The organism is Paenibacillus sp. SSG-1, assembly GCF_002224835.1.
Lineage (GTDB): Bacteria > Bacillota > Bacilli > Paenibacillales > Paenibacillaceae > Paenibacillus_AQ > Paenibacillus_AQ favisporus.
In genome coordinates this window covers 493319-724004 of the sequence record NZ_MBRK01000001.1, presented here as the reverse complement: position 1 = coordinate 724004, position 230686 = coordinate 493319, and the positions used below count along the sequence as shown (strand labels likewise).

Here is a 230686-nt window from a genome sequence, read left to right as displayed (position 1 = left end):
CAGGCCCGCATCCTCCTGATGCTCTGCTTGTCCTTCAGCAGCGACTTTGAAACGGTCAAGTCGTGGTTCACGACCTACGGGGTCACGGAAATCGACTAAGCTGTCATTCAGGAAATCATTGCACTCATCATCTTTATTTCATTCCAAAAAAAAGCCCGATCCTGGACTGCATCCGGATCGGGCTTTCGTTTGCTGTTTTACTTGACCATGGCCACCGCCAGCCCGTCATAAGCCGGGAGAATGGTTCCGATCAGCCGGTCGTCGGTTGCCATCGCTTCGTTGAAGCGGCGGATCGCCTGCACCGAAGGGCCGTTTTTGTCGGGGTTGAGGGTCCGCCCCCGCAGAAAGGTGTTGTCGCCCGCGATCAGCGCGCCCGGATTGGCCAGTTCGATCGCGTACTCCAGGTAATTCGGATAGTTCTCCTTATCCGCATCGATAAAAAAGAAGTCGAACCTCTGCCCCTCCGCCTTCAGCTGTGCCAGGCTGTCCAGCGCCGGTCCGACCCGGTATTCCACCTGGCCGCCGAACCCGGCTTCGGTCACATTGGCCCGCGCAACGTCCGCGAATTCCTGCTTCAGTTCGAGCGAGGTAAGCGTTCCTTCCGGTGCAAGCCCCCGGGCGAGACAAATGCCGCTGTATCCGCCCAGCGCCCCGATCTCCAGGACACGGGCCGCTCCCGTCGCCTTGACCAGCAGCGTCAGCAGCCGTCCGTAGCCCGGCGCGATGGCGATTTCGGGCATGCCTTTCTCGGCGGTCACCTGCTTGACCCGATTCAGGACCTCGTCATTTTCGATAAAATGGTCTGCATATTGTTCTGGATTCACTTTCCTACTTCCCCTTTTTCCTACCGGACCCGGCAATTTTTACGTAACGAACACAAATGTTTGTGATTGACTTTACATTATCCTATAATGTGAGGATGAACAAAGATCCGCACTCGAACACTGCTGCAGGATCTACCATCATTGTATGAATTTTTACGGTGATCTACAAGAATAATGGAGTTGAACACGCACCATGCCAGAGCTGCAGTTGATTGCAACCGCCCCGATGGGCCTTGAAGCCATCGTCGCGCGCGAGTTGAAGGAATTAGGTTATAACGACGTTCAAGTCGAGAACGGAAGGGTCAATTTTACCGGAGATTACAAAGATATTTGCCGCTGCAACCTGTGGCTCCGGACGTCCGACCGCATCCTCGTCAAAATGGGGGAATTCCCTGCCAAAACGTTTGACGAATTGTTTGAAGGAACCAAAGCGCTGCCCTGGCAGGACTGGATTCCGACGAACGGGGAGTTCCCCGTGGAAGGCCGCTCCCACCACTCCCAGCTCAGCAGCGTGCCCGCTTGTCAGGGCATCGTCAAGAAAGCGATCGTTGAAAAGCTGAAACAGAGCTATCATACCGAGTGGTTCCAGGAGAACGGTCCGCGTTATGTCATCGAAGTCAATCTGCTCAAGGACGTGGCGCTGCTGACGCTGGATACGACCGGGCCGGCCCTGCACAAGCGGGGATACCGCAAGCTGGTTACCGAAGCCCCGCTGAAGGAGACAATGGCCGCCGCGTTGCTGCAGATAAGCCGCTGGAATCCGTCGCGGCCGCTGTATGATCCATGCTGCGGCTCCGGCACGATCCTAATCGAAGCGGCCCTCCTCGGCTGGAACATTGCGCCGGGTCTGCGCCGGTCCTTCCCTTCGGAACACTGGCCGGCCATTCCTGAGGAGCTGTGGAGCGAGGCGCGCGAGGAAGCGTTCGATGCGGTGCAGGACGATCAGCCGCTCCAGCTGACCGGCAGCGACATCGATCCGAAGGCGATCGAAGTCGCCAAAGCAGCCGCCAAGAGCGCAGGCCTCGCTGGCGAGATCGATTTTCAGGTGCTCCCTGCCTCCAAAGCCCATCCGCAAGGGGAATATGGCTGCCTGATTACCAATCCGCCTTACGGGGAGCGGCTCAGCGAGAAGACCGAAGTCGAGAAGCTTGTCCGCACGCTGGGGCATACGGCCAATCAGCTGCCGACGTGGTCCTTCTTTGCCTTAAGCCCGACCAAACAGTTCGAGCATTACTTCGGCCGGAAGGCCGACAAGCGGCGGAAGCTGTTCAACGGCCGCATCGAATGCCAATATTATCAATTCCTGGGGCCTCTTCCGCCCCGCCGTTCGTAACAAACGCTGCCGCTTTGTCAGGAGCTGTCCACTTGGACAGCTCCTATATGGTTTTGGGGTATATCTTATCATGACCTATTTACAACGCTATAGCAGGAGGTTGTCCAATTTGAACTACTCATACAGCATGTCCAGTCACGCTTCAAATGGCGGCTTCGGGCGGTTCATCCGCTCCCGTTACTTCACATACAGCCTATTTTTGCTGTTCATGATATATAAGCTGCTTCTTTTCCATTTTAAACTTCATATCAGCAAAATCGATTTCAACCCGCTGGACTTTTTTATCGGCCTCGGATCCCTGATCCTCGTATCGTTCTGGACCTTATGGCTTCCCCGACGCGGGCAGCGGATCGCGCTTATCGTCGTTAACCTATTGCTTACGGCGCTGATGTACACGGACTTGGTGTACTACCGATATTTTCAGGATCTGGTCACCTTTACGGTGATGATGCAGGCAAGTCAGGTGGACTCCCTCGGGGACAGCATTATGACACTGCTTCATTGGAGCGATCTATGGTTTGCCGTGGATTGGCTGCTGCTGGCCGTCTTCGCGATATGGAAGCCGTCAGGATGGCGAAGTCCGGCACGGGGGGCACTGAATTTTACGGTCGGCAAATCACCATCCCGGAGGGCCGGATTCGCCCGCCGCTTCTCATCCGGGATCGCCGCCCTGGTGATCGGCTGTGTCGTAACGTTTGCGCCGCTCAAGTTCTACATCGATTATTACGCTGTTGGCCTCTTTACCGGAAATTGGTGGAACCTTTCGCTTTATAACGTAACCGGGCTGCTCGGTTTTCATGTATACGACGCATACCGCTTCGGTAAAGAGCATTTGGGTCCAAAGTCCATGCTCGCTTCAGGCGAAGTCGACCATGTGCAGGAATGGTTTGATCATAAAGATACAACGCGTTCGGAGAACGACGCCATGTTCGGCAGGTACAAGGGCAGCAACGTCATGGTCATCCAGACCGAGGCATTCATGAATTTCATGATCGGCAAGCAGATCGGCGGACAGGAAATCACGCCGAACTTCAACCGGCTCATGAAGGAAAGCATGTACTTCAGCCATTATTATCATCAAACCGGCCAGGGGAGAACCTCCGATGCGGATTTCTCGTCCCAGACTTCCCTGCATCCGGTTCCGTACGGTTCGGTATTCATCCGCTACGCTGACCATCAGTTCAACTCGCTTCCGGCGATCCTGAAGGAGCACGGCTACACGCCAAATGCGTTCCATGCTTATGACGGCAGCTTCTGGAACCGGAATGCGATGTACGAAACCTTGGGCTACGACCGGTTTTTCAGCAAAAAGGATTACGAAATCGATGAGCCTCTCGGCTGGTCGCTTGGGGACAAATCCTTTTTCAAACAGTCCATGGATCAAATTGAGCAGCTTCCGCAGCCGTTCTACTCATTTCTGATTACACTCTCCTCCCACCATCCGTTCTCGCTGCCGGACGACGTGCAGGAGCTGAATGTCGGCGAGTTCGACGGAACCGTCTTCGGAGATTACCTGCAGGCGATCCACTATGTGGACGCAGCGCTCGGTCAGTTGGTGGAACGGCTGAAGCAGGACGGCCTTTGGGATCATACCATCCTGTATATCTACGGGGATCATGACAATTCGGTGAAGGACAAAGCGGTCTATGAGAAGTTTCTGGGCAAAAGCCTGACCGATTTGGACATGGAGCAGATCATGAACGAGGTGCCGCTCCTCGTGCATCTGCCGGACGGGGAAGGCGCAGGGGTGTATGACCAACCCGCCGGACAGCTGGACATGGCGCCATCGCTCCTGCACCTGCTGGGCATTTCCGCCAAGTCCCAGTACATGATGGGAAATGATCTGTTTGACGGCCAAGACCGATTCGTGGTCCTGCGCAGCGGAGCTTATACAGACGGCAAACGGTTTTACATTCCCTCCCAAAGCGGCATGTTCGAGGATGGCAGCTGCTATAGTCTGAAGACCGGCAAAACAGTTGATGTCAGCACTTGCCGTGCCGGCTACGACCGGGCGAAAAAAGAGCTGTACACCTCCGATGAAACCTTGCAGTATGACCTGATCCCTGAGCTCAATTAAAAAGAAAAACCCGGAACTCCTTAAGGAGTCCGGGTTTTTGCTGCTTATATGGAAGAGAATGCTAGAACAGAAGCTTGTCCGGATCGCTGCCGACGCGACGGTTCTGATTAAGGCTGTCGATCTTCTTGATTTCGTCGGACGACAGCTCGAAATCAAAGATGTCCGCATTCTCGCGTATCCGGGAAGGAGTAACCGACTTCGGAATCGTGACGATCTTGTTCTGGAGGTTCCAGCGCAGGATAACCTGAGCCGGCGTTTTGCCGTATTTCTGGGCGATGCCCGCCAGCGTCGAATCATCGGTAAGCTTGCCCTGCATCAGCGGGCTCCACGCTTCGAGCTGGATTCCCTGTGCGCCGCAGAAATCCTGCAGCTCCTGCTGGATCAGCCGCGGGTGCAGCTCCACCTGGTTCACGGCAGGAACCGTCCTGCTGTCCTGCAGCAGGTCCTTTAGATGGTGAACGTGGAAGTTGCTGACGCCGATGGCGCGGATTTGTCCTTCCTCATACAGGCGCTCCATCGCTTTCCACGTATCTTTGAATTTGTCTTTGCCAGGCCAATGAATCAGGTACAAATCGATGACCTCGAGGCCAAGCCGCTTCTGGCTGCCTTCGAAGGCCCGGAGTGTGGAATCATAACCCTGGTCATCGTTCCACACTTTGGTCGTGACGAAAAGCTCGCCTCTCGGAATGCCGCTCTCGGCAATCGCGCGGCCCACTTCTTCCTCGTTGCCATAAACCTTTGCAGTGTCGATGCTTCGGTAGCCGATTTCCAGCGCCAGCTTTACCGCCTTATACACATCGTCCCCTTGGGCTTTGAAGGTGCCTAGCCCAAGCCATGGCATCGTAACTCCGTTATTCAGGATGGTGCAATCGGTAATGTGCTTCATACTCTCACAACCTTCCTTATGAAATAATGAGGAGACTAAAGAAGACAATCCTCATTATAGCATAATCAGGGACGGGCCCCAAAAAAGCCCTTTCAATATAGTCGTCACTCCGCTGTATGGATATGACCCGAATCCCGAAGGATGACATGCAAAAAACCCGCAAAGCACAGTGCGCTTCACGGGTTCAGACAGGAACCTACGAATTCGATTTCCCTTCCTCGGACGTCAGTGACGCCAAACGGCTCTTCTCCTCGGCCAACATTTCTTCTGCCAATTCGACGGCTTGACGGTTCTCCGCCAGGCCAGCTTGACGTACGGCTTGTTCCGTATGAGCCAGACGGTTGTGCGCCTGCTCGATCATTTGCCCGGTCGGATGGGACAGAGCCGAGGAAACCGCGTTGTGGAGCTTCTCCACCGCGTTTTGAGCCTGGGATACCGAATTTTGTGATTGCAGACTGGAATCGTAACGTGTTGTCATAAACAGTTGCTCTCCCTTCACTACAAAGTTCCTACCCGTCCTTAGAATGGTATGGAAGGAGCGGAACTATGCAGCAATCCGGGAATCCACCATTTTCCACCAGGTCCCTGCACTCAGGTTCGAAATAGAGCGCCTTAGTGATCGCCGTGGTTGCCTTGGGATGGATTGGTGATCACAAAGCCTTCCTGCGGAAAATACAAATAGTCGATTTTGACGCCGTCAAGAAGCGGCTCATTCTTGTCCAGAAGCACATCGATTTCCTTATCGGTGCTGACGATTTCATCCGAATCCTTGGGCTTGTCCATATCCAGGCCGTAGTGCGCATGGTCGCCATGGGCGTGGGTCACGAGCACGCGAAGCTTCAGATCGCGGTTTTCTTCCTTCTCGAGTTCCTTTTTAAGCACCTTGGCCGCATTGCGGGTAATTTTGCATTTCATCGGCTACATCTCCTATAGGTAAGGTCAGTTTTACATACGGTATAGATTGAACTCAAGTTTCGAATTGAACCCCTGTTGTAACAGCTTATCCAAGCTCTTCAACATAAATTTCTTGAGTTCATTCTATTTGTAACTATTGATTGTACAGTATCGGATATAGGATGGCAAGAAGCCTCAGCGCACCGGACCCTTAGGCGGATGAATCGTGCCGTTGTCCAGCAGGCCGGGGTATTTTTTATCCATCCGGGAGACAAACCATCCCGTCATCAGCATCGTGACTCCTATATCGTCAATCGGGATAAACGGCATAACGTCGGGCAGCACCCAATACAGCACCACCGGAACGAGAAACAGCAGCTTGTCCATGATGGCCACTTGAGGCGAAACCAGGTAGCGCCAAATCCGCGAGAACATGTGGGACCAGCGCCGCAGCGACAGCAGTCTTCTCCATTTCATGCCTTTCCCTCCTCTTCTTGTATACGTGGATTACGGATCCATCCGGACCCGGACGAGCTCTTACGCGAAAAAAAGGAAACGATCGCCGGTCTCTACTTAAACCTAACACAGCGTCCGCTCCCTTAATCATATCATACGTAATCTTGCAGAAAATGTTTCAATATTTTTTTCACAATGACATGAGTTCAGCCAGAATCAAACCGACGTCCAGGCTGATTTGATCGTAATCCTCAAGCGGAAGCGGGTTTTTGCCCAACCCGACCTCGACAGTAAAGCCGGGACGGCGGAAATGCTGGATAAACCAATCTTTATAGCCGGCGTCGCTGCCTTCCAGCTTTACGGGACGATAGCCGCTGACCTGGCCCAGGCGGCGGGACCATTCCCGGCTCTCCTTGGGCTCATAGTTGCGGTAATTCCAGTAAATCTCCTGCCCCTGGCTGTGCAGAGATACGGCCGCATCAGGCGACGTTTCCAGCGTAAAGGCCGCCAGCGCGGCCGCTTCCGGCTCCGTCAGCGGAGCGGTACCCGGGTAATCCCGGGGGGACGGAGACCGTTTGCCCCGCCTTTGCACCTCTTCCTCCCAATGGGCCGGGAACTGATCGCCCAGGTCCACGCCGTGAATATTGGCCTTCCAATGCCGGAAGTCGCGGCGGCAGCCGTTCCACTCCGTCAGCTGCCTGTAATACGGATGGCCGGGATGAATCCCTTCTTGAACCAGCTCCACGCCGTCCGGATTGACCATCGGGACGACCCAGAGCGTGCACTGCTGGTACCACTGCACGGGATCATAGCCGTTCCAGCGCTCCCCGCATTGCAGACTGCGGACGTATTCCTCGATGAAACGCATGACGGACGGCGTCGTTATCCATTCGTTTGCATGGATGGAAGCGTTCACATGTATATGTTTGCCGCCTTCCCCGATTTTTACATACGGAAGCGGTTTTCCGAGTACGCTCTCTCCAATCGATCCGGTTTCGATCTTAGGATAGAACGCCGCCAACTGCCGGATATCCTCCTTCATCTGACGGTAACCGTATTCTCCCAGAAGCTGGACAATACCCGCCCGTTCGGACGGAGGAAGCACCAGGACGCGCCCTTCGGGAAGAACATGCGGCGAAATGCCGGGATTCATCTCCATGATCGCCTCTTCCCGGGTTTGAAAGGCTGCAGCGATGCGGTCCAGCGTATCGCCCGCCTGAACCTCATACCTTCTGCGCGGAGAAGAGGGAAGGTACAGAATCTGCCCCGGAATTAAATAGGGCTGGTCGGAAGCCCATGGGTTGGCATTGATAATATGACTCGCCGATAACCCCTTGCTTGCGGCGATGCGTCTCAGGGTGTCGCCTTTCTTCACGGTATACTGCTGCATGGCATCGTTCCTTTCCGCGGGACTAGACCGCAGTCATCATCACCATTCGTAACATTGTATGCCCCAGTGAGCTTGGCCCATGCGGTAAAAACGATCTCTTATACCGTGCGTCCTTTACGAAACTATTAGTTAAAACATTGAAATCGATGATAAGGGTATGTACGTAAAATGTTCCTACGATCACTCTTGTTTTCGGAATTTTTGATTTTATTGAACCTACAATAAGGTAGAAATCCGAAAGCCAAAGCATATGCTTCCGATGTTAGCTTTCCTTTGGAAAGCTCTTACGACCGCTTCGCTTCTTCGGAATCATTTTACTCCCATGCTGGCATCGTATTCTTTAGTCCAACTAAAATAGCTATCAAACCTCAAAGAAGCCAGACTCCATTTAAACGGAGTTGTCACACAATAGGAATGCCGCGACTTCCTTTTCCTTATATCCAAAAAATCCGTAAGTCACCCTGAAGGCGCCTTACGGATTTGAGACCATCCAAAATCCTTATTCATCAAATTTGGAGACCTGCCATACGACCGGCGTCCGCCGGATTTGCTCCCCCAGCCACAGCTTTGCGATCCGTTTAAACATTTCGGGGTCGCCGCTGCAAAAAAACTGATGGACCGGGCTCTCCTCCCGGCTCGCGAGCTGCCCTTGATTATACAGAATAGTGCTGATTTCACGGGCCGTCTCGTTCGCCGAGCTGATCAGCTTGACGCTGCTGCCGATCACTTCCTGGATCGTATCCTTCAAAAAAGGATAATGCGTGCATCCCAAAATCAGACAATCGATGTCGGATTGGCGGATTCCCGCGAGCGACCTTTCCACGATCGCCGTCGTTTCTTCCGAGCGGAATAAGCCCTGCTCCACGAGCGGAACCAGATCCGGACAAGCCTGGCTGACCACCTTGACATAAGGCGACAGCTGCTGAAGCGCGGTGGTATAGGCCCCGCTGCGAATCGTACCGACGGTCCCGATGACGCCCACTTGACCCGTTTTGGTCGCGCTGATGGCGGCTCTGGCTCCGGGATGAATCACCCCGATGACCGGAATCGGCACTTTCCCGGAAATATAGTCCAGCGCCGCAGCTGTCGCCGTATTGCAGGCGATCACGATCGTCTTGGGACTGAATTGGATCAGAAAATCGACGATCTGCTCTGTAAATTTTCTCACTTCATCGGACGAACGGGGTCCGTAAGGGGTGCGGGCGGTGTCTCCAAAATAAATGATTTTTTCCCGTGGGAGCTGTCTCATGACCTCTTTGGCCACGGTGAGCCCGCCCACACCCGAGTCTAAAATTGCGATTGCCTGCTGCACGAACACACCGCTTCCTTCTCGTTTTCTTCTCTCTGTAGCTACCATATGAAAACCGTCAACAAAACGTACCTCATATCTTAACCCATTTCGTTTTTTCGGACAACCGCGGCACCGCACCCGAAAATATGGAAAAACAGGCCCTGCTCCCGGGTGACACCAGGAGTGGGCCTGCGTTTTACGATCCTGAATTCATGCCTGCTTCCAAATTAGTCCCGCTTCGCTTCGGCGTCGATCAAATCGAAATCTTCGAACTCATCGGGCTCGCCGGCGGCTTCTTCCGAGAAAGAGGAGATTTGGGCCAATTCGCCGGCTTCTTCCCCGTCAGCCTTGGACTTGCGCCAGGACTGGATATCGGCGATGACGTTGCCTGCGGTATCTTTCACCTTGCCGGCCCATTCCTGGGTTTTGCCGCCAACCGTGCGTGCGCCCTCCGCAATATCCTGACGCAGTTCTTTCCCGGATTTCGGCGCGAGCAGCAGCGCGGTTACCGACCCTACAATACTTCCGACCAATGCGCCCCACAGCAGGCTTTTATTCTTTTCCTTCATATCTCATCTCTCCTTTTCGCTTGATGGCACCGTTCCCGGCGGGTAAGCCTCCTGCTTCCAGGAGTGCCATACCGACAGCCCCACATCCAGCCACCGGAACGCTTCCGCGAGCCGAAGCTCATTGTCGCGGTGGGCTTTCTCCAGGCGCTCCATGGCGGAATCGGTGACGAGCTTCGAAATCGAATCTACCCGCTCCAGCGTGCCGGTTAAAGTTTCGCCAGCCAGCCGCAGCGATGAACTGAACGGTTCGATGTCTTCCACCCGCTCATGCAGAAGCGACAGTGTTGAAGATGCCTGAGTCAGCAGCTCCCTGGATTCTGCAGCCAGCTGTGTCATGTCGGCTCCCGCCTTCCCCAGAACGGATTCCGCCCGCAGCAGTACTCTCCTCAGCGTATGTAGAAGGATCATTGCCACAACAGCGAACATGATAAATCCGCAAGCGATGAGTATATAGCCCCATTCCGCCATGATGTTTCACTCCCTTCGCCCAGCCGGGCTAATGCCTAGTTGATGGTGTATTATAAGCAGGGCGGGGTTGTCTTGACACAAAATGGGCGCTATTTTTTAAAAAAATTTACAGAAGCACAAAAAGACCCGTCCATTCCCATGGACGGGCCAATAACAACCTATGCCGCTGCGGCGGAGAACCGGATTACGCACCCAGCTCCTGCTTCAAATAATCACGCACCTGTACGGAAAACTGTTCGAGAATGTCCGGCAAAACCGGGGTCAGCTTGTGCAGGCTTCTCCGGTCCCATGCGTAATATTCCTGCACCAACGGTTTGCGGAGACTGACGAGCTCCGCCAGCACGGCAAATACTTCATCGTCAAACACGCGCTCCTCATGCGTAATTTCTACGATATCCTCGTAGCTGCTTGCATCGCGCATAATAAATCCATCAATTAAATAGCTGCCGACATCGGTTACGACCTCGATGGCCAAATGCAGCGCCCGTTCCTGAACGAAACCGGACACAATCCCGCCATCCCAATTCCCGGCAACCTGCTTCAATGCTTCCACGATATCCGGAATCGCTTCCAGACGCCGCTGAATTTGTTCCTGGTTCACGTAATACACGGCCTTACCTCCATGATGTGGAAATTTATTTGTCCCGTTTTCCGCGGCGCTTCAGCCAGAATAACATGACAAACAAGGCCGCAATAAATACGATGAGCAGGAATAAGGTCTCCATTGGATATTCTAAATCGCTCATGTCCCATTCTTCCTATTCTTTAGAATTCGTAGTCCACACTCACGGATACGTCTTTCACTTCGTTGATGTGGCGGATCACGATCTGGTGCTCAGGATGAACCTGGTAAGCCTGCAGATCTTCCAGCGATGCAAGCTCTGTCACCAGCGCGATATCAAAAGAACGTTCCGAATGGATGACGTCGAGTCCAACCTCAATCGATACGAGCTGCGGGATCTTCCCTTCCATATTGCGGAGGACTGCGGCGGTGCGTTCAATACTTTCCGGTGATCTGTCCTTTAATTTAAAGAAGACGATATGCTTAATCATGGTATCATGCTCCTTGTCCCATTCGAAAAGTGTACTGAGAAAAATATACCATATCCTCCCCCTCAGGGAAAGGAAACATGAAGAACCGTCACAGATCGGGACCGTTACCTTTGTCTTTATTTCGCAAAACGGCGACGAGCTGGCGGATTTTATCCGGCAGGGGCAGGCCAAGCCGTCCGTAATTTTCGGTAATCGATATGAGTTCGTTGGACATATAAAAATAGATCGCCCCCGTCTTGATGACGTCGCTTCCGCTGCCGATCAGCACGTCCATCTGGTGCGCAAGGACGATGACGAGCAGCATCAGCGCTTTCCGGGTAAGACCCCAGAATCCGACCTGGCTGTCCAAGCCGGATCCTTCCTTGATGGAGGCCAGAACCCCTGTTGCATAGTCGATGAGTATGGTGATCAGAAACACCGTAAGCAGCTGATCCCACCCTCCCAATACAACGGTAAGAATTCCGCCAGCGGCCGCACTGATGCCGTTAACAACCAGATGATTCATCTCACAGCCCCTCCTTTCCTACCATCTCTTATATGAGTATGAAAGGAGAGAGGAATCTGCGCAGCCGGATATCTTCCATCACGGGCCTATTTCATAGATTTGCAGGGCGATGGGTCTTACCGTTTGTCGTTCCAGAAGTTGACCGGCGGCGTGCTGTTGGTCAGCGGCTTGAACGTGTAACCTTCGGCTTTCAGCGCTTTGATCAGCTTGTCCAGAATCGACGTGGTCGCCGTCTGGTCATGGAAGAGCACGATCGGGGTAACCCCTCTCTTCTTCATCGCCTTCACATCTCTCAGCACGTTGTTATAAATTGTCTGCGGATTGCTCTTGTAGCGCCAGTCGTCCGAATCAATGTTCCAATCCCACAGATGGTAGCCATACGAAGCCGTCAAATCCCGGTAGCTCTGAGTAAAATACGGCTTGCTTCCATAAGGCGGGCGGATCATTTTCGTATAAACGCCAGCAGCGGCGTGCAGCTTGTCGTTATCGGTGTTCATCTCACCCAGCGCAGACGAAGGTGATGCGTAGAACGTATTTTTCTTGTGGCTCATGCCGTGCAGGCCGGCCCCATGCCCTTCCTTCACGATCCTGCGGACAGCGGACGGATGCGAAGCGATGTTATTTCCCAGCATAAAGAAGGTCGCCTTCACCTGATTGCGGTCCAGCACGTCGAGCAGGCGGGTCGTACCTGCATTCGGACCGTCGTCGAACGTAATGTAGATCACTTTGCTGCCCTGCTGCGCCGTCGTGCCGTTCCCCGTGGAAGGCTTCTGGACAGCCGTCTTCTTATGTTCCTTAATATACGTGCTGTATTTCAGTGCCAGCTGATGGTCCGTCAAGGAGGCGGAGCTGTTCACCGCACGGTACAGCGACTGGGCGGCATTGTAGGAAATTTGGTAGCCGAACTTGTCGGTCAGCTTCCGCAGGGAGACGAGCGTTCTTCCGTTTTTCAGAATGGCGTCCTTCCCGGGAACCGTCAGGACAAGCGCCTGCTTTCCGCGCGAAATGGTCAGCTTGCCTGCGGCGTACTTCGCCGACGCATTCATCTGGGAAACCGTAGAGGCGACGGGTACAAACAATGTACCGTTATGTATAAGCGGCTGGGGCTGGTCGTAAGTGATCAGTTTGTCATTGACAGCGACAAAGACGGATGCCTTGACAGAGGACGCCGTGCTGCCCGCGGCTGTAGCCAGCCCTCCTTCTGCCGAAAGTACAGTGCTAAAAACAAGCAGGAATGATAAGAGCCATTTCGAGTAGTGCAACTTCTTTTTCAACATAATCTACCAACCTTTTTCTCTCGGATTTGGCTAAGATGTCGTAGATACGCGAATCTAGTAATCTAGCACCCTTGCATTGTACCCTTCCCGGCTGGCGAGTTCAATTTCAATTCGGTAACAGTTTGATGACTGAATTGGAAGCATTTTGGGGTTGAAGTGAAAAAATAGTTCCTATTATTCACTTGACAACGGGATACCGTAAATTCCCGGGTCATTCGGCTGAAAACCGGGACCTTGCAGAAACAGGCGATAGCACTATTGAAAACGTAGCCGAAACTATTGTAGAATTTTAAGAAAAATCATCGGAGGAAATATGCCTAAACAACAAGAACCGCATTCCATTCAGGCGTGGTCTCTGATCAATCGCAAATACTTAGGAAAAGGAATCCGCGTCAAACGCTTCCGCAAGCCATCCCGCTGCCAAATCCGCAACCGCGTGCTGCTGGCTGTCCTGATGGCCAACGACATCAAGCTGTCCCAGCTGGCTGAGGACATTTCGGTTTCTTCCCGGAGCGTGAGCGCCTGGGTATATGAAGGACGGATCCCGGGAAAAAAGAATTTGGACAAGGTATGCCAATACCTGGGCTATCCGCATCACATTCTGTTTAATCATACCGTCACATCGACAAGCCCGATCATCTGTCAGCCTTCCTCTTCGCGCTTCATGCGCCGGACGCTGACCCGGTCGCCTGTCAGCAACAAAATACTAACGGGGCTGTGCATGGTTCACGACCTGTCCGTCAGCGACGTCAGCGAATGGATGGACATCCATCCCGGAACGTTCCGGAAATGGCTGCACCAAGGGACGCTGCCGTCAGCCAGCTTTCAAGACCGGGCGGAACAATTTTTCCGCATCCCGAAATTCATTTTGTTTGCCGACTGCATATTGCAGGACGAGGAATCATGACACTTTTGGCTTATTCACCGCATTGATCATACAAGGTACGCCCTGCTGTTACGGAGACATTCCGTACGGCAGGGCTTTTTTCATGCTTCGGGAGGCCCGGGCTTCGGTTATATCGTAATAAAGTTCCGCTAAATGCGTCACACTCTTCGAATGTACATCGATAGACGTTTTTCTTTGCCTTCCAGCCTTTTTTCCGCCTCAAGCACGCCGAAAAGGCCGAACCGTTCTTTCTCTCAAACCTTTTTCTATATACTTACGAAAAATAACTGAAAACCTGTTGACATGTGTTCCAAGTGAGGTATAATAAGGTCAAAGAAAGTCAAAGTCAGAGCAAAAGATCAAACTTGTACTGCATGAACAACCTCTTTAGGAGTTTGACTTTCGGTGCAGCCGTCTTTGTCCTGACGGAAGTTCTGACTTTTATCCCTTTATTCCGGCGGCCCGCTCCCGTAAGGCCCGGGCAGCCGTTTTCCTGATTAGGGCATCCAGATGAAGTATTCAAAAATTGATTAATCCATTAACTAACGAAAGGGGCATGCCTTCATGCGCTGTCAACATTGTAATCATAACCAGGCAACCGTAGGTCTGAGCCTCACTGTCAACCATAAATCCGAGAAATTGTTTCTTTGCGAAGATTGCTATGCCAAAGTAAACGGCGGCGTGCCGTTTGCGGCCGGCTTTGGTCCTTCGGGCAGCTATTCTTCTCCGTTGGAAGATTTGTTCCGCGGCTTCATGCAATCCGGCCAGCCGGTATCCGGCGCGGCGCAGCAGCCTCCGAGAGCCGCCGCTCAAGAAGGCGGACGGCGCGGCGGCGGGCTGCTGGATCAGCTCGGACGCAATCTGAACGACGCGGCGCGCGGCGGCAAGATCGACAACGTCATCGGCCGCGATGAAGAGATCGACCGCGTCATTGAAATTTTGAACCGCCGGAACAAGAACAATCCGGTGCTGATCGGCGAACCGGGCGTCGGCAAGACGGCCATCGCCGAAGGGCTGGCGCTGCGCATTACGGAGGGCAGCGTACCAGCGAAGCTGCGGAGCAAGGAAGTCTATTCGCTCGACGTCGCCTCCCTCGTAGCCGGAACCGGCATTCGCGGGCAATTCGAAGAAAAGGTCAAGCAGCTAATCGCCGAGCTGGAGCAGCGTAAAAATGTTCTGCTGTTCATCGACGAGATCCATCTGCTGGTCGGCGCAGGCTCCGCGGAGGGCTCCATGGATGCCGGCAACATCCTGAAGCCGGTGCTGGCACGGGGCGAGCTGCAGGTCATCGGCGCCACAACGCTTAAGGAATACCGTCAGATCGAGAAAGACGCCGCGCTGGAGCGCCGCTTCCAGCCGGTAACCGTCGACGAGCCGACCGCCGAGGAAACGATCGAAATTTTGAAAGGGCTGCGTCCGAAATACGAGCAGTTCCACGGCGTACGCTACCCGGACGAAACGCTTGAAGCGTGCGTGCGTCTGTCCAGCCGCTATATCCAGGACCGATTCCTGCCCGATAAAGCGATCGACCTGCTCGACGAATCGGGCGCCAAGCTGAATCTGCGGGCTCCGGTCGGCAGTGCGGACGAGATCCGCGCCCGTCTGGAACAGATCACAATCGAGAAAGACGCGGCCGCCCGCGATGAAAACTACGAGCTCGCCGCCAAGCTGCGCGACGAGGAAGCCGACCTGCAGCAGCGTCTGAACGGGGATGCCGCTGCCGGAGAGGTCCTAGAAGTAACCGTCGAGGATATCCAGAACATCATCGAGCGAAAAACCGGCATCCCGGTCGGCAAGCTGCAGGCGGATGAGCGCGGCAAGATGAAAAATCTGGCCGCCCGCCTCGCAAGCCGCGTCATCGGCCAGGGCGAAGCCGTCGACAAGGTCGCCAAAGCCGTTCGCCGCGGACGCGCCGGACTGCGCAGCGACTCCAAGCCGATTGCGTCCTTCCTGTTCGTCGGTCCGACCGGTGTCGGCAAGACCGAACTGTCCAAGGCGCTGGCCGATGAACTGTTCGGCAGCACCGATTCGATGATTCGCCTCGACATGAGCGAATACATGGAGCGGCACTCCGTCTCCAAGCTGATCGGTTCGCCACCAGGATACGTCGGTCATGAAGAAGCCGGCCAGCTGACGGAACGCGTACGCCGCAACCCGTACAGCATTATCCTGCTCGACGAGATCGAAAAGGCGCATCCGGACGTGCAGCATATGTTCCTGCAAGTGCTGGACGACGGCCGTCTGACCGACAGCCAAGGGCGTACGGTAAGCTTCAAGGATACGGTGATCATTATGACTTCTAACGCCGGCACGGCCGCAGATAAGAAAGTCATGGTTGGTTTCACCGCCAAATCCGAGCAGACCCGCTCGATTCTTGATTCGCTCGGCAGCTATTTCCGGCCTGAATTCCTGAACCGCTTCGACGGCATCGTACCGTTTGCCTCGCTGAAGGAAGAAGACCTCGTAACGATCGTCGACAATATGCTCAGCGAAGTATCGGCTACCCTGTCAGAGCGCGGCATCTCCCTCGACGTGACCGGCGAAGCGAAACGCAAGCTGGCCGAACTGGGTTACGATCCGGCCTTTGGTGCCCGTCCGCTCCGCCGCGTTATTTCGCAGCATGTGGAAGACGGCATCACCGATTTGCTGCTGGACGACGAAGACGTCAAGGAGATTCGTGTCGAGCTGGAAGCAGACCAAGTTCGCGTCGTTCGCGCTTAACGTCCGCCGAATAGCCAACTTTTCAGCCTTAATTTAACAAGCTGTCCCTTAACCGCTGCGCGGTGGGGGCAGCTTTTTTATGTGTACAGACAATCAGGTCTCGCACAACACGGCCAGCTTTCCCTTCTCCCTTCGCTGAGATGCCAGCTATAAAGCCCCCGCCCTCTTCTCCCCCATCACCCCCTGAGCACTCCGCACTGCAATGCCTTTCGGACCGTGAAACATAGGGAAATGTTCAATGAAAAAGCCCTTCTCCCGATCACGGCCGGACTCCGCACATAAACGGAGAACACCGGGCATACTAAGCCGACAACCGTATTCCGCGATAAATAGGACGTAAGAAATATATTTTCCGTTTCATAAATTTAACGTTGACGTTAACGTTAGTCAGGATTACAATGGGTAATGTTACCCGGGAATCTTTGAGGGAGGAAGGAAATGGATGAATATAAAATCGACGATGTCGCCCGAGAGTGCGGCTTGACGAAGCGGACGATCCGCTATTACGAAGAGATCGGCGTTTTTCCGACCCCCGAACGGAGCGAAGGAGGCATCCGCCTCTATACCCGCGAAGACATCGAGTACTTGAAGAAGATCGTCAATGCCAAAGAAATTCTCGGTTTTAGCCTGCAGGAGCTGGTTTCGTACTTATCCGTATCGGACGCTTACAAGCTGCACCACCAAACTTACCACGACATGACCAGCCGGGCTCATCGGAGGCAGCAATTGACCCATATGAGCGAGATGCTGGAAGAACAGCTTCAAATGCTGCGCACCAAAGTGGAAAAAATGCGCCTTATGCAGCAGGAGCTGGAACAGACGCAGACGCGGCTGGATGATTTCATCCGCAAATTCGACGAGGAAACCGATTCCCAGGAAAGCTGAAGCCGCTGCACGCGTCTATGCAAGGGCGTCGACAGACGTTTTTTTGTTGTGGAGATTCATGAAAATTTGAAAATACATGATTCATCAAAATGGAGGTAATGTTACTTATGAAAACCAATGCTTCGCAGCCCCTTGAGCTGGAACAGCGCCAAGGCGGGCTGTTGTCCCAGCCGAAGGCGGTATGGGCGATCGCTTTTGCCTGTATCATTTCCTTTATGGGCCTCGGCCTGGTTGACCCGATTCTGCCGGCCATCGCCGAGCAGCTGCACGCATCCAAGAGCCAGGTTTCGCTCCTGTTTACGAGCTACAACCTGGTAACCGGCGTAGCGATGCTGATTACCGGCGTCATTTCCAGCCGGATCGGCATCAAGAAGACGCTGCTGACCGGGATGCTGCTCATCGTCATCTTCGCGGCGCTGGGCGGTCTGTCAAACTCCATCGGCGGCATCGTCGGTTTCCGCGGCGGCTGGGGACTCGGCAACGCCCTCTTCATCGCCACCGCACTGTCCGCGATCGTCGGGCTGTCCACGTCCGGCACGGCCAAAGCGATCATTTTGTATGAGGCCGCGCTCGGTCTCGGGATTTCTGTCGGACCGCTGCTGGGCGGCGAGCTGGGCTCCATCTCCTGGCGCGGACCGTTCTTTGGCGTGGCCGTTCTCATGGCCATCGGATTTATCTTCGTTACGTTTATGCTTCCGAACGTGCCCAAGCCGAAAAAAGCCAGCACGCTGGCCGACCCGTTCAAGGCGCTGTCTTATCCGGCGCTGCTGATCCTTGGAATTACAGCGTTCCTGTATAACTTCGGCTTCTTCACCCTGATGGCGTACTCGCCGTACGTCATGGACCTGGATGAGCACGGCCTGGGTTATGTCTTCTTCGGGTGGGGCATTCTGCTTGCCTTCACGTCGGTATTCGTCGCTCCGAAGCTGCAGAAGCGCTTCAGCGTCGTGTCGTCCATCGCAGCGGTGCTTACGCTGTTTACGATTGTGCTGCTCATTATGGGCATCGGCACGTATAATCACTCGCCACAAACCGTTATTGTCTGCGTCATCGTGGCCGGGATCTTCCTGGGCATCAACAACACGCTGATCACCACGGCCGTCATGCAGGCCGCTCCGGTGGAGCGCTCCGTCGCTTCCGCGGCATACAGCTTCGTCCGATTCCTCGGCGGTGCCGTCTCTCCATGGCTCGCCGGCAAGCTGTCCGAGTGGTACCATGCAGAGACACCGTTCTACTTCGGTGCCGTCATGGTCTTCCTTGGTGTTGTCGCCCTGCTCGTATCCCGCCGCAAGCTTGCCCATGTTGACCGGGCAGAAGGCCATTAAGGAGGTTCTTATATGTACTCACGTATTCTCGTACCCGTCGACGGATCCAAGCATGCCCGGCATGCGCTGGATTCCGCCGTATCGCTTGTGCAGAGCCTGAATACCGCTCCCGAGCTCGTGGTCCTGCACGTCAACCCGACCGTTTCTATCAATGAACCGCCGGTAGGCGTAGATCTGGAGGAGCACATCCGCCAGGAAGGCGAAAAAATCCTCGCCCCGGCCACCGAAGAAGCGAGCCGCTCGGGAATCGCCTTCCGCACGGTCAGCAAAACCGGCGATCCGGCCAAGGTCATCTGCCAGACGGCCAAGGAAGAGTCGGCCGACCTGATCGTGATGGGCAGCCGGGGCATGGGCCTTGTCTCGGAAATGCTGATCGGCAGCGTCAGCCACAGCGTCGTCCAGCATGCGCACTGCCCGGTGATGATCGTCCGCTAATCCTCCCCACAAAGTGGAGTTTTTGCTCGATGATAAGGGCAATTACGTAATAAGTTCCTACGATCGCTCTTGTTCTAACTTATATAATTAAATAAGCCGTCCCCCATTCTTGATGGGGAGACGGCTTTTTGCTGTGCGAACAAACGGCGGCTCATCCAAACCGTCCGGAGATATACTCCTGGGTCATGGCATTGGCCGGGTTGGTGAAAATAATTTCGGTATCGTTATGCTCCATCAGCGTGCCAAGGTAGAAATACGCCGTATAGTCGGAAATCCGTGCGGCCTGCTGCATGTTGTGCGTCACGATGACGATGCTCAGCTCTTTCTTGAGCTCGACGATCAGTTCCTCGACCTTCGAGGTCGAAACCGGATCGAGGGCCGACGCCGGCTCATCGAGGAGCAGAATCCCCGGGTTGACCGACAAGGCGCGCGCAATGCACAGGCGCTGCTGCTGGCCTCCGGAGAGCGACAAGGCGGACTGCTTCAGGCGGTCCTTCACTTCGTCCCACAGCGCTGCTTTGCGCAAGCTGGACTCGACGATCTGGTCGAGCTCTTTTTTATTTTTCACGCCATGGTACTTCGGTCCAAAAGCGATATTTTCATAAATGGATTTATAAAATGGATTCGGCTTCTGCCATACCATTCCGATTTTTTGCCGCAGCTGAATGACGTCGGTGGAAGGATCGTTGATGTCCTCCCCGCCGATCCAGATCTTCCCCTTGATCACGGCCTGGGAAATCTCGTCGTTCATTCGGTTGAGGGACCGCAGAAACGTCGATTTCCCGCAGCCCGACGGGCCGATGAGCGCGGTAACGCTCTTGTCCGGGAAGGTCAGGCTGATGTTCTTCACGGCTTCGTACGCCCCGTAAAACACGCTCAGGTTTTCAGTGCGGAATGTAGTCGATGATTGTTGCATGCTCATTTCTCCTATCCCATTCGTTTGGATGCCGTCATGATCTTGTAGAGCAGGTTGCCGAACCAGCGGGCAAACAGGTTGAAGACAAGCACGAGAATCACGAGCACCGCCGAAGCGCCGGCGGCAATTTCCGCGGCATCGGGCGCAATGCCCTCACTGTTGATTTTCCAGATATGCACGGCCAGCGTCTCCGCCGGACGGAACGGATTGATCGGCGACGTCGGGCTCAGCGGGTTCCAGTTGGTAAAATCAAGACGAGGCGTGGACATCCCTGCGGTAAACAGGAGCGCTGCCGCTTCCCCGAATACACGTCCTGCCGCCAGAACCGTACCGGTCACGATGCTCGGCAGGGCGACGGGAAACAGCACGGACGTGATGATTTTCCATTTCGATAATCCGAGCGCAAGTCCCGCTTCCTTCTGCTCCTTCGGTACGCTGCGGAACGCCTGCTCCGTGATGCGGACCATGAGCGGCAGATTAAAGATCGTCAGAACCAGCGCGCCGGAGAAGAGCGAAAAGCCAAAACCGAACGTGTTGACGATCAGGAGCAGGCCGAACAAGCCGACGACGATAGACGGAAACGAGGACAGCACCTCGACGACGAGGCGTATTGCTCCAGTGATCTTGCCTGGCTTCGCGTACTCGGCCATATAGATGCCAGCACCCAGGCCCAGTGGAATTGTAATAATAAGCGTCAGTACCAGCAGGAACAAGGAGTTAAACAGCTGCGGACCGATGCCGCCGCCCTCCCGGATCGTTTGGGGCACAGAAGTCAGGAAGTGCCAGCTGATGTGGCTGAGTCCCCGGTACAGAATAAATCCGAGCAGTCCGAGCAGAACCGCTACGATTAATAAGGAAAACACCACAATAATGGCTGTTGCAATTTTGTCAGCGGCTTTAGCTTTCAAATCCGATTTCTCCTTTCGAGCAGGCGAACGATAACGACGAAGATAAAGGTCATAAACATGAGTGCGAGCGCCATGCTCCACAGCGCGTTACTGTGCGCGGTGCCCATGACGGTGTTGCCCATATCCAGCGTAATGACGCTGGTCAGCGTCGAGGCGGATTCGAACAGCGACCGCGGAATATGCGGCGCATTCCCGATGACCATCTGTACCGCCAGCGCTTCCCCGAAGGCGCGGGCCATGCCCAGGACCACCCCGGTCAGAATAGAAGGAAGCACGGTTGGCAGAATAACTCTGTAGATGGTTTGCCAGCGCGTTGCGCCGAGTGCGTACGAGGACTCCTTGAGGCCCCGCGGCAGCGAGGACAGGGCGTCGGTACCGATACTCGTAATCGTCGGCAGAATCATGACCGACAGCACGATCGAGCCCGCGGCGATTCCGATCCCCTGACCGGGAAACATGTCGCGCAGGGCAGGAACGATGACCGTCAGGCCAACAAATCCGTATACGACGGACGGAATTCCGGCAAGCAGCTCAATGACCGGCTGCAGCAGCTTTTTGCCCCAGCCCGGTACGATTTCCGTCATGAACAGCGAGGCGCAGATGCTGAGCGGACTGGCGATGACCGCCGCCAGAATCGACGTCGCGAATGAGCCGAAAATAAACGGCATGACGCCGAACTGCGGCTCGCCATGGTTGCCGTCCGGATCCCATTTGGAACCGAACAGAAACTCGCTGAAGCTGACGCCGTCTCTAAAAAAGGTCGCCAGCCCCTTGGAAGCGACAAAATAAACGATGGACAAAATAATGACGATCAGCAGAATCGCACAAATCGTCGTATAGCTGCGTCCCGCGAAATCTTCCATATGATGTTTTTTAAACCGTCCGGGACGGGGGTTGTCAGCGATGCCTACAGGCCTTTCATCTATAGCTTTCATCGTTGTCCTTCTTTCTAAAGTGAAAATAGAGGCAGAAGTTGGTCTCTCCGCCTCTTGTCGTACATATTCAGTGTTTCATGAGAGCTCAAGGAACCTGATGTTATTTCGTGATGTTGCCGTCCTTGTCGCGTTTCACTTCCATTTTGGAAGCCGGAATGTATCCGAGCTCAACCACGTCGCCGTTTTGCACAGCATCCGAAGTCATGTAGTCCAGGAACGCCTTCACTTCCGGAGCAGGCTCACCTTTGGTGTACATGTGCTCGTAAGCCCATACTGGGTATTTACCGGAGGCTACGTTCTCTTCCGTTGCTTCCACACCGTCATATTTCAGAGTTTTCACTTTGTCGTCCAGGTAGGACAGAGCGAGGTATCCGATGGCACCTGGCGTTTCGGAAATGATCTTTTTCACCGTACCGGAAGAATCTTCTTGGATCGAACCTTGCAGGTCTTCGGTCTTCGTTCCGAGTGCATATTTTTCAAACGTTGCGCGGGTACCGGAGCTTGCAGGACGGTTGACGATAACGATCTTTTCATCCTTGCCGCCAACGTCTTTCCAGTTCGTCACTTTTCCTGTGAAAATATCAACCAGCTGCTGCTTCGTCAGGCTGTCTACGCCTGCGTCAGGATTCGTTACAGCCGCCATGGCTACAACGGCCACTTGATGGTCAACGAGTTCTTTGGCTTTGTCTGCATCCAGCTTTTCTTCAGCAAATACGTCGGAGTTGCCGATGTTGGCTTGGCCGCCGGAAACTTGAGTCAGGCCGGTGCCGCTGCCGCCGCCTTGCACCTGAACTTGGATTTTAGAGTATTGGGATTCACCCATGAACTTTTGTGCGACTTGCTCTACGAGCGGTTGGAGTGCTGTGGAGCCTACAGCCAGAACGGATCCGCTGAGCGTTTCCTCTGCAGCCGGTTTATCTTCAGTTGCGGTTCCCGAACCCGTAGTGCTGCCGCTATCCGAGGCGTTTTTGCTGCCGCAGGCAGCCAGCATAAGAACCAGGACCAACGTACAAAACATAAGTAACGGTTTTTTGAATTTCATAATCTAATGTTTCCCCCCATTTTGGTTTGCCGTGTAACTCTATGAAGTTTACCGACAAGTTCATTGTAGTTCTCTATCATTTTGTAAAATGATGCGTTTTGTAAAAAGAAAGATAAATATCAGAATATAATCTTTATGAGTCCATAGATTAATTCTATAATGAAGAGGAATCGGACGTGACCGAGGGGGAATCATCGTTGAATTTGTTAAAATTGCAAATCCTTGTTTATATTGAAAAATACAAGAAGGTAACCGACGTAGCCAAAGAGCTGGATATGAAACAGCCGACCGTCACCTTTCATATGAAAAGCTTAGAGGAAGAGCTGGGCATCGCCCTCTTCGAGTCCAGGCGGGGCCGCATCCTGCTGACCGACGCCGGCAAGGCGTTGTACCCTTACGCCGTCAAAATGACGGGGCTGGCCGCCGAGGCGCGGAAGGCCGTGCAGGACTACGCCGATTTGGGCAAGGGCATTCTTCATATCGGCGCCGACAGCCTGATGGGGACGATACATCTGCCCAAGCTCGTCAACCGGTTCTGCCGGCAGTATCCCGGCATCCAGATCGAGCTGACCGTTCAGCCCAGCCGGACCGTTCAGGAGCTGCACTACAACCATGAGGTGGACTTGGCCTTTTATTATTCGCAGGACGTTGCGGCTGCCGGCATTAAGGAAGACCTGCTGCTGGAAGATGAGCTTGTCGTCATTTTTGCGCCGGGACACCCTTTCTCCAGCCTGAAATCGCTGAGCGACCAGCTGGTCGCCCAACACTTTTTCATCCAGCATGCTGAAGGCTCTTTTATGCGGGACTTCACCCGGACCTACGCGATCGAGAGCGGAATCCATTTGTGGGAGCGCATGATCATCAATTCGCCGGAGGCGGTCAAGCACACGGTAGAGGACGGGGATTTCATCTCCTTCTTCCCCTTGTCCGGCATCGCAAGCGAGCTCGCCGCCGGAAGTCTCCAATACTTGCCCGCCCCCGGTCCGGCAGGCAAATCGGTCAAGGCCTATATGGCCTATCATGCCGATCAGCCCTATTCGCCGCTCAGGGAGCAGTTCAAGCAGTTCGTCAAACAGCAAATCACCGAGCAGAATATGAAGCCCTGATTCCACGGAATCGGGGCTTTTTTGGGCTCCGCCCCCTATGATCGCCCCGCATACTAACACTGTTTTGTCCTCGTCTTACCCTACGAAAAACGGACAACCCAGGTAAAAAAACACTTTACAATTCTCCCCATCTGTTTTAGCCTATACTCAATAAAGTTTCCTTAGGTAAAAACTTTTATATATGTGCATTAATTTGTCCCAAGGGAAACTTATGTCAAAGTTTTCATAATCCAAAGGAGGTTTATGCTATGCTCCCCCGTCACCGCGACCCTTCGGTGTCCGTCGACAGCCTATTCGTCTCCTATCACGGCAAGGATGCCCTTCGCGGCGTCAGTTTTACGCTGCTTCCCGGCAGTATGACCGGTATTATCGGACCCAACGGGGCCGGCAAATCCACGCTGATGAAGTCGCTCCTTGAGCTGATTCCGCGGGACCACGGCGAAGTTCGCATCCTCGGCGGCAGCGTCAAGGAAGCCCGGACCCGCATCGCCTATGTTCCGCAGCGCAGCGAAATCGACATGACGTTCCCGATTACAGTGATCGATACCGTCCTGCTTGGCACCTACCCGAAGCTCGGCCTGCTCAAGAGGCCGCGGCGGCAGCATAAAGAGCTGGCCTACCACTGCCTGGAGAAGGTCGGCATGGAGGATTTCGGCTCCCGGCAGATCGGTGAGCTGTCCGGCGGGCAGCAGCAGCGCGTATTTCTCGCCCGGGCACTCGCCCAGGAGGCGGAGCTGTTCTGCCTGGATGAGCCCTTCGTCGGCGTGGACGCCGCCAGCGAGGAGACGATCGTCGCCATTTTGAAAGAGCTCCGGGATCAGAACCGCACGGTGCTCGTGGTCCATCACGATTTGAGCAAGGCGGAAGCGTATTTCGACGGGCTTGTGCTGCTTAACGGCGAGCTGGTGAAGGCAGGTCCGGCCCGCGAAGTCTGCCGTCCGGACATTCTCAGCCAGGCTTATGCGGCGCAGCTGACCTTTCTCGAAAAGAACGGAGTGGGTGTGTAATGGAATTCTTAAGCGGAATCCTGGAATACGGCTTTTTGCAAAAAGCGCTGCTGACCTCGGTCATGGTCGGAATGATCTGCGGCATTATCGGCTGCTTTATCATTCTGCGCGGCATGGCGCTTATGGGCGATGCGATTTCCCATGCGGTCCTGCCCGGCGTCGCCCTGTCCTATATGCTGGGCATCAACTTCTTTTTCGGCGCCGTGGTGACGGGCGTGCTGACAGCGCTCGGCATCGGATACGTCAGCCAAAACAGCCGGATCAAAAACGACTCGGCGATCGGCATCGTGTTTACGTCCTTTTTTGCCGTCGGCATCATCCTGATTACCTTTGCGAAAAGCTCGACCGACCTGTATCACATCCTGTTCGGCAACGTGCTTGCGGTCCGCGCCTCCGATATGTGGATCACGCTGATCATCGGCATCGTGATCGCCGCGGTCGTCTACTTGTTCTACAAAGAGCTGCTGGTCAGCTCGTTCGATCCGGTTATGTCCGCGGCATACGGGCTGCCCGGGCGGCTTATCCATTACCTGCTGATGACCCTGCTCACCCTCGTGACCGTCGCCTCCCTGCAGACCGTCGGCATCATCCTCGTCGTCGCCATGCTGATCACCCCCGCCTCCACCGCTTATCTGCTGACCAACCGGCTGTGGGTGATGATTTATCTGGCCGCCGGCTTCGGCGCGTTATCAGCCGTGGTGGGACTGTATTTCAGCGTCAAATACAATCTGGCCTCCGGTGCAGCCATCGTGCTTGCGTCAGCTATTTGGTTCATGCTGGCATTGGCCTTTTCACCAAAACAGGGCGTCCTGTGGCGGCATTTCCGTTCCCGGCGCAAAAAGGCGGCGCTGAAAGGACTTTGACGCCGTCTGCCCGGAAGGCAGCAGGGTTCGCGCCGCAATGATTCTTTTTAAATAGGAGGGGATCTGTATGAAACATAAAAGGAAGGTTTGGCTCGGAGCCGTACTTATGCTGGTCCTGGCACTTGCCGCCGGCTGCTCCGGTCAAACCGGGAATAAAGCCGGCTCTTCCGGGGAGAAGCCGGTCGTGCTGACCACGTATTCGATCCTGTACGATATCGTGAAGCAGGTTGCTGGGGACCGCGTAGAGCTGTATTCGATCGTGCCGGTCGGCACGGACCCCCATGAATATGATCCGCTGCCTGCGGATCTCAAGCATGCCAGCGATGCCGATGTCATTTTCTATAACGGGCTTAATCTGGAGACGGGGAACGGCTGGTTCGCCAAACTGCTGGAGACGTCGGGAAAAGCCGGGGAAGACGCCCCTGTCTATGCACTGAGCGAAGGCGTGGAGCCGATGTACCTGACCTCCGCCGGCAAGGAATCCGAGCAGGATCCGCATGCCTGGCTGAGCATTGAGAACGGGATCCGCTATGCGGAGAACGCCCTTGCGGCGCTGACGAAAGCAGACCCGGCCAACCGTGAATATTATGAGAAGAATGCCGGGAACTATATCGAGGAATTGAAGAAGCTGCACGATGATGCCGTGACACGCTTTGCCGACATCCCGGAGGAACGCCGGATTCTCGTTACAAGTGAAGGGGCTTTTAAATATTTTTCCGCGGCTTACGGGCTGAAGGCCCAATACATTTGGGAGATCAATACGGAGAACCAAGGCACCCCTGAGCAGATGAAGCGGATTATCGATATCGTGAAGGCGGAGCAGGTGCCTGCGTTGTTTGTGGAGACCAGCGTGGATCCGCGCAGTATGGAGAGCGTCTCCAAGGAGACCGGGGTTCGGATATTCGGCAAGGTGTTCACCGATTCCACCGGCAAGCCCGGGGAAGAGGGAGACAGCTACCTCGCCATGATGAAATGGAACCTCGATACGATTCATGCCGGATTGACGAAGTAACGGGAACCGCCGCCTTTTTCCACACAGTCATCTCCCCTTCTCCCCGATGGAATGATCCTGTCTCTTCCTATATATAATAGAGTGATGACATCCTTCTTCATCAATCATCAGCCCGGTTCGGGAGGCTATGCCCAGCCGGGTCCACCCCCTCTTTCGCATCCCGGGCGAATCTTGCAATTCCCTGGGCCCTGTGCTTAAATTGCAATAGTGTAATAGTTACTATTAACTTCATTGTCCCGCGTATGGCCCGGCTTAGCACAGGTGTCCAAGCCTTGTGTTTGCTGTGGCCTGATGGCGTTTTTGATAAGGGGTAATCTATGATGCTGAAGAGGGAACGCGGGCGGCCCGCTGGCAGGACAGCCTGCGGATGACAGACCGTACGCTGCTGATTCCTATACGCCCTTGGATGGGCTTAGCGATCTGTGTGGAAATTACGAAAGGGGCGTCGATTGATTTTGCATAACCGTTTTTCATGGAGAGCGCTGATAGGTAAACCTTTTATCTTCTTCTCCATTGTCATGATTTTAAAAATGCTTTTGGTCTGGACGGTCGTGTTCAGGGAAAATGCCGGAGGCTTCGGCATGATGCTGCTGACGGGCATACCGCCCGTTTGGCTGCTCTTCTGCCTGATTGAAACGCTGGCCTACCGCAAGAAGCTGGTCACCTACCTGATTGTGGACCTGGTTCTGACCATTATTTATTTTGCCGTCATTATGTACTATAAGTATTTCGGAGTTATCGTTACTTATCATGAGCTGCGCCAAGTAAACCAGGTATCCGAGGTCAACAGCAGCGTCTTTTCGCTCATGGATCCGTATTACTTGTTCATTTTCACCGATATCGTCGTGCTGTTCATCCTTATCTGTTCCAGCCGGCCGTTCCGCGCCTTTGGCCGCAGGTTGTCCGTCCGAACGGGCCGCCCGTGGTTTGCGGGGGGAGCCGTCCTGGCACTGATCGCCTGTGCCGCGTGCATTTATCCGTTCCGGAGCGGGATGAACGAATTCCAGCAGGCCCGGGATATGGGGATTCTCAACTACGAAGCGTATGTCGGCTTTGCCCCTTCCAAGAACATCAAGGTCGACGCCAAGTCGGTCACGCCTGAGGCGGTTGCCCAGGTGAAAGGAACGACCGAGCCGGCGCAGCCGGCATACTGGGGTGCCGCCAAGGGCAAAAACGTCATCGTCATTCAGCTCGAAGCGTTCCAGAATTTCCTTGTCAACCTGAAGATCGACGGCAAGGAAATTACCCCGAACATGAACAAGCTGGTCAAAGATCATATGTATTTCCCGCATTTCTTCCAGCAGGTCGGTCAGGGAAACACGGCGGATGCCGAATTCGTCGTGAACACTTCCCTCTACGTTCCGTCCAACGGGGCTGCTTCCGAGGTGTATGCGGACAAGGCGCTGCCGAGCGCCCCCAAAGCGTTTGCCGCGAGCGGCTATCAGACGGCGACGTTCCATACGAACAGCGTCGTGTTCTGGAACCGGGATCAGCTGTATAAAGCGCTTGGATGGGAAAAATATTACGACGACAAGTTTTTCGGCAAAAATGACCTCGTTTCGTTCGGCTCATCGGACGAGCTGCTATATGCCAAGACGGCCGACGAGCTGGCACGGATGCAGGGAACCGGCAAGCCGTTCTACGTGCAGGTCATTTCCATGTCGGGCCATCACCCGTTCCGCATCCCGGAGCGCAAGTTCAAGATGGAGCTTCCCGACCGTTATAAGGGAACCCTTGTCGGGGATTATATCCAGTCCCAGAACTATGCCGACTACGCCCTCGGCCAGTTCGTGGACGAGCTGAAGAAAAACGGCGTCTGGGACAACAGCGTCATCGTCCTGTACGGTGATCATCAGGGACTTCCGATATATTCACTCAATAACAAAGAGAAAAAGCTGATGAAGGAAATTTACGGACGGGAGTACACCCTCCCCGATATGATGAACATCCCGCTCGTCCTCTCTGTGCCGAACCAAAAAGCCCAGACGCTGGAGCAGGTCGGCGGGCAGTCGGATATTTTCCCGACGCTGGCCAATCTGATCGGCGTCTCGCTGAAGAACCAGGTGCACTTCGGCCAGGATCTGCTCAACCAGAACAGCCCCGTGCTGTCGCAGCGGTATTATCTCCCGTCAGGCTCGTTTATTTCGGCTAAGGGAGCGTTTGTACCGGGCTCCGGTTACGCCGACGGGGTGACCTATCCGCTGAACGGAGGCAAGGTCACCAAGCCGCTGGATTCGAAGGAAACGTACGAGCGGGCGCACAAGCTGATCAGCATGTCGGATGCTTATGTGGCGGCGCTGCCGGAGTGGAAGGATCAGGAGAAGGAGCATGCGAACACGGATGCGAATACGGATTCGAATGCGGATGCTAACACGGAGGCGACTTCTCCTCCGGCCGGATCCGGAGCAGGAACTTCCCCGGCAGATGATCAAACGAGCGGCACGAAACCCGCTGATGCCAAGACAGATGGGACCAAACCGGCGGATGCCAAAGCTAGCAGCACTCCAACAGGTACCCAGGCTGGCAATACACCAGCGGGCAGCAAGCCAGGCAATACCACCCCTGCGAATGATTCGGCAAAGCCGTCCAAGCCGGCCGATGCTGCAGGCAAATAAAACTTACGCTTTAGAAACCAAACAAGACCGGAAGGAATCTTCGCGATTCCCCCGGTCTTTTCATTTGCTGGCAGCACAGGATCATTTTGCCCCATCGTTAAACGAATTGTGAATTTTTCTTTTACCCCCTTTACAAAATGTAAAATCGGAGTAAATTTTATAGTATAAGCTTTCTCTTAACGAGACGTGGCTCAGCTTGGTAGAGCGCTTGCTTCGGGAGCAAGAGGTCGCAGGTTCAAATCCTGTCGTCTCGATCCTTCATATAATCAATAGTTGCGGGGTTGTTGACCGCAGCTTTTTTGTGTTTAAGAACGACAGATGTCTACATATCTCAATCATAGCAGTAAAAGAGCATCGGCCTCATATTCGTGGTAAGCCTCTCTTCCCTTTTTTCCTTCGTAAAATGTAATCTCCTCAACGAACGGTAACCCTATGTTTTCTACTGTACTAAACTCTCCATATCGGGCTGCAATTTGTTCCGCAAAGCATACAGCATAATTGCCCCAACCAGGAACGCGACGGCATCCGCGATGACGAGCGACCAAACTACCCCGTGAAAGCCGTTCATTCGATTGGCGATATAGAGTACAGGAATCAGAGTAACGCCTTGAATAATTGACATAATAAACGCAGCGGTTCCTTGTGCGGTCGCTTGGAAGATCCCCGTAAACAACGTGGTCATGCCTGTAATGAACAAGGATAAGAACGTCACATGCAGGATATAGCTGCCCATTTCGATTAATTGCGGGTCATTCGTAAATAAACCAATCAAGTGGTCGGAAATCAAATAAACGATGATGCCGAACGCGACGGCTAACGCTACAATCGTTTTGATCGTAAATCCGATCGTTTGCTTCATACGCAATTTATTCGCTGTAAAAGAGAAGGCAATCAATGGCACGACTCCCTCACATAAACCCATCAGAATAAACTCGGGAAACTGCAATAAACGCGATGAAATTCCGTAAGCTGCAACGGCCGGATCTCCATATTCTACAAGAAAACGATTAAAGATGAGCGACATGGCCCCTAAAAAGATACTCATAATAAAGACGGGAACTCCAATTTTGATGACATTGCTCAAAATCTCTTTGGACGCCTTAAACCATTTAACGGAAATGGTTAAAAATGAGCTCTTATATCCCATATGGTAGGCGTAGAATACGCTGGCGACCAAGTTGGAAATGACCGTAGCAGACGCAACGCCGATCACGCCCCAATGAAAAGCGAAGATGACCAGTGCATCGAGAATAATATTCACGGCAACACTCAGAATCATACCCATCATCGACGTCATTGCCGCACCCTCCGAGCGTACGATATTTTCCAGTGTGAAAAATAAGATGACGAATGGTGAACCAATAAGCATCATCGTCACATAGTCCTTCGTAAAGCCGAAGGAGTCGGGCGTTGCCCCCAATCCATGGACAATGGGATCAATCAGCGGGATACCTACGGCCATCACGATAAGACCAATAACTAAACTGCTGTAAAAAGCGAATGAGGACACATGCTTGACATCATCCAATTTTTTCTCTCCCAGCAAACGGGAAATGAAGGTACCGCCCCCGATGCCAATCAAGTTGCCCAGTGCCATAATAATGGCGAACAACGGCAAGGTTAACGCGAGAGCGGTTAACATCGCCGTATTGTGGAGTGTGCCCAGGAAATAGGCATTCAATATGGAATAGATGACACTCATTGACGTGCCCAGCATCATCGGTACAGCGAAATGAGCTACGGCTTTGGCAACCGGTGCCTTTTCAAAGTAATAAAGATTTTCTGTATCCATGCGGGTCCCTGCTTTCTTTATTGTTTTAGGTCAACCGTCTAACAGTGCAGATGTCATCTTACAGTGTTAGTTTGAACCTTACAGTGTTAGATGATATCATGGTCTTATGAACATGTAAAGCATAAACTTACACTGTTAGGTAAAAGGATGGATTCCCGATGAAAAAACAGCAGCCTCAGATTTCGGAGGATCGGATTTTGGAAGCCTCGTGGGAGCTTCTTGGCGAGGAAGGTATCGAAAAGTTCAGCATGAGACGATTGGCCGACCGGCTGGGGATTCAGGCTCCCTCGATATACTGGTACTTCAAGAGCAAACAAAATCTCTACCAGCGTCTGGCCAACCAGGTATCGAAAATCATTCTGGAGGAGTATCATGCCGAGGGGGACTGGAAGGAGCAGCTGAAGGAGCTGGCGGTAACGGTGCGAAGCGTGCTCGGCCGGTATCCCTGCTCCACGCAGCTCATGATGTTGACGCTGCCCCACGAACCGGACATCATCCGGTTCACCAACCGGATGCTGCTCTGCGTGGAATCGACGCCGCTCGAGCAGGAGCAGAAAATGCAAGTGGTTCTTACGCTGATGAATTATATTTTCAACTTTGTTCTGGACGATTATGAGCACCAGCGCAACGTCTCCGCGATTGTTAAGGAGCACGGAGAAGGAGCGCTTCCAGGTGAGGAAATGATTCGCCTTCTGGACTCCATGAGCGAGACGGATGCCGGACTGTTCCGGAGGATGTTCAAGAACGGGCTGTTCGAGCTGATGGGGACAGACAAGGCGTTCGAGTTCGGACTGAAGCTGATTCTGCTCGGGATCGAGCAGGTGATCCAGGAGCAGGAGAAATAGAATGCCAAAAACCGCCCATCCGGTTATCGGATGGGCGGTTCACTAGGGTTACCTTTTACATGGCAGAGACGGCTTTCTCAGGAGGGGCTATCCTGAAGGGAGTTATCTCCTTTACTATGAATCACCCTGCCTCTGTACAGGGTAACGATGGCCGAAACAATAGCCAGGATAACAATCAGACCTCCGATCCAGGCATTGGCCGTTACCTCATAACGGCTGATCACCACGCCGCCGATGGCAGATCCCGCAGCTACGCCGAGATGCAGCGAGGAGGTATTTAGGGAGAGCTGGATGTCCGCCGACTTTGGTGCAAGCCGCACCAAATAGCTTTGAATAGCCGGACTTGGCGCCATGTTAAACGCACACCAGACGATGACGACGGGCAGCAAGCGCAGCATGGAGGCAGCTGCCCAGGGCAGAAGCAGGATCGCCACGGCGTGGAGCAGCAGCGTGACGAGCATTGTCCGGGCTGCCCCAAAGCGGTCGGCCGCCCACCCTCCAATCCACCCCCCTGCAATGCCGGCGAGCCCATAAACCAGCAAGACGAAGCTGATTTGACCGGGAGACAGGTTCAACATGGTCTGTAAAAACGGCGTGATATAGGCATAGATCGTAAACTGGCCCGTCATTTGCAGAATGGAGACGAGATGGGCGAACACAATTTTAGAATTTCCCAACGTACGCAGCTGTTCCCGCATCGGAAGCTTAGGCGGAGACGCCGCTTGGGGCAGAAATTTCATGATGCATATCGTCACAATGAACGAAAGTACGCCAATAAAAGCAAAGGTTGCCCGCCAGCCCCAAGCCTCGCCGATCAACGTCCCCAGCGGAACGCCGAGCACGAGGGAGCCGCTGATCCCCATAAAGATCATTCCAATCGCACGCCCTTTTGCTTCAGGTGTCACAATCCCCGAAGCCAGGGTGATCGACAGAACGACAACAATGGAGCAGCTTGCCGCCAGAATAACCCTGGACAGCAGCAGCATCGTAAAATTCGGACTTAACATAGACATGATATTTCCAGCCGTAAACACCAGCATGGCGATGACCAGCAGCCTTCGGCGCTCAACCTTCGTAGTTAAAGCGATCAAGACGGGGGATCCTAAGGCGAAAACCAGAGAATACACCGAAACCAGTTGGCCGGCCACACCGACGGAAACGCGCAGATCCCGGGCGATCATATCCAAAATCCCGGCAATGACCAGTTCAACGGAGCCTACTGTAAAGGCAGCCAGCGCCAGAATGAAAATGCGCTTATCCATTACTCTTCCTCTCCTTTCTTTCAACCTGATTATGAACCAGCCGAAAAAAGCAGAGGTAGTCTAAAAATCGCAAATGATTGCCTGATTCTCTCAAAACGATTCATCGCTGGGTCCAACAGGGCTTATAATGGGACATAGATAAGGAGGGGAAAACAATCCATGCGGGATTTATCCAACCACGCCAATTCCTTGGTTTCGTATCAGAAGGAATTGTCCCTATTGATGGAAAAACATACGGACGGAGACGGCATTCACGAGACGCTCATTCCTTCACTTTCTCTGATTCGCAGTTCGAAAACGACGTTCCCTTCGTTTTCGGTCCATGAACCGGAGTTGTGTATCGTCTCCCAAGGTTCGAAGGTGGTCATGCTCGCAGATGAGAGCTTTACGTATGGGCCGTCCAGCTATCTGGTCATCTCCCTGGATTTGCCCGTCTCCGCCCAGATTATTGAAGCAACGCCGGATATGCCTTATTTGTGCTTCAGGCTTAAACTTAACCTAAAAGATGCGTTGGACTTAGTAAACGAGGCGAATCCGGTATCCCGGAAGAAGCTCCGTTCGAAACGGGGGTTATTCGTGGAACAATCGACTGCTCCTCTGCTGGACGCGGCTGTCAGGCTTACACGCCTGCTCGATAACCCGGAGGATATACCGATACTGGCACCGCTCATCGTTCGTGAGATCTTATATCGGGTTTTGCAGGGAGAGCAAGGAAACGTATTAAGGCAAATGGCCTTGAGGGGAAGCAGCTCGAACCGGATTGCCGTAGTGGTAGAGCAGCTGAAGCGGGAGTACATGGAGCCGCTCCGAATCGATGAGCTGGCGGCCGCTGCCCATATGGCCCCCTCCTCCCTGCACCGTCACTTTAAGGAGGTCACGGCCATGAGCCCGCTGCAGTACCAAAAGCAGCTGCGGCTGCAGGAGGCCCGCCGTCTCTTGTTATCCGAATCTGCCGATGCAGCGGATGTTGCTTTTCGAGTCGGTTACGAAAGTCCGTCCCAATTCAGCCGCGAATACGCCCGGCTTTTCGGCCTTCCGCCGATCAGCGACATCACGCGGCTTCGGGAGCAGTTAGGCCGGGTGCCCTGATCCAAGAGCACCCGGCTCCAGTCTGTAATCACAAGCCTGAAGAGCATAAAAAAAACGCCTATCGGCGTAAATAAACATAAAAATAGGATCATGCATTGCCTTTCAGCAATCGCATGATCCTATCAACGATGCGGTCGAGAGGACTCGAACCTCCACGGGGGGTTAGCCCACACGGACCTGAACCGTGCGCGTCTGCCAATTCCGCCACGACCGCATATTCAGTTGGTCACGTTCGAAATGTTTTTTTCTTAGCGACAAGATAGATCTTACCATGGATCCATTATCATCGTCAAGCGTTTCGCCAAACTTTTTTTATAAAGTTGAAAAGCGGAGTTCCGGGACGAACCTGCCGGGTGATTCCCCAGTGTCTCTCGTTCTAAAACTCCGCCGTGTTTCGTTACCTTCTGACCGTCTTCCCTGCCTCAAGGGTCAGCTCTTCCCCCTTGTGGCGGATCTGCAGCGGATCACCCTCCAGAAGTCCGTATACCGTTCCCTTGGCGTCGACAAGCACCTCCAGGAGCCGGCCCCGGTTCATGACCCGGAAGCGGTAGCTGTCCCACTGCCCCGGCAGCGCCGGCGCAAATTCCAGCATGCCGTCTACCAAGCGCATGCCTGCAAACCCATATACGATGGACATCCAGGACCCGGCCATGGCCGCCGTATGCAGCCCGTCCTTGGCATTCCGGTTGATGTCGTCCAAATCCATGCGCACCGTCCGGTCGAAATAAGCATACGCTTCTTCGAGTTCACCGATCTCGGCCGAGACGATGCTGTGAATGCACGGCGACAGTGAGGAATCATGCGTCGTCAAAGGCTCATAGTAGCGGTAGTTCCGGATTTTCTCCTCCATCGTGAACCGTTCGCCGAGCAGGAACAGCGCCAGCACCAGATCGGCCTGCTTCAGCACCTGGTGGCGGTAGATGACGAGCGGATGAAAATGCAGAAGCAGCGGGTACTTGTCGGCCGGCGTGTTCTGAAAATCCCATTTGGCCTTCGTCAGGAACGTATCGTCCTGCGCATAGATGCCGAGCTCGGCATCATACGGCACGAACATGTTCTCCGCGGCCCTGCCCCAAAACGCGATTTCCTCGTCCGTCAGGCCGATCGCCGTCCGCAGACGCTGATCTTCCGCCGGATGTGATTCCGCCAGCCAGCCGGCCACCTGCACCGCGTAGCGCAGCTGATCCTGCACCATAAGGTTCGTATAGGCGTTATTGTTGACGATGGCCGTATACTCGTCAGGTCCGGTCACGCCGTCGATACAGAACTTTCCGTCGCGGGCCGGATTGAAATGCCCGAGGTCCACCCAGAACCTCGACGTCTCAAACAATATTTCGGCGCCCTCATTCAGCAGGAAATCGGAATCTCCGGTGGCGGACACATACTGCTTGATCCCGTAGGCAATGTCCGCGTTGATGTGGGCCTGGGCCGTCCCGGCGGGATAATAGGACGAGTTCTCTTCCCCGTCGATGGTCCGCCAAGGGAACAAAGCTCCCTTCTGCGACATGACCCGGGCCCGTTCGCGGGCTTTGTCCAGCGTGGCGTAGCGGAAATGCAGCAGCGCCCTGGCAATATCCGGCCGGGTATAGGTGAAGAACGGCAGCATGTACATTTCCGTATCCCAGAAGTAATGGCCCTCATATCCTTCACCTGTGAGACCCTTGGCGCCGATGTTGGTCACGCCGTCCCGGCCGACGGACTGCAGCAGCTGAAATGCATTGAAGCGGATGCCCTGCTGCAGTGCAGGGTCGCCGGCGATTTCCACATCGGCGGTTCTCCAGAACTGTTCGAGAAAAGACTGCTGTTCTTGGGCAAGCACCTCAAACCCCGACTGCCGGGCCATCCGCTGAACCTCTTCAGCACGGACAATCAGCTCCCCTTCGGCATAATCCTTGGACGTATGGTACGTGACGTATTTGGTGAGGGCTGCGCTCTCCCCCTGCCGGAGTGATACGGTAAATTCGGATGCCGCATACTCGTTCTCCGACCACGCCGAAGTCTGGGAGGGCTGATTCGTCTGCAGATCATGGCTCATGGCCGTCAGGAGCACGAATCCCGAATGCCGTGTACGCTGTCTCATCCAGGACAGTTCTTCGTCACGGCCCGTATCTTCGAGCAGCAAGCTGGGCTCAGCCTTGGCGGCGCCCAGACGTGGATCGCCGTTGTTGTTCTGCGATGCGATCTTACCGTCCAGCGCGGAGGTCAGGCTGATAGCCCCGCTGAAATTAAGGGCGGTGACTTCATAATGGATCGCCGCCAAATGCTTGTGCTGGAGGGCGGCGAACCGGCGGATGCGGATCCGGGCACGCTGGCCGCCGGGTGCTTCCCAGTCGATCTCGCGCGTCAGCATCCCCTTTTTCATGTCCAGCTCCCGCCGGTAGTCGTGGACGACGCCGCTGTTCAGGTGGAACAGCTGGCCCTCGATCCGCAGCTCCACCCGCTGCGCGTTGGTCACGTTCAGCATCGCGTGATTCCGCTCCGGATACCCGTACGCCCCTTCGGGATACACGATCGGCTCGGAGTCATAGAACCCGTTCAGATAGTTGCCGGTGACGGAGGTGCCCAACATGCCGTAAAAACCTTCCTCGAAATTGCCGCGCATGCCGATATATCCGTTGCCAATGGCAAACAGGCTTTCGCTGCGCTGGTTGTTTGCCTCGTCATACGTTTCCTCGGACAGACTCCATGCCTCGTAAGGGTACAGCGGCTGCGGCCTCACATACGTTTCCATCCTCATCTTCGACTTCAGCTCCTTACGCCGCAAGGGCTTCATTATATGTTCATGTTACCCGGAGGTACCGTTAACCTTTCACCGATCCGCCCATCAGTCCTCTGACGAAGTACTTCTGGAGCAGGAAGAAGATCGCAAGCGGCATCAGCATTGAGATGAAGGCGGCGGACGTCAGCAGGTGCCAGTCGTTCCCGCGGGAGCCGACCAGATCGGCGATTTTCATCGACATGACCTGCACTTCCGGCTGGTTGCCGATAAAGATCAGCGAGACGAGATAGTCGTTCCATACCCACAGAAACTGGAAGATGCCGATGGAAGCAAGCGCCGGGACCGACAAGGGCAGGATCAGCCGGCTAAAAATGGTGAAGTGGGTAGCCCCGTCCATAAAGGCCGATTCGAACAAGTCCTTTGGCAGCTGGCTGATGAAGTTGTACATAAAGTACGTAACCAGCGGCAAGCCGAACGCCGTATGCGCCAGCCAGATCCCGAGGTAGCTGCCGTTCAGGCCGAGCGAAGTATAATCCTTCAGCACGGGGATCAGCGCCACCTGAATCGGAATGACCAGCATCGCGATAATGACGACGAACAGCGTCTTGCGTCCCGGGAACCGCAGCCAGGCGAAGGCGTAGGCGGCGAAGGAAGCGATCAGGACCGGAATAACCGTCGCTGGTACCGCAATCGTCAGCGTATTCCAGAACGCCTGGGATAAGCCGGTTCCCTTCTCCTTCGACTCGCTGCCGTCGGCATTTTTGATCGTATATTCCTTGCCTGTGATCACGTTTTTATAGTTATCGAGCGTCAGTTTGGACGAGCCGACCCAGCCCTGATCCTGCACGCTGATTTCGCGTGCGCGGCGGTTTTCCCAGGTCAGCCGCTTCCCGTCCTGCATGACGCCGCTCTTGAGCTGGTCGTCCGTATACGTCTGGCCGTTCACTTCGATCGGCCCGCGCAGGTCGACATCCTTGGACAGCTGGATCGTGTCCTTCGTTTTCCATTCCTGGTGAGGGAACACCTTCCACCATCCGGTCTCCAAAATATCCGCAGCCGGACGGAAGGACGAAATCAGCAGCCCCAGCGTCGGCAGCAGCCATACGAAACAGATGATACCGAGCACGATGTTGACGATCCACTTTTTGCTTCTTCTTTTCTTTTTGCCTGCCATGTCAGAATCCCCCCTGCTTGCGGAACTGGCGCAAATTGATGATGATGACCGGCAGGACGGCGATCAGGAGCACGATGGCCAGCGTTGAGCCGTAGCCGAAGTTCCGGTACATGAAGAACTGCCGGTAGAACTGGGTCGCCACCACTTCCGTGCCGTACTGTCCGCCCGTCATGACCATGACCACATCGAAAATTTTCAGGGTGAACACGATGATCGTCGTCGTAACGGTCAGAATCGTCGTCGAGATAAACGGAATGATGATGCGGAAGAAAATGCGGATTTCGCCAGCACCGTCGACGCGGGAAGCTTCCAGAATATCGTCCGGCACGCCCTTGATGGCCGCCGAGAAGATGACCATGGCGAAGCCCGTCTGCATCCAGATCAGGATGATGATCAGGAAGAAATTGTTCCACGGCTGGAGCATGCTGACCCAAGCCTGGGGCTCACCGCCGAGCGCCATGACGATGGCGTTCAGGAGGCCGATCTGCTCGTCTCCCGGCTGGTAATAGTACACAAACTTCCAGATGACGCCGGCCGCCACGAAGGAAATGGCCATCGGCATGAAAATGATCGATTTTGCGATCCGCTCATAACTGCTCCGGTCTGCAAGAATGGCAATCAGCAGCCCAAAGGCGACACACGCCAGTGTTCCGACGAAAACCCACAGCAGGTTGTTGCGCAGCGCGGTTGCGAGCAGCCGGTCGCTGAAAATGGCGATATAGTTGCCCAGACCGACGAACTTATCAGAAGACGCATTGAAAAAGCTCAGGTACAGCGTACGCAGCGCCGGCAGCACGAGCAGCCAGCCCAGCACCAGAACCGCCGGTCCGATAAACACATACGGGAGCACTCTGCGGCTGATCCGGTCGGGAAACTTCTCCACCGCCCAGGTAAACGTATAGTAAATCAAGTAAACGCCCAGAACGCCCCATAGAACGGCCAGCACTGCGGTAAGCAGCGGGTTCAGGGACGAATCCCGGAAAAAGACGAAGATCACGCCGTTGACGGCGATATTGGCGATCAGGACGCCCATAAAGATGAGCAGTGCCTTGATGCTGAATCCCGGTTTCGTTTGCGTATTCATAGGTATCCTCCTAAACAGACGACTTCATGGGTTGATCAAACGCGGGGAGGAAAAAGAGAGGCCGACGGATCGCTAAACCCGATCAGCCTCTTTCGTTGCCCCATCCCTGCCTCACCGCTGCCAAAAAGCTAAGCGGCTGCGGTTAATTGTTCCAGCCGGCCTGAATTTGCTTCAGCGCCTCATCCAGCGTCGCGGTGCCGCTGACATAGTCGGTCATGCCCTTCCAGAATGTGCCGGCGCCCACTTTGCCCGGCATCAGGTCGGAACCGTCAAAGCGGAGGGTCGTCGCATCCTGGACCAGCTTCGCCATGCGGCGGTCGGACTCGGAGGTGTACCAGTCGAGCGAAGCGTCGTTCATCGGAGCGATCACGCCGCCGGACTGCACCCACGACTTGATCGATTCGCCGGTCGTGAAGAACTCCATCACCGCGCGGACTTCCGGACGGTCGTTGAACATGGCATAGATGTCTCCGGCCACAAGCACCGGTTTGCCGTATTTCGAATCGATCGGCGGCAGGTAGAACCAGTCGTAGTCCTGGTCGACCTTAGCCGTTTCAGGGAAGAAGCTGGTAATAAAGTTGCCTGTCAGGTTGAACCAGGCTTTCGGAGGATTCTCGAACATCGGTTTCGGCGCATCGCCGAAAGCGGTCGTCACGATCGATTTGGTGCCGCCATACACATAGTCCTTGTTCATCCAGATTTTGGACATGAGCTCAAACGCGTTTTTCACTTCAGGCGAGGTGAAAGGCAGCTCGCCTTTGACCCATTTGTCGTAGTTTTCAGGTGTTGTCGTACGCAGCATTATGTTTTCGATCCAGTCGGTACCCGGCCAGCCGGTAGCCGCGCCGCTCTCGATGCCGATCGTCCATGCCGGGTCTCCGTCCTTGGCGATCTGCTCGGTCAGAGCCATCATTTCGTCCCAAGTTTCCGGAACTTTGTAGCCGGCTTCCTCAAACTGCTTTTTCGGATACCAGACCAAGCTCTTCACGTTGCTGCGGTTCCAGATGCCGGCCATAATTTTGCCGTCCTTGCCGTCCATCGTCCCCATGTCGAGCCAGCTTTGATTGTAGTTTTTCTTCAGCTTCTCCTGGTCCAGAACTTTGGTCAGATCCACCACTTTGCCGGTCTTGGCGATCGAGGCCAGCAGGCCTGGCTGCGGGAAGTCGGCGATATCCGGCGCGTTGCCGCCGTCCACGCGGACGTTGATGGTCGCCTCGAACTCCTTGGAGCCTTCATATTGAATATCGATGCCCGTTTTATCCTCAAAGTCTTTGATGCTGGATTCGAATTTCTTCAGGTCCGCATCTACAAACGGCCCGAACATCGTCACTTTGGTGCCTTTATATTTGCCCTGAAGCGCCTCCTCCAGCGGCGAACCCGGTGTGGCCGCAGGCTCGGTTGCCGTCGTTGTCGAACTTCCGTTGTTAGACGCTGTACCAGCAGGTTCTGTCGAAGGACCTGCATCCTTGCTGCTTCCGCAGGCGCTCATCACCATGGTAAACGACAGTCCCAGCACCATCAGCAGCGATAGTTTGGGCTTTGATGTTTTTTTCATTTTGGAACATCCCCTTTTCTTCATTTAGAAAACGATTCATGATTCCTGATTCAGGTTACGGATGCCATCACGGGTTCCTAGCTTAGCGGCCGCTCACCCCCTTCACAGAATTGAATTCGGCGCCCTCCTGAAACATCCAGTTCATACACCAATGAACATATTGGTCAAATACAACGCTTACATGAATCCGGGAGGAAATCCCCCTCTGAAAAGCTTTTCAATATCGTGTAAAAAAAAGAGCTATCGACGTATCTTCACAGCAGACAGACCGCATTTAGCAGAAGTTTATCGCGAGATTTGGAAGCGGAATCTCCGAAGCTTTTACTTTCTGATCTCTAAAAAAAAAGATCTGCTTATCTCTGGCGGGATGACTCCCTTACGATCAGCTTATGCTTCATCATCTCCTTTGGGACCTTCACACTGCCTGTCGTAAGCAGTTCATGAAGCTTCTCCGCCGCGCGGTATCCGAGCTCGTAAATCGGCTGGGCCACCGTCGTCAGCTTCGGAATGAACATATTCGCCATCCGCAGATTGTCGAACCCGACGACCGACACCTGACCCGGCACGAGAATATTCCGGTCCTTCAGATACGAGATCGTCCCCATGGCGAATTCGTCCGCCACGCAGAAGACGGCCGTAATGTCCGGATGGGCGGAAAAAAGCTCGTGCGACGCATGATAAGCCTGCTCGAACCGGTGTTCCGCGTACGCCACCCTTTCGATGTTATGAGTGAGCCCGCCTTCCTTCATGGCCCGGACGAAGCCTTCGTAACGCGGCGGCCCCGATACCGAGTTCACATGATTGAAGCCGATCATACCGATCTCCCGGTGGCCCAGCTCAATGAGGAACTTCACGGCCTCATAGGCGGCCTCCTCGTCGTCGACCTCGACGCTCGGAACCTCGAATTCGTCCGAATGCGAGGACAGCAGCACGAACGGGATGCGGCATGCGGTGAGCTTCTCATAGTACTCCGGATACAGGATATCGCTGGCGAAGACGATGCCGTCCACCTGCTTCTCGCGGAAGGCGTCGATGTACGACAGCAGACGGTCCTTGTCGCGGTCGGTGTTGCAGATCATCAAGCTGTATCCGAGCTTGACGCAGGCGTCCTGCATCCCCCGGATGATCCCGGCAAAGTACATGTTCTCGATATCCGGGATAAGGAGCCCGAGGGTAAAGGACTTTCTGTAAATCAGTCCCCTGGCAAAGGCGTTCGGCTGATACTGGAGCTTCTCGATCGCTTCGAGTACGCGTGAGCGCTTGGCCTCCACCACCGATTCGGGCGAGTTCATGACCCGCGAGACCGTACTGATGGAGACACCGGCCATCTTGGCAACATCTCTGATTGTTGGTTTCATGTAGGCAACTTCCTTTTTAAGAAAACCTTTTCAAGGCGTATTATAGCAAGGGTATTTCGAGTTGGCAACAACTTTTTTAAGCGCTTACAATTACCTTTTTATGCCGAAACGTTTTTACTCATTTAAGGTGCCCATAGCTGCATAGGGAAAGGTTCTTCGTCCTCCAAGCAAAAAAAGCCCCATCAGGGCTTTTAGGTAATGCGCCAAACGTTCGCGGTTTCTTTCGGGAAGGTCACTGTACATTGGTCCCGGCTGGGCTCCGGTTCGGATTTATAAATTTGCTGCATGGACGGAACCACTAACTTCGCAGTCCCGGTTCAGGGCTTCGCCATCCCTGTGTAGACCAGAATTGCGTCCCGCAGAAACTCCGCCGCTCCCGGCTGCTTCGCATCATAGTAAGCCTTGAAGCGCTCGTCGTCCACATACATTTGGGCCAGCCCGGCATGCGCCTCTTTGCTGTAATCGCTCCAGTAGTACGTCAGCCACTGCTTGTGGAGGTCAGCCGTCTTCTGGGCGAGCTCACTGGCAGGATCCCCGGTTTGATAAGCCTGCCCAAGCGTGGACAGCACCTCATCGGCCAGGCGCGACACCTCTTCGTACTGCTCCTTGGTCATGTTTTTCACCTTGGCGTTGGAACGCTCGATGGCCGCATCCCCGTACTTCTCACGGATTTCCTTGCCGTACTTCTGTTCGTTATCGTCAATGAGTTGTTGTTTGAAGCCTTCAAATTTCTGCTGATCCGTCATGTTCGTTCTCCCTTCCTGATACTGGATCGTCCGTTCCACGTTGGCAATCAGCCGGTCCAGCTGCCTGCGTTTGTCAAGAAGCTTCTCACGATGTTCCTTCAGAGCTTCGCTGCTGTTAAAAGAAGGTGAGGACATCAGCTCCTTGATGCGGTCCAGGCTTACGTCCAGCTCTCTGAAAAATAAAATTTGCTGCAGCCTGTTCACCTCATCCTCCCCATAAATCCGGTACCCTGACGAATTGATCCTAGCCGGCTTAAGAAGACCGATTTCGTCATAGTACCTCAGGGTCCGGGTGCTGACGCCCGCGAGCCGTCCCAGCTTCTGCACGGTGTATTCCATGGGATCACCTCCTGACGGTTTCACTGTACACCTTTACGTAACGTCAATGTCAAACCTATTTTGCACTCAACAAAAAGGACTTACCAGGCCGACCTTCAGACGAAAGCCATGCCTTGCAGCCCTTGAAGTAACATTTGACCTATGGCTATGTTCCATTATTCAGCTGAAGCAGGGTTCCGCCCGCCCCATTTGTCCACCCATCGCTCCATTTCCTTTAAGGCGAGCTGGAAATCGGCGCCCTTCTCCGTCAGCGAATATTCGACGGTCACCGGGACCGTGGGGAACACCTCGCGGTTCACAAGTCCCATCCGTTCGAGATGCCGGAGCGTATCCGTCAGCGACTGGGTTTTGATCACGGACGCATTGCGCTGGAGCTGATTAAACCGCTGCGGGCCCTTCAGCAGTTCATCCAGAACGAGGAACGCCCATTTGGTCTTCAGGATTTGCAAAACCTCGCAAATTTTCGAGCCCGACTCTTCGGGATCATATTTCAAAGCATGATCTTCCAAAGTGCTTCACCTCCCTCGTGTTCGAGAAAAAAGTACCGACGTTATCCCGCCTGGCCAGCAGGATGCTGCCCTGAATATATAGCTTCAGAATGCCCGTGTCAATGAGCGGATGGTACGCTTGCCGGATTCCTACGGCCGAGCATAAAGCTCGCCCAATGCCGCAAACGAAGCCTTCGTGTCCCACGGCATCCCGGGATAGGCCGCCCCTGTCCGCCCGTCTTTGAACGTGCGCACGACACTGTAGCTCGCCGTATCCAAATTTAAGGCCGGCTCTTCGTCATACGGATAGCTTGGCATGGCAAAGGTAAACCAAAAGGCTCCATCCACCCCTTCTTCCTGAAAAATATCGAAAAGCTCCCTCATGTACCGGACCTGCACCTGTTCGTTCCTCACGATGCCCTCCCCCAGCCGCTTGGGCGAATGTCCATGATCTACGACGTTCCAGCCAAAACCTCCCCGGTCCTGCGCCCCTTCGTAGGTGCAGCATCCGAATTCCGTGATGACGACCGGTTTCCCCTGCTTGAAATAGGCGCGCAGCTGCTCTCGGTAGCGCTTATCGTTATACGCATCGCGGTAATGATCAACCGAAACGATGTCAAAGGGACCCCAATTCACATTTTCCCACGTACCGGAAGCATAGGTGACTTGCCCGTGGAAATGCTCCCGGATCACGTTTACGGCTCTGCTGAGAAAAGCGTTCAGACGCTTATGAAAAGATCCCTTCTGAATGGTGTATTTGAGCAGCCGCCAAGGGCTCATCAGCACCCCGATCCGGTCGAAGGACGTAGCTCCTTCCAACATCCCTTTCATGAACAGACTCAACTCGCAGCCGGCCACAAACACGACGTCCGCTCCTTTTCGCCGCAGCGTCTCCGCCGCGATTGCACATTCCCTGTAGTACTCGAGCATCGCTTGTTCTTCCTCATCGATCAGAGCCGGGGAGAACCACACCTCGAGCCCCTGATGGAGAGCGCATTCCGAAGCCGCCACCAGCCTGCCCACCTCCCTGCCCGAAATACGGATACTGGTGCAGTGCAGTTCTCTCTGGATGATCGCCATTTCCTTCCGGACGGTCTCCGGATCAAAAAGTTCTCTCGAGGAGGGCTGATCCGGTCCCCGGGTGTACGTTCCGACATCATAGTTGATTCCCCTCCGGCGGGGACCACCGCTCCTGCGATTTATTGGATCATTGGCCATGGTGCGGGTCATTAGGGTTCCTCCTCCGTCTCGTTTTTAATTAATATTTATTTACTATTGCTGTTGATATTTTGCGTTAATACGTGAATAATATAAATAAATATTTACTACCTGTCAAATGGACAGGGATGAAGGAGAACACGCCATGAATTCAGACAACTCCAAGCTTGCCGCAGCTTATATTCAGCTGATCCCGCTGCTTCACCGCGGCTTTGACATGCCTTCTGCGCGGCAAATGTTGCCTGAGCTGACGCATTTGCAGTACCACGTGCTCGAGGCTTTATATCATCAACCGGATAGTTATTCGATGAGCCTTCTGGCCAAACATCTGCATATATCAAAGCAGCAGCTTACGCCCCTGATCGCCAAGCTTGAAGAGAAGGAGTGCCTCACCAAGCAGCCGGACCCTCAGGATAAGCGTCAGATCGGATTGTCCTTGACCGAGAAAGGCCGGCGAATCGTAAGCAGCCGGTGGGAGTCCTTCCACCACGAGCTGAGCCGGCAGCTGGACCGTCTTAGCGAGGAGGACCGAAGCGATCTCGGCTTCTGCCTTGAGAAGATGACCCGAATCCTGCGCCGGTTGGATCCGGATACCTCAAAGGCGGATTAGCCCGGCCTGCCCGGCCGGGCTTGATCCGTTACTCGGGCCGGCTTGCGGGAGCGGATTCCCGCTGCCGGTACAGTGGGAGCACGGTCAGCAGGCCGATCAGCAGGCACAACCCTGCCAAGCTGTAGATGATTCCGAGCGGTAAGCGGCCGGCGAGCACGCCGGACAGGCTCATCATCAAGAGCATGGCTCCCGTCATAAGCGGCGTGCGGATTCCGCTCACCCGTCCGATGTATTCGGGCTCCGTATGCTGCATGACGAGCGTTTGGTTACCGATGAATATCGCCGGCTGCAGCAGGGCAATAACGAACTGGGCCAGCATCGTGAGCCACAGCATACCGGACCATCCGGTGACGGCAATCCCGGCTGCATTGACGATCAGGCCGAGCATCAGCAGCGTCTGGGGAGCCATGCGGCCGGCCAGCGCAAATGCGGCGATCCCGCCGGCAATCTCCCCGGCGCCATACGGGATGGACAGCCATTTCAGGTGATCGGCGGGAAGACCGAGCTTGTCGGTCACGATGAAGACGCTTAGCGGCGAAATGAGGCCGATCCCCAGACCGACAGCCGCAAAACAGAGACTGAGCCGACCCAGTAAGCGGTTCGAAGTGACATAACGGATGCCGTCCCTCATCTCCCGGAATACCGAGGTTCCTTTTCTTCGGCCGCCCCCTTCGGCCTTGGAATCGGCTGGAATCCATCCCAGCACGGCGGCGGACAGCAGAAAAACAGTCCCGGTCAAGCCCATGGAAACCCCGATGCCGAAGGTTTGGTACACCCATGTCCCCAGAACGGGGCCGAGCACCATAAACACGGCAAACATCGTCTGCAGCACGGACATCGCCGGCTGGATCAAGTCCGCCGCGGCCCGTTCTTGAAACAGCTTCATTCCTGACGGCTGCGACAATTGGGACAGCACGGCGGATATCAAGGTCGGGAAGAATACGGCTTCCCAGGCACCCGATTTCATGGCCGCGAGGACGATCCAGATGGAGACGGCGGCGAGCGCATCGCACCAGATCAGCGTTCTGCGCGGCGGCCACCGGTCGGCGAACACGCCTCCGATCAAGGCAAATACCAGCATCGGAGCGTACTCGGCAACCGAGATCATAGAGACGGCGAAGGCGTCGCCGCCAGTCTTGTTCACCACATAGAGCAGCACTGCGAAGTTCCGGACCCAAATGCCGGTTTGCGTCAGCAGATTGGAAATGAGGACGATGCGAATCCATGGATGATGTAACAGCTTTAACGAAGCGAACATATTCTTCGACTCCCTTCCTGGTTTGGATTTCATCATGTGCGTTTCGGATTTCATGATGCAGCCTCCTCCAAGGGGAGAGTCAATGAATCATTTTTTCGGGTTCCCCGCTTGACTCTGACCTTAGGGGAGGCTATACACTAACCGCGAAAGGAGGAAAGGACCAGGTGTACACCGTGAAAGAAGTATCGGAGCTGTCGAATGTCACCATCAAGACGCTCCATCACTACCACAAGATCGGCCTCCTGATGCCGAGGGAGATTACCGAGGCGGGATATCGGTTATACGGCATGGAAGAACTGGAGCGTCTGCAGCACATTTTGTTCTATAAGGAGCTCGATTTTCCGCTGGAGCAAATCAAGCAGCTGCTGGAGGATCAGCCGGGCAGAGCCGAGATTTTGTCCGGTCAAAGGGAACTTCTCCTAGGCCGGATGAGCCGGCTCGAGCGGCTTGTCCATACGCTGGATGAGTCCATTCAACATACACGGGAGGGAAAAGCGATGAATACGAAAGATATGTTCCAAGGATTTCAGAGCGAAGAGGAATGGAAGGAAGCGTTGGCGGAGCAAAGCCGCCATATCCAGGAGAATTACGGATACGACATGCTGGAAGAAAACCGGGTGGATCCGGCCGAGATGAACGAGCAGGCCGCGGAGGCGGTGCGCTTTATGAACGGAATGGCGCAGGCGCTGAAGGATGGCGTCAAATACGACGACGGTCAGATCCGGCAGCTGATCGCATCGCATCTGGAGGCTTTGAAGAAGCATGGACATGACACCGGACCGGACGCATTTGCTGCGCAGGCGCGTTTTTTCCTGCAGGACGACTTTCACCGGAACATGCTGGAGTCCCAGCAAACCGGCCTGTCCTACTATCTGTGCACCGCAGCCGAGGCGTTTGCGCATAACGCTTAACAGGCGTACCGGAAGCCATCAAGATCCAGGACCATCAGGATCGATGGACGCAAAAAGACGGATCAGCTGCAGCTGGTCCGTCTTTTTTCCTCTTTCCAGGGTTTATTCATGGGAGGGGGCGATTGGAGAATTCACGCTTCCCCCTTTGGTGCGGCTGACGCCGGCGAATTGCGTTTTCTTTAACGCTCCGAAACGGCCGAGCGCATCACCTGCACGTCTGCCATGACATGGCTGCCTTTATAAAAAGCATAAATCGTCGTGTTCCCTGCCCGCTTCCCAACCAGATTTCCTTCCGCATCGATATCCGCGATGTCAGGGTTCTCGCTGCGGAACTTCGCCTGCTTGGTTACGTCGGTTTCCTTGCCGGTCAAGTAATCCAGTACCGTCACACGGATATCGATCTGCGTGCCGGCAGCCAAAGAATACTCGTCCGAATCCAGTTGGAGCCGACCTTTGACCTTATCGAATTCGTCGCTGTCCTTAGGCAGCACCTGGACCTTGATCCTAGCGCTCAGCCCCTGGAATTCCGCAAGCAGATAGGTTTTCCCCCGCGAGACACCGATGACACGCCCGGAAGGGTCCGCCTCGGCAATGGACGCATCTTCGATGCTGTACACCGCCGCTGTGGACAGATCGCTGTGCGATCCATCCTCATATACCGCCTCAAGCACGGAAGGAACGGTTTCCCCTTCTTTCAGCTTCAGTTCCTTTCCGGAAAAAGCAATGCTTGTCGGCTTGCGGTCATCCGCTGGCCCCTGCTCCTGAAAAGGAGCAACCTTAATGAGCTGGAACTTTGTCGTTTCCTCGCGCAGTACCGTGCCGGGAACGATGACGCCTCCGTCCGGACCAGCGGCACCGATGCCGTAGCGGGATAAAGCAGCCTCCTTGAACAAATGGCGGTTCAGAAGGTTACCGTCCCTGTCCACAGTCAGCACATCGTACTGGATTTTCCGGTTCGAAGGGCTTCCCGAATAGTGGCCCCCCAGCAGGGCGTATCCGTCGCCCAACGGAATCAAATTGTTAAACACCTCATAGTCCGAGCCCTCCGTCTTGAACGTCTTCTCCCACTGCGGCTCCCCGTTCAGATCCGTCTTCGTCAGAATCGTAATGCGCTGCTGGTCTACCACCCGCTGGCTGCCGATCAAATAACCTTCGTCACCCGCGGGGATGACCGCAAAAGCGCCCCGGTCCGTGTGGGGATCGCTGATCTGCTTAGACCAGACCTCCTGCCCATCCGCATTCAATTTGACGATCAGCAGCGCGTCCGGATCCCCTGCCTCATATTCCGGAGTATTCACCGCGCCCACCGCGATCAGCCCGCCGTCGACTGCCGGAATCAAATCGTCAAAATACTGGCTCTCCGCATAACGGTATTTGTTATACCACAGCTCCTGTCCCTGCCCATCGACCTTAAGCGCGTAAGCGGTCTCGTATCCCATCTTGGAGATGCCCTTGCCGCCGATAACGAAGCTTCCATCCTCCAGCTCCACCGCTGCCTTCGGCGTGCTGTAAATATAAGGATCATCCTGGGTCCGGTCCCACTTCAGACCGCCATCGGCATCCAGTTTGGCCAGGTACATCTGGCTGTACGGCTCACCGGCCTGATTGGTGGATGTTCCGTACACGAGATACCCGCCGTCCCGGGTTTCAATCGCGGACAGCGCTTCATTGGTGCTCGAACCGCCGTAGGCCAACCTTTGCTCCCATTTCACCTCTCCCTCCGGGCTGAGCTTCATGATATACGCTTGTTGCTCATAGTCGTCCCACTCCCCGGCAGGCACAACTTCCGTATAACTGCCCAATGCCAGGTATCCGCCGTCCGAAGTGGGAAGAACGCCTTCACCGGCGGACCAGCTGCCGTATTCCCGGGACCATTCCATATGCGTCTGACTGTCGCTTTCCGCGCGAACTACCTCCGCCTTTGCCCCTGGCAATACAATCAAAAATACCAACATCATGCTTGTAAATCTCAGTAAAAACCTGGACATATGCGCACCCCTCACGTCTCGTCTGATTAAATTCCATAATATTTCAATCTGCTCTAATTATGGGTTCAAATCATCCAGGTGGGTATCCCCCTAATCTCTTAAATCCCTGTGTCGTATGAACGGTTTTCCGTTCACCGATCAAGGCTATCTGCAACCCTCTGGACCTAGTTCGATGGAATGAGCCTGCATATAGCGCCATTGCATTCGTCATGAAAGTGTGCTAATAATTGTATGAACTATTTTACACGATGTAAACGAAATTCACTGAAGCAGGATTCGTTTACACTTTATATTGGGGAGGCAATCTGGCATGAGATTACAAGGCAAAGTGGCGATCATCACCGGGGCAGCAAACGGAATGGGTGCGGCGGAAGCGAAATTGTTTGCCAAAGAAGGCGCAAAGGTCGTCGCAACCGACTTAAACGAGGCGAAGCTCAATGAAATCGTTGCCGAAATTACCGCAAACGGCGGCGAAGCCGTGGCGCTGAAGCAGAACGTCACCTCGGAAGAGGAATGGGAGACGATCGTTGCAAGAACGGTTGAGCTCTACGGCAAAGTGGATGTATTGGTGAATAATGCGGGCGTCGCAAGTCCCAAAACGATGGCCGATATGGAGATGGACGAGTGGAACAAGGTCATGGACATCAATCTGAACGGCTGCGTGCTTGGCATGAAATACTGCATCCCTGAAATGAAAAAGGCCGGCGGCGGATCGGTTATTAATATTTCATCCATCGGCGGCATTGTGGGCATGGCAGGCTCTAGCCCCTATACGGCTGCCAAAGGGGCGCTGCGCGCGTTGTCCAAATCCGCTGCCGTCGAGTACGGCAAGGATCGGATCCGCGTCAACTCCGTCCATCCCGGCATCATCGTCACGCCGATGACCGCTCCTTCGATGGCATCCGCCATGCCTTATTATGAGGCGCACACCCAGCTTCCTTACATGGGCGAGCCGGAAGACGTTGCTTATGGCGTCGTATTCCTGGCCAGTGACGAGTCCAGATTTATGACGGGTGCGGAACTCGTCATTGATGGCGGCTGGACGGCGCTGTAACGGGAGCATTTTTTTCTATCGCAAAAAAACAGGGGCTGCTTCTCAAATGGTTCGAACCTTTGAGGCAGTCCCTTTTTTTCCCGGCTATTCGGCATCCTTCTATCGCAAGATAGATCATCCGCAGATGACGTCTGGCTGCCTTGAATATACGTCGAATGACGTTTTTTATGCTAGTATAGAGTTACCAAAAGATAGGTGTGATGTGGGTGGAAAGAAAAGATCCAAGGCAAGTGCATTCGATGAAAAAAATACAACGGGCTTATTTGTCGCTGATGCTGAAGGAAAACGAAAAGAGCATCACCATTCAGCGCATCTGTCAGGAAGCTCATGTAACGCGGCCTACATTTTATAAATTGTATAAAGATATCCTGGAATTGCGCGTCGACCTGCATAATGCGATTTTAAACGATTTAAGGCAGTCCTTGACCATTACCCATCCCAAAAGGATTGACGAGCTGCGTTCCGAGGACCTTCCGGAAAACATGGTCGCCCTGTTTGAGCATATCATTCAGAATCAGCTTGCCTATGAAGTCATGCTCGTGTATAAACCGGACGACTTATTCATTCAGGAAGTCAAAAACATCATCAGGCATTACGTAGAAGACGGCATTCGCGTATCCCAAACGTCCGAAGAAGGGCTCCGCATGGAGATGTCCTTCGTCATTGCCTACACAACGGGCGCTTATTTGGAAAGCATCGTCTGGTGGGTTCGCAGCAACTATAAATATTCCGCCGTCACCATGGCGTCCAAGCTGCTCGAAATCTCCTTCCACGGGCCATACAAAAACCCGATTTTATGGAATAAGTAACACTTATTTCACGATGCCAATCATAAACCCGTCGTACCCCTTGCTCCCCACCGTCTGCAGCGCCGTGGCCGAAACATTCGGATGCCCGCTGAGCATATCGTAGAACGTTCGGACACCCTGCACCCGCGGGTCAGTGCTGTGCCGATCGGCAATTTCTCCGTTGCGGATAACGTTGTCCCCGACAATGACCGTTCCCGGCCGGGAAAAATGCAGCGCCCAGCGGAGATAGTTCGGATTGTTCGGCTTATCCGCATCGATAAAAATGAGGTCAAACGGCTCCACCCCCTCTTTCTCCATTTGGGCCAGCTGTTCAAGCGCGTCCCCGGTGCGTACTTCGATCGTCTGTTTCAGCCCCGCCCGCGCGATGTTCTTCTTGGCGACTTCGGCATGATGCGGACTCAGCTCCAGTGTAATGATCCGCCCGCCTTCACTTAAGCCTCTAGCCATCCATATCGTGCTGTAGGCCCCCAGCGTCCCGATTTCCAGGATCCGTTTCGCCCCTTTGATCTGAACGAGCAGCTGCAAAAACTTCCCCTGATTCGCCGTCACATCGATTTCCGGGAGGTCCGCCTTCCGGTTCGCCACGATCACTTCGTCCAACACCCGGTCATTCGGGCAAAGCCGGTCGACAATATACTCATCTACTTGTTCCCATACAGGATTCATTCCCCGTCACTCCTTATCATTTGGTTTCATCTTTAGGATAGAAGCGCTTCTGGTTCTATTGTAGATCGTCTATAATGATATGAATAATATATCTTTCGCCGATTTTCATACATTAAAGATATGAGTGGATGAGGAGTTGATACACCTTGAACCTGCACGCCCTGCGCTTATTTCATGTGATTGCTTCCACCGGAAGCGTGACCCGGGCATCTGAGCTGCTGAAGATCAGCCAGCCTGCGATTACCGCCCAGATCAAGAAATTCGAGAAGGAGCTGTCCCTGATCCTGCTCGAACCGCAAGGAAGGGGCATCCGGCTGACCGATGCGGGGGACAAAATAGCTGCGCTCGCCAAGAGGCTGTTCGCCGTCGAGCAGCAAATCGAGCAGCTGGCGCGGGATTACGGGCAGGGTACGGCCGGCCACATCCGCCTGGCGGCGACCTACCTGCCTGCGCACTTTCTCCTCCCGACCTGGCTGGCAAGGTTCAAGCAGCAGTATGAGCAGGTCGAGATGAGCATCACCACGACCAACTCCAGCGGGGCGCTCCGGCAGCTGCTGAGCGTCGAAGCCGACCTGGCCATCTATGGCGGGCTGCCGGAAGAATATCCGGACACGATTCAGACCGAGGAGCTGTTCCAGGACGAGCTGTGGTTCGTCGTCGCGCCGAATCATAAGTTTGCGAACCGCCACCTGTCGCTTACCGAAATGATGAGCGAGCCGTTTGTCATGCGTGAGGAAGGCAGTTCCACGCGGGAGCGGCTGTTCGCGCTATGCCGCACCTACAACGCCCCGGCCCCCAAAGTAGCGCTGCAATTTAACGGTCTGCACGAGGCGATCACCGCCGTCATTGCCGGATACGGCGCGAACTTTGTCTCCTCACTGGTCGTACGCGAATATGTAGCCCGGGGGGAGCTATGCCGGGTCTATGTAGACGACGTCAGTTTGACGAACGTCATCGCCATCTGTACCCGCAAGGATGAGCCTCTGTCTCCGGCGGCCGCAAACCTGGTCGAGCTGATCCGCAGCAGCCCGGTGTAATGCGGCAAGCACTGCCGGCACGCTGCATTCCGCTGCATCTTGCCTGAAATCCGTTTCAGCCGTGCGACCGCGCCGGATTAATCTTTTTGCAGCAAATAAATGGACGGATGCAGTCCCTTCAGCCGGAGGTCAGCTACCGTGGCCAAACGGAGATCGGCTTTCTCGGCAGCCGCCAGCAGAGGACCCTCCGCATCGGTTAAACAGACGATCTGGCCTCCCGATTTCAGCACCCGCTTCATTTCTCTAAGCACTCCTTCATACAACACGGGAATGCATGCTATCGACGAAATTTGCCTTCCAAAAGGAAGATTGGTCACCACTTTGCCGGCATATCCCGAATCCAGCGGCAGTCGCTGCGCATCCCATTCCTTAAGATGTACACCGGAAGTGTGTCCCACATTGGCACGGGCGGTTGTGACGGCTACCTCGGAGAGGTCTCCTCCGTAAATGCCGGCGTGAGGATACGCACAGCGCTCGGACAGCACAGTCCCTGATCCGCAGCAGGGGTCAACGAAGATGTCGTCCTTCTCCGGACGGGACACCCACACGAGCGCGTGCGCAACGGTCGGCCGCAGGGCGGCCGGCGTAAATTCCCGCGTCTTTCCCCTATACCTGAACGCCGCATCGGTTATCCTGATGGCAAAGACAGCCTCTTCCTGAACCAGATCGAGCCGAAACTCGAGCTGATGCCCGCCGCTGTGATCTTGTCTAAAATGCCGATAGCGCCGCATGATTCCCAATTCCGCAGCCTCTGCCGCATCAAACCTGCTGTAGGTATGGTTTCCCGCTCGGCTGGCATTGACCTTAAAGCTAATCTTTTCGGAAGAATCCGGGCCGATCATGGATAAATCCAAACGGGAGATTTCTTGTTCGATATGGTGTAAATGCAATTTATGAGGACCCACCGGGAACCGGTGGATGAAACGATACAGATTGTCGGCAGTCCGCAGCGTCAGAAAATACTCTACTGGCAAGTCAGAGTCAAAATAAACCTTTCCCCTGGCCTTGTCACCAATACGTACCCCGGAAATTTTTGCCTGCATTTCATCAGCGATAATTTCTTCCAGCCCAGGCAGTACAGTAAAAAAGTAGCGTGGCATACATCGATCACCTCGTCATTGATGGTAAGCATAGAATGAAGCCCGCAGAGCGCGGTTTTTGCCCCGGCGGCCGGTTAAATGTGTTTCAAACATTTGCCCCGGAAACAAAAAAACGCGAATGAACCAAAGTCCATTCGCGTCTTCTATGCAAAAAGGCACAGGCTGCCCCTAAGGCTGCCTGCATAAGAACGTGATTAAGGAATTCCGTTTCAAGACCATTCACTGCATCCCCGGAAGCTGCATGTCAAATATGCCCAGCCCCTGTTGGGCTTGGATACCTCATGCTTCCGGTATGCTATTCAGTTTAGTTCACTGAATGAATGGTCAAGAAAACGGTCATCATCATCATCGTTCCAGCCTCCATCAATTACGAAATTTTCCCCATTATATTACAGACTGCCGGCTGGGGCAAGAGATCTGCGCCCCAGCAAGCCTATCCGCCTTGCGGCCCTCATGAAATTCAGGCTGATGAATCAGCCTTTTGCGACCGGCAGGCTCCATACCTCTTCTTCCCCGTATACCGCCCCGGTTGGCGTAAAGCCTGCCGACTCGTAAAGACGCTTGGCGATTCTATTGTCCCCATGGACGGTCAGGCGGATTTCCCGGCAGCGGTCCCACCGGCTTACGATCCAACGGATCATCTCCGTCAAGGCGGCCCGGCCGTACCCTTGGCCCTGGTATCGCTCATCAATCAAAAAGCCGTTGATCCAGTACATATCCGCCGTGTTCTCTTCACATGCGTGCATTATAAAACCGACCATTCGCGGCCCATCGTATATGGCGAAAGGGATATAGTCGACATTGTCCCCATCGGGTTTAACGTAGACTTTAGCCAGCGATACAGCAACCGGCGGGGTGAAGCCGGCCTGTTCCTCCGCAACCCTGAGGGAAATGGCTTCCTCCCAATTTTCCCTTGTCACCTTCTGAAGCTGAATTTCCATACCGATGCCTCCTGCCAGGTGACGGGTTTTTATCGTGAACCCCACCTCTTTTAACCCCTATTATACCGAAACCTTATCACTTGCATAAAGGTCATATAATAAGGGGGTAAGCAAAGAAAGTCATCCCATTTTGAAAGGACGGCGGTAATGATGAAAATCAACCATTTGAATTTAACGGTGACCGATGTGGCGGCGTCACGGGCCTTTCTGGAAACTTATTTCGGACTGGAGTGCCGGGCGGCCCGAGGCGACAACTTCGCGGTGCTCTTCGATGATGACGGGTTTGTGCTGACGCTGATGAAGGGCCGTGAGGTGCAGTACCCCAAAACGTTCCACGTCGGCTTTCCCCAGCAGACCGAGGAGCAGGTCGACCGCATCAACCAAAAGCTGCTGGAGGACGGATACGACGTCAAGCCTCCGCAGCATGCGCACGGGTATACGTTCTACGTCGAGGCACCGGGCGGGTTTACGGTCGAGGTCCTCTGCTAAAGCCTGCCCCCGTCCCGATCTATACTGCCAGCCGGCAGGCTGATGCTCCGTCATCGACGGCCCTTTCCTTACTCTGCCAAGGGAAGGGCTGTTTCCTTTTCCTTCGCCCGCTGCTTGTTTAGCAACTTCGCCGCACCGGGCTTCGCAGCCAGCTGCTGAACCCCCGCCATGGCCAGCGTGACGGCCAGCAGCACCGGGATGAGCAGCGTATAGCTGCCGGCAGCGTCGTGGATCACGCCAAGCAGCATCGGTCCCATCGCGCCAATCACGTATCCCACCGATTGGGTCATGGCCGACCAGGCCGTCGCCTGCTGAGCATCGCTTACCGCTTCGATCGGCATCATCAGATTGACCGGGAACAGTACGCCGGGACCGATGCCGATCAGAATCGCCGCCAGCCACGGCGTCACAGACATCCAGAGCATCAGGAAGCCGGCGGCCATCGACAGTGCGCCCAGCGCCAGCCAGAAGCGTCGGGAAGGCAGACGCCGGAGCAAGTGCGGAAACAGGAGGCCGACGGGGATCTGTGTCAGGGAGAACAGGACAAGCATGTTCGCCGCATAGTCTTTGCCGTATCCCATATGTTCCACGACCGGCGGCAGCCAAGCCGTGACCGAAAAGAACAGAACAGCGAGCAGGCCAAAGGACAGCGTGAGAGCCCATGCTTTGGCGCTGTTCCAGGGAAGTCCGGCCGCCCTTGCCGAGCGCTCCGCACGGGCAGGCCGACGGGTATGACGGAGAACCGACCACCACCATACCGGCAGGGCGACGGCAGCGAGGATAGCCCAAACCGCCAGCGATTCCTGCCACGAATGGGCCCGGACCGATAAAGGCAGGGACAATCCCGATGCGAGCGCGGCTCCGACCGCCATGGATACGGTATAGAGCGAAATCATGACGGGCACCTTGGCGGGAAAATGCTGCTTAATGAACCCGGACAGCAGCGGACCTGCCGCAGCGATCCCGAGCCCGGACAGAACGGTGGTTAGCAGCAGGTATGCTGACGACCCGGTGAACCATCTCAGCACCGTACCGGCGCCGATGACCGCAATCGACCAGCCGATGACGCGCTCCAGCCCGGCACGCTGGCCCAGTTTGACCGCAAAGGCTGGAAATATCCCCATGCACAGCACCGGAATGGACGTAAGCAGACTTGCCGACAACGAGCTCATGCCCAAATCCCGCTGGATGGCTTGCAGCATGGGCGAGATGGAATTCATCGCGGGCCGCAAATTTAAAGAGGCCAAAATGAAGGCGACAGCCATCATGAACAGTGAAGGTTTTCTCATTATTTCTCTCTCCCTCAGATCGATTTGATCACATCTTAATGGGAGAGCAATCATTTATCAATTATATTGAAATTATAATAATAATTTGTTATACAAATGATAAAACCGTGTTTTCACACATTCTAGAATTTACTTCTACTTCGGTGTGCCGCGTTCTATTGTTCATGAACAGGAGGAATTAACATGGAACTGAGACAACTGGAGTATTTCGTGGCCGTTTGCGAGGAGCTGCATTTTACGAGGGCCGCAGATAAGCTCGGCATCTCCCAGCCGAATTTAAGCCTGCAGATTAAGGCATTGGAGGAGGAGGTCGGTATGCCTCTGTTTGACCGGATCGGCAAACGGATCGTGGTGACCGATGCGGGCTCGGTCCTGCTTAAGCAGGCAAGGGGAATTTTTCAAAATTTGCAAAACGCCAAGCTGGAGATCGGCGAGCTTCGCCATCACCAGGGCGGCACGCTCGGCGTCGGCGTGCTGCCTTCCGAGCTCGATTTCCGTCTGACCCCGATGTTCATCGATTTCCGCAACCGGTATCCGAACGTCCGGCTCAAGATCGTCTCGGCCGTCGATGTAGCGGACCTCGTCCTTAGTACGGAAATCGATATCGGCATCTCGCTCAAGCCGCTTTACGACAACCGGCTGGTGGTCCGGTCCCTGCCCCGGGAGGAGTACGGCGTGGTGGTATCTGCCGAACACGAGCTGGCCGGCAGGGAGTCGGTCTCCCTGACTGAACTGAACGGCCTGCCGATCATTATGTATCCCAAGGGGTTCTGGGGAAGGGAGCTCGTCGAGCAATACTGCCGGAAGCACGGGTTTAACCTGGACATCGTCGTGGAAACGACGTCCAACCCTTCGCTCTTCCGCTTTGTCAGGGAAAATATGGGGGTTACCGTTCAGACGCCTACGCTCGTCGAAGCCATCGGCGATCCGAAGCTGCGGTTCCTCCCCATCCATGATGATCCGCCTTACAGGGAAATGAGCATCATTTACCGGGCGGATAAATATTTGGGCCATGCTGCGCAGGCTTTTATTCATCTTGCCGAGGAGCGCCTCAAATCATAGTGCGAGCTGGAGGCCACGCAGCATGGCCGGCAATCGGCCCAATTTTGACCCTTGGGAAGTTATATGTATCTTTCCTGGATCACGTTATAATGATGGATTTCATGTCCGGTCAGAATATACGCCCAAGCGGCGGCGGTGGATTCATAGCCGTTTACAGTACCTCTCCGGGTCCAGGCCTCGTCCGGAATGCTCCGCAGCAGCGTCAGCGTGGAGCGGCGAACGGCGGCAAAATCCTCGAGAAGCTCAGCGATGGAGAAACGGTCGAAGGCTGCGCCTTCCATCAGCACTTCCTCGTCATAGCCGGTCAAAGGCGTGGCGTCCCCCCTGGCGATGCGGAGCAGTCTGTAGCACATGATGCGCTCATTATCCGTGATATGGCCGAGCACCTCTTTCAAGCTCCATTTGCCTGGCGCATAGCGGTAATTCGCCTTGTCTTCCGTCAGTGCAGAATAAAACGCGTTCGTCCGGTTCAGAGACCCGTTCAGAATCTCCTCGAGGTTCCCCTCAGGTACGAGAGAGACATACTTGGCGAAACCTTCGTTGTAGTCTTCCTTCGTTGGGCGCAGAATCATCGGTATCCATCCTTTCGTTTTGTTAAATGTTCAAGCAATGGGCGTGCCGTTACCGACAGGCACATCAGGGGCCAGCAGCACCACATCGCCCTCTTCCGGAACTCCGCCGAGAACGAGCACTTCCGATTCATATCCGGCAATCCGCCGCACGGGAAAATTAACGACGGCGGCCACCTGGCGGCCGATCAGCTGCTCCGGGGTATACCTTCTCGTAATCTGGGCCGAGGAACGCTTGACTCCAAGCTCCCCAAAATCAATGCTCAACTTGATCGCCGGCTTGCGCGCCTCCGGAAAAGGCTCCGCCTTGACCACCGTTCCGATGCGAATGTCCAGCTTCATCAAATCTTCGATGGTTGCCACAACTTTTCCTCCTTCTTATGCCATGATGATATCTCTCCATTATATCCCTGCCTGTCAATGGCACAAGCACTTTCACCAACCTAAAAAAGGCTGCACACCGCAGCCCAGATTCCCATAACGTATTTTATCGATATAGCCGCAAATAACAAATTAGCAATATGCCTAACTTTCAAGCTTGCCTTTTCATTTATTCCAAAAATCAATCGTTCATCCTCAAACTACGACAGTTAATGACGTATTACCATAGTATGATGAAATAAATAACTGCGAAGGAGTAGATGGACTTGAAGAGACTCGCTGGGAAAATCGCTCTTGTAACCGGAGGAAGCCGGGGAGCAGGACGTGGGATTGCCGTTGAGCTTGGGAAAGCCGGAGCAGTAGTTTATGTATCCGGAAGAAGTTTACGAGGGACGACTACACACGGTTTTCCAGGCAGTATCGATGAAACTGTGGAGGAGATTCGAAGTCATGGAGGAGAGGCGTACGCATGTCGTTGCGATCATACCCGTGATGAGGATACACAGGCTTTGATCGAGAGAATCCGACAGGAACAAGGACGGCTCCATATCCTAGTGAATAACGTCTGGGGACTGCATGACTTGGAAGTGAATTTACAATCCAAACCATTCTGGGAATATCCGCTGAACATGTGGGATGCTATGTTTCAGAATGGAGTACGCCCACAAATAGCGACAAACCATTATGCGATCCCGCTTATGCTGGAAGCTGATTCTGGATTGATCGTACATACCACATTTCAGGATCAGGATAAGTATTTAGGAACTTTCTATTACGACCTCGCCAAGAATACCATTAACCGCTCAGTGCTCGGATTAGCTCATGATCTCAAAAGCACTGAAATAACCGTGGTAGCGGTCTCCCCTGGCTGGATGAGAACAGAACTGGTATTAAGGAACTTCGGTACAGATGAAGCTCATTGGAAAGAGGTTGAGGCTCTGAAACACACGGAGTCGCCGTACTACGTAGGGCGAGCGGTGTCAGCCCTAGCTGGGGATGATGAGGTGAAACTGAAAAACGGACGGGTACTACAGGTTGGTGATCTTGCCCAGGAATACGGGTTCACCGATATTGATGGACGGTTCATCCCTCCCTTTTTAATATAATCAGTCTCATTGAAAAAACGAATACTCGCTAGAGCTCAGTTAACCGCCTTCTTATCGGGCGGTTAACTTATTAGCTAATATAGCGAGTAGATCGTTTGGTTAGGGCCAGTGCGATTCAAGATGCGATTTTCTTTCCAGGAGGCAAATCCCATGACCGCGGGCTACCCTCCATAGGCTTCCCGGGTCCGGTAAATATGCTGGTCCATCAAAAAGTTCAGCAGCATGCGGTTGAATGCATGCGGCTGGCATAAATGGGTCGGGTACATCGCATCCTCGATCGTCGCCAGCTGCACTTGCCGGAACAGGGTGGCCGCCCGCTGCATTTGCTTGACGAACCACTCGCTTTGGCTGCCTGCGACGCACAGTACAGGCATCGGCAGCCGTGCCAAATTGGCAGGCATCTCCATACGCAGCAGCTCCATACGCTGCTTGATCGACTCTGTCGGCCGCTTGTGGTACAGCTCCTTGCGCAGGATGCTGTAGACCGGCCTCCACCGGTTATACGTCACCCGCAGCGACCGGAGGAAAAACTCCGCAGGCAAATAATAAGACAGCCAGCTGCACGCCTCGCAAATATTCAGCAAATGGTTCTTTTTCCCGAAGCATCCCGCGAAGTAGCTGTCTACGAGCACCAGGGCGCTGACCCGGTCCGGGTGAAGGGCGGCAAACGTCTGGGCGAGCACGCTTCCGCTGGAACAGCCGACAAGCGTCGCCTGCGAAATATGCAGCTTATCCAGCAGCTCGCACAGATCGCTGCATTGGGTTTCCATAATGTGCCCGACCTCCACGTCAAGCTTCCCCGAATTGCCATAACCCCGGAGGTCCAGCACAATCACCTTCGCCCGCTTGCTGAAATATTCGACCTGGGGCTCAAACATATGATGGGACGACAAATGCCCGTGAATGAACACGATGGGCGTGCCGCTGCCGTGAATTTCATAATATAACGTGGTTCCGTTTACTTGTATCTGAGGCACTTCATGTTCTCCTCTCTCCCACATAACCTGTTTTCTCTGTTTGTGCAAAATCGCGGGCGCCGCCCGCTTGGGAATCGATGCTTCTCCTTGTTTAAACAACAAAAAAGAAGCACCGGAAAGAGGACACTCTTCCATGCTTCCAACTCCAAGGCCGAATAAGCCTTGCCATCTGCATGAATAACAGCTGCCTCTCTTAACACGCTTGCGTGGTTAGCTGACGGATTCGGGCCCAAGAGTAGCCCTACTCATCACTTTCGAGATTCACCCCATATGGCCGCAGCGGATGCTGCAGACACGACCGGTTCCCCCGCTTTCCGCCCTCCGGCGGAAATTCAGCGAATAGACATATTCCATGTACACGCTTCATCCTTCAAAATGAGCGCACAGAAAAACACAGAGCAGATACCCTGTGTTGATGCGTCAAATCACAGTTTCCTCCGCTCTCAACTACGCTTACGAGGTTAGCTGACGGATTCGGGCCGTGAGAGTAGCCCTACGGAAACAGGCATTGTCCTGCCTCCGATTCACCCCTGCAAGCCGCAAGCCCCAGCATAAAGATCCGTGGGACGAGGACTGCGATTGGTTCCCCCGCTTTTCATCGGAAAATTCAGCGTTCATCAAGTCGCAAATCTTACTCTATTGGATGATGAAATGAATATACGCCTGGGACGGCGAACTGTAAAGCAGGGAAACGATACGATTCCCTGCTTTATTTGGGGATCTGATGGGAAAACGGGTCCTAATCCGTAGGAATCATTGTTTTACGGCCTTTCCTACCGCTTTCCTTAGCTTTGCTGGATAACTGAAGGCGGGAAGCCATTCATATGGCTGAACCCGCCCATTGGATCGGAATATAATGCCGGTATAGGGCTGAAGCCGCTAGGCTGAAAAAAAGCGGCTTTTTGCCGCAATTTTGGACTTTACACTGGAAAGATGCTGGTTTTGATCCGAAAAATCCGCCTCGTCTTCTTGCCAAAGATATCCCTTGGACGTATGATGCGGATAGTTTACCAATCGGACACATGTATGGAACCCTACTGGCCGTGACGATCCGGAACAAGACGGCAGGGAGTATCCATGAAATCACGGTCAAGGAGGATGTCACGATGAACCGGGCTTTGATTCCCACCATCGAACTGTTTGAAATCGTTCTTCCAAGATACCAGCACCACAGCCTGGGCTGGCTGGAAAACTGCCGGATCGGCATTTTAAAGCTGCCTTACTCCGGCGAGGAAGGGCTTGCCGAGGGCCTGCTGTGCTCAGGCAAGCAAGCCTTCGATCTGGTACGGTGGGGCTGCCGCCTGCGCTATATTTGCGGCCTGACGCTGGAAGAGGCCATCACCGCGACGGCCATGAACATTCTGAAGCATCCGGACCACAATCAGTACCCGCTCGCGCTGATGGCGCTGCTTGATGTCAGGTCACGCCTGGAGCAGCATACCGCGCGCACAACAGCCGAACAGATGGGAAGATCCCTTGATGTCGGCCTTCTCAAGCTGAACCGTACGGCTTACGCCGAAGGAGCCGCAGCATCGCTGCGCATCGGGGGAGGAACGTCGCTTGCGATCTCCGGCCGGACGGCTGCCCTTGAAACGGAAATCCAGGCGAAAGCTCCCTACAACCGCCTCCCGCTGCTCGGCCGGGAATTCCCGACGGATACCCGCGCCTTGATCCGCCGCTCCTCGGCATATCTGTCCCTGTTCGGCGCCGGCACAAAGAACCGCCACCCCGGATAATCCCCGAGTGGCGGTTCTTTTGTGCTGCCTGCGCGGGCGGCTATAGCGCCTGCTCCTCGCTGCGAAGCTGCACCAGCGCTTTTCGCTGCCAGGCCTTGCTCCTCCAGCGGACCCAGAGCAGGATGCCCCGCAGCCATTCGTCGGCGATAAAAGCCGCCCAGATGCCGTACAGGCCGTATCCCCAATAAATGCCGAGCAGGTACGTCAGCGGCACACTGAAGAGCCAGGTCACCGTGATGGACACGATCATGGCGGACCGGGCGTCGCCGGCGGCCTGCAGCGACCGTTCCAGGATGACGTTGAAGTTGCGCCCCGGCTCCAGCAGAAAGCTCAGCAGCAGCAAGGCCGCTCCCATCGCGATAATGTCCGGGTCGGTCGTAAACAGCTTCATCAGCGGCTGCCGGAACAGCGTCAGCACGGCGACGGCCGCCAGCGTAATCAGCTCGCTGCGGATCAGATTCCGGATCACCTGCTTGTAGGCCTCTTCCCTCTGGCCCGCGCCGACCAGCTGCCCGACGATGATTTGCCCGCCCCGGCCCAGCGAGACGGCCAGAATCATGACGAAGAACATGATGTTCTGTGTGTAAATTTTCGTTGCCAGCACGCTGGCCCCAAGCGACGAAATAAAGGCCGTGGTCACAAACTGGTTGGCGGAGTACGACAAGGACACGGCCGAGGATGGCACCCCGACGCGAAGCACCTTCCCGATATGCTCACGGCTCCACACGAACAGGTCGTTCCAGCGGATGTAGACGCCCGCCGCCTTGCGGAGCAGCACCAGATTGACGGCCAGCCCGACGCACTGGGCAAAGGCGGTGGATATCGCCACCCCGACGACGCCCAGCTTCGGAAAGCCTCCGGGGCCGTAAATAAACAGGTAATTGCCGAAAATATTCAGCACGTTCATCCCGATCGTGACGACCATCGTCTGCCGGGTTAATCCGTGAGACTGGATCATGGCCGTGACGGCGGTCAGCAGCGCCTGAATGACCAGGGCGCCCCCGGCGATGAGCAAATACTTCTCCGCCTGCCCGAACAGGGAAGGATCGAGGTCGAAAATCCGCAGCAGCGGCCCGCTGAGCATCATGACGATGACGCTCACGACCAGGCCGAACAGGAAGTTCAGCGCCAGCGAGGACCCGGCAAGCCGGCCGATTTCATGCTGCCTGCGTGCACCCAAATACTGCGAGATGACCACCGCGGAGCCGAGCGCCACGAAATTGAACATCAGCACCGCAAACATGATGATCTGGTTCGCGACACCGACCGCCGCAACCGCGCCGTCGGACACCTTGCTCAGCATGAACGTGTCCGATGTCCTGAGAAACATTTGAAGGGCCGATTCCACAAAAATCGGCCACGTAATCGCAAGCAGCGACAGCTTGCTAACGGGGTTGTCTCCCGCGATGGATCTGGACATTACAGGCTGTAAGCCTCCCGGATCTTGGCGATGCCAAGCTTCGCGGTCTCCAGGGCGGTCAACCCGCCGTAGCTGTCCATAAACAGCTCCAGCGACAGGTAGCCCTCGTATCCCGCATCCGCCAGCGTTCTGGCGAGCGCTCCGGACGGAGCGATGCCGTCTCCCGGAAATACCCGGTGGGCGTCCTGGATCTCGGAGCGGGACGGCGCCGCCGGATAATCGTTCACATGGCCGATGCCGATCCGGTTCCCAGGCAAGCCTTCAAGGTCCCGAAGCTCGCTGCCGCCGGTATACATGTGGAACGGATCAATAAGAATTTTGGCGTCCGCCACCCCGCTGGCTTGAGCTACGTAAATCGCATCCTTCAAGCAGTTCAGCCGGGCCGCTTTTCCCCAGAATTCAAGATAGGGCTCTATGCCGATCCGGCGGGCCAACTCGGCCAGCTTGGCAAAGGAAGCGGCAAATTCGTCCAGCGTGACGTGGTCAACCTGTCCGAAGGGGGGCGCCGCCGCCGCGAGACAGCCCAGCTCCGCCAGCATCTCCATTTCCTTCTCCGCTTGATCGAAGCCGCGCTGTCTCGCTTCAGGATCACGGTCGGCCCAAGCCCAGAAGGCGATGGCGTTCGCCACCTTCAGTCCATGATCTTCGATATACCGTCTAAGCTCCTGCAGCTCGCCGCCCTCTGCAAGGTAAGCTTCAATGTCCCGTACCCACAGCTCGATGCCCTCATAGCCTGCTTCCGCCGCCACGCGGACCTGCTCTTTGACGCCGAGTCCGTAAGGCAGGAGTGTAGATGTATTCAATGACAATTTAAAAGGAAACAAGCTTGATCTCCTTCTTTCCGTAAGTAGTTAAGGGGTAAATGGCACCCTTCTCTGCTCAGCATGGCTCTGCATGCCCAGCTCGATGACACGGATCGCCATCCGGGCCTGCTCGGGCTTTACACTAAGCTCTGACACACCATGGATAGCCTCAGCCACGTTGCGGTAATAGGCGTCGTAACATCCCGGAATCGTCTTCAGACGCCCCGTAAACTGCAGGCCGTCCCGGCTGGCCACGAGGCTTCCCCACATCTCCTGCGGCTCTTCGCCCCATCCGGGCGATCCCGGCAGCCTGCCGGCCTTCAGCAGATTTTCCTGAGGATCTTCTCCATACTTGACAAACGAACCCTCCGTCCCGTACAACCGGTATCTCGGAGCCGGATCCCGGGCCAGCAGGGTCGATTTTACCGACACCTTCAGCCCATCCGGATACCCCAGCGATACGTCAAAATAGTCCGGGGCCAGCGTCCGCTCCCGCTGCGTCCGCACCTCTGCCTGCACGCTGTCCGGAAGCCCGAACAGCGTCAGCGCCTGGTCGATCAGGTGGACGCCCAGGTCATAGAACGTCCCGGACCCTTCGGCCCCCGCATCCCGCCAGCGGCTCGGATCGGCATTCGGGCTGAACCGGTCCCAGCGGAATTCCGCTTCGGTAATCCGGCCGACCAGACCGCGGCGGACAACCTCCTGCAGCGTCAGGTAATCGCCGTCCCACCGGCGGTTATGGAATACGCTGAGCACCAGCCCTTTACTTTGGGCCAGCGCGATCAGTTCGTCCGCTTCCTCCGTCGTCGCCGTGAACGGCTTTTCCACGACGACATGCTTGCCTGCGAGCAGGGCGTCCTTGACAAACGAGTAGTGCGCCGTGCTCGGCGTCGTAATGACGATCAAGTCGATGCCCGGATCCTCATAGGCTTCCCGGACGTCCTGTACAGCCCGGACGGACGGGTAAACCTGCAGGCACGAATGGCCGCTGCGCTGGACGATCATCGCCAGCTCCAGCTCCGGTACGGCCGTGATGACCGGGCAGTGAAACGTCCTGGCGGCGAATCCGTAACCGACCACCGCTGTCCTCACCTTCTCCTTCATTCGCATCACTCTCCTCTATAGCCAGGCGAATGTTTAACCTTCGCCGGCCCCGATGTTATACAGAATCCGGTTGACCGGATACAGCGATTCCGACTCCTTGACCGGAACCAAATCCCGGTACATCGGATTGTAATACTTTTTGCGGTACTGGCTGGCGGTGAGTCCCTTCACGGCTTTGAACACCCTGCTGAAGTAATTTTCATCCGAGAATCCGACCGCAAAGGCGACCTCCTTGATGCTGTGCTCCTCGTACAGCAGGAGCTGGCAGGCGCGCTCGATCCGCCGTTGAATAATCGCGTCGCGCGGCGTGCGGCCCATATACTGCACAAAAGACCTGGAGAAATGCTCATGCGACCAGCCGATCCGCCTCGCCAGCATTTCCACCGAAATGGCCTCCCCCAAATGCTTGTCGATATAATCGAGCGCCTTGACGATTTGGGGAGGAATCCGGTTGGCCGGCGTCGTCAGCGGCTCGTCGTAGAGGTGGCCGCTGATTTCCGTCAGCAGCGACCATAGAAGCGAGCTCCCGCGGCTCTGCATCCGGTCCGTGTGGGCATGGGCAATATGCATGATTTGCTTCATCATACCGACCGGAAGCTCCTCGTCCAGCGGAATACAGCTCGGCCCGCCGGGCGCAAGGAGCGGAAGAGCCGCCTCCGTCCCGCCATTTTCCGGAAATCCGAAATGAATGAACAGATGGCGCGCCGGCTGCTGCGGGTCGTATTCATAGGCGTGGTATTCGCCCGGCCTGGTCACGATAAAGCTCGGTTCCTGCAGGACGTATGCTTCTCCCTCCACCCTGTAGACGCTGCGCGTCCCATCCGGAAAATACAGCAGCTCGTAATCGTGAATCCGCCGCGGGCCGAGGGAGGTGCCGGGCTTCTTGACGATGTCCCCGACGATATGGATTCTCGGGAGGTGCACAAGATGCGAGGCCGCCCGGCTGGATTGGCTTTCCGTTGTATTCATGGCAGTTCCCTTCCTCATCCCCACGAAGTGGAGTCTTAGCTTCGGTTCCTTTTCAGGCCCATTCGATGTTCGTTCGTAAGAAAATAAATGATTAAATCAGTCCGAGCCCCTGCAAATTGCGGTAGCTGATCGCCAGGCTCTCCAGCGGATCTCGCCGGCTCTGATCCTGTTCGACGACGAGCCAGCCGGTTCCTACCTCCCGCGCCGTTTGAGCGATGGCCTTGAAATCGAGAATCCCCTCCCCGATTTCGGCGAAAAACTGCTCCTCGCCGGCTTCCACGTCTTTGATATGGAGCAGCGGGCACCGGTTCTGAAGCTTGGCGAGGTACGACACCGGATCTTCACCGCCCCGCTTGACCCAATACGTATCCAGCTCCATCTGAACCAAGGAAGGATCGGTTTCGCGGAGCAAAATATCGAGCGCGTATTCGCCGTCGAATTTGGCGAATTCCCAGTCGTGGTTATGGTACAGCAGCTGAACCCCGCGCCGGCGGAACTTCTCGCCCGCTTCGTTCAGCTTGGCGGCCTTGGCCAGCACCTCGTCCCGGGACGCAAAACGCAGCGACAGCGCCACGAATTTACCGCCGTCCACCTCCTCGAGATAATCCGCGATGTCGTCCGGGTTGAAATCAAACGTATCGAATCCGGCGTGGGTTCCGATGACCTTGAGGCCAATCCGGTCCAGCAGCGCCTTCTGCTCTGCCACAGTGATGCCTTCCGGCGGGCGTCCGAGCTCGATGCCCTGATAGCCGATGGCGGCGATTTTCTCCAGCGTGCCTATGTAATCCTTGCTTAATTGTTCGCGAACCGTATATGGCTGTACGGCGACGGGAAATTGGGTCATGATCTATGCATCCTCTCTTGGTTTGAAATGAGATAGATATTCCGTGAGGTGATCGTTACAGATCCAGCATGTTGTATTTCAGGCCGAGCGGCAGCGGAGCCGGACGTTCCACCGTGGATTCCAGGTGAATGTGGCGTTCCTGCTGAGACGCTTCGAAGATGCCGAGCGAGATGTCCAGCACATGGCGCGCCAGTTCGCCGCTTGCCCGGTTCGGACGTCCCGACTGGATCGCATAAGCCATGTCAGCGACGCCCATGCCGCGTCCTTCCTCGGCATACGGATGGGAATGCGGGATCTCTTTCGTCTGCCCGTTCGGGAACTGGATGGATACGGCGCCTCCAAAGAAGTTCGGATCCGGAACGTACAGGATGCCTTCCGTACCGTACACTTCCAGCCGCGGAGAATAGCCGAACGCCTCTTTGGCTGCCTGAAGGGTAGCCACCGCGCCGCTGTGGAAGTCCAGCACCGCCGATACGTTCGTCGGCGCTTCCACCGGCACCGTCTGGCCGAATGCCGGCGATTTCGGATTGGCCACCACGACCTCCTGCTGCAGCTGGCGGGCGGATCCCGTTACCCTCTGTACGGGTCCGAGCAGCGCGATCAGCGCCGTCAAATAGTAAGGCCCCATATCCATGATCGGATCGCCGCCCAGCTTCAGGAAGTTGCGGAAGTTCGGATGCATGCCGCCCGCGGCGTTCCCCATGATAATCGTAGCGCTTGCACCGTAAGGCGTGCCGATCCATCCGTCATTGATCAGCTTAACGCAGGTCTGGATGCCGGCGCCGAGGAAGGTGTCCGGCGCGCAGCCGACAAGCAGGTTTTTGGAATCGGCCAGAGCCAGAACCTCATCGGCATCCTCGCGGTTGAGGGCAAACGGCTTCTCCGTGTACACATGCTTACCGGCCTCAAGTGCCCGCAGGTTCAGCGGGGCATGCGCGGCGGGCGCCGTCAAATTGAGAACGATTTCAATTTCCGGATCGGCCAGCAGCTCCTCCACGGTGTACACGTTCGGAACGCCGAACTCGTCCGCTTTTTTCTGCGCGAGCTCCGGAACCATATCCGCTACGGCTTTGACCTCGACGATATGGTCGAGCATGCCGGTCAAATTTTTCAGATATACGGTGCTGATCATGCCGGTACCGATGACGCCAACCTTGACTTTACGCACGAATACATCAACCTCTCTTCGTTTGGTAGTGATCTTGTGCCCTCATTATCACGCATCGCCCGGTCGAACTCAATGGACTGCAGCGCAAATAAACTGGATTTATTTGATATTATCCATCCCTGTCCGCAGCCAGCCGGTTTGTGTTCAGGAGTAAAAAACCTCCCGGCACCCGGGACATACCCGAAGAGCAAAGAGGCATTCTAAAGCGGTTTTATGATCAATCCCTTAGGGCGTTACTCCACCCTCGGCTTTGCCGGGTCGCAATCAGGACGGGGCACCTCGCCGAATTGGGACAGCTTCTGCAAATAATAGCATTCTTCCCGGAACATATGGTCCGGCACCAGTCTGTTCAGCCTGCTCAGCAGCTCGGCGCTGATGTCCAGCTCCTCGATCTCCAGCAGAAAGTTCATAAACGCCGACATTTCCAGATCTACGTCGCTGTGGAACTTTTTCACCGCCGGATAGGTCGTCCGCAGCGTACGCAAGTATCCGACAAGCTCAAGCGCCTTCAAATAAAATTCGTTGAAATGCTGCTCAAATTCCTTGCTCCTCTGGATCAGCCTCCGCTCCACCCCGTCGAGATCCGAAGCGATTGATGCCGAGTGAAAAGCCGCGTCAGGCAGCCACAGCAGATCGTGATGCAGCGGGTGATAGCGGGGAACCGGGTTTCCCTTCAACAGCTCAGCGAGAATGCGCTCATATTCCTCCAGCTCGTTCACCATATGATTGATAAACGTTGGCGACAACCCGATGACCACTTTGCGCTGCAGCACCCGGTCGAGAAGATCCAGCTTAAACGCCCGCAGTTCATGTACCGCCTGATTCGCCTGTTCGTTCAGCTCCTTCAGCGGCTGTCCCTCAGGAAACGAGCGCGCCTGTCCCAGCAGCCGGTCGAACCATTGGACGAACGAAGCCGCCGTCTGTACGTCCTTGACTTCCTTCGAAGCCAGAGCATTGTAGATAAAACGGGCATGATCCCCCAAAATCTGCAGCCAAAACCTGTGCTCAAAGAGCGCCTCTTCATTCATTGCAGGCGTATCCCTCCCATCGATAACCATCCGTCACTGGACAATATATGAGATGGAGCACCCAACTTATGCGTTACAAAAAGCCACCCCCGCCGCATAAAGCGGCAAGCGTGGCTGCAAAAAAAATCATACCTTGGGACTGCGTCCAGGCACTTCATCCATATTTTCCAAATTACGGATCAATCGGAAATCGCCTGATGCAGCGCTTCGATATACTCCAGCGCCAGCTTGGACAGCGCCGCATTCTGATGGCAGATCCAGCCGACATTGATCGTCTCGTCGCAGTCGAGCGGCACAGGAATAATCTCGTTCCCGTTCAGGTCGGCGCTGAGAACACCGGTTGAGATTGTATAACCGTTCAGTCCGATCAGCAGGTTGAACAGCGTGGCACGGTCGTTGACCCGGATGCTTTTCGGATGCGTCAGTGTGCTCAGAATTTCCTCGGAGAAGTGAAAGGAGTTGTACTCCCCCTGCTCAAACGACAGGTAGGGATAATCCTGCAGCTGGTCGATCGTCACGATGGACTGCTTGGCGAGCGGGTTATGGATGCTGATAAAAATATGAGGCCGGGCCGTAAACAGGCTCGTGAATTTCAAATTGGCGTCTTTCAGCAGCCGGTTGATGACCTTGCTGTTGAATTCATTGAGGTACAGAATGCCGATTTCGCTCCGCTGGCTTTTGACATCCTGGATGATTTCATGGGTCTTCGTTTCCCTCAGCGCCAGTTCGTATTCGTCCTGCCCATACTCATTGACCAAATGCACGAACGCATTGACGGCAAACGCATAGTGCTGGGTCGATACGGAAAAATGCTGCGGCGACGGCTTGGCGTTCATATAGCGGCTCTCCAGCAGCTCCGCCTGCTCGGTCACCTGCCGGGCATAGCCGAGAAATTCGGCGCCTTCCTTGGACAGGGTAATCCCTTTGTTCGTCCGTTCAAAAATCGTAATGTTCAGCTCTTCCTCCAGATCCTTGATCGCATTCGACAGGCTTGGCTGCGAAATAAACAGCCGTTTGGCCGCTTCATTCATGGACCCGCGGTTGGCGACTTCGATGACGTATTTTAACTGTTGTAAGGTCAATGCTACAGCCCTCTCTTTGAAACAACGATATGATCTTCATTTATTTCAAAGTATACCCGGGCACCGGTCCCCTCCACAACTGTTCGGGCATAAATTCCCGATTACTGCCGCCGTGTGCTTCGCAGTGCGGTGTACAGCGACAGCAGGATAAGCACGAGGGCCATCACCGGATGCATGGCGCCCAGCGCAGGCACATGCGCCGTCATGTACTGCAAGTCGATCAGAACAAACATGGCCAAACTGAGCCACGCGCTGCCTTTAAAGCATTTTCCCGTAATGGCAAAAATGATCATCAGAAGCGGGGCAAACCCAAAGAAATGAACAAAGTTTTCGTGGAGCCGCCAGTTCACCGGATTCTGGAACACAGCCGACCCTGCGATGTACACCTGAACCGTGATGCAGGCGACCAATATACAGGACAGTCCGATAAAGATGCCTCGGGAAATCCGTCTGCCCCCTGAAATTTTATCTTTAGATGGATTAAGATCGATGCTTGTCATGTGGTTTTCCTCCCTTATAATCGGACGTCAACGCGGCGATCCCCGCAAACAACGCAGCCATGATCAGCGGAAGATAAGGTGTCCCGGCCGGCCGGTCATGGATCAGATAACCGAGAGCGGCAATAATGGTTGACAGAAAGATGCCGCAGGCAGCGCCGCCGACGGCAGCCAGCAGTACTTTGATCACATGGTGCTGCTTCAGCATCATCACCCCTCCCCCGTTGAACTGCATTCCATTGCATGGACCGCAATGAAGGCAATGGATTGCGATAGTTTGCGGCGCACCCCGTGTTTTGCCGCCTGGAGTTTATTGTAGCAGCGACTTGTTGTGAACCTGTGAAGTTCTCTTGCTGTTGCGATGAAAATGCATCCGATTTTTCGCGGCTTTTTCCCTGGTCCATGCGGGGTTGTCCGGGGTTTTCCTTCAGGAATGTTGCGAACTTGTTGCGGTTCCTTACGGCTTTGGTGAATTGTCCCCGCATCCGCGGGAACCGGTATATAATGAGGGGGATAAAAGCCGGAAAGGCTGCAACGGCCCGAGGCTCTCGAGAAAAAGGAGAATGAACACATGACGCATACTCTGCTGCTTGTCGATGATGAAAAGGAAGTGCTGGCCTTTATGGAGCCGTTTCTCCAGCAGGAGGGATACGAGACGATCACGGCTTTATCCGGGCGGGAAGCGCTCCGGATCGCCGGCGAACGGAAGCCGTCCCTGGTCGTCCTCGACTGGATGATGCCGGGAATGAGCGGCATTGACGTGTGCCGGGAGCTGCGGAAGCTGCCGAAGCTGGGAATCATCATGCTGACCGCCAGAGTGGAGGAAACGGATAAAATCATCGGGCTGGAGGTCGGCGCCGACGATTATTTGACGAAGCCCTTCTCCCTCCGGGAGCTGGTCGCGCGAATACGCTCGGTTCTCCGAAGAATCCATGGGGACGAGACTCCGGACGACCGGATCGTGCGGGGAGATTTAACGATATCCGAGGCGCAGTGCCGGGTGTGGAAACGCGGGGAGGAAGTTCTGCTGACACCGACCGAATTCAAAATGCTCGCCACCCTGGCTTCGCGGCCGGGCATTGTATACAGCCGCCTGCAGCTGCTGGCTGCGGTCGATGACGACCTGCTGAACGACGAGCGGACCGCGGACGCCCATATCAGCCGGATCCGCAAAAAGATCGAGGACGATCCGTCCAACCCGGTGTTTATTAACACCGTGTACGGATTCGGATACCGGTTCGGTGACCGCCGTGAACGTTAGCCGGAAACTGTTTTGGGCCATGGCCGCCTTTATCGTGGTCATGAGCCTGACGTTTATGCTGATCACAAATGCAGTCGTGCGCGGGCTGCTGGGCGAGCTGACACCGTCCTCCGACCAAGAGCAAATCAGTGCCCTGTCGCGTACGCTCACCGAATATTATGATCGGCACGGCGGTTCCTGGAACGGTGTTGAGAAGCTGGCTCCCGGCGACTTACTGGAAGAAGTTCAAGACAGCGGCCTGATCTTGTACGACGTCCACGACAGGAAGCTGGCCATCTTCGGCAGCGTGGCCGAGCCCATGATCAGGGGGCTCGGGGTAGAATACCGCATCGAGACGAATGGACGGGACGTCGGGTCTTTTCGATACTACGACCCGGAGATCAGCGTGATCTCCAAGGTGAAGCTTGGCATTTCACACGGCGTCGGCTTTCTGCTGATCGTCAGCGCCGTGGTGTTCATTGTTGATGCCCTGCTGGCTGCCTATTGGATCTCCCGCCGTCTTACTTCCCCGCTTCGCCGGCTGGTTTCTGCGATTGAGCAGATTAAGGAAGGCCGGCATGGGGTGCAGGTTCCGGTCACGACTAAAGATGAGTACGGCGAGGTCGCTTCCGCCTTCAACCGGATGTCCCTGCAGCTGGGCCGGGCCGAGGATGCGAGGCGCAATCTCGTGGCCGACGTCGCGCATGAGCTGCGAACTCCCCTCTCCATCATGAGGGGAAAGATGGATATGCTGCAGCAGCAAGGCGAAGCGATCGAACCCGAGCAGCTGCTTCCGCTGCAGGATGAACTGATCCGGCTCACCCGGCTCGTGGACGATCTGCATCAGCTCTCACTGGCCGAGGCAGGCAAGCTGTCGTTTGAGTTCAGCCGGACGGACGGACGTGCCCTGCTGGAGCAGACGCTCGAGCGGCTTCTGCCCCGCGCACAGGATGCCGGCATTGCCATGACGCTGGTGAGCCAAGCCGGCTCCACGATGATCCCGGTCGACTCCGGCCGGATAACCCAGGTCTTTCTCAACCTGCTGACCAATGCCGTTCGGCATACGCCGCATGGCGGTTCGATCCAAGTGATCCTGTCTGAGGTCCAGGATGCACAAGGACGGCCATGGCTGGAGATCGCGGTGAAGGACACCGGCACCGGCATCGCCCCCGAGCATCTCCCGAACCTCTTCGACCGCTTCTACCGGGCCGATGCTTCCCGCTCCCGGCACAGCGGCGGAATGGGGCTTGGGCTCGCCATCGCCAAGGAGTTCGTCGCGGCGCATCAAGGCACCATCAAAGCTGAGAGCTCACCAGGCGAGGGGACCACGTTCCGGGTCCGGCTGCCATACAGCCGGGAGGAGCAGGCCTGAACGCAGCTGACTGCTCTCTGTCTTGCATCAAATCGAAACACCCCCCGACATTGTCGGGGGGTGTTTGTGCTTACGGATAAAGGGCAGGCATCAGCTTGATCTGTCTCCAAACCCCCGCTCCGCTTTCCTATTCATACAGCCAGCTTAAATCTTTCGTGAACTGCTTCAGCCGTTCCGGCTGCAGCGAATAATAATGCCGTTTTCCCTCCCTGCATTCCTTGATATACCCCTCATCCTTAAGCTCCTTCAAATGGTAGGACAGCTTGGACGGCGATACGTCTCCCAGCTTAAGCTGCAGGTCCGCGGGGCATACGGCCGCAGGCTCAAAAGTACAGACAGGAGACTGGTAATCCAGCTGCCTGCCCATTTTAATCATCGTCAAAATTTTCATCCGGATCGGATCGCTGAGTGCTTTGGCCGCTTTGGCCATCTCGGTTTCGTAATGGGATCTCATAGATCATATTATACACCCTCTGTATTGACATTTCAATTTTTGTTGAAATATAATCATTTCAAAACATTTTGAAATGAGGTGCTTTTCGCGTGTCATCACGAGACCCGTTGTCAGCAAGTCCAAGGGGCGAGGTCATTACCGCTGCCCATTCTGCCGCCACACCGGCGATGTCAAAGAAAGCCTTGGGCTGGAGCCTGGCCATCCTCGCTTTCGCCCAGCTGATCTACTCCCTTGATATTAATATCGTGTTTGTTGCGCTCCCCGAAGTGGGCCGTGCACTGGGCTTTTCGGAACAATCCCTTCAGTGGGTCGTCAGCGCCTATACGATTTTCTGCGGCGGCTTCCTCCTTCTTGGCGGACGTGCCGCAGACCAGCTCGGGCAAAAGAGGATGTTCATCTCCGCGCTGCTCCTGTTCGCGCTGGCCTCCTTGCTTGGAGGGCTGGCATGGAGTCCGCTGGTCATCATCCTGGCCAGAGCGCTGCAAGGTATCGGAGCCGCTTTTCTTTTTCCGGCGACCCTATCCCTTATCAACCGGCTGTATGAAGAAGGACCTAAGCGCAACCGGGCCCTCGCAGTCTGGGGCGGAGCGGGAGCCAGCGGATTGACCTTGGGCTCTCTCCTCGGCGGCGTGCTGACGAACGCCATTGGATGGGAAGCCGTCTTCTTCGTCAACGTATTGTTTGCCGGCGGTGCAGCTCTGGCCGCACTCGCTGCCATTCCGCGGGACTCCGTCCAATCCGGAAGGAGCAGCTTTGATCTGCCTGGGGCACTAAGCTTTACTGGCGCTGCAACTTTACTCGTGTATTGCCTCGTTCAGGGGCCTGAGGCAGGATGGGGCTCCCCCGGTATTCTGATATGCGCCCTTCTGTCCCTGTTGTTATTTCTCACTTTTGCCTGGATCGAAAACCGCACCTCCAATCCGCTGATGCCGCCGCGTCTTCTCCGGAGACGGAGCCTGGTCACGGGCATGATCATAACCTTTCTTTACATGGGTACCTTTGGAGCCATCCCCTACTTTCTCACGGTACTGTTCCAGAACGTGCATCAATTCAATGCCCTGCAAACCGGCCTTGCCTTTATCGTGCCATCGCTTTCTATTGCCCTTGGAACCCAATGGGGCGAAAAGCTTGCCACTCGCTACGGCATGCGCAGCACGATTCTGACCGGCAGCATGATCGGCATCGTTGGCACCGCCCTCATCCCGCTGGGGGCGTATGCCGACTCCGGCTATCTGCTTATCGTGCCCGGATTGATCATTTCCGGCCTAGGCCAGGGCGTCGTATGGACCGGCATGTGGATCGCCGCTTCCGCGGGTGTGGCTCCATCGGAGCAGGGCGTGGCCTCGGGTATGGCCTCGACGACGCTGAATATCGGCAACGCCATCGGCATGGCCTTCCTGATCTTCATCGCCAATTCCGGTATCGCCGGTCAAAGCGGCGGCTCGCTTCTGGTCGCCCAGGCAGCAGGCGTCCGCACGGCCATGTATCTGGCTGCCGCCGGGATGATCATCGGGGGAGTCGCAGCCTTGTTCCTTCCACGAAAAAAATAAGGAAGTTTTTATCGATCCGCCGTGCTGCTTACACGAATAATGATCTTCCCCCTGGCTCGCCGGCTTTCGCTGAGCCCATGAGCCAGGGCGGTCTCTTTTAAAGGAAACATCCGGTCGATGACCGCTCGAAGCTGCCCTTCCTCCACTAAGCGGGATATCCGTTCCAAATCCGCTGTCGTGACCGGCAGCATCGCAACTTCGTGAACGTCAATCTGCCCGGCGGCCGCCTGATCGGTGTCATAATTCCCCCACGTGACCGGAACCAGCGATCCCCCAGGCGTAATCACCTCCAAAAGCCGGTTTCCTTCGGTCCCACCGACCGTATCGACCGCAAGCTGGACCGGATCAACAGCCTGCGTCCATGATCCGGAAGAATAATCGGCAAATTGATCAGCCCCAAGCTCACGCAAAAATGCTTCATTCCTGCCGGAGGCTACGCCGGTCACCTCGGCTCCCTTCCATTTGGCGAGCTGCACGGCGAAGTGGCCGACGCCGCCGGATGCACCGTTGATCAGCACCCTTTGGCCGGCCTTCAGGCCACCTTGAACAAACAGCGCGTTCCAGGCCGTACAGGCCGACTGCGGAAGGGCGGCCGCCGCTTCATGGCTGATGCTGCGGGGCTTTCGTGCAAGCTGCGCTGCAGGCAGAGCCGCATATTCCGCACACGCGCCGCTGTTCGCCGTCATGCCAAAAACCTCGTCACCGACCCGCAGAGACGTGACGCCCGCTCCGACCTCTTCGACGGTGCCGGAAATATCCCACCCGGGAATATACGGCAGCGGAAAACGGTCTCCCGCCATCCCCGAGCGGATCTGCCAATCTCCCGGATTGATCGATGCCGCATGCACGCGGACCAACACTTCGCGCTCGTTGACTAACGGAACCGGAACAACTTCATACTGCAGCACTTCCGGCCCTCCGTGCCGGTGATACCGGATCGCTTTCATGGTTTCTTTTCGCTGATAACCAGGCATGTTCACCTTACCTCCATGGATTGATTCTTTTCCTGCCACCCCCTACAATAGGGAAAACACGTGCCGGAGAAAATCGTCAATCGTCCGCGTTTGATCGTTATCCGACATCTGAGCCTCATTGTTGAATATTACATAGGTATAAAGGAGGCGGCACATGCATGGAAAACAGAGGCGTTCCGCAAGACCGGCGAAGCAGGCGCTCGGAGAATCTGCTGAAGCAGTCGTTCGCTGAGCTGATGAAAGAAAAGGGCTTTACCGCCATGACGGTTGGAAATATTGCCGAACGTGCGGATGTCAATAGGGGCACCTTTTATTCGCATTATCCGGACAAATACGCCCTGCTGGAACAATCGATCCGTGATAAGCTCCATACCCGCCTGCAGCAGCATCTGCCCCCGGATGCCGAATGGAACAGCGATCATCTTCAGATGCTGGCCGTGAACCTCCTTGAGCATTTCCGGTCCCTTCACGGTCGCTGCAGTCCGGTGGAAACGATCAATCCTGTCTTTGAACGAACGATGCAGCAGGAAATCAAATCACTGCTCACGGCCTGGCTGCAGCGGCTCAAACCGGAGGATTTCGGCTGGAACGTTCCATTGGATACCGTAGCCCTTGCGGCCAGTTGGACCCTTTACGGCGCCGCCCTCGAATGGAGCAGAGGAACAGCTGCGTGCCCAGCAGAAGAAACGGCCAGTTATATTGTCCAGTTGATCCTTCGAGGAACGGCTTAGCGGTTGCCCACATTAAAAATAAATAAATACAGCATCATTCCAAAAAATCACTGACCGAGACTGTCAGTGATTTTTGTGTATACTGCTAATAAACCGAACAAAACTTCAAAAAAATGGAGGAATGCATGATGTTTACAAGCATTAAAGATTTTGCAGCGGAATGGACCAACGAAGCGGAAATGACCCAGAAGATCATGAACGCATTGACCGATGAATCGCTCGGGCAGGCCATAACGGACAAGCACCGGACCCTGGGCGGGCTTGCATGGCATCTCGTGGAATCCGTTCATTATATGACATCGCTCGGGCTGGCGTTTGATGCACCCGATAACAGTGACGCAGTAAAAAAATCGGCCGCTGCGCTTGCCGGCCAGTACGAGCGGGTCAGCCGGGCCATTCTCCAAGCGGTCGAGACGCAGTGGACGGACGCCAAGCTTCTGGAGACGCAAACCATCGCCGGCCAGGAGTGGAACAACGGAGGTTCGCTGCGCTTTACCCTCATGCACCAAGCCCATCACCGCGGACAGATGACCGTCCTGATGCGGCAGGCCGGATTGAAACTGCCGGATTTGTACGGTCCGACTTACGATTCATGGGTGGAACAAGGAATGGAACCGCTCGCCTAGACGCGTTACAATGGAGCTGATACCCGGGATCGTATCCCGGGTAACTCTCTTTTACGAAAGGATTTCTCCGATGTCCAAAGCTGATAACATGCTCTCGATCCTCTGGATGCTCCGGTCCGGCAAAAAAATGACGGCACAGCAGCTTGCCGACGAGCTGGAGATCCATGTCCGCACCGTGTACCGGTGCATTGATTCGCTCTGCGCAAGCGGCGTCCCGATCATTGCTGATTCCGGCCCAAACGGCGGATTCCAAATCCTTGGGACCTTTGCCGACTCGCCGCTCATGTTCGATGCGGAGGAGCAGAAAGCCCTCGTCCATGCTTCGGTGTTTGCCCAGGAGGCTGGGTATCCTCACACCGATGCCCTGGGCAGGGCCGTGGACAAACTGAAACGGTATACAAACGAGAAGCAGCTCACGCAAATTGAACGCCACAGCAGCGGGCTGTCCGTCCTTCAACCGCCCATCGATTCGGAGCAAAAAGGGCGGCTGCAATGCCTTGAGGAAGCCACTGGACAAAGGCAGACCCTCCGGATGGTGTACGGCGGCTCCAATGGAGATTCCGGAACCGGGTCGGTACGGGAGTTCGATCCTTACAGCATCATCCATTGGAAAGGGCAATGGTACACCACCGGATACTGCCATCTCCGCAAGGATTTGCGCAACTTCCGCGTTGACCGGATTGTGAGCCTGGACGTGACGGATCGGCGTTTTGAGCGCCCCGAGAACTTTTCGGCCAAGGACGTTCTGCTGGAACAGCTGCTGCCTGACCCGGCTGGCGACCCTTCCCTGGTCACGGTCCGGATTCAGGCTCACGATCATGTCCTGAATGAACTGAAGCAGCACTGGCTGCTCGGACATGCACTGATTGAGCGAAGCCCAGGGGAGGCGGTATACCGGCTTGATTCCACCTCCCTGCATTCATACGTCCCCTACTTTCTTCTTCCCTACGGAAAAGCGCTGACCATCGCCGAGCCGGAATCCCTGGTGCTGCGCATGGCCGAAGTCAGCCGGGGAATCGCGGAACACTACGGATCGATGCTGTCAGGATTGCCTTCAGAGTAACCTCACCATCCTCCTGCATAATTTGATGCCGTAATTGGAATAATTAGGTTCATTCGAAGGCAAAAAGTGTCATGCAAAGGATGATCGACCCGTGGAACCCAGCAAAGGTGCAACGATGCTTCAGGCGCTCCAGCATACGTCCTCTGAATTTCTTCTTTCCCGGCTCCAGGAGGCTTTTCAGCATGCGGCCGACTTCCAGGCCGTCTGCATCGGTGAATCGGACGCCGGCAAGCTGTATTTGCTGTACCTGACGACGCTTGTCGGCTCCGATCATTTCATATTCAATATGAACCGGCAGCCGCAGGATGGTGTCCTGACCACACTGCACAGTTATTACGGCACCAGCTATTCGGCTGGTGATTTTTCCGCTTGCGAAAAAGCGGTATGCGCCGGCAAAACCGTGCTGTGCACTGCGGAGTCTGCCAACGGCCTGATTCTGGCAACGGAAAATCCGCAGCAGCGGGGACTGCAACAGCCGCAGACGGAGAACGTGATTCAGGGCCCGATGTACGGTTTTATCGAAAACTATTCAACCAATATCGCCCTCATACGCCAGCGGATGCAAACCTCCCGTTTGAAAATTTGGGAGGCCCGCGTCGGAGATCTGACCAATACGAAGGTGGGCGTGGTTTACCTGGAAGGGGTGACCGATCCAGGTCTCGTCCAATACACCTGCGGTCAAATCAGCGCCATCCAAGCGGACGGAATCCAAGATTCCGGCGAATTGCTGCGGTTCATGGACCCCGGATCTTCCCGCCTCTTCCCTGCCGCCGTCACGACGGAACGCCCGGACCGGGTAACGGCCTCCCTGTTAAACGGGAAGATTGTCGTCTTGATGGATGGAACGCCGTTTTCGATCATCGCCCCGGGGTCCTTCTTTGATTTCTGGGAATCCCCCGAAGATCAATACCTGACGCCGCTGATCGCATTATTTTTAAGGTGGCTGCGGTTCATCGCACTCATGATCAACCTGTTTCTGCCCGCCCTCTATGTGGCCATCACGTCGGTGAACATTGACCTCAACCGTCTGGAGATCAGTCTGGCCGCCGCCGGCAGCAGGGAAGGGGTCCCTTATCCCGTGTGGCTCGAGTCCCTCATCATGCTGTTTCTTCTGGACTGCATCGTTGAGGCCGGCATACGCCTGCCAAGGTCGATCAGCTCCACCGTTACGATGGTTGGCGGGGTGGTGCTGGGACAGGCGATCATTCAAGCGAATATTGTGAGCAATTTGCTGGTCATCATCGTCGCAACGACGGCGCTGACCAATTTTATCGTCGTGGATTATCAGATGGGCCTGGTTCAGCGGATTTTGAAATATTTCACGCTCGCCGGGGCCAGCGTCATCGGAATTCTCGGCATATTCATCTGCTTTGCCATTCTCGTCATCTGCCTCTCCCGCATCCAATCGTTCGGCGTTTCCTATTTGACTCCGATCGGTCCCGGTGCCCGGATCCGGTCCATGAGTCTTGGGCTGATCGGCGGCTCCCGCAAATTTTCACTCAGCTACTGGATTACCTTCGGAAGAGGGTCGAGACAATGAATCCATCGAACGAGGAACTGAAGATCTCCATGCCCCAATACTTCGTCCTGCAGATGATGGTATTCGGGGCGATCTCCTTTCATGTGTACCCTTGGCTCGTCCTGCAATCCACCACCCAGAGCTACTGGATCCCGATCCTGGTCTGGATGCTGCTCGGACTGCTGGGAGCCTGGCTGTTCAGCCGGGTGCTGTCGCTGCATCAAGGAAAAGACGCCTATACGATTACAAAGCGCGTGCTTGGGTGGCCGGGGGTCATTCTTTTTATCGTCCCGCTGCTCTGGTTTATGTGGAGCGCCATGGTGATCATCGTCCGGGCTCACAGCGAGATCATCTCGATGACGATCCTTCACAGCACGCCGCAGTGGTTTTTGGACGGGATGATCTTTATTGGCGTCTTTCTGGCTTTCGGGGGAATCGGTTCGATTATCCGTGCTTCCGTCCTGTTTCTGCTCGTCAGCTTTCCGCTGTCCGTCGGGCTCGTATTGCTGGGTTTCGGCGATCTCGATTTTAATCTGGGCAAACCATGGCTCTATACCAACGGGGATTTTCTGACCAGCCCGAAGTTTTACACGACTTCCTTCATCTGGGCCGGCTATCTTTACTTTGCGGCTTGCGGCAGATACGCCAAACAGCCGAAGAAGCTGTGGCGGCCTTATACCGTGGCTGCGCTCTGTTTTCTGCCTTTACTGGCCGCCGCCGTCTATCAGCCGGCGCTGACGTTTAGTCCGGAGATGTCAAGAATTTTGACGCTTCCTTATATCAGCAAAATGGACTCGGTAAGCTATTACTGGCTGGTGATCGAAAATTTAACCGCCGTATTTATCGTTAGCTCCATCCTCTATTTGTTTTTATTGCTTGCCCTGATCCTGAACTGCATCGTAACGGCAATCAGGGCGGTATTTCCCAGCTGGAACGAAAAGCTGCTATATGTGCTGGCAGGAGTCACGGCATACGCCGCCATCCGGCTTATTCCTTCATGGGAATGGATCGAAAGAGCCGTGGAGTGGGATACGGTTCTGCGCCTTTACTTAATGTATGGCTTTCCTATGGCTGTGCTGGTCAAGTCCTTCATTTCCAACAAAATGAGGGCCCGCCAATGAGCAGACGCGCAGCCCGATGCCTGGCCATCTTATGCCTGCTTCTCTTCCTCCCCGGCTGCTGGGATGTCAAAGATGTCGACAACCGGCTCCTCGAGACCGCGATCGGTATCGAGCCGGCCGGCGGTGACCGGGTGCGGGTCTGGATGAGGTTCCCACTCCCGCAGTCGCAGAACGGAGCCCATAAGGATTTTTTCGTCACCAAGCAGGAAGGCAGCACCGTGATTGAAGCCATAGACCAGCTCCGGTTAAGGCTGCCCAAAAGTCTGGATATGTCGCAGAACCAGTCAATCTTTCTGGATCAGGCACTGGCGAAAAAAGGATTCATGCCCTATTTGGAATTCACAATCAGGGACCGCACCGTTCCTCTGGATTCGTTAATTGCGATTACGACAGGCGGCATGAAGTCAATATTTGAACGTCCCAACCCGACGGGCGAGCTCTCGGGCATCTACACGAAGCTGTTCTTTGAACGCTACGGCGGCGGAACCTCGCAAAAAAACGTCGTGTCGCTATGGGAAATTTTCAGGGGGTACTATGATCCGCTTGAGGAATGCCTCGTGCCTGTATTGGTGACGGATTCTGAAACGATATTCCGGGTCGCGGGCAATGCATTCTTTAAAAATGACGCCATGGTCGGCATGATCTCTCCGGAGGAAACCCTGATTTACGAAATCGTTACGGGCAAGATGTCCCCCTTCGAAATCGAAACCGCGGATAAAATGAACCTTAAAATTCTGAATTCCAGTGCCGATATCGACACGGATATGAGAAGCGGCAAGCCCGTCATCCGCATTCATGCCAAGCTCTCGATGACCCTCATGGATTCCGCGCGCGGGATCGACATCAAGGCAAAGCATCTGGAAGCTTCCATTAACCGCCTGATTGAGCAGCGGGCAGCCGCTGTATTCCGGATGACGCAGGCGCAGGAATCCGACATTTTTGGACTTGGCAACCGCTTCAGAGGAAAAGTTCCACCCAGCCAATACGACCGGTGGCCCAAGCTGTACTCGACAGCAAAACTGGAGTTCAAGCTGGATTCCGAGCTGAAAAACACGGGCCTTCAGCTGAGACGCAGGCCGTTCATTAATCCGTCCAAGGAAAAGTAAGAACCGAAAACAGGGGCTGCTCCACAATAGAAGCAGCCCCTGTTTCATCATTACCGATCATCCCTGCTCTTCTATGCTTCAATTCCCGTATAACGAAAATGGGAAAAGTCCGCATAGCTTCCCCCAAAGGACTGCATATCATGGACGGCGATACCGACAAAGTTGCCGGTGAAGCCGCCGCAGAGGAAGCGGATGTCCTGCTCTTCAAACAACGGGACCCAATCCTGCCCCGGGCTGAACCGGCCATAGAACCGTCCGCGGATGCCACGGACTTCCACGGCCAATTGAACAGCTTCCCCGGCATTCACCGGAATCATGTCCGGAAAAACGGTGAACGCATCGTCCGCGCATCGCATGAGCCGGATCACCTTGCTCTGCTCTTCGTCCTGCGTCACATAAGCATACAAATAATTTTCATCGTTCAAATAAAGCATCAGCCCGGCCATCTGCAAATAGCTTGCTGGCTCGAACTCCAGCGACGTCTCGGCCCGGAAATGGATATCCGCCTGCCGGAGGGCCACAATGTGGTGATGAAACAGGCTTTGCGGCGATTCCCCGGAATGCAGGCGGAGATACCCCGGGCGCTCCGACAGCGAGCACCAGGATGGATCCGCCGGTATGCGGAGCGTATTCCAGGCTTTGGCAAGTTCCGGTCCGTCAAAGGTATCCTCAAACAAGCTCCGTTCAGCGGCCGTCTTGGCCTCTGCCGGCGTGATCCCTTTCGGACACGGGACCTCCATCTGCGGGGAATTCCCCCCGGCGGTCAGGCGAAGCCATCCTTCCTCGTCCCAGTACACCTGCTGCAGCGCTGTTTCCCGGCCAAGGAGCGCGTACTGGCCTTCAACCGGACGCGTGCACAAATGGGCCATGTACCATTCCCCTTGCGGCGTCTGGATCAGGCTGCCGTGGCCGGCACACTGCAGCGGGAGCTCCGGGTTATCCCGGGAGGTCAGCATCGGATTGCGGGGGTCCACTTCGTAAGGGCCCATCAAGCTGCGGGAACGGGCTACCGTCACGGCATGGCCGCTCCCGGTGCCGCCTTCGGCCGTAATCAAGTAGTAATAGCCTTGATGCTTATAAATATGCGGCGCTTCGGTCTTCTTCAGATCCGTCCCGTCAAACAGCTTGAACGGTTTACCAACTAGCTTCTGCTGCTGCGGATCATACTGCTGAATAACGATGCCGCTCGATTTATTCCCTTCCGGAATGCGGTAATCCCAGATTTCGTTCAGCAGCCATTTCCGTCCGTCTTCGTCATGATACAGGCTCGGATCGAATCCGCTGCTGTTCAAATAGACCGGCTCGGACCAAGGCCCGTGAATCGAAGGCGCCGTAATCAAATAATTGTGAACGTCTTTAAATGGGCGCTTGGTGCTTTTCACATCGGTATAAATGAGGTAAAACAACCCGTCATGGTAGCTGAGCTGAGGCGCCCAGATGCTGCAATTCTTCGGGTTTCCCCGCAGGTCGACCTGATCGGTCAGCACGTCGGTGCAGTGCTCCCATACCGCCAAATCCTTGGAAGCATATACCCTTACGCCAGGGAGCCACTCGAAGGAAGACACCGCGATATAATAAGTGTCCTTTGCCCGCACGATGCACGGATCCGGATTAAAGCCCGGCAGCACCGGGTTTCGAATGGTTGCCGTTTGGGTGGATATAGTCATGCTCTTCCCTCTCCTTTTCGTTTCCAAAAGTCCGTTCCGGCAAAAACTTGCTCCTTCCGCGGAGCCCCTTCCAGCGTCTTCTGATAGACCGCCCACCCGGCCCGCTGTCCTTCCGGAGCCGGCGCGGCCGGATCAAAGCGGGTGCCGAATTCCCGGTATTTGACCGTCAGCCGCCGCCCCGGATCGTTCCAGTCGTCCCAGCCCAGCGGTTCGATATGTCCGCCCATCCGGCAGTCGACGTAGTCAGTGCGTGCATATTCGCGCCACGGCCTTCCCAGATACACGCCCGATACGCCTGGCTCTGCCGTCAAATAACAGAGGTTAAAGACATACCCGTATTCCTGCCCCGCGGGAGTAGAAGCCGCGGCGATATAACCGGCATGCCCGCTCGAATGGCGCAGGCTGCGAATCTCGCAGCGGTCAAAGAAGGCGGCCGCGCCGCCGAATATAAAATCCACCGTCCCTTCGATCCGGCAGTATTCGTACACCTGGCGGTACTCTCGGTGATGCTCCCGGAGCGGGATTCCTCCAAACACGCCGCCATGCTTGGGCGCAGGCGGAAGCGGTCCGGTAAACAGCGTGTCCTGGTGCCCTTTAAAGGTGCAGTAGCGAAAAACCGTTTCGTCGCAATGCGCATAGACCGCCACGGCCTGGCCGATGTCCTCGCCCTGCCCGGCCGAATTGGTCACGACCAAATTCTCGATCAGCAGCCGCCGGCCGCCAAGGAACAGCGTCGGCGTTGCAAAGGTGCCAATCTCATTTCCGTTCTCGTCCAGTTCCTTGGCATACCGGCCCTTCGTGATTTCCACATATCCGATGCCGATCACGGCCAGATCGGACCGATATATCCGTACCGCTTCCTCATAGACACCCGACAGGATGTACAGGGTTTCGGGCCGCTGCGGATCTTGCTTCTCCAACGCATCCACCGCTTCCTGAATCGTCGGATAATCGCAGTGGTCCAGCTTTCCTACAATCATGACCTTCCCCCCTTTCGTTTCGGGCTGCGGCCATCGCTTACAAGTGTTCCGCCAAAAATCCCTGCCAGCGGGCCCGCATTTCAGCCGTCTCCATATGGCCGCCGCCGGTCATGACCGTCTGCCAATGCTCCTCCTGTCCGGCGGCCCGGTATACCTCCCGCAGGCCATCGGCCAGCAGCACGACGCCTTCCTCCGGGGTCAGCCGGTCGGTGCGCCCGGTCAGGCTCATCCTTGGCCGCGGGGCGATCATGGCTTGGATTTCCAGCGTCGTGAAGTGCTTCAGCAATCCCGGAACGTAGTAGTAGAACCCGTGGTGATCCAGCCCGCGCTTCTTCATCAAGGTATGGGCATCCACCTGTCCGCAGATGTCCACGGTCACCTTGATCCGCTCGTCCAGCGCCGCCAGCCACCAGGCCATCATCCCGCCCATGGACATGCCTAGGGTCGCGACCCGCGAGGCGTCGATATCTTCCCTGGAGCACATGTAATCCAGCATCCGCCGGTTGTCATACAGCATCATGCCCCACATGACGCGCCCCTGCCATAACATTTCCTTGACGATTTCGCTCTCCGTCTTACCCGACCTCTCATGGAAGCCCCACATGTCGATACAGCAGACGGCATAGCCCATGCCGGTCAGTGTGCTGGCAAAAGACGGCTGCTGCAAATACGAGCTGCCGCTGATCAGCTCCCTGCGTCCGTTTGTGTAATTGCCGCCATGCGAGTGATTGAAAACGACGAGCGGATAGGGTCCCTCTCCGTCTATAGGCAGTGCGACATAAGCGGGCACCTGCTCCAGACCGTTTAAATCCAGCAGCAGCGTCTCGAGCCGGTACCCTTCAGTCTCTTCCTGCTTGAGCAGCTCCGCTTGGATAGGCCGGTCCTCCGGCACATCGCCCAGCAGCTTCTTCAACCGTTCCCTCATCATTGGTTAAACCTCCTCTTCGCTGAGATCCTCCTCCTGCGGAACCACGCTTACCTGTTTTACAAGCTGCTCCGGCACCTTCGTATCCTTTGACCGGCACTGCTGCCATTCCACGTCTTCGCCGTTCTCGACATAGAAAGCCGGCCCTTCATGGCCGCCAACCGTGACCCGGTCAAACCGAATGTCCCTCACATTGCCTAGATAAAAGCCGCGCGCTTTCATATCCTGGATGCCGGACATCATGGCCGGACGCCCCGGAACGGGGTTCTCCGCCATGGAAATATCGATGTCGGCAAACGTTAATTCCGAGATATACCTTTCCGCAAGACCATAAACAAACCCTGCCGCCGCATGTACGTTCCTTGCGGTAATATTCGAAAAGTGAATCCGCCGGAACGTCGGCGTTTCCAGGGTGACCGGATAAGGCCGCTTATCCCAGACGTACTTGTCCTTGCCCCGCGGTCCGCAAAAATAATACAGGTTCAAAATGAAAGGGCAGATGACTTCCTCCATGACGATGCCGCTGACCCGGATATCCTCCACCGTTCCTCCGCGCCCCCGCCGCGATTTCAGCCGGATGCCGCGGTCGGTGTGCTTAAAGATGCAGTTGCTGATCACGACGTTCCGGATGTCCCCGCTCATTTCGCTGCCGAGCACGACGCCGCCGTGGCCGTGGATCATCGTACAGTTCGTGATCGTGATGTTCTCGCACGGAACCCGCTGCGCCGTGTCTTCCGTGCCGGCCTTGATGGCGATGCAGTCGTCGCCGACGTCGATGTGGCAGCCGCTGATCCGCACGTTCTGGCACGACTCCGGGTCGATGCCGTCAGTATTCGGCGAATCCGCGGGATTGTATATCGAGACGTTGTCGATCGTCACGTTGTCGCAGAGAATCGGATTGACCGTCCAGCTCGGGGAGTTGATCAGCGTGACATCGCGGATCGTCACCCGGGTGCAGCGGTCGAGGCTGATCAGCTTCGGCCGGGGGTGGGTCAGCTCATCCGGGCGGCTGCGCATCTTGTCCCACCAGGGCTGGCCGTTGCCATCCAGCGTGCCGCTGCCGGTAATGGACACGTTCTTCAGCCCGTGTCCGTACACGCATGAGGCGTGCACCTCACGCAGCACCCCTTCCCAGCGGGAGGTCACGACCGGATAATCCGCCGGATCGGTGCTGAAGGACAGGACCGCGCCCGGGTCCAGCCTCAGCTCGATGTTGCTGCGCAGGAGGATAGCCCCGGTCAGGTACATGCCTGCGGGGACGAACACGGTCCCGCCGCCCGCGGCATCCGCCGCCTCGATCGCCGCAGCGATGGCCCGGGTCGCCGGCTCGGCGCCGCCGGGTACCGCCCCGAACTCGGTGATGCTGTACACGCTCATGGCTGTTCTCCTGTCGCCGCAGCGGCCGGAACCCTGGCCTCGTATTCGCCGCAGGCCTGCAGAAACGCCCCCAGCCCCTTCTGGTCGTTGGTGATGATCGGCTCGCTAATGTAATAGGCGTACGTGCCGTCGCGCCGGTCGGCCCCGCCCAGCCCGGCCACCTGGCAGTTTTTGTTCAGGTTCAGCCAGCCTTCCTTCGTCTCCAGCACAAACTCCTCCAGCAGCCCCCGATACGCTCTGTCCAAGCAGTCCTGCCATTCCTGCGGCGCAAGCACGCCGAGGCGGAGCCCTTTCGCGATGGCATAGGTGATCATGCTGGAAGCCGAGGCCTCCAAGTAATTCCCCTTGCGGCCGCCCTCATTGACCACCTGGTACCAGACGCCGCTGCCCGGATCCTGATAGGATCTCAGCGCACGCAGCGTATCGCTCAAGATGCGCTTCAGCTCCGGATAATCGGGATGGCTTCCCGGCAGCAGCTCCAGGCTGTCCGCCAGCGCCATGACGAACCAGCCAAGGGATCTTCCCCAGAAATTTGGAGATAAGCCGGTGGCCGGGTCGCACCACGGCTGTGCTTTTTTCTCGTCCCAAGCGTGATACAGGAGCCCGGTGGCCTCATCCTTCGTATGGAGCTCGCACAGCTTGAACTGCTTCGTCACGTCGTCCAGTCCCGCCCCGTCTTCAAACGTAAGCAGATATTCCAGATAGAAAGGCGAGCCCATATACAGGCCGTCCAGCCAAATCTGATAAGGATAAATTTCCTTATGCCAGAATGCCCCCTCCGACGTCCGGGGATGGGATGCCAGCTGGGATCTCAGCAGCCCGGCGGCCTGCTTGTATTTTTCCTCCCCCGTCTCGCGGTACAGCGTGAACAGCAGCTTGCCGTTGTTGATATGGTCGATGTTGTATTCTTCGGGGCGGTACCCGCGGATGCTCCCGTCTTCCTGAATAAAATGGTCCATGTTGTCCCGGATATACTCCAAATACCGGCGGTCTCCCGTCTGCTTCCAGAGCAGCTCGAAGCCCTTGAGCACCACGCCGTAATCATACGACCACTTGCCTTCATATCCCTTACCCTCGTACAGCTTCGGCGTCCGTGCCATGATGGACTCGGCCATGCGCTGCGCCGCGTTGAATGTCTGCATGCTGATCCTCCTCGGATAAAATTTCCGGCTTTCTCTAATAAAATTTCCATCTCCGCCGGCGATTGCTTTTTTGCACCCTGCCGTCTTGGAAAAAACACAGTCCTAACCCCCATGCAGGCGGGATAGGACCTGGTACTTTCTTCTTGCGTCCGGCTCAGCCGTTATTTTTGCTGCGTAGCCTTGTAGGCCGCCTCGTATTCCTCGATAATTTTGCTGCCGCCGGATTTCTTCCAGTTCTCCACCGCAGCTTTGAATTCGTCCAGGTTGATTTTGCCGAGAATGTATTTGTAAGTCGCATCAGTGATGATCTTTTGCAGCTCGGAGCCCTGCGTTGTGTACGTTTCGGATTCCAGGGAATATGCCGGGTTCAGCACCCCGTATTTTGCGTTTTCCTTGATCAGCTTGTCGGCCTCGGCCTTCAGCGGATCGGCATCATGGATTTTGTAGCCCGTTTCGCTCGGACGGGAAGAGGCAAACGGCTGCACTTCCTGCTGCCACAAATCGGTATTGGTGATCGTAACCGCGTCATTCGCATCCACGGTATAATGGACGCCTTCGATTCCGTATGTCATGAGGGCGTACACATCGTCATCCATCAGGTCGTTGACGAACTTCAGAACGCGCTTCAGCTCGGCTTCATCCTTCACTTCGGATTTCGGGAAAGCCAGCAGTCCGCCGATTCCGTTGTTCGCCGCCCAAATCGCGCGGTCGCTTTCGTTGCCTGTCGATGTAATGTTGTTGACCAAGGCGAGCTGCATGTTATCCTGAACGCCCTTGGCCATATTCAAGAGGTTCTTCCCGTCAAACAGGGCGCCGACGTAAATTCCGGCTTTTCCCTGGGCGAATTTTTGCTGCTGGTCGGTTTTGGCGGTCACCGCAAAGTCTTGATTGATATATCCTTTTTCGTACAGTGTCTTCATGTAATCCATCGTTTTGACGTACCCCTCGGTTTCGAATTCGGGAATCATTTTCCCGTCATCCGTCACCTGCCAGTTATTCGGCGTGCCGAAGTAAGAGCCCAGCGTCTTGAAGGCGCCGTAGATCAGATCGCTCCGGTCCATGAAGCCCGTCGTATCCTTCTGCCCGTTGCCGTCCGGGTCCTGCTCGGTGAATGCCTTGGCGACGTTCATCAGCTCATCGGTCGTCTTCGGCACGGACAGTCCGAGCTTATCCAGCCAGTCCTTGCGGATGACGACGCCGTTGCGGGCGAGATCCTTCTGGAAAGGCACACCGTACAGCTTGCCGTCGATCGAAGCCGATCTCCGCGTATCCTGCGAAATTTTCGCCAGGTTCGGGAACTCGTCCAGGAACGGTTCTACCTCCCAGAACATGCCGGACTTCAGGGCGTTTCGTACGGAGGAATTGTCGAGAATGGTGAGCGTAACGATATCCGCCAGGGAATCGGACGCCAGCGACGTATTGATGCGTTCTTCCTTGGAAGCATCCGGAATCCACGAAAATTTGATATCCGCCCCGGTCTTCTCCTCAATCTTGTTCAGCACCGTATCGGTCGGCGGCGACGCCGTGTGCAAAATGTTCAGCCACGTAATCGTCGTTTTTTCGTCACCTGCCGCAGCGCTGCCTCCCGAGCCCTGGGCCGTTTCCCCCTTGCCGCCTCCCCCGCCGCAGGCCGAGAGCAGCAGCCCGCAGACCAGCGTAAACGCAGCCATCTTGCTTACCATTGGTTTCATGTGCCATTTCCCCTTTTCTATTATCCTTTGGATGGATCCCACATCCGTGGATGGATCCCACATCCGTGGATGGATCCCACACCCGCCGTGCGTTGATTAGTACACGCCGTCCTCGCCGAACTTCTTCGCCAGCCGGTTGGAAGCCATGACCAGCACAAGTCCCACCAAGCCTTTGAACAAGCCTACCGTTGTACTAAAGCTCAGCTGTCCGTTTTTCAGTCCCGCCGTATAGATGTAGGTGTCGAAAATTTCGGCCACCTCGCGGTTCAGCGAATTGAGCAGCAGGTACATATGCTCGAATCCCAGATCAAGCGTGCTGCCGATCTTGAGAATGAGCAGGGTGATGATGACTGGCCGGATCGCCGGCAGCGTCACGTGCCACGTTTTGCGGAACCGTCCGGCTCCGTCCATTTCGGCTGCTTCGTACAGCTGAGTGTCCACCACCGTGATCGCAGACAGATAAATAATGGTGGACCAGCCGAGCTCCTTCCAGATGATTTGCCCGATGTACACAGTGCGCAGCCATTCGGGAGCGGTCAGGAAGCTGATTTTGTGCCCGCCCAGCCTGGCGATCAGCTCGTTCAGCACGCCTCCGTCCACAGTGAGGAATACATAGGTAATGGAGACGATGATGACCCAGGACATGAAGTGCGGGATGTAGATGATGGTCTGTACCCAGTTTTTGAACAGCCTGTGCCTGACCTCATTCAGCATCAGCGCCAATATAATGGGAAGCGGAAAAAAGATCACGATGTTGAGTGCAAACAGAATCAGCGTATTGCGCAAAAGCATGAAGAACGTCGGTTCTGTAAACAAGCGGACAAAGTGCTTCATTCCGACCCAAGGGCTGCCCGTGATCCCCTTGAAAGGCTGGTAATCCTGAAAGGCAATGACGAGACCGCCCATCGGCAGATACTTAAAGATGATGAAATACAACACGCCGGGCAAAATCATCAGGTACAGCAGCTTGTGACGTTTGATACGGTCCAGAGCGGTGTCCGTCCGTACCTTCCTGGCCGGTTTGACATTCATGTTCATGACGGCCGTGTTCGAGTCCTTCACCAGGTCGACCTCCTTGTAAGCGTTTCCTGTTACGACTCCAGCTTAGGCCGTTTTGGGAATTCCGTACATAATCATTTCATTGACACCGGCCATAAAACCGCATAACGGCGCCATTTTTGCCTTCCGCATCTCAGCTGATGATTACGGATTGAAGCTGATGATTATCCGGGTGACAGCCGCGGATTCCCCGCTCTCCCCCCTGCCGGACAACACCTCAGGAGCTGATTATATACGTAACCTGGTGCGCTTGGTACAGTCTAACTGTAAACGATTACAAGGAGGATACCCGCGTATGACACCATCCACAGCTTTGCGTAGAAAAGAGTCTTTCGGCAGCCGCCTGTTTACCGTCGTAAACAGCCTCCTGCTCATTCTGATTGCCCTCGTTTGCCTGCTGCCTTTTGTAAACGTGATTGCGAGCTCCTTCGCTTCCACCCAGGAAGTGGTGGCCAAAAAATTCATTCTGTTTCCGACGACGTTCTCCCTCGATGCTTATAAGTACATTTTGTCGACGCCTACGATTTTTAAAGGGCTGGGGGTATCGATCGGGATCACTGTAGTAGGCACGATCGTCAGCATGATCCTGACGGCGCTCATGGCCTATGGCCTGTCCAGGAGATATCTCTACGGCCGGGGCTTCGTCAACTTCATCGTCGTATTCTCCATGCTGTTCAGCGGCGGCATGATCCCGACGTTCCTCGTCGTCAAAAGCCTCGGACTGATCGACTCCTACTGGTCGCTCATCCTTCCGGTCGCTATTAACGCGTTTAACCTGATTATAATGAGAAACTTTTTCCAGGCGCTTCCGGACGCGCTCGAGGAATCGGCCAAAATTGACGGATGCAACGATTTCGGCGTTTTCTTCAAAATTATGCTTCCGCTCGCTCTGCCATCCATTGCTACCATTTCGCTGTTTTATGCGGTAGCTTACTGGAACACCTATATGAATGCGATCCTGTACATGACGGATTCGACCAAGTGGCCGATCCAGGTGCTGCTCCGCCAGATCGTCATCGTCTCCAGCGGCATGCAGGCCGAAGGGACGTCCGTGGATGTCGTTCCGCCGGCGCAGACCATCAAAATGGCGGTGATCGTCATCGCGACCGTACCGATGCTGATCGCGTATCCGTTCGTGCAGAAGCATTTTGTCAAAGGGGCGCTGCTCGGCTCGGTCAAAGGGTAACGAACAGCAAAGTCTTGCATTCCGCTCAAGAAAGCAGCCCGGACGGAAATGCAAGACTTGTGTTTTGATTACTGAGCCTGTTTGACTTTGCGGTAATTTCCCGGCGTCACGAGTTCCTTCTTGCGGAAGGACCGGATGAAGTTTTGCGGATTGTGATACTGCAGCCGCTCGGCGATTTCCTTGATCGTCATGTCCGTTTCGACAAGCCATTTCTTGGCCATCTCCAGCCGGTAATTCATCAGGTATTCGCTGAACGTCATGCCAAACTCCTTTTTAAAAATGCTGCTTAAATAGTTCGGATTATAATGAAGCCGGTCGCTGATCCATTCCAGGGACAATTCCTGGTCGTACTCCGTGCGGACGATCGTGGCGATCTTCTCGGCGAGGGAGCGGAACTGGCGGTTGGTCTTCTCCTTCATGCTGCGCACCATCGGCGAGATGACTTCCTCCACGAGGATCCGCTCGATCTCTTCCGGGTTTCGGATATCGAGCAGGCGGTGGTACAGCGCGTGATTGTCCTGCGTCAGCAGCACCTCTACGCCGAGCAGCTGCTCCAGCTGGATCAGGTTGTTGACGAAACGCACCAGGGCCACTTCAAAATTCATCGAGTTTTTGTTCTTCTTCATCATCTCGGCCAGCAGCGGGTACAGCGCCCGGGGGACCTGCTCTTCGTCGCCCAGCCGGATCGCGTCGAACAGCTGGGTTTCCAGCTCCGTCGGGTAATGCAGAAGCACCGGTCCCGAGACGACCGTCTCGATATCTTCATAGAAAATGATCGATTCTTTACCCAGATTGAGCCGGTGCCGGAGCGCCTGCTTGCTCATTTCGCAAGCCTCCTTGCTCTCCCACAGATGCCGGTACGTCTTGCTGATGCCAAAGCTGACGGAGCAGTTCAAATAGTCGCGCGCCGTCATCATAATCGTTTTCGAAAAGGAGAGCACCTGCCTGCGTATCTCCTGTTCCTCCTGGTCCGTAAACGTGAGGATGGTCGCCTGCGTGTTGTCGTTTAAAATAATCGGCAGCATGCGCCCTTCCTTCGGCACGACTTCCTCGACCATTTTGTTGATGGCGAGCAGCAGCATATCCCGGTCCGACGCCTCCCGGCCGCCGTAACTGTCCATCTGGATCAGCATCGCGACGAATGACGGCTGCGTCAGTTCCGGATACCCGAACCGCGGCAGCATCCGCTCCAGCTCCTCCGGGGATACCCGGTTCCGGAACAGGTTCAGGATCAGCTGCGTTTCCAGCTGGGGCAATTCGGCTTCCATCATGCTCTCCAGGTTTTTCTTCTCGGTGACGATCGTGTCGATGGAATGAAGGATGCCTTCGATTTCGTTCTTGTACGGCAAATGGGAGCTGCGCGGCAGGCTGCGCTGGATTTGGCGGATCGGCTTCGTGAAATAAACGGAGATGCCGTAAGCCACCACGATGATCAGCAGCGTAATGACGGCCACCATCAGCATGATTCCGTATTTGGTCGTCTTGAGCGCGCCGGAAATTTCCTTCTGGTCCAGCAGCGTCACATAGATCCAATTGTTGTAGCTGGATTTAGCATAAATCGCTTCGGCCGACTGGCGCCCGGATGCCGTCACCTTCAGCCTGCCGGCCCGGTGATCTTCCCCGGCCGACTGAACGATGCGTCCAAGCTGGTCAGCGGACAGCAGCTGCTTGTCGGGATCGGTTTCGTACATCAGCTCGCCCTGTTTGTTTAAAATGATGACCGGCGCATTGTCCTCGGTCTTCAGGATCCGGTCAAGCGTGGACCGTGAAATATCCGAAAGGGCAATCGCCTGCTTTTGCTTGGAAAAGACCGGCAGCGTGTTCACGAAACGGATGCCGTCATCCGTTTTGATCCAGAACAGCCCTTTGTCTTTGTCATCGATGTAGGCCTCGTACAGCTTGCGCCGGTCGGCATCCGTCAAATAGGACAGCTTTCCGCTCGTAATCTGCCAATTCTGTACGAGGCTGATGAGCGAATACTCGGTCCCTTCCAGGCCCATCGTGGCGATATAGTTCAGCTGTGTATTGACGTTCCGGTATTCTTCGAAATCCTGTTCCGTGATCGGCCTTTTTACGACGGCATCAAACGAGCTCGTCGTGCTGTATGTATTAAAGGCGTATTCGATCGTCTGGATTTTCTGCTCAAGCGAATTTTTGGTCTGGGTAATAAAGCTCTGCTTGCTGCCCGCCACCCGGTCGATCACCGAGTGGGTCGTATTGATATAAATGTAGCTGCCAAAACTGACGACGAGTCCGATCCCAAGGACCAGAATGGGAATAAACGTTTTATAAAACATGCGGCCTTTTTTCATTGTGATGCTCCTTTAGCCCGTTCTTGTTTCCAATTATAGCGTTTTCATGATTGGGTTGACAATATGATTCACGTGTGCATTTTTCCGGATTTATATTGACTTGAACCCTGTCTGAACTTAAACTGAAACCGTTAACAAATATTTCTTGTCACGAGGTCATATGATTACGATTAAAGACATCGCGCGCGTTGCGGGGGTATCGCATACGACCGTTTCCAGGGCGCTGAACGGCAACCCGCTCATCAAGAAGGAAACCCGCGACCGCATTGAACGCATCGCCGCCGAACTCAACTACATTCCCAATTACAGCGCCAAGAGCCTGGTCATGAAGAAGTCGTATACGATCGGCCTGTTCTTCTCCAGCATCGACCAGGGAACTTCGGCCAGCTTTCTCGTGGACGCCATCAAGGGCATTCATCAGGTGCTCGACGAGAACTACAGCCTTACGGTCCACGGGATCGACAGCATCCGGCACTATGATGCTATAACGCCAAGGCGTTTCGACGGTGTGCTCGTCATGAGCCAGAGCGAAGCGGACAATGCTTTCATTTATCACCTGAAACAGACCGGCATCCCCTTCGTCGTCCTGAACCGCCAGCTGGATGACCCCGGCATTCTGAACGTGGTCGCCAATGACCGCGAAGGCGTCCGGGAGGCGCTGGATTACGGCATCGGACTCGGCCACCGGAAGATCGCCATCATCGAAGGCAAGGCCGGCTTCAAGTCGACAACGGAGCGGAAGCAGGGATTCATGGACAGTCTGATCGCCCACCGCCTCCCGCTGGTTCCGGACTATTTCACCGCCGGGGACTACGGGGTCGAAAGCGGCTATAACGCCATGATGTCGCTGCTCTCCCTGTCCGATCCCCCGACCCTCGTCTTCTGCTCGAACGACGATATGGCCATCGGCGCGCTGAATGCCTGCTACGCGCGGGGCGTCGCGCTTCCCGGACAGCTGTCGCTGATCGGGTTCGACGATATTTTGTTCTCGCAGTATACGTACCCCCCGCTGACAACGATCCGCAAGCCGATTGCCGATATCAGCAAGCTCGGCACCACCAAGCTGATCGAGCGGCTCGAGCAGCCGGACTCGGCGCCGGAACAGCTGTTTGTCCAGACCGAGCTGATTGTGCGGCAAAGCGTTGCGGCTGTCACCTAGGAGGGACAGCTGTAATGCCCTTGATTTTTTGAAGGCGACAATTCAAACATGATTTTTTTACACCAAAATGTTAACGTGTGCATTATGTCCATCATCTCTAAAGGAGGCATGAAATACGTATGACACCACGTCTTTCCCGCAGCCTGTTTCCCGATCTCCCCGCCCTGCCCGAGCGCATGATCCAGTTTGGTGGCGGCAACTTTATGCGGGCTTTTGTGAACTGGCAGATGCAGCAGATGAATCTGAAGGGATTATTTAACGGAAGTGCCGTCGTCGTGCAGCCGACCCCACACGGCAAGAGCACTGCGCTCATGGAGCAGGACGGCTTATACACCGTGCTGCTTAAAGGGCGGCTTCAAGGACAGCTGGTCAACTCAAGCGAAGTTATCGACACCGTCAGCCGGGTCATCAATCCTTATACGGATTATGAGGCCTACTTGAAACTGGCCGAACAGGACGAACTCGAGTTCATCACCTCCAACACGACCGAAGCCGGCATTGTGTATGAGGCCGGCCTGCGCCGGGAGGACGCTCCGCATTCCAGCTTTCCCGCCAAATTGACGGAGCTGCTCTACAGGCGGTTCCAGCTCGGCAAAGCCGGCTTTATCATCCTCCCCTGCGAGCTGATCGAGGACAGCGGCGAGAAGCTGCGCCGCTTCGTGCTGCAGCATGCCGCCGACTGGCAGCTTGGCGATGCGTTTGCCGCCTGGGTCACGGAAGCCAACACGTTCTGCTCCTGCCTGGTCGACCGCATCGTTCCGGGGTACCCGCGGGATCAGGCGGACGACCTGGAGCAGAAGCTCGGCTATGAAGACCCCTTCATGGTCAGTGCCGAGCCCTATCATCTGTGGGTGATCGAAGGGCCGGCGTGGCTGCCCGAGAAGCTTCCCCTTGCCGAAGCCGGGCTGAACGTCATCGTTACGGATGACCTGTCGCCTTACCGCGAGCGCAAGGTTCACCTTCTCAACGGACCGCATACGGCTATGGTGCCCCTGGGACTCCTTGCCGGACTTGAAACGGTCGAGGACGTAATGAAGGATAGCGATTTGGGCCGCTTCGTCGAGGAGCTGATGGAAGACGAAATCCTGCCGGTGCTGAAGCTGCCGCGGGCCGAGCTGCTCGAATACGCGGCGGCTATCCGCGAGCGGTTCAACAACCCGCTGATCCGGCATGAGCTGGCATCGATTTCGCTGAACAGCATTTCGAAATTCACGGCGCGCCTGCTGCCGGTGCTGATCCGTTATCAGCAGGCCCAGGGGAAGCTTCCCCGCCTGCTCGTCCTCTCCTTCGCCGCACTCCTCCTGACCTACCGCGGCGATCAGGTCGCCCGCCGCGATGTGCCGGAAGTGCTGGAGGCATTTGATCGGAACTGGATCGACCCGGAATCGTTCGTTACCGGCATCCTGAAGGAAAAACGGCTGTGGGGCACGGATTTAACAGCAGTTCCGGGTCTTGAAACGCTGCTTGGGGAGCATATCGGCCTGCTGGAACGCGATGGCGTCCGGGCTTCGCTCCATCAACTGACCTGAGGAGGATTGACATGAAATCATTGATGAAACTGAACCCGCGGGACAGCGTCGCCGTTGCCCTCCGGCCGATTCAGGCCGGGGAACCGCTGGAAGTGGACGGCGTGAAGCTGGAGTCCGCCCAGGAAATTCCGCAAGGCCACAAAATCGCCCTGACGGCGATTCCGCCGGGCGAAATGGTGATCAAATACGGGTATCCGATCGGCCATGCGGTGTCCGCGATCGCTCCTGGCGATTGGGTGCACACGCATAATCTCCGGACCAACCTGGACGGTGAGGAAGAATACGAATACCAGCCGGACCTTCACCCGATTTCCTACCCGAACCGGGGCCTCACCTTTGAAGGATACCGGCGGGCCAATGGCAAGGCAGGGATCCGCAACGACCTGTACATCGTACCGACCGTCGGCTGCGTGAACGGCGTCGCCGAGCTCATCCTGCAGGAATTCAAGGCCGTCCACCCGGACCTCGGTCCCTTCGACAACGTCACGATCCTGAAGCACCCGTACGGCTGCTCACAGCTTGGCGACGACCATCGCCAGACCCGCAGCATCCTGCTGGACGCGGTCCATCATCCCAATGCCGGCGGCGTGCTCGTGTTCGGTCTCGGGTGCGAGAACAACATCGTCACCGAGTTCCGTGAACTGCTCGGAGGCTACGACGAGTCCCGCGTCAAATTCCTCGTGGCGCAGGAGGTCGGCGATGAGGTCGAAGCCGGCATGGCCCTGCTCGAAGAGCTGTATGAAGCCGCAAGCCTCGACAGGCGCGAGCCGATCCCGCTCAGCGAGCTGAACGTCGGCCTCAAATGCGGCGGCTCCGACGGCTTCTCCGGCATTACGGCCAACCCGCTGCTCGGCGCCTTCTCCGATTTTCTTATCTCGCAGGGCGGATCCACGATCCTGACCGAGGTGCCGGAAATGTTCGGCGCCGAGCGCATGCTGATGGCCCGTGCCGAGAGCCGCGAGGTCTTCGAGAGCATCACCTCGCTGATCAACGACTTCAAGCAGTATTTCATGTCCTACGGGGAGCCGGTTTACGAGAATCCGTCCCCAGGCAATAAGGCCGGCGGCATCAGCACGCTGGAGGACAAATCGCTCGGCTGTACGCAGAAGGCCGGCACCGCCCCGGTCGTCGACGTGCTGCAGTACGGCGAGAAGCTGCGCAAGAAGGGCCTCAGCCTGCTGCAGGCGCCGGGCAACGATCTGGTTGCGTCTTCCGCACTCGCCGCCGCAGACTGCCAGCTCGTGCTGTTCACGACCGGACGGGGCACGCCGTTTGGCAGCTTCGTCCCGACCGTCAAAATCGCCACCAACCACGACCTCTACAACAAGAAAAAGCACTGGATGGATTTTAACGCCGGCTCGCTGCTGGACCGTCCGATGCAGGAAGTGCTGGAGGAATTTATCGCCTACCTGATCCAGGTGGCGAGCGGCCAACAAACGCGGAACGAGCAAAACGACGTACGGGAGCTGGCCATTTTTAAAACCGGGGTTACTCTGTGATGTCACTGGACTAATAAATCTATTTCGATTTTTATCCAAAGGAGCTGTGGACCATGTTCTTGAACGACGATTTTCTGCTGACGACCGATACCGCCCGCAAGCTGTTTCATCAGCATGCCAAAGACATGCCGATCATCGACTATCACTGCCACCTTGATCCCAAGGAAATTTATGACAACCAGAACTTCCGCAACCTGACCGAAGCCTGGCTCGCCGGAGACCATTACAAATGGCGGTTAATGCGGGCGAACGGCATCCCGGAATCCCATATTACCGGCGACGCTTCCGATTACGACAAGTTTCTGGCATGGGCCCGGACTGTCCCAAAAACGGTCGGTAATCCCCTGTACAGCTGGACTCATCTGGAGCTGCGCCGCTTCTTTGGCATTACCGAGCTGCTGAACGAAGAATCCGCCCCGCGGATTTGGGAACAGGTGAACGCCAAACTGGCGACGGACGACTTCCGGCGGCGGAACATCATCAAGAATTCGGGCGTCAAGGTCGTCTGCACCACCGATGATCCGGCCGATTCGCTGGAATACCACCAGCTGCTGAAAAAAGAGGATACCGGCTTCCGCGTGTTTCCGGCCTTCCGCCCCGATAAGGCGCTGAACATCGACGCTCCCGGTTTTACCGATTGGCTGGAGCGCCTTGCGCAAGCCGCGGGCCAGCAGGTCACGACGTATGCCGAACTGCTGGATGCTCTGAAGCAGCGGATCGACTTTTTCCATGAACAGGACTGCCGCCTCTCGGACCATGCGATCGACGTGCTGCGCTATCAGGAGGGCAGCGCCGAAGAGCTGGAGCGGATTTTTACGAAAAGGGTGGCCGGCGAGACGCTCTCCCTGGAGGAAATCACCGTTTACCGCACGGAGCTGCTGAGCGCGCTGATCGGACTGTATCACAGCAAAAACTGGACGATGCAGCTGCATATCCATGCCTTCCGCAACAACAATACGCCGATGTTCAAGCGTCTGGGGCCTGACACCGGGTATGACGCCCTGAACGACCTGCCGCTGGCCGGCCCGCTGTCCCGGCTGCTCGACCGTGCTGAATGCGGCCAGGGCCTGCCGAAGACGATTCTGTATTCGCTCAACCCGAACGACTATCCCGTCCTGCTGACTCTGATGGGCTGCTATCAAAAGGATACGGCCGGTAAATTCCAGCTCGGTTCCGGATGGTGGTACAACGACACGCGCAGCGGCATGCGTCATCAGCTTACCCTGCTCGCCGACAACAGCCTGCTGGCCAACTTCGTCGGCATGCTGACCGACTCCCGCAGCTTCCTTTCCTATACCCGGCACGAATACTTCCGCCGCGTGCTGTGCGAGCTGATCGGCGAGTGGGCCGAGCGCGGGGAAGCGCCTGACGATGAGGCGCTGCTCGGACAAATCGTGGAAGATATCGCCTACGGCAACGCGGAGCGGTATTTCGGCTTCAAGGAGCTCGGCATTCCCGAAGCGCTTCGCTCCTAAGCATGAGCGTGAGGCAATGCTGAGCGATAACCACCCCAAGCCATGCCAGCAGACCACTTTTGGGTCTCTGGTAAAAGAAAGGGAGGACTCCGTTCTATGACCATGACGCTGTATATCGTCGGCGATTCCACGGCCGCCCTGAAGGGCGCCATCGAGAAGCCCATGACCGGCTGGGGCGAATACCTCCAGCAGCACCTCGATCCGGCGATCCGGGTAGACAACCGGGCGATCAACGGGCGCAGCACCCGCTCTTTTATCGCCGAGGGCCGCTTGGCCGCCGTGGAGAACGAGCTTCAGCCCGGCGACTACGTGTTCATCCAGTTCGGCCACAACGATCAGAAGCAGGAAGATCCTTCGCGCTTCGCGGATCCTGCTCCCGGCGGGGAATACCGCGCCAACCTGAAGCGGTTTATCGAATCGGCCCGCTCGCGCGGCGCCATCCCCGTCCTGCTGACTTCCGTCAGCCGCCGCCGGTTCACAGCGGAGGGACTTCCGGATCCCGACGCTGTCGGTCCCTACCCCGAGGCAATGCGTGAAACTGCGCAGGAGGCCGGCGTGCCGCTGCTTGACCTGTTCGCGGCTTCCCAGCAGCTGTATCTCCGGATGGGCCGGGAGGAGTCGAAGCATCTGTTTATGCATCTGCCCGCCGGGTCCCATCCCAATTATCCCGATGGGATCGCCGACGACACGCACTTCTCGGACCGGGGTGCGCGGGAAATCGCCTCACTGGCAGCGGAAGCGATCCGGCAGTGCGAAGCGCTGCCCGGACTGCACCCGCTGCTCCGCAACCTTGCCCCGACAAGCTGATGCGGCGAGTGGCTGCCTGCTCATGGATGGCCGTTGTCTGTCCGCAAGCTTAGAGCTGGCGCGGATTCACAGGGACCATGGCCATGACTTGCGGCTTTATTCCGCTAATAGATACAATAAAATCCTCCGGGCCCATAGGGCTCGGAGGATTTTTCATCATATTCCGGTGTTTATTTATATATCATGCTAACCCGTCCCTGAATTAACGCACCGATCTGGACTCCAGCTCATACTGCGTTTCCCGGGACTTGAAGGACAGCAGGAATCCGAATACCAACACGATGCTCGCGAGAATGTACGGATAATTCACATTCATGTCAAACAGCGCTCCCGCAATGATCGGACCGATAATGTTGCCAAGGCTCGTAAACGCGGAGTTCAGCCCCGCCACATAACCCTGCTCCTCATTGGCAAACTTGGACATCTGCGTCCCGATGGCCGGGCGCAAAATATCCATTGCCAGAAACAGAACGAAGGTCACGGCGACCATAAGCCAGAACGTATGCACAAGCAGCGTGAAAATAATAAAGAGGATCGATACGAAAATGCTGAGCGTGATGACTCTTTTCTCTCCGAACCGGTTCAGGATCCAGCCGAAGATGGTGATCTGCACCACCGCCCCGCAGACCGAGCCGAACGTAATGATAAAGGCGATATCCTTAGGCGTAAAGCCGAATTTATGATCGACAAACAGCCCAAACACCGTCTCGAAATTGGCGAGCCCGAACGAAGCGACAAACACAACGATCAGACTGATAAAATAAGGGGCCCGGTAGGCACCCGCCAGCTGGCGCAGCAATCCGGCCGGTGCCATCTTGGTATCCGATCCGTCGCTGGTCTGCGCGGCCTTCGCCACTTCCCGCAAGAAGAACGCGGTAACCGCCATGGCCAGCAGCCCGCCGACCGCGGCAGCGTAGAAAGGAACTCGAATGCCATATTCGGCAAGATAGCCGCCGATGCCAGGTCCGATGATAAAACCAGTCGTGATGGCAGCGTTGATGAAGCCCATCCCTTTCCCGCGCTCTTCCTCACTTGTGACGTCAGCGGTATAGGCCATGACGGCCGGCATAACCAGAGCCGCACTCACCCCGCCCAGCATTCTCGCCAGGAACAGAAACGGCAGCGTGCTGGAAGCGCCGAACAACCATTCCGACACGGCGAACAGCAGCAGTCCGGCCAGGATGACCTTTTTGCGGCCGATGGAGTCCGACAGCCTGCCGGCGATCGGCGAAAAGACGAGCTGCGTGATGGAAAAGGCCGCGACCAGCAGGCCCAGCACGCTTCCGTTAATGTGCAGCAGATTCATATAACTCGGCATAATTGGAATGATAAGTCCGATGCCCGTAAAAATAATGAAGTTGTTGAGCATGAGGAGCAGAATGGCTCCCCGGTTTCTAACTAGCAGCGACATAAAAAAGCCTCCGTAAGCAAATTCAGCATGTATACTGAACGTTCGTTATGTATTATGGCGTGAGATAACGAAGACCATTCTCCGCTATCGTTCTTTTGCTTGCTTATCCGTCGCCACTCCGTTCAAAAAAACAGTGACGGCATCCCGGTACAGCAGGGTCGTCTTCTCAGGGTTTAATCTGCGCGACAGCTGATTGGCGCCGAAAAAAATCGCCTCCAGCACGGCCGCGAGCCGCTCGGCATCGCCCGGCATGAATTCGCCGCGGTCGATTCCTTCCTGCAGCAGGTTCTGATTAAACGCCAAATGCTTGACCTTCATCTCGGCCATACGGGATTCCACTTCGGATGTCTTTTCTTCGTTATGAAAAAATTCATCGGCTGCCTTCGTGAGCGGATGGTTCAAGTCGTCAGCCGCCAACTGTTCCGCCACGGCATACAGCTTATCGGTAGTGGTCTTATACAAGTGCTCGTTTTGCTCCCAGTTCAGTTCCCATTCGCGGTCCCACTCTTCGAGCAGGTGAAGGAATAATCCTTCTTTGCTCTTGAAGTGATAGTAGATGTTGCCTTTGCTGCTCCCGGTCGCGGCCACGATATCTTCGATCGAAGTCGCCTTATAACCCTTTTGAACAAACAGCGTGCGGGCGGCATCTGCAATCTTCCTCTTGGTCTGTTCGCTTTGCAGCTGCTTCTGGTTCATGACGCTCACTCCAATACATATATATACCGAACGTTCAGTCAGTATTGTAGCACGGCATTTTTTTCATGGCAAGCCGCAGTTTATTTTTCCTGTGACACGATCTAAAAAAACCGGCCACCGGGGTGTACCCGGCGCCGGTTTATGTAAATGGACTGGCGGCTCAAATGATTGCTGATCCAGCCGTTACATGATGATTAATGTAACCTTGCCATCGATGAAAGAGACAACATCGTAATTGGACCAGCCCCAGGTCTCGATCTTCGTTCCGTTCACGGACTGGATATCTTTGGCGGCGGGATTTCCCCAGGACAGCAGCACCTGCTCCTTGGTCATGCCAAGCGTTACATTGCCCGCCTTGATCTGGCTCCAGACGGAAGATGACCATTTATACTTTGTATAGGGATCATATTTCAAAAAGTACGTTGAGTCGGCAAACAACTGCGTCACTTCCGACGTATTCATGGCATAGCTCTTCAGCGTTTTTCCAGCAGCCGATTTGAAAACGACGACAAAGCTTCCGGTGTCCGTGGGAAGAACATCCGTCACCGTGACTTTGGAGAACCGTTCCCAGCCATCAAAGTCGTTCACCCAATACGTTTTCCCGATGAATTTGGCCAGACTGCCCTGCATTGCTTTCTTGATCAAGCCCGCAGTGTCTTGGGAGACGATCGTCATCTTGCCCTGACCGAGTGCAACTTCGGCCTGCCGCCATTTGGCATCCCAGGTGACCTTGGCCCCCAGCGTATCGGCAAGCAGGGAGGCAGGGATGTACGTTTCGCCTTTGTCGATGATTGGCGACGCTTTTAATGTCAGATGACTGCCGTTAAATTGTGCTGCCTGACTGCCGGCCTTAAATGACAGCTTCGCATCTCCGAGAGCAGCGTTCCAATTTCCGCCCGATACCTCAGCCGTACCTCCCAGCGCCTTGAACACCGTCTTGGCTGGAAGATATACGGTTCCACTGACCTGTTTGGCATATTTCAACGGATCGCGGAGGCTGACCGTCACCGTCACGCTGGATGAGACGCTGCCAGAAGTCACCGTCAGTTTCGTCTCGCCTACGCCGGCCGCTTTCAGCTTGCCGTCAGGCTGCACCTTCAGCAGGTAAGGCTTGTCCATGTCGATCTGCGCTTCCTTCAGAGGCACCTTCAGCTTGGCCCCGTTGGTATACGTCTCTTGAATATCGACCTGTACCGTATCGCCAACATACGGCTTCTTATCGGAGACGGACATGGACACCGCCTTCACGGCAGGCACCTCCACCGGCTGGACCTCGCCGTCCTTGCTGATGACCCATGTCCCGTCGGCACGCTGCGCGTAAATGCCTTCGGTCAAGTCATCCTTATACGCATCTACCGCCGTCTTGACCACGTTGGTCAGCCCCTGAACCTGCGTGGTCAGCTTCCAGCGGTTGGAGTATTCTCCCGTCTGCCATACGGTTCCATCCTTGCGAGTCACAATCAGCACATCGGTTGGTTCTGCGGAAACATAAGAAATATGTACCGCATCAGTAGCAACGGTTACCGGGATAACCCGGCCATTGTCGTCAAAGTTCGACATTTGATAGACCACGACTTCTCCACCTGTGTACAGCAGAGCGACGCGGTCGTCATGCACGGCCATCGACTTGACCGATCCGGCATTGTTTACGGTTCCGACTTTTTTGTATTGATCGGTCTTGTACGGATCCTTGAACAACAGCTCTCCGCTCTGGGTCAATGCGGCAAAATCCTTCTCCCCGTAGCCAATCAGCGTTATGTCGCTAAGATTCTTCAGCTTGCTGTCACCGGCCCAGACGGTACCATCGGCCTGAAGCCGGTACGGCCCGGACACCTGCTTGATTCCGCTTTTCCCCTCAACCACATGAGGCTTCATGCCGATATCCCATTCAACCAACCGGCCGTCACGCGTGATACCCAAGCCTTCGTACACGTTCCCCGAAATCTCGTCGACCGAGCCTTTCGTATAGATGGTCCGGTTTCCGTCGACCATGGACCACATCGAGCCGTCACTCATCAGATACGTATTTTTGCCGGCGATGTCTTTAATCTGCAGCTGCTGAGCCCCGTCGGCAGAAGCCGTCTGATGGCCGAAAGCCGGGACGGCACCCATCATCAAGGCGCCCAGCGCAATCGTAGACAGCCTTCTTTTCCATGTTACGTTCAAGTTCATAACCCCTCTTTGTCATATTTAGGCAAATCCTTGTATGATTCGACACCATGGCAAAATATCCCTTCAAATCAAAAAACACGCCACTCATTATTGTGACGTGTTCTTTACAACGAAGGGATTAACAACATTCGCTGACCCACCCAAATACGTTAACGCTCCGCCCGGGTCGAAGCTTTTCGCCGTGCCGGCTTCTTGGCAACCCTTCCATAGACGACCGGCTTGGGCAGGTTCACACGGTAATCGATGATGCTGCCGTACTTGTCTGTTCGGATCGTACAGCAGCTGTTCATCAGCTCCCGCACCATTTCACGGCCCCGCTGGACCCTCGATTTGGCCCCCGAATAGGAAATGCCAAGCCTCTCGCTCAGTTCCTTCTGCGACATCCCTTTCAGTTCGGAGAGCTCAACCGCCTCCCGGTACTTATCCGGCAGGTAAGGAATAACGCCTTTCATCCCGCAGATCGCCTCCTGCGAGTAGTCTTCGCTTTCCTCTTCCGCAACGCTTGGCAGCTGCTCCGGAAGTTCATCCAACCGTCTCTCCTTTCGGAAGTGATCCGTCACCGCATTCCGCGCAATCTGATACAACCAGGCCCGAAGCCGATCCGGGTCCTGCAGTTCCGGCAGGTGCAGGTAAGCCTTCATGAAGACCGTCTGCACGATATCTTCGGTATCGGGGTGGCGATTCGTCCGGCGCGCTACGAAAGCGGAAATCGGCTCGTGATATTGATCCCACAGCATTTCCGGCGTGATCGCCGGCCGGCAGCCATTGGCCTTCCATCCTGCAGCATCCGTGTATCCGGCCTGATCTTCCGTCATCACGGAATGGTTCACGGCTGTGTGTACCTGCTTCGGTTCATATCCCTTTTTCTGTGCTGGTCTATCCTGCATTATGACATCTCCTTCCCCGTAGAACACGGCTTTTTTATATTTATCCTGCGTTTAATATAAATTTTTCAAAAAAATTCCCGCACTTTTGCGTCTTTGATCGGGTTTCCCCGTCTCCATCAATATAACAAAAACATTCATCGACGTACATTCTCAGATGACAGACCGCGTTTAGCGGAACTTTTTCTTGCGAGATCAGGATGTTTAGCCTCAGAGGTTTATCATTTCTAATCTTTTAACAAAAACATCTATCGACGTACATTCTCAGAAGACAGACCGCCTTTAGCGGAAGTTTTTCTTGCGAGATCAGGATGTTTCACCACTGAAAAGCTTACATTCTGATCTCTTAAAACAAAACCTGGAGGGAAAAAAAATGAAATACAATTTGTTGGGAAATACAGGCGTGCTGGTATCGGAGATCGGGCTGGGAGCCATGACGTTTGGCGGCGGCGGACAATGGGGCGTTTTCGGCGGGCTGGGAGAGCAGGACGCTGCACACCTTGTGTGGCAGGCGCTCGACGCGGGGGTCAATTTTTTTGATACCTCCAACATTTATGCCGGCGGACGCTCAGAGGAAATTCTCGGCAAAGCGCTTGGGGCGAAGCGGCAGGACGTCATCATCGCCACCAAGGTGAGGGGGCGTACGGGCAGCGGCCCGAACGACCTCGGCTTGTCCAGACTGCATATTATGCGCCAGGTCGAGGAAAGCCTGAAACGGCTCGGCACGGACTACATTGACCTGTATCAAATCCATAACCCGGACCAGCTGACCGATTGGGAAGAAACGCTGCGGGCGCTGGACGACCTGGTCCGCAGCGGTAAGGTCCGCTACATTGGCTCTTCCAATATGACCGGCTGGGAGCTGATGAAAGCCCGGGGCATTTCCAGAGAACTTGGCCTGCATGCTTTTAAAAGCAGCCAGTCCTACTATTCGCTGGCCGGCCGTGACATCGAAAGGGAGATCATTCCCGTCCTGAAGGATCAGAACATGGGCCTGCTCGTATGGAGCCCGCTTGCCGGCGGCTTCCTGTCCGGTAAATACGCCCGCACGCGTACCGGAAATACCGATGACCGGCATACCAAGTTTGCTTTTCCGCCGGTAGATGTGGATAAAGCCTATTCCATCATCGACGTGTTGGAGGACATCGCGAAAACCCGCGAGTCTACCGTGGCCCGCATCGCCCTCGCCTGGGTGCTGAACCAGCCGGCGGTAACCAGCGTAATCGTCGGCGCCAAGCGCCCGGATCAGCTGCAGGATAACCTCGAAGCCAGTGGGATCGTGCTGACAGATGACGAGCTGGCCCGTCTGGATGAGGTGAGCCGGCTGCCGATCGAATATCCGGCGTGGCCCTTTATGGAAGAGGATGATTCGATTATCCGCAAGCATCCTTGAGGCTTGGAGCCGTATGCCATCTAGCTGAGTTTACATGAGTCGGGCACGCGTTCGCGTTTAGCGGGAGACTTTCCTGCAAGCAGAAATGGTTCAGCCTGACTAAGATATTTATTCATTTCTCATGATCTTGAACCGTCTCTAAATATCGCAAAAAGCCGCGGAGCCCTGCGTCTATTAGCTAGGGCATCCGCGGCTTTTGTGCTGTCCGGACCGGGACGAAACTTCCGCTACACTTCACCCCAGAACAATTCCGTTTCGTAATCGAAGCTGATCTTCCCGTCCACCTGGGTCCGCTCAAACAGCTCCTGCAGCCCCTGCTTCATCCGCTCATGGTTCGGCTCGCCCTCGGCCGGCACATAGGAAGACGACATCGCCCTGCCGATCAGCTCTTCCAGATTAAACAGCTGACGGTTGCCAAATACCGCCGTGTGCATGCCTCCATCCCGGAAAAACGGCTGCAGCTGCGCCCCGGAAATGTTTTTGTGGGTCATTTTCTCATAATCGTTACTGTACAGACGCAGCAGCTGCTCGTATCCCTCCAGAAAAGGCGTGCCGCTCGTGAGCCGGGAGTTCCAGATCAGGACGGCTTTGCCGCCGGGCTTCAGGATCCGGTGAAACTCCGCCTGCGCGGCCGGACGGTCAAACCAATGAAACGATTGGGCGCACACGATGAAATCGACCGCGTCCGCAGGCAACCCGGTATCTTCCGCAGCGCTGGCGTGCGAGCGGTAATTCGGCGATGCGCCAAGCTCTTGCTCCGCCACTTCCCGCATGGCTGCGTTGGGCTCCACGGCGATAACGTTGCTGCCCCGCTCCAGCAGCAGCTTGGAGAAAATGCCGGTGCCCGCACCGATATCCGCAATCACCGAATCGGCCGTCATGCCGACTACGGAATAGAGGTAATCCACCGCCTTGGCAGGGTAGCTTGGGCGGTACTTGACGTAGTTCTCCACCCGGTTTGAAAATCTTGCCTTGCTGTCACTGCTCATCATGCTTCACGCTCCTTTAGCATCATTAGATCATGCCCTCGCATCGAACCACGAACCTGCATCCTGCTGTACTTTCTCGATGATATGTTTCACAGAATGAAACACAGTTCCATTAATTGCTGTCTTGATTATAGAAAACCCTGCGTATTGTTGCAAGACCTAATTTAGATAAGGGAAGTCATCTCACCTGTTGACAGATCCCTCAGGCTCCAAACCGCAGGCATAAAAAAGCCGTCAACCCTGCATCGCAGAGGCTGACGGCTTTCAAGTTTGTCCCCGGCCCGCAGAGCCCGGCTGTCTATTGGGCTTCAGTCAGTCCAGCGGCACGGCAAGGACCGGCCCGACCTACTGCTTCAGTCCAGCGCTCCGGCCACGACGTTCCCCCGGAACAATGTAGCCACCCGGGGTGATTTGCGGGCGACCGCTTCGGCCGAGCACGACGCGTCGACCAGCGCAAGGCTCGCCTCGTCGCCGATCCGCGGCCAAGCCTGGCGGCCTTCGGCATCAAGCGGCGTTACTCCGCCCGTGATGTACTGCAGGCCCTGCGCGAGCGCCTGCTCGTTCACCCAGCCGGAGATTTCGGCGAGGCGGCCGGCGCGCTCGAGAATGTCGCCGGTGCCAAACGGCGACCATACGTCAAAGACGTTGTCGCAGCCGACCGACACGGATACGCCCCTGCCTTGCAGCAGACGTACGGGCGGAAACTTGCGGTTCATCGGCACACTCGTGATGATGCCGATCCCGGCTTCCGCCAGCATGTCTGCGGCCGCTTCGGCCTGCCCGGCGGGAATGTCGCCGAGGCAGAACGCATGGCTGACAGCAACCTTGCCCGCCAGACCGGCATCCCGGGTGAGGCTGGCCAGACGCTTCAGCGTAAACAACCCGAGATGATCCGGGTCGTGCAGATGCAGGTCGATCCCCGCTCCTTCGGAGGCCGCCAGCTCGACCATCGTTCGCAACGATTTCTCCAAATCTCCATCGACCGTCGCCGGATCGACCCCGCCGACGAGCGACGCCCCGCTGCGCAGCGCTTCCCGCACAAGCCCGGCAGACTGCGAGCGCAGGAGCCCCTGCTGCGGAAAAGCGACGATTTCATACGTCAGCTTGCCATCAAACGCCTGCAGCGCCTTCTGCACCTCTTCCATCTGTTTGAGGCCGGCCTCCGGATAAATGTCCATATGGGTCCGGACATGCGTGACGCCGGACCGCAGTGCCGTCTCCAAATACAGGGAGGCCCGCTCGGCGATGGAAACGGCATGCTCCGCATGCAGGCGTTTTTCCTCGTCCAGCCGGTCAAAAATATGCTTTGCCGGCGTAACCGGCCGCCACTTGGAACCGAGCAGCGTCTTGTCCAGATGGCAGTGCTTCTCGATAAAAGAAGGAAGCGCCAGATTCGACTTGGCGTCCAATCGCGGCAGATCGTCTGTAATCGCCTGATTCGCCGGTATTTTATCCGCGATCCTGCCGTCCCGGATCAGGAGATGGCACAGCTCTGTTTCCGTGCCGGTCACCACGCCGTTGTCGGTATGGAGTCCGCTCTCCAGGCGGACGTTGGTAAGCCAAAGAGCTGATTGCATCGATATCAACATCCTTTCTATTCTATAGATTGAACTAAAAGTTTCACATTGTATTTAGTTCATTCTATGGGTGAAAAAAATTCACAAGAGGCTATGCCCTCATATCTATTTCACGCCGAAAACGGGCTTGCCCCGATGCAGCAGAGCTTTCCGCGCTGCCCGCCTTGCCACGGCTTCCGCCGAGCAGCTGGCGTCCACAAAGACGGCGCTGGCCTCATCCCCCGGCATCGGCCACACCCGGCGGCCTTCCCCGTCCAGCGGTGTCCGTCCGCCGGTCACAAAGCCGAGGCTGGCGCTAAGCGCCGCCTCACTGCCCCAGCCGAAACGCTCGGCAAGCGTTCCGGCCTTCTCCAGGCTGTCCCCTTTGCCGAACGGGGACCAATGATCGGTGATGCTGTCATGCCCCAGCTCCACCCGAACCCCCTGCTTTGCCAGCATCGGGATCGGAATCGTCCGTCCAAGCGGTACGGACGACGTAACCGAGATGCCAAGGTCCGCCATCCGGGCGGCTACCGCAGCCGCCTCCTCCGGCGGAATGTCCGCCAGCGCCAGCGCGTGGCTGACCGTGACTCTGCCCTGCCATCCGGCCTCCTCGGTCAGATCCGCAAGGCGCTGGATCGTAAACACGCCCAGGTGGCCCGGATCGTGCAGATGCAGGTCGACCCCGGCGTCGGCCTCCACGGCGAGCTCCATCATGGTGTTCAGCGACTTCTCGATGTCGCCGTCCACCGTGGCCGGATCGACACCGCCTGCCAGGGAAGCCCCGCTGCGCAGCGCCTCCCGCACCAGGCCGGCCGCTTGGCTGCGCAGCAGCCCGTGCTGCGGAAACGCCACGATCTCGAAGGTGGCGCGGCCCTTATAGGTCTCGGCCGCACGCAGCGTCGCTTCCATATTGTTCAGCCCGACAACCGGATCGATGTTGCAGTGGGTGCGAAAATGCGTCGTCCCGGACGCAAGCAGCAGCTCGATAAGCCGCTCCGCTCGATGCTGCGCGGTCGGCAGCAGCTTGGGCAGCAGCTTCTCCTCCTCCTCGATCCGGGAAAAGATGCCTTTGGGCGCCGGTCCCGGTGCTTTCCATGGGCCGCCGTAATACGTTTTGTCCAAATGAATATGCATGTCCCGCATCGCCGGAAGCATCAACGCCCCGCCCATGTCCGTGTGGGGGAAGCCGTCCTCCGGCAGCGCATCCGCCGGCCGGATTTCAGCGATGCTCCCCTCGGAAATGCGGATATGGTACAATGCGGTTTCCGTACCGCTGACGGCGTCTCCTTCGTAACGCCAGCCGGTCTCCAGCCGGACATGGGTCAGCCATAATGATGAATGTTCCATCAAGCCCTTCCTCCTTTGGTGGTCCTGTGATAGAAGCGCAGACTTCCCTGCCTCATATCCCGTATGCTAACATGGGATTTGATATATGAAAAATATTTATAATATTTGAAATGCAAAGGTTTTATATATACATTGAACAGAATTGACTGGAGGGATGACCCATGGATATCAGACAGCTGAGGTATTTTACGATCATCGTAGAGGAAAAGCAGATTTCCGCCGCAGCCCGAAGGCTGCACATGTCACAGCCTCCACTGAGCCAGCAGCTAAAAGCACTGGAGGACGAGCTTGGATCGGCTCTTGTGGAGCGGAGCGGCAAACATCTGGAGCTGACCGAAGCGGGCAAGGCACTGTACAGCTACGCCCTGAAGCTGCTGCAGCTGATGGACGAAGCCAAGACCGAAGTTCAGGAGATCGGCAGCGGCTTTAAAGGGGTACTCCGCATCGGCATCAACACCCTGTCGTCGGTGGATCTCCCCGATACGCTGATGCGGTTCAAGGAGAACTATCCGCAGGTCACCTACAAAATCCAGCAGAACGAATCCGCCCAACTGTGCAGCATGGTCAAGAGCAGGGTGCTTGAGCTCGCGATCATCCGCCTTCCGCTTGCGCTGGACGAGTTCTCGGTGCTTCATTTGAATACAGAGCCCTTTTATCTGATGGCATCCAGGCGGCTTATCCCAGAGCCTCTTGCTCCGGAGATCCCGCTTGAGCAGATTCGAAACTACCCCCTAATCCTTCCAAGCACAGAAGGACTAGGCGTCCACTACACCGTCCTGATGGCCTGCGCGAAGCACCGTTTCGAGCCCAGGATCATCGCCGAATGCTCGGACATTCCCCTGCTGCTATCTTTAGTGTCCAGCGGCTTCGGGGCGGCGGTCGTCCCTGAGACGATCGTAAAGCTTCATACCCGTCATGATGTTCAGGTTGCGAGAATCGCGGACCCGGACTTAACATCGCCGTATGCCTTGATCTGGCTGAAGGAGCACCACCTGTCCCAGGCGGCGCGGCATTTTATCGACATGATCTCCCCTCCTGCATCAAGGGAATGACAGAGTATAAGCAAAGGATTGCAAACGAAAAAGCCCTTCCGCATATCGGAGAGGGCTTTGGCTTGACACTACTATATGAATAATTGCATGGACTTACGGTAAAAAACGTTGGAACGGCAGCTGCTTATTTTTTAATCAGTTAAACCCGTCATATGTCACAAACTCCGCCACCGGCTTCCGGTAGCCGCGCGGTCTCTGTCTGCCCGCATCCTCCTTGCCGATCGTAATCAGCATGGCGGGCACATACCGGTCCGGAATGTTCAGCACCTTCCGCAGCGCTTCCGGATCAAATCCGATCATCGGACAGGTGTCCCAGCCCCGGTCCTTGGCGATCAGCATGAACAGCATCGCGGACAAGCTGGCGTTCCGGATGGCCTCATCCCGCTTGAACGTGTCGCCCCTGCTTTCATACATGTCTGTTACGCTGCTGACCGTCTCCTCAAATTCGCGCTGGTCGATAACGCCAAGGCTGAGCAGCCCTTCATTGATCGGTCCCACATTGTGATAGGCTTCAAGATCGCCCAATACGGCGATGACGGCCGAGCTCGTTAACACTTTGTACTGCTTGAATGCTGCTTCATGCACCTGTTCCTTCTTCGTTTGATCGATGACGGGAACGTAGTGAGCGTGCTGCAGGTTGAAGGCCGACGGTGCAAATTTGACGAGGTTGAACATGTCGTCCAGCTCCTGCGGGCTGATGGTTACGCTCGGGTCGAATTTATTGGCGGATCTTCTTGCTTTGACAAGGTCTGTAAAGGACGTCATGCTGTTCGCCTCCGTATGTATAAATTTCCAACTGGCTATGAAGTTATCATATCACACTAACTGTAAAAAAGTAAGTTACAATTTAAAAAAAGTTCTGACCTCTGACATATCACCCGCTCCAGTCCGTGAAACGATCGGCATCGTCCCACAGATGGCTGAACGCTTGCTCAAACTTGGCGGCAACGGCCGCATCCTTGATAATCAGCACGACGTCGTCATTTTCCTGGGCAGAGGACTCCAAATAATTCATCGATCCGGCCTCCACCCGGCTTTGATCCGCAATCAGCATTTTCAGATGCATCTTCCCTTCATGCGCATTCACCTTGACCGGAACGCCGGCTTCCCGGATCCGCTTCAGCGCTTTCTTCTGTTTCCCTTTTTCTTCGGCATGCGCCCGGTCCGTAATCAGCCGTACCTGAACCCCGCGGTCCGCCGCATCGATGATGGCCGTCACAACCGGCTCGTAGCTGATGCTGTACACGGCAATATCCAGCGAGGATTTGGCCCCCTTGATGAGCTGTACGATCGCTTTCTCCGGACGTTCGCCTTCGCTCGTGAACAGGGCTTGAACGTCAGCGGCAGAGCCTTCCGTTACTGCACCGTTATGAGCAGAGCTTCCTCGCCCTTGTTGTTCATCCGACGCAGCGGAGCAGCCGGTAACAGCAGCACAGAGCAGAATGGCGGACACGGAGCTGTTGATGACTTTCATCGGATGACCTCCTTCAAAACATGGAAATTTTGGCGTACAGGTAGAATAACATTCTTTTCCATCGATTCAAAATTTGCTGAGGAAGCACGGCACGTAGCCCGACTTCATCGCTCGAAGAGCATTCTCGGGCCTTACGTCGACAAATACGGAACCGACATGAAAAACGGCGCCGCGTCGGTCATCGACAGCGGAAACAGCGGTTGGCCGTATTATCATTGATGCTTTTTCAACCGTATTTTTCGTTTCGGAGCAGTCAATCAAACCTGACATGGGTTGGAAAGTTCGTGAATGGATTCAATTCAAATCATTTATGACATTAATTTATCATCAAAAATCGACAAAACCCGAACGATGGTCTTGCAAAAAACTCTTTTTTTATGTAATATAGACCTATCTGAACTCCTCATCACCAAAATAATCAACCGTTTGTAGGTGACCAATGGTTCATTTAGATTCCAACGAATTCAAGCAGAAGCTGAGTCAGGTATATAATGAAGTTTCCAAGGAGCTGTTCGGCTTTGGTACTTCTTTATTGAAGACAAGCATTCAGCCCGATGCGATTACCTTGTATGCCAGACACCGTCGGTCTCCCCGCTCCACTGTGCTCGAGGGCGAGGTTCCGGCTTTGAAATACGAGGTCGATTTTTACATGTCGATGATTTACAAGAAGAAGCTGAAATCTCGGCTGGAAGAGGAACTGGGACTAAACATCGAGGTTCTCCTTCGGGATTATGATCCCGCCACGCAGTGGGCAGTCACGAACATCATAATGTCACAGCCTGAATGATACGGCCCTTTTCTTTTGATTTATCTTAAGGACTGGCCGAACCGTAACAAGAACGGATGCCGCTATTCTTTGTTTACATTGAAAAGCGCTCTAGTTAGAGATTTTCTTCTATCTAGAGTGCTTTTCTTTTTTAGTTTATAGATTTAGTTATAGAATTTGTTTGATTTTTCTTGTGACATGCCAAAATGTCTATTCAAAAGGGGGATACAACAACCGTCCAGTAGGGAAAAACAATCATATACAGCAGAGAAAAAAATTTCCCGGCGGCGGAAGCCCGGCATACGGCCTGCAGCAGAAAAACAAATAAAAAATAAACCATTACAGGAGTGAATCGATTGTGAAGAAACCATGGATTAAGGGACTCATGACTTGTACGCTGGCAGCGCTGGTACTTGCGGGATGCGGAAACGGAGGCAGCGAAGACAGCAGCTCCGGCGGATCTTCCGGCGGTCAGAAGAAGCTGGTCGTCTCGACTTGGGGATTTGCTGAGGATTTCTACAATAAAGAAGTGTATGCCCCATTCGAAAAAGAGCACAATGTGAAAATCGTCCTGGAGACCGGCAACAACGCCGACCGCCTGAGCAAAATTTTGCAGGGCAGCTCCGACGTCGATGTCGTCTATCTGTCGGATTACTACGCACAGCAGGGCATTGAAGCGGGAGCCTTCGAAAAGATCGACCGCAGCCGGCTGAGCAACCTTGACTCGCTCTATGATATCGCCAAAGCACCAAACGGCGAAGAGTATGGTCCGGCCTACACGATTGGCCAATTGGGCATCGCTTATGACCAGAAGGCAGCCGGAACGACGATATCCTCCTGGGCTGACTTGTGGAAGCCGGAGCTGAAAGGCAAAGTGACCATGCCGAGCATTACATCCACCAGCGGTCCGATGATGGTCGACGCCGCTTCCAAGGTAGCTGGAAGCACGGAATTCAATGAAGACAAGGCATTTGGCAAACTGGCCGAGCTCAATCCGAGCGTCGTGAAATACTACAGCCAGACGTCCGAGTTCATCAACATGTTCACGCAGGGCGAAGCCGCTGCAGGACCGATCATGCAAATGTATCTCGGCGACCTGAAGAAGGCCGACCCGAACGTCGAATTCGTAACGCCGTCGGAAGGTGCGTACGCCATCGTCAATACGCTGAACGTCGTCAAAGGAAGCAAAAACAAAGAACTTGCCGAAGACTTCATCAACTGGCAGCTTAGCCAGGAAGTTCAGGAAAAAGCGGCTAAAGCCAAGGTCGATTCTCCTGCCAACCGCAATGTCAGCCTCAGCGCAGAGGAAGCTGCAGCCGTAACGTACGGCTCCAGTGTCGTTGAAAAGCTGCAAAAGCTGGACATGGCGTTCGTCAACAAAAACCTGAAGAGCTGGACGGACCGTTTCAACCGTGAAGTGACGAAGTAACGCCAAGCCTTTTTTGTAAATATAAGCAGCCTTACGGGGTTATGATTCAGCAGGGGCTGCCCGCCCCTGCTTTTTATTCACCGCTGCCTGGATACAAGGCGGCACATCCTTCATTTTGAAAGGGGAATCCATGTGAAGAAAGCCATCCTGGATGTCGATACCGGCATTGACGACGCGCTCGGAATTATGCTGGCTGTCCGCAGCGGCGAGCTGGACGTGCTCGGGATTTCGACAGTCAACGGCAACGTGTCACTGACGACTGCAACCCTGAACACTTGCAAAATATTGGACTTCATCAAGGCGCCGGCGTCCATCTCGGTCTATCCCGGGGCATCCCGGCCGCTCCTGCGGGACCGTCTCTTTGAGCACCGCGTGCACGGCGAGGACGGATTGGGCGGCGCACTCTTGGACATGCAGCCTGCCGACCGGACCGACCCGGATATGTTCGGGCCCGATTTCATTGTAGAGCAGGCCAAGCGCTATCCCGGCGAAATTACGCTGATCGCTACCGGACCGCTCACGAATGTGGCTCTTGCACTCGCCAAGCATCCGGGCCTGGTCCACGATATCAAGGAGCTGGTCGTCATGGGCGGTGCGGTCCGTACGCACGGCAACATTACGCCGACAGCGGAATACAACATCCATGTCGATCCGGAAGCGGCACGCCTGGTCTTTCAGGCCGGATTCCCGTCCCTGACGCTGGTCGGACTCGACGTGACACGCAAAGCGCTGCTGACCAGCGCGCACATTGATGCGCTCGGCTCCTCGGAGATCGCCGGTTACGTGCGCCAGAGCACATCGGATTACATGGAGCGCTACTATGAGCGCAACGGGGTCCGGGCCTGCGCCATGCACGACCCTTTGGCGGTCGGCGCCGCCATTTGGCCCGAGCTGGTTCGGACGGAGCGTCTATACGTCGATGTGGAGACCCGGAGCGAGCTGTGCGACGGGCAGACGGTGTGCGATTTCCAAAACCGTTTGCAGCGCCAGCCGAACCTGGACGTATGCCTTGATGCCGATTCAGACGCATTTTTGAACCGCTTTATCGCCGTGCTGCGCGGTGGATCCTACCAATAACAGGAGATTACATTCATGAAAAAGCGATACTTGTACCTGCTGCTCGCACCCGGGCTGCTGTTTCTGACCTTGTTCATGATCGTTCCGCTGATCCTCACGGTCGGCTCGACGCTGTTCAAGGACGGGAGCTTCACGTTCGGCATCTACTTACAATTTTTCAAGGACTCGTATTTCCTTGATATTTTGGGAACGACGCTGCTCGTCAGCGTCGCGACCACCCTGCTGTGCATCCTGATCGGATTCCCGGTCGCCTACTATTTGTCCATGATGCCTCCGCGCAAAAAGGGCATTTTGCTGGCGCTGGCGATTTTCCCGCTGCTCACGAGCTCGGTCGTCCGCTCCTTCAGCTGGATGATCATTCTCGGCAAAAACGGTCTGGTCAACAATGTGCTGATCAAGCTGGGGATCATTCACGATCCGCTCAGCATTCTCTATACACCGACGGCGATGATTATCGGTCTGGTCCATCTGTTCCTTCCCTTGATTCTGATTACGCTGGTCGGGGTGCTCGAGTCCATCGACCACGATCTGGTCCGGGCGGCGCAGAGCCTGGGTGCGTCCAAGCTGACGGCTTTCCGTAAAATCGTCATCCCGCTCAGTATACCGGGATTGATCGTCGGCAGCATTCTCGTGTTCGTGGGCAGCCTGACCGCTTACACCACGCCTGCCCTGCTGGGCGGGAAAAAGCGCGTCGTCGCGACCTTCCTGTACCAGAACGCCATTACGCTGAATGACTGGCAGGCGGCTTCGGCCATTGCCACCATCATGATGATCATTACGTTCATCGTCATCGGGCTGATGAATAAAGCAGCGGCCAAATTCAATCCGAAGGGGTAGAACTATGAAGACCAAAAATCCGGGGCTCGCCCTCTTTTCCTTTATCGTTTACTTGTTCCTGCTCGGGCCGCTCCTGATCATCGCGGTGACGTCCTTCGAGCCGGGAACGGTGCTGAAATTTCCGCCGACCGGTTTTTCGCTGAAATGGTACCAGAATATTTTTGACGTGGAGATGTTCATGTCGACCTTCAAAACGTCGATCTTCGTCTCGCTGCTCGGCAACGTGATTGCGATTCTGCTCGGCGTTCCGGCCGCTTACGCCTTGAACCGGGTGACGTTCCGGGGCAAAGACACGCTGAACGCGGTGTTCCTGTCCCCCCTGCTCATTCCGGGGATCGTGCTGGGCTTTACGCTGCTCAAGTACGTCGTCATCACGTTCCACTTCCCGATTTATACGTCGCTCCTGATCGGCCATACGATCATTATGCTGCCGTTTATTATCCGGGTCATCGGCTCCAGTCTCGCCAACTTCGATTTCGCGGTCGAGGAAGCGGCGCTCAGCCTTGGATCCAGCCGGCTTGCGACCTTCTTCAAAGTCGTCCTGCCGAACATTAAATCCGGCATCATCGCTTCGGTGCTGCTCGCGTTCCTCGAATCGTTCAACAACGTGGATATTTCGCTGTTTATGACCGGTCCGGGCGTCAGCACGCTGCCGATCCAAATGCTGACCTACGTCGAAAACTATTTTGACCCGACCATCGCAGCCATCTCGGTCCTGCTCATGCTGATCACGGCCGTGTTCATGTTCGTCATCGAAAGGCTGCTCGGACTAACCTATTTCACCAAACAATAACGAAAGGCGTGAGACGATGGCACTACTACAACTTGAAAACGTATCGGTCGCCTATGACCAGCAGTATATTCTGAAAGACTTCAACCTTTCCATTGAGAAAGGTCACCTGATCTCCCTGCTGGGTCCCAGCGGCTGCGGCAAAACGACCACCCTTCGGCTCATCGCCGGCTTCCTCGAAGCGACGGACGGAGCCTTCAAATTCAGCGGCAAGGACTATACGCGCGTGCCGATCAACAAGCGGAATTTCGGCTTCGTTTTCCAGAGCTACGCCTTGTTCCCGCACCTGTCCGTGTTTGACAACGTCGCCTTCGGACTGCGCCAGCGCAAAGTCAAGGAAGACGAGATCAAGAAGCGGGTCATGAACATGCTGGAGATCGTCAACCTCGGCGGATTTGAAAAAAGATTCCCGCAGGCGCTCTCCGGCGGCCAGAAGCAGCGCGTCGCCATCGCACGGGCCCTCGTCATTGAGCCGGATTTGCTCCTGTTCGATGAGCCGCTCTCCAATCTGGACGCCAACCTCAGGGTGAACATGCGCGTGGAAATCCGCCGCATCCAGCAAGAGCTCGGCATCACGACCGTATACGTATCCCACGACCAGGAGGAGTGCTTCTCCATTTCAGACCGGGTCGCCGTCATGAACAAAGGGATCATCGAGCAGTTGGATCAGCCGTCGGTCATTTTCCAGTATCCGAAATCCGAATTCGTCGCCCGCTTCATCGGCTTCAACAACTTCATCCATTTTGACGAGCGGGACAGTGAAGGCTCCTTCTTCACCCTGCGCAAGGGAGACTACCACTTTCATGCCGCCAAGGCCGATGGCATGCCTGTCACCATGAAGGGCGCCATCCGCCCCGACGACCTCATTGCCGGTACGCTGCAGGAGATCAATTCCGGCGACAATGTACTGACCGGCAAGGTCAAAGTCAGCACGTATCTTGGACGCAGCTACCAATACGTCGTCGATACGCCGCTGGGCGAATTTACGGTCAACCAGGAAATGCAGCAGCCCTATGCGAACGGGCAGGAAATCCGTCTGTTGTTTCCATCGGATAAGCTCGTTCTTGTCGAATAACCATAGGGGGAACAACGTATGCATGCAGATTTGCTATTTCTTCAAGCCAAGGTGTACAACAGTTACTTTAAGCAGTGGTCTACCAACAACGTCGCCGTCAAGGACGGCAAGTTTTTCTATATCGGCCTGAGGGGCGAAGATACGTTCCAGGCCAAGCAGGTCATTAACGCAGAGGGACTCTATATGGTCCCCGGCTTCATCGATATCCATCTGCACATCGAAAGCACGATGGTGACGCCTGAATCCTTCTCGGCGGGTCTCCTGCGAAACGGCGTCACCACGATCGTACCCGAGCCGCATGAGATGGCCAACGTGTTCGGCCTCGACGGCGTTCTTGAGATGATCAAGGCGAGCCGGAACTGTCCGGTGGACATGTTCTACGCCATTCCGAGCTCGGTCCCGTCCACCTCGATGGAAACGACGGGCGGATCGATCGAGATCGAGGACATGGATGCCCTCCTGTCCACAGGGGATGTCATCTGCCTCGGCGAGATCATGAACTACGTCGACATCATTACCGACCCAGATTGCAAAACGAACCGCATCCTGGAGCATATCCGCTCGCATTATCCTGAGCTCGTCATTGAAGGCCATGTGCCGAAGCTGCTGGATCTGGACCTGCAGCGCGTCATTTACGCCGGCGTCAACTCGGACCATACGCATCAGACGCTGCAGGGTCTGGAGGAGCGGATTGCGGCCGGCATGTTCATTGAAATCCAGGAGAAGTCGATGACGCCAGAAGTGATGGACTACCTGATCCGCCACGATGTATCCGAGCATTTCTGCTTCGTGACCGATGACGTCATGGCGGACTCGTTCCGCGCCCGCGGCCACCTGAACCAGATCGTCCGCAAGGCCATCGGCATGGGGATGTCTCCGGAGCGGGCGATTTACGCCGCGACCTTCTCCCCATCCCGCCGCATGCGGATGTACGATCGGGGCTCCATCGCACCGGGCAAAGTCGCCGACTTCCAGCTGATCTCGGATTTGTCCGAGCTGAAGCTGGAATCGGTGTACAAAAACGGCGCGGAGGTGTACTCCGCCGCCAAGGCCTTTGAGCCGCAGTCGAGCGGCTACCGGTTCCCGGAGCACTTCTACCACAGCGTCCAGCTGGACGAGCTGAGCTCCGCCGATTTTGAAGCGGCGGCCGGCGTGGAGGACGGCATCTACCGGTGCCGGGTGATGACGATCCAGGACGGCTCGACCTTCACCAAGGAGAGCCAAGTGGACGTGTCGGCCGCGAATGGCCGGCTGCTGTGGGAGGACAGCGGCTGCGGCATGATCGCCACATTTGAACGGTACGGCAAAGGACGCCAAAAAGCGTTCGGCTTTATCGCGGGCGATACGATCCAGCGCGGCGCCGTGGCGACGACCTACTCCCACGACAACCACAACCTGCTCGTGATCGGTCACAACGTCGAGGACATGGTCCTCGCCGCCAACACCGTCATCCGCCAGCAGGGCGGCTTCTGCGTCACCCTGGACGGCGAGATCAAAGCCAACATGCACCTGCCGGTCGGCGGCATCCTGACCGAGGATCCGCTTGATCTGGCCGCCGAGTCCGTCCAGCAGGTTCGCGAGGCGATGGAAGAGCTCGGGTATAAGCACTACAACCCGATCATGTCGATCGCGACGCATTCGCTGCCGGTAAGCCCGTACCTCAAAATCACCGATCACGGACTGATCGACGTCAACGCCGGCAAAGTCGTGCCGCTCATTATTGAGCAGGTGTAAGTTACTGGCCAGGTATAACATTTAACCGTTAGGTTTGGCATTGCCGTAAGGTGTGACCTTTTATAAATAGCCTTGCCATAAATATCACAAAGGGCTGTCCCCGCCATTTTGGCGTGGGGACAGCCCTTTTTTTGTATGACATAATCGATCAAGCACAAGTAAACCTATCTTCGCCCTAAAGCCGCTTTATGGGCCAAAATCAAATCACTTATTCCAGATTATTTCTATAGGCATATAGCAACCTTATGCTATACAATATCCTACGGACTTTAGGCGATATACCGTACAAACATTAGTCTCGGCGTAATCCGCCCGTTTATATATATTGCTACAATATCCTGCTACATAGAAAGGAATTGCACATGAAGTGGTGGAAGCTTATACTCGTTGTCCTCATATGGATATTATCGTTAATAGCGATTAGATCTGGCCTTGCCATGAAGCGTGGAAAATCTAAGGGTAGCGTTACGGATGTGATGAATGTATGGCCCCTTGCCGATACGATATCAGGAAATATCGCAGCAATAATCTGCAGCTTTATTGCAGGGTTGATCTATAAGCATTTTCCATGGTGGCTGAGAAAAACAGTCCTCTATTTGATATCAGCTATACTGTTTTGCCTGGGGCTGTATATTCTTATCGATGCATGATCAACAAACAGCCCGAAACCAATACTCCTCCGTTATCTCCGGCTTTCTCTCGATACCTCTGTGCCCGCTCGCGGCCGCTCCGCTTCCGGTGCTTTCCATCCGGTCAGCAGCAGCATGACAAAAGACAGCGCGACGATCGCCAGCGTCCACGCCCAAGCCATCGGCATGTTGCCGGCGTCGACCGCCACGTAAATAGCCGTCGGCACCGTCTGCGTCTTGCCGGGAATGTTCCCGGCAACCATGAGCGTAGCGCCGAACTCGCCGAGCGCCCTGGCAAATCCGAGCACGAGCGCGGTCAGCAGCGAAGAATAAGTGAGCGGCAGCGTAATGGAACGGAACACCCTCCACTCGCCTGCCCCGTCGGAGCGGGCCGCCTTTTCCAGATCCGGATCAACGGTGGCAAAGCCGTTCTTCATCGTCTGATAAACGAGCGGGAATGCCACGACGATGGTCGCCACAACAGCGGCCCACCAGGAAAAAATAATCGGCGCATCCCACAGCCATTCGATCAGCTGCCCCACCCAACTGCGGCGGCCAAGCAGCATCAGCAGCAGAAATCCCACCACGGTCGGCGGCAGAACCAGAGGCAGCATAAACAGCGTCTCCAAGACGATTTTTCCCGGGAAATGATGCCTTGCCATCCACCAGGCAGCTCCCGTACCCAGGATGATCACGATCAGACTCGAGAGCAGGGCAACCTGTAAGGACAGTCTGACCGGATCCCAAAATGCCTGCCAGTCCATCATCTGTTAACCCTGCTTCGGCACGGAAAATCCGTACTTTTTAAAAATGTCCACGGCCGAATCCGTCTGGAGGTACTCGTAAAAATCCACCGCCTCCTGGCTGTGCTTCGTCGCCTTAACGATTCCGACCGGGTAAACGACCGGCGTATAGGCAGACGGGTCGACAGTAAACGCCACTTTGACCTGATCCGAAGTCAATGCATCCGTTTTATACACAAAACCCGCATCCGCATTGCCAGTTTCCACGTACTGCAGCACCTGCCGCACATCCTTGGCCTGCACCAGCTTCGGCTGGAGTGTGTCCCACAGCTTGGCGTTCGTCAGTGCTTCCTTGGCGTAGTTCCCTGCCGGAACGCTTTCCGGAATGCCGATGGCGATTTTTTTCAAGCCGGTTCCTTTCAGGTCCTCCATGCCCGAGACTTGGGCCGGTTCTTTGGCGTTCACCACGGCCACAAGCTCATTGGCGAGAAGGTCTTTCTCATGCGAAGAATCGATGAGCTGCTTGTCCTCCAGCGCCTTCATGTTCTTCACGGCAGCCGAGAGGAACAGATCCGCCGGTGCGCCCTGCTCGATCTGCTGCTGCAGCGCCCCCGAAGCGCCAAAGTTAAAGTTCAGTTTGACGTTCGCATGCTCCGCCTCGTACGCTTGTTGAATCTCCTGCAGCGCATCCGTCATGCTGGCCGCAGCGGAGATGGTCAGTTCTACCTGCTGTGCAGCCTCTCTATTAGAAGTTTCCGCAGCGGCTCCTGAGTCGGCCGATTTCGGGTCTGCAGCCGAACCGGAATTCGATCCGCAGCATGCCAGCATCAGAACGAAGGCGGCGAGGATCAGCCAAACACCTGGTTTCATACCCCTTTTGATCATCCGTAATCTCCAATCCTTAATCGTTATATTTAGTTATAATTAGATATAATTGATTATATCCAGTGGGCCGCGAGGTTGTAAATACGGTTTGCACAATTTTCACATCCGGGTGTGATACAATAGAAGACACTATGTTCACAGGGTTCAGACCTAAGCCATTACAAGAAAAGATAACATATAACGAAACGTTCAGCGAAACATACAACGTACAAGGAGGAAGCTCATGTCCAGCGACATTTCGTATACGACCGAGGAGATTGCCAAGCTCCTGAAAATATCCAAGCTCACCGTCTACGACCTGATCAAAAAAGGGGAGCTGCCTTCGTATCGGGTGGGCAAGCAAATGCGCGTCGATGCCGCAGATTTGGAAGCCTACAAGCAAAGGGCTAAAGGACTGCAGGCGGCCGAACACCGCCCGGCTCCAGCGGAGCCGCTTTCCTTTCAACCTGCCGCTGTCGGAGCCGGCGGAACCCGTTCGGTAGTCATTACCGGGCAGGATATCAGCCTTGACATTCTCGTTAAGCATATGGAAAAGCATACGCCCGGCATCCGTCCGCTCCGCGCATATGTCGGGAGTCTGGACAGCCTGATTGCGATGTACCGCGGAGAGTCCGACATCGTGAGCACCCATCTGCTCGACGGCGATACGGGCGAATATAATTTGCCGTACATTAAGCGGATTTTGGTTGGCTTTCCGTATTTGGTCGTCAACCTGCTATCCCGAAAGGCGGGACTCTATGTCCAAAAAGGGAATCACCTTGGGCTAAAAGACTGGGCCGATCTGTCCCGCACGGGGCTTAGGCTCGTCAACCGCGAAAAAGGGTCGGGTGCCCGCGTTCTGCTCGATGAACAGCTGCGGCTGCACGGGATCCGGCGGGATCAGCTGCAGGGCTACGGCGAGGAGCAGACCAACCATATTGCGGTCGCCGGCACGGTCGCTGCCGGGGAGGCTGATGTCGGGATTGGTATCGAAAAGGCGGCAGCAATCGTAGGCGGCGTGGATTTTATCCCGCTGATCGAGGAACGCTACGACCTGGTCGTGCTCAAATCGGCGGAGAATATGCCTTGGATCGAGTCGCTGATGGGCATTTTGCGTTCGGAGGAGTTCCGCCGCGAGCTGCAGAGCATCGCAGGGTATGATCTGTCCCGTACCGGGGAGATCCTGCTTGAGACATAGATATATATATATAGCGGAACCGGATCCGTATCACCCGGTGCCCTCTCAAATCGAGAAGTGCACCCATGGCCGTTACCGTACATTAGAGGGTAGAAGTACATTATCTTTAAAAAAGAAAAAGGCAGCCGGAATCATTCCGGCTGCCTTTTATACTGTTTCGAAGTCCTGCGACCCTACGAGCATGAGCCTACGGGCCGAGCCTACCGGTTGGTTCCCGAGTTCCCTTCTCCGTTCGCTTCTCCGGCCCCGGATACGTCCGCGATCGCCCGGCGGGCGAGCAACGATGTGACCGTATCGTCCATCGGCGGGTTGTGCAGACCCGCCCGCACGTCGCGGTACATCCGCTCCAGCGGAAGCTGGCGCGACAGGCTGGCCCCGCCCACAATCCGCATCGCCAGATCGACGATGCGGAGGGCCGCATGGGTCGCCGTCGTCTTCACGAGCCCGAGATCGGGCCTCATGCCCGGCCGCAGCTCCGGGTGGCGGTCCCAGCGGTCCGCCACACTGTACATGAGCGTGCGGGCGGTGATCAGCTCGGACTCCATCTCCCCGATCTTCTGCTGAATATGCGGCAGGTCGGCAATGGGCCCCGGCAGGCTGTTTGGCCGGTAATTGGCGGCGTAACGCACCGCAAAATCCCGGGCAGCCCAGGCGATGCCGATATAACATGCCGGGATATGCAGCAGCGCCCCGCCGTGATCGGACATCTTACCTGCCGGCTGTCCTCCTAAAGGATCCTCACTATCGATCCTTTCCCCGTCCGGCACGAACACTTCTTCCATCACCAGGTCGTGGCTGCCGGTCGCCCGCATGCCCATCGTATTCCACGTTTCGTCAATGCTGACGCCTGGACCCTTCCGCACCAAAAACGTTCCGGTCTTGTCTTCTTCCTCCACAAATGCAGTGACCGTAAACTGATCCAGCACCGGGATAAGCGAGCTGAACGTTTTGCGGCCGGTCAGCAGCCAGCCCCCTTCCGTACGCTCCGCTTTCGTTCCCGGACGGCCGCCCCGGCTCGGACTGCCGGTCGACGGTTCGCTGGCAAACTGGTTAATCATCGCCCCGTCACGGACGATTTGCCTGCAGAAGTCGGCATACAGCTCGCGCGGCCACGACTGGCCGATGCGCATCTGCAGCACCTGGCTCACATGCCAGCCGACCGCGAGCGTCGTCGAGCCGTCCCCTTTTCCCAGCCGTTCCTGGGCAAGGATCATTTCGTACAGCGACGCTTCCTCACCGCCAAACTCCGCCGGCACCGTCAGCTTTAAATAACCCGACTCCTTCAGGTCAGCAAAATTTTCAAACGGGAACGATCCTTCCCGATCATGTTCCGCAGCCCTCTCCGCAAATACCGCCGCAAGCCGCTCGGACCTGGACGCGATTTCGGCCTCCCGATTATTTCGTATAAACGGATCCGTTTGCATGGAATTCATCCTGCACTCTCCCCTCGCCTGTATCTTTTCTCCTAACGAAATCAGTAAGCATCAAAATGGACGCCTGTATACTTACTTCCCGAGAAAACGAACCCGCCAAACGCGGTCTGTCTTCTGTAAGGTTATTTCGAAAGATGTTTTCTTCATTGTATAATGCAGGGGCTGTGTTGTCCAAAGCAGAACCTGTTTCTTTTTATAAAGGCTGAACGAATAAGCTTTGATGCCTCATGGGCCGGTTAAAGGCAACCTGTGACCTATTTTGCGTTTGTTTTTGCGATCATTTTGCTCAACACCGCACGGGATGCAGCCGGCACAATATACTTACGCGCTTTACAAAGCCGGATGAAGATGATATGTTATAAACACGACGTTAACGTCATGTTTGGAGGGCAAGATATGAAGGATCGCATGCGCATAGGGGATTTATCGGAACGAGCGGGGGTTACTCAGCGTACGGTTCGATATTACGAAAAAATGGGGCTGATCCCTCCAGGCGAGCGTGAAGGCAATGGGCAGCATTACTATACAGATGAGACCGTTGCCCGGCTGCGCAAAATCGATCAATTAAAGAAGCTTGGGCTCAGCTTGGAGGAAATACGGGACGTGATCGATCTCTATTTCATGGACCCCAGTGGTGTACAACCTAAACAGAAAGTGCTCGGCATCTTGAAGCAGCACCTCGCAGAGACGGATCAGAAGATCGAGGGGTTACAACAATTCCGGACCGATTTGCTGACCCATATCGAACGCTTTGAGCAATGGATCAAGGACGCAGAGCAGCATTAATTTTTTTTGCCGCAAACGTGACGTTAACGTAATGTTTATAATATTCACATTTCCAGGAGGATAAACATGATGAACGAGACGATTGGATTTATCGGACTTGGCAGCTTAGGTTTGCCGCTGGCTAAGAATCTCCTCGATGCAGGGTATCCTTTGGTGGTGCATAACAGGACGGCCAGCAAAGCCGAACCTTTGATTGCCCAAGGCGCCCGGCTGGCATCCAGACCCGATGAGGCCGTAACCGCTGGCGGAATCGTCGTCACCATTTTGTGGGATGATGCGTCTGTGGAGAGCATCGTCATGAGCGATAGCTTTTTAGAGAAGCTTGGCAAAGGGGGGATTCATATCTCGATGAGCACGATATCGCCGGATACATCCAAAAAGCTGGCCGCTGTTCACGCAGAGCATGGCAGCACCCTGGTCGAAGCCCCCATCTTTGGAGTTCCGGAGGCTGCAGCAGCACGTCAGCTCTCCATCCCTATGGCTGGGCCGCAGCAGGCGAAAGACCGAGTCCGCCCGGTTTTGGAGGCTATGGGAGGGCTGAATATTTTCGATTTTGGTGAAAAAGCCGGGGCTGCGAATCAGGTGAAACTGGTTGGGAACTTCATGATTACTTCCGCCGTGTACACCATTCGGGAGGCTCTCTCCATGGTCGAAAAGAGCGGTGGCGATCCCAAGCCCGTGATGGATATGCTGACCCAAACGCTGTTTAACGCCCCGATTTATAAGCGTTACGGCCAGATGGCTGCCGAGAACATGGATCATCTCTTTACTCAAAGCCATATTCCGTTAAAGGATGTGGGCATTTTTAAACAAGCGTCCCAGCGGGCCGGGGCCCCCGCACCTTTGTCGAACCTGTTGTATGACCTGTTAAGCAGCGAGCATAAACAAGCCTAATATCGATAAAATCTTATCCAATATACGTTCATAAGGAAAAGGAGTATGCATGCGGTTCTATTCGAAACCCTCTCACATGAAATAAAAAAGCAGCCCCCGCAGAAGCGCGAACGCCTCCCGGGGGCTGCTTTTCATCCGAATCATACCTGCATTTGAGCCCCGCTCTGGTAGCTCAGCAGTTTGCTGAAGGAACCTTTGCTCTCCTGAGAGAGCTGCAAATAACCGCCCTGCTGAATCACCTCGCCCTGCTCCATCACGATCACATGGTCCGCGTTCCGGATGGTGGACAGCCGGTGGGCGATTACGATCATGGTCATGCTTCCTTTGAGGCGTTCCAACGCCTGCTGGATCAGAAGCTCATTTTCGCTGTCGAGCGCGCTGGTCGCTTCATCCAGGACAAGGATGCTCGGCCGCTTCAAAATCGCGCGGGCCAGCACCAGCCGCTGGCGCTCTCCGCCCGACAAGCGAACGCCCCGGTCCCCGATGACCGTGTCCAATCCCTGCGGCAGCTTGCGGACGAACTCGGCCGAAGCCGAGAACTCCAGCGCCTGCCATAGATCGTCATCCTGCGCATTGGGGTCCACCAGCTGCAAATTGTAGCGGATGCTCTCGTTGAACAGGAACGGATCCTGCGCCACGTATCCGATCGAGCCGCGCAGCGCCAGCAGCTGGCGTTCGCGCTGGAGCGAAACGCCGTCCGCCCGCACTTCTCCCTCTTCGGGATGGATCAGCCCCATCAGCAGGTCGACTAGTGTACTTTTCCCGGCGCCGGACTTGCCGACGATAGCGGTCATGCGGTTAGCCGGAATATGGACATTGATATCACGCAGCGCGTATTGCGGCTCCTTGGGGTTGTACCGGTAGCTGACATCGGTGCAGCTGATTCCGTCGGCCAAAGCAAGCTTCGAAGCCCCCGCCGCTTCCGGGCTGATCAGCTCCTGCTCCGCTTCGTATTCCTGCTGCAGCTTCCGCATGTCATGAAACGCCGGCAGATTTGAGCTGAGCTGCTCCATATTCGACTGAATGCCGATAAACCTCGGCCACAGCCGGGTAAAAATGAGCACAACCGTAATCAGCTGCTCCGGCGGAGTATGCAGTACCGCGATCGCCACGTACATAAATGCCGCGATCAGAACGACGGAGGACAGGCGGTAAATCACCTGCGACATGGAGTTCACCCGGCCAAACTCGAGGAAATTATGTTCCATTTGGTCGGTCAACTTACGGAACCAATGGATGTGAGACGCTTCCAGCCGGTTGCTTTTGATATCCTTAATGCCGCCGAAATGGTCGCTGATTCCCGCAAAATAATGCTTGGACAGCTCGGTGGTCTCCTCCCCGATCCGCTTGGACCTGCGCACAAACCTCCGTGCGAACAGAGCAAGCAGCCCCCCGCTGACCAGCACCATCACTGTCAATGCCGGCGACAGCCACAGGGCCAGGGCAATCTGTAGCACGGTAAAGATCAGCGACGTCACCATCTGTAAAAATAAAGTCGTTCCGTAATTGACCCGCCCCAGCTCGTTGGACATCACGTGGTTAAAATCCGACCGGCGTTTACGCAGGTAAAACTCCCACTTGGCCCGCAGCAGCCCTTCATACGTCTCGGTCCGCAGCGTCCGGATAAAGGATTGTATAATCCTTGCGTTCAGGAGAGTCTGGCTTCGCTGCAGCAGCGCTTGTCCACCCAGGATGAGGACATAGACCGCCAGGACCAGCGGCAGGCTGAGCTGCAGGGACCAGGAATGGATCAGCCCGGTAAGCGGGGCCAAAAACGGTAGGCTCCCTGAATCCATTTGCAGCAGGCCGATCATGCCCAGCAGCGGAACGATCAAATACATGCCGATGCCGTCCAACAGGCTGATGAGAAGGGTCATGGACATGTTCAAGTACAGTTTGCCTCCGGCGACCCGCTGGATTTTGCGAATATAGTAGAATAAATCCTTCATTGTACGTAGCTCCTTATCCGGATTGCCGCGTCATGAGCCCGGCCTCTCGGTCGGCTGCCGCTCCGTTGCCGAAAATGCCCACAACCGTATACTTCTCGTGCCCTTCCCTACCCGTCACGATGTACGACCCGCAGCGCAGCCAGGCGTGAGCCGCCAGCCGCCCCTGCTCGTCCCTGCCGCTTCCCAAATACAGCGTGCTCGACAGGCCGCGGCGCTCCAGCATTTTCATGGCGGCGATCGCCTTGACCAGGCATTGGCTCTCCCACCACGTGTACCGGCTCATCCCGTGAACGGCTTTGGAGACTTGACGGATGGTCAGCAGTTCCTGTCGGCTAAGCTCCTCCTCCGGAGTCTCCTTCATATAGCTCCCCAGGGAAGGGGCGACTTTGGCGAACGGGAGTGCCTTCAGCACTCTTCCCCATGCCAGGAGCACGTAGGCTTCAGCATACATCATCTTCTGGGTCCATGGAAAACGGACAAACGCGCGCAGCTGCCTACTCCAGCTCATGCCCGTTTCTCACCTGGATCAGGCCCTCCGCCGCAAGCTTGTTCAGAAACGGATGCACCTGCTGCTCGCAGGCTTCCGGCCCGATATCATACTCTTCGACCAATTGGCCCACCAGATCCGTCAGGCTGGTCGGCGCAGCAATCAGCTCCCAGATCCGCCCGCCGATCTGCCCCAGGTTGTAATACTTGCCGGTCTCGATGCTCAGCATGACTTTCTCCCCATCCATGTCGCTGACGAGATAGCCGGGGGATTGGGAGATGATGTTGGCTGCGGCGATTTCTGCTGTACTCATGATTGACCTACCTCTTTCTCATATAATTTGTTGAGAACCCATCGGGATGTTAGATTCATAGCTACGACTATTCGGCTCTTGCCACCAATCTGCGTGCTCGACGTACCATTCCAAGGTTTGTTTCAGCCCTTCGGCAAACCTGTATTCGGGTCTCCATCCGAGCTCATTCATAATTTTTGCCGGATTGTTGGCATATCGGTAATCCTGCCCCGGCCTGTCCGGGATGAACTCAATGAGGCTTCGGGGCTTTCCGAGCATATCCAGAATAAAATGCGTGACGTCAATCGTCTTCACTTCCTGATGTGAACCGATGTTGTATACCTCTCCACTGCGCCCCAGGTGCAGAACACGGTCGATTGCCGTATTGTTATCGCGGACATAGACCCAGTCGCGAATGCTGAGACCCTCGCCGTGGATCGGAATCTTCCTGTCCTGCAAAGCGTTCATAATGACCATAGGAATGAGCTTCTCCGGGTGCTGTGCAGGGCCGTATGTGTTGCCGAACCGGACGATATTGAACGGTAATCCATACGTATTGCTGTAGGAATGAATCAGCATATCGGCTCCAGCTTTACTGGCAGAATACGGATTGTTAGGGGCGATCGGGGAGTTTTCCGTAAAATAGCCCGTGTCATCCAAAGAACCATAAACCTCGTCGGTTGAGATCTGCAGAAACAGCCCAATGTCATAGCGGACTGCGGCATCAAGCAGAGATTGCGTTCCATTGATATTCGTGCCGACGAATGTCACCGGATCCACTATACTCCGGTCCACGTGGGATTCGCCTGCAAAATTGATGATAACATCGATCTGGTGCTCCCTGATGACGGCATCTACCATGTCCCGGTCGCAAATATCGCCTTGAATAAAGGTATAGTGGTCATAGTCTGACAAGGCGGCAATATTTTGTATATTTCCCGAATAGGTCAACTTATCGAGATTAATGAAGCGGTATGAAGGATACTTCGGAAGCATCAGCCTCAGAAAGTTCCCCCCTACGAACCCCGCACCGCCTGTAACCAAAATAGCGGGGTTGTCCTTAAACCGTCGATTCACTTGCATGCCTCTCCTCTTTTCTATCGGTTTTGGGATCAGCCGTTGTTCACGGGCTCTTTACTGAATACATAGCGCCAAAACCACAGAAACGGACGAAGGGGAAAATAGAGGAAATGCAGTAATTTAGGCAGTGGCAGCAGCGAAACATCCTTTGTGCTGGGGTAAAGATAATCCATGATCAACGACAGCTTTTCTTTTCTCGACATTAAAGAATGTAAATAGCGCTTGTAGTATGCCAATGTGTCCTTATCACCATTAGGGGATAAGTCAACAGGGTTCTTGATGAAATACAGCGATGCTCTTGCAAGCTCCTCTGCGTACATATTACGGGATAGCTCTTCTAGGTCTCCGCCTAGTGGCGTTGACAACAGCCGATTCGTTAAAATGGCAGCCTGTCCTGCCAGATCCCGCTCCTTCCGCTGAAGGTAGTGTTCCATTATCTTTTGTACATTGAATGATTTTTTTTGAATCATCCGGTCAATATCACATAACCAGCGAAGGCGGAACCAGCCATGTCTTGCGCCATGCGACACCAAGTACATAAACAGATCTCCGTCGCTTAAGTAATGAATCGGCCGTCCGGAGAAGGAGACCGTTGTTCGCCGATCCCACAGTGTTCTGAAAGAGGCCCCGGGCAGTTCCGCGCTCATCCGCCAGTGTAATTCCACCTGAGTAAAATAGAGCGGATGCACGTAACTGATATGGTGCTTTTTCCGTTTCCAGGAGCCCAAAGTTTTCTCGTCTTCTGTAACATAGCCTAACTCAGACAAAATCCCTTCTGCTTTTTCCAAGTGTTTGGGGGAAACCAATACATCGAGATCTTTGGAGGTCCGAAGCGACAAGTCTCCGTATAGCTGTTGTGCTAGAACCGGTCCTTTCAGAAAAATCGCCTCAACCTGATGTTCCATCAAAGCAGAGTTGATTTTCTCCATTTCAGAGCTAAGGCGCAGCATGCTGATCACATTAGCGGAATATTTGGAATACAGCGAATCCATTATAGAGCGTGGAACACTCTCCCGGCCCCGTTCCTTTAAACGCATGTACAACAACGGATAGACCCGGTGATGATAAGCAAGGCGAATCAATTCTTTCCAGTCTACCCCTTCTAAATCTTCTTCCCCCCATGGTCCGGATCCAATAATTCGGAGAAGCAGCGACAATTCTCTGGAAAAATCACTCGTATTCAGCGAGTTATTCATTCACATTTCTTCCTCTCATCCCTGCATCATAAAGACTGGGCTCTGCTCGCGAATCCCTTTGTTCAGGTTGGGCCGGCCAATGGAGTAATAAGCAAATTGTGTCTTTGCAATCTCTTCTTCCGAGTAAATATTCCGTCCGTCAATGAGGTTCGGAGTTTTCATCCAGGTTTCAAGCTCATAAAGCGAGATCTGCCTAAATTCCTGCCATTCTGTCAGAATGCACAGGGCATCCGTCTCCACAGCTGCCTCTCTCGCTGTTTCGCAATATTTCACGTTAGCGTAGCCGAGTACGCTTCTAAAGTTATTGGTCGCAATTGGATCATAAGCCTTGACGACTGCCCCTCGATCAATAAGCGATTGGATAATTTCGATGGAAGGCGCATCACGAACATCATCCGTTTCTGGTTTGAAGGCGAGCCCCCAAATGCCAATGGTTTTTCCGGAGAGATCGCCAAGCAGCTGTTCCAGCTTACGGATCACGTTAAAGCGCTGCCCCCGGTTGACCTCAACTACCGATTTCAGCAGCTTGAAGTCGTAATTCATTTGCCCAGCAATCTGAATTAGAGCTTGGGTGTCTTTTGGGAAACAAGAGCCTCCGTATCCGATCCCAGCTTTTAAAAAGGAGGAGCCAATACGATTGTCGTATCCCATGCCTTCCGTCACTTTGGTAATGTCTGCCCCGACCTTCTCGCAGATATTCGCGATTTCGTTGATAAAGGAAATCTTCGTCGCAAGAAAAGCATTGGAAGCATACTTGATCATCTCCGCGCTGCGGATATCGGTCACGAGAATATGTTCGGTCAGCCCCTGGTGAAGTTCCCGCATAATCTTAGCTGCCTGCTCACTCTCCGCACCTATGACAATACGGTCAGGATGAAGCGTATCCTGAACAGCTGTTCCTTCTCGAAGAAATTCTGGCAGCGAGACACTGTCGAAATGAACCGGCGACTGACTCTGAATCAAATACCGGATGCGCTCGTTAGTCCCAACGGGAACGGTACTCTTAATGCAAATGATCTTATAACAGTCAATGACCTCTGCGACTTCACGAGCCACTTGCTCAATATAAAAAAGGTTGGCCTCCCCATTCGGTAATGACGGAGTGCCAACAGCAATAATGATAATATCTGAAGCGGTAACTGCCTCTTTTAACTCTGTTTGGAAACGCAGTCGGCCTTCAGCAGAATTTCGAATGACGAGCGGCTGAAGCCCAGGCTCGTAAATGGGAATTTCCCCTTCAGCCAGCTTTCGGATTTTCTCAATGTCCTTGTCCACACAAATGACATCGTGCCCGAGTTCAGCATAGCAAACCCCGGAGACCAGGCCGACATATCCCGTCCCGACGACTGTAATTTTCATTTCATACACCTCACTCTTAATGAATTCTTCGTCAGATAAAACAAAACTGAAGAATTTCCTCCCATCGCATTGCCAGCCTTACGATATCTTCCTCCACCAGCTCTGTTCCCGTTTGCACCTCAATAATCTCCATATCGGTTGCGGCCTTCAGGCTGTGTTTGCTCTGAGCCGGTATGACAATGACATCGCCAGTGGTAATCCGCCGATATTGTCCGTCCAGTATCATTTCACCGGAACCGGCAATGACAGTCCATACTTCCTTCCGCTTGTGATGGTATTGATAGCTCAAATTTTTTCCGGCCTGAATACAAATTCGCTTCGTCAGTACTTCCTGTCCGTCCTCGTATTTCAAAAAGTCTAATACGCGATATCTACCCCAGCGTCGTTCCTCAACCATTGGCCGGAGCTCGTCCGAGTTCACCAGTTCCTTAATTCTTGGGCTTGCCTCTTTATCGGATACAAGAATGCCATCTGGACTAACCGCAATGATAAGGTTGGATACGCCGATTGCCGTGACAGGAATATCCAATTCATTGATGACATGAGTATTTTGGGAATCCGGTGACAGCGTTCCTTTCCCGATCAGTGGAGAGGCGATTTCTTCTGTCAGCGTATTCCAAGTTCCTAAGTCCTTCCACTCACCGTCATAAGGCATGACCACGATCTGTTCCGTTTTTTCCACCACTTCATAATCAAAGCTCGTCTTCAGGAAACGGCCATATTGCCTAACAGCTTCCTCGTAGTGAATTGGCAGCTTTCTCTCGATTAACATATCGATGATAAATCCGAGCCGGAAAGCAAAAACCCCGCAATTCCAAAGCGCGCCTTGGCGGATCATATCGGCGGCTTCTTCTTCGCGGGGCTTTTCCCGAAAGCTGTGTACCTGTACATATTCAGAATTGTTGTCTTCTATGTTCTCAGGAACGATATACCCGTATTTTTCGGATGGGTACGTTGGAAGAACTCCAAGTAACGCCAGATCTGCACCCGAGGTTTGTACCACTCTCTCCAGCTTCCGAAGCCGGTTAAAAAAGGGTTGCTCCACGAAGGGGTCCACAGGCATAACGATCATGACTTCATCGAGCGGCATATCCTTCATCGAATATAAGTAAGACGCCGCAAGAGCAATCGCCGGAAACGTATCTCTTTTCTCCGGTTCGATCACGATCTCAGCCTCGCTTCCAATTTGGCTTTGGATCATGTCGACCTGCCCTTTGCTTGTCGCAATGCAGGAGTCCTGTCCCAAACCTTCAGCCGCTAATTGGTCCCATACTCGCTGCAGCATGGAAATTCGCTCCCCGGATCCGGTTTCCAGCACTCTCAAAAACTGCTTCGATCTGGCGTCATTGGACAAGGGCCACAGCCGCTTGCCGCTGCCGCCGGACAACAATACGATTTTCATACTCATTCACCCCTATTTCAAATTGGTTTCATTTCCGTTTCGTTCAAGCATCCGACTTGGCCAGCCGTTTCTGTCTTACAACTGACAGCTTTCGCATCAGGAGCGTGCGAGCATTCATGATATTCAAGATGACGAACATGGCTGCATATACGACAGCTCCTACGGCGATTTGGCAGATTAAAGCCAGCAGCCCAGACTGTCCCTTGAGCAGGAAAAGGACCAGTCCCATCACGAAGGAAGATCCAATAATTTTCGCGCTTTCCGCAAGGGGGAGCGGTAAATAAAAAACGCTCCTGGCCACAAACCAATTTGCCAGGAACGAACATAAATACGCCGTCAAAGAGGATATCGCTGCTCCAGTGAGCCCAAACCGTGGAATGAGCACCATATTCAGGACGACATTAAGTACAATGCCGATCAGTACAGGAATGGCCTGCTTGTAGGTTGTTCTCCCTAACTGGTATGAATTGTCCGTATAGTAGCTTTTTAAGCCTTGAAAAAGCATTGCAAAAGAGATTATGGGCAGAATAATGGCCGCTTCATGCACGTATTCGCTCCCAAAAACAACACTTGTAATATTTCCAGATAGGATCGTTAATCCAAGAACGGCCGGTAAGGAGATTCCGAGCAGCAGCTGGTAGTTTTGCGTGAGCTGTCCCTGCGCGGATTCATATCCCTCCGTCTCCAAACGCCGGATGACCAGCGGAAGCGCGCTTAAGTTTACAATGAGCATTAGCATGCCCACAGTCTGGAGCGCAAAATCGAATGTGACGGAGTAGATCCCGGCAGCGGACTCATCCTCTAACCAGCCGATCATCACCCTGTCAATCGACTGCATGATGTAGGCCATTCCACCGCTAATGATGAGCGGAAGCCCATACTTCACCAGCTCTACCAGAATGGAGCGGTCTACCGACCATCCTGCTCGAATGTTCCATTCCCGGATGAACACTACATTAGCCACAAGGGTCCCAAGTGAAATCCCAATCAGTAGGCCCACTTCGCCGTATCCCATCGCCAAGGCGAGCACCCCAAAGCCGAGGCTTGCCGTCGATTTCAACCCAGTCATCAACGTAAAGCGGACCGGTTTTAAATTGGAGCGCTGTACGGCTTGCGACAGCTCAAACCAGGCCGCCGTCCACAGGAAAAACAGCGTCACTGCCATCTGCACTGCGGATTGGATGCCCACGAGCACAAGGACGCCTCCTGCTAAAAGAGTGAACAGGCAGCATCCGAGGTAACAAACGATCACAGTACTGAGAAGATTGTTATATTTCCCCTTATCGTTATGGTATCTCGGGATATATCGAATCAGCCCCAGCCGAAACCATTGATACAACAAAGAATTAATCAGGTTCACATAAACGAGGATCAACGCATATCGGCCATACTCATCCGGTACAAGCATACGGGTATAAAGGACAATTGATAAAAACCCAACCGCTCCGGCAAACAGTTTCGCTATAAAGTAAATCAAGCCATGCTTTACCATCTTTTGTCATCTCGACTTTACAATAGAATCTTTACGATGTAACACTGTATTCAAAATCCTTCGTTTGAGTATTTGGACTATAGTTGCGAATGCATGTATTGATGTATTCAGATAACTCTTCCTTAAAGCGTTGATTGCTGAACCTTAATGCATTGTCCCGGCAGTTAGAGAATTGTATACGATTTCCAGAAATTCCAAAACGTTGTACCGCATCAATAATGCTCTCTGTTGTTTGTTCACTAAAAAAGAGTCCCGTTGGATGTGGTGTATCCAGTCCATTAACGGTTTCCAGTGCTCCACCTTTTTCAAATGCGATCACAGGAGTTCCACAGGCTTGGGCTTCAACAGGAGTAATACCAAAGTCTTCCTCGGCAGCAAAAATGAAAGCCTTTGCCCTTTGCATATGCTCCCTCAACACGTTGTTAGGCTGGTAACCTAACAACGTAACGTTTGGTTTTGCTTTTTTCATGATTTTCGGCATTTCTGGACCATCACCAATGACAATCAATTTCTTGTCGGGCATCTCGCCAAATGCCTCCACGATCAGATCCATCTTTTTATACGGGACCATGCGAGACGCAGTGAAGTAATAATCCTCTTTTTCTTCGCTGTATACAAAAGAAGAGATATCAACCGGCGGATAGATCACCTTTGACTCTCTTCGATATACTTTATATATTCGTTTCGCAATAAAGTTGGAGTTCGCGACAAAATAGTCTACCCCGTTGCTTGTGCGGTAATCCCAATGCCTGATGTAATGCAGGAAAAAACGAACCAATGCTCCTTTCATTCCACGTTGAAGACCGGATTCTTTGAGGTATTGGTGTTGCAAGTCCCAGGCATACCTGATTGGAGAATGTACGTAGCTTATATGGAGTTGGCTCGGACCCGTAATAATTCCTTTGGCCACGGCATGAGAGCTTGAAAGGATCATATCATAATCCGATAGGTCAAGCTGTTCGATCGCCAATGGCATTAAAGGCAGCAAATTTCTGTAATGCTTTTTGGCAAAAGGAATATGCTGGAGAAAAGTGGTCACCGGCTCTTTGTACTTGATAAAATGGCGGTCCTTCTCGTCAAGATTATCTATGACACAAAATAGATCCGCATCGGGATACATATCTATCATTTGCTCTAATACTTTTTCGGCACCTGTATATGTAACGAGCCAGTCGTGAACAATCGCTACTTTCATGTTGTCAGCCCCCATTCGAATTATTGGATCAGTAATGAACGGATTTTCTCCATCGTCCTATCGCGACTGATATCCCAGTTGAACTTTTGAGATTGTTCTAAACCTGCTTGGACGAGTTTGTCTCTCAAGCTGCGGTCGTTAACAACCATCATGATTTTTTCCGCGATATCCTTAGGGTCTATCGGATCAAAATACTGAGCCGCATCACCACAAACCTCTGGCAACGAGGCCCGATTTGAGACTAAGACGGGACATCCGCATGCCATTGCTTCGAGCGGGGGGAGACCAAACCCTTCATATACCGAAGGAAAAACGAATGCGGAGGCGTGACTAAAGTACTTTTTCAACTCTTCATCGCTTATATATCCAGTAAATTGTATACGGTCACCCAATGCTTCGGATTGATTGACAATTGCCTGGTCACCAGTGATAAAACCTTCACGTCGGCCAACAATAACTAAATTGTGCGGTATCAGATGCATGACTTTAGAGAAGGCAGTTAGCAGGTTCCCTAAATTTTTATGCGGCTTCACGTTTCCAACATACAGTAGATACGGAGTTTCCGATTGTTCGCGGAAGTCTGCGGGACGGAACCAGCTTGAGTTAACTCCATTATGAATCGTGGTTATCGGACTCTTGGTAGAGCCGGTATATTGGATGAATTGATTTTTCGTAAAATCAGAAACGCAAATAATATGCGATGCTTTCCTGCTCAGCGCGTTGAACATCAGTTTCGCATACATTCTTTTATGAATACCTCCAACATACTCCTTCATAGCCAAATGGAAAACATCATGTACCGTTACTAAAAGCTTTCCAGAGTACAGCAAAGGAATGTTGTAGTGAGGAGACCAAAACAGCTTCGTTTGTTTGGGGATTTTACGGCTCATGCCGACTTGTTCCTGGATCGAATAAATCGGCTCATCGAACTCAATAACGTTAATGTTTGAACGACGAATCCAGGGAAATTGGGATAATTCTTCGTTTCTTCCCAATAAGGTAATTGGCATAAAAGATATAGTTTCAATGACATGAGGCAACAAATTGACAATGTAAGTTCCAATTCCGGATTGCTTGATCATTCGTACATCAATGGTTAACATGTAAGTGCCTACTTCCTACTGGAGGTTTGAAATAAACCTTAATAAATACAACAAATAAGACGGCGAAAATCAAAGTATGAATAATTCCCGTATTAAACATATACATTCGCCAGAGCTCTGCAAAACAATAACTGATTAGATAGTGCACCGTAAAAATTAAACTATTGTAATTCGATAACGCTCCAGCAATAAAAGCGAAGCTTGTAACAATTATCAAAATAAATGAGAAAGACGTGATCCCCAGTGAAGAATACAAATGGGTAAATGCTGAATTCGTTGTCAGGCTTTTTTCTATATTTACATACTGTCTGTAATCATTACTCGGACTACTGTTAATATTAAATACCCCATGAAAATATGTGGGTACAAAATAAAACATCAAATCGTTTTTTTCCCCATTATAATGAATATGATCAACATTGTTAGCAATAGAAACACTCGTTTGAAACGGAGCTCCCAAATAAGTTACCATTTCCGAAATATTCATTAAAATAGGGTTATTAATATTATATTTCTCCTTGTAAAAGTTTCCATTTCTGAAATAATTGGCAAGTGTTAAAACGGTAAACAGCGCTATAGCGAGAATGATTACCGCCTTGAACGAAATTTTATGATTTCTATGAGCCAACATTCCTAATAGTACTAAAATTGAAACAATGATCGATAATCTTGAAGAGATGAGAGCAGTCATTAAAAGTAATATAATGTTCAATAAATCAATTGCTCTTATCTTTTTAATAGTTATGATTCTAAAGATACCAAAAGCCCCTCCAAGAATAGAGATATATCTTAAAGAGTGAAGACCGGTATCATAGTTGTCATACAAGGTTTCCTTTAATGCGTTAGCATTATTCTGAAATACACTTATGAACACTTCCGGATTATTTTTTAAAATTGTTAAATAAACATACATAACTCCAATGGTACTCAGTGCAGTTATAATTCTATAATATGAGTCATCTGATACTGAATCGAGTTTTTCACTTTTTTTAAGTCTGGTTCCAAAAAAGTAAGCACCACATGTGAAAACATAGATAATTAAATACCATAAGAATATAACGAGAAATGCTTGACTCGTCAGCGTTTCCTTTATTTCGAAGCCCCTTCTCATGTTACCAGCTGGTAAACTCCAAGCCATAAAACTAATCAGAACAGTAAATAACACGATGTTATGGGGTTTCATGACAAACTTAAGCAATTTGGCCATTAATATCTTTTCACCTTCTTCGGCAAATCTAACGAGAATTCAAGCAGTTGGGACGCTTTAGATTTCCATGATTGACTCCTGGCACTTTGTTGAATCTCCTCTCTGTTGACCTTGTTCTGATTCACTTCATTTAATAATCTGTTCATTACTGAAATTAAGGACTCAGGGTCCTTGTACATGTAAGTGAACTTTTCTTTTCTTCTTTGAAGTTCCGGAGTTTCCTTCACAATAACCGGTAGGCCGCTCGCTGCATACTCATATAGCTTCATTGGACTGCGACCCCGATTTGCTTCATGATCTGATAACGGGAGCAAGGCAATTTGACAATGATTTAAATAAGAAGGAAGATCGCTATATGGTTTCGGCCCAAGAAAATGGATATTGGTGAACTGTTGAGAAAGGCGTTCACATCTACCATCACCAGGGCCGATAACCACTACTTGCAGATTTGTGATATGTTTTGCCAACGATTCTAATGCAGCAAAGTCAAACCTGTCGTCAAGAGCCCCAACATATACGGCCCGAGGGAAAGGTATGTTTTTATACTCCTCGGGCTCTGATCCGGATGTTGCAAAATGCTCAAAATCGACGCCATTTTCAATTAACAAATTAGGCAGCGTACGATTTATTGTCTTCAAATACTCCACAACCGGCTCCGAAGTTCCTACAATACCATCGGCTCCCTTAATGACCTCTTCCTCCACTTTAGAAATCATGGGATCTCCTGTCATTTCTTTATACAGATCAGTAGCGCGGTACACGGTAACTTTGGGTGAGATAAAACTCTCAATACCCAGAAAAGTAGGCTGATCAATAAATAAAATGTCGGGCTGAAGAAAGGATAGCTGCTTCAAATGCTTCCGCATAGAAGGAATTGAGACCGGATTCACCATGAAATTAATGCCGAATTGGCGGTAAAACGTCCTAGCAATTTTCCACGGCAGAAATGAAAATGGTACATAGTTAATCGGGATATTCCCGATTTTAGCTGACGATATCCTTGATACTTCCCGTGAGATTTTTTTCCTGAGGGTGTTAATCTCATTGTTAGAAGAAAGATAGTGAAATGGTGTTATCGGTGTGCTAATATGCAGCACCTCATGTCCCAAATTGGTCATTTCTCGAGCCAAATGGTGGGAACCCACCACAAAAGGCCCTCCGATAAACGTATGACTTGCAAACACAACCTTTAGTTTTTTGTCCATTGTCGTCACCGTATAATATGATCTTTAATAAGCATTCTTTGAACCAGCAAACATCCGGATCGTCATAAAAATAATCTTCCAATCCATCATCACGCCGCGCTGCTCGATATACCGCAAATCCAGCTCCACCATCTCGCTGAAGCTCAGCTCGTTTCGCCCGCTCACCTGCCAGAGGCCGGTGCATCCGGGGATGACCCTTAGGCGCAGCTTATCGTAGCTGCTGTATTCCGCGACCTCCCGCGGAAGGGCCGGCCGGGGGCCGACAAGCGACATGTCACCGCGCACAACGTTCCAGAGCTGCGGCAGCTCGTCGATGCTCGTTTTGCGTATGAAGGCGCCCACCCGGGTGATGCGCGGGTCCTTTTTCATTTTGAACATGGCGCCGCTGATTTCGTTTTGCTCCAGAAGTCCATCGAGCAGCTCCTCGGCATTGGATACCATGGAGCGGAACTTGTACATCCGGAACGGCTTTTCTTCTTTACCGACACGGGTTTGTCCAAAAAAAACGGACCCTTTCGGGTCCTCCAGTTTAATCAGAATCGCAACGATCAGAAACAGCGGTGAGAGCACGACAAGGCCGATCAGCGCAAGGACGATATCCGTCGCTCTTTTAAACGCTTGATAAATGACCCGGGGATTGTCGTTCTCCAGAACATATGGCGAGTACGCGGGCGTACCCTCGAATGCGACATCCGACTCGTTTCTTTGCGGTGTGGGAGAGATCACCACCTATCACCTCACTAGCGATTTATTTTGCCGAGCTGTTCCCGCTCGAGAATATGCTCCATCCCCTGCAGCAGCGGGGTGCGCAGTTCTTCGTACTGCAGCGCAAAATCCAGTGTCGTCATGATGAAGCCCAGCTTCTCGCCGACATCGTAACGCGTGCCTTCGAAATCGTAAGCATAGACGCCCTGGCTCTCGTTCAGCTTCTGAATGGCGTCGGTCAGCTGAATTTCCCCGCCGGCTCCTTCTTCCTGCAGCTCCAGGTAGCTGAAAATTTCCGGCGTCAGAACATACCTGCCCATAATGGCCAGGTTCGACGGAGCCTGTCCTGCCGGCGGTTTCTCCACAAAATAGCTCACTTCGTGCAAACGTCCGAACTTCTCCAAAGGCGCAACCACCCCATACCGGTGCGTCTGTTCGCTCGGAACGGTCTGCACGCCGATGACGGACTTTTCAACTTGCTCGTACTGCTCCACCAACTGGCGGATGCAGGGCACCTCGGACTGTACGATGTCATCCCCAAGCAGCACTGCAAAGGGCTCATTGCCAATAAAGTTGCGGGCGCACCACACGGCATGCCCCAGCCCTTTGGCTTCTTTCTGGCGTATGTAGTGAATCTCCACGTTGGAGGACCGGCGGACTTCGTCCAAAAGGTCAAACTTCCCCTTGCTGAACAGGTTGTTCTCCAGCTCAAACGCATGATCGAAATGGTCCTCGATGGAGCGCTTGCCTTTGCCGGTCACGATAATAATGTCCTCGATTCCGGAGGCCACCGCTTCTTCTACGATGTACTGAATCGTCGGCTTATCGACGATCGGCAGCATTTCCTTCGGCATCGCTTTGGTCGCGGGTAAGAACCGGGTTCCAAGCCCCGCGGCGGGAATAATCGCTTTTTTCACTTTCCTCATCTCATTCACTACCCATCTTTTATATTTTTCTTTGTACCCCAGATGCATGCTGTGTATGTAGAAAACCTAGCTATATGCTCTTCGCAAACAGGGAAAAGACCATAGCTCCATTTTCTAAAAAACAGGGCATTCAACCCGTCCTCACATCACACCCTCGACAATGAATGTCTAAGGTCCATAGGACCCACAGCGTGACCGAGTGCCTCCAGTGATAAAGGTGCAGTAGGCATTACCTTCTTGAAAAACATGTCTTTATTGAGCCTGCATACCGTAATGGTCCGCAGCAAAGGCCTGCTGGTCGCGGCTGCTTCGGTTAAGCACCAGCCCCAGCATGTTGGCCTTCACATGATCCAGCTGTTCCTTGGCCGCCCTCAGGTGGCTCCGTTTGACCTTGCCCGCGGCAACCACCATGATGACGCCGTCGCATAACGCACTCGTAATGACGCCGTCCGACACCGCAAGCACCGGCGGCGTATCGATGAGGATGACGTCGTACTCCTGCCGAAGCTCCACCAGCATGTCCCGCATGGCGGCTGAGTCCATCAGCTCTGCCGGGTTTGCCGGCACGGGCCCGGCCGTCAGCAGGGATAAATGGTTGATGCCCGTCTCCTGAACGGCCTGCTGTACCAGCACGTCTCCGGCCAATACCGTACTCAACCCGTGCCGGTTGGAAAGGGAATAGATGTCATGCAGCGCCGGTTTGCGCATGTCCGCGTCAATCAGGAGCACCTTCCGGCCTTCCATCGCATAAGTCACTGCCAAATTGCTGACCGTTGTCGTTTTGCCTTCGGAAGAGCGCGTCGATGTGACCATGATGACCTGATGCGCCGCGTCTTTGGGGGAAAAATGAATTTTAGTCCGGAGCAGCCGGTATGCCTCGGATACCCGGGAGGTTGGATTCCCGGATACGACCAGGGCTTCTTTATTGATTGAGCGTCGCATACTTGCCTTCACCTACTTTTTGATTTGGTATACTTGTGCCGCTTCGGGTTTTCAAATCCGCCCGGTTCATTTCGCTGATGACCGCAAGCACCGGCATGTCCAAAATTTCCGCAGCCTCGGCCTCCGTTCTCACCGTATCGTCCAGATAGTCAAGCAGGAAAACCAGTCCGACGGCGAGCATCAGGGAAACGACAAAGCTGATCAGCATGTTCATGACCGGGTTAATGTTGATCGGTCCTGGGGTGGCCTTGGTGTCGGCTTCGCTAAGAATCGTAATGTTGTCCACGTTCATAATGCGGGGAATCTGTTCCTTAAACACCATGGAGACAGCATTGACGATTTTGGCCGCCCGGGTATAAGACGGATCCTGATACACCAGGTTCATGACCTGCGAATCGTTGGCTGAAGTGACCGAGATCATCGCTGCAAGTTCACCGGGCGATGCTTTCAGATCGGGATATTTTTGCACGACTTTGTTCATAATGGCGGACGACTTGATGATTTCTTTATAGGAGTTAATGAGGAAAATGCTGGTCTGGATCGTTCCGGCATTGAGGCTGGCCCCGCCGTCCGCGGAAGCGGATTGGTTAACGATCAGTTTGGCGTTGGCCTCATAGACCGGCGTCGTGAGGTAGAGGCTTTTGACTCCGGTAGCCGCAACGGCAATAACGACAATCGCCGCGATTAACCACCACTTTTTTACAATGATTCGAAAATACTGTTTAAGCTCCATAAACACGCTACCCCCGCTAATCATTTTTCAACTGCAGTTGTGGGTCACACCTTACCGATACAGTATGTATTATTCATCCTACACTTTAAGATACAAAATGTATCATGTCAAGCAAATGACTCTAATTTTTTTCGAAAAGCGACATGATTATGCAGCGAAAAACCGCTTTCATCCGCATTTCCATGCATATTCAGACAGTTAAAATCCGCATTTCCTTTCCGGGCGTTAAAAAAATTGACGGCCTGCAAACTTGAAATCCGAAATATGCTGCTATATACTTGCCGAAAAAAGTTACACTTTGTATCGTAAACACGCCTTCTCTCATCTCAGAACGAACACATATATAATGGAAGCGCTTTAAATGAAGGAGGAATTATGCGCATTTTTCTCACCGTGACGTGGGCGGTCTGCCTGTTCGTCTTTACTTGTTCTTTCGATTTCAACGCCCTTCTCCACCATCACCAGGCGGATTTCCGGCTGAACCCCTCACCCGATTGGAGTGAGCTGCTCAAGCTTGATTTACAGTGGTCGAGCGAGGCCTGGATCAACCGAAAAATCGGGCATTTTATCGGTTTCTTTCTATTGGAACTGCTCTTGTCCAATTTGCGCGGCTCGAAGCTTGCCGTCATGACGGCGATCTTGTACGCAGCGTTAACCGAGGTTCTTCAGCTGTATTTTTTTCGAAGCGGACGGATTTACGACATCGTGAACGATACGTTCGGCATCCTCTGCGCTTACCTGTTCGGCCTTATGCTCCAGGCTTATATCAAGCGGACAAACCGTGCCAGAACGGCAGCACGGCCTCCGCGTTCAGCTCTCCCATCCGACAAAAAGCAAACCAGGTAAACTTTCCTCATCCAAATTCACTAAATTTCGCACGTTGAAAAAATATGTTGATACAATATGTATACATGTAGTATGATACAGAAGAACTAGATACATATTGTCGCAAATCGTTTGAACGGTACATAACGGAGGAAGATGTCATGAGCGCAATTGCGGGGATTTACCGGTTTAGCCAAGACCCCTTAGACGTCAGCGCCGGAGCGCCCATTATGGAGTCACTGAAACGGTATCCGGCAGACCGGAGTTCGGTATGGCAGCAGGGCCATGTGTGGTTCGGTTGTCACGCCCAGTGGATCACGCAGCAGTCTGCCCACGAATTGTTGCCCTTCTATTGCGCAGAACGCAGGCTGGCCATTACCGCCGACGCCATCATCGATAACCGGGATGAGCTGATGGATGGGCTGCAGGTCCCTACCCGTGCAAGACAAGCCATGACGGACGGGGAAATTCTGCTGCTCGCTTACGAAAAATGGGGAGAGTCGATGCCGGAGCGTTTAGTCGGCGACTTTGCTTTTATGATCTGGGACGGGAACAAGCAGATGCTGTTCGGAGCCCGGGATTTCTCCGGCGCGCGAACGCTCTATTATCACCGGAACGGGGAACAACTGGCCTTCTGTACGGCCATTCGCCCGCTGTTAGCTCTGCCGTATGTTCACCAGGAGCTGAACGAACCTTGGCTGGCCGAGTTTCTGGCCATCAGCGGGGTTTTTGAGCCGCCGGACTTATCTACAACGGTTTACCGGCATATCGAGCAGCTGCCGCCTTCGCATACACTCACGGTCCGCAGCCGCCAGGTGTCCGTCTCCAGATACTACAGCTTGACGGAGACTTCCCCCCTGCAGCTTAAGACTTCCGAAGAATATCAGGAAGCTTTCCGCGACGTGTTTAACCGGGCCGTTACCTCAAGGCTGCAGCGGACAAGCCGAATGGTCGGGGCTCATTTAAGCGGGGGACTGGATTCCGGATCGGTTGCCGGTTTTGCGGCCAAAGCGCTGGAGCGTGATCACCGGAAACTGCATACGTTCAGCTACGTTCCCGAAGACGGCTTCGAGGATTGGACGCCCAAGCGGAGACTGGCCGACGAAAGGCCGCTCATCCGTCAGACCGTCCAGCATGCGGGCAACATCGAGGACAGCTACCTCAGCTTTAACGGCCGCAGCCCGTTTACGGATATCGACCACTGGCTGGATATTATGGAGACACCCTACAAATTTTTCGAAAATTCATTCTGGCTTAGAGGAATTTACGAACAGGCGCATGAGCGCGGGGTGGGCATTCTGCTGAATGGCGCAAGAGGAAATTACAGCATCTCCTGGGGCAACGCCTTGGACTATTATGCCAAACTGATGAAGAAAATGGCGTGGGTCCGCCTTCGTGGGGAGATTAACCAATACAGTATGAACATTGGCGTAGGACGCAAACGCATCATAGCCGAGCTCTGCAAGCAGGCTTTTCCGCTTCTAAAACGCCGGCATGCCGCCTCATCCGCCAATGAATTTCCGCAGCTGGTTAACCCGGAGTTTGCCAGACAGGCCGGCGTTTACGACAAGCTGACGGACAGGCAGTTCACCGAAATCGGATCGGGCGAAGACCTTCCCTCCGACCCGGTGGAGGCGAGAAAGTATCATTTTGACAGCTATAACGTATGGAGCACGACAGGAACGAGCGTCAGCAAGCTCTCGCTGCAGTATCCCCTCTGGGCGCATGATCCGACCAACGACCTGCGCGTCATCCGGTACTGCCTGTCGGTACCAATGGAGCAGTATGTGCAGAACGGCCTCGACCGCGCGTTGATCAGACGCTCTGCCCAAGGCTACCTTCCCGACAACGTCCGGCTGAATCAGCGGCTCAAGGGGATCCAAGCGGCCGACATCCTCCACCGGATGACTCCGCACTGGGCGCAAATGATCCGGGAGCTGGACCAACTGTGCCGGGATTCCCGCATGCAGCAGGTGCTGAACATTTCTGTCGTACGCGAAGCACTTGACGAAGCCAGAAACGGGATGCACCCAAGCCAGGCCTACAGCCCTGCCATCAAGGTGCTTATGCGAAGCTTGATCGTGTACCGCTTTCTGGAGCGGAACTTTTGAAAGGAGGTGAAATCGATGAAAAAAGAATGGACTACACCTGAACTGGAAGTATTGGAAGTCAGCATGACGATGGCTGGCCCCGGAAAAGGCAAACCGGACTCTTTCCAACCGGACCCGGATGATCCTGTCTTCTACAGCTAATCCCAATTCATAACCGAGTGATCAGGAGCAGCCCTTGGTCCCAATTATATGGGGTAAGGGCTGTTCTTATATCCACATTCTTCTGACGAAGCGGAGAAAATATATGATCAAACCAGCGATATATACAGCCTTCGGGCTTAGGATAGAAAGTGAAATCCCGCTGCCCGAGCTCCGGCCGGCCTTGCATTTCGGCCAAGATATCCAGGTGCGGATCGGCTTCGCCGACCTTGACGATGCCTGGGCACAGCGGGAAACACCCGTCAACAAATTCGCCGTAAGCGAGCAGCAGGTGATGTTCCGGATTCCGAAGCTGGCCGTGTTCAGCGCAGAGAACGGAACCGACATTTACGTCTCGCCGGAGGCAGAAGCGGACGAGGATCAGATCCGGCTGTATGTCCTCGGTACCTGCATGGGTGCTATTCTGATGCAGAGGAGAATTTTGCCCCTGCACGGAAGCGCCGTCGTCATGAACGGCAAGGCTTACGCCCTGGTCGGCCACTCCGGACACGGCAAGTCTACGCTGGCATCCGCCCTGCTGCAGCAGGGATGCCAGCTGCTGACCGACGATGTCATCGCCGTTACGATGGATTCGGAGCAGATTCCGCTTGTTGCCCCTGCCTATCCACAGCAGAAGCTTTGGCAGGACAGCCTTGACACGTTTGGCATGGACGCGGGCGGTCTCCGTCCTCTGTTCGACCGGGAAACGAAGTATGCGGTTCCGGTTCTCGCTAAGTTTGCATCCGAACCGATTCCGCTGGCTGGCGTTTTTGAACTGGTCAAAACAGACTGCGAGCAGCCCGAGATCCGGGAAATCGGAGGCTTGGAGCGCCTGCCCCTTCTTTACCGCCATACGTACCGCAGCTCTCTCCTCGCGGAGAGCGGTCTAACCCCGTGGCATTTTGAATGCACAACCCGCCTGTCGGGATCCGTGAATATGTATCAGCTGCAGCGTCCCCTGGATCAGCCTACGATCGGCAGATTGACCGAGATGGTTCTGGATGTTATTGGAGGCTGAGCAATCCAAATTCATACCGGGTATCGCCATCGCCGATCCATGACCAAGCCCTTTTTCCCCACTCCCGGGAGCAGGGCTTTTTTGTTGCTGCAGGAATGCAATCATCCCCTCTTTCATCTGATTTTCCGTACCATCCCTGCTGAGGCTCTTCAAATAAATCCTCCATGACCCCATTGACACGTTACCATAAAGTAACATATATTATATGTGACTAATTGGTAACGAATTTGAAAGGAGTGTACTTTATAATGAAACTAAATATGAACATGACTATGGAACACCCATTTTATGATATTGCTGTAATCGGCGGCGGGCTGACCGGTCTGACCGCAGCGATTTATGCAGCTCGGTCCGGGCGATCCGTCATACTGCTTGAAAAAGACAGCCGCCTAGGCGGCTTGGCCCAAACCGCCAGAATCGGTGGAGCCTTGTTTAATTACGGTCCCCGCGCCATGTACGAAGGAAGCGCTGCGCTGCGGATTTTGGAAGAGCTCGGCTGCAAACCTTCCTTGGGCAGCGGGACGAAAAATGCCATGTACGGCATTCTGGATGGGAAGCTCATCCATGCCGCCCAGGAGCTAAGTCCCGAGGAGCAGACGGAATGGAGTACGCTCATGGGAAGCCTGAACCGGATCGATCCGGAACCAATCCGCTCGATCAGCATAAAGGAATGGGCGCTGGGGCATGTCCGTTCCGACCGCGTCCGCCAGTTCTTTTACGCCATGTGCAGACAGTGGGCCTACGATGACGACATGGAGCGGTTAAGCGCAGGTTACGTTTTGGAACAGGGACAGCTCGCCAGCCAAGGCGTCCGGTATGTGCTTGGGGGCTGGCAGACGGTCATCGACAGCCTGCAGCGGGAAGCCGTCCGGGCCGGCGTTGTCATCGCCGCAGGTGCCGAAGCTGCCCAAGTTGTGCATGAGCAGGGAACGGTCACCGGTATCCTTCTGTCCGAAGGGACCCTCCTTAGAACAGGCAGCATCATCGCCGCGGCCGGACCGCATGCGGTCAGCAAATGGCTCAAGGGTTCCGGCTTGCACAGCCGTTCGCTGGAAGTCTGGAAGGAGCAGTCTCACCCGCTGTACGTTTCCTGCTTGGACGTCGCTTTGAAACAGGTGCCCCATCCGGATCGGGCGTTTGTTCTCGGACTGGATGAGCCGTTCTATTATTCGAACCATTCGGCAGCGATCCCACTTACAGACGACGGTTCCCAGGTGATCCATGTGATGACATACCACGGCTCCAGTCCTGCCGGTGATTCCGAGCTGGTCCTGCGGCGCCTGAAGGAAAGGCTTGAAGCCATTCAGCCGGGCTGGGAGCGGGCGACCGCCGCCGTCCGTTTCTCCCCGAATCTGCTTGCCGCTCATGCTTCCCGGCCTGCGCTGCGAAGCGGGGGTGCTCCCGCACCGGGACCGGCCGTTCCGGAAATTCGCGGGCTGTACGTCGCCGGCGACTGGGTGGGCCGCGATGGGCGCCTTGCCGATACCGCGATGACGAGCGCCAAACTCGCCGGTCTGACGGCCGCGGACATAGATTGACGCGCCATGTAATAGTAAAAAGGACCTCCCCGAAGGAAGGTCCTTTTTATTGTGGTTCATCTATCGTATCGACTGATTAAGAGTTGTCTCTTTGACGGGCCCGGGCCTCTCCGCCCTTGCGGCCGGCTTCCTCACGGCTCATTTTGCCGTCCCTGCCATCGCTATCGTTTCTCGCTTCTCCGCCTTGCCGGCCGATTTCCTGATAAAATTCGCGGTCATGCGAGTCTGATGTCGCCTCGCCGCCCTTACGGCCGATTTCCTCATAGAACTCACGGCCATGGGAATCTGCCGTCGCTTCGCCGCCTTTTCTGCCGATTTCTTGATAAAATTCCTTGTCATGCGTTTTGGCGGTTTGCTCGCCACCCATACGTCCGGCTTCTTCGACGGTCATCTTACGGTTATCTTTGTTATTTGCCATTTCGAATCACTCCTTCTAGGGTTTTGAGTGTTGCGCTTGCATTCATTACTTACCCGTGCCCCTGGATATGAAACATCGTATTTGTGCATAGATGGGTAATAACGATACGTAGCCCCTGCCCAAACCGCCGAGAGGAGAGAACCATGAAAAACCGCAGCATACTAGAGCAAACGAGCCATCGTCCGATACCTATGCCAGACGGGCCTTGGGTCATGAAGCAGGGTTGGAACGACCTGCTTTTCGCCCATTGGCCGGTAGAAGAACACAGCCTGCTTCCCCATATTCCCCCCGGCCTTGAACTTGAGCGATGGGAAGGAAGGCCGTGGATCAGCGTCGCCCCGTTTCTGCTGGATCCGCTCCGCTTGCGGGGGATGCCGCCCGTACCGGGGACCCGGAAGTTCCTGGAGCTGAACGTTAGAACGTACGTGAACTGCAGCGGCAAACCCGGCATTTGGTTTTTGACGCTGGAAGCGTCGAATCCGCTGGCGGTCGCGGGTGCCCGCATGCTGGCCCGCCTGCCCTACCGCTACGCCCGAATGCAAAAGAGCCATCAAGAGGGATTCATCCAATATGTCAGCGAAAGGGATCGCGGGCATGGAGAGTCCCCGGCGGTATGGAAAAGCCGGTATCGCGCGGTAAACCCGAAGGTCTATCATGCCGAGCCCGGGACCCTCGTCCATTGGCTGACCGAGCGGTATTGTCTGTATTCCGCCGGATCCGACGGTGAGCTCCGAATCGGGGAGATTCACCACCTTCCCTGGCCGCTCCAGGAGGCCGGACTGTGGATCGAGGAAAACAGCCTGACGGCCTCGTTCGGCTTGGTCCACGACCCGGAGCCGGCGCTGCTGACGTATACCCCGCGGCTGGAGGTACTGCTGTGGCCCGTGCTGAAAATATAAATGGCCCTTAACAGTGAGTACGAGAATAGGAGCCAGTAAAAACAAAGAGGCACTCGGGCTGACCGCAGCATTGCGATATGAAGAATATCGCAATGCTGTAATGCGCTGTGCCGTAATGCGGAAAACCGTATTGTGCATTACTGTATAGTGCACTACTATATAGTGCATTACCGTATTGCGAATTACCGTTACCGCAATTACTACAATTCAGCAATTCAGCAGTTCAGCAATTCAGCAGTTCAGCAGTTCAGCAATTCAGCAATTACAGCAATATCGCAATCCGCCATGCCGCAAATCCAAAAGGCAGAGAATCCTCTCAGAGAGGACGCTCTGCCTTTTCCTGCAAACTCTAGCGGTCGGATGCTTAAACAATGTGCCTATAGCGAATGCCCGATGGCGCGTCGAAACTCTTCGATTGCCTGACGAACCGCATGGGGCGTATCCAGCGTCAGAACGCTGTCGGCCAGCGAGCGGCAGGCTTCCCGGTCGAGAGCCGACAGTTCTTTTTTGATAACGCCCAGCCTGCCAGCCTCCATGCTCCATTCGTCCAAGCCGAGCCCCAGCAGCAGCGGAGCGGCCAGCGGATCGCCGGCCATCCCGCCGCACATGCCGGTCCATTTGCCCGCCCGATGGGAAGCTTCGATGACCTGACGGATCAGCTGCAGCACCGCCGGGTGAAAATAATCGTACAAGTATGCGACCTTATCGTTCATCCGGTCCACAGCCAGCGTGTACTGAACCAGGTCGTTCGTACCGATGCTGAAGAAATCGACCTCACGGGCAAACGCCCCTGCCATGACGGCCGCCGACGGCACCTCGACCATGATTCCCGCCTCGATGCGCTCGTCGAATGCTGCTCCGCTGCGCCTCAATTCTTCCTTCGCCTCCTCCAGCACGCCCTTGGCTTCCCGCCACTCCTGCAGCCCGGAAATCATCGGGAACATCACCTTGACGTTGCCGAATGCGCTGGCCCGCAGCACCGCGCGCAGCTGAACCTTCAGGAGATCCTGCCTGCCCAGGCCGATCCGGATCGCCCGATAGCCGAGGAACGGATTGTCCTCCCGCGGCAGATCCAGATACGGCAGCGCCTTATCACCGCCGATGTCCATCGTGCGGATGATCACCGGGCGGCCATCCATGGCGGCGGCCGCCTCCCGGTACGCACGGAACTGCTCCTCCTCGCCCGGCATGGCCGGGGCGTTCATGAACAGAAACTCCGTGCGGAACAGCCCCACGCCGCCGGCGCCCTGCGCGGCGGCGGCCTTCGCTTCGGCGGCCGTCCCGATGTTGGCCGCCAGCTCCACGCGCGTCCCGTCGGCGGTCACCGCCGGACGCGCGGCGTAACGGGCGAGCGCGGCGCGCTCCCGCTCGCCCTCCTCCATCCGGAGGCGGCTCTGCTCCGCCTCCGACTCGCTGGGCCGGACGGTGCAGCGTCCGGCCGCCCCGTCGACGGCGATCAGATCGCCGTCCGCGATGCCGTCGATGGCGCTGCCGGCGCCGACGACGGCGGCAATGCCGAGCGAGCGCGCCAGGATCGCCGTGTGCGACGTCGCACCGCCGGCGCGGGTGATCAGCCCCACCACCCGCTCCGGATCCAGCTGGATCGTATCCGACGGCGCCAAGTCGTCCGCCACGAGGATGACCCGCTCCGTAATCGCGGATAACCCGCGGTCCTCTTTCACCGCCAACGCGTTCAGCAAACGTCCGCCAATGTCTCGTATATCCGCGGCCCGCTCCTTCATATAGTCGCTGCTCATGGCCTCGAACACGCCGGCTACCTGTTCCACGATGCCGGCAACGGCCTGCTCCGCAGGCACCCGCTTCTCCTGCACCCAGGCCTCCATCTTCGGATAGAAGGCCGGGTCATCCAGCAGCCTGCGCTGACCCGTCACGATCCCGGCCTGGTCTTCGCCGAGCGTCTCCGCTGCCTTTGCCGCCAACTCCTCCAGCTGCCGGGCACACCGGCGCTTCGCCTCTCCCAGCCTGGAGAGCTCAGCCCGAATCGCCTCCGGGCCGCCAGGAAGCTCCGTGGGAGCCGGTGCACCGCCTGCCTCTTTCCGCCGGTAGATGAAGGCCGGCGCGATCCGTACCCCTTCCGACACGCCAATGCCTTGAAGATACAGCGTGTCCATCAGTCCTCACCGAACTTGCCGTCCACGAGCTCCGCCAAAGCGCGGACCGCTTCTTCGTCTCCCGGTCCGGCGGCTTCGATCGTTACGACCGATCCCGCTTCGAGCCCAAGCGTCATCAGCTCCAGCATGCTTTTGCCGTCGGCCCGGCGTCCATCCTCCGTTACGACCGCCACCTGCGCTTCATATTGTCCCGCCCGGTCCGAGAACTGCTGAGCCGGCCGCACATGAAAGCCCTGTTTATTCCGTATGGTCACCGTTTGTGTAATCATGTTGCTCCTCCCCTTTATGAAGCCGGTCACGCCAGCAGCGCGATCCGGCCCTTATAAGCTTCGATCAATGCCTCGTTATGCGCGTCGGCCCCGTCGATGTTGCCGCTCAAAAATACCGGCGGCGTAAGCCCCTTGTCGAACATGATCCCGATCGCCTCCGCGAATACGGCGTTCAGAATCGCTGCGCCGATTACCGTCGAACTGGGCGCAAAGGCGACCTCCATACCTGGATACCGAAGCACCGCATCCCCTTTAACAGAGAAGTTGTCGATGACCAGATCGACGGCGTCGGCCAGATGCCGGCCGCTCTCATGGCGGGATGGTTGACTCTTGGAATACGCCAGGGAAGTTATGCCGATGGTAAAGGCGCCTTTCTGCCCGGCCATTAACGCAACATCCACCGGTACCGGATTACGCCCGGAGGTTGACAGCACGAATACCACTTCGCCTTCACGGATATCCTGCTCATCCATGAAGTCTGCCGCAAGGCCGTTCTGCCGCTCCAGCTCGGATGAGCGCACTGCGCCTTCGTGCAGCATCAGCTTCTCCACGAAGATGGGGCGGATGGGGGCAAGCCCTCCGGCCCGATAGAACACTTCTTCGGTGAGGATATGCGAATGCCCGCAGCCGAATAAATGGATGATGCCACCCTGCTCTATGCAATCCGCGACCTTGACGGCAGCACTCCGGATCTCCTCTGCCTGCTTCGTCCGTACCTTATGCAGCAGCTCGCCGATAATGTTGAAATACGCGTTCATCAGCATAATTCCTCCCCCTTCGCTTCAAAATCCAGCTTCCTTCTGGCCTGCAGCACCATGTCCGCCATCGCGTCCAGGCTGCGTTCGATGATCTTTTCCCCTTTCGCCCGGCTGGCCCGGGTCGCGTCGCCAAGCACTGCCGAAGACGTCATCTCCTCCCAAGGCGTGGGGGTGCAGTCTGCGTCGGCTGGGATATACGGTTTCCCGTCGATCGCACGGTCCATGTCCACATGCTCTTCAGCCAAATACAGCATGTAGGACGTTTCGATTTCGTCGGCATGCATGTAGGTGCCATGAGCCGCAGGCGTTTCCCGGACTTCTGCGGTCACTTCCTTCGTTCCGGGATAGAAGAAATAGAATACCTTCAGGTCCGGCACCCGTTCATACAGCACCCTTGCGGCCTCCTTCAGGGCGACGGCATTTCCCAAATGGCCGTTGACCATGGCCAAAATGCGGAAGCCCTGGCTGTGCAGGCTTTCCCCGATATCGGCCAGTAACTGGATCAACGCCTCGTTAGACACGTTAATGCTCCCCGGAAAATGACGCAGGCTCCACACCTGCCCGTAAGGCAGCGTCGGCAGCACGAATCCGCCGGTGCGCGCAGCCAGTTTGTCCGCGAGCCGTTCGGCAAGCAGATTGTCCGTGCCGAGGGGAAGATGCGGGCCGTGCGCTTCCACGGCGCCAACCGGCAGTATGGCCGTGCGGTGCCGGCGGATCTTGTCCATGACGTCAGCCGAGTTTTCATGCTCGAATTTCATGACTCTGCCCCCTTACTTTTTGAATGTAAAGCAGCGGGCCGGGTTGGAGACAAAAAACTTCTCGATCAGCTTTTTGCCGTCAAGTCCTGCTTGATCCGCCTCGTCGATGAATCGGGGCACCCATTTGGCAATGATATATTCCAGCCCCAGTCCATGATCGTAATGCTTGTAGTAGGTTTTGCGGGCCGTGTCCCCGCTGATCAGGATTTGGTCTTCGTACCCTTTGCGGACGAGATTCAGAATCAGCGCGATCCGCGTGCTTTCAGGCGCGTATTTGATCTTGCCGATGCCGTCGAAGCTAAGGAAAGCGCCGGTTGCGGCGATTTGCTCGTGGTAATACGGATCCGGATTCCGGTCCATGTGTCCGAGGCTCAAATAAGACAGGTTTACGCCTTCGCTTCTCAAGAGCTCAATTTGTTCCAGCGCCATCGTGCCGACCTCCGTATGGGAGTGGACGGGGGCTTTCGTTTCGTGATGCGCCCTTGCCACGGCCCGCAGCGTCTTTTCCTCCAGCGGCGTGATCCGGTTGTAGCCCGTTCCGAACTTGACCTGGCCTGCCTTGAACGGCGTCCCTTCCAGCCCTTCCTCGACCTCGCGAATGACGAAATCGGCCAGCTCGTTGATCGTCTTCGCCTCAATCCACTGGGCGTAAGTATCATAGGGCCCGATAAGGGGCTTCAGCTCTTCCTTGATGCCCGCGTCCCACAAAAAGCTTTTGTTGAATCCGGCCGTCCCGACAATCCGGATGCCCGTCTCGCGGGCGATCTCCTCTACGGCATGAATATCCCGGCCATAGTCGACCGCCGTTGCATCCACGATCGACTGCCCGCCGTACCGTTTGAAATCCAGCACATCCAGCTTCGACTTCTCCTTGTCGTCCAGCAGCAGATCGTCTTCGCCCCGCTCCTGCCAATAGGCCGGGCGGCATACGATATGCTCATGGGAGTACGTAAACCCGAGCTCCTTCGGATCAATGTCCCCGTGAAGTGTGCGAATAAAGCCCATAATCGTTCCTCCTCCATTCTTGGTGAGTGATTGGTGTCATTGGTAAGATCCGGCTGCATACAAGACCCGCTATGGCCCAGGAAAGACGGCGCCCCGACCGCTCGCCGTCTTCCGTTTGGCCGGTTTCAAATATCCATTTTAAAAGAGCAGCTTGGCAATAAAGTGCAGAATCGGACCGATGATGAACATATCCGAGTCAGCGGCCCACATGGCCGTGTCCGGCACGGTTGAAGAGATCAGGAAGCTTACCATGACAAACTGCCCCCAGGCTACAATCGTCGATGTTACGAAGCCCCCGATTACCGCGCCGCGCACGCCGCCCGTCGAGTTGCCGAATACGCCGGCCGTCGCCCCGTGGAAGAACAGCACGATCATCGTCGGTACAAAAATGTAGGACACCGTGCTGCCGAGCACGAGCAGCCAGATGATGGCTCCGGCGAAGGCGCCGAGGAAACCGAGCACAACGGCGTTCGGCGCGTAAGGATACACGACCGGGGCATCCAGCGCCGGTTTGGCTCCGGGCACCAGTTTGGTCGCAATCCCGTTAAAGGCCGGCACGAGCTCGCCGACAAACATCCGCACCCCCATCAGCACGATAGCAATGCCGCCGGCGAACGTAAATGACTGGATAATGGAATAAATGATAAAGTTCTGGTCTCCTGCCTTGGCGATCAGGGCAGCAGCCTCGGGAGTCCCTTTGGTCGACAGAATGATCGCTCCGATCAGGAAGAGCACGCCCATGCTGAGCGCCGTAATCACGTTGGAGTCGCGAAGAAATTCGAATCCCTTCGGCACTTTGATCTTTTCGGAATCGTTCTTTTTGTTACCGAGCACCTTGCCCAGCAGCGCGGCCAGCAGGGCGACGGAGGCTGAGGTATGGCCCAGAGCGATGTTGTCATTCCCGGTAACCTTTCTCAGGAACGGCTGAACCAGGGCCGGCTGGAAGGTCCAGTACAGGCCCAGAATGACGGCGATGACGATCACGAGTTTCCATACCGGAACGCCGGTGCCTGCCGCATGGACGATGACGCCCGCAAAGATCGTCGAGGTCCAGAACATCATGTGTCCGGTCAGGTAAATGTATTTGAACCGGGTAAACCGGGCCAGCGCCACGTTGATCAGGAAGCCGACCAGCATGGCCAGCGTGACGGCGCTGCCGAATTTGGCGTTGAAGGCTTCCTGGCCCATGAAGCTGCCGAGCGAGCTGGTCTTCAGGCCGAACACTTCCTTCCACATCGGTTCGAACACGTTCAGCGCGTTCACGATGACGTCCGAACCCGCTCCGATGATGAGGAAGCCGATGATCGCCTTGAACGTCCCGCTCACCAGCTGGCTGGTCGATTTTTTCTGAAGCATAAGGCCGACCAGAACGATGAAGCCGAGCAGTATGGCAGGTGTTCCGAAAATATTGGTTGCGATCCAATAAAGCACGTCCATGGATGGACACCTCCTCGGTTAGGTCAAGATAGGGCTTACAAGGCTTCCTCCAGCTTTTGCTTGATTTCGTCATTGTCGAAGTAGTTATTGACGACGATGATCCGGGCGGAATGGCCCTCCAGGCTTTGCGCCAGCTCTTGGCTAGTGATAATATAGTCGGCCGCCGTACCCGAAGCCGTGGAGACATCCGTATGCTCCACGTCGGCGCTGACGCCCATCGCACTCAGCACATTTTCCACGTTCATCCGAAGAATCAGACTCGTTCCTTGTCCCAAACCACATACGCATAATACTTTCATTGCTCATTCCCCCTAATGATTTGTTGGATAGCTTCCACATCGGCCGCCTGTTTGAACTGTTCCAGATGCGCCGGACTGCTCAGCAGCGTCGTCAGCTGGCGCAGCAGGGCGATATGCTCGCCGCTGTCGGACCCGCCAAGGGCGAATACCAGCTGCACCGGATCGTTGGCGCTGTGGCCGAAGACCACCGGTTCCTTCAGCCGGACAAAAGACACCGCAGCCTCAATCACGCCGTCCTGCGCCCGGGCGTGCGGCAGGGCAATACTCGGGGCAAGGACGAAATACGGGCCCCTCTCCCGGTAGGAATCTACCATTGCGTCGGCGTAGCGTGCTTCCGCAGCACCCGCCTCCGTCAGCAGCGCACCTGCCAGCCGGATTGCCTCCTCGGCGGATGCCGCTTCCGCATCCAGCGCAATGAGCGGAGGTTCAAGAAATTTCATGTTCATCTCTCCCGTTCGGATAGTTTAGCCGGAACTTGAAGCCGTCCCGATCTGCTTCAGAATCTGCTCCTTCGTATGCGCCTCCTTCAGCCGGTTCAGGCCGGCTGCGTCCTTCAGCATGCCCGTCAGCTCGGACAATGCCTTTAGATGCGACTCTCCGTCGATGGCCGCCAGCACTAGAACAACCTTCACCTGATGGCGCGCTTCCCCGGAAAAAGCCACGGGCCGCTCTAATTGCAGAAGGCTCATCCCCAGCCGCTTCACACCATCCTCTGGCCGGCCGTGCGCGATGGCGATTCCGGGCGCGACCACAATGTATGGGCCGAGGGACTCCACTTTGCCGATCATAGCGTCGATGTAGCCTTCGTCGATGTATTCTTCCGCCAGCAGCGGCTGGGCTGCTTCCCGGATCGCTTCGCGCCAGCTCGCACTCTCCCGCTGCAGGCGGATCATCGGCGCGGGCAGCAGCTCAGCCAGGGAAGGCTTGGGCCGCTCGCCCAGCCACACTTTGCTCCGGCCGCCGGACAGGTAGCGGCCGAGCTCGTCGGCGAGGCCCGCTTCGTCGGTCACGTCGGCGTGCTTACGGACGATATCGAGCAGTGCCTGCACTGAGCTCGCCTGTGTCCTTTGGCCTCTGCCGCCCGCCTTGTTCACCCTGCCGAGCAGATTCTCTTTGTCCTTGTCGCTGAGGATCGAACGGACGACATAAACGGGCACTCTGCTGTCCGGCAGCGGGACTGTTGAGAAAATTAAATCGACCCGCTCCTGGAACTGCTCATATTCCCGCAGGGAAAGCATCGCGATAATGTCCAGAGTGGAGAAAAGCCCCTCCAGCTGGGCCTTCAGCATTCTCGATGCCGAGATCCCGTTCACGCAGACGATCGCCGCCCTCCGCCGGGCCGCCGGCTCCACTTCCTCCCGGCGCAGCCATCCGCCGAAATGCATGGCCAGATAGCTGATCTCGACGTCGCTCAGCTTCCGGCCGACCAGCTCCTCGAAGGCATATGCCGAGCGCCGGGTGAGCTCAAATAAATCGCCGTATTTACTGCGGATGTCCTCCAGAAGAGGATTGACCAGCTCCAAACCGTATATGATCCGGTAATACGCCGGCTTCAGGTGAACCAGCAGGTCCTCCTCCACGGCTTCCCGGCCGCCAAGCCAGACGCAGGCGCTGCGCTGGAACGCATCCGTCATCTCCCGGGCCGCGTCCCGCAGGCGTCCTATAATTTCATCCGAGCCTGTCAGCTGCTCCATCCGGTTCGCCCTTGCCCCAAGCAGATGCATCGTAAGGTAAGCGTTTTCTCCTTCCGGTACCGGGCTGCCAAACAAGCGGCCAAGGCCGTCCGCAATTCGGGAAGCCGCGTCATATTCGGGTGTCTGCCGAAGCACTTCCCGCTCGTCCTCATCCACGCGGATCACCCGGCCGGACTGGATCCGGCGGATAAACAGCAAAAATCGGGTGGTCAAATGAAAGAGCATCTCGTCGGTGAGCTCCACGTTCAGCATCCGCTCGCTGGCCGCGATCAACCGGTAGATCTGACGCCGGATGCCTTCGTCCGTATTCTCCGGCATGATGTCCCGCAGCGGATCCTGCTCTCCCCAGTAGCCCGTACGGCTGACCGCCTGCTCCCAGCTGACGCTGCCGGCAAGCTGATCGCAGCAGCGGGTCAGCTCTCTCCTGATCCTTGCCTCTTCGCCGTGCACTTCGTAGCCCCGCTTCCGGTCATACACCACCTCGAGGCCGGCCGCCTCCAGCTGCGCGCGGACCGCATTCAAATCCTTCAGCACCGTCCCCCGGCTGACTTGGAGCAGCTCGGTTAGTCGGTGGATAAAGACGGGACTCTTTGCCGTGAGCAGCCGGATCGCGATCCAGGCAAGCCGCTCTCGCTGGGACAAATAATACTGCTGGGCCGCAGAGCTCTCTGCTCCTGCCGTATCCGGGATCCCCCGGCGGCTGGCCTCCGGCAGCGAATAACCGGCCGTGCGCACGTACTCAACAGGGGGCAGCTCCAAAGTCTCCAACCAGTCATTGATTTTGTTCATATCGTAATACACGGTTCTTCGGGAGATGCCGAGCCTCTGCGTCAGTTCATCCAGCGTCACGTAATCGTCCGTCTGCACCAGCAGCTTCAGTATTTCGGTACTGCGTTCATCAAGCATTCCGGCATCCCTCCTGTCATTGACGAAATATGTCGTTCCTTGTGACTCGATTATACCTATGGCCCTGCTGCGAATGACAGTTCAATTCCTGGAAGTCCGGTTTGTGCAAAAATGAATACTATCGATTTCCAGCACTGCATTTATCGGCTTTCTTTCGGATCCGTCCAAGACGATGTGGATATTTCGGATGACAATCTATGTAAATAATGGTAAAAAGGAGAATAGATACAGGAAGGGATGATACATCTGTGAAAAGGTCGACGGCATGGTTCGCATTATCGTTTGTGTTCATTTTTTTCAGTGCGCCGATGGGTTACTTCTTCTTCAGGAATATATTTTTTTACAATATGAATTTGACCGGTGAATACGAGACGCTGCTGTACTGCACCCTGCTCTCCCCGCTTCTTATCGGCGTACTCATGTTCCTGATCGGGCTTGCCGAGCTGAAGCAGAACCGCTAAAAGAAGACCCTCTGCCTGTTGGCAGAGGGTCTTAGGGTTCCGTCTATTCATCTATTCATCTATTCAATTTCAATTAAAGGTAAAGCAGAAAAGCTCATTAGGCCCGCTGCCTTCTGGCCGAACGGTCGTCGCTCAGCAGCCACATGTGGTAGAAGTATTCGAAAATCCCCGCCACGATGGTGATAACCAGCATATCCGTATACGACAAGGACCACAGATTCGATGCACGCACCGCCCAAAGCATGAGAAAAACCAGAACAGCATCGCACAGCGTGGAAACGATATTGTTCTGGGAAGCGCGGAGAATCAGCAGGTCGCCGACCAAATAGGAAATGACGCCGATCGCCAGCGCCGTGGCCAATGCCCCCCAGATCGTTGCCGTTGAGAGTACCAACAGCATCGCCGTGATCACAACCAAATGAGCTACCAATTTAACGGCAAATTTCCCCATATCCCTGACCTCCTTTCCTCATTTGGATTGTTTTTCATGTAAGTTATAAACTGGTTCGGGTGCTTTAAAACGATCAACTGCCTTGCAGAAAATCGTTCATTTTTATTACCATGCGCCAAAAGGTCTGTTTATATGCGCATGGACTTGCGCATAAGCCGGTTTATGCCATATAATGACCACAGTCATTTATGACCGGGGTCATTTTTTAAAAGTGAGGTGAACGGTTTGCTGAGAGACCAGAAGAAGAAGAGCACCCGGGAAAACATTACCCGCAATGCCATTCAAATGTTTAAGGAAAAGGGCTACGACAACGTCACCGTGGAGGAGATTGCCGCCGCGTGCGGAATCGCGAAAGGAACCTTTTTTAACTATTTCCCCAAAAAAGAGCATGTGCTTCTGTATGTAGCCGATTCGTACGCCGGCCTGATGGACGACATCGTCGCGCGTCATCAGGATGGTCCCTTGAAGCAGCGCGTTTTGCGAATCCTGCGCGACCTGCTGCACATTTATATGCAGCATGAGGAGCTTCTGCGGCTGACCTTGATGGAAACGATCAAAGCTGAAATCGTATCAGGCAGCGAATTAACCAACATTTCGAATTTCAAAAATGCACTGCGCCGGGTGATGGTGGATGCCGGAGAACAAGATCCGCAGCAGCGGCTGTCAGACCCCGAGCTAAGCGCAGGAGTGGTGGTCGGACTGTTCTTCCAAACGCTGATAACGCTCTCCTCCAAGATGAATGAAGACGGGATATACGGATCGATTGAACGGCAGCTGGATGCCGTGTGGGAGGGAATCGGAAGGTGAAACGGCTGAAGCGGATCGTACGAAGCAAAACCTTTATGATTTTAGCACTATTGCTTGTTTTTATTTATCTGAATAACACCTCCCTGCTGGCCAAGCCCCGGGATGGTTCCCCTTTTCTGCTCGCCCATCGCGGATTGGCCCAAACCTTTACGATGGAGGGAATCACGAACGACACCTGTACCGCGGAACGGATTTATCCCCCCGAGCACCCCTATCTGGAAAATACGCTTCCGTCCATGGAAGCCGCATTTCAGGCCGGTGCCGATATGGTGGAACTCGATATCAAGCTGACGAAAGACGATCAGATCGCCGTGTTCCATGACTGGACACTGGACTGCCGTACCAATGTGAAAGGCATGACGACGGATTACACGATGGCCGAGCTGAAAAAGGTTGATATCGGCTACGGTTATACCGCCGACGGCGGACAAACGTATCCGTTCCGTGGAAAAGGCGTCGGGCTTATGCCGACGCTGGATGAGGTGCTGAAGCAATTTCCGGACCGGTCTTTTCTGATTCATATGAAAAGCAGTGATCCAAAGGAAGGCACCCGGCTGGCGGATGCGATGTCGGCGCTGCCCGAACAGCGGCTGAAGCAGCTCGCCTTCTATGGCGGGGATGAGCCGGTTGCGGCTCTCCAAGCAAAGCTTCCCGAAGCCCGCGTCATGTCCATCGCCACGATGAAGCGCTGCCTGATTCCTTATCTGGCCGCGGGATGGACGGGGTATATGCCTTCAGCCTGCAAGCATACGGAGCTGCATATTCCCGAGAAAATCGCCCCGCTCCTGTGGGGATGGCCAAACCGCTTCCTGAACCGGATGGACAAGGCTGACACGCGGGTCATTGTCGTCGGCGGCGACGGCAGCGATTTCTCATCCGGTTTTGACAGCCCCGAAGACATAAAGCGGCTGCCGGCCCACTACAGCGGCGGCATCTGGACGAACCGCATCGACCGGATCGCGCCTTTATTTAAAGGCAGTTCCGCGGAGGAACCCGCCACTTAGAGTCCTCTTAGAGCCGGGCCTCTCCCGAAATGATTTCAATGTCCAGCTGCTTCAGGGCGTCGATCCATTCCCTGGAGCAGCCTGCATCGGTGACGACCATCGAGATCTGCGTAAGCGGTGCGATCTGGGCGAAGGTGGTGACCCCGAACTTGGAATGGTCCGCGACGAGAATGGCCTCTTCCGTACGCTCGATCATTTTGCGGGACAGGAGCGCTTCTTCAAGATGATAATCGGTGATCCCATCAGTCAGCGATATACCCCCTGCCGAAATAAACGCCTTATTCACTTTGAAGCGATCGAGCAGCTCATGGCTGATCATCCCCGTAGCCGCCTGATGCTCCGGATTGATCTCGCCCCCAGCAAACACGATTTTCCCCCGGAACCCCTCAAGGGCAAGGTTTAATATCGGCACGGAGTTGGTGATGACCGTGACCTGGGGGCGCTCCATCACATTCCGCATAATTTCCAGTGTCGTGGTGCCGTTGTCCAGAAGCACTGTCTCCCCGTCTTCAATCAGGGACGCAGCCAGTTTGCCGATCTCCTGCTTTTCGCTGCGGTGCATCAGGGAACGGTTCGTAAACGTCGGCTCCGTGAAGCCGGAACGGACCCGGACCGCGCCGCCGTAAACTTTCCGAAGCTTGCCTTCCTTCTCCAGGCGGTCGAGGTCCCTGCGGATCGTCTCTGTCGAAACGCCAAACATCTCCGCCAGCACGTGCACGCGGACTTTCCCTTCCATCCCCAATTGGCCGAGAATGGTCTCCCGCCGCTCCTCATAGGTTAAGGACATATCGAAATCCTCCTTTATACCAAAGGCTTAGTATTGGACACATGTGGTTTTTCATCGCTTACATGTGTTTTGTTGTTGTTTCTTATAAGTGTAGTTGGCGATGGAGAGGAATGTCAAACTTCAAAAAAATCAATTGACAGCAGCCTTCACCAGGACTAAAATCAACTAAAACCACATAAACACACACAATGCAACATTGATATGTGTGGTTTGTTAAATCAACGTAAAATGACGAGGGGGACACGTGAGATGAGCAAGAGCTTGTCTTTTCGAAAGGACGGCACCTTTACGATTGTACAGTTTACCGATTTGCATTGGATGGACGGCAGACCTGAGGACCAGCACACACGCGAGATCATGGAACGGGTCATGGATGCTGAGAAACCGGATTTGGTCGTTATCACCGGAGACGTCATTTATACCGGACCCGTGTCCCCGGGAAAAAAAGAATGCGAGCATCCCCGGGAAGCCTTCCGTGATGCGGTCGCTGCCATGGAAGAACGCGGCATTCCGTGGGCGGTCGTCTTCGGCAATCATGATACGGAAAACCGGATCAGCCGGGACGAACTGATGCAGACTGTGCTGGAGCACCGGCACACGGTAACAGAGCCCGGTCCGGCGGACTTGAGCGGGTCGGGCAATTACACGCTGGAGCTAGTTGACGCGGAAGGGCGTCCGGCCGCCAACCTGTATTTCCTCGATTCCGGGGATTATTCGAGCCTCGAGCAGGTTCCCGGCTACAACTGGATCCAGCGGGACCAAATCAACTGGCTCGCCGCTGAATCCGCCAGGCTGAATCCGAGCGGGCAGGCGGAGAAGCTGCCTGCGCTGGCATTCTTCCATATCCCGATTCCCGAATATCAGGAAGTATGGGACACCCAAGTCTGCTATGGCCATAAATACGAACGGGTCTGCAGCCCTCCGGTCAACTCCGGATTGTTTGCGGCACTGGTCGAAATGGGCGACGTCATCGGTACGTTCTGCGGACACGATCATATCAACGATTACAGCGGAACGCTGCACGGCGTCCGCCTGAGTTACGGGCGGGCCACCGGCTGCAACACATACGGCAAAGAAGGATTTATGCGGGGTGCCCGCGTCATCCGCCTGTCCCTTGGCGAGAAGGACTTCGATACCTGGCTCCGGCTGGAGGACGGGTCCGCCGCTCTGGAACAGCCGATTCATGAACCCGATACCCAAGAAACCAACTAAACAATCAAGGGGCTGACTCATTTTGTTATTACCGATAGTTCTTGTGATTGCTTCCGGCATGGCCCATGCCGTGTGGAGCATGTTCACCAAGCGGAGCCGCAGCAAAAGCGTCTTTCTGTGGTCAATCATGATGGTCGCGACGATTCTGCTGCTTCCGGTGCTGATCACTGAGCTCTGGAAAAATCCGATGAACGCCGCTTCCTACGGCCTGCTCCTGCTGTCGATGCTTCTTCAGGCCGTCTATTCCTGGCTCTTGTCGAAAACCTATGAGCTGGGCGACCTGTCGCAAATCTATCCGATCATGCGGGGCACCAGCACGCTGCTCGTCCCTGTGATCGGCGTCCTTTTTCTGAACGAATCGCTGTCCGTCTTCGGCTGGCTCGGCATCCTCTGCATGCTCGGCGGATTCGCCGTGCTGAGCGGCATCGGCTCCAACAGCCGCAGCGGCGGGCAGCAGGCCCAAGGCTTGAAGCCCGTGCTTATGGCTTTGTGCGTCGGGCTGTGTACCACCTGCTACGTCTTCGTCGACAAGCTGAATCTGGAGCATGTCTCTCCGATCGCGCTGCTGGAGGTGACCAACATCGGATTTGTGCTCGGTCTAACCCCGGCCGTGATCGCCTCTCGAAAAATTGTTGAGGAATGGAAGGCCAACAAAACTACGCTGCTGCTTGGGGCGATTTTAAATCCGGGATCTTATCTGCTATTCCTGTTCGCCATGTCCCAGGCGCCGATGGCCCATATCAGCCCGCTGCGTGAAATCGGCACCATCTTCGCCACTTTCCTCGGCGTCCTCCTTCTGAAGGAGCAGCAGGGATTGCGGCGGATGCTGTGCTCCGTCGTTATTTTTGGCGGCATTGTTCTGATCGGCATGCTGGGCTGACTGTATTACTCTGACATGACTCAGCGTCTCAACAAAATAGCAAGCACCAACATGGTTGCGAATCGGTTGGTTTCCAGAGAAACATCAGAAAAGTGCGCCTGGGGCGCGCTTTTTATTTACGGATGAGCCGGTATACCAAGTCCTCTGAATCTCTTGAGCTTTTTGCGGATCGTCCATGAGTAGAGTCTTGTACTCCAGCATCTTGTTAAGGGTGTCCAGCATTTGATCGTATTCTTCCCTCTTACTTTCGATCTCCTTTTTCTTACCGCGAATCCAATCTATAATCTCTAGATTGGTACTCATATTGGTGTCGCATTCCTGCAAAGCTTCCTTCAGTTCGGCCAGCGAACAGCCGATGGACTGGAACTTCTTGATGAGCCCCAACCGCTCGACAGCCTCTTCAGAATAGTTTCGGTAATTGTTGCTTTCTCGCCGGACATGTCGATCATCCAACAAGCCTTCCTTTTCATAAAAGCGGATCGTATGGATCGTTAATCCCATCTTGTCCGCCAGTTCCTGAATTCTCATCATCATTTCTCCTTTGGACCGCTTGCCCTAGAGTTCGCTTCATAGTTTATGCTTAACACGATCAAACAGTCAACCTATGAAGGAGGATATCATCATGCATGTTTTTGTTACAGGAGCAACAGGGTTTGTCGGTTCTGCGGTCGTCCGGGAACTGATCGGCGCGGGGCATACCGTAACGGGTCTTTGTCGTTCTGAGGAGAAAGCTGCAGGATTAAAGGCGGCGGGAGCTGAAGCGCTGTACGGCACGCTGGACGATCTCGATACGCTAAGCAGCGCCGCCGCGGCAGCGGACGGTGTGATTCATCTGGCGTTCAGTTCACCCACCAACGATTTTTCCAACTTTGAAGGTGCGCTGGCTCTGGATTTGCGGGCTGTCCAAGCCATTGGAGCGGCGCTCGAAGGCTCCGGGAAGCCGTTCATTACCACTGGTCACCCTCATGAAAATGGACATACCGTGGACGATGCAGTGCTCGCCATGGCAGAGCGGGGTATTCGGGCATCCATCGTCACGCTTGCACCGACCGTGCACGGCGAAGGAGATAGGGCATTCGTGCCGAAGCTGATCAACATCGCCCGGGAGAAGGGGTTCTCCGCCTACATCGGCGATGGAACGAACCGCTGGCCGGCGGTTCATCGCCTGGATGCGGCGGTTCTGTACCGTCTGGCGCTGGAATCCGCCCCGACGGGCTCACAGATGGTTGCAGTCGGCGATGTAGGCATTCCGTTCCGCGAGATCGCCGAGGTCATCGGGCAGCAATTGAACGTGCCGACGGTCAGCATTACACCTGAAGAAGCTGCCGCCCATTTCGGCTTTCTTGGCCCCATTGCGGCATTCGACATCGCAGGCGTGTTCAACACTGCGCAGGCGAGTCAAGCAACACGGGAGCTTCTGGACTGGAAACCGGTGCAGCCCGGACTAATCGCCGATCTCGAAGAAGGGCATTATTTTGCATAAGAAAAACGTCTATCGACGTACCTTCCAAGAAGACAGACCGCGTTTAGCGGAAGTTTTTCTTGCGATTATAGAATGGTTCAGCTTCGCTGAGATTTATAAATTCTATAATCTTAAAAAAGGAGGGTGTACCCAAAGTTAAGCTTATGAATTGGCTTCTCGGGGTCCCCTATAATGACTTCGACTTCACCGAAATGTTCTGTGGCTGGATGATTAGCGTCATAGCAGAAAAGCGCGCCTTAGGCGCGCTTTTCGCATAACCATAATCCCGTTTTAGCCGGTTACGCCCTGGCCTGCGATCGGAAACCATCCCGGCGTATGGACGATTTTGTGCCATAACGGATCGGCAATTCCCAGTTTTTCTTGATCGTCTAACGTGATCTCCGTTCGGATTTCGTCTTCCCTGCCTTGCGTTACCTTTTCAACCCAATCCGGGTCGATAATCAGCTCACGTCCCAGTGCTATAAGCGGGACTCCCGATTGCAGCGCTCTTAGCGCCTCATCAGGTGTGCGGATCGATCCTACACCGATGACGGGAACTCTTTGCCCGGCGAGCTCATCAATCATCTCCATTCTGGAGCGATTGTCCTCTACTCCACGTCTAGGCTTAGACCAGAAGTCCATCAAAGAAACATGCAAATAATCCAGGTTTTTATTGGCGAGGGCATCCACCAGTTTTAGTGTATCCGCCATCGTAATGCCAGGCGTCATTTCTTCTTCCGGCGAAAACCGGTATCCTACGAGGAACGGCCGTTTAGCATGTTCAACCACTGCTCTGTTCACTTCATCCACTACAGCAAGCGGAAACGCCATACGCTTGTCTAGATTTCCTCCCCAACGATCATCGCGCCGGTTGGTGTATGGCGAAAAAAATTGTTGGATCAAAAACCGGTTGGCCCCGTGAATCTCTCCCCCGTCGAAACCCGCCTCGATTGCCCTCCGGGTGCTGGCGCCAAATGCCCGGATGATCTCTAAAATTTCCTGTTCTTCAAGCGCCCGGGGGATCACGCTCTGCCCTTCTTTTGCAATCGCGCTTGCGCTTACGATCTCACCGTTTGATACCGCCTCCGGAAGAGCTTCGCGTCCCCCATGAAAGATTTGCAAAATGGCTTTGGCCCCGCGTTTCTTCATCGCTGCAGCCAGACGCTGCAAGCTTGGGATCCGATCGTCATGGTCCGCCGCGATCTCCCCTCCGAATACCTTTCCGTTCGATGTGACGATCGCGCTTCCCGTGACCGCCATTCCAACACCGTTCGAACGGCTTTCATAATACGCGATGACATCATCCGATATCGTACCGTCTTGCCGGGAATAAGAAATCGTCATGGGCGCAAGAACGACTCTGTTCTTGACTTCGACGCCATTTTTGAAACGATAAGGTTCCATTATAGGCTGATATTTAGGGTTCATATGCGTCTCCTCCTTCATATGTCAGGGATATGTCTCCCTGATAGAGCACATTGTAAAAGTTGGAGTCGAATCGAAGTCAAGGCCCCTTATGAAGAGCCGTTGTATGAATAAAAAGTAAGCAGACCCCGTTTGACTTGGAGCCGGCTCCAAGATATATAATGCAATTAAGTTTCCATTACAGGAGGTGCAGGATGATGACCGAGCAAACGTTCACGATCAAGCAAACCGCGGAGCTGACTGGACTTTCCGAGGACACGATCCGTTATTATGAAAAAATCAAGCTGCTCCCTCCGCCGGACAGAAAGGACAACGGGCATCGCGTCTACCGCCGGAAGGATATTCATATGATCAAATTAATATCCTGCCTGAAAAAAACAGGAATTTCCCTGGAGGCCATGAGGCCGTTCCTGAAGGCATCCGGCAACCCTGATCCCGCCGAATATATTGAGCTGACCCAGACTTTAAAAAGCCACCGTGAACAGATCGTCGAGCAAATCTCCTCACTTCAGCAGCTCGTTGATTTCATTGACGTTAGACTGGAAGATGGGTACCCGAGCGGGGAATATTCGGCTCAAAACCCGGAGGACGGTGCAAAGCCCATTTCCGTTGAGGAGATGAGCTATTTTCCACAGCTGCGAAAACGGGCAAACCGCCGAATCCGATGAAACAAGCAGCGCTGCTTCATGAAGTGCCGCAAACACGCTTGATTCAAAAAACGGCAGCAGCCCAGGACCTTCTTCTGTCCTAGCTGCCGCCGTTTTTTCGGTCTAAGTCCTACCACACCGCCATGTTTGTTCCGATTAGCTTACGCTTAGCCGTTTGCCGGTTAAGGCAGACTGCCGGATCGTTTCCAGCAGCCGGTGCAGGCGGGCGGCTTCGTAAAAATCAGGGGCCTGAGACGTCCCTAGACGAATATCTTCTGCCATGACCTGATGTGCCTTCATCACATGATTCACGATGACTGAAGATTCTTCGGTCTCGTCGTACACCTTTTGAAACGCCTCCTGATCTCCGTAACCCTCAATATGTCCTGACGGATACAGCGCCTGCTCGACCACCAGTCCACCAAACTGGACATGACCTTGGGACTGAGGCTGGGAAATGCGGATGACCCCTTTCTCCCCTTGAATCTCCAATTCAAATTTCGGATAGGTTCCGCCTTGAATATGGATTGATACCGACGCGCCGTTCTCGAGCGTGCCATGAACCATAATCTGGTCGGCTGTATCTTTGGGTACCGTCTCCCCGGTTCCCAATACTTTGGCCTCCGAATAATTGCTGTTCATCGTTGCGTAGACTTCTTTCAGATCCCCCAGCACAAATCCAAACGCGTCGAGCGAGTGTCCCCCGTTAATCGCCAGCAGGGTCGCTCCATACTTCTCCTGAAGCAGATAAATGTTGTTCCGTTCCGTGTACCCTCCCTTACCCGGCGTAGACACCGACATGCTGGCGGATAACACCCGGCCGATGTCTCCGCGAGTGATGCGGTTTTTCGCATCCAGCAGCGCAGGCGACTGTCTGGCCTGGAGGCCAACGGCATGATGAATCCCCTGTTCCGAAGCAAGCTCCGCCAATTCCTCCGCCTCTTCTGGCGTGACGGTAAGCGGCCACTCGCTGTACACGTGTTTCCCCGCGGCGATGGCTTCCTTGATCATTTCGTAATGATGGGGAACCTTCACACTGACGACTACTAAATCCACATTCCCGGACTGCACCAGTTCACGATAGTCGTCGAAAGCATGGGCGACGCCCAGTGCATCCGCGCTTTCCCGGGCGGATGCCATATTCGAGGTGGCAATGGCTGTAATTTCATGACTTGCGCTCCGGGTAAGAGCCGGAATGTGAGTTTTGCTGGCCCACTGATTGTTTAACGAGCCTCCGATGATCCCGGTGCGTATTTTTTCAGAACCCTTTATCTCCATTTCTCTTCTCCTCCTGGCTTTATGAATCTTTACGGTTCCAGTATACTGGGATTGGGATATCATGAATAATGCATGTTATCAATAGAGTCATCATCATTTTTGATACCTTGGAGGCCGATATGGATATCGATAATATGAAAGCCTTTGTCAGCGTTGCCGAGCTTAAAAGCCTGTCGGCCGCAGCCGTCAAGCTGAACCATCTCCAGTCCAACATGACGGCCAAGATTAAAAAAATCGAAGCCCATTACGGACAGCAGCTTTTCATCCGGAGTGCCAAAGGCATGGAGCTGACGTCGGAGGGGCGGAAGCTCTACCGCCAATATAAAAAAATGCTTGTTTTATGGGAAGAAACCGAGCTGGATATGAGCTATAGGGAGATAAAGCTGCGGATCGGCACCATGCAGTCCGTCTTTGGCAAAGAGCTCACGGATGCACTGACCCGTTTATATGAAAATCACGCCGATCTGTCCGTCACGCTAAAGACCGGGACGACGCAGTCGATGGAGCACGAATTGCTCCAAGGAAACATCGATTTGGCCTTTACGATCGGCAGGACCGATTCGCCGCAGCTGAGTTACAAAAAACTGGGTACGGAGGAGATGGTGCTCATCGGCAAAAAGTTCGCCGGCGGACAAAGCCTGGAATGCGCCCTCCACGGGGAGAACTGGATCATTTTGACCCGGGACTGCCTGTACGCTGCGATTCTGGAGCGGCTTTACGCCGAGCTTGGCCTGGAAAAAGGAGAGAGCACCGAAGTGGGGATTCTGGACACCCTCCTTCAGCTGACCTCCCTTGGGATGGGCATCTCCTTGATTTCCAAAAACATCGTGATGCAGCACGGATTTTCGGCGTTTGCCCAGCTGCCCGAGCCGTTCCGCTATGTGGACAAATATTTGGTGACCCGAGCGGGATATGAGATGTCCCCGTTGGAAAAAAGCTTTGTGGAAACGAGCCATTTTTTATAAAGAAAGGCCTAATCGGTCTAAACTCATCGCAGACAGACTGCATTATCTAAAAAACCGGATCCCCTCTCATGCAGCTCTAGAGGAGACCCGGCTTTTGTTGTGCTTGCTAACGTCATTTATTCAGGCAAAGTAATAATGGAATCCGGTGCTTACAGCAGTCCCGAACCTTTAACCTGGTTGTAGAATTCCTGGAACTGCGGAATGTTGAACTGCTGGGCCGCGTCGGACAACGCCGTAGCCGGATCCGGATGAACCTCGACCATCACGCCGTCGGCGCCGGCGGCCAGAGCCGCTTTAGCACAAGGAGCCATGATGTCTTTGCGGCCGGTGGAATGGGTCACGTCGACCAGTACCGGCAGATGCGTTTCCTGCTTCAGAATCGGTACGGCCGAAATGTCGAGCGTGTTGCGGGTCGCTTTTTCGTACGTGCGGATGCCCCGCTCAATCAGCATGATCTGCGTGTTGCCCCGGGATAAAATGTACTCGGCCGCGTGCACGAATTCGTCGATGGTCGCTGCCAGCCCGCGCTTGAGCAGTATCGGTGTCCGGACGTCGCCAGCCGCCTTCAGCAGCTCGAAGTTCTGCATGTTTCTCGCCCCGATCTGGATGACGTCGATGTAATCGCACGCCAGCTCGATATGAGCCGGATCCACGATTTCGCTGATCGTCTTCAGCCCGAATTCGCTCGCCACTTCCTTCAGAATTTTCAGGCCTTCGATGCCAAGCCCCTGGAAATCATAAGGCGAAGTTCTCGGCTTGAAGGCGCCGCCGCGCATCACCGTGATGCCCGCTTCCTTCAAAGCGGCCGCCACGGTGCGGACCTGCTCATAGCTCTCAACCGAGCATGGCCCCGCGATCATGACCGGCTTGCCGCCGCCGATCGTCACATCGCCCAGCTGAATGACGGTATCCTCCGCCTTTTTTTTGCGGCTGACGAGCAGGTGCTTCTTATGATCGACCTGCTGCAGTGTCAGCGTCGCTTGAAAAACTTGCTTGAACAGATGCCGAACCGTCTCATGGTCGAACGGTCCTTCGTTGCTGGCCACGAGCTTCTCTAGCATTTCCTTTTCACGGACCGGATCAAACTTCGGCACGCCCTGTTTTTCCTTCTCTACACCAAGCTCCTGTGCGATCCGTGCCCGTTCGGACAGCAGCGACAGCAGCTGAAGATTCACCTCATCCAATTGATTGCGCAGTTCTTCCAAGCGCCCTTGACTCATCTCTCATCTCTCCTCACCTAGTGTTAAAAAAATATAAAATCAAACAAAAAAGACCCCTGTCCGCCAAGGGACGAGGAGTCGTGGTACCACCCTTATTAGACATGCACACGTGTTGGCTGCACATCTCACTTGAACCTTTTAACGCAAGGGAAACGGGTATTCCTACGTCCTGCATTCCTCATGCAGGGAATCAAAATACCGGCTCAGGAATGAACTTCGGCGGGCAGTGTCCCTCGGATGCTTCCAGTCTATCGGCATACCGTCCCTGGCAGGAGCTTTCTCCGCTTACTCTTTCCTTCACAGCTTGTGTCCTATGAATTAGCTCGAACTAAAATTTAAAAGCATTGTATTACATTCGGTGGAAGGGATGCAAGATCACAAGGTAACGCGCTAATGCAGTGAATTATTAGACTCACTCGAATCCATAAGTCCCCTTCCTTCGTATTTCCTTGTCCAAATCAAAGGAGAGGCAGCCGAATATCGGCGGTGCCTCCCCTGTCTTTACAGCCATAATAAAAGTCCAGGCTCGAGTTCAGCCGCACCGCAGCGGATGCCACCGGGTCATTTCTCGTCTGACGTGAATCACTCCGCAAAATATGCGGCCACGTGGTCCCTAAATTCGCACGCGGCGGCCGACAAATAGCGCTGCTCGCTCCATACGAGGTAATATTGGCGCCGGCACGCTTGATCGGACACGGGCACTAGAGTGACACCGGGTATTTCTTTATCTCCTTTTTTGCAGCCGGACAGCGCTACCCCGACGCCCGCGCGTACGAGGCTTAGGATCGCCGGCGGTTCGTCGACCCGGCAAATGTACCGGGGAGCCGCTCCGGCCTGCTCAAAGAAGCTGTCATTGATTTGCTGGAAGACAAAGTCCTCCCGATATCCGATAAAGGGCTCCGCCGCCGCTTCTTTCAAAGTAACCTGACGGCGGCCGGCAAGCGGATGCGCCGAGGGCACGGCCAAGTACAATTCCTCGCTCAGCACCGCCTTATAGGCATATCCCGCTTGATCCAGCGGCAGCGGCGTAAAGCCGAGATCGGCCTCACCCGAGGTAAGAAATTCGCTCATCTGCTCAATGGGAGCCTGGGAAATTTGAAAGTTCACTTCCGGATGAGCCGATATAAATTCGGTGATCGGCCCCGTCATCCGCTCCAGCGTCGCCGTGACCAGACGGATGCTGCCGCGCTCCAGCCCGGCAAGATCTGCCACCTCCCGCTTTCCTTCCTCCAGCAGGCGGAGCGCTTCCTCAGCTTTTGTCAGAAACGCCTTCCCATAGGAATTCAGCCGAATTCTACCCGCTTGCCTATCGAAAAGCGGAACGCCAATATCCTCCTCCAGCCGGGAAATCGTCTTGCTGAGCGCCGGCTGGGCGATCCGCAGCTCCTGCGACGCCTTCGTCATATGTTCCAGCCTGGCGACCGTCCTGAAATATTGAAGCTGCAGCAGCTCCATAGCTTTCCCTCCTTTTCCTATATACTTGAATATATAGAGTCATAATTAAATATATATTTCCGTTTATCGCAGCCTGATTATAAAATAACGTGAAAAGGAAATCAATGGGATCTACAATTCTGAATACGTCAAGGAGTGAGTCCAATGAAAGCCATAACGTTTAACCGCCTGGGGTCGCCCGATGTACTGCAGCTGACCGAGCTGCCCGTTCCGTCCGCCGGGCCGGGAACCGTCCTGGTACGCGTTCAAACGGCCGGCGTCATGCCAATCGACGCCAAGGTCCGCAGCGGAAGCGTTCCATACGCGCAGTCCCACCCGTTTCCGATCATCCCGGGCAATGAATTTGCCGGGATCATCGACGAGGTGGGGGACGGCGTCAGCGAATTCGCGCGCGGGGACGAAGTGATCGGCTTTACGATGTTTGGCGGATATGCCGAATATGTCGTCGTCAGCAGCGACCAATTGATCCGCAAACCGGCGGGCATGCCTTGGGAGACCGCCGGAGGTTTTACCGGCAACGGACAGGGCGCCCATATGGGACTGGAAGCGATCCGGATTCAGCCCGGGGATACCGTGCTGATCCATGGGGCGGCCGGCGGGCTGGGCACCTTTGCCGTGCAGCTCGCGCTGGCCTGGGGCGCCGGCAGGGTGATCGGCACGGCCAGCGAGGCCAATCACGATCATCTCCAGCGTTTGGGCGCCATCCCGCTCGGCTACGGGGATGGGCTTGCCGCCCGCGTACGCGCCATCGCTCCCGCTGGAGTGGACGCCGCCTTGCATGCCGGCGGCGGGGATGACATCGCCCTGCAGGCATCCGTGGACCTGGTCCAGGACCTCAGCCGAATTGTAGCGATGGTCCCCAGTGTTCGGGCCCAAACACTCGGCATACGGCAGCTGACCGGCACGCGCAGCAAAGAACGCCTTGCCGAGCTTGTCCGCATCTACAACGAAGGGAAAGTCGACATCCATATCCGCAAAGTGCTGCCGCTGGATCAGGCCCGGGAAGCCCACCGGGAGATCGAATCCGGCCATGGCCGCGGAAAGATCGTTCTCTCGGTCTAACTTACCTTCGAAATCAAAAAGGGTGCCATCAATCATTGGATTGATGGCACCCTTTTTAGCTGCGGGATGATTGGAATCATAAATGGTTTGTTTCAATGGACTTTCATCAAGGCATCAGGACATCAAGGCATCAAGACACCGTCGGAGACTCCTTGCGGAAGCCAGTCTCGTCCGGCTTGCCCTGCTTCACGTCACGGCGCTTTGCGCCAATGATCCAGCGCGATCCCGGCAGATGCGACAGCGTGTAGCTGATGCCGAGCGAAGCGAGCACAGTCAGGCCGAAGGTCAGGAGCGTAAAAGACACATGGCTGCCGGCCAGATCCATCGGACGCGTAAAAAAGGCAATCACGTAAATGATCAGGGCGTGCACAAGATAGCCGCCGAATGAATATCGGCCGATCCAGGTCAGCAGCCGCAGGAAAGCCTGGCTCCGCCCCTGCATCATGATGAGCAGCCCGTACAGCAGGAGCATCTGCGCGACGATGATGACAAAGGTCGATGGCCGCAGGTACGTGGATATATTTAAATTCACGACCTCGCCCGACCCCTGCAGCACGTCATAGCCCAGCTTGATGTACATCGCCAGGAACAGGAGTCCGGTCCAAGGCAGCAGCCGGGTGCACCACTTCCGCCAGTTGGAGACAGATGCCGCGCATACAGCACCGGCCACAAAATAAAAACCGTACATCACAAACGAATAGCTGCGGTACTGCAGCAAAACGGACCAGGGTCCGCCAAGCCCTTCGGCCCAGCTCCCCATCCGGTAATAGGAGAGATACAGCAGAGCAGCGTAGATCATACAAGAACCGCCCAGGATCGCGGACAGCACCCCTGCCCGCTTCTTCGCCTCCATAGGACCGATCACGCGCCGCGCCGCCCGGAACGCCCAGGCAAACAGCGGAAACAGCAGGTAGAATTGAAAGATCATCAGGATAAACCACAGCTGGTATCCCGTCTGAGGAACGAACATCTCTTTCAGCAGCGCTCCCCAGTCCTGTCCTCCTTTTTGCCAGAAGGATGGGGTAAATACGTGGACATACAGCCAATAAATCACCGTCCAGCACAGGAAAGGGACATACACATCCCCGAACCGTTTGCGGATAAACGGACCGTACCGAAACCGTTCACCATAGTTGTAGAACAGCAGCACGGCGGACAAAAATACAAAGGTCGGCGTTCCGAAACGGGTCAGGTGGTAGATCATCGTCAGCATGGTGGAATCCGCGGCCACAATGTCGGGCCTGTAGATGTACTCGGCAATGGAATGCTGCATCACGATCGCCAGAAAGGCGAGGCCACGCAGCTGCGTCCATTCTTCGATTCGCGGTTTGCCCATGAGCATGAGGTCCTCCTTCTTCTTGGTCAGGGCCAGTATACCCGGTCAATATTAAATGAACCTTAAAGCAGGCGGAATTAACAGATTTTAATTCATCCAAAAGGTCATTCTTTTTGCCCCGTACAGGTTCATGATTCTCCAGGTTCTAATAACCTCCCAATACATACAAAAAAACCGGGAAGTCCATCTTCTGGACGTTCCCGGCACGAAGCGCCGTGTATAACGAAAAATGCCTGTCAAATGGCAGTTCATCCACTAAGGGGCTCCTTGATCTAAAGGCTCACCCCACGGCCATAACGATATCTTTCTAACTTTTCCCGCTGCTTGCTCGCAGCACCGATCATGCACCTTTGACGGCTGCACGCTCGGCAGCGGCGCTGCCGCGGCTGGCGGACAAGGATCGGGTCGCTGCGCTAACGATCAGGGAAACCACGATGTTGGCGAGCAGCGCCACGATCCCCACGTTCAAATCCTGGAACCAGCTCGGGGCCGCAGGGAAAAAGGTGCCCATGGTGGCGCCAATCAGGTTGATATAAGCGACGATCAGCACGCCGACCGTCACTCCGGCAAACACGCCGTACTTGTTCAATGGATTCCGTTTCATAAAGCTTGTGACCACCGCCGGCGTCAGCTGCGACACAAAACCGTAACCGCTCAGCATCAGCAGCAGGATCGCCGAGCCGCTGTTGAACGTGAAGATGAGCGCGACCGCGGCCACCACCGGCACCAGCCAGCGCGCCAAACTCATGACCGTGCGGTCGTCCGTCCGCGGACGAAGCGCTTTGACGACGTTGTTGGCGATCAGCGAGGCCGTCGTCATCAGCAGCATTGATCCCGGAACGATCGCCGTCAGCAGCCCGGCAGCGCCAAGGAGACCGACGACCCAGGGGCTGAAAGTCTGCTTCACGATGGCAAAAATGGCGATGTCGTTGTTGCTGACACCATCCACCTGCAGTACCGCCGACGTCCCGATAAACAGGACGAACAGCGTAAACAGCATGTACAGCGGGAGCATGAGCGTATTTTTGCGGATGGAGCGCGCATTTTTGCCGGAATAGGTGGCGATGAAGCCGTGCGGCCACATGTAATATCCGAAGGACAGCAGAATCAGGCTGGATACGTACCAGGACGTGCTGTACCCCTTGTCCTCCAGGCCGAGAAAACCGGGCTTGGCGTCCTCCACCGCCCGGAACATATCCCCAATGCCGCCATAATAGTGAATCGGCAGGTACAAACCGAGAAACACGACGACCACCACGATGAGGATATCCTTGATGACGGCGGTCCACGCCGAGCCGTGAATGCCCGAAATCATCACATAGACCGTGACGGCGATCACACCGATCCAGATGGCGGCTGTCGGGGAGATGGCGCCGTACGACGCCTCGGAAATGATCAGCCCCAGCCCCTTCAGCTGGATGATCAGATAAGGAATCATGGAAATGAAGCCGACGACCGCCACGAAAATGCCCAGAGCCGGACTGTTGTATTTTTTGATAAAGAAGTCGGATTGGGAGATCAGATTATGCTCCTTCCCATACTTCCAAATCTTCGGCAGCAGCCAGTATCCGATGATGAAATTGAGCATCGTGATGTTATAGAACGCAGCCCCGCCGCGCCCGAAAGCCCAGCCGCTGATGCCCATCAGGGCGTTGACCGTATACAGCTCGCCCGCCATCAGAAGAAAAATAAAAGCCGTCCCGAATCCGCGCCCACCGACGGACCATTCTTCGAGACTCATTTTTTTACCTTTCGACGCCCGGATGCCGAGATACAGCGCCAGAACTAGAAAAATGCCGATAATCGAGATGGAAATAGCCTGATGTGACATTATTCCGTCGCCTCCTTCTCTTCTTCCAGGTTGTCCGGATTGAGCCTATGAACCAGCAGCATGATGCCAACCCCAAGGAGGATCCACAGCACCATCCAGAACAACAATAAAGGCATGCCGAGCACGAACACATGGCGTTCCTCGTAAATCCGATTCATCCAGATGACGCCGAGCGGCATCCCCAGGTATGCAATAAGAGACAGCAGATATAATGGAACCCTGCTCTTCATCCTTCGATCCTCCGGTTCGTTGATTTTCAAGCTTCGGTCTGTTACATTAATAATCTGATCATTTTCTGGAGTGGTGGTTCATTGGGTTGAACCCCCTCCTTTTTTTATATGAAAAATAGCTCTTCCGGCAGTCTGCTCTACCGCCGTTATTCGATCTCGACGATGATCTCCACCTCGACCGGCGTATCAAACGGCAGCTCGTTTGTCCCGATCGCGGAGCGCGCATGTTTACCCTTCTCCCCGAACACTTCGATCAGCAGATCCGACGCCCCGTTCAGCACGTAAGGCTGATCTTTAAATCCCGGAGCGCTTTGTATGAAGCCGAGCATCTTCACTACTTTCTTCACCCGGTCCAAGCTGCCCAGATGGGCCTGCAGCGACGATAAAATGTTCACGATGCACCGGCGCGCCGCCTCTTGCCCCTGTTCGATCGTCAGCTCTTCTCCAAGCTTGCCTTTTAGAATCAGCTCCCCGTTCTTGCGGCAATCATGGCCCGAAGTGTACAGCAGATTTCCTACCTGGTTTACGGGAACGTACGAGAATTTCGGCTCGCCAACCGGCTCCAGCTCGATGTTCAGTTCTTTCAATCTCTCTTGAATGCTCATCATCATTCCTCCTGTAATGGTTGTTGTTGAAGCAGCCGCATGGCGAGCTGCATGTATACCTTGGCTGCGTCCGTGATCTGACGGACAGGAACCCGCTCATCCTTAACATGGGCTTGGTCCAGCGATCCTGGTCCGAATATAACCGTCGGTATGCCCAAGTCAACGGACAGAAACGGCGCCTCGCAGGTCGCTTCGAAAATGCCGATGGCGGACGGGTTCCCGAGAACATGACCCGTGACCTCCACCAGCGCCTGCACAAGCTGATGGTCCTGCGGAATGGTCGACGCCGGTATAAACAAGTAGTCGTCCACTTCGTAGGCGACTTCACCAGTTCCGGCACTTAAGCCTTCGCCTGAGCTTGTGCCTGCAGCTGCATTTAGCGCCTCCTTCAGCTGCTCCAGCACCTGCGCCGCCGTCTCGCCGGGGATAACCCGGCGGTCGACCTCGATCTCGCAGTGCTGCGGCACGATGTTCGGCGCCGTCCCGCCCTTGATCTGCGTGACGTTCAGCGTCGCGTACCCGAGGAGCGGATCGGCGCTCTCTTTGAGGCGGCTTCGAAGCGGCTCCAGCGCCGAGATGAGCGCCGCCATCTTCGGAATGGCGTTGTCGGGCTCCAGCACCTTCGCTGCATGTCCGGCGACGCCCGCCGTGCGGATCCGGTAGCGGCCGACGCCTTTATGGGCGGTGCAGATGCCGAGCCCGGTCGGCTCGCCGATAACGGCGAAATCGGCGTGCACGCCGCTGCGCATAAAGTGGCGCATGCCGACATTCTCCCGCTCTTCGTCCACGTTGAAGAGCAGGATCAGCTCCCCGGCGAACGGGCAGCCGCGCCGGTGCAGCAGGATGGCCGCGTACAGCATGGCCGCGACGCCCGATTTCATATCGGCCGCACCCCGGCCGATCAGCTCACCGCCTCGGACGACGGCGGCAAACGGGTCCTCGCTCCAGCCTTCCCCGGCCGGGACAACGTCGAGATGGCCGTTGTACAGGAGCGCCGGCCCTTCGGCCGTGCCCTTCAACCGGGCGACCACATTCGGCCGCTGCGGCGCGGCCCACTGCAGCTCGGCTTCGATCCCCTCGTCCCAGAGGAGCTGCAAGACGTACCGGGCGGCCTCCTCTTCGCGCCCCGGCGGATTTTCACTCGGGATGCGGATCAGTCCGCAGACGATATCCAGCAGCTCCTGCTCGTGAAATGAATCAAGGTCCTTCCCCATGAATCCCAGCCTCCTCCCTGTAGCGCTTAGCTGTTCTTGCCCCTTGCGTCGATCCGGATCTTCTCGACCGGCACTCCTCCGCGGAAGCCGACGATGTCATCGCACAGATTCGGAAGGACGCAGGCATGGTTCGGGATAATCGTCAGGTGCTGGCCGATGTGAAGCGATACAGAAGCCGGATCATAGCTGAGGAACCCATGCTCTTCATTCAGCTTGAAAATTTCGATGTCGGGATGCTCCACGATGTAGCCGAAACCTTTAGAGAACGGCATCGTATCCGTGGTGAGCGTTTTGGATCCCGCGTCGATGATCGCCCGGCCCGGAGCCGGTATGCTGACGACCGTCGTGATCACCCGCAGCGCGCAATCGTCCACCGTGATCATGCCCATCGACAATTGGCCCACGTCGTGGAATATGTAATTTCCGGCGCGGATCTCGGTTACCCCCTCCAGTTCCCCTGCGAACTTGGACGACAGCGACGAACCGCCGCTGACGACCGGAACGTCGATCCCCGCTTCCCTCAGCAGATCGGCGGTATTCTTCAGGGTAGCCGCCTCTTGGCGCGCCGTGCTGCGGATCTCTTCCCGGCTCTCTTCGCCGTAAATCTGCCCCGCGTAGGACAGCAGCCCAGTGATTTCGATCCCCGGCAGGCTTTGGATCCGCTGCGCAAATTGCAGCGTGTCCTCCCCCGGCTGCCGGCCGCAGCGCCCGATGCCTCCGTCAACCTCGATGTAGAGCGGTATGCGGCGGCCGAGACGCTCACCCACCTCCGACACGGCCGTGGCGCCTTCCACGCTGTCGGCGACTGTCGTTACTTTCACCTTTTGCGCCAGCTGATACAGCCGTTCCTTCTTGTCTTCGCCAATGATGGGAAAAGCGATCAAAATATCGTCGATCCCCGCTTCAGCCATCACTTCCGCTTCCCCCAGCTTGGCGCAGGTGATGCCGGTGCTTCCGGCCTCCAGCTGCTTGCGGGCAAAATAAACCGACTTGTGGGATTTGATGTGGGGACGGTGCCGGATTCCGGCCTTTCTCGCTTCCTCCGCCATGCTGCGGATGTTGCGTTCGGCAATGTCCAAATCGACGATGACGGCAGGCGTTGATACGGTTTGAACCATCTTGCTCCCTCCTTAAATGACACAGATCTGGGTCATGGGTATGCCCTTGTGATAGGCTCGCTGAGACAATCAAACTCCATAACTACAAAAAAATAATTAGGTCAAAAAAATATTTTTTTGATTGTTCACATTATGAATCCCTTCGCTGCGCATTGTCAATATAATTTCTATGATTCAGCACAAGTTTGAATACGCTTTCAACTCATGACAAAGAAAAGCCCGAAATAAAGGCCTACTCTTATTCAGCATCCGTTCCCCACTTATATTCATGCAATTGCGCGGACTCCTTCTGCCCTTGTCTGCCGCATTGCTATTCAAAATTCATCCAGCCCTATACCCTGTTTTTCGGCATGCCTTTGTCCTGGTTTGCCCGAATTTCGTCGAGATAGTTATACAGCGTAAACTTGGAAATATCGAGGAACTGGCATACTTTATCTCCCGCCTTTTTCACGAGAAAAGCGCCGCGCATATCCAGAAACTGCACCGCCTTCACCTTGTCATCCTTGCTCATATGCGAGACCGGCTTGCCGATTTCCTTCTGGCATTCCTGCAGCAGGTAATCAAGCAGATCGTTCACGTCGTTGACGAATACCTCTTTCACTTCCTGATCGAGGCTGTGCATCGTCAGCGAGCGGATCGTATTCTCCGCCACGAGCAGATCGGATATATCCAGGTTCATGCAGAGCGCTCCGATCGTCTCACCCTTGCTGTTCTTGAAGTAGGTTGAGGAGGAACGCAATATTTTGCCGTCCTTCGTCTGGGTGATGTAGTTGTAGCGGTCTCCCTCCGTTACGGTTCCGCGCAGCACCTCCAGCCCGAGATTGCTGCCGCAGTCCCCGACCTTCCGCCCGGTAATGTGGCCGTTCTCGATCGCCACGATCGTGCTTTCGTACCCTTGCGTCAAATCGTGAAGCACCACTTCGCATTTCTCCCCAAACTGGGCGGCGATGGCCCGGATAACAGGCAGCAGCACATTCAGCTCTTCCTTGATATGTTCCATAGATCCCACTCTCTTCAATCTGTCATCTAAAAATAATTTTGAACATCAAAAAAACTTTCATATACGTCTAGTTTCTTCAAAATCGTTCCTTTTGTCAAGGCATGACGGCAGATCCGCGGCAGGACTATACGAAAAATGATAAAAACAGAAGAAGCAGCACATCCCTGCTGCCTCTTCTGGATTCGGATCTTAAATGCGGAGCCCGAACTGGTTCCCAACCGCATAAAATACGTTCGTCTCCGGCTGTACTCATAACCTCGGCCCCATACCTTATTGAATGGTCATTACCTGTCCGGCTGTCATTGCAGTTAGCTCCTCCGGGGTGCAAGAAAATACCGCCTTCGGATGACCGGCCGCCGCCCAAATCGTGCCGAATTTCAACAAGTCTTCATCAATAATCGTCGTGATTCTCTCCAGGTGACCAATCGGCGCTACACCACCGATGACAAAGCCGGTGTGTTCCCGCACGAAATCTGCGTCCGCCTTCTTCAGCTTGACGTTAAGCGAGGAGGAAACAAGCTTTTCATTGACACGGTTTACGCCGCTTGCTACAACAAGTACAGGTTCATTGGAACCGCTCAGACGGAAAATAATGGACTTCGCAATTTGTGCCACTTCGCAGCCAATCGCCGCCGCGGCTTCTTCCGCCGTGCGAGTGCTGTCCGGCAGTTCCACCACCCGATGGTCGTAGCCCATGTCACGGAGACGGCTCTGCACCCGCTCGGCACTCTCTTTTAATGCCATGATATATGCCTCCTTTTACTCGCTTGCACCCTGCACAGCCGCCTGCGGCTCGCCCGGTGCGTCCAGTACGGCGGCGTTGATGCCGTTGAGGAACGCCAGCGCGCTCGCCTTGATAATGTCGGTATCCATCGCCCGTCCCGAATAAGTTTTGCCCTGGTATTCCAGCCGGATGTTGACGCGGCCAATCGCCTCTTTGCCCCGGGAAAGGCTGTTGATTTTATAATCCCTCAGCTGCACGTCAAGTCCGACCAAGGCCTTGATCGCGCTGTACAGCGCATCGATCGGTCCGTCCCCGACTTTGCTGTCGGTATAGCTTTCGCCGCCTTTTTTCAGCTGGACGGTCGCCGTCGGCACGAGGTCGTTGGTCACGACCTGGAAGGATTCCAGCTCATACAGATGGCTGGTGCCCTGATCGATCTTGCGGTGCTCGGTCACCAGGTAGAATACGTCATGGTCGTACACTTCCTTTTTGGCATCGGCCAGCTGCAGAAATTTCGCAAATAGCTCCTCAAAATCGTTTGGATTGCTCGTGTCAAAGCCGATCTTCTCTACCGCATTTCTGAACGCATGCCGTCCGGAACGCGCGGTCAGGATCAATTCCATGCTCTCAGCCCCGACTTCCTCCGGCGACATGATTTCGTACACGTTTTTATCTTTCAGCAGTCCATCCTGATGAATGCCGGACGAGTGGGCAAACGCGTTTTCGCCCGTAATCGCCTTGTTGACCTGCACATCCAGGCCTGTCAAATGCGTCAGCAGCCGGGAGGTGCGCAGTATTTCCTTCAGCTGGATCTGGGTGTGGCAGTTAAAATAATTCTCCCGCACCTTCAGCCCCATCACCACTTCCTCAAGTGAGGTGTTGCCGGCGCGTTCGCCAAGCCCGTTGATGGTGCACTCCACCTTCTCGGCCCCGTTCTTGATGGCGGCCAGCGTGTTTGCCGTGGCCAGCCCCAGATCGTTATGGCAGTGCACACTCAGGACGACCTTGTCGTTCAGATTTTTCAGCCGGTCGTTGATTTTGCGGATCAGCTCACCGAACTCTTCCGGAACGGCATAGCCTACCGTGTCTGGAACGTTGATGATCGTCGCGCCGGCTTTGACCACCGCTTCGATCGTCTGCCACAGGTACTCGAATTCCGACCGGGACGCATCCTCCGTGGAATACTGCACCTCTGGCAGCAGCGTCTTCGCAAATTTGACCGCATCCACACCCATCTGCATGACGGCGTCCTTCGAGCGGCTGAACTTTTTCTCCACATGGATGTTGGACGTGCCCAGCACGATATGGATAAACGGATTTTGTGCCAGCTTGATGCTTTCATACACGCTTTCGATGTCGCTCTTCACTGCGCGGGCGAGCGCGGTCACAGAGACGCTGTCCCCCACGGTTCTGACGATTTCCTGCACGGCTTGAAAATCCCCCGCCGACGACGCAGGGAAGCCCGCCTCGATGATATCTACATTGAGGCGCTTCAGCTGCTGCGCGAATTCAACCTTCTGCTGCGTGTTGAGCTTGGCGCCAGGCACCTGCTCTCCGTCGCGTAACGTCGTGTCCAATACGATAATTTTGCGGTTCATCTGCTATTCCTCCCAAATGAGTGTAGTTCATATATATTTAAAAGGGGTGCCGGCCAAACCCGGAATTTGGCCAACAAAAAAACCCCGTCTCTACGCTAGAGACGAGGTTTAACCCGCGGTACCACTCTAATTCATTTTCAGCAATGCAAAAATGATCTTCTTCGATGGCAATCACCATCTATCCCTGTAACGGTGGAACTCCGGCAGACCCTACATTGTCAGGTGGCGGTTCATAGACGAGTTCGAAATGATCGACCATACCGCTTCGCACCACCCAGCGGCTCTCTGAAAAGTCACTTCACTTCTACTATTTCTAATCGAAACCTTTATGATGTATGAAATTGTTAATTATATTATGGCATCCATTTGCTTTTGTCAACCCTGGATTTTCCATAAAGTTGAAGCCGGGAGGTCAAGCAGAACGGAGATGTTCCATCAGCTTCCGGAGCCAGTTGGCGTCATTCGACAGGGCGTGGTAGGCATGCTCGCTAATAAAAAGGGCCGAATCCCGGTACCTGTCCGGAACCTCGGAAAAGCCGGGCCGCTCCTCGATCAGCCGGATTTTTTTCTCCAGCCGGGCGATGGACTCTTCGATGATGTAAGCCAGCTTATGCTTATCCACTTTATCCAGAAACAACAGGGATGAATACAGGCTCGTGATGCTCGTGAAATTTTGAAATACCGCGTAAATTTCCTCTTCCAGCGCCTTGCGGCCCTCTTCGGTAATGCCATATGTCGTTTTCTCCGGACGGTTTTCGGATTGGACGACTTTGATTTTGCGGATGTAGCCCTTTTTCAGCAGGACCTCAAAATTGTAATACAGCGTCCCGTCGTTAATTGTGATCGTATTTTCCAGAGGCTTGAACACCTGTTTCTTGATGTCGTACGGATGGTGCTCCCCCTCGCTGAGCAAGCCGAGAATAAAGATCTGAAGCGACATTGCGATCCTCCTCATCATATGAAAAAAGGGCCGACAGGACCTTTTCCTGTCAGCCCATCCGATCTTATTTTACATGAATTGCGGTTCCGCTGCAGGCTCCTTTCCCGCCTTGGCCGATTTGACCGGCTTAAACTGGTGAATGAACAGGTTGATGACGAGCGCACCCGCACCCACCAGGGCCAAACCGAGGACGTATTCCGCCGTTTTCCCGCCTCCAAAAAGCAGGTTGTAATCCAGATGAATGGTGTAGAACATCGGCGAAATGTAGCTGAATGCCTTGAAGAATCCCGGCATCATCTCCGGCGGCAGCACAGCTCCGCCCGCAATCGTCTGCGACAGCAGCAGCGGCAGATTCAGCATCATGCCGGCCTGGCCGAGCAGCAGCACGCAAATGCTGGTGAACTCGATGGCGACGAGCATTTCCAGGGAGTGCACCATCCACATCTTCAGGAACGTCTCCACCCCGTAGTTGTGGAAGCCGAAGTAGATAGCCAAACCGACCAGCGGCGCGATCACGGACAGCACCACATGGACGCCCTGCAGAGACAGGAACGCTCTCCATTTGCCAACTTTGGCTTTCAGCTGGTTCAGCGCGCCCGAGCTGATCATCGAATAAATCATCGCACCTACGTAGGACGCCATCGTCAGGAACATCGGTGCCATCTGATTATGCATGCCGGCAGGCGGTGTGTTCGTGGACACGATATTCGGCGTCACCTTTGACATCACGCCTTCAACCATCTGCTTGGATTGATCCGCGGGCACCTTCATACCCTGCAGCATGGCCTCAAAGCTCTGCGTCTGAATTTGCGTGCTGATCTTGGAGGAAACCTGTGTCGCAATGCTCTGCATCGTGCTGTTGACCGACGCCGGATTGGATTCGTTGATGAAAAAGTCCAGCTTCACCTGTTCGCCCTGGGCGGCCAGCTTCTGCGTAAAATCCTGCGGGATATGCATGATGAACTGAATGTCGCGATTATCCAAGTCCTTCTGCGCCTGCTCAAGCGATTCGTCCGTGACGACATGCAGCGGCAGCTGCTTCTGCAGCTGCTCTACAAATTGTGCGCCCGACTGCTGGTCTTCATTCACGATCGCCATCGTCAAGCGGTCCACGTTTTTCGGAAGCGCGCTGTAACCGGACATGAAGATTCCGATCATGATAATTTGATAAAAAATCATCATGAAAATGCCGCCGAGGACGGCTTTATTTTTAAAATATGCTTTCAAACTCCACTCCACCTTTTCGCTTTACTTTGTTTTATATACTTTAATTAGAGTAATAAATTTAAAGGTGGTTGTCAAATCGAGGCGCGGGTGACTGAAGTTAAGGGGCTAAACGCCTGTTATCTTCACCCTTGAACCGCATCCGTATGGTAGAATATGTAATCATATTACTTATGGGTCAGGTGAAAAGAATGAATGCGGATATTAAGGTAAGGTTGGCATCAGAATCCGATGCAGAGGAACTCTCGAGGTTAAATCAAGCATTTAACGGAGGTGACAAGCGGCCTCCCCATCAAATCATGGAGAGCTTGAAGATCAACAACGAATTGATTGCCGTAGCGGAAATAAGGGGCAAACTCGTTGGGTTTGGTTGTGCCCAAAGTTTTCATTCATTTTGTTACGAAGAGCCGCAGGGAGAAATTACGGAACTGTTTGTTGAAGAAGCCGCACGAAGAAGAGGAATTGCGGGTTCAATCATTTCATGTCTGGAAGACAATCTTAGGAAACGCGGCGTAAAAAGCGTAAAATTGTTGACTGGCAAGAGGAATGACGCTGCCATTAAAACGTATGAACACTGCAATTATGTTAAAGACGATGAGCTGCTGTTGACGAAAAAAATAGGAGACTGACGATGTATTCAACAAAGACCGCCCTGGAAAAGGCGATCTTTTATCTAAGCCTGTGGAGGACGCCCCTCCACGGCTTAGCCAAAGAACAGGTCGAGAATATTCGATCCCGTCGACGACTGCTTATTGTAAAATTCGGAATAACCGCAATTTTCGCAATAGACGACGACAAATTGGTTGTGCTGGATATCAAACATTTTGGACAGGCCTGTGCCGGTCATGGCCACCTCTTTCGTTTTGGCGTTGCGGCTGCCGCATTTCACGCATCCCTGTTGTTCATTCATCTCTTATTACCTCCATATTCGCGTTCGCGTTTTGTATCCTAATACGGTTCGTGTATCGCATGGTTGCAAACCGTTACTCTTCCGAATACTTCCCCAGCCCTTATATTGGTATAATTCCTCCAAGGCGACGTTGTAATTCAGCGCTTTGTAAAAGCACCACCTCCTATACTGCCCAAATATTTTTTTATAGGATGATATAAAAACCGAACCTTTTTTCCATCGAGCGACAATATAGGGTGTAAGCTGCTTACCCAGGAGGGCCCTCTGAATGCAAAACGAATCCATGTACCACGTGCTCACAAAAATGATCGAAGGAGATCAGCAGGCGTTTCACACCTTGTATGATGCCACCTATCGGGACGTCTACCGGACCGTCTCTTTTCTGGTGGATCATCCGCAGGATCGCGAAGATATCATGAATGAGATTTACATGCAAATGTGGACCTCGCTTCCCAATTATGATCCGGATCGTCCTTTCCACTTCTGGCTGCACGGCTTGGTCATCCGCCAAGTGCAGAGATTCCGGATGAAAAGCTGGAGGAGGTTCCGAATATTCGAACGCGTCCGTGTCTTTTCCCGGGAAGAGCATCACTGGGATCAGCCCGCGGTGACGACGGATGGGACAGACCCCGAGATATCAAAAGCCATGCATAAGCTGACCGATAAACAGCGAACGGTGATCATTCTCCGCTTTTACCACGACTATACGCTGGAGGAGATTGCAACATTACTCGATATTCCGCTGGGAACCGTCAAGTCCAGATATCATGCGGGCCTGCAGTCGCTTCGAAAACACTTGGGAAACCTCCCCCTGGAAAGGATGGAAAAGAACAATGCCTATTGAAAGCCAAATCCGCGAATACCTGACCCGAGAGGCAGAGACCATGGAATGCCCCCCGGCTGTTTCCAAACGAATCGAGCAATCCTATTCTCAATACGTACAACGACAAAGGAGCAAAAAAACGATGAAAAAAAGATGGATCGGCGGCATCGTTGCTGCCGCAATTATGATTCCAACCGCAGCATTCGCGGCCCCTCCCCTGATTGAAATGGCGACGAGAACACCGATGACGGCTGAACAAGTCAAGGTGGATGTGGTTGGCCAGGCAGCGCTTGACAAGCTGTATCGCTCTTACCCGGAAACCAAGTCGTTTGAAATTGTCGACGCCAGCCAGCTTGGAGGAAATCCCGCGAATGCAAGTCAGGGGAAAGCTATCCAAACCAGTATCGTGCTGCAGGAAAAGGGAGATCACGGCAAAAAGATCCGGCTTGATCTGAACGGGATTACGGGTGAAATCGAACATGTAAACCAAGAAAACTGGCAGCCTCAAGACAAGCCGGTCATCTCCTTAACCGATCAAGAAATCAAGTCGAAGGTCGATGATCTCATTAACAAACTGTACGGCAGCACCGGTAAGTACGAATACAGTATGGAGCCGATGCAGAATTCGGACTCAAAAACGTTGATATTGAACTATACGGAAAAGGGATCGACAACGCCGTTCTATCAGGCATTGGTTCAAGGGAATACGATCAGCGTTTCGCTGATCGGAGGCGGCCCTGCCGCAACCGTGGAAGGCTTCTTCACTACAAACGGCAAGCCTGACTATACTGCGGATGCCTTTTTAAACGATGAAAAGCTCTTTGCTTTACTTCACATGAGCCCAGCAGAATTGAAACAAGAATTGGCAAAAGGTGCATCTGTCGCCGAGATCGCAGCATCCAAAAAGATCTCCAAGCAACAAGTCATAGACGTCATCGCAAGTACTCAGGCTAAAAAACAATTCCAGGCCGATTCGCATGGAGGAGCTTCCGATGACAAGCGTGCGCTGGAACAATTGAAACAAATGGTTGAACCCAAAGTATCGCAAGTGATTGAACATAAAACGGAAACGCCTTGGTAGAAAGATCAGTACAGGCGCCAGAAATGGCGCCTGTTTTTATTTAGGGTACCCCCATAGAACTGATCGTCTCAAAAAGAGAACCATCCATTTTCTTAAAAACCTAAAATTTTGAGGAAAAGACCTATAAATCTTGTAGGTTTTTGACCCGGTTTGTTTGTTAAAATGGAAAGGAGCACCTATTGCAGCATCCATCCAACCACTGATTAAGGAGGAAACGAGATGACTCAGCCTGTGACGCAGCGCGAGCCTTTGGTCACCCACATTTATACCGCTGACCCTTCGGCTCACGTGTTTGAAGGCAAATTGTATATTTACCCTTCCCACGACCTGGACCATGAGCACACGTCCAACGATAACGGGGACCAGTACGACATGGAGGACTACCACATCCTGTCTATGGACGATGCGAACTCCCCATGCCAGGACCACGGCGAGGCGCTGCATCTCCGCGATATCCCTTGGGCCAAGCAGCAGCTCTGGGCTCCGGATGCGGCTTATAAGAACAACACGTACTACCTCTTCTTTCCGGCACGGGATCACGACAACATTTTCCGGATCGGCGTAGCCACCAGCTCCTCTCCCGCGGGACCGTTCACTCCGCAGCCGGAATATATTCCGGGCAGCTTCAGCATTGACCCGGCCGTTCTTATGGATGATGACGGAAGCGCTTTTATATACTTCGGCGGGTTGTGGGGCGGCCAGCTGGAAAAATGGCAGACGGGCACCTTTGATCCGAATGCAGAAGGCCCGGCGGCCGACGAACCGGCGCTGGGGCCAAGAGTGGCTGAGCTGAGCGACGACCTGCTCACCTTCAAGGACGCGCCACGCGAAATCTCCATTCTTGATGAGAACGGCCAGCCGATTTTGGCAGGGGACGAGGAACGGAGATATTTTGAAGGACCGTGGGTACATAAGCATAACGGACTGTATTATCTGTCCTACTCGACCGGCACGACCCATAACATCGTATACGCTGTGAGCGAGAACCCGCAGGGACCTTTTACGTACAAAGGAAAAATCCTGACGCCGGTCATCGGCTGGACGACTCACCACTCGATCGTGCAGTTCCAGGATAAATGGTACTTGTTCTATCACGACAGCTCCCTCTCGGGCGGCGCGGACAACAAACGCTGCGTCAAATTCACCGAGCTGACGATCCACGAGGACGGTACGATCGAAACGATCGATCCGTACGGGAAGTAATTGCATGTGACACGCTCGAGGCAAAATGAAAAGGCTTACCTCCACCAAATGGAGATAAGCCTTTTTGGGTTTGCAGTGCCGTCCCGGCATCACGAAATGGAGAGACAGTTCAACCGGCGGTGTCCCTGCCGTCAGGGTCTAAGCTGTCCCTTCGGCAAAATTCCGGATCGCGTCCATATAGGACGAGGCCGGATACTCTTGCTTGGCGTGCTCATATCCCGGGTTACCTTCGGACCATGCACAGGTGAGCTCCAGCTTGGTCTGGTCCCCCACCGGCGTCAATTGATAAGTCATATCACAAAATACAGATTCATGCTGTTCATTGTATGCCGGAGCGGGATGCTGTTCATACGAAAATACGCGGTTCGGCTCGTACTGCTTCACGAATCCGTACACATGAAGTGTCCGGTCCCCATCCGGCCCCGGTCCCCGGAATTCGACACGGGCTCCCGGCTCAAAGGTCGATTCGATGCTGGACCCGAACAACGTGGCGCGTGTACCTTCCGATGTGGCAATGGCCGCCCACACCCGCTCGGGCGGAGCTGCGATCAAGACTTCGTACGTCAAGCTGCTGCTTGATGGATTGACTGCCATTTCATTCACCTTCCATTGCTTGATAGGAACGGGTGTTGCTGGATCGTTTCATCCATTTTTTCACTTTAGCATGCAGGCTGGTTGAAGCCAATCTATTTTTTTGCTTAAACGAAACGCATGTTCACTCATCCATCTTAAGCAGCAGCTTCCCGCGCGTGGATCCGGTCTCCAGAAGACGAAGCGCTTCATTGGCTTCATGTGCCGGGTAAGTCCCGAAGATGTCGGCATGGACTTCTCCTTTGGCCAGCATTTGCAGCGCTTCATTGGCCCTTTGGCCTGCCCTCTCGGGGTTAGCATCGCTGTATGTACCAAGCTGAAATCCGGCGACGGACAGATTTTTAAACCACAGCTCTTGGGTCGATTGCAGTGTATCCGGCTCCCCACCGGCGTTGCCAAGCACAACGAGCTGACCAAATGGCTTCATCACGTCAAGACTCGCCCTTCTCATGGCTCCACCTACAGGATCCAGTACGGCATCAACGCCTTGGCCGCCAGTAGCCCTCATCGTCTCTTCGACAAATCCGGAGCGGATACATAATTCATCGTACCCAAGGGAGGAGGCAAGGCTCTTTTTACTTTCCGATCCAACCGTGCCCAACACCAAGCCGGCACCCAGCCGGCGGGCGACCTGGCCAAGGAAACTTCCCAGTCCTCCGGCGGCGGCATGGACCAACAGGCTTCCGCCTGTCTGCAGGCGAATCACGTCTTTCATCACGATCAGAGCCGTAGTCAAATTGACGATGGAAGCGGCAGCCACTGCCAGATCCAGAGTGGAATCGAGCTCTGCAAGCCGTACGGTCAGTTCGGGTCTGACGGATACCACCGTAGCAAATCCCCCAATCTCAGACAGCGTCATCGCCGCAACCGGCTCGCCTACACGGAAGCCCTTGACGCCTTCGCCTATCTCCCGCACATAGCCGGCAACCTCTAAACCGGGAACATAAGGCGGCTGAACGTGGTCAAATTCCCCTCTGGCCAGCATCACATCCACGAAGCCTACACCGGCATACGCGACGTCGATGGTCAATCTGCCCGGTGCTGCAGACAGAGTCTTCACTTCTTTCAGGCGAAGGGCTTGCGCCTCCCCCGGTTGTTCTACGATTAGAGCTTTCATCAGAATTACTCTCCTTTCTAATTTTCTACTGGAATCGCCTGCTGCTGTTTTCGATGAATCTTTCTGCGCCTCGTTTCCAGCAGGATCATGAAGACGATCAGCGTCAATCCCAATAGCGTAACCCCTCCGGAAAAAAGCGGTACTGCTCGAAGCCCAAACCGGCTGTCGATGACCATTCCTCCCAGCCAGGCCCCCACTGCGTTGCTGATATGCAGCGCAGATACGTTCATGGTGGTGGCCAGATTTGGCGCTTCCTTTGCCTTGCTCATTACGAGGACCGTAAGACAGGGAAGAATGCCGAAGCTGAACACCCCCAGAAGAAAAATATCCGCCACGGCAAAAATCTTGCTTTCCAGTGTCACGGTAAAGGTAAAGAGGCATACTGCTAGCCCCGCGGTGATTCCGATCAGCGCAGGTCTCAAGCGCCAATCGGCCAACCTCCCTCCCGCTACATTGCCAAGGGTTACGCCAATGCCGAACAAAACCAGGATCCACGAAACGGAGCGGCCGTCAAACATGGCCAACTGCTCCAGCAGCGGAGCTACGTACGTAAAGGTCATAAACACGCCGCCAAAACATAAAGCGCTCACCAGCAGCGCGAGTAATACTTCCGGTTTGCCCAGAACGCCGATTTCCCGTTTCAGCGGCTCAGTCCGGGTGCTCAGATGGCCGGGAAGCAGCCGGAAGAGTCCCGCCACCGCCGCGGCCCCGATGACGGCAATCGCCGCAAACGTATAACGCCAGCCAAGGGCATGGCCAACCCACGTACCAAAGGGAACGCCGGCGATGTTCGCTATGGAAGAGCCGCTGACGAGAACGGATATCGCCCAGGCCCTCTTATCGGCGGTCACCATCTCAGCCGCCATGACCGTGGCCACGCCGAAAAACGAGCCGTGCGTCAAGGACATCAAGATCCTCGCTGTCATCAGCACGGAGAAGTCTTGAGCAGATACGGCCAAAGCGTTGCTGAGGACAAACAGCAGCATAAGGAGGAGAAGCAGCGTTTTCCGGGGCAAACGTCCCGTCAATATCATGATGAGCGGAGCAGTAACGGCAACGCCAAGCGAATAGCCTGAAATGAGCAGCCCGGCATCCGATATCGTGACCTGCAGGTCCGAAGCGATGTCGGGCAGTATGCCCATGATGACGAATTCAGCCATGCCGATGGCAAATGCGCACAAGGAAAGCACCAATAGAGGGCGTAACGGAGAAGATAAAGGCCGGGGAACTTCAGGTGATGGTTTCATACAGACGCCTCCTTTCGGTAAATCACATTACGTTAAGGAGGCAGAGGGAACCAGATCAAATTTTTAACTAGTATAAAAACTAACAGGAACATTCAGGGCAAAAAAAAACCGCACTTCGGCGAAAAAATTCGCTTACATGCGGGCAGCCGGGCGAGTCTTCAACCATGCCTCCAGCTTTTCGGGCGTACGTGTCTCCGGCAGCGGCATATAGATGCAGCACATCAGATTTTCCAGATCATTGATTTGGGTAAACGTAATGATTTCAAAGTGCAGGTGCCCCATTGCCGGGTGCTTCACTTCGATTCGCAGGCCGTTCTTTTCGGCTACTTCATGAAGAGGCCACCATTCGGCAAATTCTTTGCTGCTAATGGTCAGTTCCTCAATGAGCCGGGTATACCAAGGCTGACTTGCCGAGCGGTCGTACAGCTTCCTGTAGAAAGAAAGCGCGATTTTGGTCGAGTGCTCCCAATTAATAATTTTGGTCCGAAATGCAGGATGCATAAAAGTAAGGCGGAGCATCTGCATGTCCTCGGGAGGTATCGCTGAAAAATCCGTCAAAATTTCGCAGGCGAGCTCGTTCCAGGCGATGAGGCGATTTTCCGGTCCGATAACGAAAAAGGGATACGGCGTACTCGTCACCAAATTCATAAAGGCGGGCGACAGCTTGTATGCCGACATATCCCTGGATGGTACAGGATACCTCCCAGCAAGAAGATACAAATATTCACGCTCCGTAGGGCTCAGCTGGAGCGCAGAGGACAGGCGATCCAATACCTCGGGCGATGCGGATACTTCCCGGCCCTGCTCTAACCACGTGTACCAAGTAATGCTTAAGTCGGCCAGCTGCGCCACTTCCTCCCGGCGGAGTCCTGGCGTTCTGCGGCGCGTATGTCCCTGCGGCAGTCCAAACTGCTCTGGTGTCAGCTGCGCCCGTCTAGCTTTCAGGAAATCTCCGATCGCTTTTCGGTTCAAACCGGCTTCCATCGGTCGAGTCCACTCCTATCCAGGTAGTTTTTATGCTAGTTACGTTTGCTACTGCCTTCAGTATAAACGGCATGTTAATCTCGCTTCAAGCCATGATGTCCCCTAACCAAATATCAGGAAAGAAGGAACGAATTCTATGACACTGCATGCACAAGCCCAAAAATTCATACAGGATACGGCATCCCTGCCGCCCTCCCACACACTGGATCCTGTGGAGCTGCGCAAAATAGCCGCAGGAACCGTCATTTCAGATACGTTCGAGCTCGCATCGGTTCAAGATAGGAGCATCGAGGGGCCTTACGGTGATCTGCCGCTGCGGATCTACCGACCAGAGCGGGAAGGCGCTCTGCCCGTTATCGTATTCTATCACGGCGGAGGCTTCGTCATCTGCGATGTGCAGAAGTATGACCCGATGTGCCGCATGCTGGCCGCAGTAACCCGTTGTGCCGTCGTATCGGTGGATTACAGGCTGGCTCCCGAACATCCTTTTCCCGTCGCTCCGACAGAGGCCATCTTCGCCGCCAAGTGGGTGGCGGAACATGCCGGGGAACTCGGATTTGACCCCTCCAAGCTGACCCTAGCGGGGGACAGCGCCGGTGGCAATCTGGCCGCCGTGGTTGCCCAACAGCTGCGCAATTTGGGACAAGTCGATGTTGCTGGGCAAATATTAATTTGCCCCCTCACGGATTATTCGCAAAGCTATGAATCGGAAGATCGATTTGCCGAAGGTTATTTTCTAAACCGTAACGTGCTGGATTACTTCAGGAAGCATTACTTAAAGAACGGCACCGACCTTTCGAACCCGCTCGCATCACCGATGCTCGGCCGCCTTGACGGCCTGCCGCAGACACTAATCATCACGGCCGAGTATGATCCGGTCCGCGACGAAGGGGAAGCGTATGGCAGACGGCTTGCGGAGGCGGGGGTCTTAGTCACATTCAGGCGTTATCCCGGCATGATCCACGGCTTTTACGCCATGACCGACTTGTTCGACGACGGCCGCCTCGTTTACGAGGATATCCGCAGATTTCTGCAAACCCTGGTATAATCAGCGGCTTTCTCATTTCTCCTTCCCTGCCGACATATATTGCTATCAATGGTCAACAAACGGAGGGAAGCGGCAAAATGAGCAATAGGCTAAGTACGGTAGATGAGGAGATCGGGCGTTTGACGGCTTATCTCCTAAAGACGCAGCAGCCTGACGGCTCCTGGCGTTTTTGCTTTGAAAACGGAATCGGCATCGACGCCTTCGTGATCATCCTCTTTCGTATTTTGGAGGCGGATCCGGAAGGTATCATCCGGCAGCTTCACGACCGAATCTGCAAAGAGCAGCAGCCTGACGGATGCTGGAGACTGTATCCCGATGAGGAAGAGGGCAGCTTATCGGCTTCGGTGGAGGCTTACTATGCCCTACTTTGCTCCGGTTACAGCCGGCCGGAGGAGGAGCATATGCAGCGCGCCAAGCGGTATATCCTTTCGCGTGGAGGAATCGGTAAGGTCGACAGCATTTTGACCAAGGCGATCCTGGCAGCGACGGGCCAGCGCCCCTGGCCCCGGTCGATCTCCATGATCCCGGTAGAGGTGCTGCTGTTCCCCTCGTATTTTCCGATCAACTTTTTCGAATTTTCGGGCTATTCCAGGGTCCATCTCACGCCGCTGCTGATCATGGCGGACCGAAAGTTTTCGGTTTCTCCGCCGGACGCTCCCGACCTCTCTGACCTTGCCTCCCCGCGCCTGGATGCCGACGAAGATGATCCGCTGCCGCGGGAGTACGAGAACCTGCAGACGGAGCTCCGCCGGGGGATGAACAGGCTGTTCGGGACGCCGCGTTTCATCCATGAAGCCGCCGTGGAACGGGCCGAGCGGTTTATGCTGGATCGAATTGAGCCGGACGGCACCCTGTACAGCTACGCAAGCAGCACGATTCTGATGGTTCTGGCGCTGCTTGCCTTGGGCTATGAGCGGGAGCATCCCGTCATCAGCGATGCCGTCAGAGGGCTGACTGCCTTGCAGTGTCAGGCGGACGGGACGACTACAATTCAAAATTCGCCCTCCACCGTCTGGGACACCGCCCTGATCGCCGATGCCCTCCAGGAGGCCGGGGTTGCGGAGAATCATCCGGCCATCCGTCAGGCCGCCTCCTACCTGCTGTCCCGGCAGCAGGACAAACCGGCCGATTGGAGCCTCCATAACCCGGATACGGCTCCCGGCGGCTGGGGATTCTCCGAGTCGAACACGATCAACCCGGATGTGGATGACACCACGGCGGCGCTGCGCGCGATATCCCGCCTAACGGAAACAGACCCGCTGTACCGGGAAGCATGGAACCGCGGGCTGAATTGGGTGCTGTCGATGCAGAATCGGGACGGAGGCTGGCCGGCGTTCGAAAAGGATACCGACAAGCACATCCTGACCTGGCTTGCAATCGAAGGGGCCAAGTCCGCGGCCATCGATCCCTCCGAGGCGGATCTGACGGGCCGGGCGCTGGAGTACCTCGGCCATTTTGCGGGTTTGACGCAGCGGCATGAGTTCATCCGGCGGGGCGCAAACTGGCTGATCCGGCACCAGGAAAAGGACGGCTCGTGGTACGGGCGCTGGGGAGTATGCTACATCTACGGCACCTGGGCGGCATTAACAGGACTGGCGGCAGCCGGTGTACCGGCCAGTCATGATGCGATCCAAAAAGGCGTCCGTTGGCTTGAGCAGATCCAAAACCCGGACGGCGGATGGGGCGAATCCTGCCGGAGCGACCGAACCATGCGCTATGTCCCCCTCGGAGCGAGCACGCCGTCGCAAACGGCCTGGGCTTTGGACGCGCTCATCGCAGTGAAGGAGCAGCCGTCGCCTGCCGTGGACCGGGGCGTCCAAAGGCTGACTTCCCTGCTGCAGCAGGACGGCGGCATGACGGCCTATCCGACGGGGGCCGGCCTTCCCGGTACCTTCTACTCCCGGTACCACAGCTACCGGTACATTTGGCCGCTTCTGGCGCTGAGCCATTACAAGCGCAAATACGGCCATGCCGCCCCGGAAACACCAAAGCCGCTGGATCTCTGACAAAGAGTCCGGCGGCTTTTTTAGCAAACCACTTATTTTTAAAAATGAAGTATTGTTCTTATTCCATGGAAGACGATCCCTGTATCCGCTCCAGCTCATCGCGTTTCTGCCGGAGAAGGTTCTCGATCCGCTCAAGCTCTTCCCGCGCCCGGTTTGAAGCGCTCTCGGCTTGCTGGATCTGCTGTTCATATTCCATCCGCCGGCGCATGGGCATCAGCATGCAATCGTAGACCCATTCGCCATCCCGTTCCACGGCCGAAGCGTTAAGTAGCACGGGAAGGGGTTCGCCGCTGCTCGTTTTAAACGTCAAATACATTTCCTCGACGCCCCGGTTCAGCTTCATGAGCGGAAGAAAATAGATTTGAAAAAAAATCCGGCTGGAACGGGTCAACAGCGATTCGAAGCTGCTTCCGCACATTCCCCGTTTCTCATATCCTAGCATGCGGCACAGCGTGGCGTTGACGTCCTGGATAACGCGATTATCGGCCATGGACACATATCCGCAAGGCGCCCGATCCAATCGTTCGTCCATACTACCGTGTGGACTCACTTGTCTGACCGGCTTTGGCCGAAGTCAAGTAGGCTTGAATCAGCTGAATCGTTTCATCGGGATGGCTCATGTGCGGACAATGGCCGGTAGCATCCATGAGCTGAAATTCGCTATCCGGCATGTGGGTATGGATATAAGCCCCTGCTTCCAGAGGCGCGATCACGTCCTCGGCGCATTGGAGAATCAAGGAAGGCACGGTGACCTTTCCAAGCGCATCCCGGTAATCCGAGAGAAACGTCGCTTCGGCAAACCGCCGGGCCACCTTCGGATCGGTTGCGCAGAAGCTCTGCTCGAGCTCGCCGGACAACTCGGGGCGACCCGGGTTACCCATGATGACAGGGGCCAGATAACTTGCCCAACCCTGATAGTTTTTGTCCATCATATCCATTAGAGCGAGCAAATCCTCGCGTTCGAAGCCTCCGATATAATCGGGAAGGTCGTTTAAATACCGTGCGGAAGGGCCTATCAGAATCAGCCGTTCAAAATATTCGGGTCTGCGGATGGAAGCGAGAATGCCGATCATGGCACCTACGGAATGACCTACGAAAATCGCGTCCCTTGCCCCCAGTGCCTCGCATATATCCAGAACATCCTGGGCATAGCCGTCCAGATCGCTGTAGCGGACCGGATTATACGCCCGAATGTCTGACCTGCCGGATCCGACAAAATCAAACAAGACCACTTTGTAATGATCTTCGAAAGCAGGTGCGACAAAACGCCACATGTTTTGGTCGCAGCCGAACCCATGGGCAAAAATCAAATACTGCGTGCCGCTCCCGGTGACTTGAACGTTGTTACGGACGAGAATCTGTTGATGGTCCATGTTGCTTCCTCCCGTATACACAGAGTTATTTTCTATTAAATTTGAAAGATGATCGTTCGACACTAAACTTCATTATACTACTAAACTCATCCTTCGGAACAAGAGATTAACCATTCCTTTTGAGAGATGGAATCAAATTCCAGGACCACAAGGGTGAACCCTCACCTATACGCTCGAATCATTCCGGCCAGTCGGAACAATCCCCGCTCCAGGTCGTGAAGGGATGCATACGCATACGATAAGCGCAGATGCTGCCGGTCATGCCGGTCATAAATTTGCCCCGGGTTTAAGAGGATCCCCTCTTTCAGCGCCTGTTCGAACAGCTGGTGAACCGGGATGGGAACATGCAGCCGCAGCCAAATGTAAAACCCGCCTCCGGGTATCTCCCACGTTGCCATATCTTGAAAATATTGCTGAAGGATCGAGAGGGCAAAATCTCTGCGCAGCTTCAGCTTCTGCCGGATATCGGCAAGATGCGGCTCGTACCGGCCTGTGCTCAGCCACTCCGCTACGGCATATTGGGACAGCGAACTGGCGCCGTAGTCAGTTTGCATTTTGATGTCGGCCAGCCGGTCGATGACCGGTTCCGGGCCTGCCACCCAGCCGATCCGCAGTCCCGGGCCAAGCGTTTTGGACATGCTGCCCATATAGAGGACAAGGCCCTGCGGATCCGCCGACTTGAGCGGCGGAGGCGGCGGCGCGTCCAGCCACAAATCTCCGTATACGTCATCCTCGATTACCGGCAGCCGCTCCAAGGCCGCAGCCTTCATCAGCTCTTCCCGGCGCTTCCCTGACATGACCCGTCCGGTTGGGTTATGGAAGCTCGGGATCGTATACAGCAGCCCCGCCTGATGCTGACGTTTGGCCGGTCCCACCGCATCCGGACGAATCCCTTCCAGGTCCATCGGAACGCCGGCGAGCCGGATCCCTGCCGACTGAAACACGTGGATCGAGTTCAGATAGGACGGAGTTTCCGTCAGAACCGTCGAACCGGGCTGGAGCAGACCGACCGATATCAGCTGCAATCCTTGCAGCGCACCCGACACGATCAGAATCGACGACGGGGAAGCGAAGATTCCCTTGGACCGTAAATATTCGCTGAGTGTCTCCCGGAGAAACCGGCTTCCTTTCGGCTCGGAATAACCCAGCGACAAATGCCCGCCGCTCCCCTTCCCGATGACTTCCTGCATATGGGCTGAAGGGAGAAGCTCAGGCGACAGCTCCCCCGTTCCAAGCCGGATGATGTTCGCCCTGGCCTCGGCCTGGTTAATTCGCTGGATCAGCTGGATGTTGGGCGGATAAGCCCCTGCCCGAACGTAGCGGTTCCAGTCGGGAGCCGGACCAGCCGCAAGCAGATTCCACGTATTGTTGACCACCACGGTTCCTTGTCCAACCTTGGATTCGATGAGCCCATTGGCCGCAAGTTCTCCGAGCGCATAGACCACCGTGCTGCGGTTCACTTGAAACCGGGCAGCCAGTTCCCGCTGCGGAGGGATTCTCGTGCCGACAGGCCATTCCCCGTTCATGATTTTCCCTTGCATATAATCGTAAATCTGCCGGTGCAGCGGCACCGGAGATGACTTGTCCAAATGCCATTCCTCGTAACGCATAGACCCTCTTCCTATCATGGTTGATTTCGTTTATTCTAACAGATTGGTTGGGTCCTTAACCAACCAATTGGATGGAGACCTAGAGTGGCGCCTTCGATAAAATAGGGACATTACAGGAGGAATGATATGATACACGCCCTATTTCACGGATTTATATTGGCCCTTGGGCTGATTTTGCCGCTCGGCGTTCAAAACCTGTTTGTGTTCGGTCAAGGCGCCGCCCACACCCGCTTGAGCCGGGCACTGCCGGCTGTCATTGCCGCCTCCCTTTGCGATACGCTGCTGATATCCCTGGCGATCATGGGCGTTTCCGTCGTCGTGCTCGAATATGCCTGGATCAGAACGGTCCTACTGGGGCTGGGGATTCCTTTCCTGCTGTACATGGGTTACGTCACGTTAACGAACAAACCGTCCGTCCATAACGGGGAGGACACCCGGTCTTTATCGACCCGAAAGCAAATCGCTTTTGCCGTATCGGTATCCCTGCTCAATCCCCATGCGATTCTGGACACCGTCGGCGTGGTAGGCACAAGTTCCTTAAACTATGCCGGCTGGGAAAAGCTGGCGTTCGGCGCGGCATGCGTCCTCGTCTCCTGGGTATGGTTCGCCGGGCTCGCCGCGGCGGGACGGGCCGCCAGAAACCTCGATTCGACAGGCAGGCTCAGATCGTGGCTGAATCTGCTGTCCGCCATCATTATGTGGGTTACGGCCGCTTATTTGGCTTACAGCCTGTTTAGGGGATGATGACGAGGAGTGAAGGATCCGGAGGGTCCAATGAGGTCAACGCAGGTTAGTTCAAAGCAGGTCCAAACAGGCTCAAGTAACACGAGATTCACTTAGTATACTTTTTTTCAGTGCTTACCAGAAACCGAAAGAAGAATTATAATGTTACCGAATCCACCAGGAAAAGGAGGAAATTGAAACGTGAAGTATACCTATTTGGGAAAAACAGGATTAAAGGTCAGTCGTCTCTGCCTCGGTACGATGAATTTTGGTCCAAGCACCGAGGAGAAGGAAGCCTTCAAGATTATGGATGCAGCCCTCGACGCAGGTGTCAATTTCTTCGATACGGCCAACGTCTACGGCGGTAATGAGCACCGCGGATGGACTGAGGAAATCATCGGCCGCTGGTTCGCCCAAGGCGGCGGAAGACGGGAAAAAGTCGTGCTCGCTACGAAAGTATACGGCAACATGGAACATCCTATCGTGGATCCCAATGAGCAAGGGGGACTTTCTGCGTACAAGATCCGCCGCCACCTGGAAGGCTCACTCCGCAGGCTGCAGACGGACCATATCGAGCTCTATCAAATGCACCATGTGGACCGGAACGTGTCCTGGGATGAGCTCTGGAACGCTTTTCAAACTCATCAGAACCAGGGAAAAATCGGATACGTCGGCGCCAGCAACTTTGCCGGCCGCGACCTGGTGAAGGCCCAGTACGAAGCGGAGAAGCGCGGACTGCTCGGCCTGGTGTCCGAGCAGCACAAATACAGCCTGCTCTGCCGGCTGCCGGAGCTTGAAGTGCTCCCTGCCGCGGAAGAGCATGGCATCGGTGTCATCGCCTGGAGCCCGCTGGACGGCGGCGTGCTTGGCGGCAACCTGAACCCGAAGGAAGGATCGCGGACTGCGCGCCAGACCGAGCGGCTCGAGAAGCTGCGCCCGCAGCTGGAGCAGTTCTCGAAGCTGTGCAAGGAGCTGGGCGAGTCCGAAGCGACGGTGGCGCTCGCCTGGACGCTCGTGCATCCGGCGATGACGGCCCCGATCATCGGACCGCGGACGCTGGAGCAGTTCGAGCAGACGCTCCGGGTTGTGGAGGTCGAGCTGAGCGAAGACGTGCTGGCGCGCCTGGACGAAATTTTCCCGGGTCCCGGCGGAGAAGCCCCTCGGGCTTATGCTTGGTAACCCGCAGTAAAAGAAAGCTTGCTTGATCGAATTCATCCTATTCAGATGAGCTGATGGCCTTCCGGATATGTTCCGAGTGCTAATAATCAGCGCCAGTCTGACTAGAAAAGGCTTATATTCTCTTATACCTTCAATAGAGAACACACCTTGAGGCTTCAAGGTGTGTTCTTGCTGTTTATGATTAGTCTCTGAACTGGCGGAAGAAGGAGCGCAGACCTTCGTCAAGCTGATCCGGTACCTCTATGGCGGCGAAATGGCCGCCCCGGTCGAACTCCGACCAATGCACGACCGTATACGGGCGCTCGGCAATCCGGCGGACCGGCTGAACCCCACTTTTCGGTTATATCAACAAAAAAAATTCCGCAGGAGCCGCGGAATCTTTTCGCTTAACTGTATGACCTCAACCCGGCATAGAAGAAAGCCGGTCCATATGGCGATGCAGCACATCCACCAGATCCGCATCGTCCCCCTGCTCCAGCCATTCCTCAATGGAGACGCGCAGAGCCGCCATATAGACGGCCACCAGAAACCGGACTTCATCACGGTGCGCCCCGGTTTCGAGCCTCGAGCACAGCGCATCGCAGAGAGCCGGCTCCGTCTCCATCAGCGTATACAAAAATAAGGACGCGATAGAGGGCGTCTGCCCGGCTATGCGGTACCGGAGCACAAGACCCGGGCGCTGCTTCTCGTATTGGCCGGCCAGGTAACCGAAGACCGATTGCAGGGCGGCATGGGGTGATGCCGGAGGCTCCGCTTCCAGCAGGTATCGGACCCCATCCAGCTGCGTGCTGCGGATCGGTCCCGACAGCACTTCCTCCTTGGACGCATAATACCGGAAGAACGTGCGCGACGACATCGTGACCGCATCGGCAATGTCCTGAATCGAGGTCTGCTCATAGCCCTTCTGCTGAAAAAGCCGCAGCGCCGCTTCCTCAATCGCCGCCTGGGCCAGACGCTTCTTTCGCTCCCTTAAACCTGCCGGCGCTTCTATGGGATGTATGTTTTTTTTAGGATTCATCTCGAATTCTTCCTTCATTGACTTTTGTCACTCAGTGACATTATATTAAATTTAAGCGCAATCCACAATGCAAAATACGGACACAGCAGCGCGAAGACGTAGGCCCAAGCTTTTCGGGACGGGCCATTCCTATGATTCCACCTGTTATCACAGCTTATTTCAATCATTCGATCATCCCTAAAGACAGCTCCGTCCTGCTAAGGCAAGGCCAAAATACTCTGCTTATGAAAGGATGGTTTGATGATGAATCCGTCAGATCCCATTGCCCCGGAAGCGCTGAATCTGTTCAGCGGTGCCAGCGGGGACAATCCGTTCCCTGTATTCGCCCAAATGAGAGAATTGAACGCTGTCATTCCGATCCCGTTTCCGATGGGCGGGCTGGATCGTCAAGCGTGGATGGTCACCCGGATGGAGGAAGCGATGCAGGTGCTCAAAGACCATGCCCATTTCACGGTAGACCCCGCTTCGATCGACGGGAATGAAGATTTCAGAAAGAGCTTAGCCGGCGGTTCGGATGCGTCCGCACCTCCCACCTTTTTCACCGGACACTCCATGCTCACGGTCGATGACCCGGACCACCGGCGGCTGCGGAGCCTCGTATCCAAGGCGTTCTCGCCGCGATACATGGAGAGCCTTCGTCCCCGCGTGCAGGAAATCGCCGACGAACTGCTCGACCATGTCCAGGCGCAAGGCGAGATGGACCTCGTCAAGGACTACGCCTATCCGCTCCCGATCAACGTCATTTCCGAAATGCTGGGCGTTCCCCAGGAAGACCGGGAGCAGATACATTCCTGGTCGGCCGCTCTCGCCCATGGGCTGGGACTGGGAAGACGCGAGCCGGGCGTTGAAGAGAATATGCGCGCCTTCGGCGAGTACACCGCCCGGCTGGTAGCTTCCAAACGGCGGCAGCCTGCGGACGACCTCATCAGCCAGCTGATCGCGATCGAAGAGGCAGGAGACCGGCTCTCGGAAACTGAACTCGTGTCGATGATCACCCTGCTCATCTTTGCCGGCCACGAAACGACCTCGAACCTGATCGCCACCGGCAGCCTGATGCTGCTGGATCATCCGGAGCAGCTGGAGAAGCTCAAGGCCGAGCCGAGCCTGGTGCCTTCCGCCGTTGAGGAGCTGCTGCGCTTCAACGGGCCGGCCACCATTGCCGGACCCCGCTTTGCCACGGAGGACATCGTGCTCGCCGGGCAGTCCATCAAGAAGGGCGATGCCGTGATCCCCGTGCTGAAATCGGCCAATCGGGACGAGCGCCAGTTCGACCAGTCCGAACAGCTGGACATTACGCGCCAGATCAACCGGCATCTCGCCTTTGGCCACGGCATCCATATGTGCCTGGGAGCGCCGCTGGCCCGCATCGAAGGGGACATCGCCTTTACTACGCTGCTGAAGCGCATGCCGAACCTGCGGCTGAGCATTCCCCGGGATGAGGTCCCTTGGAACTTTACGCTCAGCTCCCAAGGGCTGGCCGCCCTGCCTGTGGCCTTTTAAATCCATATTCAGTGAAGCCCTTGGGACCCAAGGGCTTTTTCATATGCGGGATGAAGCCGTGGTACTCCGATTGGTTCGTAAAGTATAAAAAAGAAAACCACGGACAAAGGAAGGGTATCTCATCCTTTATCCGTGGTTTTTATCGTGATATGAGTTCATTTCGAATGGTTTACTAAGCTGCAGGGAGGACTTAGACGATCCCCTGAGCGATCATAGCGTCCGCTACTTTCCGGAATCCGGCAGCATTGGCGCCTACGACGAGATTGCCATGATATCCGTATTCATCGGCTGCCTGAACGCAGCTCGCATAAATATTTTTCATGATATCATTCAGCTTTGCGTCAACCTCTTCAAAGCTCCAGGACATTCTCATACTGTTTTGGGCCATTTCCAGCGCGGATACGGCAACGCCGCCCGCGTTCGCTGCTTTGGCCGGTGCAAACAGGACACCGTTCTTCTGGAAAATTTCGATCGCCTGAAGGGTGGACGGCATGTTCGCGCCCTCACCGATCGCCTTCACGCCATTCTTAACGAGCAGAGCGGCCGATTCCTCGTCGATTTCGTTTTGCGTGGCGCAAGGCAGCGCGATATCGCATGGAACGGTCCAAATGTCACGGCAGCCCTCGACATAAACGGCATCCGGATGTTCATTGACGTAATCTTTAATCCGTTTCCGCTCCACTTCTTTCAGGCGCTGAACCGTATCGATGTCCAGTCCCTTTTCGTCATAGATATAGCCGTTGGAATCGCTGCACGCGACGACCGTAGCTCCGAGTTCTTTCGCTTTGCGCATAGCATAAATGGATACGTTTCCGGAACCGGATACGACGACTTTGCTTCCCTCAAAGGACAGATCGTTGTCTTTCAGCATTTCATCCACGAAATACACGCATCCGTAGCCGGTCGCTTCCGTACGCGCCAGACTTCCGCCGTATCCGATGCCCTTGCCCGTAAGCACGCCGGCTTCGTTGCCGCCCCGGATCCGCTTATACTGCCCGAACATGTACCCGATCTCCCGGGCTCCTACGCCGATGTCGCCGGCAGGGACGTCCGCATCGGGTCCGATATACTTATACAGCTCCGTCATGAAGCTTTGGGTAAACCGCATGATTTCCCGGTCCGACTTGCCCTTTGGATCAAAATCGGAGCCGCCCTTGCCTCCGCCGATCGGCTGGCCGGTCAATGCGTTTTTCAAGATTTGCTCAAAACCCAAAAACTTGATGATGCTTGCATTGACGGACGGATGGAACCGGAGTCCTCCCTTATATGGACCGAGTGCACTGTTAAATTGTACCCGAAATCCCCGGTTGACCTGAATCTTGTTGTTATCGTCCACCCAAGGCACGCGGAATGTGATGAGACGCTCAGGTTCGACCATGCGTTCTAAAATGCCTTCTTCCATGTACTCCGGATGTTTTGCAAGAACAGGTACCAGCGAGTCAAAAATTTCCTTAACGGCCTGGTGGAACTCATCCTCGGAAGGATTCCGGGAAACGACTAAATTATACACATCGTTAACATACTTTTCGGCTGTATTTAAACCCTTCGTATCCATTACACTATTCATAACCCAACCCCTTTTGCACAATTCGCACATTTTTTTGCACTATAACGCTTTGCTTCACTAAATTCTAATGCAGGTTTAGGGGTTTTTTCCAATAAAAAATATTTTTTTAGTCGATTAAATGCATTTATCGGTGCAAAATTACAGCAATTGCTGGCGCAGCTCCGCATCGCTTTTCGCGGACAGATAACCGAGCGGGATATCAAATACCGTTTTGGCGCCAACGGCTCCTTCTTTGGCCAACCGGACGGCCGCTCTGGCATAAGCGGTCAATACGCTTGCGGTGAATTCCGGGTTGCTCTCCAGCTTCAGGCTGAATTCGACGATTTGCTTCGTTCCCTGGCCGGTCACTCCGCTGCGGATCACAAATCCGCCGTGCGGCATCCCGCTGTGCTCGGATTTCAGCTCTTCTTCCGTAATGAAATGGACCGTTGTGTCATAGTCTGCAAAATAGTTAGGCATCTCCACGATCGTCTTTTCAATCTCGGCACGGTCCGCACCCTCTTCAGCAACGACATAGCAAATCCGTTCGTGCTTCTCGCGGGTTGCCAGTTCTGGCGTTTCGCCGCTGCGGATTTGTTCGATGACGCTTTCTACCGGGACGGTATACTGCACTCCTGCTTTGACGCCCGGAACGCGGCGGATGGCATCCGAGTGGCCCTGGCTGACGCCTTTACCCCAGAATGTGTATTCCTTACCCTGCGGGAGAATCGACTCAGCGAGCAGTCTGTTCATGGAGAACAGGCCCGGATCCCAGCCGGTCGAAATGACGCTGACAGTTTGTCCGTTTTTAGCCGCTGCATCCACGCTTGCAAAAAACTCAGGAATCTTGGCATGCGTATCAAAGCTGTCCACTGTGTTAAACAGGGCGGCAATGGCCGGTGTTTGCTCGGGAAGATCGGTTGCGGATCCTCCGCACAGAATCATGACATCGATCGATCCTTTATATTGTTCCACCGTCGATACATGCTCAAATTTGACGCCCGCTTCCGCAGGCATCTGCGACGTGTCACGCCGTGTGAATACCGCCACCAATTCCATATCTTCGTTCTGCGCGATGGATGCCTGGACGCCTCGTCCAAGGTTACCATAGCCTACAATTCCAATTCTGATTTTCGATGCCATTTTATGTCCCTCCACTTATTCTGATTATCCTTTTGATTATATGACATGAGATGTCATATGCAAAGCAAAAATACGAAAGAACAAGAAAAAGCCCTTGATCTCCAAGGGCTTTTGCCGATATATAGAAGTATTTACCACGGAAGCTTATCATCCATGTAGAAAAATCCGCCGGTCGGGCCGTCCTCAGGTATCGTTGCCAGCCGAACAGCCGTTACCGCGCCTTCCTCGGCCGTCAGTTCGGCCTTGTCACCGCCCATGCGGGTCTTAACCAATCCCGGATGCACCGCGTTAACTTTCAGGTTCGTCCCGCTGGTCTTTTGCGCCCAATAGGCCGTCAGCATATTCAGCGCCGCTTTCGAGGCTGAATAGGCGGGTGTCGCAATACGCTGCGCCAGCTCGTTCGTCAGAATAAATTGCATCGAGCCGAGCGCGCTGCTTTGGTTCACGATCCGCCCCGCCTCACTTTTCAGCAATAATGGCAGCAGTTCCTCCGTAATAAAATAAGGCGCAAACGTGTTCACTTCAAACGTATCTCTGAAAGCGTCGCCTTCATATCCGGATTTTTCCAGGTGGACGCCTGCATTGTTGACCAGGATATCGAGCCGGCCGTATTCCGTTTCAATCCACTTCGCAAGCTCCGTGATATGGGCTTCATTCGTCACCTCCAGCTGAACGCCGACCGCTTCGATCCCCTGCTGACGCAGCTCCGACGCCGCCTGATCCGCCGCTTCTTTCGTCCGTGCTGCTGTTAATACCGTAATGCCCTGCTGCCCCAATTGTTTGGCCACCTCAAATCCGATTCCTTTGCTGGCTCCCGTCACAAGTGCAATTTTGCTGTTATTCATCTTCATTTCCTCCCTGTTATTGTTTTGATGAAAATGGTCATCGTTATGAAATGATCAAAGAATTTCAAGTGCTTCGTATCGCACGGGCTGCGCCTCAACCAAGTGCTTGACATACGCGGCCTGACTGTCGGCGATTTGCTCATCCGTCACATGATGCGCGTTATGCAGTGCAAAGGGCGGGAGATAGCGGGCGCTAACATAGTTGGCCAGCGCTTCCACCGGCTTCGCGATATCCCTGATCGTAAACAGGTTGTATCCTCCCGGTTGATACGAAGCCGCGGTGCCTGAAGTCGAGATGGCAATACCGATTTCTTTCCCTTTCAAGCGGTCCCCTCCAGGACCGAAAGCCCAGCCGTAGGTGAGAACCTCATCAAACCACTGTTTGAGGAGCGGCGGCGTGCTGTACCAGTACAGCGGGTATTGAAAAATAATCCGGTCATGGCTCTCCAGCAAACTTTGCTCCCGTGCGACGTCGATCTTTTTGTCCGGATAGGCTTCATACAGCAGGTGTACGGTCGTCTCTGCTTGCTTTTGTGCCGCTTCGGTCCAGGCCCGGTTGATCCGGGAGGCTTGTAAATCGGGATGTGCAGCAATAATTAACGTCTTCATAATGATGGTCTCCTTTTTTGAGAATGATCGTTCTATTAACAATGCGTCATGCTATGCTCATTAAAAAGATTAAGCACGGTTATTTTGAGAACGATCATTCTATAATTATGAAAAAAAATATGTTTTTATTTTTTGACGAAGCGTATCGATACGTCTGCGATCCGCTCCAGTTTTTCTTGGGGAAGGGACGTCCGTTTCATCACTCGAATTCCCACCAGCGCGTTATGAAGGTACTCCGCCAATTCTTCCGCTTCGTATTCCCTTGTAAACTCTCCGTTCTGCTGCCCCCAAAACACGATTTCCCTCACCAGCTGCTCGGCTTTGGCAAATGCCTCCGTCGCCTTTGCGTCCACCTCTTCATCACGGATCCCCAGTTCCACGGCCGAGTTCACAACCATGCAGCCTGGCGGCACGTCTTCATCCCCATGAATCATGTATTGGAAAACAAACTTCAGCGCTTGTTCGGCCGTTTCCGACTGCTTAACCCCTGCGGACATTCTGGCGTTGAACCGTTCCCCAAAGCGGTCGATCGCTTTCAGGAACAACGTATGCTTATCGGTGAACGTATCATACAGGCTTCTGCGGTGAATGCCCATATGCTCGACAAGGTCGTTCATGGATGTCTTCTCGTAGCCCTGTTCCCAGAACAGCTTCATCGCTTTCTCGAGAACGGCACTTTCCTCAAATTCTTTGCTTCTGGCCACCCCGTACACCTCCTTCCGTTATATTATCATTTCGGGAATCATCGGTATAGAAAATCTGTCCTTTCCGCTTCCCTTTCCTTTCGCTTATCTTAGAACAGTATTGCCTATTTTGAGAATGTACATTCTACTTCGAACGCTGTGAACCCTTTTCTTTACGAATTCAGCATAACATATCGGGAACGATCGGTAAAGTATTATTTTTGTACATCGGAACACGAACATCTATAATTTGAAGGGTAAACGCTTTAATTTTTAGAGTGCCCCTTATGTTACGATAAGCTTAAACTAACAGCTGGAGGTTGATTATGGCTCTAACGATGCAAGGAGCGTTTTATACCGGCCAATATCGGAATGTATTCCTGGAAGCGGGTTATTCGCCAGAGGAGATCGACGCAAGGCTCGAACAGGCGTGGAATGACCTGTTTGACGGTGCACCTGAGGTTCGGATCTACTTTCCTCTTGGCGAGGATAAAGGATATGTTCTGGATACAGGCAATTCGGACGTCCGCACCGAAGGCATGTCATACGGCATGATGATGGCCGTTCAGATGGATAAGAAAGACATCTTCGACCGGCTCTGGAATTTTTCCAAATCGTATATGCAGCATAAGGAAGGACGCTACAAGGATTATTTCGCCTGGCACTGCAAGCCGGACGGCACCCGCTTGTCTCCTGGACCTGCTCCTGACGGGGAGGAATATTTTGCAATGGCCCTGTTCTTTGCTTCAAGCCGGTGGGGCGACGGACTGCCGCCGTACGATTACTCCGAGCAGGCGAAGACGATTCTTCGCGCTTGCGTTCATAAAGGCCGGGACCAGGAAGGAGATCCGATGTGGGACCCTGCAACCAAGCTCATCAAGTTCATTCCGGAGTCTCCCTTCAGCGATCCATCCTATCACCTTCCCCATTTCTATGAGCTGTTCGCCGAGCGTGCCGACGAACGGGATCGAACTTTTTGGAAAGAAGCTGCCGTCGCCAGCCGGGCTTATCTGCACCTGGCCTGTCACCCCCAAACAGGACTGTCTCCGGAGTATGCGAATTATGACGGCACGCCGGCTGAACCGCAGCCCCATGGCGATTACCGCCATTTCTTCAGCGATGCGTACCGGGTGGCGGCCAACATTGCCCTCGACTGGGAATGGTTCCGCCAGGACCCATGGCAGGTCGGGCAGTCCAACCGGATTCAGCGGTTTTTCCGGGAGATCGAGCCTTCCGAATACCGGAGATACCGCATCGACGGGAGCCCTTTCGAAGAGCCTGCCCTGCACCCCATCGGGCTGTTGGCTACCAATGCGATGGCATCGCTGGCCGCCGACGGTGAAGATGCGCTCCCCTTTGTTCACAAGTTCTGGAGCACACCGCTTAGAACCGGCATTCGCCGATATTACGACAACTGCCTTTATTTCTTTAGCCTCCTCGCGCTAAGCGGAAAATATCGTATTTATTAAACATACTGAGAGAAACTAGAAAACCCTTGATAAACAAACAAGGGTTTTCTTTCTGCTTAATTGCAGTTCCTCCGTTGCTGATCTTTAAGCCTCCTTCACATTGCGTAAAACCGCCCTTTTCGTGGATTGGGTCGAAATAGACGCCATAATGTGACTATGCAGAGTAAATAAGTCTTGATCGGCAAATCATCTTAATATAATGTTTATCTTAACGAGAAAAGACATAAGTCGCATACGCGGAGGAATCAAGATGTCAAAAGAAAAGGACCGCGTGTCACCTGAACTCGCTTCCTTACAGCAGGAAATGGTGCACGAGCTGCGCCAGAACAGCACCCGTGCCGTAATGTTCCATCAGCTCATTTCGGAACGATTGGGGTTGAACGCCACCGATCACAAATGCCTGGATTACTTGAATCAAGCCGGACCTGTCACGGCCGGCCAGCTGGCCCAGTTAACCGGGCTTACAACCGGTGCTGTGACCAGTGTCATCGACCGGCTCGAACAAGCGGGTTATGTCATCCGGGATAAGGATCCGAACGATCGCAGACGTGTCGTCGTCAAACCGGTGCCGGAAGGCTCGGCATCCATCTCTCCCTTGTTCCAATCGATTATGCAGTCGACGCTCGAGATCGTCTCGCAGTATACGGAGCAGGAACTGCAGCTGATTTTGAACTTCATCCGGCAGTGCAATGAGATGACTTTAACCGAGATGAACAAGATGAAGAATGAGAAAGACAGGATGAGCTGAGTATGAATCGCCGTCATGAAAGCCGTTTGCTCTCGCAAATGGCTTTTCTTTTGGGCAAAAGGCCACATTTATTTCGCCATTCTCATTATTTATTTTACAATCCTCATTTTTCTCACCGCGTTCTCGGCCGCGTCCATAATGACTTCCCCTAACGTAGGATGGGGATGAATTGTCATCGCCAAATCCTCTACGGTCGCTCCCATTTCGATCGCCAAGACCAGCTCCGATATGAGGGTTGACGCCTCTATGCCCACGATTTGCGCTCCTTTAACGATCCCCGACGCTTGATCCGCAATGATCTTCACAAATCCTGGCTCTTCTTTCAGCGCCAAAGCTCTGCCATTAATACTAAAGGAGGATTTGCCTGCGATAACCGGGATCCCTTGCTCCTTGCATGCTGTCTCTGTCAGACCAGCGCTGGCCAATTCAGGTTCGGAAAACACAACAAGCGGAATAGCTCTGTAATCCACAATAGAAGGTTTGCCGGCGATAGCTTCTGCCGCAACTTTAGCTTCGTAGGAAGCTTTATGGGCCAGAGCCGGACCTTCCGTAATGTCACCGATCGCAAATATATGCGGAACTGCCGTTCTGCACTGAGCGTCCGTTTCGATCAGCCCCCTGACCGTTGTCTGCAAGCCGATGTTCTCGAGCCCTAATTCGCCGTCCGTATTCGGTCTTCTTCCAACAGTCACCAGCGCATATTCTGCTCTTACAGTACGCTGCTCATCTTGACACATATAGCTGAGCGTCAGCCCGTCTGCATCCTGTTCCGCATGGACGGCTATAGCCTCCGTAATGATAGTTACACCGTCTTCGTTTAACTGCCGTACAACCGGAGCCACAAGGTCCGCCTCAAATCCGGGCAGCACCTGTCCTCCTCCCTCCAGAATCGTAACTTTTGTTCCGAATTTGGCATACATTTGCCCCAGTTCAACGCCGATATAACCGCCGCCGATTACGACCAGGCTCGATGGAATTTGTGAAAGGGACAACGCTTCAGTGGAAGACATAATACGTCCGCCGTAGGGCAAAGCCGCAAGCTCAATTGGACGAGAACCGGTTGCTAAGATGGCGTGTTTAAAAGAAATCCTTTGTTCGGCTCCCGCTTGTTGAATGGAAGCGGTGTGCTCGTCAATCAAGCGGGCCTCCCCTTCAAGAACCGATACCCCGGCCGTCTTTAACAAATATTGAACTCCAGCGGCTTGCTTGTTCACGACGGCTTGTTTGAAGGCCTGAGCATCCTCAAAGGAAGCAGCAGCAACTGCCTGATTCCATTGCTTACGCTGCTTGAAGCGATGCGCTTCCCCAATCAACGCTTTGGAAGGAATGCAGCCTGTGTTGGTGCACACTCCGCCGACCCGGCCGCGCTCAACAACAGCCGTTGTCATTCCAAGCTGTGCTGACCGAAGCGCCGCCACATAACCTCCCGGACCCGATCCTATTACAAGGGTGTCTACCGATTTATGGTCAATCATAACTTTGCACCTCCGAAATAAAATATGATGAACGTAATATATTATAATCATCATATTTTAAAACAGTCAATATCCCTGCTTGTTTGCCATGAGACCCAAACGACTGGACTGAGGAAATTGACAGGTTTTATTATGATGCCTATAATATTTTAAAATGCGTTTTTGCCATTAGGAGTGATTGCTTTGCCTTATCCGGAAGGTCATAAATTAAAGGTTCGCGGCCGTATTATTGAAAGTGCAGCCAAAGCCATTCGAGCCAGCGGAGTACAGGGCATCAGCGTTCCCTTTATTATGAAGGGTGCCGGTCTGACGCACGGGGGGTTCTATTCCCACTTTGACAATAAAGAGCAATTGGTCGCTGAAACTTGCCGCTTTGCGATCAGCGAGACCATTGCCCTGCTGCAGAAGGCGGCGGACCTGGAAACGGAAGCACCCAAGATCCACGCGGTCATTCATTTTTATTTGAGTCCGCAGCATCGCGACCAGACCGAGGTGGGCTGCATTCTTCCCGCCCTTTCCGCTGAAGTATCCCGAATGTCCGAAGAGGTGCGCCAAGTCTTTACCGAGGAGCTGCAGCGCATGATTGATTTTATCTCTGATCTGGCAGAAGTCGATCCATTAACTGGCCAAGCTTTGCTGAGCCTTATGGTCGGCACGATTGTACTGGCGCGTTCCGTTAGTGATGCCGAGCTGAGTGACAGTCTATTATCGACAGGCAGGCAGCATGCCAAAGATCTTATCAAGACAAGCGTACAGAGCTAAATTGAGATTGAGATGGTCAAACAGCTGATAGATCAACCTAAATAACGATTAAGGGAGGGTTGTATGATACATACGTGGCCCTCCCTGGCTTATTTTTAACAGATGCGTTATAAGCAGCTGCTCCATGAACTTCTTGGCCTGGTCATGCAATCAGCTGTCGCTTCGGGTCACGTCCAGCGCCATTTCCTGCGCTTTCAAACACAATTCCGCCGCCATAAACGCATGCTCCTGCGTCATGGCATTTTCGGTCCGGTTCAGACAGTCAAGAATGAGTTCTCCAAAGAACGGATATCCAACCTGTCCGTCAACATGAAAATGATATTCACCTTCCTGATTGACCAGATAGACATGATTGCCGGTCCGGTCGCGGGCGATATCGATATATTTTCTCAGCTCAATATAACCTGCGGTTCCCAATATCAGGGTGCGTCCGTCTCCCCATGAACCTAAGCCGTCCGGCGTAAACCAGTCCACCCGGAAATATTGCGTGGCCCCGTTGTCCCCTAGCAGGGTGGCATCGCCAAAATCCTCAAGCTCCGGATATTCAGGGTTGCTGTAGTTTGCCACTTTACTATGCAGAACCTCCGCTTGTTTACAACCCGCATAAAAAAGAAACTGCTCGACCTGGTGGCTGCCAATATCGCATAGAATTCCTCCGTATTGCTTCTTTTGAAAAAACCACTCCGGCCGGGACGTAGCGTTTAACCGATGCGGTCCGAATCCCGTCACCTGCAGCACCCGCCCGATCGCGCCCTGCTCAATGAGCTGCCCGGCATAAACCGCCGATTCGACATGCAGCCTTTCGCTGTAATAAACCATATACTTTCTTCGGGTTTCACGCACTTTGGCGCGGGCCGACTCCAGCTGCTCAAGCGTTGTAAAGGGGGCTTTATCCGTAAAATAATCTTTGCCTGCGTCCATCACCCGAAGACCGAGCGCACAGCGTTCCGAAGTAACGGCTGCTCCTGCAACAAGCTGAATCTGCGGATCTGCCAGAATCTCTTCCTCGGAGGCTGCAATCGTTACTTGGGGATAGGTTCGTGCGAATGCTTCCGCTTTGGCCCGGTCACGGTCATAAACCCACTTTAATGTAGCGCCTGCCTCGATCAGTCCGTTGACCATTCCATAGATGTGCCCATGATCGAGCGCCACAGCGGCAATCATAAACTCACCCGGCTTGACCACCGGATTGGGTTTGCCTTTTGGGGCATAATTCATTCCGTCGTTCTTCTGCATCTCCTTCATCCCTTTCGCGTTTAAGGTTGTCCATCCCAATGATCGGGATTTACTGTTCGTCTGACGTTTGTCCGTTCGTTACGCCGCCGTAACGGCTTCCTGTCGTTATTTTTAGATCCGCAAAATTTTCGATGCTGCTGCCCTTTTCGTAAAAATGAGGTGCATTCTTCATCAGACCCTCCCGCGTATAAAAAGGATCGTCCTGCTGCAGGGGAAGTTTAATCTTTTCTCCGGTGCTTGCGGACTTGTAAATGCTCATAATGAGTTCCAACGTATTCCGCCCGCTGATTCCGTCAATCATGACCGGCGCCCCCGTCTCGATTGCATTCAGCACATTGTCGATCTGCGCCGTATGGCCTTCGTATGGCAGATCCGGCAGCTCGCTGTAATATTGCTGGATTTTCTCCTCGAGAGAGGGTTCCCTTTCCGGGAAGCCGTTCGGCAGTGACCTGGAAGCCGTGACCCGCCACGGCGCCGAGATCCGGGCATGCTCACCCTGGAAAATAAACTGCTGTTCTTCACCATGATGAACGACGGAGCTTGTAATTTGCCCTAAGCTGCCGTTCGGATATTTTAAAATCGCGATGGACAGATCCTCCACTTCCGCATTGTCATGCGCGACGTTGCTCATATAAGCCTGAAGCTCGTTGGGCTGACCCAGCATCCAGAGCAAGGCGTCAATATGATGAACCGCATGGTTCAGCGTCGGACCGCCTCCCTCCTTCTCCCACGTGCCGCGCCACCATAAATCGTAATAGCAATGGCCCCGCCACCAGAACGAATCCACCTGGGCATGAAGAATTCTGCCGGCCAGTCCGCTGTCCACAACGTGCTTCAGCTTCATAATCGGATTTCTGAAGCGATTTTGGGCAATGACGGACAATACTTTCCCGTTTTGTTCCGCAGCTTTGATCATGGCATCGCATTCTTCAAGAGAAGAGGCCATCGGTTTTTCCACGATCACATGACTGCCTGCATTCAGAAAATCAATAGTAACGGGCGCATGAACAAACGGAGGCAGACAAACGGAAACCAGGTCGATCTCCTGATCAAGCAGTTCCTTGTAATCTTTAACGATGGCAGCGTCCAAACCGTATTGCTCCCGCTTGGCTTCGGCCTTCTCGGGATAAAGATCGCATAACGCAACAATTTGGCAGCGTTCCTTCAACTGCAGATAACCTTCGATATGAGCGGACGAAATCGCCCCGGTCCCAATAATCGCAACCTTGATCATTTCGGTTAACCTCCCCTGAGCTTTCTTCATTGGCATATAAGGATATTAACTGAAGCTGCGAGAACATTGTGCTTCGCTGTGGGGGAAAAAATAACACTAGATTGCGGTTCTGCGATAGAATAGATTCGAAAGCGAGTACATACGGGGGAAGAAGGAGGCAGCGGCCATGTCTTTTGTAGCGGGTAACTATAGCGAGGTGCCCCTGCATTTTGCCTATAAACGAAAAAGCGTCAACGATGAGCATAAGGAAACCTTCCACTCCCATCTCGGGGTGGAAATATTGTTGATCCATCAAGGGAAAGGGGCGATGATCGTCAATAACAACCGCTACGACATCAAACCGGGCATGCTCTGCATTTTTCAGCCTTATCAGCTCCATCATCTCAAGCTCGAATACGACGAAGGCCAATGCTTTGAACGTTCCCTTGTAACCTTTGAACCGACGATGTTTGAGTCTTATTTTGAAAAATGGCCTTCGCTTCATACCTTTTATCGATTCATGTATTTAGGGGAACTCCCTGTTCCGTGCTTGTATGACACCGGGGATGAGCTCCACATCCTGGACGCTGTCTACAAAAGCTTGGATAATCAATTACCCGCGCTTTCAGAGGCGGAAAGATATGAGGAATTTTCTTTATTTCTCGTTATGCTGTACCGTTCGATCCAACACGTATGGAATCAGCGGACGGAAGCCGGGCTGCCCAAACCAGCCCTTCGCCAAAATCATCAAGTGGAGCACATATTGACATGGATCGAGGCCAACTATACGTTACCGTTTCGGCTGGACGACATGGCCAAGTCGCTGCATTTATCTCCCTATCATGTTTCGCATCTCTTCAAAGAGGCGACAGGCATCAGCATCTCCGAATACATCATGGCCCGCCGGGTCCATCAATCCGTTCTGCTGTTAACGACCACGAAAAAACCAATCTCGCTCATTGCTGAGGAGATTGGTTTAGCGAACAGCTCTTATTTTTGTAAATTGTTCAAACTGCGCATGGGCATTACGCCACACCAGTATCGGAAGAAGTGGGCCAGGGCTTAAAATTAAAAAAGACAAACAAAAAAACCCTTGATTCCCAAGGGTTTTCTTCTATGGAGCCTAGGGGGATCGAACCCCTGACCTCATCGCTGCCAGCGATGCGCTCTCCCAGCTGAGCTAAGGCCCCTTAATATTTTCTACTGATTTATTATGTATCAGCGACTCTTATAATTTATCAAAGATTTATGCATGTGTCAACAAAAAAATTCAAAAAAAGATTTGGAGCTCATGCAAGTGTTCAGCCTTATGCTCCCATGCCATGGCCACCGCCAAAAGCAAAAGAGGCCCTGGAAGGCCCTTTTGCTCTTTAAGATGGTTGCATCCTCTGTAACGGACCGGCAAAGCAGCATACCCCTTAACGGTTAGTCCTCCACCGTATTTTTGGACAGCAGCCCCTTCAGCTCTTTCATGAACATGTTGATATCTTTAAATTGGCGGTAAACCGACGCAAAGCGGACATAAGCCACCTCGTCCACGGGATACAGCTGCTCCATCACCAGCTCGCCGATCTGGCGGCTCTCCACCTCCGCCACGGCGGTGTTGCGCAGTGATTTCTCCACCTCGGAGACGATCATGTCGAGCTGCTCGACAGATACCGGGCGCTTCTCGCAGGCGCGAATCAGGCCGCGGAGGATTTTATCCCGGCTGAACTCTTCCCGGCTTCCATCCTTCTTGATGACCATCAGCGGCGTTTCCTCCACCATCTCAAACGTGGTAAAGCGCCGGCTGCACTTCTCGCACTCACGCCTGCGGCGGATCGATTTATTTTCGTTAGCGGGCCGTGAGTCCAGCACTTTCGTGCCGGCATAATCACAGTACGGACATTTCATGGTAAACTCCCTTCCTTTGCAAATCACGGTGTATATAGAACAAAATCACGAACATTCACAGGGTCCGAATGCCGCGAACCCTTATCCCGTCAGGGATTAACTTGCCGCCTCACCGAAATGTATTAAATTTCCAACAAAAACTTTTCAAAAAGAGTAATGAACTTTTGAGCTTCGAGACATAATACATTTACAAACAGCGAGGAGGTGAACAACAATGGCTTCCAACAACAACAGCTCCAACAACCTGGTAGTACCTAAAGCTACCGCAGCCCTGAACCAATTGAAATATGAAGTCGCTCAAGAACTGGGTATCAGCATCCCACAAGACGGATACCAAGGCAACATGACTGCATATGAGAACGGTTCGATCGGGGGACTTATCACTAAACGTTTGGTGACCCTGGCTGAACAACAACTGGCTGGTCAATTCTAATTCGGTTTGATACCCGAAGAAGTGTTGGAGACGCTAACCTAGCTTCTCCAATGCTTCTTTTGTTATGTTTAGCGACAGAACAGTACTCCCTTTAAAACTCGCTGTATATCCGCGTGTACTGATTGTAGTAATAAATGACCCGCTGGACGTAGTGCCGGGTTTCCCCGATGGGAATATTTTTGACCGAGTCGTAGGTCCCGTCCCATACGCCCCTTTTCAGCCAACCGTCCACTTTACCAGGCCCCGCGTTGTATGCGGCGATCACGGCAATCCGGTTTCCTTTAAACTGCTCCGACAGCGTTTTGAGATACCAGGTGCCGATTTCGATGCTGGCCTCCGGCTCATGCTTAATATGGTCCAGCGTCACTTCGGGAAGCTTGGCCTTTTCCATCGCCCAATTGGCCGTATCCGGCATTAACTGCATCAGGCCGAGAGCCCCCTTCTTGGACTCCTTGCCCAGCTTGTAATTGGATTCCACCCGGATAATCGAAGCCACCAGGAACGGGTCGACGTCATAACGCTCAGCCTGCTCGCGAATGTTCTCTTTATAATGTATCGGGTAAAACCACGACATCCAGTTCGTATTAAAAAACAGGATGACGACAAATCCTAAAAACAACAGAAGAAGCACTCTTTTTTTGCGTAAAAACTTCATAGCAGGCCCTTCCGGTTCCAAAATTCATCCACTTGGCGCTCCGTCTCGGAAGGTTGTCCACTGTTGTCGATCACAACGTCGGCCCGCTTCTTCTTCTCTTCGATATCCATTTGGGAACGAATCCGCGCGACCGCTTCGTCCTTCGTCAGCCGATTCCTCTCCATCAGGCGTTCCACCTGAACCTCAAACGGGGCATAGACCAGCAGGACCTGCTCAAACATCGCTTCCAGACCCGATTCAAACAGGAGCGGGATGTCCACCACCACCAGGCGGTCCGGGTGCTCCCGTTCAAAGGTCTGCATCTGCTCCCGGATTTCCTGACGGATCGCAGGATGCGTAATATCGTTCAGAGCTTTGCGTTCGCCCGGATCGTGAAACACGATATCCCCCAGGCGTCTGCGGTCCAGCGTTCCGTCCGGAAGGAGGATGGCTTGTCCAAAATGCTCGACGGCCGCCGCTAAAACCGGATGACCCGGGAGCATGACTTCCCGGGCGATGACGTCGGCGTCAACAAGCAGCGCCCCCTTGCTGACTAAGAGGGCGGATACGGTACTTTTTCCTGTCGCTATTCCTCCGGTTAACCCGATGTTCATATCCTTAACTCACCTCATAACAGCTTCATTATTCCCATTACAATTAATAATATTGCCGGCAGCACCGTAAACCGGCGCATCCACGTTCGGGACGCAAAGCGCAGTCCCGTCTTCATTCCGACGACCAAAAAGGTGCCGCTGAAGAGAGCGATCACGACGGCGGTCAGCAGCGGCGAAAATCCGAGCAGTGCCGCACCTAGACCCGCGCCGAACGCATCCAGGGACAAGGCGATGCCAAGCCACATGGCTTCCCATCCGGAAATACTGCCCGACTTATCCATATCCGCAGAAGATGGCGTCCGCAAAATGCGGATCACGACGCCCAGCTTCCGGATTTCCAGTGAAAACACCGTCTGTTCAGGTGCTTCATGCTGGGCAGGGTCCAGTGTACCTTCTCCGCCGGAGCTTTGCAAGCCTAGCCCCTCCATCCCGCTGGTTTGGGCGTCTTTAGCCTGCTTGGCGAGCTCTGCGTCTTTGGCTTCCAAGACTTCTTTGCCTTCCCCGCTTTTCTCCTTCTGGATCCACATCTGTACCAGCGACCACGAGCCCATAATGATCAGGATGACCGCTCCAATGATGGAGGCGATTGAAGGGGATACGAATTGGGCCAGCAGTACGCCCACCTGCATGGACACATAGATGATGACCCCGGAGCACAAAGAAATAATCGCTATCGATAACGGCGAAATCCTCATTTGACGAAGGCCGTATGTAATGCCGACACCAAAACTGTCCAAACTTAATGCTAACGCAAGCAGCAGCAGTGCAAGAACATGACTGAGCACCCCGTTCCCTCCCTGTGACAGAAGCGGTGCCCCGAAAAAGCCTGCAGCATGGATCAGGCATCCGGAAGCCCCGCTTCATAAGATATCTCTACCTCAGTATATGGAGGGTACAAAAAAGGGGTGCACGCCCAGTTCGAATTGTTACGATTTCAGGGTTTGGCAGGACGGGCAGAAATGGGTTCCGCGCCCGCCAACGACCGTTTTCTCCACGGCGGTGCCGCAATTTACGCATGGCTGGTTCTGCCGGCCGTAAATCTTCAGCTGGTGCTGGAACATGCCCATCTCACCTTGTCCATTGACATAAGACTTGATGGACGATCCCCCCACCTCAACCGACTCGGCAAGCGTGGCTACAATCGCCTGATGGAGCGCTTTAAGTTGTCCATCCGTCAGCGTATCAGCCGGCTGCTCGGGGTGAATGCCCGCCCGAAACAGCGACTCATCCACATAAATATTCCCGATGCCGACGATATATGCCTGGTTGAGCAGGACTGCCTTGATTTTGGTCTTCTTCCCCTTCAGCGTTTCTTTGAAACGCTCCAGCGTAAACGCCGAATCCAGCGGTTCCAATCCCAGCTTGGAGAGCGGGGGGAGCTGGAATTCCTCTCCGGGCTGGAACAAATGCATCGTTCCGAACTGCCGCACATCCTTGTACCGCAGCTCGGTGCCGTCGGTAAAGTGGAAAATGACATGCGTATGCTTTTCCACCGGATCGCTGCTCTGGTATACCCCGTATCGTCCCTCCATCCGCAAATGGGAGACGAGCACAAGCCCGTCCAGCAGGATCCGCAAAAATTTGCCGCGCCGCTCCACGCCTTCAATGGTGTGTCCGGCCAGCATCCACGCAAACTGATCTATATCATCGGGGCGCTGAATGATCCGCGCCAAATGGACACTAACGCGGTCAATCGTCTTTCCCTTCACGAGCTGATTGAGTGTTCTTTTGACTGTTTCGACTTCCGGCAATTCCGGCATGATGACTTCACCTCAACCTCTATTATAACGTAAGACAACCCCACAAAGTGGCGCTTTTCTTCGAAGCCTGCTCAAGTACTCCGAGGGGCCCCGTAAAAATCTGAATTACGGGCGCTTACGGAGCCCTTTATTTCGCCTCGTACCAATTGACTCCGTAGCTCACTTCGGCTTTGAGCGGTACGGACAGGGCCAGCGCATGCTCCATCGTCTCCGGCACCAATTTTTTCATGAGCTCCAGCTCTTCCTCAGGGACTTCGAATACCAATTCGTCATGCACCTGAAGCAGCATGCGGCTCTTCAGCTTCTCTTTGGCCAGCGCCGCATCCATCTGAACCATAGCCAGCTTGATAATATCGGCGGCAGTGCCTTGGATCGGCGTGTTCATCGCCGTCCGCTCGGCGAAGGAACGCAGATTGAAGTTGCTCGCATTGATTTCCGGCAAATAACGTCTGCGCTCCAGCAGCGTGGTGACATAACCGTCGCGCTTGGCGTCTCTGACGATATCATCCATATATTTGCGAACGCCCTGGAAGGCGTCGAAGTATTGATCGATAAATTGGGCCGCTTCCTTCCGGGTAATGTTCAGGTTCTGGGACAGACCATAGTCGCTGATGCCGTACACGATGCCGAAGTTAACCGCTTTGGCGGACCGGCGCATATTGGCGTCAACGTCTTCGGCTTTAACACCGAACACGTCCATGGCCGTCTTCGTATGGATGTCCATATCGTGCAGGAAGGCTTCCTTCAGGCCTTCATCCCCTGAAATATGGGCCAGCACCCGCAGCTCGATCTGCGAGTAGTCGGCGGCCAGAATGTACCAGCCCGGTTCGGATGGCACGAACACCTTGCGGATTTTCCGTCCCTCTTCCAGACGGATCGGAATGTTCTGCAGGTTCGGGAACTGGCTGCTTAGGCGTCCTGTAGCCGCAATTGTCTGGCGATAATACGTGTGCACCTTGCCCGTTTCCTCCGAAATTTCCTTCAGCAGTCCTTCCACATACGTCGACTGAAGCTTGGCGATGGTCCGGTACTGCAAAATCAGGCGCACGACATCGTGATACGGTGCCAATTTCTCCAGCACTTCGGCGTCGGTGGAATAGCCGGTTTTGGTCTTTTTCACGACAGGAAGGCCCAGCTTGACGAACAGAATCTCTCCCAGCTGCTTCGGCGAGTTCAGGTTGAACTCGGTGCCTGCAATTTCATAAATCTGCTCGACCAGCGACTTGATCTGGGACTCGAATTCCGTTCCGAGCGCCTTCAGATCGTCCTTGTTGACCGCGATGCCCTGCTTCTCCATGTCCGCCAAAATCCGCGACAGCGGCATCTCCAGGTCATGGAACAGCGAGCTCATCTCATTGTCCGCAAGCTCCTTCTCCTGAAGCGGAATGATCTCCAGCAGCGCGGCGCTCTTCCGGGCCAGATGCCCGCTCAGCACGTCCAGCTCCGGCACCTTGTATTTCGCGCCCTTGCCGAATACGTCCTCATCCGCCGCCAGCACCGGCAGGCCGTATTTGGATGCAAGCGCGTTGACATTCTGGTTGGCTTCCGTCGGATCGAGCAAATACGCGGCCAGCTGCACGTCAAACGACGCCCCGGCAAACGCGATTCCCTTCCAGTGAAGCGCCAGATCCGTGCGGTGCAGGTCATATCCCCGTTTCGGAACATCCGGGTTCCCCAGCCACGTCCGCAGCGGCTCCGCCCAAGACTCGTTCATTCGCTCGAACGGAACGTAGTAATGCTTCGGCTCGGCGGAGAACATGACTCCGATCACGTCGGCGTGATGCGGGTTCTCTCCGCTGGTCTCGACATGAATAAGCTGCACGGCGTCCAGTGCACCGATCAGCTCGTCCGCATTTTCGCCGTCAACGACGGTGACCTCGATCTCCCGTTCGGCAGCCTTGGCCTGCTCCTCATCCGAGTGCATGTTACCGTCCGCATGGAAGGACAACCGCTCCAGCAGCGATTTGAATTCCAGCTTGGCGAGCGCAGGCCCTGCCGTTTCTTCCTTCAGACCCGGGAATACCATCTCGTTAAACGACTTGTCCAGCGGCACCTCGCGGTAAATGGTCGCCAGCTTCTTGCTGAGGACCGCGTCATCGGAATGGGTTTCGATCTTTTCCTTCATCTTCCCCTTCAGCTCGGCCGTATTGGCCAGCACTTCCTCGACCGATCCAAATTGGTGCAGCAGCTTGAGCGCTGTCTTCTCGCCGACGCCCGGAATTCCCGGGATGTTATCCGACGGGTCCCCCATGAGGCCCTTCAGGTCAATGATTTGAAGCGGGGTCAGTCCGTACCGCTCCTTGATCTGCTCAGGTGCGTAGGTTTCGATTTCCGTTACCCCTTTGCGTGTCAGGCCCACCTGAACATGGTCCGAAGCCAGCTGCAGCATATCCTTGTCCCCGGTCACGACGAGAATTTGCTGCCCTTCCTCCTCGGCGATGCGGGAGACGGTCCCGATGATATCGTCCGCCTCATAACCGCTCAGCTCATATTGGGCGATGCCAAAGCTCTGCAGCAGCTCCTTGAGCAGCGGGAACTGTTCCGACAGCTCCGGCGGCGTCTTTTCCCTTCCGCCCTTGTATTCCTGGTAGCCTTCGTGGCGGAACGTCGTTTTTCCGGCGTCAAACGCAACCATCATGTGCGTCGGCTTATGGTCTTCGATCAAACGCAGAAGCATATTCGTAAATCCGTACACAGCATTCGTATGCAGACCCTTGGTGTTCGTCAGCGGGGGCATTGCGAAAAATGCGCGGTAAATAATACTGTTTCCATCTATCAAAATCAGCTTGTTCATTGGGCACCTTCCCTTTATCAAACGTCCTTCATTTATGATACCATACACGCCCCTTTTCGAGAAAAAATTAGGCCGTTTTGCCCCAAATCTCCTAAGCGTAATTTCTGTCAATTCCTTGACGACAAAAAAGGAGCTTCCCGCCTGTGCGGGTCAGCTCCTTGATCTCATGTATGATGATGTTACTGATTCAAATCAGGACGCCGGCCGGTGACGAGATACACCGTGCTCTCCCCGATATTCGTGGCGTGATCGGCGATCCGCTCGATGTACCGGGCAACCAGTGTGAGCAGCATCGCTTGCGACAGCGTTTCGGGATTCGAGGCGATATAGCCGTACAATTCCGTGATAATCCGGCTGTAGAATTGGTCCACCTGATCGTCGTCCTTGGCCATTTTATAAGCAAGGTCGGTATTTTCGTCCAAATAAGACGTAATGGACTCCTCGACCATCACTTGCACCAGCTCAGCCATTTGCGGAATGTCGATCAGCGGCTTGATCAGCTCCTGCCCCTGCAGCCGCAGCGTCACCTTGGCAACGTCCAGGGCAAGGTCTCCCATGCGCTCCAAGTCGCTTGAAATTTTAAAGGCCACGAGAATTCTCCGCAAATCCTTAGCTACCGGCTGCTGGGTGACGATCAGGCGAGAGCCGATGTCCATGATCTCCTCTTCCATCGCGTTCAGCTTGGCGTCATCCTTGACGATTTGCTGTGCCTTCACCGCATCGAGCGTTTTCAGGCTGATCACCGCCTCTTCCAAAGCATGAACCACATGCGCGCCCATCTGGCGAAGCAACGTGCGCAGTACCTCTAAATCCTGATCCAACTCTTTTCTCCGAATCATCGCTGCCCTGTTCCCCCTAGGATATATTTAATGCTCATCTTGCTGCCGGTTACCCGAAACGCCCGGAAATATAATCTTCGGTACGGGAGTCCCGCGGGTTGGTAAACAACTCTTTGGTATCATCGGCTTCGACGACTTCCCCGTTCAGGAAAAATACCGTGCGGCCGGAAATCCGGGCAGCTTGATGCATATTGTGAGTCACCATAACGATGGTATAGGTCTCCTTGAGCTCCTGCACCAATTCCTCAATCTTTAGTGTCGAAATCGGATCGAGCGCAGAGGTCGCCTCATCCATCAGAAGAATGTCCGGCTGAACCGCCAATGCTCTGGCAATGCACAAGCGCTGCTGCTGTCCGCCCGAGAGGCTGAGGGCCGAACGCTTCAAGTAATCCTTAACTTCTTCCCACAGCGCGGCCTGGCGCAGGCTCTGCTCCACAATTTCGTCGAGCACCTTCTTATCGCGCGTGCCGTGCAGACGGGGGCCGTAGGCAATATTGTCGTAGATCGATTTGGGGAACGGATTCGGCTGTTGGAACACCATGCCCACCTGCTTGCGAAGAGCTTCCACGTGCACGTCATTGCCGTAAATATCTTTGCCGCCGATCTTGACGGAGCCTTCGATATGCGTGCCTGTGATCATGTCATTCATCCGGTTCAGCGTCCGCAGCAGGGTCGACTTGCCGCATCCGGAAGGGCCGATAAAGGCAGTAATCGTTTTCTCGGGAATGTCCAGGTCTATATTTTTAAGCGCGTGAAACTGCTCGTAGTACAAGTTCAACTGCTCAATATCGATAATATCTTCCATTTACAATCGCTTCTCCTTTTTTCAAAAAGGGTCTATGAAGTTCAGTTCATCTATATGGCACCTATTTATAGTAATGCCGTTATGTAAATGCTGTGTCCCACAATTGTAAACGCAGTGTAAAATGTGTAAACTAGTAGATCCAATATTAAGCAAAAGAACTTCCCTTTTCCAGTTCCTGCCTGATGACGGCGGCCCGCATGGCCGTATCTCCCGCTAACCGGTTGACGGTTTCACCGGTCCCCGCCACGTGCTCGACCGCCTTTTCCAGCTCCCCGAACATTCGGCTTCCTTCGCCTAACAGCTCCGCGCTTGCCGT

At 54.6% G+C, this 230686-nt stretch carries 219 protein-coding genes, 3 tRNA genes, 2 riboswitches and 1 other annotated feature (2 of these 225 cut by a window edge); of the genes, 82 read left to right on the top strand and 140 right to left on the bottom strand.

Annotation, left to right across the window (positions count from 1 at the left end):
* Window positions 1–99 carry the 3' end of an asparaginase gene (locus tag BCV73_RS03550; protein ID WP_089546038.1) on the top strand. Its footprint begins 1164 nt before the window's first position, so only the last 99 of its 1263 coding nucleotides appear in the window; its start codon lies beyond the left edge, outside the window; it ends in the stop codon at window positions 97–99.
* Window positions 100–197: 98 nt separating this feature from the next.
* Here BCV73_RS03550 and BCV73_RS03545 read toward each other — a convergent pair whose 3' ends face one another.
* Window positions 198–824, bottom strand: coding sequence for an O-methyltransferase (locus BCV73_RS03545; protein WP_076170262.1), 627 nt, complete (start codon window positions 822–824; stop codon window positions 198–200).
* A gap of 193 nt (window positions 825–1017) precedes the next feature.
* Between BCV73_RS03545 and BCV73_RS03540 the strand changes: the two genes are divergently transcribed.
* Both BCV73_RS03540 and BCV73_RS03535 read left to right on the top strand, forming a co-directional pair.
* Entirely contained in the window at window positions 1018–2157 is a 1140-nt protein-coding gene (locus BCV73_RS03540) for a THUMP domain-containing class I SAM-dependent RNA methyltransferase (RefSeq protein WP_089546037.1), read from the top strand.
* A 127-nt stretch (window positions 2158–2284) separates the two neighbouring features.
* Entirely contained in the window at window positions 2285–4234 is a 1950-nt protein-coding gene (locus BCV73_RS03535) for an LTA synthase family protein (protein ID WP_089550080.1), read from the top strand.
* 61 nt (window positions 4235–4295) lie between these two features.
* On the opposite strand, the gene BCV73_RS03530 is transcribed toward BCV73_RS03535, so the two are convergent.
* The 12 genes from BCV73_RS03530 to BCV73_RS03475 form a co-directional block, all read right to left on the bottom strand.
* Window positions 4296–5120, bottom strand: a complete 825-nt coding sequence (locus BCV73_RS03530) for an aldo/keto reductase (RefSeq protein ID WP_089546035.1) — start codon at window positions 5118–5120, stop codon at window positions 4296–4298.
* 196 nt (window positions 5121–5316) lie between these two features.
* A complete protein-coding gene (locus BCV73_RS03525; RefSeq protein ID WP_076170265.1) occupies window positions 5317–5598 on the bottom strand; it encodes a hypothetical protein in 282 nt (93 codons plus the stop codon).
* A gap of 134 nt (window positions 5599–5732) precedes the next feature.
* Window positions 5733–6035 carry an iron-sulfur cluster assembly accessory protein gene (locus BCV73_RS03520; protein WP_076170266.1) on the bottom strand — a complete coding sequence of 101 codons (303 nt, stop codon included), beginning with the start codon at window positions 6033–6035 and terminating at the stop codon, window positions 5733–5735.
* A 174-nt stretch (window positions 6036–6209) separates the two neighbouring features.
* A complete protein-coding gene (locus BCV73_RS03515) occupies window positions 6210–6491 on the bottom strand; it encodes a hypothetical protein (RefSeq protein ID WP_089546034.1) in 282 nt (93 codons plus the stop codon).
* A gap of 169 nt (window positions 6492–6660) precedes the next feature.
* Window positions 6661–7860, bottom strand: coding sequence for a M14 family metallopeptidase (locus tag BCV73_RS03510; RefSeq protein WP_089546032.1), 1200 nt, complete (start codon window positions 7858–7860; stop codon window positions 6661–6663).
* A 499-nt stretch (window positions 7861–8359) separates the two neighbouring features.
* Window positions 8360–9172 carry a glutamate racemase gene (racE, locus tag BCV73_RS03505; protein ID WP_076170743.1) on the bottom strand — a complete coding sequence of 271 codons (813 nt, stop codon included), beginning with the start codon at window positions 9170–9172 and terminating at the stop codon, window positions 8360–8362.
* Between the two features lie 206 nt (window positions 9173–9378).
* A complete protein-coding gene (locus BCV73_RS03500) occupies window positions 9379–9720 on the bottom strand; it encodes a YtxH domain-containing protein (RefSeq protein ID WP_076170269.1) in 342 nt (113 codons plus the stop codon).
* 3 nt (window positions 9721–9723) lie between these two features.
* A complete protein-coding gene (locus BCV73_RS03495) occupies window positions 9724–10188 on the bottom strand; it encodes a hypothetical protein (RefSeq protein WP_076170270.1) in 465 nt (154 codons plus the stop codon).
* Between the two features lie 184 nt (window positions 10189–10372).
* Window positions 10373–10798: a DUF86 domain-containing protein gene (locus BCV73_RS03490; RefSeq protein WP_076170271.1), complete on the bottom strand. Its 426-nt coding sequence runs from the start codon at window positions 10796–10798 to the stop codon at window positions 10373–10375.
* Between the two features lie 155 nt (window positions 10799–10953).
* Window positions 10954–11241, bottom strand: a complete 288-nt coding sequence (locus BCV73_RS03485; RefSeq protein WP_076170272.1) for a Dabb family protein — start codon at window positions 11239–11241, stop codon at window positions 10954–10956.
* Between the two features lie 88 nt (window positions 11242–11329).
* Window positions 11330–11746, bottom strand: a complete 417-nt coding sequence (locus BCV73_RS03480) for a phage holin family protein (RefSeq protein ID WP_089546030.1) — start codon at window positions 11744–11746, stop codon at window positions 11330–11332.
* Window positions 11747–11862: 116 nt separating this feature from the next.
* A complete protein-coding gene (locus BCV73_RS03475) occupies window positions 11863–13020 on the bottom strand; it encodes a polysaccharide deacetylase family protein (RefSeq protein ID WP_218828092.1) in 1158 nt (385 codons plus the stop codon).
* 316 nt (window positions 13021–13336) lie between these two features.
* Between BCV73_RS03475 and BCV73_RS03470 the strand changes: the two genes are divergently transcribed.
* The 5 genes from BCV73_RS03470 to BCV73_RS03450 all read left to right on the top strand — a co-directional run bounded on the left by BCV73_RS03470 (window position 13337) and on the right by BCV73_RS03450 (window position 19275).
* Window positions 13337–13930 carry a helix-turn-helix domain-containing protein gene (locus BCV73_RS03470; protein WP_076170275.1) on the top strand — a complete coding sequence of 198 codons (594 nt, stop codon included), beginning with the start codon at window positions 13337–13339 and terminating at the stop codon, window positions 13928–13930.
* Between the two features lie 543 nt (window positions 13931–14473).
* Window positions 14474–16630: an ATP-dependent Clp protease ATP-binding subunit gene (locus tag BCV73_RS03465; protein ID WP_089546028.1), complete on the top strand. Its 2157-nt coding sequence runs from the start codon at window positions 14474–14476 to the stop codon at window positions 16628–16630.
* A 438-nt stretch (window positions 16631–17068) separates the two neighbouring features.
* Window positions 17069–17515, top strand: a complete 447-nt coding sequence (locus tag BCV73_RS03460) for a MerR family transcriptional regulator (protein WP_089546026.1) — start codon at window positions 17069–17071, stop codon at window positions 17513–17515.
* Between the two features lie 107 nt (window positions 17516–17622).
* Entirely contained in the window at window positions 17623–18840 is a 1218-nt protein-coding gene (locus tag BCV73_RS03455; protein WP_089546024.1) for an MFS transporter, read from the top strand.
* A gap of 12 nt (window positions 18841–18852) precedes the next feature.
* Window positions 18853–19275: a universal stress protein gene (locus BCV73_RS03450; RefSeq protein ID WP_089546023.1), complete on the top strand. Its 423-nt coding sequence runs from the start codon at window positions 18853–18855 to the stop codon at window positions 19273–19275.
* 151 nt (window positions 19276–19426) lie between these two features.
* On the opposite strand, the gene pstB (BCV73_RS03445) is transcribed toward BCV73_RS03450, so the two are convergent.
* The 4 genes from pstB (BCV73_RS03445) to BCV73_RS03430 form a co-directional block, all read right to left on the bottom strand.
* On the bottom strand, window positions 19427–20197 hold the full coding sequence (gene pstB, locus BCV73_RS03445) for a phosphate ABC transporter ATP-binding protein PstB (protein WP_084203887.1): 771 nt from the start codon (window positions 20195–20197) through the stop codon (window positions 19427–19429).
* A 5-nt stretch (window positions 20198–20202) separates the two neighbouring features.
* On the bottom strand, window positions 20203–21099 hold the full coding sequence (gene pstA, locus BCV73_RS03440; RefSeq protein WP_076170281.1) for a phosphate ABC transporter permease PstA: 897 nt from the start codon (window positions 21097–21099) through the stop codon (window positions 20203–20205).
* On the bottom strand, window positions 21096–21962 hold the full coding sequence (gene pstC, locus BCV73_RS03435) for a phosphate ABC transporter permease subunit PstC (protein ID WP_373309580.1): 867 nt from the start codon (window positions 21960–21962) through the stop codon (window positions 21096–21098). Before pstC ends, pstA begins: the two co-directional genes overlap by 4 nt.
* A gap of 172 nt (window positions 21963–22134) precedes the next feature.
* Window positions 22135–23076 (bottom strand): phosphate ABC transporter substrate-binding protein PstS family protein, encoded by a 942-nt coding sequence (locus BCV73_RS03430; protein ID WP_089546018.1) that lies wholly within the window; start codon window positions 23074–23076, stop codon window positions 22135–22137.
* Window positions 23077–23273: 197 nt separating this feature from the next.
* On the opposite strand from BCV73_RS03430, the gene BCV73_RS03425 reads away from it, so the two are divergent.
* The 6 genes from BCV73_RS03425 (at window position 23274) to BCV73_RS03400 (ending at window position 29933) form a co-directional block, all read left to right on the top strand.
* Window positions 23274–24182, top strand: a complete 909-nt coding sequence (locus tag BCV73_RS03425) for a LysR family transcriptional regulator (RefSeq protein WP_179231868.1) — start codon at window positions 23274–23276, stop codon at window positions 24180–24182.
* Between the two features lie 248 nt (window positions 24183–24430).
* Window positions 24431–25189: a metal ABC transporter ATP-binding protein gene (locus BCV73_RS03420; RefSeq protein ID WP_089546015.1), complete on the top strand. Its 759-nt coding sequence runs from the start codon at window positions 24431–24433 to the stop codon at window positions 25187–25189.
* Window positions 25189–26052, top strand: coding sequence for a metal ABC transporter permease (locus BCV73_RS03415; RefSeq protein ID WP_076170286.1), 864 nt, complete (start codon window positions 25189–25191; stop codon window positions 26050–26052). Before BCV73_RS03420 ends, BCV73_RS03415 begins: the two co-directional genes overlap by 1 nt.
* A gap of 67 nt (window positions 26053–26119) precedes the next feature.
* Complete coding sequence (locus BCV73_RS03410; protein ID WP_089546013.1) at window positions 26120–27064, top strand: metal ABC transporter substrate-binding protein; 945 nt, start codon at window positions 26120–26122, stop codon at window positions 27062–27064.
* A gap of 518 nt (window positions 27065–27582) precedes the next feature.
* Entirely contained in the window at window positions 27583–29679 is a 2097-nt protein-coding gene (locus tag BCV73_RS03405) for a sulfatase-like hydrolase/transferase (RefSeq protein ID WP_089550079.1), read from the top strand.
* Window positions 29680–29859: 180 nt separating this feature from the next.
* Window positions 29860–29933: transfer RNA gene (locus BCV73_RS03400), tRNA-Pro, on the top strand.
* A 185-nt stretch (window positions 29934–30118) separates the two neighbouring features.
* Here the strand turns inward: BCV73_RS03400 and BCV73_RS03395 are convergent.
* The gene (locus BCV73_RS03395; RefSeq protein ID WP_089546012.1) at window positions 30119–31471 is read right to left on the bottom strand and encodes an MATE family efflux transporter; all 1353 of its coding nucleotides are present in this window, start codon (window positions 31469–31471) and stop codon (window positions 30119–30121) included.
* A gap of 158 nt (window positions 31472–31629) precedes the next feature.
* Here BCV73_RS03395 and BCV73_RS03390 point away from each other — a divergent pair, with 158 nt between their 5' ends.
* Window positions 31630–32316: a TetR/AcrR family transcriptional regulator gene (locus BCV73_RS03390; protein ID WP_089546011.1), complete on the top strand. Its 687-nt coding sequence runs from the start codon at window positions 31630–31632 to the stop codon at window positions 32314–32316.
* Between the two features lie 77 nt (window positions 32317–32393).
* On the opposite strand, the gene BCV73_RS03385 is transcribed toward BCV73_RS03390, so the two are convergent.
* On the bottom strand, window positions 32394–33578 hold the full coding sequence (locus BCV73_RS03385) for an MFS transporter (RefSeq protein ID WP_089546009.1): 1185 nt from the start codon (window positions 33576–33578) through the stop codon (window positions 32394–32396).
* A 159-nt stretch (window positions 33579–33737) separates the two neighbouring features.
* On the opposite strand from BCV73_RS03385, the gene BCV73_RS03380 reads away from it, so the two are divergent.
* A complete protein-coding gene (locus BCV73_RS03380; protein ID WP_089546007.1) occupies window positions 33738–34667 on the top strand; it encodes an AraC family transcriptional regulator in 930 nt (309 codons plus the stop codon).
* A gap of 129 nt (window positions 34668–34796) precedes the next feature.
* Here the strand turns inward: BCV73_RS03380 and BCV73_RS03375 are convergent.
* The 9 genes from BCV73_RS03375 to BCV73_RS03335 all read right to left on the bottom strand — a co-directional run bounded on the left by BCV73_RS03375 (window position 34797) and on the right by BCV73_RS03335 (window position 45360).
* Window positions 34797–34881: transfer RNA gene (locus BCV73_RS03375), tRNA-Leu, on the bottom strand.
* 183 nt (window positions 34882–35064) lie between these two features.
* Complete coding sequence (locus tag BCV73_RS03370; RefSeq protein WP_089546005.1) at window positions 35065–37404, bottom strand: glycoside hydrolase family 65 protein; 2340 nt, start codon at window positions 37402–37404, stop codon at window positions 35065–35067.
* Window positions 37405–37468: 64 nt separating this feature from the next.
* Complete coding sequence (locus BCV73_RS03365) at window positions 37469–38560, bottom strand: carbohydrate ABC transporter permease (protein ID WP_089546004.1); 1092 nt, start codon at window positions 38558–38560, stop codon at window positions 37469–37471.
* A 1-nt stretch (window position 38561) separates the two neighbouring features.
* A complete protein-coding gene (locus BCV73_RS03360) occupies window positions 38562–39644 on the bottom strand; it encodes a carbohydrate ABC transporter permease (protein ID WP_089546002.1) in 1083 nt (360 codons plus the stop codon).
* A gap of 142 nt (window positions 39645–39786) precedes the next feature.
* Window positions 39787–41199 (bottom strand): ABC transporter substrate-binding protein, encoded by a 1413-nt coding sequence (locus BCV73_RS03355; protein WP_089546001.1) that lies wholly within the window; start codon window positions 41197–41199, stop codon window positions 39787–39789.
* A 353-nt stretch (window positions 41200–41552) separates the two neighbouring features.
* Window positions 41553–42557 (bottom strand): LacI family DNA-binding transcriptional regulator, encoded by a 1005-nt coding sequence (locus BCV73_RS03350; RefSeq protein ID WP_089546000.1) that lies wholly within the window; start codon window positions 42555–42557, stop codon window positions 41553–41555.
* A gap of 317 nt (window positions 42558–42874) precedes the next feature.
* Window positions 42875–43642, bottom strand: a complete 768-nt coding sequence (locus tag BCV73_RS03345; RefSeq protein WP_089545998.1) for a MerR family transcriptional regulator — start codon at window positions 43640–43642, stop codon at window positions 42875–42877.
* A gap of 155 nt (window positions 43643–43797) precedes the next feature.
* Window positions 43798–44151, bottom strand: coding sequence for a winged helix-turn-helix transcriptional regulator (locus tag BCV73_RS03340; protein WP_234489423.1), 354 nt, complete (start codon window positions 44149–44151; stop codon window positions 43798–43800).
* Window positions 44152–44280: 129 nt separating this feature from the next.
* A complete protein-coding gene (locus BCV73_RS03335; protein ID WP_218828090.1) occupies window positions 44281–45360 on the bottom strand; it encodes a hypothetical protein in 1080 nt (359 codons plus the stop codon).
* Window positions 45361–45493: 133 nt separating this feature from the next.
* Between BCV73_RS03335 and BCV73_RS03330 the strand changes: the two genes are divergently transcribed.
* Window positions 45494–45958 carry a MarR family winged helix-turn-helix transcriptional regulator gene (locus tag BCV73_RS03330; protein WP_076170298.1) on the top strand — a complete coding sequence of 155 codons (465 nt, stop codon included), beginning with the start codon at window positions 45494–45496 and terminating at the stop codon, window positions 45956–45958.
* A gap of 28 nt (window positions 45959–45986) precedes the next feature.
* Here BCV73_RS03330 and BCV73_RS03325 read toward each other — a convergent pair whose 3' ends face one another.
* Window positions 45987–47270, bottom strand: coding sequence for an MFS transporter (locus BCV73_RS03325; protein ID WP_343219877.1), 1284 nt, complete (start codon window positions 47268–47270; stop codon window positions 45987–45989).
* A 110-nt stretch (window positions 47271–47380) separates the two neighbouring features.
* Here BCV73_RS03325 and BCV73_RS03320 point away from each other — a divergent pair, with 110 nt between their 5' ends.
* A complete protein-coding gene (locus BCV73_RS03320) occupies window positions 47381–48127 on the top strand; it encodes a MerR family transcriptional regulator (protein ID WP_244879189.1) in 747 nt (248 codons plus the stop codon).
* A gap of 179 nt (window positions 48128–48306) precedes the next feature.
* Here BCV73_RS03320 and BCV73_RS03315 read toward each other — a convergent pair whose 3' ends face one another.
* A complete protein-coding gene (locus BCV73_RS03315) occupies window positions 48307–50007 on the bottom strand; it encodes an Ig-like domain-containing protein (protein WP_218828089.1) in 1701 nt (566 codons plus the stop codon).
* A 418-nt stretch (window positions 50008–50425) separates the two neighbouring features.
* Here BCV73_RS03315 and BCV73_RS03310 point away from each other — a divergent pair, with 418 nt between their 5' ends.
* Both BCV73_RS03310 and BCV73_RS03305 read left to right on the top strand, forming a co-directional pair.
* Window positions 50426–51169 (top strand): SDR family NAD(P)-dependent oxidoreductase, encoded by a 744-nt coding sequence (locus tag BCV73_RS03310; RefSeq protein ID WP_089545994.1) that lies wholly within the window; start codon window positions 50426–50428, stop codon window positions 51167–51169.
* 239 nt (window positions 51170–51408) lie between these two features.
* Window positions 51409–51978 (top strand): TetR/AcrR family transcriptional regulator, encoded by a 570-nt coding sequence (locus BCV73_RS03305; protein ID WP_145024998.1) that lies wholly within the window; start codon window positions 51409–51411, stop codon window positions 51976–51978.
* Between the two features lie 3 nt (window positions 51979–51981).
* Here the strand turns inward: BCV73_RS03305 and BCV73_RS03300 are convergent, their stop codons facing one another.
* A complete protein-coding gene (locus tag BCV73_RS03300; protein ID WP_089545990.1) occupies window positions 51982–52644 on the bottom strand; it encodes an O-methyltransferase in 663 nt (220 codons plus the stop codon).
* 146 nt (window positions 52645–52790) lie between these two features.
* Between BCV73_RS03300 and BCV73_RS03295 the strand changes: the two genes are divergently transcribed.
* A complete protein-coding gene (locus tag BCV73_RS03295; RefSeq protein WP_089545988.1) occupies window positions 52791–53681 on the top strand; it encodes a LysR family transcriptional regulator in 891 nt (296 codons plus the stop codon).
* A 77-nt stretch (window positions 53682–53758) separates the two neighbouring features.
* Here BCV73_RS03295 and BCV73_RS03290 read toward each other — a convergent pair whose 3' ends face one another.
* Together BCV73_RS03290 and BCV73_RS03285 are read right to left on the bottom strand one after the other, a co-directional pair.
* Window positions 53759–54781 (bottom strand): methyltransferase domain-containing protein, encoded by a 1023-nt coding sequence (locus tag BCV73_RS03290; protein ID WP_089545987.1) that lies wholly within the window; start codon window positions 54779–54781, stop codon window positions 53759–53761.
* A gap of 473 nt (window positions 54782–55254) precedes the next feature.
* Window positions 55255–55722: a GNAT family N-acetyltransferase gene (locus BCV73_RS03285; RefSeq protein WP_089545985.1), complete on the bottom strand. Its 468-nt coding sequence runs from the start codon at window positions 55720–55722 to the stop codon at window positions 55255–55257.
* A gap of 150 nt (window positions 55723–55872) precedes the next feature.
* Here BCV73_RS03285 and BCV73_RS03280 point away from each other — a divergent pair, with 150 nt between their 5' ends.
* Window positions 55873–56211 carry a VOC family protein gene (locus tag BCV73_RS03280; protein WP_089550074.1) on the top strand — a complete coding sequence of 113 codons (339 nt, stop codon included), beginning with the start codon at window positions 55873–55875 and terminating at the stop codon, window positions 56209–56211.
* A gap of 68 nt (window positions 56212–56279) precedes the next feature.
* Here the strand turns inward: BCV73_RS03280 and BCV73_RS03275 are convergent, their stop codons facing one another.
* Complete coding sequence (locus BCV73_RS03275; protein ID WP_179231867.1) at window positions 56280–57500, bottom strand: MFS transporter; 1221 nt, start codon at window positions 57498–57500, stop codon at window positions 56280–56282.
* Window positions 57501–57683: 183 nt separating this feature from the next.
* On the opposite strand from BCV73_RS03275, the gene BCV73_RS03270 reads away from it, so the two are divergent.
* Window positions 57684–58562: a LysR family transcriptional regulator gene (locus BCV73_RS03270; protein ID WP_089545982.1), complete on the top strand. Its 879-nt coding sequence runs from the start codon at window positions 57684–57686 to the stop codon at window positions 58560–58562.
* A gap of 59 nt (window positions 58563–58621) precedes the next feature.
* Here BCV73_RS03270 and BCV73_RS03265 read toward each other — a convergent pair whose 3' ends face one another.
* Entirely contained in the window at window positions 58622–59134 is a 513-nt protein-coding gene (locus tag BCV73_RS03265) for a DinB family protein (protein WP_089545981.1), read from the bottom strand.
* 30 nt (window positions 59135–59164) lie between these two features.
* Entirely contained in the window at window positions 59165–59494 is a 330-nt protein-coding gene (gene csaA / locus BCV73_RS03260; RefSeq protein WP_089545979.1) for a chaperone CsaA, read from the bottom strand.
* 284 nt (window positions 59495–59778) lie between these two features.
* Between csaA and BCV73_RS03255 the strand changes: the two genes are divergently transcribed.
* On the top strand, window positions 59779–60618 hold the full coding sequence (locus tag BCV73_RS03255; protein WP_089545977.1) for an SDR family NAD(P)-dependent oxidoreductase: 840 nt from the start codon (window positions 59779–59781) through the stop codon (window positions 60616–60618).
* Window positions 60619–60779: 161 nt separating this feature from the next.
* Here the strand turns inward: BCV73_RS03255 and BCV73_RS03250 are convergent, their stop codons facing one another.
* Window positions 60780–61595, bottom strand: coding sequence for an alpha/beta fold hydrolase (locus BCV73_RS03250; RefSeq protein WP_179231866.1), 816 nt, complete (start codon window positions 61593–61595; stop codon window positions 60780–60782).
* Window positions 61596–61778: 183 nt separating this feature from the next.
* Window positions 61779–61943: riboswitch (cyclic di-AMP (ydaO/yuaA leader) on the bottom strand.
* A gap of 87 nt (window positions 61944–62030) precedes the next feature.
* A riboswitch (cyclic di-AMP (ydaO/yuaA leader) is annotated at window positions 62031–62218 on the bottom strand.
* A 399-nt stretch (window positions 62219–62617) separates the two neighbouring features.
* On the opposite strand from BCV73_RS03250, the gene BCV73_RS03245 reads away from it, so the two are divergent.
* Complete coding sequence (locus tag BCV73_RS03245) at window positions 62618–63331, top strand: hypothetical protein (protein ID WP_218828088.1); 714 nt, start codon at window positions 62618–62620, stop codon at window positions 63329–63331.
* Window positions 63332–63371: 40 nt separating this feature from the next.
* Here BCV73_RS03245 and BCV73_RS03240 read toward each other — a convergent pair whose 3' ends face one another.
* The 10 genes from BCV73_RS03240 to BCV73_RS03195 form a co-directional block, all read right to left on the bottom strand.
* Window positions 63372–64751 carry an MATE family efflux transporter gene (locus tag BCV73_RS03240; protein ID WP_089545972.1) on the bottom strand — a complete coding sequence of 460 codons (1380 nt, stop codon included), beginning with the start codon at window positions 64749–64751 and terminating at the stop codon, window positions 63372–63374.
* Complete coding sequence (locus BCV73_RS03235; protein WP_218828087.1) at window positions 64751–65554, bottom strand: sugar phosphate isomerase/epimerase family protein; 804 nt, start codon at window positions 65552–65554, stop codon at window positions 64751–64753. The genes BCV73_RS03240 and BCV73_RS03235 overlap by 1 nt, the downstream gene beginning before the upstream one ends.
* 48 nt (window positions 65555–65602) lie before the next feature.
* Window positions 65603–66658 carry an oxidoreductase gene (locus BCV73_RS03230; protein ID WP_089545969.1) on the bottom strand — a complete coding sequence of 352 codons (1056 nt, stop codon included), beginning with the start codon at window positions 66656–66658 and terminating at the stop codon, window positions 65603–65605.
* A gap of 33 nt (window positions 66659–66691) precedes the next feature.
* Window positions 66692–67627 carry an AraC family transcriptional regulator gene (locus BCV73_RS03225; RefSeq protein WP_089545968.1) on the bottom strand — a complete coding sequence of 312 codons (936 nt, stop codon included), beginning with the start codon at window positions 67625–67627 and terminating at the stop codon, window positions 66692–66694.
* Window positions 67628–67718: 91 nt separating this feature from the next.
* Window positions 67719–68471 (bottom strand): sugar phosphate isomerase/epimerase family protein, encoded by a 753-nt coding sequence (locus BCV73_RS03220; RefSeq protein WP_089545967.1) that lies wholly within the window; start codon window positions 68469–68471, stop codon window positions 67719–67721.
* Window positions 68472–68526: 55 nt separating this feature from the next.
* Window positions 68527–69639, bottom strand: a complete 1113-nt coding sequence (locus tag BCV73_RS03215) for a Gfo/Idh/MocA family protein (protein ID WP_089545965.1) — start codon at window positions 69637–69639, stop codon at window positions 68527–68529.
* 233 nt (window positions 69640–69872) lie between these two features.
* Complete coding sequence (locus BCV73_RS03210) at window positions 69873–70667, bottom strand: DUF2935 domain-containing protein (RefSeq protein WP_076170319.1); 795 nt, start codon at window positions 70665–70667, stop codon at window positions 69873–69875.
* A 179-nt stretch (window positions 70668–70846) separates the two neighbouring features.
* Entirely contained in the window at window positions 70847–71749 is a 903-nt protein-coding gene (locus tag BCV73_RS03205) for a LysR family transcriptional regulator (protein WP_076170320.1), read from the bottom strand.
* 101 nt (window positions 71750–71850) lie between these two features.
* Window positions 71851–72249, bottom strand: a complete 399-nt coding sequence (locus BCV73_RS03200) for a DUF6220 domain-containing protein (protein WP_089545964.1) — start codon at window positions 72247–72249, stop codon at window positions 71851–71853.
* Window positions 72230–72454, bottom strand: a complete 225-nt coding sequence (locus BCV73_RS03195) for a DUF5957 family protein (RefSeq protein WP_089545962.1) — start codon at window positions 72452–72454, stop codon at window positions 72230–72232. Before BCV73_RS03195 ends, BCV73_RS03200 begins: the two co-directional genes overlap by 20 nt.
* Before the next feature lie 363 nt (window positions 72455–72817).
* Here BCV73_RS03195 and BCV73_RS03190 point away from each other — a divergent pair, with 363 nt between their 5' ends.
* A complete protein-coding gene (locus BCV73_RS03190) occupies window positions 72818–73507 on the top strand; it encodes a response regulator (RefSeq protein WP_076170323.1) in 690 nt (229 codons plus the stop codon).
* The gene (locus BCV73_RS03185) at window positions 73497–74858 is read left to right on the top strand and encodes a sensor histidine kinase (RefSeq protein ID WP_089550073.1); all 1362 of its coding nucleotides are present in this window, start codon (window positions 73497–73499) and stop codon (window positions 74856–74858) included. The genes BCV73_RS03190 and BCV73_RS03185 overlap by 11 nt, the downstream gene beginning before the upstream one ends.
* A gap of 127 nt (window positions 74859–74985) precedes the next feature.
* Here BCV73_RS03185 and BCV73_RS03180 read toward each other — a convergent pair whose 3' ends face one another.
* Complete coding sequence (locus BCV73_RS03180; RefSeq protein WP_089545961.1) at window positions 74986–75312, bottom strand: ArsR/SmtB family transcription factor; 327 nt, start codon at window positions 75310–75312, stop codon at window positions 74986–74988.
* A gap of 89 nt (window positions 75313–75401) precedes the next feature.
* On the opposite strand from BCV73_RS03180, the gene BCV73_RS03175 reads away from it, so the two are divergent.
* Window positions 75402–76862 (top strand): MFS transporter, encoded by a 1461-nt coding sequence (locus BCV73_RS03175; protein ID WP_208629319.1) that lies wholly within the window; start codon window positions 75402–75404, stop codon window positions 76860–76862.
* Window positions 76863–76870: 8 nt separating this feature from the next.
* Here the strand turns inward: BCV73_RS03175 and BCV73_RS03170 are convergent, their stop codons facing one another.
* Window positions 76871–77836, bottom strand: a complete 966-nt coding sequence (locus tag BCV73_RS03170) for an NADP-dependent oxidoreductase (protein ID WP_089545960.1) — start codon at window positions 77834–77836, stop codon at window positions 76871–76873.
* A gap of 158 nt (window positions 77837–77994) precedes the next feature.
* Here BCV73_RS03170 and BCV73_RS03165 point away from each other — a divergent pair, with 158 nt between their 5' ends.
* From BCV73_RS03165 to BCV73_RS03140, 6 genes are all read left to right on the top strand, one after another.
* On the top strand, window positions 77995–78567 hold the full coding sequence (locus BCV73_RS03165) for a TetR/AcrR family transcriptional regulator (protein WP_089545957.1): 573 nt from the start codon (window positions 77995–77997) through the stop codon (window positions 78565–78567).
* 128 nt (window positions 78568–78695) lie between these two features.
* The gene (locus BCV73_RS03160) at window positions 78696–79193 is read left to right on the top strand and encodes a DinB family protein (protein ID WP_076170326.1); all 498 of its coding nucleotides are present in this window, start codon (window positions 78696–78698) and stop codon (window positions 79191–79193) included.
* Between the two features lie 70 nt (window positions 79194–79263).
* Window positions 79264–80256 carry a helix-turn-helix transcriptional regulator gene (locus BCV73_RS03155; protein WP_089545955.1) on the top strand — a complete coding sequence of 331 codons (993 nt, stop codon included), beginning with the start codon at window positions 79264–79266 and terminating at the stop codon, window positions 80254–80256.
* A gap of 91 nt (window positions 80257–80347) precedes the next feature.
* On the top strand, window positions 80348–81796 hold the full coding sequence (locus BCV73_RS03150; protein WP_076170328.1) for a spore germination protein: 1449 nt from the start codon (window positions 80348–80350) through the stop codon (window positions 81794–81796).
* On the top strand, window positions 81793–82896 hold the full coding sequence (locus BCV73_RS03145; RefSeq protein ID WP_089545953.1) for a GerAB/ArcD/ProY family transporter: 1104 nt from the start codon (window positions 81793–81795) through the stop codon (window positions 82894–82896). The genes BCV73_RS03150 and BCV73_RS03145 overlap by 4 nt, the downstream gene beginning before the upstream one ends.
* On the top strand, window positions 82893–84002 hold the full coding sequence (locus BCV73_RS03140; RefSeq protein ID WP_076170330.1) for a Ger(x)C family spore germination protein: 1110 nt from the start codon (window positions 82893–82895) through the stop codon (window positions 84000–84002). Before BCV73_RS03145 ends, BCV73_RS03140 begins: the two co-directional genes overlap by 4 nt.
* A gap of 71 nt (window positions 84003–84073) precedes the next feature.
* Here BCV73_RS03140 and BCV73_RS03135 read toward each other — a convergent pair whose 3' ends face one another.
* The 7 genes from BCV73_RS03135 to BCV73_RS03105 form a co-directional block, all read right to left on the bottom strand.
* Window positions 84074–85669: a glycoside hydrolase family 43 protein gene (locus tag BCV73_RS03135; RefSeq protein ID WP_089545952.1), complete on the bottom strand. Its 1596-nt coding sequence runs from the start codon at window positions 85667–85669 to the stop codon at window positions 84074–84076.
* A complete protein-coding gene (locus BCV73_RS03130; protein WP_089545950.1) occupies window positions 85666–86649 on the bottom strand; it encodes a pectinesterase family protein in 984 nt (327 codons plus the stop codon). Before BCV73_RS03130 ends, BCV73_RS03135 begins: the two co-directional genes overlap by 4 nt.
* Before the next feature lie 37 nt (window positions 86650–86686).
* Window positions 86687–87577: a dienelactone hydrolase family protein gene (locus tag BCV73_RS03125; protein WP_089545949.1), complete on the bottom strand. Its 891-nt coding sequence runs from the start codon at window positions 87575–87577 to the stop codon at window positions 86687–86689.
* Window positions 87578–87580: 3 nt separating this feature from the next.
* On the bottom strand, window positions 87581–88951 hold the full coding sequence (locus BCV73_RS03120; RefSeq protein WP_089545948.1) for a glycoside hydrolase family 28 protein: 1371 nt from the start codon (window positions 88949–88951) through the stop codon (window positions 87581–87583).
* Entirely contained in the window at window positions 88948–90093 is a 1146-nt protein-coding gene (locus tag BCV73_RS03115; RefSeq protein ID WP_089545946.1) for a glycoside hydrolase family 88/105 protein, read from the bottom strand. Before BCV73_RS03115 ends, BCV73_RS03120 begins: the two co-directional genes overlap by 4 nt.
* 161 nt (window positions 90094–90254) lie before the next feature.
* Window positions 90255–91784 carry an extracellular solute-binding protein gene (locus BCV73_RS03110; protein ID WP_084203892.1) on the bottom strand — a complete coding sequence of 510 codons (1530 nt, stop codon included), beginning with the start codon at window positions 91782–91784 and terminating at the stop codon, window positions 90255–90257.
* A 96-nt stretch (window positions 91785–91880) separates the two neighbouring features.
* A complete protein-coding gene (locus BCV73_RS03105) occupies window positions 91881–92846 on the bottom strand; it encodes an ABC transporter permease (RefSeq protein WP_373309525.1) in 966 nt (321 codons plus the stop codon).
* A 292-nt stretch (window positions 92847–93138) separates the two neighbouring features.
* On the opposite strand from BCV73_RS03105, the gene BCV73_RS03100 reads away from it, so the two are divergent.
* Window positions 93139–94029: a carbohydrate ABC transporter permease gene (locus tag BCV73_RS03100; RefSeq protein ID WP_089545944.1), complete on the top strand. Its 891-nt coding sequence runs from the start codon at window positions 93139–93141 to the stop codon at window positions 94027–94029.
* Window positions 94030–94097: 68 nt separating this feature from the next.
* On the opposite strand, the gene BCV73_RS03095 is transcribed toward BCV73_RS03100, so the two are convergent.
* Window positions 94098–96341, bottom strand: a complete 2244-nt coding sequence (locus BCV73_RS03095) for a helix-turn-helix domain-containing protein (protein ID WP_089545943.1) — start codon at window positions 96339–96341, stop codon at window positions 94098–94100.
* 160 nt (window positions 96342–96501) lie between these two features.
* On the opposite strand from BCV73_RS03095, the gene BCV73_RS03090 reads away from it, so the two are divergent.
* From BCV73_RS03090 to BCV73_RS03070, 5 genes are all read left to right on the top strand, one after another.
* Entirely contained in the window at window positions 96502–97500 is a 999-nt protein-coding gene (locus tag BCV73_RS03090) for a LacI family DNA-binding transcriptional regulator (RefSeq protein ID WP_076170338.1), read from the top strand.
* Between the two features lie 119 nt (window positions 97501–97619).
* On the top strand, window positions 97620–99029 hold the full coding sequence (locus tag BCV73_RS03085; RefSeq protein WP_089545941.1) for a tagaturonate reductase: 1410 nt from the start codon (window positions 97620–97622) through the stop codon (window positions 99027–99029).
* 11 nt (window positions 99030–99040) lie between these two features.
* A complete protein-coding gene (locus BCV73_RS03080) occupies window positions 99041–100528 on the top strand; it encodes a UxaA family hydrolase (protein WP_089545939.1) in 1488 nt (495 codons plus the stop codon).
* Window positions 100529–100581: 53 nt separating this feature from the next.
* Window positions 100582–102003, top strand: a complete 1422-nt coding sequence (gene uxaC / locus BCV73_RS03075; protein WP_089545937.1) for a glucuronate isomerase — start codon at window positions 100582–100584, stop codon at window positions 102001–102003.
* 96 nt (window positions 102004–102099) lie between these two features.
* Window positions 102100–102810 (top strand): rhamnogalacturonan acetylesterase, encoded by a 711-nt coding sequence (locus tag BCV73_RS03070; RefSeq protein ID WP_089545935.1) that lies wholly within the window; start codon window positions 102100–102102, stop codon window positions 102808–102810.
* A 202-nt stretch (window positions 102811–103012) separates the two neighbouring features.
* Here BCV73_RS03070 and BCV73_RS03065 read toward each other — a convergent pair whose 3' ends face one another.
* The 4 genes from BCV73_RS03065 to sigZ form a co-directional block, all read right to left on the bottom strand.
* Window positions 103013–104221 carry an MFS transporter gene (locus BCV73_RS03065; RefSeq protein WP_089545933.1) on the bottom strand — a complete coding sequence of 403 codons (1209 nt, stop codon included), beginning with the start codon at window positions 104219–104221 and terminating at the stop codon, window positions 103013–103015.
* An 84-nt stretch (window positions 104222–104305) separates the two neighbouring features.
* A complete protein-coding gene (locus BCV73_RS03060) occupies window positions 104306–104917 on the bottom strand; it encodes a TetR/AcrR family transcriptional regulator (protein ID WP_089545931.1) in 612 nt (203 codons plus the stop codon).
* Between the two features lie 183 nt (window positions 104918–105100).
* A complete protein-coding gene (locus tag BCV73_RS03055) occupies window positions 105101–107083 on the bottom strand; it encodes a stalk domain-containing protein (protein ID WP_244879186.1) in 1983 nt (660 codons plus the stop codon).
* Between the two features lie 155 nt (window positions 107084–107238).
* Window positions 107239–107976 carry an RNA polymerase sigma factor SigZ gene (gene sigZ, locus BCV73_RS03050; RefSeq protein ID WP_089545929.1) on the bottom strand — a complete coding sequence of 246 codons (738 nt, stop codon included), beginning with the start codon at window positions 107974–107976 and terminating at the stop codon, window positions 107239–107241.
* Window positions 107977–108346: 370 nt separating this feature from the next.
* Here sigZ and BCV73_RS03045 point away from each other — a divergent pair, with 370 nt between their 5' ends.
* Window positions 108347–109366: an aldo/keto reductase gene (locus BCV73_RS03045; RefSeq protein WP_089545928.1), complete on the top strand. Its 1020-nt coding sequence runs from the start codon at window positions 108347–108349 to the stop codon at window positions 109364–109366.
* Between the two features lie 227 nt (window positions 109367–109593).
* Here BCV73_RS03045 and BCV73_RS03040 read toward each other — a convergent pair whose 3' ends face one another.
* The 3 genes from BCV73_RS03040 to BCV73_RS03030 form a co-directional block, all read right to left on the bottom strand.
* Window positions 109594–110358, bottom strand: coding sequence for a class I SAM-dependent methyltransferase (locus tag BCV73_RS03040; protein WP_089545926.1), 765 nt, complete (start codon window positions 110356–110358; stop codon window positions 109594–109596).
* 350 nt (window positions 110359–110708) lie between these two features.
* On the bottom strand, window positions 110709–111932 hold the full coding sequence (locus BCV73_RS03035; protein WP_089545925.1) for an amidohydrolase: 1224 nt from the start codon (window positions 111930–111932) through the stop codon (window positions 110709–110711).
* Window positions 111933–112037: 105 nt separating this feature from the next.
* Complete coding sequence (locus BCV73_RS03030) at window positions 112038–113261, bottom strand: amidohydrolase (RefSeq protein ID WP_089545923.1); 1224 nt, start codon at window positions 113259–113261, stop codon at window positions 112038–112040.
* A gap of 161 nt (window positions 113262–113422) precedes the next feature.
* Between BCV73_RS03030 and BCV73_RS03025 the strand changes: the two genes are divergently transcribed.
* A complete protein-coding gene (locus BCV73_RS03025) occupies window positions 113423–114313 on the top strand; it encodes a LysR family transcriptional regulator (protein ID WP_089545921.1) in 891 nt (296 codons plus the stop codon).
* A gap of 135 nt (window positions 114314–114448) precedes the next feature.
* Here the strand turns inward: BCV73_RS03025 and BCV73_RS03020 are convergent, their stop codons facing one another.
* Window positions 114449–115078 (bottom strand): nitroreductase family protein, encoded by a 630-nt coding sequence (locus BCV73_RS03020; RefSeq protein WP_076170352.1) that lies wholly within the window; start codon window positions 115076–115078, stop codon window positions 114449–114451.
* A 109-nt stretch (window positions 115079–115187) separates the two neighbouring features.
* Window positions 115188–115787, bottom strand: a complete 600-nt coding sequence (locus BCV73_RS03015; protein WP_089545919.1) for a phospholipase D-like domain-containing protein — start codon at window positions 115785–115787, stop codon at window positions 115188–115190.
* A 439-nt stretch (window positions 115788–116226) separates the two neighbouring features.
* Here BCV73_RS03015 and BCV73_RS03005 point away from each other — a divergent pair, with 439 nt between their 5' ends.
* From BCV73_RS03005 to BCV73_RS02970, 8 genes are all read left to right on the top strand, one after another.
* Entirely contained in the window at window positions 116227–116574 is a 348-nt protein-coding gene (locus BCV73_RS03005; protein ID WP_089545915.1) for a Na-translocating system protein MpsC family protein, read from the top strand.
* Window positions 116575–116938: 364 nt separating this feature from the next.
* Window positions 116939–117982, top strand: coding sequence for an ABC transporter substrate-binding protein (locus BCV73_RS03000; RefSeq protein ID WP_076170772.1), 1044 nt, complete (start codon window positions 116939–116941; stop codon window positions 117980–117982).
* A 132-nt stretch (window positions 117983–118114) separates the two neighbouring features.
* Entirely contained in the window at window positions 118115–119059 is a 945-nt protein-coding gene (locus tag BCV73_RS02995) for a nucleoside hydrolase (RefSeq protein WP_089545914.1), read from the top strand.
* A gap of 15 nt (window positions 119060–119074) precedes the next feature.
* Complete coding sequence (locus BCV73_RS02990) at window positions 119075–119896, top strand: ABC transporter permease (protein WP_076170355.1); 822 nt, start codon at window positions 119075–119077, stop codon at window positions 119894–119896.
* A 4-nt stretch (window positions 119897–119900) separates the two neighbouring features.
* A complete protein-coding gene (locus BCV73_RS02985) occupies window positions 119901–120689 on the top strand; it encodes an ABC transporter permease (RefSeq protein ID WP_076170356.1) in 789 nt (262 codons plus the stop codon).
* 16 nt (window positions 120690–120705) lie between these two features.
* Window positions 120706–121761 (top strand): ABC transporter ATP-binding protein, encoded by a 1056-nt coding sequence (locus tag BCV73_RS02980; protein WP_076170357.1) that lies wholly within the window; start codon window positions 120706–120708, stop codon window positions 121759–121761.
* Between the two features lie 18 nt (window positions 121762–121779).
* Window positions 121780–123495: an adenine deaminase C-terminal domain-containing protein gene (locus tag BCV73_RS02975; RefSeq protein WP_089545912.1), complete on the top strand. Its 1716-nt coding sequence runs from the start codon at window positions 121780–121782 to the stop codon at window positions 123493–123495.
* Window positions 123496–123857: 362 nt separating this feature from the next.
* A complete protein-coding gene (locus BCV73_RS02970) occupies window positions 123858–124145 on the top strand; it encodes a hypothetical protein (protein ID WP_089545910.1) in 288 nt (95 codons plus the stop codon).
* A gap of 32 nt (window positions 124146–124177) precedes the next feature.
* Here the strand turns inward: BCV73_RS02970 and modB are convergent, their stop codons facing one another.
* Together modB and modA are read right to left on the bottom strand one after the other, a co-directional pair.
* Window positions 124178–124891, bottom strand: coding sequence for a molybdate ABC transporter permease subunit (gene modB, locus BCV73_RS02965; protein WP_089545909.1), 714 nt, complete (start codon window positions 124889–124891; stop codon window positions 124178–124180).
* Window positions 124892–124894: 3 nt separating this feature from the next.
* Entirely contained in the window at window positions 124895–125737 is an 843-nt protein-coding gene (gene modA, locus BCV73_RS02960) for a molybdate ABC transporter substrate-binding protein (RefSeq protein ID WP_179231865.1), read from the bottom strand.
* 238 nt (window positions 125738–125975) lie between these two features.
* Between modA and BCV73_RS02955 the strand changes: the two genes are divergently transcribed.
* Window positions 125976–126929, top strand: a complete 954-nt coding sequence (locus tag BCV73_RS02955) for a helix-turn-helix transcriptional regulator (protein ID WP_089545905.1) — start codon at window positions 125976–125978, stop codon at window positions 126927–126929.
* 200 nt (window positions 126930–127129) lie between these two features.
* Here BCV73_RS02955 and BCV73_RS02950 read toward each other — a convergent pair whose 3' ends face one another.
* Entirely contained in the window at window positions 127130–128362 is a 1233-nt protein-coding gene (locus BCV73_RS02950; protein WP_089545904.1) for an acyl-CoA dehydrogenase family protein, read from the bottom strand.
* 396 nt (window positions 128363–128758) lie between these two features.
* On the opposite strand from BCV73_RS02950, the gene BCV73_RS02945 reads away from it, so the two are divergent.
* Both BCV73_RS02945 and BCV73_RS02940 read left to right on the top strand, forming a co-directional pair.
* Window positions 128759–129148: a MerR family transcriptional regulator gene (locus BCV73_RS02945; protein WP_089545903.1), complete on the top strand. Its 390-nt coding sequence runs from the start codon at window positions 128759–128761 to the stop codon at window positions 129146–129148.
* A gap of 69 nt (window positions 129149–129217) precedes the next feature.
* Window positions 129218–130042 (top strand): NAD(P)-dependent oxidoreductase, encoded by an 825-nt coding sequence (locus BCV73_RS02940; protein WP_089550071.1) that lies wholly within the window; start codon window positions 129218–129220, stop codon window positions 130040–130042.
* A gap of 140 nt (window positions 130043–130182) precedes the next feature.
* Here BCV73_RS02940 and BCV73_RS02935 read toward each other — a convergent pair whose 3' ends face one another.
* From BCV73_RS02935 to BCV73_RS02860, 16 genes are all read right to left on the bottom strand, one after another.
* Entirely contained in the window at window positions 130183–131991 is a 1809-nt protein-coding gene (locus tag BCV73_RS02935) for an ABC transporter ATP-binding protein (RefSeq protein ID WP_089545901.1), read from the bottom strand.
* Window positions 131992–132004: 13 nt separating this feature from the next.
* Window positions 132005–132499 carry a lasso peptide biosynthesis B2 protein gene (locus BCV73_RS02930; protein WP_089545899.1) on the bottom strand — a complete coding sequence of 165 codons (495 nt, stop codon included), beginning with the start codon at window positions 132497–132499 and terminating at the stop codon, window positions 132005–132007.
* Window positions 132486–132791 carry a lasso peptide biosynthesis PqqD family chaperone gene (locus BCV73_RS02925; protein WP_089545898.1) on the bottom strand — a complete coding sequence of 102 codons (306 nt, stop codon included), beginning with the start codon at window positions 132789–132791 and terminating at the stop codon, window positions 132486–132488. Before BCV73_RS02925 ends, BCV73_RS02930 begins: the two co-directional genes overlap by 14 nt.
* Before the next feature lie 18 nt (window positions 132792–132809).
* Window positions 132810–133847, bottom strand: a complete 1038-nt coding sequence (gene rfbB / locus BCV73_RS02920) for a dTDP-glucose 4,6-dehydratase (protein WP_256992723.1) — start codon at window positions 133845–133847, stop codon at window positions 132810–132812.
* A 35-nt stretch (window positions 133848–133882) separates the two neighbouring features.
* A complete protein-coding gene (locus BCV73_RS02915; protein ID WP_089545894.1) occupies window positions 133883–135046 on the bottom strand; it encodes a nucleotidyltransferase domain-containing protein in 1164 nt (387 codons plus the stop codon).
* 15 nt (window positions 135047–135061) lie between these two features.
* Window positions 135062–136405 carry a UDP-glucose dehydrogenase family protein gene (locus BCV73_RS02910; protein ID WP_089545892.1) on the bottom strand — a complete coding sequence of 448 codons (1344 nt, stop codon included), beginning with the start codon at window positions 136403–136405 and terminating at the stop codon, window positions 135062–135064.
* 31 nt (window positions 136406–136436) lie between these two features.
* Entirely contained in the window at window positions 136437–137807 is a 1371-nt protein-coding gene (locus BCV73_RS02905) for a sugar phosphate nucleotidyltransferase (protein WP_089545890.1), read from the bottom strand.
* 43 nt (window positions 137808–137850) lie between these two features.
* Window positions 137851–139299 carry an oligosaccharide flippase family protein gene (locus BCV73_RS02900; RefSeq protein WP_089545889.1) on the bottom strand — a complete coding sequence of 483 codons (1449 nt, stop codon included), beginning with the start codon at window positions 139297–139299 and terminating at the stop codon, window positions 137851–137853.
* Between the two features lie 31 nt (window positions 139300–139330).
* A complete protein-coding gene (locus BCV73_RS02895) occupies window positions 139331–140494 on the bottom strand; it encodes a glycosyltransferase family 4 protein (RefSeq protein WP_089545888.1) in 1164 nt (387 codons plus the stop codon).
* A 20-nt stretch (window positions 140495–140514) separates the two neighbouring features.
* Entirely contained in the window at window positions 140515–141597 is a 1083-nt protein-coding gene (locus BCV73_RS02890; RefSeq protein ID WP_089545887.1) for a glycosyltransferase family 4 protein, read from the bottom strand.
* Window positions 141584–142804 carry a hypothetical protein gene (locus tag BCV73_RS02885; protein ID WP_089545886.1) on the bottom strand — a complete coding sequence of 407 codons (1221 nt, stop codon included), beginning with the start codon at window positions 142802–142804 and terminating at the stop codon, window positions 141584–141586. The genes BCV73_RS02890 and BCV73_RS02885 overlap by 14 nt, the downstream gene beginning before the upstream one ends.
* A complete protein-coding gene (locus BCV73_RS02880; RefSeq protein ID WP_089545885.1) occupies window positions 142804–144009 on the bottom strand; it encodes a glycosyltransferase in 1206 nt (401 codons plus the stop codon). Before BCV73_RS02880 ends, BCV73_RS02885 begins: the two co-directional genes overlap by 1 nt.
* A gap of 24 nt (window positions 144010–144033) precedes the next feature.
* Window positions 144034–144732 carry a sugar transferase gene (locus BCV73_RS02875; protein ID WP_089550070.1) on the bottom strand — a complete coding sequence of 233 codons (699 nt, stop codon included), beginning with the start codon at window positions 144730–144732 and terminating at the stop codon, window positions 144034–144036.
* Window positions 144733–144749: 17 nt separating this feature from the next.
* A complete protein-coding gene (gene galU / locus BCV73_RS02870) occupies window positions 144750–145640 on the bottom strand; it encodes a UTP--glucose-1-phosphate uridylyltransferase GalU (RefSeq protein ID WP_076170786.1) in 891 nt (296 codons plus the stop codon).
* A 252-nt stretch (window positions 145641–145892) separates the two neighbouring features.
* Window positions 145893–146582 (bottom strand): CpsD/CapB family tyrosine-protein kinase, encoded by a 690-nt coding sequence (locus tag BCV73_RS02865; protein WP_076170380.1) that lies wholly within the window; start codon window positions 146580–146582, stop codon window positions 145893–145895.
* Entirely contained in the window at window positions 146563–147315 is a 753-nt protein-coding gene (locus tag BCV73_RS02860) for a YveK family protein (RefSeq protein ID WP_089545884.1), read from the bottom strand. The genes BCV73_RS02865 and BCV73_RS02860 overlap by 20 nt, the downstream gene beginning before the upstream one ends.
* Before the next feature lie 375 nt (window positions 147316–147690).
* On the opposite strand from BCV73_RS02860, the gene BCV73_RS02855 reads away from it, so the two are divergent.
* The 5 genes from BCV73_RS02855 to BCV73_RS02840 all read left to right on the top strand — a co-directional run bounded on the left by BCV73_RS02855 (window position 147691) and on the right by BCV73_RS02840 (window position 152945).
* Window positions 147691–148161, top strand: coding sequence for a VanZ family protein (locus tag BCV73_RS02855; protein WP_089545883.1), 471 nt, complete (start codon window positions 147691–147693; stop codon window positions 148159–148161).
* Window positions 148162–148301: 140 nt separating this feature from the next.
* On the top strand, window positions 148302–150251 hold the full coding sequence (locus BCV73_RS02850) for an asparagine synthase-related protein (protein WP_089545882.1): 1950 nt from the start codon (window positions 148302–148304) through the stop codon (window positions 150249–150251).
* Between the two features lie 15 nt (window positions 150252–150266).
* Complete coding sequence (locus BCV73_RS34720) at window positions 150267–150392, top strand: paeninodin family lasso peptide (RefSeq protein WP_105441696.1); 126 nt, start codon at window positions 150267–150269, stop codon at window positions 150390–150392.
* Window positions 150393–150495: 103 nt separating this feature from the next.
* The gene (locus BCV73_RS02845) at window positions 150496–151407 is read left to right on the top strand and encodes an aldolase (protein WP_089545881.1); all 912 of its coding nucleotides are present in this window, start codon (window positions 150496–150498) and stop codon (window positions 151405–151407) included.
* 248 nt (window positions 151408–151655) lie between these two features.
* Window positions 151656–152945, top strand: a complete 1290-nt coding sequence (locus BCV73_RS02840) for a phytoene desaturase family protein (protein ID WP_089545880.1) — start codon at window positions 151656–151658, stop codon at window positions 152943–152945.
* A gap of 76 nt (window positions 152946–153021) precedes the next feature.
* Here BCV73_RS02840 and BCV73_RS02835 read toward each other — a convergent pair whose 3' ends face one another.
* Entirely contained in the window at window positions 153022–153363 is a 342-nt protein-coding gene (locus BCV73_RS02835; protein WP_089545879.1) for a KGG domain-containing protein, read from the bottom strand.
* A 143-nt stretch (window positions 153364–153506) separates the two neighbouring features.
* Here BCV73_RS02835 and BCV73_RS02830 point away from each other — a divergent pair, with 143 nt between their 5' ends.
* Entirely contained in the window at window positions 153507–154262 is a 756-nt protein-coding gene (locus BCV73_RS02830) for a YqjF family protein (RefSeq protein WP_089545878.1), read from the top strand.
* 377 nt (window positions 154263–154639) lie between these two features.
* Here BCV73_RS02830 and ptsP read toward each other — a convergent pair whose 3' ends face one another.
* The 9 genes from ptsP to BCV73_RS02785 form a co-directional block, all read right to left on the bottom strand.
* Window positions 154640–156394 carry a phosphoenolpyruvate--protein phosphotransferase gene (gene ptsP, locus BCV73_RS02825; RefSeq protein ID WP_089545877.1) on the bottom strand — a complete coding sequence of 585 codons (1755 nt, stop codon included), beginning with the start codon at window positions 156392–156394 and terminating at the stop codon, window positions 154640–154642.
* Window positions 156394–156663 (bottom strand): HPr family phosphocarrier protein, encoded by a 270-nt coding sequence (locus BCV73_RS02820; RefSeq protein WP_076170389.1) that lies wholly within the window; start codon window positions 156661–156663, stop codon window positions 156394–156396. The genes ptsP and BCV73_RS02820 overlap by 1 nt, the downstream gene beginning before the upstream one ends.
* Window positions 156664–156689: 26 nt before the next feature.
* Entirely contained in the window at window positions 156690–157424 is a 735-nt protein-coding gene (locus BCV73_RS02815) for an SIS domain-containing protein (RefSeq protein ID WP_089550069.1), read from the bottom strand.
* A complete protein-coding gene (locus BCV73_RS02810) occupies window positions 157421–158179 on the bottom strand; it encodes a creatininase family protein (protein WP_089545876.1) in 759 nt (252 codons plus the stop codon). Before BCV73_RS02810 ends, BCV73_RS02815 begins: the two co-directional genes overlap by 4 nt.
* Before the next feature lie 12 nt (window positions 158180–158191).
* Window positions 158192–159184, bottom strand: coding sequence for a phosphotriesterase family protein (locus BCV73_RS02805; protein ID WP_089545875.1), 993 nt, complete (start codon window positions 159182–159184; stop codon window positions 158192–158194).
* 138 nt (window positions 159185–159322) lie between these two features.
* Entirely contained in the window at window positions 159323–160621 is a 1299-nt protein-coding gene (locus tag BCV73_RS02800; RefSeq protein ID WP_089545874.1) for a PTS ascorbate transporter subunit IIC, read from the bottom strand.
* A gap of 35 nt (window positions 160622–160656) precedes the next feature.
* Window positions 160657–160920: a PTS sugar transporter subunit IIB gene (locus BCV73_RS02795; protein WP_089545873.1), complete on the bottom strand. Its 264-nt coding sequence runs from the start codon at window positions 160918–160920 to the stop codon at window positions 160657–160659.
* The gene (locus BCV73_RS02790) at window positions 160917–161360 is read right to left on the bottom strand and encodes a PTS sugar transporter subunit IIA (RefSeq protein WP_076170394.1); all 444 of its coding nucleotides are present in this window, start codon (window positions 161358–161360) and stop codon (window positions 160917–160919) included. Before BCV73_RS02790 ends, BCV73_RS02795 begins: the two co-directional genes overlap by 4 nt.
* Window positions 161361–161384: 24 nt before the next feature.
* Window positions 161385–163520, bottom strand: a complete 2136-nt coding sequence (locus BCV73_RS02785) for a BglG family transcription antiterminator (protein WP_256992722.1) — start codon at window positions 163518–163520, stop codon at window positions 161385–161387.
* Window positions 163521–163768: 248 nt separating this feature from the next.
* Between BCV73_RS02785 and BCV73_RS02780 the strand changes: the two genes are divergently transcribed.
* Window positions 163769–163981 carry a hypothetical protein gene (locus tag BCV73_RS02780; protein WP_089545872.1) on the top strand — a complete coding sequence of 71 codons (213 nt, stop codon included), beginning with the start codon at window positions 163769–163771 and terminating at the stop codon, window positions 163979–163981.
* Window positions 163982–164078: 97 nt separating this feature from the next.
* Here the strand turns inward: BCV73_RS02780 and BCV73_RS02775 are convergent, their stop codons facing one another.
* The gene (locus BCV73_RS02775) at window positions 164079–164432 is read right to left on the bottom strand and encodes a DUF2512 family protein (protein WP_076170396.1); all 354 of its coding nucleotides are present in this window, start codon (window positions 164430–164432) and stop codon (window positions 164079–164081) included.
* A gap of 225 nt (window positions 164433–164657) precedes the next feature.
* On the opposite strand from BCV73_RS02775, the gene BCV73_RS02770 reads away from it, so the two are divergent.
* Window positions 164658–165239, top strand: a complete 582-nt coding sequence (locus tag BCV73_RS02770) for a TetR/AcrR family transcriptional regulator (protein WP_089545871.1) — start codon at window positions 164658–164660, stop codon at window positions 165237–165239.
* A 35-nt stretch (window positions 165240–165274) separates the two neighbouring features.
* The gene (locus tag BCV73_RS02765) at window positions 165275–166243 is read left to right on the top strand and encodes a glycerophosphodiester phosphodiesterase family protein (RefSeq protein WP_481855829.1); all 969 of its coding nucleotides are present in this window, start codon (window positions 165275–165277) and stop codon (window positions 166241–166243) included.
* Window positions 166244–166250: 7 nt separating this feature from the next.
* Here BCV73_RS02765 and BCV73_RS02760 read toward each other — a convergent pair whose 3' ends face one another.
* Entirely contained in the window at window positions 166251–167030 is a 780-nt protein-coding gene (locus BCV73_RS02760) for a DeoR/GlpR family DNA-binding transcription regulator (RefSeq protein ID WP_089545869.1), read from the bottom strand.
* 249 nt (window positions 167031–167279) lie between these two features.
* On the opposite strand from BCV73_RS02760, the gene BCV73_RS02755 reads away from it, so the two are divergent.
* Both BCV73_RS02755 and BCV73_RS02750 read left to right on the top strand, forming a co-directional pair.
* The gene (locus BCV73_RS02755) at window positions 167280–168242 is read left to right on the top strand and encodes a metallophosphoesterase family protein (RefSeq protein ID WP_089545868.1); all 963 of its coding nucleotides are present in this window, start codon (window positions 167280–167282) and stop codon (window positions 168240–168242) included.
* Between the two features lie 22 nt (window positions 168243–168264).
* On the top strand, window positions 168265–169122 hold the full coding sequence (locus BCV73_RS02750; protein WP_318671798.1) for a DMT family transporter: 858 nt from the start codon (window positions 168265–168267) through the stop codon (window positions 169120–169122).
* An 84-nt stretch (window positions 169123–169206) separates the two neighbouring features.
* Here the strand turns inward: BCV73_RS02750 and BCV73_RS02745 are convergent, their stop codons facing one another.
* Entirely contained in the window at window positions 169207–169650 is a 444-nt protein-coding gene (locus BCV73_RS02745) for a MerR family transcriptional regulator (protein ID WP_240913246.1), read from the bottom strand.
* A 94-nt stretch (window positions 169651–169744) separates the two neighbouring features.
* Between BCV73_RS02745 and BCV73_RS02740 the strand changes: the two genes are divergently transcribed.
* Window positions 169745–170605 carry an SDR family oxidoreductase gene (locus tag BCV73_RS02740; protein ID WP_089545865.1) on the top strand — a complete coding sequence of 287 codons (861 nt, stop codon included), beginning with the start codon at window positions 169745–169747 and terminating at the stop codon, window positions 170603–170605.
* 270 nt (window positions 170606–170875) lie between these two features.
* Here BCV73_RS02740 and BCV73_RS02735 read toward each other — a convergent pair whose 3' ends face one another.
* A complete protein-coding gene (locus tag BCV73_RS02735; protein WP_089545864.1) occupies window positions 170876–172012 on the bottom strand; it encodes an NADH-dependent flavin oxidoreductase in 1137 nt (378 codons plus the stop codon).
* Window positions 172013–172203: 191 nt separating this feature from the next.
* Between BCV73_RS02735 and BCV73_RS02730 the strand changes: the two genes are divergently transcribed.
* Window positions 172204–172677: a MerR family transcriptional regulator gene (locus BCV73_RS02730; protein ID WP_089545863.1), complete on the top strand. Its 474-nt coding sequence runs from the start codon at window positions 172204–172206 to the stop codon at window positions 172675–172677.
* A 135-nt stretch (window positions 172678–172812) separates the two neighbouring features.
* Here BCV73_RS02730 and BCV73_RS02725 read toward each other — a convergent pair whose 3' ends face one another.
* Window positions 172813–173934, bottom strand: a complete 1122-nt coding sequence (locus tag BCV73_RS02725; RefSeq protein ID WP_089545862.1) for a Gfo/Idh/MocA family protein — start codon at window positions 173932–173934, stop codon at window positions 172813–172815.
* Between the two features lie 119 nt (window positions 173935–174053).
* On the opposite strand from BCV73_RS02725, the gene BCV73_RS02720 reads away from it, so the two are divergent.
* A complete protein-coding gene (locus BCV73_RS02720) occupies window positions 174054–174899 on the top strand; it encodes a LysR family transcriptional regulator (RefSeq protein WP_076170800.1) in 846 nt (281 codons plus the stop codon).
* A gap of 149 nt (window positions 174900–175048) precedes the next feature.
* Here the strand turns inward: BCV73_RS02720 and BCV73_RS02715 are convergent, their stop codons facing one another.
* Both BCV73_RS02715 and BCV73_RS02710 read right to left on the bottom strand, forming a co-directional pair.
* Window positions 175049–176119, bottom strand: a complete 1071-nt coding sequence (locus tag BCV73_RS02715) for a bifunctional 3-deoxy-7-phosphoheptulonate synthase/chorismate mutase (RefSeq protein WP_089545861.1) — start codon at window positions 176117–176119, stop codon at window positions 175049–175051.
* A gap of 582 nt (window positions 176120–176701) precedes the next feature.
* Window positions 176702–177574, bottom strand: a complete 873-nt coding sequence (locus tag BCV73_RS02710; protein WP_089545860.1) for a LysR family transcriptional regulator — start codon at window positions 177572–177574, stop codon at window positions 176702–176704.
* A gap of 144 nt (window positions 177575–177718) precedes the next feature.
* Between BCV73_RS02710 and BCV73_RS02705 the strand changes: the two genes are divergently transcribed.
* Window positions 177719–178636 (top strand): NADP-dependent oxidoreductase, encoded by a 918-nt coding sequence (locus tag BCV73_RS02705; RefSeq protein ID WP_089545859.1) that lies wholly within the window; start codon window positions 177719–177721, stop codon window positions 178634–178636.
* Window positions 178637–178766: 130 nt separating this feature from the next.
* Here BCV73_RS02705 and BCV73_RS02700 read toward each other — a convergent pair whose 3' ends face one another.
* From BCV73_RS02700 to BCV73_RS02650, 11 genes are all read right to left on the bottom strand, one after another.
* Window positions 178767–179972: an acyltransferase gene (locus BCV73_RS02700; RefSeq protein ID WP_089545858.1), complete on the bottom strand. Its 1206-nt coding sequence runs from the start codon at window positions 179970–179972 to the stop codon at window positions 178767–178769.
* 340 nt (window positions 179973–180312) lie between these two features.
* Complete coding sequence (locus BCV73_RS02695) at window positions 180313–181803, bottom strand: sodium:solute symporter family protein (protein WP_089545857.1); 1491 nt, start codon at window positions 181801–181803, stop codon at window positions 180313–180315.
* On the bottom strand, window positions 181803–182033 hold the full coding sequence (locus BCV73_RS02690) for a DUF3311 domain-containing protein (protein WP_089545856.1): 231 nt from the start codon (window positions 182031–182033) through the stop codon (window positions 181803–181805). Before BCV73_RS02690 ends, BCV73_RS02695 begins: the two co-directional genes overlap by 1 nt.
* A 146-nt stretch (window positions 182034–182179) precedes the next feature.
* Window positions 182180–182641 carry a RidA family protein gene (locus BCV73_RS02685; RefSeq protein WP_076170412.1) on the bottom strand — a complete coding sequence of 154 codons (462 nt, stop codon included), beginning with the start codon at window positions 182639–182641 and terminating at the stop codon, window positions 182180–182182.
* The gene (locus BCV73_RS02680; protein WP_089545855.1) at window positions 182641–183852 is read right to left on the bottom strand and encodes a M20 family metallopeptidase; all 1212 of its coding nucleotides are present in this window, start codon (window positions 183850–183852) and stop codon (window positions 182641–182643) included. Before BCV73_RS02680 ends, BCV73_RS02685 begins: the two co-directional genes overlap by 1 nt.
* 26 nt (window positions 183853–183878) lie before the next feature.
* Window positions 183879–184970, bottom strand: a complete 1092-nt coding sequence (locus BCV73_RS02675) for an alanine racemase (protein WP_089545854.1) — start codon at window positions 184968–184970, stop codon at window positions 183879–183881.
* 331 nt (window positions 184971–185301) lie between these two features.
* A complete protein-coding gene (locus BCV73_RS02670) occupies window positions 185302–185970 on the bottom strand; it encodes a helix-turn-helix transcriptional regulator (protein WP_076170415.1) in 669 nt (222 codons plus the stop codon).
* Window positions 185971–186240: 270 nt separating this feature from the next.
* Window positions 186241–186714, bottom strand: a complete 474-nt coding sequence (locus BCV73_RS02665) for a YbaK/EbsC family protein (RefSeq protein WP_089545853.1) — start codon at window positions 186712–186714, stop codon at window positions 186241–186243.
* A 15-nt stretch (window positions 186715–186729) separates the two neighbouring features.
* A complete protein-coding gene (locus BCV73_RS02660; protein ID WP_076170417.1) occupies window positions 186730–188292 on the bottom strand; it encodes a 2-isopropylmalate synthase in 1563 nt (520 codons plus the stop codon).
* 94 nt (window positions 188293–188386) lie between these two features.
* Window positions 188387–188622, bottom strand: a binding site (T-box leader).
* A gap of 82 nt (window positions 188623–188704) precedes the next feature.
* On the bottom strand, window positions 188705–189232 hold the full coding sequence (locus BCV73_RS02655) for a PadR family transcriptional regulator (RefSeq protein WP_089545852.1): 528 nt from the start codon (window positions 189230–189232) through the stop codon (window positions 188705–188707).
* 69 nt (window positions 189233–189301) lie between these two features.
* Window positions 189302–190459 (bottom strand): YhgE/Pip domain-containing protein, encoded by a 1158-nt coding sequence (locus tag BCV73_RS02650; protein WP_089545851.1) that lies wholly within the window; start codon window positions 190457–190459, stop codon window positions 189302–189304.
* A 170-nt stretch (window positions 190460–190629) separates the two neighbouring features.
* Between BCV73_RS02650 and BCV73_RS02645 the strand changes: the two genes are divergently transcribed.
* Entirely contained in the window at window positions 190630–191085 is a 456-nt protein-coding gene (locus BCV73_RS02645) for a GNAT family N-acetyltransferase (RefSeq protein ID WP_256992720.1), read from the top strand.
* A gap of 74 nt (window positions 191086–191159) precedes the next feature.
* Here BCV73_RS02645 and BCV73_RS02640 read toward each other — a convergent pair whose 3' ends face one another.
* Window positions 191160–191366 (bottom strand): zinc ribbon domain-containing protein, encoded by a 207-nt coding sequence (locus tag BCV73_RS02640; RefSeq protein WP_089545849.1) that lies wholly within the window; start codon window positions 191364–191366, stop codon window positions 191160–191162.
* A 268-nt stretch (window positions 191367–191634) separates the two neighbouring features.
* Here BCV73_RS02640 and BCV73_RS02635 point away from each other — a divergent pair, with 268 nt between their 5' ends.
* From BCV73_RS02635 to BCV73_RS02625, 3 genes are all read left to right on the top strand, one after another.
* Window positions 191635–192210 (top strand): sigma-70 family RNA polymerase sigma factor, encoded by a 576-nt coding sequence (locus tag BCV73_RS02635; RefSeq protein ID WP_089545848.1) that lies wholly within the window; start codon window positions 191635–191637, stop codon window positions 192208–192210.
* On the top strand, window positions 192200–193270 hold the full coding sequence (locus BCV73_RS02630) for a hypothetical protein (protein WP_089545847.1): 1071 nt from the start codon (window positions 192200–192202) through the stop codon (window positions 193268–193270). The genes BCV73_RS02635 and BCV73_RS02630 overlap by 11 nt, the downstream gene beginning before the upstream one ends.
* A 219-nt stretch (window positions 193271–193489) precedes the next feature.
* Complete coding sequence (locus tag BCV73_RS02625) at window positions 193490–194473, top strand: glycoside hydrolase family 43 protein (protein WP_076170421.1); 984 nt, start codon at window positions 193490–193492, stop codon at window positions 194471–194473.
* Between the two features lie 138 nt (window positions 194474–194611).
* On the opposite strand, the gene BCV73_RS02620 is transcribed toward BCV73_RS02625, so the two are convergent.
* The 4 genes from BCV73_RS02620 to BCV73_RS02605 all read right to left on the bottom strand — a co-directional run bounded on the left by BCV73_RS02620 (window position 194612) and on the right by BCV73_RS02605 (window position 198412).
* A complete protein-coding gene (locus tag BCV73_RS02620) occupies window positions 194612–195067 on the bottom strand; it encodes an SRPBCC domain-containing protein (RefSeq protein ID WP_089545846.1) in 456 nt (151 codons plus the stop codon).
* 121 nt (window positions 195068–195188) lie between these two features.
* Entirely contained in the window at window positions 195189–196181 is a 993-nt protein-coding gene (locus tag BCV73_RS02615; protein ID WP_076170425.1) for a quinone oxidoreductase family protein, read from the bottom strand.
* A gap of 17 nt (window positions 196182–196198) precedes the next feature.
* Complete coding sequence (locus BCV73_RS02610; RefSeq protein ID WP_089545845.1) at window positions 196199–197428, bottom strand: MFS transporter; 1230 nt, start codon at window positions 197426–197428, stop codon at window positions 196199–196201.
* A gap of 132 nt (window positions 197429–197560) precedes the next feature.
* Window positions 197561–198412: a helix-turn-helix transcriptional regulator gene (locus BCV73_RS02605; protein WP_089545844.1), complete on the bottom strand. Its 852-nt coding sequence runs from the start codon at window positions 198410–198412 to the stop codon at window positions 197561–197563.
* 136 nt (window positions 198413–198548) lie between these two features.
* Here BCV73_RS02605 and BCV73_RS02600 point away from each other — a divergent pair, with 136 nt between their 5' ends.
* Together BCV73_RS02600 and shc are read left to right on the top strand one after the other, a co-directional pair.
* Window positions 198549–199460, top strand: coding sequence for an alpha/beta hydrolase (locus BCV73_RS02600; protein ID WP_089545843.1), 912 nt, complete (start codon window positions 198549–198551; stop codon window positions 199458–199460).
* 77 nt (window positions 199461–199537) lie between these two features.
* Entirely contained in the window at window positions 199538–201466 is a 1929-nt protein-coding gene (shc, locus tag BCV73_RS02595; RefSeq protein ID WP_089545842.1) for a squalene--hopene cyclase, read from the top strand.
* Window positions 201467–201524: 58 nt separating this feature from the next.
* On the opposite strand, the gene BCV73_RS02590 is transcribed toward shc, so the two are convergent.
* The 3 genes from BCV73_RS02590 to BCV73_RS02580 all read right to left on the bottom strand — a co-directional run bounded on the left by BCV73_RS02590 (window position 201525) and on the right by BCV73_RS02580 (window position 204449).
* The gene (locus tag BCV73_RS02590) at window positions 201525–201998 is read right to left on the bottom strand and encodes a PAS domain S-box protein (RefSeq protein ID WP_076170430.1); all 474 of its coding nucleotides are present in this window, start codon (window positions 201996–201998) and stop codon (window positions 201525–201527) included.
* A 1-nt stretch (window position 201999) separates the two neighbouring features.
* Window positions 202000–202839, bottom strand: a complete 840-nt coding sequence (locus BCV73_RS02585) for an alpha/beta fold hydrolase (RefSeq protein WP_076170431.1) — start codon at window positions 202837–202839, stop codon at window positions 202000–202002.
* A 161-nt stretch (window positions 202840–203000) separates the two neighbouring features.
* On the bottom strand, window positions 203001–204449 hold the full coding sequence (locus BCV73_RS02580) for an aminotransferase-like domain-containing protein (RefSeq protein WP_089545841.1): 1449 nt from the start codon (window positions 204447–204449) through the stop codon (window positions 203001–203003).
* Between the two features lie 126 nt (window positions 204450–204575).
* Between BCV73_RS02580 and BCV73_RS02575 the strand changes: the two genes are divergently transcribed.
* Complete coding sequence (locus BCV73_RS02575; protein WP_089545840.1) at window positions 204576–205193, top strand: LysE/ArgO family amino acid transporter; 618 nt, start codon at window positions 204576–204578, stop codon at window positions 205191–205193.
* A gap of 180 nt (window positions 205194–205373) precedes the next feature.
* Window positions 205374–206351 carry an aldo/keto reductase gene (locus BCV73_RS02570; RefSeq protein ID WP_076170434.1) on the top strand — a complete coding sequence of 326 codons (978 nt, stop codon included), beginning with the start codon at window positions 205374–205376 and terminating at the stop codon, window positions 206349–206351.
* Window positions 206352–206751: 400 nt separating this feature from the next.
* Here the strand turns inward: BCV73_RS02570 and BCV73_RS02565 are convergent, their stop codons facing one another.
* The gene (locus tag BCV73_RS02565) at window positions 206752–207369 is read right to left on the bottom strand and encodes a TetR family transcriptional regulator (protein WP_089545839.1); all 618 of its coding nucleotides are present in this window, start codon (window positions 207367–207369) and stop codon (window positions 206752–206754) included.
* 243 nt (window positions 207370–207612) lie between these two features.
* Between BCV73_RS02565 and BCV73_RS02560 the strand changes: the two genes are divergently transcribed.
* The gene (locus BCV73_RS02560; RefSeq protein ID WP_089545838.1) at window positions 207613–208869 is read left to right on the top strand and encodes a cytochrome P450 family protein; all 1257 of its coding nucleotides are present in this window, start codon (window positions 207613–207615) and stop codon (window positions 208867–208869) included.
* Window positions 208870–209059: 190 nt separating this feature from the next.
* Here the strand turns inward: BCV73_RS02560 and gdhA are convergent, their stop codons facing one another.
* From gdhA to BCV73_RS02535, 5 genes are all read right to left on the bottom strand, one after another.
* A complete protein-coding gene (gene gdhA, locus BCV73_RS02555; protein WP_373309577.1) occupies window positions 209060–210424 on the bottom strand; it encodes an NADP-specific glutamate dehydrogenase in 1365 nt (454 codons plus the stop codon).
* A 150-nt stretch (window positions 210425–210574) separates the two neighbouring features.
* Window positions 210575–211558 carry a diaminopimelate dehydrogenase gene (locus BCV73_RS02550; RefSeq protein ID WP_089545837.1) on the bottom strand — a complete coding sequence of 328 codons (984 nt, stop codon included), beginning with the start codon at window positions 211556–211558 and terminating at the stop codon, window positions 210575–210577.
* 131 nt (window positions 211559–211689) lie between these two features.
* Complete coding sequence (locus tag BCV73_RS02545) at window positions 211690–212403, bottom strand: SDR family oxidoreductase (RefSeq protein ID WP_089545836.1); 714 nt, start codon at window positions 212401–212403, stop codon at window positions 211690–211692.
* A gap of 54 nt (window positions 212404–212457) precedes the next feature.
* Window positions 212458–213012 (bottom strand): NAD(P)H-dependent oxidoreductase, encoded by a 555-nt coding sequence (locus BCV73_RS02540; protein ID WP_089545835.1) that lies wholly within the window; start codon window positions 213010–213012, stop codon window positions 212458–212460.
* A gap of 125 nt (window positions 213013–213137) precedes the next feature.
* Window positions 213138–213716, bottom strand: a complete 579-nt coding sequence (locus tag BCV73_RS02535) for a TetR/AcrR family transcriptional regulator (protein ID WP_076170441.1) — start codon at window positions 213714–213716, stop codon at window positions 213138–213140.
* 305 nt (window positions 213717–214021) lie between these two features.
* Between BCV73_RS02535 and BCV73_RS02530 the strand changes: the two genes are divergently transcribed.
* Together BCV73_RS02530 and BCV73_RS02525 are read left to right on the top strand one after the other, a co-directional pair.
* The gene (locus BCV73_RS02530; RefSeq protein WP_089545834.1) at window positions 214022–215164 is read left to right on the top strand and encodes a family 8 glycosyl hydrolase; all 1143 of its coding nucleotides are present in this window, start codon (window positions 214022–214024) and stop codon (window positions 215162–215164) included.
* A gap of 250 nt (window positions 215165–215414) precedes the next feature.
* Window positions 215415–215912, top strand: a complete 498-nt coding sequence (locus BCV73_RS02525) for a MarR family winged helix-turn-helix transcriptional regulator (RefSeq protein ID WP_076170443.1) — start codon at window positions 215415–215417, stop codon at window positions 215910–215912.
* Window positions 215913–216001: 89 nt separating this feature from the next.
* Here BCV73_RS02525 and lpdA read toward each other — a convergent pair whose 3' ends face one another.
* Window positions 216002–217387 (bottom strand): dihydrolipoyl dehydrogenase, encoded by a 1386-nt coding sequence (lpdA, locus tag BCV73_RS02520; protein ID WP_089545833.1) that lies wholly within the window; start codon window positions 217385–217387, stop codon window positions 216002–216004.
* A gap of 183 nt (window positions 217388–217570) precedes the next feature.
* Here lpdA and BCV73_RS02515 point away from each other — a divergent pair, with 183 nt between their 5' ends.
* Entirely contained in the window at window positions 217571–218149 is a 579-nt protein-coding gene (locus BCV73_RS02515; protein ID WP_089545832.1) for a TetR/AcrR family transcriptional regulator, read from the top strand.
* A 150-nt stretch (window positions 218150–218299) separates the two neighbouring features.
* On the opposite strand, the gene BCV73_RS02510 is transcribed toward BCV73_RS02515, so the two are convergent.
* Both BCV73_RS02510 and BCV73_RS02505 read right to left on the bottom strand, forming a co-directional pair.
* Window positions 218300–219385 (bottom strand): Gfo/Idh/MocA family protein, encoded by a 1086-nt coding sequence (locus BCV73_RS02510; RefSeq protein WP_089545831.1) that lies wholly within the window; start codon window positions 219383–219385, stop codon window positions 218300–218302.
* Between the two features lie 49 nt (window positions 219386–219434).
* Window positions 219435–220619 carry a Gfo/Idh/MocA family protein gene (locus BCV73_RS02505; RefSeq protein WP_089545830.1) on the bottom strand — a complete coding sequence of 395 codons (1185 nt, stop codon included), beginning with the start codon at window positions 220617–220619 and terminating at the stop codon, window positions 219435–219437.
* Between the two features lie 166 nt (window positions 220620–220785).
* Here BCV73_RS02505 and BCV73_RS02500 point away from each other — a divergent pair, with 166 nt between their 5' ends.
* Window positions 220786–221664: an AraC family transcriptional regulator gene (locus tag BCV73_RS02500; protein WP_089545829.1), complete on the top strand. Its 879-nt coding sequence runs from the start codon at window positions 220786–220788 to the stop codon at window positions 221662–221664.
* 51 nt (window positions 221665–221715) lie between these two features.
* Here the strand turns inward: BCV73_RS02500 and BCV73_RS02495 are convergent.
* Together BCV73_RS02495 and nrdR are read right to left on the bottom strand one after the other, a co-directional pair.
* Window positions 221716–221788: transfer RNA gene (locus BCV73_RS02495), tRNA-Ala, on the bottom strand.
* A gap of 235 nt (window positions 221789–222023) precedes the next feature.
* A complete protein-coding gene (gene nrdR / locus BCV73_RS02490; protein ID WP_076170449.1) occupies window positions 222024–222491 on the bottom strand; it encodes a transcriptional regulator NrdR in 468 nt (155 codons plus the stop codon).
* Between the two features lie 214 nt (window positions 222492–222705).
* On the opposite strand from nrdR, the gene BCV73_RS02485 reads away from it, so the two are divergent.
* Window positions 222706–222924, top strand: coding sequence for an alpha/beta-type small acid-soluble spore protein (locus BCV73_RS02485; protein WP_076170450.1), 219 nt, complete (start codon window positions 222706–222708; stop codon window positions 222922–222924).
* A gap of 91 nt (window positions 222925–223015) precedes the next feature.
* Here the strand turns inward: BCV73_RS02485 and BCV73_RS02480 are convergent, their stop codons facing one another.
* The 8 genes from BCV73_RS02480 to BCV73_RS02445 all read right to left on the bottom strand — a co-directional run.
* Window positions 223016–223579, bottom strand: a complete 564-nt coding sequence (locus BCV73_RS02480) for a lytic transglycosylase domain-containing protein (RefSeq protein ID WP_076170451.1) — start codon at window positions 223577–223579, stop codon at window positions 223016–223018.
* The gene (gene coaE, locus BCV73_RS02475) at window positions 223576–224172 is read right to left on the bottom strand and encodes a dephospho-CoA kinase (protein WP_089545828.1); all 597 of its coding nucleotides are present in this window, start codon (window positions 224170–224172) and stop codon (window positions 223576–223578) included. The genes BCV73_RS02480 and coaE overlap by 4 nt, the downstream gene beginning before the upstream one ends.
* A gap of 14 nt (window positions 224173–224186) precedes the next feature.
* The gene (locus tag BCV73_RS02470) at window positions 224187–224957 is read right to left on the bottom strand and encodes a manganese efflux pump (protein ID WP_089545827.1); all 771 of its coding nucleotides are present in this window, start codon (window positions 224955–224957) and stop codon (window positions 224187–224189) included.
* A 141-nt stretch (window positions 224958–225098) separates the two neighbouring features.
* Entirely contained in the window at window positions 225099–225932 is an 834-nt protein-coding gene (gene mutM / locus BCV73_RS02465; protein ID WP_076170454.1) for a DNA-formamidopyrimidine glycosylase, read from the bottom strand.
* A 127-nt stretch (window positions 225933–226059) separates the two neighbouring features.
* Window positions 226060–228726 carry a DNA polymerase I gene (gene polA / locus BCV73_RS02460; RefSeq protein WP_089545826.1) on the bottom strand — a complete coding sequence of 889 codons (2667 nt, stop codon included), beginning with the start codon at window positions 228724–228726 and terminating at the stop codon, window positions 226060–226062.
* A 179-nt stretch (window positions 228727–228905) separates the two neighbouring features.
* Window positions 228906–229565, bottom strand: coding sequence for a phosphate signaling complex protein PhoU (gene phoU / locus BCV73_RS02455; RefSeq protein WP_089545825.1), 660 nt, complete (start codon window positions 229563–229565; stop codon window positions 228906–228908).
* Window positions 229566–229614: 49 nt separating this feature from the next.
* The gene (gene pstB, locus BCV73_RS02450) at window positions 229615–230370 is read right to left on the bottom strand and encodes a phosphate ABC transporter ATP-binding protein PstB (protein WP_076170457.1); all 756 of its coding nucleotides are present in this window, start codon (window positions 230368–230370) and stop codon (window positions 229615–229617) included.
* A 145-nt stretch (window positions 230371–230515) separates the two neighbouring features.
* Window positions 230516–230686: the end of a methyl-accepting chemotaxis protein gene (locus BCV73_RS02445; RefSeq protein ID WP_179231863.1), read on the bottom strand. 1020 nt of this gene lie beyond the right edge of the window; the window shows 171 of its 1191 coding nt (coding positions 1021–1191); its start codon lies beyond the right edge, outside the window — the gene reads right to left on this strand; the stop codon is at window positions 230516–230518.

Excerpts from the sequence above, each read along its gene's own strand:
- BCV73_RS03540 (WP_089546037.1), top strand. The coding sequence starts at position 1,018 with ATGCCAGAGCTGCAGTTGATTGCAACCGCCCCGATGGGCCTTGAAGCC.
- BCV73_RS03535 (WP_089550080.1), top strand. The coding sequence starts at position 2,285 with ATGTCCAGTCACGCTTCAAATGGCGGCTTCGGGCGGTTCATCCGCTCC.
- BCV73_RS03530 (WP_089546035.1), bottom strand. The coding sequence starts at position 5,120 with ATGAAGCACATTACCGATTGCACCATCCTGAATAACGGAGTTACGATG.
- BCV73_RS03525 (WP_076170265.1), bottom strand. The coding sequence starts at position 5,598 with ATGACAACACGTTACGATTCCAGTCTGCAATCACAAAATTCGGTATCC.
- BCV73_RS03520 (WP_076170266.1), bottom strand. The coding sequence starts at position 6,035 with ATGAAATGCAAAATTACCCGCAATGCGGCCAAGGTGCTTAAAAAGGAA.
- BCV73_RS03515 (WP_089546034.1), bottom strand. The coding sequence starts at position 6,491 with ATGAAATGGAGAAGACTGCTGTCGCTGCGGCGCTGGTCCCACATGTTC.
- BCV73_RS03510 (WP_089546032.1), bottom strand. The coding sequence starts at position 7,860 with ATGCAGCAGTATACCGTGAAGAAAGGCGACACCCTGAGACGCATCGCC.
- BCV73_RS03500 (WP_076170269.1), bottom strand. The coding sequence starts at position 9,720 with ATGAAGGAAAAGAATAAAAGCCTGCTGTGGGGCGCATTGGTCGGAAGT.
- BCV73_RS03495 (WP_076170270.1), bottom strand. The coding sequence starts at position 10,188 with ATGGCGGAATGGGGCTATATACTCATCGCTTGCGGATTTATCATGTTC.
- BCV73_RS03485 (WP_076170272.1), bottom strand. The coding sequence starts at position 11,241 with ATGATTAAGCATATCGTCTTCTTTAAATTAAAGGACAGATCACCGGAA.
- BCV73_RS03480 (WP_089546030.1), bottom strand. The coding sequence starts at position 11,746 with ATGAATCATCTGGTTGTTAACGGCATCAGTGCGGCCGCTGGCGGAATT.
- BCV73_RS03470 (WP_076170275.1), top strand. The coding sequence starts at position 13,337 with ATGCCTAAACAACAAGAACCGCATTCCATTCAGGCGTGGTCTCTGATC.
- BCV73_RS03465 (WP_089546028.1), top strand. The coding sequence starts at position 14,474 with ATGCGCTGTCAACATTGTAATCATAACCAGGCAACCGTAGGTCTGAGC.
- BCV73_RS03460 (WP_089546026.1), top strand. The coding sequence starts at position 17,069 with ATGGATGAATATAAAATCGACGATGTCGCCCGAGAGTGCGGCTTGACG.
- BCV73_RS03455 (WP_089546024.1), top strand. The coding sequence starts at position 17,623 with ATGAAAACCAATGCTTCGCAGCCCCTTGAGCTGGAACAGCGCCAAGGC.
- BCV73_RS03450 (WP_089546023.1), top strand. The coding sequence starts at position 18,853 with ATGTACTCACGTATTCTCGTACCCGTCGACGGATCCAAGCATGCCCGG.
- pstB (WP_084203887.1), bottom strand. The coding sequence starts at position 20,197 with ATGAGCATGCAACAATCATCGACTACATTCCGCACTGAAAACCTGAGC.
- pstC (WP_373309580.1), bottom strand. The coding sequence starts at position 21,962 with ATGGAAGATTTCGCGGGACGCAGCTATACGACGATTTGTGCGATTCTG.
- BCV73_RS03430 (WP_089546018.1), bottom strand. The coding sequence starts at position 23,076 with ATGAAATTCAAAAAACCGTTACTTATGTTTTGTACGTTGGTCCTGGTT.
- BCV73_RS03420 (WP_089546015.1), top strand. The coding sequence starts at position 24,431 with ATGCTCCCCCGTCACCGCGACCCTTCGGTGTCCGTCGACAGCCTATTC.
- BCV73_RS03415 (WP_076170286.1), top strand. The coding sequence starts at position 25,189 with ATGGAATTCTTAAGCGGAATCCTGGAATACGGCTTTTTGCAAAAAGCG.
- BCV73_RS03410 (WP_089546013.1), top strand. The coding sequence starts at position 26,120 with ATGAAACATAAAAGGAAGGTTTGGCTCGGAGCCGTACTTATGCTGGTC.
- BCV73_RS03405 (WP_089550079.1), top strand. The coding sequence starts at position 27,583 with ATGATTTTAAAAATGCTTTTGGTCTGGACGGTCGTGTTCAGGGAAAAT.
- BCV73_RS03395 (WP_089546012.1), bottom strand. The coding sequence starts at position 31,471 with ATGGATACAGAAAATCTTTATTACTTTGAAAAGGCACCGGTTGCCAAA.
- BCV73_RS03390 (WP_089546011.1), top strand. The coding sequence starts at position 31,630 with ATGAAAAAACAGCAGCCTCAGATTTCGGAGGATCGGATTTTGGAAGCC.
- BCV73_RS03385 (WP_089546009.1), bottom strand. The coding sequence starts at position 33,578 with ATGGATAAGCGCATTTTCATTCTGGCGCTGGCTGCCTTTACAGTAGGC.
- BCV73_RS03380 (WP_089546007.1), top strand. The coding sequence starts at position 33,738 with ATGCGGGATTTATCCAACCACGCCAATTCCTTGGTTTCGTATCAGAAG.
- BCV73_RS03370 (WP_089546005.1), bottom strand. The coding sequence starts at position 37,404 with ATGAGGATGGAAACGTATGTGAGGCCGCAGCCGCTGTACCCTTACGAG.
- BCV73_RS03365 (WP_089546004.1), bottom strand. The coding sequence starts at position 38,560 with ATGGCAGGCAAAAAGAAAAGAAGAAGCAAAAAGTGGATCGTCAACATC.
- BCV73_RS03360 (WP_089546002.1), bottom strand. The coding sequence starts at position 39,644 with ATGAATACGCAAACGAAACCGGGATTCAGCATCAAGGCACTGCTCATC.
- BCV73_RS03355 (WP_089546001.1), bottom strand. The coding sequence starts at position 41,199 with ATGAAAAAAACATCAAAGCCCAAACTATCGCTGCTGATGGTGCTGGGA.
- BCV73_RS03350 (WP_089546000.1), bottom strand. The coding sequence starts at position 42,557 with ATGAAACCAACAATCAGAGATGTTGCCAAGATGGCCGGTGTCTCCATC.
- BCV73_RS03345 (WP_089545998.1), bottom strand. The coding sequence starts at position 43,642 with ATGGAATACACCGTGCAGAAGCTGGGACGGCTCGCGGGCGTCAGCACC.
- BCV73_RS03335 (WP_218828090.1), bottom strand. The coding sequence starts at position 45,360 with ATGACCCGCACCATGGCCAATGATCCAATAAATCGCAGGAGCGGTGGT.
- BCV73_RS03330 (WP_076170298.1), top strand. The coding sequence starts at position 45,494 with ATGAATTCAGACAACTCCAAGCTTGCCGCAGCTTATATTCAGCTGATC.
- BCV73_RS03325 (WP_343219877.1), bottom strand. The coding sequence starts at position 47,270 with ATGAAATCCGAAACGCACATGATGAAATCCAAACCAGGAAGGGAGTCG.
- BCV73_RS03315 (WP_218828089.1), bottom strand. The coding sequence starts at position 50,007 with ATGGAATGGTCCCGGGAATACGGCAGCTGGTCCGCCGGTGAAGGCGTT.
- BCV73_RS03310 (WP_089545994.1), top strand. The coding sequence starts at position 50,426 with ATGAGATTACAAGGCAAAGTGGCGATCATCACCGGGGCAGCAAACGGA.
- BCV73_RS03305 (WP_145024998.1), top strand. The coding sequence starts at position 51,409 with ATGAAAAAAATACAACGGGCTTATTTGTCGCTGATGCTGAAGGAAAAC.
- BCV73_RS03300 (WP_089545990.1), bottom strand. The coding sequence starts at position 52,644 with ATGAATCCTGTATGGGAACAAGTAGATGAGTATATTGTCGACCGGCTT.
- BCV73_RS03290 (WP_089545987.1), bottom strand. The coding sequence starts at position 54,781 with ATGCCACGCTACTTTTTTACTGTACTGCCTGGGCTGGAAGAAATTATC.
- BCV73_RS03285 (WP_089545985.1), bottom strand. The coding sequence starts at position 55,722 with ATGGAAATTCAGCTTCAGAAGGTGACAAGGGAAAATTGGGAGGAAGCC.
- BCV73_RS03280 (WP_089550074.1), top strand. The coding sequence starts at position 55,873 with ATGAAAATCAACCATTTGAATTTAACGGTGACCGATGTGGCGGCGTCA.
- BCV73_RS03275 (WP_179231867.1), bottom strand. The coding sequence starts at position 57,500 with ATGAGAAAACCTTCACTGTTCATGATGGCTGTCGCCTTCATTTTGGCC.
- BCV73_RS03270 (WP_089545982.1), top strand. The coding sequence starts at position 57,684 with ATGGAACTGAGACAACTGGAGTATTTCGTGGCCGTTTGCGAGGAGCTG.
- BCV73_RS03265 (WP_089545981.1), bottom strand. The coding sequence starts at position 59,134 with ATGATTCTGCGCCCAACGAAGGAAGACTACAACGAAGGTTTCGCCAAG.
- BCV73_RS03245 (WP_218828088.1), top strand. The coding sequence starts at position 62,618 with ATGTATGGAACCCTACTGGCCGTGACGATCCGGAACAAGACGGCAGGG.
- BCV73_RS03240 (WP_089545972.1), bottom strand. The coding sequence starts at position 64,751 with ATGTCCAGATCCATCGCGGGAGACAACCCCGTTAGCAAGCTGTCGCTG.
- BCV73_RS03230 (WP_089545969.1), bottom strand. The coding sequence starts at position 66,658 with ATGAAGGAGAAGGTGAGGACAGCGGTGGTCGGTTACGGATTCGCCGCC.
- BCV73_RS03225 (WP_089545968.1), bottom strand. The coding sequence starts at position 67,627 with ATGAATACAACGGAAAGCCAATCCAGCCGGGCGGCCTCGCATCTTGTG.
- BCV73_RS03220 (WP_089545967.1), bottom strand. The coding sequence starts at position 68,471 with ATGACCCAATTTCCCGTCGCCGTACAGCCATATACGGTTCGCGAACAA.
- BCV73_RS03210 (WP_076170319.1), bottom strand. The coding sequence starts at position 70,667 with ATGAATGAAGAGGCGCTCTTTGAGCACAGGTTTTGGCTGCAGATTTTG.
- BCV73_RS03200 (WP_089545964.1), bottom strand. The coding sequence starts at position 72,249 with ATGACAAGCATCGATCTTAATCCATCTAAAGATAAAATTTCAGGGGGC.
- BCV73_RS03195 (WP_089545962.1), bottom strand. The coding sequence starts at position 72,454 with ATGCTGAAGCAGCACCATGTGATCAAAGTACTGCTGGCTGCCGTCGGC.
- BCV73_RS03190 (WP_076170323.1), top strand. The coding sequence starts at position 72,818 with ATGACGCATACTCTGCTGCTTGTCGATGATGAAAAGGAAGTGCTGGCC.
- BCV73_RS03180 (WP_089545961.1), bottom strand. The coding sequence starts at position 75,312 with ATGAGATCCCATTACGAAACCGAGATGGCCAAAGCGGCCAAAGCACTC.
- BCV73_RS03170 (WP_089545960.1), bottom strand. The coding sequence starts at position 77,836 with ATGCCTGGTTATCAGCGAAAAGAAACCATGAAAGCGATCCGGTATCAC.
- BCV73_RS03165 (WP_089545957.1), top strand. The coding sequence starts at position 77,995 with ATGGAAAACAGAGGCGTTCCGCAAGACCGGCGAAGCAGGCGCTCGGAG.
- BCV73_RS03160 (WP_076170326.1), top strand. The coding sequence starts at position 78,696 with ATGTTTACAAGCATTAAAGATTTTGCAGCGGAATGGACCAACGAAGCG.
- BCV73_RS03155 (WP_089545955.1), top strand. The coding sequence starts at position 79,264 with ATGTCCAAAGCTGATAACATGCTCTCGATCCTCTGGATGCTCCGGTCC.
- BCV73_RS03145 (WP_089545953.1), top strand. The coding sequence starts at position 81,793 with ATGAATCCATCGAACGAGGAACTGAAGATCTCCATGCCCCAATACTTC.
- BCV73_RS03140 (WP_076170330.1), top strand. The coding sequence starts at position 82,893 with ATGAGCAGACGCGCAGCCCGATGCCTGGCCATCTTATGCCTGCTTCTC.
- BCV73_RS03135 (WP_089545952.1), bottom strand. The coding sequence starts at position 85,669 with ATGACTATATCCACCCAAACGGCAACCATTCGAAACCCGGTGCTGCCG.
- BCV73_RS03130 (WP_089545950.1), bottom strand. The coding sequence starts at position 86,649 with ATGATTGTAGGAAAGCTGGACCACTGCGATTATCCGACGATTCAGGAA.
- BCV73_RS03125 (WP_089545949.1), bottom strand. The coding sequence starts at position 87,577 with ATGATGAGGGAACGGTTGAAGAAGCTGCTGGGCGATGTGCCGGAGGAC.
- BCV73_RS03120 (WP_089545948.1), bottom strand. The coding sequence starts at position 88,951 with ATGAGCGTGTACAGCATCACCGAGTTCGGGGCGGTACCCGGCGGCGCC.
- BCV73_RS03115 (WP_089545946.1), bottom strand. The coding sequence starts at position 90,093 with ATGCAGACATTCAACGCGGCGCAGCGCATGGCCGAGTCCATCATGGCA.
- BCV73_RS03110 (WP_084203892.1), bottom strand. The coding sequence starts at position 91,784 with ATGAAACCAATGGTAAGCAAGATGGCTGCGTTTACGCTGGTCTGCGGG.
- BCV73_RS03100 (WP_089545944.1), top strand. The coding sequence starts at position 93,139 with ATGACACCATCCACAGCTTTGCGTAGAAAAGAGTCTTTCGGCAGCCGC.
- BCV73_RS03095 (WP_089545943.1), bottom strand. The coding sequence starts at position 96,341 with ATGAAAAAAGGCCGCATGTTTTATAAAACGTTTATTCCCATTCTGGTC.
- BCV73_RS03090 (WP_076170338.1), top strand. The coding sequence starts at position 96,502 with ATGATTACGATTAAAGACATCGCGCGCGTTGCGGGGGTATCGCATACG.
- BCV73_RS03085 (WP_089545941.1), top strand. The coding sequence starts at position 97,620 with ATGACACCACGTCTTTCCCGCAGCCTGTTTCCCGATCTCCCCGCCCTG.
- BCV73_RS03080 (WP_089545939.1), top strand. The coding sequence starts at position 99,041 with ATGAAATCATTGATGAAACTGAACCCGCGGGACAGCGTCGCCGTTGCC.
- uxaC (WP_089545937.1), top strand. The coding sequence starts at position 100,582 with ATGTTCTTGAACGACGATTTTCTGCTGACGACCGATACCGCCCGCAAG.
- BCV73_RS03070 (WP_089545935.1), top strand. The coding sequence starts at position 102,100 with ATGACCATGACGCTGTATATCGTCGGCGATTCCACGGCCGCCCTGAAG.
- BCV73_RS03065 (WP_089545933.1), bottom strand. The coding sequence starts at position 104,221 with ATGTCGCTGCTAGTTAGAAACCGGGGAGCCATTCTGCTCCTCATGCTC.
- BCV73_RS03060 (WP_089545931.1), bottom strand. The coding sequence starts at position 104,917 with ATGAACCAGAAGCAGCTGCAAAGCGAACAGACCAAGAGGAAGATTGCA.
- sigZ (WP_089545929.1), bottom strand. The coding sequence starts at position 107,976 with ATGCAGGATAGACCAGCACAGAAAAAGGGATATGAACCGAAGCAGGTA.
- BCV73_RS03045 (WP_089545928.1), top strand. The coding sequence starts at position 108,347 with ATGAAATACAATTTGTTGGGAAATACAGGCGTGCTGGTATCGGAGATC.
- BCV73_RS03040 (WP_089545926.1), bottom strand. The coding sequence starts at position 110,358 with ATGATGAGCAGTGACAGCAAGGCAAGATTTTCAAACCGGGTGGAGAAC.
- BCV73_RS03035 (WP_089545925.1), bottom strand. The coding sequence starts at position 111,932 with ATGCAATCAGCTCTTTGGCTTACCAACGTCCGCCTGGAGAGCGGACTC.
- BCV73_RS03030 (WP_089545923.1), bottom strand. The coding sequence starts at position 113,261 with ATGGAACATTCATCATTATGGCTGACCCATGTCCGGCTGGAGACCGGC.
- BCV73_RS03025 (WP_089545921.1), top strand. The coding sequence starts at position 113,423 with ATGGATATCAGACAGCTGAGGTATTTTACGATCATCGTAGAGGAAAAG.
- BCV73_RS03020 (WP_076170352.1), bottom strand. The coding sequence starts at position 115,078 with ATGACGTCCTTTACAGACCTTGTCAAAGCAAGAAGATCCGCCAATAAA.
- BCV73_RS03015 (WP_089545919.1), bottom strand. The coding sequence starts at position 115,787 with ATGAAAGTCATCAACAGCTCCGTGTCCGCCATTCTGCTCTGTGCTGCT.
- BCV73_RS03005 (WP_089545915.1), top strand. The coding sequence starts at position 116,227 with ATGGTTCATTTAGATTCCAACGAATTCAAGCAGAAGCTGAGTCAGGTA.
- BCV73_RS03000 (WP_076170772.1), top strand. The coding sequence starts at position 116,939 with ATGACTTGTACGCTGGCAGCGCTGGTACTTGCGGGATGCGGAAACGGA.
- BCV73_RS02990 (WP_076170355.1), top strand. The coding sequence starts at position 119,075 with ATGAAAAAGCGATACTTGTACCTGCTGCTCGCACCCGGGCTGCTGTTT.
- BCV73_RS02985 (WP_076170356.1), top strand. The coding sequence starts at position 119,901 with ATGAAGACCAAAAATCCGGGGCTCGCCCTCTTTTCCTTTATCGTTTAC.
- BCV73_RS02980 (WP_076170357.1), top strand. The coding sequence starts at position 120,706 with ATGGCACTACTACAACTTGAAAACGTATCGGTCGCCTATGACCAGCAG.
- BCV73_RS02975 (WP_089545912.1), top strand. The coding sequence starts at position 121,780 with ATGCATGCAGATTTGCTATTTCTTCAAGCCAAGGTGTACAACAGTTAC.
- BCV73_RS02970 (WP_089545910.1), top strand. The coding sequence starts at position 123,858 with ATGAAGTGGTGGAAGCTTATACTCGTTGTCCTCATATGGATATTATCG.
- modB (WP_089545909.1), bottom strand. The coding sequence starts at position 124,891 with ATGATGGACTGGCAGGCATTTTGGGATCCGGTCAGACTGTCCTTACAG.
- modA (WP_179231865.1), bottom strand. The coding sequence starts at position 125,737 with ATGAAACCAGGTGTTTGGCTGATCCTCGCCGCCTTCGTTCTGATGCTG.
- BCV73_RS02955 (WP_089545905.1), top strand. The coding sequence starts at position 125,976 with ATGTCCAGCGACATTTCGTATACGACCGAGGAGATTGCCAAGCTCCTG.
- BCV73_RS02950 (WP_089545904.1), bottom strand. The coding sequence starts at position 128,362 with ATGAATTCCATGCAAACGGATCCGTTTATACGAAATAATCGGGAGGCC.
- BCV73_RS02945 (WP_089545903.1), top strand. The coding sequence starts at position 128,759 with ATGAAGGATCGCATGCGCATAGGGGATTTATCGGAACGAGCGGGGGTT.
- BCV73_RS02940 (WP_089550071.1), top strand. The coding sequence starts at position 129,218 with ATGAACGAGACGATTGGATTTATCGGACTTGGCAGCTTAGGTTTGCCG.
- BCV73_RS02935 (WP_089545901.1), bottom strand. The coding sequence starts at position 131,991 with ATGAAGGATTTATTCTACTATATTCGCAAAATCCAGCGGGTCGCCGGA.
- BCV73_RS02930 (WP_089545899.1), bottom strand. The coding sequence starts at position 132,499 with ATGAGCTGGAGTAGGCAGCTGCGCGCGTTTGTCCGTTTTCCATGGACC.
- BCV73_RS02925 (WP_089545898.1), bottom strand. The coding sequence starts at position 132,791 with ATGAGTACAGCAGAAATCGCCGCAGCCAACATCATCTCCCAATCCCCC.
- BCV73_RS02915 (WP_089545894.1), bottom strand. The coding sequence starts at position 135,046 with ATGAATAACTCGCTGAATACGAGTGATTTTTCCAGAGAATTGTCGCTG.
- BCV73_RS02910 (WP_089545892.1), bottom strand. The coding sequence starts at position 136,405 with ATGAAAATTACAGTCGTCGGGACGGGATATGTCGGCCTGGTCTCCGGG.
- BCV73_RS02905 (WP_089545890.1), bottom strand. The coding sequence starts at position 137,807 with ATGAAAATCGTATTGTTGTCCGGCGGCAGCGGCAAGCGGCTGTGGCCC.
- BCV73_RS02900 (WP_089545889.1), bottom strand. The coding sequence starts at position 139,299 with ATGGTAAAGCATGGCTTGATTTACTTTATAGCGAAACTGTTTGCCGGA.
- BCV73_RS02895 (WP_089545888.1), bottom strand. The coding sequence starts at position 140,494 with ATGAAAGTAGCGATTGTTCACGACTGGCTCGTTACATATACAGGTGCC.
- BCV73_RS02890 (WP_089545887.1), bottom strand. The coding sequence starts at position 141,597 with ATGTTAACCATTGATGTACGAATGATCAAGCAATCCGGAATTGGAACT.
- BCV73_RS02885 (WP_089545886.1), bottom strand. The coding sequence starts at position 142,804 with ATGGCCAAATTGCTTAAGTTTGTCATGAAACCCCATAACATCGTGTTA.
- BCV73_RS02880 (WP_089545885.1), bottom strand. The coding sequence starts at position 144,009 with ATGGACAAAAAACTAAAGGTTGTGTTTGCAAGTCATACGTTTATCGGA.
- galU (WP_076170786.1), bottom strand. The coding sequence starts at position 145,640 with ATGAGGAAAGTGAAAAAAGCGATTATTCCCGCCGCGGGGCTTGGAACC.
- BCV73_RS02865 (WP_076170380.1), bottom strand. The coding sequence starts at position 146,582 with ATGCGACGCTCAATCAATAAAGAAGCCCTGGTCGTATCCGGGAATCCA.
- BCV73_RS02860 (WP_089545884.1), bottom strand. The coding sequence starts at position 147,315 with ATGGAGCTTAAACAGTATTTTCGAATCATTGTAAAAAAGTGGTGGTTA.
- BCV73_RS02855 (WP_089545883.1), top strand. The coding sequence starts at position 147,691 with ATGCGCATTTTTCTCACCGTGACGTGGGCGGTCTGCCTGTTCGTCTTT.
- BCV73_RS02850 (WP_089545882.1), top strand. The coding sequence starts at position 148,302 with ATGAGCGCAATTGCGGGGATTTACCGGTTTAGCCAAGACCCCTTAGAC.
- BCV73_RS34720 (WP_105441696.1), top strand. The coding sequence starts at position 150,267 with ATGAAAAAAGAATGGACTACACCTGAACTGGAAGTATTGGAAGTCAGC.
- BCV73_RS02845 (WP_089545881.1), top strand. The coding sequence starts at position 150,496 with ATGATCAAACCAGCGATATATACAGCCTTCGGGCTTAGGATAGAAAGT.
- BCV73_RS02840 (WP_089545880.1), top strand. The coding sequence starts at position 151,656 with ATGAAACTAAATATGAACATGACTATGGAACACCCATTTTATGATATT.
- BCV73_RS02835 (WP_089545879.1), bottom strand. The coding sequence starts at position 153,363 with ATGGCAAATAACAAAGATAACCGTAAGATGACCGTCGAAGAAGCCGGA.
- BCV73_RS02830 (WP_089545878.1), top strand. The coding sequence starts at position 153,507 with ATGAAAAACCGCAGCATACTAGAGCAAACGAGCCATCGTCCGATACCT.
- ptsP (WP_089545877.1), bottom strand. The coding sequence starts at position 156,394 with ATGGACACGCTGTATCTTCAAGGCATTGGCGTGTCGGAAGGGGTACGG.
- BCV73_RS02820 (WP_076170389.1), bottom strand. The coding sequence starts at position 156,663 with ATGATTACACAAACGGTGACCATACGGAATAAACAGGGCTTTCATGTG.
- BCV73_RS02810 (WP_089545876.1), bottom strand. The coding sequence starts at position 158,179 with ATGAAATTCGAGCATGAAAACTCGGCTGACGTCATGGACAAGATCCGC.
- BCV73_RS02805 (WP_089545875.1), bottom strand. The coding sequence starts at position 159,184 with ATGGGCTTTATTCGCACACTTCACGGGGACATTGATCCGAAGGAGCTC.
- BCV73_RS02800 (WP_089545874.1), bottom strand. The coding sequence starts at position 160,621 with ATGGACGTGCTTTATTGGATCGCAACCAATATTTTCGGAACACCTGCC.
- BCV73_RS02795 (WP_089545873.1), bottom strand. The coding sequence starts at position 160,920 with ATGAAAGTATTATGCGTATGTGGTTTGGGACAAGGAACGAGTCTGATT.
- BCV73_RS02790 (WP_076170394.1), bottom strand. The coding sequence starts at position 161,360 with ATGAAATTTCTTGAACCTCCGCTCATTGCGCTGGATGCGGAAGCGGCA.
- BCV73_RS02785 (WP_256992722.1), bottom strand. The coding sequence starts at position 163,520 with ATGCTTGATGAACGCAGTACCGAAATACTGAAGCTGCTGGTGCAGACG.
- BCV73_RS02775 (WP_076170396.1), bottom strand. The coding sequence starts at position 164,432 with ATGGGGAAATTTGCCGTTAAATTGGTAGCTCATTTGGTTGTGATCACG.
- BCV73_RS02765 (WP_481855829.1), top strand. The coding sequence starts at position 165,275 with ATGATTTTAGCACTATTGCTTGTTTTTATTTATCTGAATAACACCTCC.
- BCV73_RS02760 (WP_089545869.1), bottom strand. The coding sequence starts at position 167,030 with ATGTCCTTAACCTATGAGGAGCGGCGGGAGACCATTCTCGGCCAATTG.
- BCV73_RS02755 (WP_089545868.1), top strand. The coding sequence starts at position 167,280 with ATGAGCAAGAGCTTGTCTTTTCGAAAGGACGGCACCTTTACGATTGTA.
- BCV73_RS02745 (WP_240913246.1), bottom strand. The coding sequence starts at position 169,650 with ATGAGAATTCAGGAACTGGCGGACAAGATGGGATTAACGATCCATACG.
- BCV73_RS02740 (WP_089545865.1), top strand. The coding sequence starts at position 169,745 with ATGCATGTTTTTGTTACAGGAGCAACAGGGTTTGTCGGTTCTGCGGTC.
- BCV73_RS02735 (WP_089545864.1), bottom strand. The coding sequence starts at position 172,012 with ATGAACCCTAAATATCAGCCTATAATGGAACCTTATCGTTTCAAAAAT.
- BCV73_RS02730 (WP_089545863.1), top strand. The coding sequence starts at position 172,204 with ATGATGACCGAGCAAACGTTCACGATCAAGCAAACCGCGGAGCTGACT.
- BCV73_RS02725 (WP_089545862.1), bottom strand. The coding sequence starts at position 173,934 with ATGGAGATAAAGGGTTCTGAAAAAATACGCACCGGGATCATCGGAGGC.
- BCV73_RS02720 (WP_076170800.1), top strand. The coding sequence starts at position 174,054 with ATGGATATCGATAATATGAAAGCCTTTGTCAGCGTTGCCGAGCTTAAA.
- BCV73_RS02715 (WP_089545861.1), bottom strand. The coding sequence starts at position 176,119 with ATGAGTCAAGGGCGCTTGGAAGAACTGCGCAATCAATTGGATGAGGTG.
- BCV73_RS02710 (WP_089545860.1), bottom strand. The coding sequence starts at position 177,574 with ATGGAGCTGCTGCAGCTTCAATATTTCAGGACGGTCGCCAGGCTGGAA.
- BCV73_RS02705 (WP_089545859.1), top strand. The coding sequence starts at position 177,719 with ATGAAAGCCATAACGTTTAACCGCCTGGGGTCGCCCGATGTACTGCAG.
- BCV73_RS02700 (WP_089545858.1), bottom strand. The coding sequence starts at position 179,972 with ATGGGCAAACCGCGAATCGAAGAATGGACGCAGCTGCGTGGCCTCGCC.
- BCV73_RS02695 (WP_089545857.1), bottom strand. The coding sequence starts at position 181,803 with ATGTCACATCAGGCTATTTCCATCTCGATTATCGGCATTTTTCTAGTT.
- BCV73_RS02690 (WP_089545856.1), bottom strand. The coding sequence starts at position 182,033 with ATGAAGAGCAGGGTTCCATTATATCTGCTGTCTCTTATTGCATACCTG.
- BCV73_RS02685 (WP_076170412.1), bottom strand. The coding sequence starts at position 182,641 with ATGATGAGCATTCAAGAGAGATTGAAAGAACTGAACATCGAGCTGGAG.
- BCV73_RS02680 (WP_089545855.1), bottom strand. The coding sequence starts at position 183,852 with ATGGGGAAGGACCTTGATTCATTTCACGAGCAGGAGCTGCTGGATATC.
- BCV73_RS02675 (WP_089545854.1), bottom strand. The coding sequence starts at position 184,970 with ATGGTTCAAACCGTATCAACGCCTGCCGTCATCGTCGATTTGGACATT.
- BCV73_RS02670 (WP_076170415.1), bottom strand. The coding sequence starts at position 185,970 with ATGGAACATATCAAGGAAGAGCTGAATGTGCTGCTGCCTGTTATCCGG.
- BCV73_RS02665 (WP_089545853.1), bottom strand. The coding sequence starts at position 186,714 with ATGGCATTAAAAGAGAGTGCCGAGCGGGTGCAGAGCCGTCTCCGTGAC.
- BCV73_RS02660 (WP_076170417.1), bottom strand. The coding sequence starts at position 188,292 with ATGAACCGCAAAATTATCGTATTGGACACGACGTTACGCGACGGAGAG.
- BCV73_RS02655 (WP_089545852.1), bottom strand. The coding sequence starts at position 189,232 with ATGTCGCTTCAGATCTTTATTCTCGGCTTGCTCAGCGAGGGGGAGCAC.
- BCV73_RS02645 (WP_256992720.1), top strand. The coding sequence starts at position 190,630 with ATGGGTCAGGTGAAAAGAATGAATGCGGATATTAAGGTAAGGTTGGCA.
- BCV73_RS02640 (WP_089545849.1), bottom strand. The coding sequence starts at position 191,366 with ATGAATGAACAACAGGGATGCGTGAAATGCGGCAGCCGCAACGCCAAA.
- BCV73_RS02635 (WP_089545848.1), top strand. The coding sequence starts at position 191,635 with ATGCAAAACGAATCCATGTACCACGTGCTCACAAAAATGATCGAAGGA.
- BCV73_RS02630 (WP_089545847.1), top strand. The coding sequence starts at position 192,200 with ATGCCTATTGAAAGCCAAATCCGCGAATACCTGACCCGAGAGGCAGAG.
- BCV73_RS02625 (WP_076170421.1), top strand. The coding sequence starts at position 193,490 with ATGACTCAGCCTGTGACGCAGCGCGAGCCTTTGGTCACCCACATTTAT.
- BCV73_RS02620 (WP_089545846.1), bottom strand. The coding sequence starts at position 195,067 with ATGGCAGTCAATCCATCAAGCAGCAGCTTGACGTACGAAGTCTTGATC.
- BCV73_RS02615 (WP_076170425.1), bottom strand. The coding sequence starts at position 196,181 with ATGAAAGCTCTAATCGTAGAACAACCGGGGGAGGCGCAAGCCCTTCGC.
- BCV73_RS02610 (WP_089545845.1), bottom strand. The coding sequence starts at position 197,428 with ATGAAACCATCACCTGAAGTTCCCCGGCCTTTATCTTCTCCGTTACGC.
- BCV73_RS02605 (WP_089545844.1), bottom strand. The coding sequence starts at position 198,412 with ATGGAAGCCGGTTTGAACCGAAAAGCGATCGGAGATTTCCTGAAAGCT.
- BCV73_RS02600 (WP_089545843.1), top strand. The coding sequence starts at position 198,549 with ATGACACTGCATGCACAAGCCCAAAAATTCATACAGGATACGGCATCC.
- shc (WP_089545842.1), top strand. The coding sequence starts at position 199,538 with ATGAGCAATAGGCTAAGTACGGTAGATGAGGAGATCGGGCGTTTGACG.
- BCV73_RS02590 (WP_076170430.1), bottom strand. The coding sequence starts at position 201,998 with ATGGACGAACGATTGGATCGGGCGCCTTGCGGATATGTGTCCATGGCC.
- BCV73_RS02585 (WP_076170431.1), bottom strand. The coding sequence starts at position 202,839 with ATGGACCATCAACAGATTCTCGTCCGTAACAACGTTCAAGTCACCGGG.
- BCV73_RS02580 (WP_089545841.1), bottom strand. The coding sequence starts at position 204,449 with ATGCGTTACGAGGAATGGCATTTGGACAAGTCATCTCCGGTGCCGCTG.
- BCV73_RS02575 (WP_089545840.1), top strand. The coding sequence starts at position 204,576 with ATGATACACGCCCTATTTCACGGATTTATATTGGCCCTTGGGCTGATT.
- BCV73_RS02565 (WP_089545839.1), bottom strand. The coding sequence starts at position 207,369 with ATGAATCCTAAAAAAAACATACATCCCATAGAAGCGCCGGCAGGTTTA.
- BCV73_RS02560 (WP_089545838.1), top strand. The coding sequence starts at position 207,613 with ATGAATCCGTCAGATCCCATTGCCCCGGAAGCGCTGAATCTGTTCAGC.
- gdhA (WP_373309577.1), bottom strand. The coding sequence starts at position 210,424 with ATGGATACGAAGGGTTTAAATACAGCCGAAAAGTATGTTAACGATGTG.
- BCV73_RS02550 (WP_089545837.1), bottom strand. The coding sequence starts at position 211,558 with ATGGCATCGAAAATCAGAATTGGAATTGTAGGCTATGGTAACCTTGGA.
- BCV73_RS02545 (WP_089545836.1), bottom strand. The coding sequence starts at position 212,403 with ATGAATAACAGCAAAATTGCACTTGTGACGGGAGCCAGCAAAGGAATC.
- BCV73_RS02540 (WP_089545835.1), bottom strand. The coding sequence starts at position 213,012 with ATGAAGACGTTAATTATTGCTGCACATCCCGATTTACAAGCCTCCCGG.
- BCV73_RS02530 (WP_089545834.1), top strand. The coding sequence starts at position 214,022 with ATGGCTCTAACGATGCAAGGAGCGTTTTATACCGGCCAATATCGGAAT.
- BCV73_RS02525 (WP_076170443.1), top strand. The coding sequence starts at position 215,415 with ATGTCAAAAGAAAAGGACCGCGTGTCACCTGAACTCGCTTCCTTACAG.
- lpdA (WP_089545833.1), bottom strand. The coding sequence starts at position 217,387 with ATGATTGACCATAAATCGGTAGACACCCTTGTAATAGGATCGGGTCCG.
- BCV73_RS02510 (WP_089545831.1), bottom strand. The coding sequence starts at position 219,385 with ATGCAGAAGAACGACGGAATGAATTATGCCCCAAAAGGCAAACCCAAT.
- BCV73_RS02505 (WP_089545830.1), bottom strand. The coding sequence starts at position 220,619 with ATGATCAAGGTTGCGATTATTGGGACCGGGGCGATTTCGTCCGCTCAT.
- BCV73_RS02500 (WP_089545829.1), top strand. The coding sequence starts at position 220,786 with ATGTCTTTTGTAGCGGGTAACTATAGCGAGGTGCCCCTGCATTTTGCC.
- nrdR (WP_076170449.1), bottom strand. The coding sequence starts at position 222,491 with ATGAAATGTCCGTACTGTGATTATGCCGGCACGAAAGTGCTGGACTCA.
- BCV73_RS02485 (WP_076170450.1), top strand. The coding sequence starts at position 222,706 with ATGGCTTCCAACAACAACAGCTCCAACAACCTGGTAGTACCTAAAGCT.
- BCV73_RS02480 (WP_076170451.1), bottom strand. The coding sequence starts at position 223,579 with ATGAAGTTTTTACGCAAAAAAAGAGTGCTTCTTCTGTTGTTTTTAGGA.
- coaE (WP_089545828.1), bottom strand. The coding sequence starts at position 224,172 with ATGAACATCGGGTTAACCGGAGGAATAGCGACAGGAAAAAGTACCGTA.
- mutM (WP_076170454.1), bottom strand. The coding sequence starts at position 225,932 with ATGCCGGAATTGCCGGAAGTCGAAACAGTCAAAAGAACACTCAATCAG.
- polA (WP_089545826.1), bottom strand. The coding sequence starts at position 228,726 with ATGAACAAGCTGATTTTGATAGATGGAAACAGTATTATTTACCGCGCA.
- phoU (WP_089545825.1), bottom strand. The coding sequence starts at position 229,565 with ATGATTCGGAGAAAAGAGTTGGATCAGGATTTAGAGGTACTGCGCACG.
- pstB (WP_076170457.1), bottom strand. The coding sequence starts at position 230,370 with ATGGAAGATATTATCGATATTGAGCAGTTGAACTTGTACTACGAGCAG.